This window comes from Bradyrhizobium manausense, from assembly GCF_018130615.1.
GTDB classification, from domain to species: Bacteria; Pseudomonadota; Alphaproteobacteria; order Rhizobiales; family Xanthobacteraceae; genus Bradyrhizobium; species Bradyrhizobium manausense_A.
In genome coordinates, this window is sequence record NZ_JAFCKB010000004.1 from 163,351 (window position 1) to 388,291 (window position 224,941).

The 224,941-nt window shown below is 64.2% G+C and carries 224 protein-coding genes and 2 tRNA genes (2 of these 226 running past the window's edge); 110 read left to right on the top strand and 116 right to left on the bottom strand.

Going from position 1 to position 224,941, the window contains the following annotated elements:
• From JQ587_RS09740 to folE, 3 genes are all read right to left on the bottom strand, one after another.
• Positions 1-826: the 5' portion of a lytic transglycosylase domain-containing protein gene (locus JQ587_RS09740; RefSeq protein WP_212425163.1), read on the bottom strand. 188 nt of this gene lie to the left of the window's left edge; only the first 826 of its 1,014 coding nucleotides appear in the window; its start codon is at positions 824-826; its stop codon lies off the left edge, out of view.
• Between the two features lie 152 nt (positions 827-978).
• The gene (gene hisI, locus JQ587_RS09745) at positions 979-1,401 is read right to left on the bottom strand and encodes a phosphoribosyl-AMP cyclohydrolase (RefSeq protein ID WP_212301666.1); all 423 of its coding nucleotides are present in this window, start codon (positions 1,399-1,401) and stop codon (positions 979-981) included.
• A 28-nt stretch (positions 1,402-1,429) separates the two neighbouring features.
• Positions 1,430-2,122, bottom strand: coding sequence for a GTP cyclohydrolase I FolE (gene folE / locus JQ587_RS09750; protein WP_212301667.1), 693 nt, complete (start codon positions 2,120-2,122; stop codon positions 1,430-1,432).
• Between the two features lie 245 nt (positions 2,123-2,367).
• Between folE and JQ587_RS09755 the strand changes: the two genes are divergently transcribed.
• Positions 2,368-2,823, top strand: coding sequence for an iron-sulfur cluster assembly scaffold protein (locus JQ587_RS09755; protein WP_212301668.1), 456 nt, complete (start codon positions 2,368-2,370; stop codon positions 2,821-2,823).
• 16 nt (positions 2,824-2,839) lie between these two features.
• Here JQ587_RS09755 and JQ587_RS09760 read toward each other — a convergent pair whose 3' ends face one another.
• On the bottom strand, positions 2,840-3,739 hold the full coding sequence (locus JQ587_RS09760) for a COG3904 family protein (RefSeq protein WP_212425164.1): 900 nt from the start codon (positions 3,737-3,739) through the stop codon (positions 2,840-2,842).
• A 230-nt stretch (positions 3,740-3,969) separates the two neighbouring features.
• Between JQ587_RS09760 and yidD the strand changes: the two genes are divergently transcribed.
• The gene (gene yidD / locus JQ587_RS09765) at positions 3,970-4,308 is read left to right on the top strand and encodes a membrane protein insertion efficiency factor YidD (protein ID WP_212301670.1); all 339 of its coding nucleotides are present in this window, start codon (positions 3,970-3,972) and stop codon (positions 4,306-4,308) included.
• A 91-nt stretch (positions 4,309-4,399) separates the two neighbouring features.
• A complete protein-coding gene (locus tag JQ587_RS09770) occupies positions 4,400-4,612 on the top strand; it encodes a hypothetical protein (RefSeq protein WP_212301671.1) in 213 nt (70 codons plus the stop codon).
• Here JQ587_RS09770 and JQ587_RS09775 read toward each other — a convergent pair whose 3' ends face one another.
• Positions 4,613-5,827, bottom strand: coding sequence for a hypothetical protein (locus JQ587_RS09775; RefSeq protein WP_212425165.1), 1,215 nt, complete (start codon positions 5,825-5,827; stop codon positions 4,613-4,615).
• Between the two features lie 2 nt (positions 5,828-5,829).
• Positions 5,830-7,197 (bottom strand): APC family permease, encoded by a 1,368-nt coding sequence (locus tag JQ587_RS09780; RefSeq protein WP_212301675.1) that lies wholly within the window; start codon positions 7,195-7,197, stop codon positions 5,830-5,832.
• 362 nt (positions 7,198-7,559) lie between these two features.
• Between JQ587_RS09780 and JQ587_RS09785 the strand changes: the two genes are divergently transcribed.
• Together JQ587_RS09785 and JQ587_RS09790 are read left to right on the top strand one after the other, a co-directional pair.
• Positions 7,560-8,870, top strand: a complete 1,311-nt coding sequence (locus JQ587_RS09785; RefSeq protein ID WP_212425166.1) for an alpha/beta hydrolase — start codon at positions 7,560-7,562, stop codon at positions 8,868-8,870.
• 181 nt (positions 8,871-9,051) lie between these two features.
• Entirely contained in the window at positions 9,052-9,378 is a 327-nt protein-coding gene (locus JQ587_RS09790) for a GrlR family regulatory protein (RefSeq protein ID WP_212425167.1), read from the top strand.
• Between the two features lie 20 nt (positions 9,379-9,398).
• Here JQ587_RS09790 and JQ587_RS09795 read toward each other — a convergent pair whose 3' ends face one another.
• Both JQ587_RS09795 and JQ587_RS09800 read right to left on the bottom strand, forming a co-directional pair.
• Entirely contained in the window at positions 9,399-9,779 is a 381-nt protein-coding gene (locus JQ587_RS09795) for a hypothetical protein (protein ID WP_212301677.1), read from the bottom strand.
• Positions 9,780-9,870: 91 nt separating this feature from the next.
• Complete coding sequence (locus JQ587_RS09800) at positions 9,871-11,043, bottom strand: MFS transporter (protein WP_212425168.1); 1,173 nt, start codon at positions 11,041-11,043, stop codon at positions 9,871-9,873.
• Between the two features lie 186 nt (positions 11,044-11,229).
• On the opposite strand from JQ587_RS09800, the gene thrS reads away from it, so the two are divergent.
• From thrS to JQ587_RS09815, 3 genes are all read left to right on the top strand, one after another.
• A complete protein-coding gene (gene thrS, locus JQ587_RS09805; RefSeq protein WP_212301680.1) occupies positions 11,230-13,272 on the top strand; it encodes a threonine--tRNA ligase in 2,043 nt (680 codons plus the stop codon).
• Between the two features lie 93 nt (positions 13,273-13,365).
• Positions 13,366-13,929 carry a nitroreductase family protein gene (locus JQ587_RS09810; RefSeq protein ID WP_212301682.1) on the top strand — a complete coding sequence of 188 codons (564 nt, stop codon included), beginning with the start codon at positions 13,366-13,368 and terminating at the stop codon, positions 13,927-13,929.
• 63 nt (positions 13,930-13,992) lie between these two features.
• On the top strand, positions 13,993-15,264 hold the full coding sequence (locus JQ587_RS09815; protein WP_212425169.1) for a serine hydrolase domain-containing protein: 1,272 nt from the start codon (positions 13,993-13,995) through the stop codon (positions 15,262-15,264).
• Here JQ587_RS09815 and JQ587_RS09820 read toward each other — a convergent pair.
• Positions 15,250-17,712: a putative bifunctional diguanylate cyclase/phosphodiesterase gene (locus JQ587_RS09820; RefSeq protein WP_212425170.1), complete on the bottom strand. Its 2,463-nt coding sequence runs from the start codon at positions 17,710-17,712 to the stop codon at positions 15,250-15,252. The two genes, JQ587_RS09815 and JQ587_RS09820, sit on opposite strands and share 15 nt — an antisense overlap.
• 863 nt (positions 17,713-18,575) lie before the next feature.
• Positions 18,576-19,463, bottom strand: coding sequence for a LysR family transcriptional regulator (locus JQ587_RS09825; protein WP_212425171.1), 888 nt, complete (start codon positions 19,461-19,463; stop codon positions 18,576-18,578).
• Positions 19,464-19,568: 105 nt separating this feature from the next.
• Between JQ587_RS09825 and JQ587_RS09830 the strand changes: the two genes are divergently transcribed.
• Positions 19,569-20,561, top strand: coding sequence for a zinc-dependent alcohol dehydrogenase family protein (locus JQ587_RS09830; protein ID WP_249154240.1), 993 nt, complete (start codon positions 19,569-19,571; stop codon positions 20,559-20,561).
• A 14-nt stretch (positions 20,562-20,575) separates the two neighbouring features.
• Here JQ587_RS09830 and JQ587_RS09835 read toward each other — a convergent pair whose 3' ends face one another.
• Together JQ587_RS09835 and JQ587_RS09840 are read right to left on the bottom strand one after the other, a co-directional pair.
• Positions 20,576-20,770 carry a hypothetical protein gene (locus JQ587_RS09835; protein WP_025037121.1) on the bottom strand — a complete coding sequence of 65 codons (195 nt, stop codon included), beginning with the start codon at positions 20,768-20,770 and terminating at the stop codon, positions 20,576-20,578.
• A gap of 303 nt (positions 20,771-21,073) precedes the next feature.
• Complete coding sequence (locus JQ587_RS09840) at positions 21,074-22,057, bottom strand: aldo/keto reductase (RefSeq protein WP_212425172.1); 984 nt, start codon at positions 22,055-22,057, stop codon at positions 21,074-21,076.
• Positions 22,058-22,160: 103 nt separating this feature from the next.
• Between JQ587_RS09840 and JQ587_RS09845 the strand changes: the two genes are divergently transcribed.
• A complete protein-coding gene (locus JQ587_RS09845) occupies positions 22,161-23,054 on the top strand; it encodes a LysR family transcriptional regulator (RefSeq protein WP_212425173.1) in 894 nt (297 codons plus the stop codon).
• 3 nt (positions 23,055-23,057) lie between these two features.
• Here the strand turns inward: JQ587_RS09845 and JQ587_RS09850 are convergent, their stop codons facing one another.
• Complete coding sequence (locus JQ587_RS09850; RefSeq protein ID WP_212425174.1) at positions 23,058-24,131, bottom strand: RgsD C-terminal domain-containing protein; 1,074 nt, start codon at positions 24,129-24,131, stop codon at positions 23,058-23,060.
• Between the two features lie 245 nt (positions 24,132-24,376).
• On the opposite strand from JQ587_RS09850, the gene JQ587_RS09855 reads away from it, so the two are divergent.
• Positions 24,377-25,405 (top strand): patatin-like phospholipase family protein, encoded by a 1,029-nt coding sequence (locus tag JQ587_RS09855; RefSeq protein ID WP_212425175.1) that lies wholly within the window; start codon positions 24,377-24,379, stop codon positions 25,403-25,405.
• A 21-nt stretch (positions 25,406-25,426) separates the two neighbouring features.
• Here the strand turns inward: JQ587_RS09855 and JQ587_RS09860 are convergent, their stop codons facing one another.
• On the bottom strand, positions 25,427-25,855 hold the full coding sequence (locus tag JQ587_RS09860; RefSeq protein ID WP_212301692.1) for a CBS domain-containing protein: 429 nt from the start codon (positions 25,853-25,855) through the stop codon (positions 25,427-25,429).
• 188 nt (positions 25,856-26,043) lie between these two features.
• Positions 26,044-26,853: a rhomboid family intramembrane serine protease gene (locus tag JQ587_RS09865; RefSeq protein ID WP_212301693.1), complete on the bottom strand. Its 810-nt coding sequence runs from the start codon at positions 26,851-26,853 to the stop codon at positions 26,044-26,046.
• Positions 26,854-27,385: 532 nt separating this feature from the next.
• On the opposite strand from JQ587_RS09865, the gene JQ587_RS09870 reads away from it, so the two are divergent.
• Together JQ587_RS09870 and JQ587_RS09875 are read left to right on the top strand one after the other, a co-directional pair.
• Positions 27,386-27,940: a PAS domain-containing protein gene (locus JQ587_RS09870; protein ID WP_212425176.1), complete on the top strand. Its 555-nt coding sequence runs from the start codon at positions 27,386-27,388 to the stop codon at positions 27,938-27,940.
• 218 nt (positions 27,941-28,158) lie between these two features.
• Positions 28,159-28,950 carry a Crp/Fnr family transcriptional regulator gene (locus JQ587_RS09875; RefSeq protein WP_433995268.1) on the top strand — a complete coding sequence of 264 codons (792 nt, stop codon included), beginning with the start codon at positions 28,159-28,161 and terminating at the stop codon, positions 28,948-28,950.
• 265 nt (positions 28,951-29,215) lie between these two features.
• Here JQ587_RS09875 and JQ587_RS09880 read toward each other — a convergent pair whose 3' ends face one another.
• Complete coding sequence (locus JQ587_RS09880; protein ID WP_349629489.1) at positions 29,216-29,686, bottom strand: phasin; 471 nt, start codon at positions 29,684-29,686, stop codon at positions 29,216-29,218.
• A 368-nt stretch (positions 29,687-30,054) separates the two neighbouring features.
• A complete protein-coding gene (locus tag JQ587_RS09885) occupies positions 30,055-30,444 on the bottom strand; it encodes a COG4315 family predicted lipoprotein (protein WP_212425178.1) in 390 nt (129 codons plus the stop codon).
• A gap of 143 nt (positions 30,445-30,587) precedes the next feature.
• Between JQ587_RS09885 and JQ587_RS09890 the strand changes: the two genes are divergently transcribed.
• Positions 30,588-31,112: a GNAT family N-acetyltransferase gene (locus tag JQ587_RS09890; RefSeq protein ID WP_212425179.1), complete on the top strand. Its 525-nt coding sequence runs from the start codon at positions 30,588-30,590 to the stop codon at positions 31,110-31,112.
• Here JQ587_RS09890 and JQ587_RS09895 read toward each other — a convergent pair.
• Both JQ587_RS09895 and JQ587_RS09900 read right to left on the bottom strand, forming a co-directional pair.
• Positions 31,109-32,848 (bottom strand): serine hydrolase, encoded by a 1,740-nt coding sequence (locus JQ587_RS09895; protein ID WP_212425180.1) that lies wholly within the window; start codon positions 32,846-32,848, stop codon positions 31,109-31,111. The two genes, JQ587_RS09890 and JQ587_RS09895, sit on opposite strands and share 4 nt — an antisense overlap.
• A gap of 88 nt (positions 32,849-32,936) precedes the next feature.
• Positions 32,937-34,925 (bottom strand): DEAD/DEAH box helicase, encoded by a 1,989-nt coding sequence (locus JQ587_RS09900; protein ID WP_212425181.1) that lies wholly within the window; start codon positions 34,923-34,925, stop codon positions 32,937-32,939.
• Positions 34,926-35,215: 290 nt separating this feature from the next.
• Between JQ587_RS09900 and JQ587_RS09905 the strand changes: the two genes are divergently transcribed.
• A complete protein-coding gene (locus JQ587_RS09905) occupies positions 35,216-35,569 on the top strand; it encodes a cupin domain-containing protein (protein ID WP_212301705.1) in 354 nt (117 codons plus the stop codon).
• Positions 35,570-35,580: 11 nt separating this feature from the next.
• On the opposite strand, the gene JQ587_RS09910 is transcribed toward JQ587_RS09905, so the two are convergent.
• From JQ587_RS09910 to JQ587_RS09920, 3 genes are all read right to left on the bottom strand, one after another.
• The gene (locus JQ587_RS09910; protein ID WP_212301707.1) at positions 35,581-36,093 is read right to left on the bottom strand and encodes a hypothetical protein; all 513 of its coding nucleotides are present in this window, start codon (positions 36,091-36,093) and stop codon (positions 35,581-35,583) included.
• A gap of 136 nt (positions 36,094-36,229) precedes the next feature.
• Positions 36,230-36,712 carry a DUF5680 domain-containing protein gene (locus tag JQ587_RS09915; RefSeq protein ID WP_212425182.1) on the bottom strand — a complete coding sequence of 161 codons (483 nt, stop codon included), beginning with the start codon at positions 36,710-36,712 and terminating at the stop codon, positions 36,230-36,232.
• A gap of 3 nt (positions 36,713-36,715) precedes the next feature.
• Positions 36,716-37,867: a zinc-binding dehydrogenase gene (locus tag JQ587_RS09920; protein ID WP_212425183.1), complete on the bottom strand. Its 1,152-nt coding sequence runs from the start codon at positions 37,865-37,867 to the stop codon at positions 36,716-36,718.
• 127 nt (positions 37,868-37,994) lie between these two features.
• On the opposite strand from JQ587_RS09920, the gene JQ587_RS09925 reads away from it, so the two are divergent.
• The 5 genes from JQ587_RS09925 (at position 37,995) to JQ587_RS09945 (ending at position 42,845) form a co-directional block, all read left to right on the top strand.
• Positions 37,995-38,804 (top strand): alpha/beta fold hydrolase, encoded by an 810-nt coding sequence (locus tag JQ587_RS09925; protein ID WP_212425184.1) that lies wholly within the window; start codon positions 37,995-37,997, stop codon positions 38,802-38,804.
• A gap of 57 nt (positions 38,805-38,861) precedes the next feature.
• A complete protein-coding gene (locus JQ587_RS09930) occupies positions 38,862-40,103 on the top strand; it encodes an MFS transporter (protein WP_283815608.1) in 1,242 nt (413 codons plus the stop codon).
• Between the two features lie 194 nt (positions 40,104-40,297).
• A complete protein-coding gene (locus tag JQ587_RS09935; RefSeq protein ID WP_028154094.1) occupies positions 40,298-40,909 on the top strand; it encodes a PilZ domain-containing protein in 612 nt (203 codons plus the stop codon).
• A gap of 330 nt (positions 40,910-41,239) precedes the next feature.
• Positions 41,240-41,866 carry a transglutaminase-like cysteine peptidase gene (locus tag JQ587_RS09940; protein ID WP_212301713.1) on the top strand — a complete coding sequence of 209 codons (627 nt, stop codon included), beginning with the start codon at positions 41,240-41,242 and terminating at the stop codon, positions 41,864-41,866.
• A 220-nt stretch (positions 41,867-42,086) separates the two neighbouring features.
• Positions 42,087-42,845, top strand: coding sequence for an FkbM family methyltransferase (locus JQ587_RS09945; RefSeq protein ID WP_212425186.1), 759 nt, complete (start codon positions 42,087-42,089; stop codon positions 42,843-42,845).
• Here JQ587_RS09945 and JQ587_RS09950 read toward each other — a convergent pair whose 3' ends face one another.
• Positions 42,846-43,556: a GntR family transcriptional regulator gene (locus tag JQ587_RS09950; protein ID WP_212301718.1), complete on the bottom strand. Its 711-nt coding sequence runs from the start codon at positions 43,554-43,556 to the stop codon at positions 42,846-42,848.
• 266 nt (positions 43,557-43,822) lie between these two features.
• On the opposite strand from JQ587_RS09950, the gene JQ587_RS09955 reads away from it, so the two are divergent.
• The 6 genes from JQ587_RS09955 (at position 43,823) to JQ587_RS09980 (ending at position 49,485) form a co-directional block, all read left to right on the top strand.
• Positions 43,823-44,809: an ABC transporter ATP-binding protein gene (locus JQ587_RS09955; protein ID WP_212301720.1), complete on the top strand. Its 987-nt coding sequence runs from the start codon at positions 43,823-43,825 to the stop codon at positions 44,807-44,809.
• Positions 44,810-44,852: 43 nt separating this feature from the next.
• Entirely contained in the window at positions 44,853-46,142 is a 1,290-nt protein-coding gene (locus tag JQ587_RS09960; protein ID WP_212301721.1) for an ABC transporter substrate-binding protein, read from the top strand.
• Positions 46,142-47,101: an ABC transporter permease gene (locus tag JQ587_RS09965; RefSeq protein ID WP_212301728.1), complete on the top strand. Its 960-nt coding sequence runs from the start codon at positions 46,142-46,144 to the stop codon at positions 47,099-47,101. The genes JQ587_RS09960 and JQ587_RS09965 overlap by 1 nt, the downstream gene beginning before the upstream one ends.
• A gap of 3 nt (positions 47,102-47,104) precedes the next feature.
• Positions 47,105-47,983, top strand: a complete 879-nt coding sequence (locus JQ587_RS09970; protein WP_212301731.1) for an ABC transporter permease — start codon at positions 47,105-47,107, stop codon at positions 47,981-47,983.
• A gap of 5 nt (positions 47,984-47,988) precedes the next feature.
• Positions 47,989-48,720, top strand: a complete 732-nt coding sequence (locus JQ587_RS09975; protein ID WP_212425187.1) for an aspartate/glutamate racemase family protein — start codon at positions 47,989-47,991, stop codon at positions 48,718-48,720.
• Between the two features lie 270 nt (positions 48,721-48,990).
• Positions 48,991-49,485, top strand: coding sequence for a hypothetical protein (locus tag JQ587_RS09980; protein WP_212301741.1), 495 nt, complete (start codon positions 48,991-48,993; stop codon positions 49,483-49,485).
• A gap of 219 nt (positions 49,486-49,704) precedes the next feature.
• Here JQ587_RS09980 and JQ587_RS09985 read toward each other — a convergent pair whose 3' ends face one another.
• Together JQ587_RS09985 and JQ587_RS36660 are read right to left on the bottom strand one after the other, a co-directional pair.
• Entirely contained in the window at positions 49,705-50,091 is a 387-nt protein-coding gene (locus JQ587_RS09985) for a hypothetical protein (protein WP_212425188.1), read from the bottom strand.
• A gap of 102 nt (positions 50,092-50,193) precedes the next feature.
• On the bottom strand, positions 50,194-50,502 hold the full coding sequence (locus JQ587_RS36660) for a hypothetical protein (protein WP_249154242.1): 309 nt from the start codon (positions 50,500-50,502) through the stop codon (positions 50,194-50,196).
• Between the two features lie 94 nt (positions 50,503-50,596).
• Between JQ587_RS36660 and JQ587_RS09990 the strand changes: the two genes are divergently transcribed.
• Together JQ587_RS09990 and JQ587_RS09995 are read left to right on the top strand one after the other, a co-directional pair.
• Positions 50,597-50,827 (top strand): hypothetical protein, encoded by a 231-nt coding sequence (locus JQ587_RS09990; RefSeq protein WP_212425335.1) that lies wholly within the window; start codon positions 50,597-50,599, stop codon positions 50,825-50,827.
• The gene (locus tag JQ587_RS09995) at positions 50,824-50,988 is read left to right on the top strand and encodes a hypothetical protein (protein WP_212425189.1); all 165 of its coding nucleotides are present in this window, start codon (positions 50,824-50,826) and stop codon (positions 50,986-50,988) included. The genes JQ587_RS09990 and JQ587_RS09995 overlap by 4 nt, the downstream gene beginning before the upstream one ends.
• A 24-nt stretch (positions 50,989-51,012) precedes the next feature.
• Here the strand turns inward: JQ587_RS09995 and JQ587_RS10000 are convergent, their stop codons facing one another.
• The 3 genes from JQ587_RS10000 to JQ587_RS10010 form a co-directional block, all read right to left on the bottom strand.
• Complete coding sequence (locus JQ587_RS10000) at positions 51,013-52,707, bottom strand: PAS-domain containing protein (protein ID WP_212425190.1); 1,695 nt, start codon at positions 52,705-52,707, stop codon at positions 51,013-51,015.
• Positions 52,708-52,812: 105 nt separating this feature from the next.
• Positions 52,813-53,343 carry a gamma carbonic anhydrase family protein gene (locus JQ587_RS10005; RefSeq protein ID WP_212301748.1) on the bottom strand — a complete coding sequence of 177 codons (531 nt, stop codon included), beginning with the start codon at positions 53,341-53,343 and terminating at the stop codon, positions 52,813-52,815.
• 81 nt (positions 53,344-53,424) lie between these two features.
• Positions 53,425-53,754 carry a DUF6949 family protein gene (locus tag JQ587_RS10010; protein ID WP_212301749.1) on the bottom strand — a complete coding sequence of 110 codons (330 nt, stop codon included), beginning with the start codon at positions 53,752-53,754 and terminating at the stop codon, positions 53,425-53,427.
• A 221-nt stretch (positions 53,755-53,975) separates the two neighbouring features.
• On the opposite strand from JQ587_RS10010, the gene JQ587_RS10015 reads away from it, so the two are divergent.
• Positions 53,976-54,695 carry a hypothetical protein gene (locus tag JQ587_RS10015; RefSeq protein ID WP_212425191.1) on the top strand — a complete coding sequence of 240 codons (720 nt, stop codon included), beginning with the start codon at positions 53,976-53,978 and terminating at the stop codon, positions 54,693-54,695.
• Positions 54,696-54,853: 158 nt separating this feature from the next.
• Here the strand turns inward: JQ587_RS10015 and JQ587_RS10020 are convergent, their stop codons facing one another.
• The 6 genes from JQ587_RS10020 to JQ587_RS10045 all read right to left on the bottom strand — a co-directional run bounded on the left by JQ587_RS10020 (position 54,854) and on the right by JQ587_RS10045 (position 61,591).
• Positions 54,854-56,017 carry an aminotransferase class V-fold PLP-dependent enzyme gene (locus JQ587_RS10020; RefSeq protein ID WP_212425192.1) on the bottom strand — a complete coding sequence of 388 codons (1,164 nt, stop codon included), beginning with the start codon at positions 56,015-56,017 and terminating at the stop codon, positions 54,854-54,856.
• 17 nt (positions 56,018-56,034) lie between these two features.
• Positions 56,035-57,336, bottom strand: coding sequence for a serine hydroxymethyltransferase (glyA, locus tag JQ587_RS10025; protein WP_212425193.1), 1,302 nt, complete (start codon positions 57,334-57,336; stop codon positions 56,035-56,037).
• Between the two features lie 64 nt (positions 57,337-57,400).
• Positions 57,401-58,195, bottom strand: a complete 795-nt coding sequence (locus JQ587_RS10030) for an amino acid ABC transporter ATP-binding protein (RefSeq protein ID WP_249154243.1) — start codon at positions 58,193-58,195, stop codon at positions 57,401-57,403.
• The gene (locus JQ587_RS10035) at positions 58,192-59,325 is read right to left on the bottom strand and encodes an amino acid ABC transporter permease (protein ID WP_212301753.1); all 1,134 of its coding nucleotides are present in this window, start codon (positions 59,323-59,325) and stop codon (positions 58,192-58,194) included. The genes JQ587_RS10030 and JQ587_RS10035 overlap by 4 nt, the downstream gene beginning before the upstream one ends.
• On the bottom strand, positions 59,322-60,515 hold the full coding sequence (locus JQ587_RS10040; RefSeq protein ID WP_212425194.1) for an ABC transporter permease subunit: 1,194 nt from the start codon (positions 60,513-60,515) through the stop codon (positions 59,322-59,324). The genes JQ587_RS10035 and JQ587_RS10040 overlap by 4 nt, the downstream gene beginning before the upstream one ends.
• A 47-nt stretch (positions 60,516-60,562) precedes the next feature.
• A complete protein-coding gene (locus JQ587_RS10045) occupies positions 60,563-61,591 on the bottom strand; it encodes a transporter substrate-binding domain-containing protein (RefSeq protein ID WP_212301755.1) in 1,029 nt (342 codons plus the stop codon).
• Between the two features lie 191 nt (positions 61,592-61,782).
• On the opposite strand from JQ587_RS10045, the gene JQ587_RS10050 reads away from it, so the two are divergent.
• Positions 61,783-62,691: a LysR family transcriptional regulator gene (locus tag JQ587_RS10050; protein WP_212301756.1), complete on the top strand. Its 909-nt coding sequence runs from the start codon at positions 61,783-61,785 to the stop codon at positions 62,689-62,691.
• Positions 62,692-62,721: 30 nt separating this feature from the next.
• Here JQ587_RS10050 and JQ587_RS10055 read toward each other — a convergent pair whose 3' ends face one another.
• The gene (locus tag JQ587_RS10055; RefSeq protein ID WP_212425195.1) at positions 62,722-63,201 is read right to left on the bottom strand and encodes a GNAT family N-acetyltransferase; all 480 of its coding nucleotides are present in this window, start codon (positions 63,199-63,201) and stop codon (positions 62,722-62,724) included.
• A 433-nt stretch (positions 63,202-63,634) separates the two neighbouring features.
• Entirely contained in the window at positions 63,635-64,489 is an 855-nt protein-coding gene (locus tag JQ587_RS10065; RefSeq protein WP_212425196.1) for an AraC family transcriptional regulator, read from the bottom strand.
• 237 nt (positions 64,490-64,726) lie between these two features.
• Between JQ587_RS10065 and JQ587_RS10070 the strand changes: the two genes are divergently transcribed.
• The 3 genes from JQ587_RS10070 to JQ587_RS10080 are packed head-to-tail and all read left to right on the top strand — an operon-like array spanning position 64,727 to position 68,480.
• Positions 64,727-66,853 (top strand): molybdopterin-containing oxidoreductase family protein, encoded by a 2,127-nt coding sequence (locus JQ587_RS10070; protein WP_212425197.1) that lies wholly within the window; start codon positions 64,727-64,729, stop codon positions 66,851-66,853.
• 2 nt (positions 66,854-66,855) lie between these two features.
• Positions 66,856-67,161, top strand: coding sequence for a ferredoxin family protein (locus JQ587_RS10075; RefSeq protein WP_212301760.1), 306 nt, complete (start codon positions 66,856-66,858; stop codon positions 67,159-67,161).
• On the top strand, positions 67,158-68,480 hold the full coding sequence (locus JQ587_RS10080; RefSeq protein ID WP_212425198.1) for an FAD-dependent oxidoreductase: 1,323 nt from the start codon (positions 67,158-67,160) through the stop codon (positions 68,478-68,480). Before JQ587_RS10075 ends, JQ587_RS10080 begins: the two co-directional genes overlap by 4 nt.
• Before the next feature lie 17 nt (positions 68,481-68,497).
• On the opposite strand, the gene JQ587_RS10085 is transcribed toward JQ587_RS10080, so the two are convergent.
• Both JQ587_RS10085 and cysE read right to left on the bottom strand, forming a co-directional pair.
• A complete protein-coding gene (locus tag JQ587_RS10085) occupies positions 68,498-68,716 on the bottom strand; it encodes a DUF3126 family protein (protein WP_007602550.1) in 219 nt (72 codons plus the stop codon).
• Between the two features lie 137 nt (positions 68,717-68,853).
• The gene (cysE, locus tag JQ587_RS10090) at positions 68,854-69,678 is read right to left on the bottom strand and encodes a serine O-acetyltransferase (RefSeq protein WP_212301762.1); all 825 of its coding nucleotides are present in this window, start codon (positions 69,676-69,678) and stop codon (positions 68,854-68,856) included.
• A gap of 288 nt (positions 69,679-69,966) precedes the next feature.
• Between cysE and JQ587_RS10095 the strand changes: the two genes are divergently transcribed.
• Complete coding sequence (locus JQ587_RS10095) at positions 69,967-71,328, top strand: hypothetical protein (RefSeq protein WP_212301763.1); 1,362 nt, start codon at positions 69,967-69,969, stop codon at positions 71,326-71,328.
• A gap of 4 nt (positions 71,329-71,332) precedes the next feature.
• Here the strand turns inward: JQ587_RS10095 and JQ587_RS10100 are convergent, their stop codons facing one another.
• Together JQ587_RS10100 and JQ587_RS10105 are read right to left on the bottom strand one after the other, a co-directional pair.
• The gene (locus JQ587_RS10100) at positions 71,333-72,088 is read right to left on the bottom strand and encodes an alpha/beta fold hydrolase (protein WP_212301764.1); all 756 of its coding nucleotides are present in this window, start codon (positions 72,086-72,088) and stop codon (positions 71,333-71,335) included.
• A gap of 34 nt (positions 72,089-72,122) precedes the next feature.
• The gene (locus tag JQ587_RS10105) at positions 72,123-73,259 is read right to left on the bottom strand and encodes a hypothetical protein (protein ID WP_212425199.1); all 1,137 of its coding nucleotides are present in this window, start codon (positions 73,257-73,259) and stop codon (positions 72,123-72,125) included.
• A 320-nt stretch (positions 73,260-73,579) separates the two neighbouring features.
• On the opposite strand from JQ587_RS10105, the gene JQ587_RS10110 reads away from it, so the two are divergent.
• Together JQ587_RS10110 and JQ587_RS10115 are read left to right on the top strand one after the other, a co-directional pair.
• Positions 73,580-73,825, top strand: coding sequence for a zinc-finger domain-containing protein (locus tag JQ587_RS10110; protein WP_008562814.1), 246 nt, complete (start codon positions 73,580-73,582; stop codon positions 73,823-73,825).
• Between the two features lie 16 nt (positions 73,826-73,841).
• Entirely contained in the window at positions 73,842-75,044 is a 1,203-nt protein-coding gene (locus tag JQ587_RS10115) for an FAD-dependent monooxygenase (protein ID WP_212425200.1), read from the top strand.
• A gap of 18 nt (positions 75,045-75,062) precedes the next feature.
• On the opposite strand, the gene JQ587_RS10120 is transcribed toward JQ587_RS10115, so the two are convergent.
• Positions 75,063-75,473: a twin-arginine translocation pathway signal gene (locus JQ587_RS10120; protein WP_212301767.1), complete on the bottom strand. Its 411-nt coding sequence runs from the start codon at positions 75,471-75,473 to the stop codon at positions 75,063-75,065.
• A 171-nt stretch (positions 75,474-75,644) separates the two neighbouring features.
• On the opposite strand from JQ587_RS10120, the gene JQ587_RS10125 reads away from it, so the two are divergent.
• The 3 genes from JQ587_RS10125 to JQ587_RS10135 all read left to right on the top strand — a co-directional run bounded on the left by JQ587_RS10125 (position 75,645) and on the right by JQ587_RS10135 (position 78,024).
• Positions 75,645-75,733 (top strand) — tRNA-Leu (locus tag JQ587_RS10125).
• Positions 75,734-76,030: 297 nt separating this feature from the next.
• On the top strand, positions 76,031-77,293 hold the full coding sequence (locus JQ587_RS10130; RefSeq protein ID WP_212425201.1) for a GGDEF domain-containing protein: 1,263 nt from the start codon (positions 76,031-76,033) through the stop codon (positions 77,291-77,293).
• Positions 77,294-77,529: 236 nt separating this feature from the next.
• Positions 77,530-78,024: a hypothetical protein gene (locus JQ587_RS10135; protein ID WP_212425202.1), complete on the top strand. Its 495-nt coding sequence runs from the start codon at positions 77,530-77,532 to the stop codon at positions 78,022-78,024.
• Between the two features lie 14 nt (positions 78,025-78,038).
• Here JQ587_RS10135 and JQ587_RS10140 read toward each other — a convergent pair whose 3' ends face one another.
• Positions 78,039-79,352 carry a hypothetical protein gene (locus JQ587_RS10140; RefSeq protein ID WP_349629490.1) on the bottom strand — a complete coding sequence of 438 codons (1,314 nt, stop codon included), beginning with the start codon at positions 79,350-79,352 and terminating at the stop codon, positions 78,039-78,041.
• 338 nt (positions 79,353-79,690) lie between these two features.
• Here JQ587_RS10140 and JQ587_RS10145 point away from each other — a divergent pair, with 338 nt between their 5' ends.
• On the top strand, positions 79,691-80,941 hold the full coding sequence (locus tag JQ587_RS10145) for a multidrug effflux MFS transporter (RefSeq protein ID WP_212301770.1): 1,251 nt from the start codon (positions 79,691-79,693) through the stop codon (positions 80,939-80,941).
• A 54-nt stretch (positions 80,942-80,995) separates the two neighbouring features.
• Positions 80,996-81,136, top strand: coding sequence for a hypothetical protein (locus JQ587_RS10150; RefSeq protein WP_212301771.1), 141 nt, complete (start codon positions 80,996-80,998; stop codon positions 81,134-81,136).
• A 119-nt stretch (positions 81,137-81,255) separates the two neighbouring features.
• Here the strand turns inward: JQ587_RS10150 and JQ587_RS10155 are convergent, their stop codons facing one another.
• Positions 81,256-82,866: an ABC transporter substrate-binding protein gene (locus JQ587_RS10155; protein WP_212425203.1), complete on the bottom strand. Its 1,611-nt coding sequence runs from the start codon at positions 82,864-82,866 to the stop codon at positions 81,256-81,258.
• A gap of 268 nt (positions 82,867-83,134) precedes the next feature.
• Here JQ587_RS10155 and JQ587_RS10160 point away from each other — a divergent pair, with 268 nt between their 5' ends.
• The 8 genes from JQ587_RS10160 (at position 83,135) to JQ587_RS10195 (ending at position 93,334) form a co-directional block, all read left to right on the top strand.
• Positions 83,135-84,265, top strand: a complete 1,131-nt coding sequence (locus JQ587_RS10160) for a M20/M25/M40 family metallo-hydrolase (protein ID WP_212425204.1) — start codon at positions 83,135-83,137, stop codon at positions 84,263-84,265.
• A gap of 167 nt (positions 84,266-84,432) precedes the next feature.
• Positions 84,433-85,374 (top strand): ABC transporter permease, encoded by a 942-nt coding sequence (locus JQ587_RS10165; RefSeq protein ID WP_212301774.1) that lies wholly within the window; start codon positions 84,433-84,435, stop codon positions 85,372-85,374.
• Between the two features lie 20 nt (positions 85,375-85,394).
• Complete coding sequence (locus tag JQ587_RS10170; RefSeq protein WP_212301775.1) at positions 85,395-86,282, top strand: ABC transporter permease; 888 nt, start codon at positions 85,395-85,397, stop codon at positions 86,280-86,282.
• 14 nt (positions 86,283-86,296) lie between these two features.
• Positions 86,297-87,946: an ABC transporter ATP-binding protein gene (locus JQ587_RS10175; RefSeq protein WP_212425337.1), complete on the top strand. Its 1,650-nt coding sequence runs from the start codon at positions 86,297-86,299 to the stop codon at positions 87,944-87,946.
• Between the two features lie 302 nt (positions 87,947-88,248).
• Positions 88,249-89,754 (top strand): M81 family metallopeptidase, encoded by a 1,506-nt coding sequence (locus JQ587_RS10180; RefSeq protein ID WP_212425205.1) that lies wholly within the window; start codon positions 88,249-88,251, stop codon positions 89,752-89,754.
• Between the two features lie 13 nt (positions 89,755-89,767).
• Positions 89,768-90,931: a M20 aminoacylase family protein gene (locus tag JQ587_RS10185; protein ID WP_212301777.1), complete on the top strand. Its 1,164-nt coding sequence runs from the start codon at positions 89,768-89,770 to the stop codon at positions 90,929-90,931.
• Between the two features lie 2 nt (positions 90,932-90,933).
• The gene (locus JQ587_RS10190) at positions 90,934-92,355 is read left to right on the top strand and encodes an amidase (protein ID WP_212425206.1); all 1,422 of its coding nucleotides are present in this window, start codon (positions 90,934-90,936) and stop codon (positions 92,353-92,355) included.
• Between the two features lie 88 nt (positions 92,356-92,443).
• The gene (locus JQ587_RS10195) at positions 92,444-93,334 is read left to right on the top strand and encodes a crotonase/enoyl-CoA hydratase family protein (RefSeq protein ID WP_212301779.1); all 891 of its coding nucleotides are present in this window, start codon (positions 92,444-92,446) and stop codon (positions 93,332-93,334) included.
• A gap of 93 nt (positions 93,335-93,427) precedes the next feature.
• Here the strand turns inward: JQ587_RS10195 and JQ587_RS10200 are convergent, their stop codons facing one another.
• The 3 genes from JQ587_RS10200 to JQ587_RS10210 form a co-directional block, all read right to left on the bottom strand.
• Positions 93,428-94,405 (bottom strand): NADPH:quinone oxidoreductase family protein, encoded by a 978-nt coding sequence (locus JQ587_RS10200; RefSeq protein ID WP_212425207.1) that lies wholly within the window; start codon positions 94,403-94,405, stop codon positions 93,428-93,430.
• The gene (locus tag JQ587_RS10205; RefSeq protein WP_212425208.1) at positions 94,405-95,013 is read right to left on the bottom strand and encodes a 2-hydroxychromene-2-carboxylate isomerase; all 609 of its coding nucleotides are present in this window, start codon (positions 95,011-95,013) and stop codon (positions 94,405-94,407) included. The genes JQ587_RS10200 and JQ587_RS10205 overlap by 1 nt, the downstream gene beginning before the upstream one ends.
• 128 nt (positions 95,014-95,141) lie before the next feature.
• The gene (locus JQ587_RS10210; RefSeq protein ID WP_212425209.1) at positions 95,142-95,843 is read right to left on the bottom strand and encodes a glutathione S-transferase N-terminal domain-containing protein; all 702 of its coding nucleotides are present in this window, start codon (positions 95,841-95,843) and stop codon (positions 95,142-95,144) included.
• Between the two features lie 146 nt (positions 95,844-95,989).
• On the opposite strand from JQ587_RS10210, the gene JQ587_RS10215 reads away from it, so the two are divergent.
• Positions 95,990-97,012, top strand: a complete 1,023-nt coding sequence (locus tag JQ587_RS10215) for a methionine synthase (protein ID WP_212425210.1) — start codon at positions 95,990-95,992, stop codon at positions 97,010-97,012.
• A gap of 16 nt (positions 97,013-97,028) precedes the next feature.
• Here the strand turns inward: JQ587_RS10215 and JQ587_RS10220 are convergent, their stop codons facing one another.
• Genes JQ587_RS10220 through JQ587_RS10235 form a run of 4 tightly spaced genes read right to left on the bottom strand, consistent with a single transcriptional unit; the run spans position 97,029 to position 99,762 of the window.
• Positions 97,029-97,646 carry a hypothetical protein gene (locus tag JQ587_RS10220; RefSeq protein ID WP_212425211.1) on the bottom strand — a complete coding sequence of 206 codons (618 nt, stop codon included), beginning with the start codon at positions 97,644-97,646 and terminating at the stop codon, positions 97,029-97,031.
• The gene (locus tag JQ587_RS10225; RefSeq protein WP_212425212.1) at positions 97,646-98,440 is read right to left on the bottom strand and encodes a class II aldolase/adducin family protein; all 795 of its coding nucleotides are present in this window, start codon (positions 98,438-98,440) and stop codon (positions 97,646-97,648) included. The genes JQ587_RS10220 and JQ587_RS10225 overlap by 1 nt, the downstream gene beginning before the upstream one ends.
• Before the next feature lie 18 nt (positions 98,441-98,458).
• On the bottom strand, positions 98,459-98,986 hold the full coding sequence (gene gpt, locus JQ587_RS10230) for a xanthine phosphoribosyltransferase (protein ID WP_212301785.1): 528 nt from the start codon (positions 98,984-98,986) through the stop codon (positions 98,459-98,461).
• A gap of 38 nt (positions 98,987-99,024) precedes the next feature.
• On the bottom strand, positions 99,025-99,762 hold the full coding sequence (locus JQ587_RS10235) for a competence/damage-inducible protein A (RefSeq protein ID WP_212425213.1): 738 nt from the start codon (positions 99,760-99,762) through the stop codon (positions 99,025-99,027).
• Positions 99,763-100,042: 280 nt separating this feature from the next.
• On the opposite strand from JQ587_RS10235, the gene JQ587_RS10240 reads away from it, so the two are divergent.
• The 5 genes from JQ587_RS10240 (at position 100,043) to JQ587_RS10260 (ending at position 105,067) form a co-directional block, all read left to right on the top strand.
• A complete protein-coding gene (locus JQ587_RS10240; RefSeq protein ID WP_212301787.1) occupies positions 100,043-101,461 on the top strand; it encodes a circularly permuted type 2 ATP-grasp protein in 1,419 nt (472 codons plus the stop codon).
• A 4-nt stretch (positions 101,462-101,465) separates the two neighbouring features.
• Positions 101,466-102,410: an alpha-E domain-containing protein gene (locus JQ587_RS10245; RefSeq protein WP_212301788.1), complete on the top strand. Its 945-nt coding sequence runs from the start codon at positions 101,466-101,468 to the stop codon at positions 102,408-102,410.
• 150 nt (positions 102,411-102,560) lie between these two features.
• A complete protein-coding gene (locus JQ587_RS10250) occupies positions 102,561-103,409 on the top strand; it encodes a transglutaminase family protein (protein WP_212425214.1) in 849 nt (282 codons plus the stop codon).
• 116 nt (positions 103,410-103,525) lie between these two features.
• The gene (locus tag JQ587_RS10255; RefSeq protein WP_212301790.1) at positions 103,526-104,284 is read left to right on the top strand and encodes a proteasome-type protease; all 759 of its coding nucleotides are present in this window, start codon (positions 103,526-103,528) and stop codon (positions 104,282-104,284) included.
• A gap of 24 nt (positions 104,285-104,308) precedes the next feature.
• Positions 104,309-105,067, top strand: coding sequence for an SDR family oxidoreductase (locus tag JQ587_RS10260; RefSeq protein ID WP_212301791.1), 759 nt, complete (start codon positions 104,309-104,311; stop codon positions 105,065-105,067).
• A gap of 148 nt (positions 105,068-105,215) precedes the next feature.
• Here JQ587_RS10260 and JQ587_RS10265 read toward each other — a convergent pair whose 3' ends face one another.
• Positions 105,216-106,454 carry an MFS transporter gene (locus tag JQ587_RS10265; RefSeq protein ID WP_212425338.1) on the bottom strand — a complete coding sequence of 413 codons (1,239 nt, stop codon included), beginning with the start codon at positions 106,452-106,454 and terminating at the stop codon, positions 105,216-105,218.
• A gap of 155 nt (positions 106,455-106,609) precedes the next feature.
• On the opposite strand from JQ587_RS10265, the gene JQ587_RS10270 reads away from it, so the two are divergent.
• Positions 106,610-107,860 (top strand): NupC/NupG family nucleoside CNT transporter, encoded by a 1,251-nt coding sequence (locus JQ587_RS10270; protein ID WP_212425215.1) that lies wholly within the window; start codon positions 106,610-106,612, stop codon positions 107,858-107,860.
• 56 nt (positions 107,861-107,916) lie between these two features.
• Here the strand turns inward: JQ587_RS10270 and JQ587_RS10275 are convergent, their stop codons facing one another.
• The 3 genes from JQ587_RS10275 to JQ587_RS10285 all read right to left on the bottom strand — a co-directional run bounded on the left by JQ587_RS10275 (position 107,917) and on the right by JQ587_RS10285 (position 110,428).
• Positions 107,917-109,041: a rhomboid family intramembrane serine protease gene (locus JQ587_RS10275; protein WP_249154244.1), complete on the bottom strand. Its 1,125-nt coding sequence runs from the start codon at positions 109,039-109,041 to the stop codon at positions 107,917-107,919.
• A gap of 361 nt (positions 109,042-109,402) precedes the next feature.
• Positions 109,403-109,954, bottom strand: a complete 552-nt coding sequence (locus tag JQ587_RS10280; protein WP_212425216.1) for a cupin domain-containing protein — start codon at positions 109,952-109,954, stop codon at positions 109,403-109,405.
• 186 nt (positions 109,955-110,140) lie between these two features.
• Positions 110,141-110,428, bottom strand: a complete 288-nt coding sequence (locus JQ587_RS10285) for an usg protein (RefSeq protein ID WP_212301796.1) — start codon at positions 110,426-110,428, stop codon at positions 110,141-110,143.
• Between the two features lie 380 nt (positions 110,429-110,808).
• On the opposite strand from JQ587_RS10285, the gene JQ587_RS10290 reads away from it, so the two are divergent.
• From JQ587_RS10290 to JQ587_RS10300, 3 genes are read left to right on the top strand one after another with little or no spacing between them, the layout of a single operon-like run.
• Entirely contained in the window at positions 110,809-111,123 is a 315-nt protein-coding gene (locus JQ587_RS10290) for a co-chaperone GroES (protein ID WP_018322058.1), read from the top strand.
• A gap of 46 nt (positions 111,124-111,169) precedes the next feature.
• Complete coding sequence (groL, locus tag JQ587_RS10295) at positions 111,170-112,810, top strand: chaperonin GroEL (protein WP_128951015.1); 1,641 nt, start codon at positions 111,170-111,172, stop codon at positions 112,808-112,810.
• 37 nt (positions 112,811-112,847) lie between these two features.
• A complete protein-coding gene (locus JQ587_RS10300; RefSeq protein ID WP_249154245.1) occupies positions 112,848-113,099 on the top strand; it encodes a GIY-YIG nuclease family protein in 252 nt (83 codons plus the stop codon).
• Between the two features lie 87 nt (positions 113,100-113,186).
• Here the strand turns inward: JQ587_RS10300 and lepB are convergent, their stop codons facing one another.
• Both lepB and JQ587_RS10310 read right to left on the bottom strand, forming a co-directional pair.
• Positions 113,187-113,933 carry a signal peptidase I gene (gene lepB / locus JQ587_RS10305; protein ID WP_212425217.1) on the bottom strand — a complete coding sequence of 249 codons (747 nt, stop codon included), beginning with the start codon at positions 113,931-113,933 and terminating at the stop codon, positions 113,187-113,189.
• Positions 113,934-114,086: 153 nt separating this feature from the next.
• The gene (locus tag JQ587_RS10310) at positions 114,087-115,049 is read right to left on the bottom strand and encodes a helix-turn-helix transcriptional regulator (RefSeq protein WP_212425218.1); all 963 of its coding nucleotides are present in this window, start codon (positions 115,047-115,049) and stop codon (positions 114,087-114,089) included.
• A gap of 248 nt (positions 115,050-115,297) precedes the next feature.
• On the opposite strand from JQ587_RS10310, the gene JQ587_RS10315 reads away from it, so the two are divergent.
• Entirely contained in the window at positions 115,298-118,717 is a 3,420-nt protein-coding gene (locus JQ587_RS10315) for an autotransporter outer membrane beta-barrel domain-containing protein (RefSeq protein WP_212425219.1), read from the top strand.
• Between the two features lie 35 nt (positions 118,718-118,752).
• Here the strand turns inward: JQ587_RS10315 and JQ587_RS10320 are convergent, their stop codons facing one another.
• The 3 genes from JQ587_RS10320 to JQ587_RS10330 all read right to left on the bottom strand — a co-directional run bounded on the left by JQ587_RS10320 (position 118,753) and on the right by JQ587_RS10330 (position 121,424).
• Complete coding sequence (locus JQ587_RS10320) at positions 118,753-119,916, bottom strand: slipin family protein (RefSeq protein WP_212425220.1); 1,164 nt, start codon at positions 119,914-119,916, stop codon at positions 118,753-118,755.
• 410 nt (positions 119,917-120,326) lie between these two features.
• Positions 120,327-120,398, bottom strand: a tRNA-OTHER gene (locus JQ587_RS10325).
• Between the two features lie 192 nt (positions 120,399-120,590).
• Complete coding sequence (locus tag JQ587_RS10330; RefSeq protein WP_212425221.1) at positions 120,591-121,424, bottom strand: LysR family transcriptional regulator; 834 nt, start codon at positions 121,422-121,424, stop codon at positions 120,591-120,593.
• Positions 121,425-121,551: 127 nt separating this feature from the next.
• Here JQ587_RS10330 and JQ587_RS10335 point away from each other — a divergent pair, with 127 nt between their 5' ends.
• Both JQ587_RS10335 and JQ587_RS10340 read left to right on the top strand, forming a co-directional pair.
• Positions 121,552-122,145, top strand: a complete 594-nt coding sequence (locus JQ587_RS10335; protein WP_212425222.1) for a cysteine hydrolase family protein — start codon at positions 121,552-121,554, stop codon at positions 122,143-122,145.
• A 12-nt stretch (positions 122,146-122,157) separates the two neighbouring features.
• Positions 122,158-122,787: a glutathione binding-like protein gene (locus JQ587_RS10340; protein ID WP_212425223.1), complete on the top strand. Its 630-nt coding sequence runs from the start codon at positions 122,158-122,160 to the stop codon at positions 122,785-122,787.
• 8 nt (positions 122,788-122,795) lie between these two features.
• Here JQ587_RS10340 and JQ587_RS10345 read toward each other — a convergent pair whose 3' ends face one another.
• Positions 122,796-123,881, bottom strand: coding sequence for a DUF2778 domain-containing protein (locus JQ587_RS10345; protein WP_212425224.1), 1,086 nt, complete (start codon positions 123,879-123,881; stop codon positions 122,796-122,798).
• Between the two features lie 700 nt (positions 123,882-124,581).
• Between JQ587_RS10345 and JQ587_RS10350 the strand changes: the two genes are divergently transcribed.
• The gene (locus JQ587_RS10350; RefSeq protein ID WP_212425225.1) at positions 124,582-125,109 is read left to right on the top strand and encodes a FecR domain-containing protein; all 528 of its coding nucleotides are present in this window, start codon (positions 124,582-124,584) and stop codon (positions 125,107-125,109) included.
• A gap of 92 nt (positions 125,110-125,201) precedes the next feature.
• Positions 125,202-127,088: a CHASE2 domain-containing protein gene (locus JQ587_RS10355; protein ID WP_212425226.1), complete on the top strand. Its 1,887-nt coding sequence runs from the start codon at positions 125,202-125,204 to the stop codon at positions 127,086-127,088.
• Positions 127,089-127,151: 63 nt separating this feature from the next.
• On the opposite strand, the gene JQ587_RS10360 is transcribed toward JQ587_RS10355, so the two are convergent.
• Positions 127,152-128,963, bottom strand: a complete 1,812-nt coding sequence (locus JQ587_RS10360; RefSeq protein ID WP_212425227.1) for a glycosyltransferase — start codon at positions 128,961-128,963, stop codon at positions 127,152-127,154.
• Between the two features lie 23 nt (positions 128,964-128,986).
• Here JQ587_RS10360 and JQ587_RS10365 point away from each other — a divergent pair, with 23 nt between their 5' ends.
• Positions 128,987-130,102: a glycosyltransferase family 25 protein gene (locus JQ587_RS10365; protein ID WP_212425228.1), complete on the top strand. Its 1,116-nt coding sequence runs from the start codon at positions 128,987-128,989 to the stop codon at positions 130,100-130,102.
• A 13-nt stretch (positions 130,103-130,115) separates the two neighbouring features.
• Here the strand turns inward: JQ587_RS10365 and JQ587_RS10370 are convergent, their stop codons facing one another.
• The 4 genes from JQ587_RS10370 to JQ587_RS10385 all read right to left on the bottom strand — a co-directional run bounded on the left by JQ587_RS10370 (position 130,116) and on the right by JQ587_RS10385 (position 133,765).
• Positions 130,116-131,621 (bottom strand): glycosyltransferase family 39 protein, encoded by a 1,506-nt coding sequence (locus JQ587_RS10370; protein WP_212425229.1) that lies wholly within the window; start codon positions 131,619-131,621, stop codon positions 130,116-130,118.
• A gap of 30 nt (positions 131,622-131,651) precedes the next feature.
• Complete coding sequence (locus tag JQ587_RS10375; RefSeq protein WP_212425230.1) at positions 131,652-132,779, bottom strand: glycosyltransferase; 1,128 nt, start codon at positions 132,777-132,779, stop codon at positions 131,652-131,654.
• A 258-nt stretch (positions 132,780-133,037) separates the two neighbouring features.
• Positions 133,038-133,244, bottom strand: coding sequence for a hypothetical protein (locus JQ587_RS10380; protein ID WP_212303084.1), 207 nt, complete (start codon positions 133,242-133,244; stop codon positions 133,038-133,040).
• Positions 133,245-133,384: 140 nt separating this feature from the next.
• The gene (locus tag JQ587_RS10385) at positions 133,385-133,765 is read right to left on the bottom strand and encodes a hypothetical protein (protein ID WP_212425231.1); all 381 of its coding nucleotides are present in this window, start codon (positions 133,763-133,765) and stop codon (positions 133,385-133,387) included.
• Positions 133,766-133,873: 108 nt separating this feature from the next.
• Here JQ587_RS10385 and JQ587_RS10390 point away from each other — a divergent pair, with 108 nt between their 5' ends.
• Complete coding sequence (locus tag JQ587_RS10390) at positions 133,874-134,710, top strand: DUF72 domain-containing protein (protein ID WP_212425232.1); 837 nt, start codon at positions 133,874-133,876, stop codon at positions 134,708-134,710.
• Between the two features lie 9 nt (positions 134,711-134,719).
• Positions 134,720-135,181 (top strand): DUF488 domain-containing protein, encoded by a 462-nt coding sequence (locus tag JQ587_RS10395; protein WP_212425233.1) that lies wholly within the window; start codon positions 134,720-134,722, stop codon positions 135,179-135,181.
• A gap of 33 nt (positions 135,182-135,214) precedes the next feature.
• Here the strand turns inward: JQ587_RS10395 and JQ587_RS10400 are convergent, their stop codons facing one another.
• From JQ587_RS10400 to JQ587_RS10445, 10 genes are all read right to left on the bottom strand, one after another.
• Positions 135,215-136,129, bottom strand: coding sequence for a PhzF family phenazine biosynthesis protein (locus tag JQ587_RS10400; RefSeq protein WP_212425234.1), 915 nt, complete (start codon positions 136,127-136,129; stop codon positions 135,215-135,217).
• 119 nt (positions 136,130-136,248) lie between these two features.
• Positions 136,249-137,142 (bottom strand): amidohydrolase family protein, encoded by an 894-nt coding sequence (locus tag JQ587_RS10405; RefSeq protein WP_212425235.1) that lies wholly within the window; start codon positions 137,140-137,142, stop codon positions 136,249-136,251.
• Positions 137,143-137,164: 22 nt separating this feature from the next.
• On the bottom strand, positions 137,165-138,409 hold the full coding sequence (locus tag JQ587_RS10410; protein ID WP_212425236.1) for an MFS transporter: 1,245 nt from the start codon (positions 138,407-138,409) through the stop codon (positions 137,165-137,167).
• Positions 138,410-138,460: 51 nt separating this feature from the next.
• Positions 138,461-139,192, bottom strand: a complete 732-nt coding sequence (locus JQ587_RS10415) for a GntR family transcriptional regulator (RefSeq protein ID WP_212303077.1) — start codon at positions 139,190-139,192, stop codon at positions 138,461-138,463.
• Between the two features lie 118 nt (positions 139,193-139,310).
• A complete protein-coding gene (locus tag JQ587_RS10420) occupies positions 139,311-139,511 on the bottom strand; it encodes a hypothetical protein (RefSeq protein ID WP_212303076.1) in 201 nt (66 codons plus the stop codon).
• A gap of 114 nt (positions 139,512-139,625) precedes the next feature.
• Positions 139,626-140,933 carry an adenylate/guanylate cyclase domain-containing protein gene (locus tag JQ587_RS10425; RefSeq protein WP_212303075.1) on the bottom strand — a complete coding sequence of 436 codons (1,308 nt, stop codon included), beginning with the start codon at positions 140,931-140,933 and terminating at the stop codon, positions 139,626-139,628.
• Between the two features lie 130 nt (positions 140,934-141,063).
• Positions 141,064-142,227: an ABC transporter permease gene (locus tag JQ587_RS10430; RefSeq protein ID WP_212303074.1), complete on the bottom strand. Its 1,164-nt coding sequence runs from the start codon at positions 142,225-142,227 to the stop codon at positions 141,064-141,066.
• Entirely contained in the window at positions 142,224-143,153 is a 930-nt protein-coding gene (locus tag JQ587_RS10435) for an ABC transporter ATP-binding protein (protein ID WP_212425237.1), read from the bottom strand. Before JQ587_RS10435 ends, JQ587_RS10430 begins: the two co-directional genes overlap by 4 nt.
• The gene (locus JQ587_RS10440) at positions 143,150-143,938 is read right to left on the bottom strand and encodes an HlyD family secretion protein (RefSeq protein WP_212303072.1); all 789 of its coding nucleotides are present in this window, start codon (positions 143,936-143,938) and stop codon (positions 143,150-143,152) included. Before JQ587_RS10440 ends, JQ587_RS10435 begins: the two co-directional genes overlap by 4 nt.
• Positions 143,935-144,618 (bottom strand): TetR/AcrR family transcriptional regulator, encoded by a 684-nt coding sequence (locus tag JQ587_RS10445; protein WP_249154246.1) that lies wholly within the window; start codon positions 144,616-144,618, stop codon positions 143,935-143,937. The genes JQ587_RS10440 and JQ587_RS10445 overlap by 4 nt, the downstream gene beginning before the upstream one ends.
• A gap of 107 nt (positions 144,619-144,725) precedes the next feature.
• On the opposite strand from JQ587_RS10445, the gene JQ587_RS10450 reads away from it, so the two are divergent.
• Genes JQ587_RS10450 through JQ587_RS10460 form a run of 3 tightly spaced genes read left to right on the top strand, consistent with a single transcriptional unit; the run spans position 144,726 to position 145,948 of the window.
• The gene (locus tag JQ587_RS10450) at positions 144,726-145,061 is read left to right on the top strand and encodes an ArsR/SmtB family transcription factor (RefSeq protein ID WP_212303070.1); all 336 of its coding nucleotides are present in this window, start codon (positions 144,726-144,728) and stop codon (positions 145,059-145,061) included.
• Positions 145,058-145,522: an SRPBCC family protein gene (locus tag JQ587_RS10455; protein ID WP_212425239.1), complete on the top strand. Its 465-nt coding sequence runs from the start codon at positions 145,058-145,060 to the stop codon at positions 145,520-145,522. The genes JQ587_RS10450 and JQ587_RS10455 overlap by 4 nt, the downstream gene beginning before the upstream one ends.
• A 12-nt stretch (positions 145,523-145,534) precedes the next feature.
• Positions 145,535-145,948, top strand: a complete 414-nt coding sequence (locus JQ587_RS10460) for a GFA family protein (protein WP_212425240.1) — start codon at positions 145,535-145,537, stop codon at positions 145,946-145,948.
• 10 nt (positions 145,949-145,958) lie between these two features.
• Here the strand turns inward: JQ587_RS10460 and adhP are convergent, their stop codons facing one another.
• Together adhP and JQ587_RS10470 are read right to left on the bottom strand one after the other, a co-directional pair.
• Positions 145,959-146,984 (bottom strand): alcohol dehydrogenase AdhP, encoded by a 1,026-nt coding sequence (gene adhP / locus JQ587_RS10465; RefSeq protein WP_212303067.1) that lies wholly within the window; start codon positions 146,982-146,984, stop codon positions 145,959-145,961.
• A gap of 141 nt (positions 146,985-147,125) precedes the next feature.
• Entirely contained in the window at positions 147,126-147,536 is a 411-nt protein-coding gene (locus tag JQ587_RS10470; RefSeq protein ID WP_212425241.1) for a DUF2000 family protein, read from the bottom strand.
• Positions 147,537-147,736: 200 nt separating this feature from the next.
• On the opposite strand from JQ587_RS10470, the gene JQ587_RS10475 reads away from it, so the two are divergent.
• Positions 147,737-149,527, top strand: coding sequence for a CYTH and CHAD domain-containing protein (locus tag JQ587_RS10475; RefSeq protein WP_212425242.1), 1,791 nt, complete (start codon positions 147,737-147,739; stop codon positions 149,525-149,527).
• Between the two features lie 20 nt (positions 149,528-149,547).
• Here the strand turns inward: JQ587_RS10475 and JQ587_RS10480 are convergent, their stop codons facing one another.
• From JQ587_RS10480 to JQ587_RS10520, 9 genes are all read right to left on the bottom strand, one after another.
• Entirely contained in the window at positions 149,548-149,937 is a 390-nt protein-coding gene (locus tag JQ587_RS10480) for a DUF4189 domain-containing protein (RefSeq protein ID WP_212425243.1), read from the bottom strand.
• Between the two features lie 238 nt (positions 149,938-150,175).
• Positions 150,176-151,780 (bottom strand): NTP transferase domain-containing protein, encoded by a 1,605-nt coding sequence (locus JQ587_RS10485; RefSeq protein ID WP_212425244.1) that lies wholly within the window; start codon positions 151,778-151,780, stop codon positions 150,176-150,178.
• Positions 151,777-152,478 (bottom strand): XdhC family protein, encoded by a 702-nt coding sequence (locus JQ587_RS10490; RefSeq protein WP_212425245.1) that lies wholly within the window; start codon positions 152,476-152,478, stop codon positions 151,777-151,779. The genes JQ587_RS10485 and JQ587_RS10490 overlap by 4 nt, the downstream gene beginning before the upstream one ends.
• A gap of 2 nt (positions 152,479-152,480) precedes the next feature.
• Positions 152,481-152,804 carry an XdhC family protein gene (locus JQ587_RS10495; protein WP_008564652.1) on the bottom strand — a complete coding sequence of 108 codons (324 nt, stop codon included), beginning with the start codon at positions 152,802-152,804 and terminating at the stop codon, positions 152,481-152,483.
• A gap of 10 nt (positions 152,805-152,814) precedes the next feature.
• The gene (locus JQ587_RS10500; RefSeq protein WP_212425246.1) at positions 152,815-154,017 is read right to left on the bottom strand and encodes a vWA domain-containing protein; all 1,203 of its coding nucleotides are present in this window, start codon (positions 154,015-154,017) and stop codon (positions 152,815-152,817) included.
• Positions 154,018-154,156: 139 nt separating this feature from the next.
• The gene (locus JQ587_RS10505; RefSeq protein WP_188095444.1) at positions 154,157-155,065 is read right to left on the bottom strand and encodes an AAA family ATPase; all 909 of its coding nucleotides are present in this window, start codon (positions 155,063-155,065) and stop codon (positions 154,157-154,159) included.
• A 60-nt stretch (positions 155,066-155,125) separates the two neighbouring features.
• Complete coding sequence (locus JQ587_RS10510; RefSeq protein ID WP_212303060.1) at positions 155,126-155,932, bottom strand: FAD binding domain-containing protein; 807 nt, start codon at positions 155,930-155,932, stop codon at positions 155,126-155,128.
• A gap of 33 nt (positions 155,933-155,965) precedes the next feature.
• Entirely contained in the window at positions 155,966-156,451 is a 486-nt protein-coding gene (locus tag JQ587_RS10515) for a (2Fe-2S)-binding protein (protein ID WP_212303059.1), read from the bottom strand.
• 138 nt (positions 156,452-156,589) lie between these two features.
• Entirely contained in the window at positions 156,590-157,036 is a 447-nt protein-coding gene (locus tag JQ587_RS10520; RefSeq protein WP_212425247.1) for an SRPBCC family protein, read from the bottom strand.
• Positions 157,037-157,205: 169 nt separating this feature from the next.
• On the opposite strand from JQ587_RS10520, the gene JQ587_RS10525 reads away from it, so the two are divergent.
• The 3 genes from JQ587_RS10525 to JQ587_RS10535 all read left to right on the top strand — a co-directional run bounded on the left by JQ587_RS10525 (position 157,206) and on the right by JQ587_RS10535 (position 159,883).
• Entirely contained in the window at positions 157,206-158,561 is a 1,356-nt protein-coding gene (locus JQ587_RS10525) for a 3-carboxy-cis,cis-muconate cycloisomerase (RefSeq protein ID WP_212425248.1), read from the top strand.
• Between the two features lie 17 nt (positions 158,562-158,578).
• The gene (pcaD, locus tag JQ587_RS10530) at positions 158,579-159,361 is read left to right on the top strand and encodes a 3-oxoadipate enol-lactonase (RefSeq protein ID WP_212303056.1); all 783 of its coding nucleotides are present in this window, start codon (positions 158,579-158,581) and stop codon (positions 159,359-159,361) included.
• Between the two features lie 129 nt (positions 159,362-159,490).
• Positions 159,491-159,883, top strand: coding sequence for a carboxymuconolactone decarboxylase family protein (locus JQ587_RS10535; protein ID WP_212303055.1), 393 nt, complete (start codon positions 159,491-159,493; stop codon positions 159,881-159,883).
• On the opposite strand, the gene JQ587_RS10540 is transcribed toward JQ587_RS10535, so the two are convergent.
• Both JQ587_RS10540 and JQ587_RS10545 read right to left on the bottom strand, forming a co-directional pair.
• Positions 159,845-160,375, bottom strand: a complete 531-nt coding sequence (locus JQ587_RS10540; RefSeq protein WP_212303054.1) for a hypothetical protein — start codon at positions 160,373-160,375, stop codon at positions 159,845-159,847. The genes JQ587_RS10535 and JQ587_RS10540 overlap by 39 nt on opposite strands.
• Positions 160,376-160,555: 180 nt before the next feature.
• On the bottom strand, positions 160,556-160,744 hold the full coding sequence (locus JQ587_RS10545) for a hypothetical protein (RefSeq protein WP_212425249.1): 189 nt from the start codon (positions 160,742-160,744) through the stop codon (positions 160,556-160,558).
• Positions 160,745-161,030: 286 nt separating this feature from the next.
• Here JQ587_RS10545 and JQ587_RS10550 point away from each other — a divergent pair, with 286 nt between their 5' ends.
• The 5 genes from JQ587_RS10550 (at position 161,031) to JQ587_RS10570 (ending at position 166,142) form a co-directional block, all read left to right on the top strand.
• The gene (locus tag JQ587_RS10550; protein WP_212303052.1) at positions 161,031-161,948 is read left to right on the top strand and encodes an ABC transporter permease subunit; all 918 of its coding nucleotides are present in this window, start codon (positions 161,031-161,033) and stop codon (positions 161,946-161,948) included.
• Between the two features lie 13 nt (positions 161,949-161,961).
• Complete coding sequence (gene livM / locus JQ587_RS10555; RefSeq protein WP_349629491.1) at positions 161,962-163,287, top strand: high-affinity branched-chain amino acid ABC transporter permease LivM; 1,326 nt, start codon at positions 161,962-161,964, stop codon at positions 163,285-163,287.
• A complete protein-coding gene (locus JQ587_RS10560; protein WP_212303051.1) occupies positions 163,284-164,117 on the top strand; it encodes an ABC transporter ATP-binding protein in 834 nt (277 codons plus the stop codon). Before livM ends, JQ587_RS10560 begins: the two co-directional genes overlap by 4 nt.
• Complete coding sequence (locus JQ587_RS10565; RefSeq protein ID WP_212303050.1) at positions 164,114-164,857, top strand: ABC transporter ATP-binding protein; 744 nt, start codon at positions 164,114-164,116, stop codon at positions 164,855-164,857. The genes JQ587_RS10560 and JQ587_RS10565 overlap by 4 nt, the downstream gene beginning before the upstream one ends.
• Positions 164,858-165,023: 166 nt before the next feature.
• Positions 165,024-166,142, top strand: coding sequence for a branched-chain amino acid ABC transporter substrate-binding protein (locus tag JQ587_RS10570; protein ID WP_212303049.1), 1,119 nt, complete (start codon positions 165,024-165,026; stop codon positions 166,140-166,142).
• 72 nt (positions 166,143-166,214) lie between these two features.
• Here the strand turns inward: JQ587_RS10570 and JQ587_RS10575 are convergent, their stop codons facing one another.
• Positions 166,215-166,601, bottom strand: coding sequence for a response regulator (locus tag JQ587_RS10575; protein ID WP_212303048.1), 387 nt, complete (start codon positions 166,599-166,601; stop codon positions 166,215-166,217).
• Between the two features lie 239 nt (positions 166,602-166,840).
• On the opposite strand from JQ587_RS10575, the gene JQ587_RS10580 reads away from it, so the two are divergent.
• Together JQ587_RS10580 and JQ587_RS10585 are read left to right on the top strand one after the other, a co-directional pair.
• Positions 166,841-169,645 carry a PAS domain S-box protein gene (locus JQ587_RS10580; protein ID WP_212425250.1) on the top strand — a complete coding sequence of 935 codons (2,805 nt, stop codon included), beginning with the start codon at positions 166,841-166,843 and terminating at the stop codon, positions 169,643-169,645.
• A 55-nt stretch (positions 169,646-169,700) separates the two neighbouring features.
• A complete protein-coding gene (locus JQ587_RS10585) occupies positions 169,701-170,696 on the top strand; it encodes a P1 family peptidase (protein WP_212425251.1) in 996 nt (331 codons plus the stop codon).
• Positions 170,697-170,767: 71 nt separating this feature from the next.
• Here JQ587_RS10585 and JQ587_RS10590 read toward each other — a convergent pair whose 3' ends face one another.
• Positions 170,768-171,583 carry an EF-hand domain-containing protein gene (locus JQ587_RS10590; RefSeq protein ID WP_212425252.1) on the bottom strand — a complete coding sequence of 272 codons (816 nt, stop codon included), beginning with the start codon at positions 171,581-171,583 and terminating at the stop codon, positions 170,768-170,770.
• Positions 171,584-171,837: 254 nt separating this feature from the next.
• Here JQ587_RS10590 and rpe point away from each other — a divergent pair, with 254 nt between their 5' ends.
• From rpe to JQ587_RS10605, 4 genes are all read left to right on the top strand, one after another.
• Positions 171,838-172,539, top strand: coding sequence for a ribulose-phosphate 3-epimerase (gene rpe / locus JQ587_RS10595; protein WP_212425253.1), 702 nt, complete (start codon positions 171,838-171,840; stop codon positions 172,537-172,539).
• Positions 172,540-172,698: 159 nt separating this feature from the next.
• Positions 172,699-172,833, top strand: coding sequence for a hypothetical protein (locus tag JQ587_RS36885; protein WP_283815610.1), 135 nt, complete (start codon positions 172,699-172,701; stop codon positions 172,831-172,833).
• A gap of 4 nt (positions 172,834-172,837) precedes the next feature.
• The gene (locus JQ587_RS10600; protein WP_212303043.1) at positions 172,838-173,017 is read left to right on the top strand and encodes a hypothetical protein; all 180 of its coding nucleotides are present in this window, start codon (positions 172,838-172,840) and stop codon (positions 173,015-173,017) included.
• 25 nt (positions 173,018-173,042) lie between these two features.
• On the top strand, positions 173,043-173,234 hold the full coding sequence (locus tag JQ587_RS10605) for a hypothetical protein (protein WP_212425254.1): 192 nt from the start codon (positions 173,043-173,045) through the stop codon (positions 173,232-173,234).
• 120 nt (positions 173,235-173,354) lie between these two features.
• Here the strand turns inward: JQ587_RS10605 and JQ587_RS10610 are convergent, their stop codons facing one another.
• From JQ587_RS10610 to JQ587_RS10630, 5 genes are all read right to left on the bottom strand, one after another.
• Positions 173,355-174,794, bottom strand: coding sequence for a serine/threonine protein kinase (locus tag JQ587_RS10610; protein WP_212425255.1), 1,440 nt, complete (start codon positions 174,792-174,794; stop codon positions 173,355-173,357).
• On the bottom strand, positions 174,795-175,535 hold the full coding sequence (locus JQ587_RS10615) for a metallophosphoesterase family protein (RefSeq protein ID WP_212303040.1): 741 nt from the start codon (positions 175,533-175,535) through the stop codon (positions 174,795-174,797).
• 117 nt (positions 175,536-175,652) lie between these two features.
• The gene (locus tag JQ587_RS10620; protein WP_212303039.1) at positions 175,653-176,258 is read right to left on the bottom strand and encodes a hypothetical protein; all 606 of its coding nucleotides are present in this window, start codon (positions 176,256-176,258) and stop codon (positions 175,653-175,655) included.
• Positions 176,251-176,937, bottom strand: coding sequence for a DUF2135 domain-containing protein (locus JQ587_RS10625; RefSeq protein ID WP_212303038.1), 687 nt, complete (start codon positions 176,935-176,937; stop codon positions 176,251-176,253). The genes JQ587_RS10620 and JQ587_RS10625 overlap by 8 nt, the downstream gene beginning before the upstream one ends.
• Positions 176,934-177,704, bottom strand: coding sequence for a MotA/TolQ/ExbB proton channel family protein (locus JQ587_RS10630; protein ID WP_212303037.1), 771 nt, complete (start codon positions 177,702-177,704; stop codon positions 176,934-176,936). Before JQ587_RS10630 ends, JQ587_RS10625 begins: the two co-directional genes overlap by 4 nt.
• A 197-nt stretch (positions 177,705-177,901) precedes the next feature.
• Between JQ587_RS10630 and JQ587_RS10635 the strand changes: the two genes are divergently transcribed.
• From JQ587_RS10635 to JQ587_RS10645, 3 genes are all read left to right on the top strand, one after another.
• Entirely contained in the window at positions 177,902-179,272 is a 1,371-nt protein-coding gene (locus tag JQ587_RS10635; protein ID WP_212425256.1) for a sensor histidine kinase, read from the top strand.
• 7 nt (positions 179,273-179,279) lie between these two features.
• Positions 179,280-179,933 carry a response regulator gene (locus JQ587_RS10640; RefSeq protein ID WP_212303035.1) on the top strand — a complete coding sequence of 218 codons (654 nt, stop codon included), beginning with the start codon at positions 179,280-179,282 and terminating at the stop codon, positions 179,931-179,933.
• A 109-nt stretch (positions 179,934-180,042) separates the two neighbouring features.
• Entirely contained in the window at positions 180,043-180,348 is a 306-nt protein-coding gene (locus JQ587_RS10645) for a hypothetical protein (RefSeq protein WP_212303034.1), read from the top strand.
• A gap of 30 nt (positions 180,349-180,378) precedes the next feature.
• On the opposite strand, the gene JQ587_RS10650 is transcribed toward JQ587_RS10645, so the two are convergent.
• Entirely contained in the window at positions 180,379-180,966 is a 588-nt protein-coding gene (locus tag JQ587_RS10650) for a TetR/AcrR family transcriptional regulator (protein WP_212425257.1), read from the bottom strand.
• Positions 180,967-181,493: 527 nt separating this feature from the next.
• Here JQ587_RS10650 and JQ587_RS10655 point away from each other — a divergent pair.
• A complete protein-coding gene (locus tag JQ587_RS10655; protein WP_212303032.1) occupies positions 181,494-182,666 on the top strand; it encodes a M20 aminoacylase family protein in 1,173 nt (390 codons plus the stop codon).
• Positions 182,667-182,780: 114 nt separating this feature from the next.
• Here the strand turns inward: JQ587_RS10655 and JQ587_RS10660 are convergent, their stop codons facing one another.
• Positions 182,781-184,688, bottom strand: coding sequence for an acyl-CoA synthetase (locus JQ587_RS10660; protein WP_212425258.1), 1,908 nt, complete (start codon positions 184,686-184,688; stop codon positions 182,781-182,783).
• Between the two features lie 247 nt (positions 184,689-184,935).
• Here JQ587_RS10660 and JQ587_RS10665 point away from each other — a divergent pair, with 247 nt between their 5' ends.
• Together JQ587_RS10665 and JQ587_RS10670 are read left to right on the top strand one after the other, a co-directional pair.
• Positions 184,936-186,018 carry a SecDF P1 head subdomain-containing protein gene (locus tag JQ587_RS10665; RefSeq protein ID WP_212425259.1) on the top strand — a complete coding sequence of 361 codons (1,083 nt, stop codon included), beginning with the start codon at positions 184,936-184,938 and terminating at the stop codon, positions 186,016-186,018.
• 260 nt (positions 186,019-186,278) lie between these two features.
• Positions 186,279-187,085 carry a Crp/Fnr family transcriptional regulator gene (locus tag JQ587_RS10670; RefSeq protein ID WP_212303029.1) on the top strand — a complete coding sequence of 269 codons (807 nt, stop codon included), beginning with the start codon at positions 186,279-186,281 and terminating at the stop codon, positions 187,083-187,085.
• A 7-nt stretch (positions 187,086-187,092) separates the two neighbouring features.
• On the opposite strand, the gene JQ587_RS10675 is transcribed toward JQ587_RS10670, so the two are convergent.
• A complete protein-coding gene (locus tag JQ587_RS10675) occupies positions 187,093-187,734 on the bottom strand; it encodes a glutathione S-transferase family protein (protein ID WP_212425339.1) in 642 nt (213 codons plus the stop codon).
• A gap of 40 nt (positions 187,735-187,774) precedes the next feature.
• Positions 187,775-188,317 (bottom strand): cytochrome b, encoded by a 543-nt coding sequence (locus JQ587_RS10680; protein WP_212425260.1) that lies wholly within the window; start codon positions 188,315-188,317, stop codon positions 187,775-187,777.
• Positions 188,318-188,487: 170 nt separating this feature from the next.
• On the opposite strand from JQ587_RS10680, the gene murI reads away from it, so the two are divergent.
• The 5 genes from murI to JQ587_RS10705 all read left to right on the top strand — a co-directional run bounded on the left by murI (position 188,488) and on the right by JQ587_RS10705 (position 193,224).
• Positions 188,488-189,285 (top strand): glutamate racemase, encoded by a 798-nt coding sequence (gene murI, locus JQ587_RS10685; protein ID WP_212303027.1) that lies wholly within the window; start codon positions 188,488-188,490, stop codon positions 189,283-189,285.
• A 62-nt stretch (positions 189,286-189,347) separates the two neighbouring features.
• Positions 189,348-190,121, top strand: a complete 774-nt coding sequence (locus JQ587_RS10690; protein ID WP_212303026.1) for an HpcH/HpaI aldolase family protein — start codon at positions 189,348-189,350, stop codon at positions 190,119-190,121.
• A gap of 259 nt (positions 190,122-190,380) precedes the next feature.
• Positions 190,381-191,148 carry an acyltransferase gene (locus JQ587_RS10695; protein ID WP_212425261.1) on the top strand — a complete coding sequence of 256 codons (768 nt, stop codon included), beginning with the start codon at positions 190,381-190,383 and terminating at the stop codon, positions 191,146-191,148.
• Positions 191,149-191,450: 302 nt separating this feature from the next.
• The gene (gene rpsD, locus JQ587_RS10700) at positions 191,451-192,068 is read left to right on the top strand and encodes a 30S ribosomal protein S4 (RefSeq protein ID WP_212303024.1); all 618 of its coding nucleotides are present in this window, start codon (positions 191,451-191,453) and stop codon (positions 192,066-192,068) included.
• Positions 192,069-192,156: 88 nt separating this feature from the next.
• Positions 192,157-193,224, top strand: coding sequence for a threonine aldolase family protein (locus JQ587_RS10705; protein WP_212425262.1), 1,068 nt, complete (start codon positions 192,157-192,159; stop codon positions 193,222-193,224).
• A gap of 62 nt (positions 193,225-193,286) precedes the next feature.
• Here the strand turns inward: JQ587_RS10705 and JQ587_RS10710 are convergent, their stop codons facing one another.
• From JQ587_RS10710 to grxD, 4 genes are read right to left on the bottom strand one after another with little or no spacing between them, the layout of a single operon-like run.
• Positions 193,287-194,549 (bottom strand): serine hydrolase domain-containing protein, encoded by a 1,263-nt coding sequence (locus JQ587_RS10710; RefSeq protein WP_212425263.1) that lies wholly within the window; start codon positions 194,547-194,549, stop codon positions 193,287-193,289.
• Position 194,550: 1 nt separating this feature from the next.
• Positions 194,551-195,837: a serine hydrolase domain-containing protein gene (locus tag JQ587_RS10715; RefSeq protein WP_212425264.1), complete on the bottom strand. Its 1,287-nt coding sequence runs from the start codon at positions 195,835-195,837 to the stop codon at positions 194,551-194,553.
• Between the two features lie 46 nt (positions 195,838-195,883).
• The gene (locus tag JQ587_RS10720; protein WP_212425265.1) at positions 195,884-196,435 is read right to left on the bottom strand and encodes an O-acetyl-ADP-ribose deacetylase; all 552 of its coding nucleotides are present in this window, start codon (positions 196,433-196,435) and stop codon (positions 195,884-195,886) included.
• Positions 196,436-196,438: 3 nt separating this feature from the next.
• A complete protein-coding gene (grxD, locus tag JQ587_RS10725) occupies positions 196,439-196,765 on the bottom strand; it encodes a Grx4 family monothiol glutaredoxin (protein ID WP_128926634.1) in 327 nt (108 codons plus the stop codon).
• Positions 196,766-197,005: 240 nt separating this feature from the next.
• Here grxD and egtB point away from each other — a divergent pair, with 240 nt between their 5' ends.
• Both egtB and egtD read left to right on the top strand, forming a co-directional pair.
• Entirely contained in the window at positions 197,006-198,304 is a 1,299-nt protein-coding gene (gene egtB / locus JQ587_RS10730) for an ergothioneine biosynthesis protein EgtB (protein ID WP_212425340.1), read from the top strand.
• 59 nt (positions 198,305-198,363) lie between these two features.
• Entirely contained in the window at positions 198,364-199,335 is a 972-nt protein-coding gene (egtD, locus tag JQ587_RS10735; protein ID WP_212425266.1) for an L-histidine N(alpha)-methyltransferase, read from the top strand.
• Positions 199,336-199,348: 13 nt separating this feature from the next.
• Here egtD and JQ587_RS10740 read toward each other — a convergent pair whose 3' ends face one another.
• Entirely contained in the window at positions 199,349-200,542 is a 1,194-nt protein-coding gene (locus JQ587_RS10740) for a low temperature requirement protein A (RefSeq protein ID WP_212425341.1), read from the bottom strand.
• A gap of 23 nt (positions 200,543-200,565) precedes the next feature.
• Positions 200,566-200,802 (bottom strand): BolA family protein, encoded by a 237-nt coding sequence (locus JQ587_RS10745; protein ID WP_015685068.1) that lies wholly within the window; start codon positions 200,800-200,802, stop codon positions 200,566-200,568.
• Positions 200,803-200,995: 193 nt separating this feature from the next.
• Here JQ587_RS10745 and JQ587_RS10750 point away from each other — a divergent pair, with 193 nt between their 5' ends.
• The gene (locus tag JQ587_RS10750) at positions 200,996-201,355 is read left to right on the top strand and encodes a DUF427 domain-containing protein (protein ID WP_212425267.1); all 360 of its coding nucleotides are present in this window, start codon (positions 200,996-200,998) and stop codon (positions 201,353-201,355) included.
• 99 nt (positions 201,356-201,454) lie between these two features.
• Here JQ587_RS10750 and JQ587_RS10755 read toward each other — a convergent pair whose 3' ends face one another.
• A complete protein-coding gene (locus tag JQ587_RS10755; protein ID WP_212425268.1) occupies positions 201,455-201,628 on the bottom strand; it encodes a DUF1328 domain-containing protein in 174 nt (57 codons plus the stop codon).
• 182 nt (positions 201,629-201,810) lie between these two features.
• On the opposite strand from JQ587_RS10755, the gene JQ587_RS10760 reads away from it, so the two are divergent.
• Positions 201,811-203,001 (top strand): acyltransferase family protein, encoded by a 1,191-nt coding sequence (locus tag JQ587_RS10760; RefSeq protein ID WP_212425269.1) that lies wholly within the window; start codon positions 201,811-201,813, stop codon positions 202,999-203,001.
• 15 nt (positions 203,002-203,016) lie between these two features.
• Here the strand turns inward: JQ587_RS10760 and purL are convergent, their stop codons facing one another.
• The gene (purL, locus tag JQ587_RS10765; RefSeq protein WP_212425270.1) at positions 203,017-205,227 is read right to left on the bottom strand and encodes a phosphoribosylformylglycinamidine synthase subunit PurL; all 2,211 of its coding nucleotides are present in this window, start codon (positions 205,225-205,227) and stop codon (positions 203,017-203,019) included.
• Between the two features lie 185 nt (positions 205,228-205,412).
• Between purL and JQ587_RS10770 the strand changes: the two genes are divergently transcribed.
• On the top strand, positions 205,413-205,892 hold the full coding sequence (locus JQ587_RS10770; protein ID WP_212425271.1) for a PaaI family thioesterase: 480 nt from the start codon (positions 205,413-205,415) through the stop codon (positions 205,890-205,892).
• 38 nt (positions 205,893-205,930) lie between these two features.
• On the opposite strand, the gene JQ587_RS10775 is transcribed toward JQ587_RS10770, so the two are convergent.
• Positions 205,931-207,286, bottom strand: coding sequence for an NAD(P)H-dependent oxidoreductase (locus tag JQ587_RS10775; protein WP_212425272.1), 1,356 nt, complete (start codon positions 207,284-207,286; stop codon positions 205,931-205,933).
• 139 nt (positions 207,287-207,425) lie between these two features.
• Positions 207,426-208,331: a LysR substrate-binding domain-containing protein gene (locus JQ587_RS10780; RefSeq protein ID WP_212425273.1), complete on the bottom strand. Its 906-nt coding sequence runs from the start codon at positions 208,329-208,331 to the stop codon at positions 207,426-207,428.
• A 283-nt stretch (positions 208,332-208,614) separates the two neighbouring features.
• On the opposite strand from JQ587_RS10780, the gene JQ587_RS10785 reads away from it, so the two are divergent.
• Entirely contained in the window at positions 208,615-209,637 is a 1,023-nt protein-coding gene (locus JQ587_RS10785; RefSeq protein WP_212425274.1) for a TRAP transporter substrate-binding protein, read from the top strand.
• Positions 209,634-211,514 (top strand): TRAP transporter large permease, encoded by a 1,881-nt coding sequence (locus JQ587_RS10790; RefSeq protein WP_433995292.1) that lies wholly within the window; start codon positions 209,634-209,636, stop codon positions 211,512-211,514. The genes JQ587_RS10785 and JQ587_RS10790 overlap by 4 nt, the downstream gene beginning before the upstream one ends.
• Before the next feature lie 43 nt (positions 211,515-211,557).
• On the opposite strand, the gene JQ587_RS10795 is transcribed toward JQ587_RS10790, so the two are convergent.
• Both JQ587_RS10795 and purQ read right to left on the bottom strand, forming a co-directional pair.
• The gene (locus JQ587_RS10795; protein WP_212425275.1) at positions 211,558-212,520 is read right to left on the bottom strand and encodes a tripartite tricarboxylate transporter substrate binding protein BugD; all 963 of its coding nucleotides are present in this window, start codon (positions 212,518-212,520) and stop codon (positions 211,558-211,560) included.
• A 4-nt stretch (positions 212,521-212,524) separates the two neighbouring features.
• Complete coding sequence (purQ, locus tag JQ587_RS10800) at positions 212,525-213,226, bottom strand: phosphoribosylformylglycinamidine synthase subunit PurQ (RefSeq protein ID WP_212303011.1); 702 nt, start codon at positions 213,224-213,226, stop codon at positions 212,525-212,527.
• Between the two features lie 168 nt (positions 213,227-213,394).
• Between purQ and JQ587_RS10805 the strand changes: the two genes are divergently transcribed.
• Complete coding sequence (locus tag JQ587_RS10805; protein ID WP_212425276.1) at positions 213,395-214,411, top strand: magnesium and cobalt transport protein CorA; 1,017 nt, start codon at positions 213,395-213,397, stop codon at positions 214,409-214,411.
• 14 nt (positions 214,412-214,425) lie between these two features.
• Here JQ587_RS10805 and purS read toward each other — a convergent pair whose 3' ends face one another.
• Positions 214,426-214,665, bottom strand: coding sequence for a phosphoribosylformylglycinamidine synthase subunit PurS (purS, locus tag JQ587_RS10810; RefSeq protein ID WP_212303009.1), 240 nt, complete (start codon positions 214,663-214,665; stop codon positions 214,426-214,428).
• Between the two features lie 13 nt (positions 214,666-214,678).
• Positions 214,679-215,446 carry a phosphoribosylaminoimidazolesuccinocarboxamide synthase gene (gene purC / locus JQ587_RS10815; protein WP_172782948.1) on the bottom strand — a complete coding sequence of 256 codons (768 nt, stop codon included), beginning with the start codon at positions 215,444-215,446 and terminating at the stop codon, positions 214,679-214,681.
• A gap of 342 nt (positions 215,447-215,788) precedes the next feature.
• Here purC and JQ587_RS10820 point away from each other — a divergent pair, with 342 nt between their 5' ends.
• Both JQ587_RS10820 and purB read left to right on the top strand, forming a co-directional pair.
• Positions 215,789-216,112 (top strand): DUF1476 domain-containing protein, encoded by a 324-nt coding sequence (locus tag JQ587_RS10820; protein WP_212425277.1) that lies wholly within the window; start codon positions 215,789-215,791, stop codon positions 216,110-216,112.
• Positions 216,113-216,195: 83 nt separating this feature from the next.
• Positions 216,196-217,626 (top strand): adenylosuccinate lyase, encoded by a 1,431-nt coding sequence (purB, locus tag JQ587_RS10825; RefSeq protein ID WP_212425278.1) that lies wholly within the window; start codon positions 216,196-216,198, stop codon positions 217,624-217,626.
• A gap of 231 nt (positions 217,627-217,857) precedes the next feature.
• Here purB and cynS read toward each other — a convergent pair whose 3' ends face one another.
• A complete protein-coding gene (gene cynS / locus JQ587_RS10830) occupies positions 217,858-218,346 on the bottom strand; it encodes a cyanase (RefSeq protein WP_212425279.1) in 489 nt (162 codons plus the stop codon).
• A gap of 76 nt (positions 218,347-218,422) precedes the next feature.
• Complete coding sequence (locus JQ587_RS10835; RefSeq protein WP_212425280.1) at positions 218,423-219,967, bottom strand: bifunctional AfsR/SARP family transcriptional regulator/alpha/beta hydrolase; 1,545 nt, start codon at positions 219,965-219,967, stop codon at positions 218,423-218,425.
• Positions 219,968-220,103: 136 nt separating this feature from the next.
• On the opposite strand from JQ587_RS10835, the gene mddA reads away from it, so the two are divergent.
• From mddA to JQ587_RS10850, 3 genes are read left to right on the top strand one after another with little or no spacing between them, the layout of a single operon-like run.
• A complete protein-coding gene (gene mddA, locus JQ587_RS10840) occupies positions 220,104-220,853 on the top strand; it encodes a methanethiol S-methyltransferase (protein ID WP_212425281.1) in 750 nt (249 codons plus the stop codon).
• Positions 220,850-221,827 carry an NADPH:quinone oxidoreductase family protein gene (locus JQ587_RS10845; RefSeq protein ID WP_212425282.1) on the top strand — a complete coding sequence of 326 codons (978 nt, stop codon included), beginning with the start codon at positions 220,850-220,852 and terminating at the stop codon, positions 221,825-221,827. The genes mddA and JQ587_RS10845 overlap by 4 nt, the downstream gene beginning before the upstream one ends.
• Positions 221,828-221,862: 35 nt before the next feature.
• Positions 221,863-222,612 carry a hotdog family protein gene (locus JQ587_RS10850; protein ID WP_212425283.1) on the top strand — a complete coding sequence of 250 codons (750 nt, stop codon included), beginning with the start codon at positions 221,863-221,865 and terminating at the stop codon, positions 222,610-222,612.
• A gap of 148 nt (positions 222,613-222,760) precedes the next feature.
• Here the strand turns inward: JQ587_RS10850 and JQ587_RS10855 are convergent, their stop codons facing one another.
• On the bottom strand, positions 222,761-223,960 hold the full coding sequence (locus JQ587_RS10855) for a TrmJ/YjtD family RNA methyltransferase (RefSeq protein WP_212425284.1): 1,200 nt from the start codon (positions 223,958-223,960) through the stop codon (positions 222,761-222,763).
• Positions 223,961-224,223: 263 nt separating this feature from the next.
• Here JQ587_RS10855 and JQ587_RS10860 point away from each other — a divergent pair, with 263 nt between their 5' ends.
• A protein-coding gene (locus JQ587_RS10860; RefSeq protein WP_249154248.1) for an alpha/beta hydrolase family protein crosses the window boundary here: on the top strand, positions 224,224-224,941 show its 5' portion. It continues 1,010 nt past the right edge of the window; 718 of the gene's 1,728 nt are visible here — the first part of the coding sequence; its start codon is at positions 224,224-224,226; its stop codon lies beyond the right edge, outside the window.

The following is a 224,941-nucleotide window of genomic DNA, read 5'->3' on the forward strand; positions in this document are numbered from 1 at the left end:
TGCTGTCAGCCACCGTCGTCGGCGATATCGCGCTCACCGGCGTCACCGAACGCGAATCCGGAAAGGTCTGGAGATAGGCGGCACCATTGACCATCGGCGCGACGGGTTGCACGCCGTTGGCGCTGGCGACCTGCGTGGTCGACGGTGTGTCGCCATACATCGCCATCGCACTGCGCGTGGACCTCGCGTTCGCGGCGCCGGCATAGCGCGCGTTCAGCACCGAATAGACTTCGGAGACGCTGCGCGCACGACCGTCCTTGGCGTAGAAGATCGAGCGGTTGGCGGAGGCCGCATTGGGAAACAGCCGCGCGCCGACGGCTTGCGGATTGTCCTCGGCATTAGCGATCAGCTTTGCAGCTCCACCGACGCCCATGAAATGCGCCATGTAGAGCTCGCTGTCGGACGGCCTGCGGCCGAGCAGACCTGTGAGCTTGAAGCTGTTCGACTGCGTCAGGGCCGCCGCCATGCTGGATGCGGCCTCCGGATCGTCGCGCAGCTTCATGATCGAGCGCTTCATGAAGGGATCGTCGACGGTGTAGGTGCCTGAGGATGTCCTAGTGATCGCGTCGGCGTAGTTGCCGTAGCCGAGCTGGGTGCCCGCCTCCTTCACCGTGCCGAGCCAGGTCTGGTCGATGAACTGATAGAGGCCGTGGGCGGACGACGTGGTCGCACCGGCCGACGGATCGAAATCCGATTCCATCTTGGCGGTGGTCAGCATGTATTCAAAGCTGACGCCGGTCTGGCTCGAGGCCTGCTTGATCGCACCGGCAACGCGCGGCGCGCCCGTTGCGGCCGTCTGCGAGGCACTGGAATTATCGACCGACATGATGGCGTGACCGGCCTGCGCGGCGTTTAAGCGGCGCCGGCAATTCGGACACCTGATCGTCTCACCGTGGGACAGTTATGGTTAATGCGGGGTTAATTTAGCTCTCGCGGTCATTCCGGGGCGCGCGAAGCGCGAGCCCGGAATCACGAACGTCATTTCCTATAAACCGCGTTCGGATCGAACAGCCTGTCCGCATCGACGAAGACGAGCTTCGCACCCTCCCCCTCCACCTCGACCTTGCGATAGAAGCAGGATCGGCGACCGGTGTGGCAAGCCGCGCCGATCTGCTCAACGCGGAGCCAGACTGCATCCTGGTCGCAATCAGTGCGGATCTCGACCACGCGCTGGGTCTGACCTGACGTCTCGCCTTTTCGCCACAAGGCGTTGCGCGAGCGGCTGAAATACCAGGCTTCGCCGGTCGCGATGGTCTTGCGCAACGCTTCGTCATTCATGTGCGCGACCATCAGCACGTCACCGGTAGCGACGTCGGTCGCCACGCAGGTCACGAGGCCGGCGGCATCGAACTTGGGGAGGAAGGCGAGGCCTTCCTCGATCTCGTGGGAATGAGCGGACACGACAAAATCTCGCCAGTTACTCGCGAGGTCAGCGCGTCAGGCCTCGCACCATGGACAGGAAGCGGGCCTGCTCCGCCGGATTGTCGCGGAACATGCCGGTGTAGCGGCTGGTGAAGGTCGAGGCGCCGTGCTTGGCCACACCACGCACCGACATGCAGGTGTGCTCGGCCTCGATCAGGACGGCCACCCCGCGGGGCTTCAGGATCTCGTCGATCGCGGCCGCAATCTGCGCCGTCAGATGCTCCTGCGTCTGGAGCCGGCGGGCGAAGATGTCGGTCAGGCGTGCGAGCTTCGACAGGCCGACGACGCGCTCCACCGGCGTATAGGCAATGTGTGCCTTGCCGTAGAACGGCATCATGTGGTGCTCGCATTGCGAGGTGAACTCGATGTCACGCACCAGCACGAAGTCGTCATAGCCGGCGGTCTCGCCGAAGGTGCGGTCGAGCACCTCGGCCGGACACTGGTGGTAGCCCTGATAGAGCTCATCGAAAGCCTCGACCACGCGGCGCGGCGTGTCGAGCAGGCCCTCGCGCCCGGTGTTCTCGCCGATATAGGCGAGCAGCGTCTTCACTGCAGCTTCCGCCTCGGCGCGCGCCGGGCGCGGCTGGTCGGCGCGGACGGCGGCCGCGAGGAATTCGGCAGGATCAAGCTCTGCCGGGCGGCTCTCGGGCTGCCGGTCGGAAGGCTTGCTCGGGCGGATGGATTTGATGGTGGCGTCCATGTCTACTCCGTTCGACGGCCTCAACGGCCGGAGTGTCACCGGCAGACGGGGCGGACAAGCCGCCGGACGCCTGAAGAGAACAAATTATGACGAAAAATGCCCTTGGGTCATCACCTCGGCAGCGCAGATCCGGATCCCCACCGACGCCCCCGCCGGACTGTTTTTCCGCCAGTTCCGACCCTATATAGGACCCTGGACGGCGCCCGCCAAGGCCGATTGGGTAGGTAAGTGTTGGACTCCATCACATGCTGAACGACATCTATAACAAGCGGATCATCGAGCTCGCCGGCAATATTCCGCGTCTCGGGCGGTTGTCGGCTCCCGATGCCTCCGCCACCGCCCATTCCAAGCTGTGCGGCTCGACCGTGAAGATCGACCTCAAGATGGAGGGCAATACCGTTACCGACTTCGCCCATGACGTGAAGGCCTGTGCGCTGGGACAGGCCTCCTCATCCATCATGGCAAGTCACGTCGTCGGCTCGACTGCGAGCGAACTCCGTGAGTTACGCGAAACCGTTCGCAAGATGCTGAAGGAGAATGGGGCCCCTCCTCAAGGTAAATGGGAAGAGATCAAGTTCCTCGAGCCGGTCCGCGACTACAAGGCGCGCCACGCCTCGACGCTCCTGACCTTCGATGCCGTGGTCGACGCGATCGGCCAGATCGAGGCCAAGGCGAAACAGCCGGCCCCTGCGCAAGACTGAAGCGAGATTAGAGGTCTTACTTCTGTGGCGCCGCAGCTGGCGCCACCGCGCCGCCGGTCGGGACCACGGCTTCCGCCGTCTTGGTGGACTTGGCCGCCTGCGGCTCCGGTTCCTCGCCAAACCTGGCCTGCGTCTTCGGCGCAAGCTCCGCCACTGCGGGCGCCGTGATGTCCACATGCGGGAGCACGTCGGCAACGAGATTGGTTGTCACGAGATTGGTCAGCTTCAGTTCGGCTGCGTCGAGCTCGTGCAGATCTTCCCAAGGCGGCACGCTGAGCGCGAGCGACAGCAGGTCCCCTGCCCCGCCCATGTCAAAGGTGTATTTGGCGAGCCGGCCAATGTCGCGTTCCACGATCATCAGATCCTGTGCACTGTAGCTTGCCGCCTTGGCGTCGTCTGCGCGGTCTCCCATCCAGATCTGATGCACGCGGACATGAGCGGCTTCGGGCACGTAGCGTTTCTTGCCGGCCAGCAGCAGGAACACGCACATGGATTCGCAATAGGCTTCTGAAGCGACCGCCGGACGGGCGCCCTGCCTGTTGGTCTGCTGCGTGATGCCGACGGTAGTCAGAAGGCCGAGATTGCGGAAGCGCCGGCCGAGCGTGATCGCGTCGTTGACGGAACCACCGCTGGAATCGAGTACGACGGTGGCACCGCCGAGCTGGCGCCCGCGGGCGAAGTCGTCAAAGTCCTTCGGTGTATCGGCGGTGATGATGCCGACCGCGCTGACCCAACCGCGGCAATTGGGCTCGCAGGCAACCCAGCCAAACTTCATCGGCAGCTTGCGTTCTTCGAGTGAGGCGCCGGCTCGGGCCGGCGAACCGACCGTCGCGACGGCGCCCGCCAACATGACACCACAGGCAGCGGTTCCCACCAACAACCAGCCGCGAAGGTTGAGCGACTTCAGAAGTTTCAAACTGGTTCCTTCCCCAAGCCCTAAAAGCAGTCAGGCAAGCCCCGTTTCGACGTTCCAACGAGTCTACACATTGACGTCATAAAAATGGTATCCGGGGGAATACAGATCGTCCATAGGTACTTGCTGCACTGCTCCCTGAAAGCAGGTAAAATATGGCGCGCCCGCAACAGCTCGCTGTTCCCTGCATTGGAACTGACCATCACTGCGCACAGGACGTCGGCACAGCGCACATGAAGCACACAACCTGCGAGCACTGTTCCACTCCCGTTGTCGAGGCGTTACGGCTGCCGCGCAGATTCGGCCGCGCGCTGATCTGGCTGTATCGACATACGCTGTCGCCGCTGGTCGGTTACAATTGCCGACACTTGCCGACATGTTCCGTCTATGGCGACGAGGCGATCGAGCGTTTCGGACTCTGGGCCGGCGGCTGGATGACACTCGCACGCTTGTTGCGCTGCAATCCCTTTGGCACCTCGGGCATCGACAACGTACCTCTCACCGCGCCGCAAGGTGCGCGCTGGTACTTGCCATGGCGATACGCGCGCTGGCGCGGCGTCAACGCTTCCTAAGCGTGCTGCGGTGCTTTGCGCATCGCTGCCCCGAGCGGAACCGGAACTCTGCCCTCGCGTTGTTGTGATGCTCCCACGGGAGGAAACAACAATGCGCTGGAAAATCAGCCCTCATTTTCACTTCAGGCCCGGTTCGCATCTTAGGTTTAATCCCAGGGATCACGATCCCCGAACGATCGACATGCTCGCGATCATCGCCCTGCTCGTCTTCGTCGTCGGCTCCGGGTGGTATCTGGCGACCAGTCTTGCAACGCCGCCAAGCACGACGGCGTTCATCGTGCCGAGCCAGAGCGTGCACTGGTAGTTAGCGGAACCAGAAGAAGCGTCCGGGGGGCGGCGGAATCGGCTCGGGCGGACGCGGTCGCTTCGGGCGCGTCGGTTTCGGCGGCAGTTCGGCCGACGATGTCGTGTCTGCGGCGGGAGCGATCTCGCCTCCGGGAATCTTCACCGACAGCAGCAGATTCGACTCATGCATCCGCCAGCGGTAGCCGACGCCAAAATCGATTGGTTGGGCGCGGGTGAACAATTCAGCGTAGCGCTCCTGGTAGCGGCCAGGGAATTCGTTGATCGGTCCGAGATAGCGACCAAACGGGAAGAAGCGCCATTGCCGCGGATTGTAATTGGCAAGCGGAATGCCGGAATCGTCCTGGATAATGGTCGTGCTGTTGGCGAGCAGCCAGTCGCGGGCAACGGTGAAGTTGCCTGCGTGCAATAGATACGACGCGCTCTTGAGCAAGCTGTTGCCTGGCCCGAGCGTCTCGCAGAATTTCAGGAAGCCCGCCGCGCGTGCGCCGGAATTGGAGAGATCGGTCGAGAAATAATACAGCGTACGCGCCTCGCCGTCGGCACTTGCGAACGTGATGCGGACGCCGCGCGTGGCGTTCAGCCCTGGATTATCATTGCCAACGTGCATTCCGCCCTTGTTGTCGAGCGCGACCATCTCGACGTTGCGAATGGTTTTGCCGGAACGCGCCAGGAACACGTAGAGGATGGGCAAGGTGCCATTGACCTGGTTGACGTGCAGGTCGACCTTCATCTGCTTGGTGATGAAGAAGGAAAAGCTCAGGATCGAGCCGAGCGAACGCTCGACATTGTAGAGCGCGGCGTCGACCGAGACGCGTGACAGCTTGGACAGGTCGGGCACCGCACCAACCGGCTCCAGCGCACCCAGCACGTAAGTGCTGGCCTTGGAATAGAACGCGTTGGCGTAGAGGAAATCCGGGCCGCTGAACAAATAGAACATGGTCGGCCTGGGCGCGGCGAGATTGACGTCAGACCAGTCCCGGATCTTCGACAATTGGCGCTGCTCGAGTTGCGCGAAGGCGCCGTCGAAGAATTTTGCGTGATGCTGCCAGGATGGATCCCTGGTCAGCGGCGCCAGCGGTGACTCCGCCGAAGGCTGCATGCCCGCGAGGAAGCGCGCAGTGTCGTCGAAAGTGACCTCGGCCGCCCGCGCGGACGAGATGACCGCAGCCATAAGGGCAAAAGCGACGGCCGCAAGTCTCATGACTCGAAACATGTCTATTCGCGATTGTGTGACGTGGCAGCGGCGACCGGCCGCCTGCGGAAAACAGCATAAATCAGCAGGCCCGAGAGCATGACGAGCATGCCCGACAGCGACTGCACGGGCCGCTCGGTCAAGAGGTAGTACATCATGAAGGCGGTCACGAGCAGGAAGATGAGCGGCGTGAACGGGTATCCCCAGGCACGATAGGGTCGTGGCAGGTCGGGATCGGTGATGCGCAGCTTGATCACGCCGGCAACCGTGAAGAACGAGCAGAACAGCAGCGCGAACTGGATGAAGTCGAGCACCGCCTCGAAGCTGCGGGTGAACAGCAACAGATTGGCGACCGCGAGTTGAAACAGGATGGCGTAGGCCGGCGCGCCGCTCACCGATTTCTTCGAGAACACGCGCAGCGCCGGGATATCCTCCCCCATCGTCATCATCACACGAGGGCCAATCCACATCATCGCGCTGATCGAGGAGATCAGGCCGACGCAGATCATCGCGCCGACGATGCGACCGCCGAGATTGCCGAAGATGGCGCTGCCGGCCACACTTGCAACGTCGAGCTGGCCGGCCAGAGATCTGATTGGCGTCGAATAGAGGAACACCGCGTTGAGCGCGACGTACAGCACCAGCACGATCAGCGTGCCCGCAAGCAGCGCACGCGGCAGATCCCGCTGCGGCATGTTCATCTCGCCGATGATGTATGTCGCGGCGTTCCAGCCTGAGAACGAATACATCACGAACACGAGCCCGATCGCGAAGGGCGCGCTGACGATATGGGCGAGATCCCCCGGCTGCGGCGTGAAGGCGATCGGCTGCGGCGTGCCGATGACGAATCCGGCGACGAGGAAAGCGACGATCAGCACGACCTTGAGGATGGTCGAGATCAGCTGGAAGGTCGAGGAGTGCCTGACGCCGGTCAATTGCACGATCGAGACCAGCCACACCACGCCGATCGCGAGCGGAATCGGCGGCAGATCGGGCACGACGGACTTGGCATATTCGCCGAAGGCCATGGCGGCGAGCGCCACGGGCGCTGCGAAGCCGACCGTCGCGGAGACCCAACCGGCGAGAAAGCCGAAGGCCGGATGATAGGCGCGACCGAGGAAATTGTACTCCCCGCTCGAGCGCGGAAACATCGCGCCCAGTTCGCTGTAGGAGAACACGCCGCACAGCGCGACGATGCCGCCGACCGTCCACAGCGCGAGGATTGAAAAGCCCGAGGGGATGTCCTTGACCTGGAAGCCAAGACTGGTGAAGACGCCGACCCCGATCATGTCGGCAACGACAATGGCAATTGCAACCAGAACGGAAACCCCGGAGCCGCCTCCGATCAGCCGCCCGGTCCAGGGCGTGGTTCCCGCATCTGATGCCGTCATCTGGGTCCTTAGCCTCAGGCGTCGCGCCTCATGGGAGGCATCGTGCAGATTGGTCCAGTCAATTCAAGCAGGGTTAACAAGGGTTAAATGAGGCGGTTGAAATCGGTAATTAGTCACCTTTCTCGCCCGCTTTCGTACAATAAACCCGTAATCGGCCCCGGAAATACGCGCGCCGCTCCCACAATCGCGACACGATTGCGTGGTCTTTTTTGACCGTTCCGGATGTGGGGAAAGTTTCTCCGGACGCTTAACGTCACCTAAACGCCAGTCGGCTCAATTGGCTTGGACGTAGCCGCTGGACGTGGTTCATGGCTTGGGGTCATGGGTGGATGGTCGGGGCCGTTCCGAAATTGAAAGCAGACATGCGTGCTGACCGGACCAAGGCGTCCGGGGCGCGCGGTCGTGCGCTTCGGATCGCCCTGATCTCCGCCTTTGTGCCGCTATCACTGGCGCTGGTTCAATGCGGCCAGGCGCCCAATCCGACAGCGCTCGCCACGAATTCGCAGGCCAACGCCCAGGTCATTGCGAAGACCAATCCGCAAGTCTTCAATCAGCAAGTCGCAAGCGGCGATACCTTCGAAGATCGCTTCCCTGCCCCGCAGTTCAAAGAGCGCTTTCCGTCGGCGAGCGAGAGCTTCCTGCAACGGCAGATGTCGGACTTCTCGCCCAAGCGCGCCGTACAGCAACAGCCTCAGCCGGCGCAGGCGCCGTACAAGGTGGCTTCGCTGGAGCCGCAGATCCCCTATCAGCGTCCGCCACGTGAAGACCTGACGACCCTCGTCAGCATGAAATCCTCGGCCTTCCCCTATTTCGGCAACAACCCCGCCTCCGACGCGCCATTCCTCAACATCTCCAAGGGCGACCGCCGCGGACATCGCAGCTACTCGGGACGCGTGTTCTGGCAGGACGAGACCTACAACGACAGCCGCGTGCTGGTGCACGTCCCTGAGCATTTCGACGTGCGCAAGCCTGGGGTGATCGTGGTGTTCTTCCACGGCAATGGCGCGACGCTTGAGCGCGACGTGCGCGACCGCCAGTTGGTGCCGCAACAGATTACCGCTTCAGGCGCCAACGCGGTACTGCTTGCCCCGCAGATGGCCGTCGATGCCGCCGATTCCAGCGCCGGAAAGTTCTGGCAGGCGGGCGGTCTCAAGCGCTTCATGGATGAATCGGCGAGCCACCTCGCCCGTCTCACCGGCGATCCCAACAGCGCGCGCGCCTTCGCCAGCATGCCGATCGTGATCGTCGGCTATAGCGGCGGCTTCCTGCCGACCGCCTGGAGCCTCGAGGTCGGCGGCATCAGCGATCGCGTCCGCGGCGTCGTGCTACTCGATGCGGTCTACGGCGAGATGGACAAGTTCGCGTCCTGGATCGAGAGCCATCGCTCGGGCTTTTTCGTCAGCTCCTATACCCACTACACCGCGCGGCGCGACCGCGAATTGATGAGCATGCTGCGGCAAAAGGGTATCGGCGTATCCGAGGACATGGACGGCCCATTGCGTCCCGGCAGCGTCGTATTCGTCGAAACCGGCGACGGCATCACCCACCGCGACTACGTCAATCGCGCATGGACGCAGTACCCGCTCAAGGACGTACTGGTGAAGATGTCGGCAACGCCGGCGCTCGCCCTGACGCGCGTCGCAGCCACCAGCCCGTCGGTATCGAGCCGTTAATCCAAATATTGCGCACGCCGGTATTTCGACGCACTGCGTGCAACTCTCCCGGGCTGTGATCAAAATGTGATGTTGATGGACGACATCCCCGGGGGGCTCCGGATTGCTTCCGTTGGCCACGGCCATATTTTGCCGGCCACATTGCACTTGAACCAGTGCGCCTCTTCTGCAGGGACAGGTCGTGCGTCAGGGACTGTATAAGGTCGATTTCCACACGGTTCACGGAACCGGATGCGGCGTCGTCTATGTGACGGATGGCAAGATGCGCGGCGGCAATTCAGCCTTCGCGTTCATCGGCACCTACACGGGCGAAGGCGAAAGCATCAAGGTCAAAATCTCGACCGAACGCTACAACGACGACCCCGCGTTCAAGGCGCTGTTCGGCGTCGACCGGATCACGCTGACGCTCGCCGGCCGCGAGGATGGCGACACGGCTGAATTCGAAGGCAACGCGCTGCAAGTGCCGGGCGTTGCCTTCAGAGCAGTGCTGAGCCGGATCACCGACTAGGCGCCCAGCCCCCCAGACTCTCAGCTCTTCGGCAGCTTCGGAATGCTCTCGGCAAAGCCGTTGAAGCACGCCAGCCGTTCGTCCTCTTCCTTGAGGAAGCGGCAATCGGCGACACCCTTGGCCTTGGGCGGCTTGGGCTTCGGCGTCGGCGGAATCACGGCGTCGTAGCAGTTGAGACGGTCCTTGGTACCGTCGTCGGTATCGAGGCAAGCCTGGAGCCGCACTGCGATCGACTGCGGCTTGCCCTTCGGCGCCGCGGCGGCCGGCTTCGCAGCTGCCTCCTTCGCGCCTTTGGGCTTGACCTGCACCAGCGGCTTGTCCCCCACCATCGGTGGCTTGTCGGCTTGCGCAAACGCGGAGGCTGAATAGAGCACCGCGGCAACCGCCAAAATCATCCTCATTTCAGTCAACTCTCTTTGGTCCCCATGACCGGCCTTCTAGCGCTCTCCCGCGCGGTTTGCCAAGCGCCTTGCGCACCGGAAACATCGGCTTTCAGCGGGAGCCGACAGCAGCAGGCCGGGGCCGGCTCACAACGACCAGGACCAGCGCAAGAAAGACGAAGCCGATCGCCACAAAGCCTGTGCTATGCAGCAATTCGCGGGCAAACAGCAGTCCACCGACGGCGGAGCCGATGGCCTGGCCGATGTAGAGAACCGACGTATTGAGCGCGACGGTTGCGGGCGCAAGCGGCGGCGCGGCCGAGACCAGCCGCACCTGCTGCATGGAATTGGTCGATGCAAAGCCCAGTCCCCAGACCGCGACCCCCGTCGCCATCAACACAAGGTTGCCCGCGCTCAGCGCCCATCCCGCAATGCCCGCCAGTAACAGGCACGTGAACAGCAACGACGTCCGGTACGGCCCCCATGTGTCGACGATGCGGCTCGCCACCGCAACGCCAAGGAAGCCGCACACTCCGTAAGTGGCGAACACCAAGCCGATCGCATCCGGGCCCGCGTCGGTCAGCTTCTTGAGCAGCGGGCCCATGAAAGTGAACACCGTGAACTGGCCCGACATCTGCAGCGTCGTGATCGCCAGCAAGAGCAGGATGGTCCTGCTGCGGCCGACCTCGCTCCAGGTCTTCAGATCGACCGGCGTGCCCTTCAAGCCGGCTGGCAAACGCACCAGCAGCAACAGGAAGCTGACACAGCCGAGCGCGCCGATCTCGCCATAGGCCGCGCGCCAGCCGTAGCGGCTGGCGATGAAGGTGATCAGCGGGAGGCCGACGGCTGCAGCGAGCGACCAGCCCAGGAAGATATAAGCAATCGTGCTGCCGCGCCGCTCCGCCGGCACGATCAGCGCCGCCGTGCCCGCCGCCTGCGGCGTGTAGAGCGCGCCGACGGCGAGCATCACCAGGCGGACGATAAGGAGGGTCGAATAGTCTGGTGCGAATGCCGAAGCGAGATTGCCAACAGCGAGCACCGCGAGCGTGATCGTGAGCAATATCCGCCGTTCGATGCGGCTGGTTAGCCACGCCGTCAGCGGCGAGCCGATGCACAGCGTGATCGCGCCGAAGGTGATCAGGAGCCCGGCCGCGCGGATGCTGATGCCGAGCCCTGCCGACAATTCCGGCAGCATCCCCGCCGGCGCCAGCACCGAGCAACCGGTGACGAGATTGCCAAGCATCAGGGAAGTTGGCGCAAAACGGCCGGCGCGGGGATTTTCCATGCAGTTGCATGTAGAGCAGACCCGCGGCCAGTTAAAGGCCATGTCCCGAAATAGTTGGAGCACCGCCCCGGCTTTTGCGCGCCACTTTCTTGGAATTGCCGGATTGCGCAGGCCGAATCGCCTGATATATCGCTCGTTCCCGCTTACCTGCGCTCGTTCGCAGGAGTGAGCCTCAGGAGAAAAGCAATGTCCGACCAGCCCAAATCCGAATCCGGCTTTCAATACAGCCTCAGCAATCTGAAGCCCGTGACCCCCGCCGCCAAAGTCACCCTCACCTTCCCCGACGGCGCCCAACGCCAGTTCGACCAGAGCATCACCGGCCTCGATATCGCCAAAGGCATCTCGCCCTCGCTGGCCAAGCGCACCGTGGCGATGGCGCTCGACGGCGTGCTCACCGATCTCAACGATCCCATCGAGGCTGACGCCAAGCTCAGGCTGATCACGCGCGACGAGCCGGAGGCGCTCGAACTGATCCGCCACGACTGCGCCCACGTGCTGGCGGAAGCCGTGCAGTCGCTGTGGCCGGGCACGCAAGTCACCATCGGCCCGGTGATCGAGAACGGGTTCTATTACGACTTCTTCCGCAACGAGCCGTTCACGCCTGAGGATTTCGCGGCCATCGAGAAAAAGATGCGCGAGATCATCGCGCGCGACAAGCCTTTCACGAAAGAGGTTTGGGATCGCGAGAAAACCAAGCAGGTGTTCCGCGACAAGGGCGAGGCCTTCAAGGTCGAGCTGGTCGACGCCATTCCCGGCAACGAGCCGATCAAGATCTACTACCAGGGCGACTGGTTCGACCTGTGCCGCGGCCCGCACATGACTTCCACCGGCAAGGTCGGCAACGCCTTCAAGCTGATGAAGGTGGCCGGCGCCTACTGGCGTGGCGATTCCAACAATCCGATGCTGACGCGCATCTACGGCACGGCCTTCGCCAAGCAGGAGGATCTCGATCTCTATCTCAAGCAGATCGAGGAAGCCGAGAAGCGCGACCATCGCAAGCTCGGACGCGAGCTCGATCTCTTCCATTTCCAGGAGGAGGGTCCGGGCGTCGTGTTCTGGCATCCGAAGGGCTGGACCATCTTCCAGCAGCTGATCGCCTATATGCGCCGCCGCCTGACCGGCGACTACAGCGAGGTCAACGCGCCGCAGATCCTGGACAAGGTGCTGTGGGAGACCTCTGGCCACTGGGGCTGGTACCGCGAGAACATGTTCGCGGCTCAGTCCGCCGGCGACGAGGCCGAGGACAAGCGCTGGTTCGCGCTGAAGCCGATGAACTGCCCCGGTCACGTCCAGATCTTCAAGCACGGTCTGAAGAGCTACCGCGACCTGCCGCTCCGCCTCGCCGAATTTGGCGTGGTGCATCGCTATGAGCCGTCCGGCGCCATGCACGGCCTGATGCGCGTGCGCGGCTTCACCCAGGACGACGCGCACATCTTCTGCACCGAGGACCAGCTCGCCGAAGAGTGCCTGAAGATCAACGACCTCATCCTGTCGACCTACGCCGATTTCGGCTTCACCGGCGATCTCACCGTGAAGCTGTCGACGCGGCCGGAGAAACGCGTCGGCACCGATGCGATGTGGGATCACGCCGAGCGCGTGATGGCGACGGTTCTGCGCGAGATCCAGTCGCAGAACAATCACATCAAGACGGAGATCAATCCCGGCGAAGGCGCCTTCTATGGGCCGAAGTTCGAATATGTGCTGCGCGATGCCATCGGCCGCGACTGGCAGTGCGGCACCACGCAGGTCGATTTCAACCTGCCGGAACGGTTCGGTGCGTTCTACATCGACCATGACGGCGGCAAGAAACCGCCGGTGATGGTGCATCGCGCGATCTGCGGCTCGATGGAGCGCTATATCGGCATCCTGATCGAGCACTATGCCGGCAACTTCCCGCTCTGGCTCTCGCCGGTGCAGGCGGTGGTCACGACCATCACCTCGGAAGGCGACGAATACGCCAAGGTCGTGCTGGAGCAGGCGCGGCGCGCGGGCCTGCGGGTCGAGATCGACCTGCGCAACGAAAAGATCAACTACAAGGTCCGCGAGCACTCGCTGGCCAAGATCCCGGCGCTGCTCGTGGTCGGCAAGAAAGAGGCCGAGACGCATTCGGTCTCCATCCGCCGGCTCGGCAGCGACGGCCAGAAGGTGATGACGACCGAGGAGGCGATCGCCGCCCTGGTCGACGAGGCGACCCCGCCGGATGTCCGGCGGATGCGCGGCGCGGTCTGATCTCTGAAATCGATCTAAATTCGCTTCCGGTTGCGGGCGTGCGTGCCTATCTCGGCATGGCACGCCCGACGACCAGCCGAAGAGGACATCGCAGTGCCCGACGCCATCGAACTCCTGAAAACCCGCCGCTCGGTCAAGCCGCGCGAGATGACCGGCCCAGGCCCCTCGCCGGCCGAGCTCGAGACCATTCTCACCATCGGCGCGCGCGTGCCCGATCACGGCAAGCTCGCGCCCTGGCGCTTCATCATTTTCGAGGGCGATGCCCGCCAGCGTGCCGGCGAGGTCATCGCCAAGGTCTTCGCCCGCAAGAATCCCGGTGCGCCCGCGGCTGATATCGAGACCGAGCGCAAGCGTCTCACCGATGCGCCGCTGGTGATCGGCATCGTCAGCTTCACCAAGCCGCACCCCAAGGTGCCGGCGTGGGAGCAGGAATTGTCGGCCGGCGCCAGCGCCATGAACATCGTCACGGCCGCGACCGCGCTCGGCTATGGCGCGGCCTGGCTGACGGGCTGGTTCGCCTTCGACCGCGACGTGCTGGACGGTCTCGGCCTCAAGGCCGACGAAAAGCTCGCCGGGCTCATCCATATCGGCAAGCCGACCAAGCCGAGCGAGGACCGTCCGCGGCCGGTCCTTTCCGAAATCGTGACGCGGTTTTAATCGATGTCTTGTTGACGCTCCTGACGTCTTGCGGCTTTGTTCCCGGCAAGGGAGGAAGCCCGGATGAAGCGTCGTGAATTTCTGGTCGGGGCCACGATGCTGGCCGGCACGATGGCGCGAAGCCGTGCCACCGCCGACATCCCTGCTCCGGCGCCCGACAAGCTGCAACGCATCACGGCGTTCTTCGAGAACGAGGTGACCAACGGCCGGCTGCCGGGGGCCATGGTCCTGATCCAGCAGCACGGCAAGCCGGTCTATTTCAAGCTGTTCGGCGTGCGCGACGTCAGGACTCGCCTGTCGATGACGCCGGACACGATCTTCTCCGTCCATTCCATGAGCAAGCCGATTACCAGCCTGCTTGCGATGATGCTGATCGACGAGGGCAAGCTCGCGCTCACCGATCCCGTGGCGAAATACATCCCCCTCTTCGCGGACACGAAGGTGGGGGTCGAGGTCACCAAGCCGGATGGCTCGATGGTGCTCGACATGGTGCCGCCGGTCCATCCGGTGACGATCCGGGATTTGATGCGGCACACCTCGGGCATCAGCTACGACTATATCGGCGGCAGATGGGTCGAGCTCGCCTACAGGGCGGCCAACATCTTCGCGGGCCCGTTCAACAACAGGGAATTCGCCGACCGTATCGCCAGGCTCCCGCTGGCGCGTCAGCCGGGAACGCTGTGGCGCTACGGTCACTCCACCGACGTGCTCGGCAGCGTCATCGAAATTGTCACCAAGCAGACGCTGTACGAGGCCTTGAAACAGCGCATCTTCGATCCGCTTGGCATGACCAGCACCAAGTTCGTCCTCACGACCCCCGATGAGATCGAGCGCATGGCGCGGCCGCTGCCGAGCGATCAGATCCTGCTCGATGCCGAGCGCGACCGTCTCGCCCATCCCGAGTGGCAATCCGGCGGCGGCGGTCTGCTCTCGACCATCACCGACTATCAGCGCTTCGCCCAGATGCTGCTCAACGGCGGCGAGTTCGACGGCAAGCGCTATCTCAGCCCGGCCGCCTTCAAAGACATGACGACCGACCAGATCGGACCGGGCTCCGGCGTCGATCGCGACTATTTCTATTTCCCGGGCGACGGCTTCGGTTATGGCTATGGGCTCGCGGTGCGCACCGATCCAGGCAATGCAAAGCCGCCGCCGGCGGGCTCGATCGGCGAGCTGAAATGGGACTCAGGAAGCGGCACCTATTTCGGCGTCGATCCCAGGCTCGACATGGTCTACGTGTTGATGCAGCAGACCCAGAACGAGCGCGGCCGCATCACGCCGGCGTTCAAGGAGCTGGTCTACGGCACCTTTCCGCCCGAGCTAAGCCGCCCGTGAGGCGCGCCGACCGAAATCGGCGAGCAGCTTTGCGATCTCGGCGGCAGGCCGCGCCGCGCTGAACAGGAAGCCCTGCACCTCGTTGCAACCTTCGGCGCGGAGCCAATCGAGCTGATCCTCGGTCTCGACGCCCTCCGCGGTCGTGGTGATGTTGAGGCTGCGGCCAAGCCCGGAGATTGCGCGCACGATCGCGCCGCAATCGGGCCGCTGCGCCAGATCCTTCACGAATGAGCGGTCGATCTTGATCTTGTCGAAGGGGAAGCTGCGCAGATAGCTGAGGCTGGAATAGCCGGTGCCGAAATCATCCATGGAGATGCCGACGCCGAGCTCGCGCAATTGATGCAGGATCGCAAGGTTGGCATCGGTCTCGGCGAGGAAGAGCGACTCGGTGATTTCGAGCTCGAGCCGCTTCGGTGACAGACCGGATTGCGCCAGCGCCGAGATCACGACTTGAACCAGATTGCGGCTGCGGAATTGCGCCGGCGAGAGATTGACCGCAACTTTCACGTCGGAGGGCCATTTCACCGCTTCGGCGCAGGCCTCGCGCAACACCCACTCGCCGAGCTGTGTGATGAGGCCGATGTCCTCCGCGACCGGAATGAACTCCGCCGGCGAGATCATGCCCTTGTCGGGATGACACCAGCGCAGCAGCGACTCGAAGCCGGAAATGCGATCTGAGGCGATCGACACCAGCGGCTGGTAGTGCAGCTCGAACTCGCCATTGGCAAAGGCGCGGCGCAGATCGAGCTCCATATCGCGGCGCTTCTGCGCCAGGAGATCCATCTCGCGCTCGAAGAAATGATGCACGCCGCCGCCATCGGACTTCGCCCGGTACAGCGCCATGTCGGCGTTGCGCATCAGCTCCTCCGTCGTCACGCCGTCGCCCGGCGACAGCGCGATGCCGATGCTGGCACCGATCACCATCTCCTGACCATCGATGTCATAGGGTGCCTTCAGCATATCGATCAGCAGGGTCGCGCAGGCGCTCGCCTCGTTCGGCGAGACATCGGCCGCCAGAATGACGGCGAACTCGTCGCCGCCAAGCCGCGCCGCCAGATTGGCGCCGCGGACTACGGTGGTCAGGCGTCCGGCTACCTCCTTGAGCAGGCGATCGCCCGCGGGATGCCCGAAGGAGTCGTTGATATTCTTGAACAGATCGAGGTCGATATAGAGCACGCCGACACGCTTGCCGCCGGCCTGGTCGAGCGCCTGCTTCAGGCGCTCCTTGAAATATTCCCGGTTCGGCAGATCGGTGAGACCGTCATGATGGGCCATGTGGGCGATCCGCGCCTCGGCCTTGCGCCGCTCGGTGATGTCGACCACTGCGACCAGATAGCCGTCGCGACCATCGAAGGCGACGCGCCGGCCAAAGGTAAGCACCTCGATCTCGCTGCCATCGGCGCGCAGATGCCGCCAGTTGCGCGAGGAATGATAGGCATCGCCGATGCGTTCGAGCGCCTCGGCGTGGCTGTCCCACTCATCCTCGGGCCAGATCTCGTGCAGCCGCATTCGCAGGAAGGCCGCGCGGCTGTAGCCGTAATGCTGGACCGCGGCATCGTTGACGCCAAGAAACTGCCTGGTGTCAGCGTCGAACACCCACATCGGCATCGGATTGTTGTCGAACAGCAGACGAAACGAGGCGTCGCGCCGCTTCAACGCTGTGACATCGGAGATCGTCAGCGAGACCACATCGGCAAACGCGGTGGCGCTCAGCCGGAGATAACGGCTCTCGTGCTCGATCTCGAGCTGCTCGCCGCGGCCGCCGGAAACCGCCTTGAGCAGGAGTTCCATGATCTCGGGCGCGGCAAGCAGCGTGTGGCCATCGCAAATCCGCCGCCACAACAGGCTCGAACCTTCGGCCTTCAGCAGCAGTCCAGCGCTGTTGTTATGATGCACGATCTGGAGATCGAACGGCCTGCCACCGGCGTCGCGCAGCGTTGCCAGCGAGACCACCGCATCGTCAGTCGCGGCGAAGATCGCGTCCAGCAAATTGTACTGCGCGCCGTGCTCGTTGACGTAGACACCCACAAGCCGGGCGCCCCAGCGCGAGGCCGTCGGCAAGGCCAGCACATCATAGGTCCTGACCATGCCGTCGCGCACGCAATGTGCACTCGCATGATGCGGCTGCCCGGCGGCCAGCGCATTCGCGGCTGCTTCCGACAGCGCCGTGGCGCAATCCGGCGACAGCTCCCTGACTGGAATATCCCAGCGCTCCTCGCCGAGCCATTTCTGAACATAGCGTCCGCTGCGCGACAGCTCGAGCGTGCCGTCGCCCTTGAGCAGCGCAATATGGTCGGCGAGCCGTCCAAGGCTGCCGAGCATCACATCCTCATAGCGGGGCAGCCGGTCACCCGGCTTCAACGCGGCGCGCCATTTGCGCTGAAGCACCGGGATGTCGTCAAACATTTCGGCGGCCGGCTTGCCCGGCATCTTCCTCGCGGCACTCATTGCAGTCCCCAACGCACTTTCACGCCGCATCCAATGCAACCTCGCTTAATGGCGTGTAAAAAGCGCGCAGGCGCGGGTTCGGTTCGGCGATCATGACAGTTTTAAGTCGCGCGGTGGTTAGTGCGATTTAGAGACTATGACAGTGATTTGAAATGCGATTCATACGATTACGAACGCTTCTGCACACAGCTGCAGTCTTTCCGCGGAAACAGTCCGGATTGCTTCGTCGCAAGAGCTCCTCGCAATGACGGAGCAAGTGGCGCCAAAATGCTTCTGCGGCTTGTATCATCATCGCAGACACACCTTCGCATCCTCGCGGCGCTTTTCGTCCGAGTCTTGCTTCGTCGTCTTGCCCTCGAATTGAACGAGGGCGCAGGGAAGGCCGGGAGCCGACTGGCACCCGCGGTCCACTGTGCGAAGGTTGCGCTACAAGAGGCTGCACAGCGGCATACAGGTGAAGCCGGAGACATCCCGGCCTTCCCTGCGCAGTGGTTTGACGGCTTATGTCGTGCTCTCCCCGGGGAGCGATGCACTATTGCCCCCGTCGTCTCGCGGATGACTGATGGATGGGCCCGGTTGGGCCACACGCATCACCACGAGCCTTGTCGCACAGGCTCCGGACGCCAGGACCACACGATTTTGCCGTACGCAGATCACACCGGTCGTATGCGCGACGGCCTCGCTCACGGTTGCCCGCCCTGCAAAACCTTCGCGCCGATGTGGCCCACGTCCACCGCCGTCCGGCCCGCGTTCGCGACGATCGCGATACGCCCCTCTTCCTTGGGCCGGGTTACCCCGACGTATACGCCATTTCCGAATTTCGGCAAAGTGGAATATTTTCGATGGCGGGCGTTGCCCGAGACCTAGCGTGTTTTGCCCGTCGAGCAACGCAAGGTCTCGTAGTCCGCCAACCTTTCGATCAGCAGATCCAGCAACGCGCGCAGCCGCGCCAGCCGCCGGAGATCGCGGTGATAGCCAACATACGTGTCGCGGCCGGGTGGTGTCACGCCGACGTCCAGTGCCACCAGGCGGCGATCGCGGTCGCCGAGCGGACGCGGCAGCACGGCGAGCCCGCCGCCGCCGGCGCAAAGCTCGGCCTGCGCCTGGCGATTGTTGCTGCGCGAGGCGATCTCCGCCTTCGGCAGCATACGCTTCAGCCAGACGGCGTCGGGCATGTCGGAAAATTCCGCGTTCATGGTCACGACGCGGACGCCGCTGCCGTCACCGGCCCGCGGCGGCTTGCTGCCGTTCTTGCCGTAGAGCGCGTAGGGAATGTGGAGTAGTTTTCTGGAAATGACTTCGGGCTCGTCGAACGGCTTGATGCGAAAGACCAGATCAGCCTCGCGACGCGGCAAGCTGTAGAGCCGCGCATCGGTTAGGAGCTCGACGATGACCTTCGGATGGCGCTTGCCGAAGGCGGCGATCACCGGCGACAGCATCACCGTGCCGAACCAGTCCGACGACGACAGGCGCAAATTGCCTTCGAGCTGCATCTCGGCTCCCGTCGCGTGCCGCTGAAGCGCGAGCGCCTGCTCCTCGATCCGCTCGGCATGCGCAAATGCAGCCGTGCCTTCGTCGGTGAGGACAAAACCGTCGGCCGTGCGCTGGAATAGCGTCTGCCCGAGCGCCAGTTCGAGCGCGCGCAGCCGCCGCCCCATCGTCGGCTGGGTCTGGCCGATCTTGCGTGCGGCAGCTCCAAGCGTGCCCTCGCGCGCAATCGCCAGGAAGATGCGCAAATCGCTCCACTCCATCGGAATCCCCGTCCATTCAAAAATGCACGAATATCGTACATCCTTGTTCCTTCCCATGCAAAAAATCATGGTCATATTGGAGGGCGACAACGGAGCAAGACGATCATGACAAAGCAAGCGACGATGCGCGCAAGCGTCCTGGAAACCCACAACGCGCCGCTGCGGCTCTCGACCATCTCCATGCCGGAGATCGGTCCGCGCGAGGTGCTGGTCCACGTGCGCGCGAGCGGAGTGAATCCGCTCGACACCAAGATCCACGCCGGCACTGCCGCGCATGCGCGCCATCCACTGCCCGCGATCCCTGGGATCGACCTTGCCGGCGTGGTCGAGCAAACCGGGCGCGAAGTCTCGCGCTTCAAGGCGGGCGACGAAGTCTACGGCATGACCGGCGGCGTCGGTGGGGTTCAGGGTTCGCTCGCCGAATTCGCCGCAGTCGATGCCGACCTGCTGGCGTTGAAGCCTGCCAATCTCAGCATGCGCGAGGCAGCCGCCCTGCCCCTGATCTTCATCACGGCCTGGGAAGGCCTGATCGACCGCGCAGCGTTGAAGGAAGGCCAGAAGGTATTGATCCATGGCGGCGCGGGCGGCGTCGGTCATGTCGCGATCCAGATCGCGCGCGCGATCGGTGCAGACGTGTTCGCGACCGGCTCGCTGGCACAGCGCGCGACGATCGAACGCTTTGGCGCGACCTTCATCGATCGCGACACCGCCGTTGAGGCTTACGTCGCCGATCACACCGGCGGCCGCGGCTTCGACGTCGTCTATGACACCGTCGGCGGCAAGGTGCTCGATCTATCCTTTGCGGCGGTGCGGCGTTTCGGTCATGTCGTGAGCGCGCTCGGCTGGGGCACGCATGCGCTGGCGCCGCTATCGTTCCGGGCCGCTACCTATTCCGGCGTGTTCACGCTGCTGCCGCTGCTCTCGGGCGAAGGCCGCGCGCATCACGGGGAGATCATGGCGGAAGCCACGCGGCTCGCCGAGGCCGGCAAGCTCCTGCCGCTGCTCGATGCGAGGCGCTTCACGATGGAGAGCGTCGGCGAGGCCTATGCGCTGATCAGGGCTCACGCCGCCAAGGGCAAGCTGGTGGTCGATATTTGAAAGCGCAGGCGCCGCTAATCCTCGCTCGACGCCGCTGAGCGATTGCGCAAGTAGGCCTGCGACAACAGGAAGAACAGCGCGCGCTCGCCCTGGTATTTGGCGGACGGCCGCGTGCGCTCGAAGCCGTCGGCAAATATCTTGCCGGACTGGTCGCAGACCTGCCACCGCCAACCGAACCGTTTGCGCCTGGTGAGGATCACTTCGAACATGCCGACGCGCTTGGTCCCTGCTCCTTGCCGGTCGCGCGAGCCCACCAAGGCTGCGCCGGCCTCCCCCATTGGACGGATGTCCGACATATAACGCAGCAGGACGGAAAGCGAATGAAATTGATTATCGGAAATACGTATCTTGCACCGGTAATGACGAAGTCGCAGCCAGATGGAATAAGCCGATGCCGCCGGTGTTTTTGGTCGCTCCGCGGCGCAGCGTGGTAGCGCTGGCACCGGTATTCAAGTCAAAACACAAGACAAATGTCCGGTAAGCAATCGCTCACCGGACATTCACAACAAATGTTAGCGGCCGACCCGCGCCTGGAGGTGCGCAGGATAACGCTCGCCTTGCACCGCGACCCTGGCCAGCACCTCTGCAATGGCCGCAAGATCGGCTTGTGACAGCGCCACCGCAGCTGCGCCGAGATTTTCCTCGAGCCGGTGCAGCTTGGTGGTGCCGGGAATCGGCACGATCCAAGGCTTTTGCGCGAGCAGCCAGGCCAGCGCGATCTGCGCCGGCGTCACTTTCCGCGCTGCAGCGATCTCGCCGAGCAGATCGACCAGCGCCTGATTGGCCTTGCGTGCGCTGGATGAGAAGCGCGGTACGATGTTGCGGAAATCGCTGCTGTCGAACGTCGTGCTCTCGCTGATCGCGCCGGTCAAAAAGCCCTTGCCGAGCGGGCTGAAGGGCACAAAGCCGATGCCGAGCTCCTCCAGTGTCGGCAGGATCTCCTGCTCCGGCTCGCGCCACCACAACGAATATTCGCTTTGCAATGCGGTGACGGGCTGCACTGCGTGGGCGCGACGGATGCTCGAGGCGCTCGCTTCCGACAGGCCGAAATGCAGCACCTTGCCTTCGCGGATCAGGTCCCGGACCGCGCCCGCGGTCTCCTCAATCGGCACTGAGGGATCGACGCGATGCTGATAGAACAAGTCGATGCGGTCGGTCTTCAACCGCTTCAACGCGGCCTCGGCCACCGCCTTGACATTGGCGGGCCGGCTGTCGAGCCCGGCCTCGACCTTGCCGTCCCTGAAGCCGAACTTGGTGGCGATCACCACCTTGTCGCGGAACGGCGTGAGCGCCTCACCCACCAGCTCCTCGTTGACGAAGGGGCCATAAGCCTCGGCGGTGTCGAACAGGGTCACGCCGCGTTCGAACGCGGCCCTGATCACCGCAATCGCCTGCGACGTCTCGGTCGCGGGGCCGTAGCCATAGCTCAATCCCATGCAGCCGAGGCCGAGGGCCGAGACCTCAAGACCGCTCTTGCCCAGTTTGCGCGTCTGCATCGCAGCTCTCCTTTGAAGATCATGTTCGGCAACGAATTTAGGCCGCGCGGCCATCTACGATTAGGTGATAAAATCGGCACGTACTCATGATCAGGACTCATGAATGGCCCGCACCAACACCAATGACCTGCTCGCCTTTCTCGCCGTCGCGCGCGAGCGCAGCTTTACCCGCGCCGCCGCACAGCTCGGCGTGTCGCAATCGGCATTGAGCCACACCGTGCGCGGCCTGGAGGAACGGCTGGGCTTGAGGCTCCTCACCCGCACCACCCGCAGCGTCGCGCCGACTGAGGCCGGCGAGCGGTTGCTGCACCATGTCGGGCCGCGCTTCGACGAGATCGACGCCGAGCTGGCGGCGCTGACGGAGCTGCGCGCGACGCCGGCCGGCACGGTCCGCATCACCACGGGCGAGCACGCGGCGCAGACGATCCTTTGGCCGGCGCTCGCAAAGCTCTTGCCGCGCTACCCCGATATCAAGGTCGAGCTCGTCGTCGATTACGGCCTCACCGACATCGTCACCGAACGCTACGACGCCGGCGTCCGTCTCGGCGAGCAGGTCGCCAAGGACATGATCGCGGTGCGGATCGGGCCGGAGATGCGGATGGCCGTGGTCGGCGCGCCCGCTTATTTCGCCACGCAGGCCAAGCCGAAGCAGCCACAGGATCTCACCGAGCACAATTGCATCAACCTGCGCCTGCCGACCTATGGCGGGATCTATGCCTGGGAGTTCGAGAAGCGCGGCCGAACGATGAAGGTGCGTGTCGACGGGCAATTGGTGTTCAACACCGGGCTGCTCAGGATGAATGCCGTGCTGGCTGGCCTTGGCCTCGCCTACATCCCCGAAGATCTCGTCAAGCGCGAGATCGCCGACGGCCGGCTGATCCGCGTGCTCGCCGATTGGTGCGCACCGTTCGCCGGCTATCACCTCTATTATCCGAGCCGGCGACAGCCGACCCCAGCATTCGCGGTGCTGGTGGAGGCGTTGCGGTATCGGAAGTGAGGATCAGCGCGCGACGACTTCGACTTCGCCGTCGACGCCGTTGACGACGTTGAAGCCGCGCTCGTAGACCTTGCCCTCGTTCTTGGCGATGGCGCGGTATTCGCCTTCGGAGAGCACGACACGCGGGAAGGCGCCGATGGATTCCTTGATGACGTCGCCGCCCGGCGTCAGCACCGACCAGGCGGTGTTGGCGAGCGCCTCGCCACCCTTGTCGCTGACGAGCTTGAGCGTGATCACGGCGGCGCGGTGGGTGATGGTGACGTCGGTGAGCTTGCCGGCCTGGACGCGGATGTCCGAGCGCACCACCGAATTGGCGTCGCCATAATTGGAGATGATGTAGTAGGTGCCCTCTGGCAGCAGCACGACGTCGCCGGCGGCAACGTTGGGCACCAGCGAGGCACGTTCGCCGGATTCGAACTGGCTGCCCTTGTAGATCGCGAACGAGATCTGGTTCTGCGGGATGCGGCTGGTGCCGACGCGGCCCTCGATACGCAGGCCGCCGGCCGGAAGCACGAAGGACTCGCGGTCGGTCTCGGCCTTCAGGCTGACGGTGCGCACCGCGCTGACGAGGCCGAAAGCGACGTGCACGACGTAATTGCCCGGCGGCAGCACGATGTTGGGCGTGGCATTGCGGTCCTCGCGGATCAGCTTGAAGGTGCCGTTCTCGTCGGGCCGATCGGCAAACACGCGCCACACCAGGCCGCTGGTGATTGGAGGCGTGTCCTTGCCGTATTTGGCGGTCAGCGACAGCACGGCCTGACCGGGCGCAGCCGCATTGAGAGGTGCGGCCGGCGGCACGGTCGTCACCGCGGGCGGCGGCATGCTCGGCGTATTCGGCTGCGTCAGGGTTGGCGGCAGGCTTGGCGGACCGGCACCCGGACCTGAGGGCGGCGCCAGGCTGACGGCGTTTCCGGGGTCGGGCACGGACGCCGGGGGCACCGGCGGCGGGCGATCGGAAAAGAGCTGCGCCTGAGCGGTATTTTGGCCTAGGGCCATGAGGCACACGGCAAGGACAAGCGCCGGCAGCAGCCTGCCGCCGCGCCGCCATCCAATGATGCCGTCACCCCCGAAAGTCATGCCCCCTGCTTTTCACCGAAAACGCGGCAAATTCAAGCCTCTGAAACCCCAAGAAATACGGCCCCGAGGCGGTTCTTTGGAACCCGGTTGACGCCTGCGTGATTACATCGGAGGCAACCGGACCTCGCCACATTCCTGCCCCCTGCGTCCCGAACGCTATAAACCAAGCTTTGCTCTCTTTCTGGCGAAGCGGAAGCACGGTGCCTACTCTGGAGTGAGGACTGGCCCGGAGTAGGAGAGTTTCGGTGCTGGATATCTTGAAAGGTCGGAGCGTGAACGGTGCGAATGGCGAAAAGGTCGGCCTCGGCAGTATCCGCCGGCCCATCCTCGGCCTCGCGCTCGGCGGCGGCGCGGCGCGCGGCTTTGCCCATATCGGTATCATGAGAACGCTGCTGGCCAACGGCATCGTGCCCGATGTCGTGGTCGGCACCTCGATCGGTGCCGCGGTCGGCGGCACCTTTGCGGCCGACCGGCTCGACACGCTGGAGGACTGGGCACGCAGCCTGCAAGGCGTGCGCAACATCCTCAGTTATCTCGACATCCGTCTCGATGGCTCGGGCCTGATCGGCGGCGAGAAGCTCGCAAGCCGGCTCGAGAACGCGGTCGGCCAGATCATGATCGAAGACCTGCCGATGAAGTATGCCTCGGTCGCGACCGAGGTCCGCACCGGCCACGAGATCTGGCTGACGCGCGGCCGCCTGGTCGAGGCGATGCGCGCCTCCTATGCGCTGCCCGGCATCTTTTCGCCCGTGATGATCGGCGACCGCTGGCTGGTCGACGGCGCGCTGGTGAACCCGGTGCCGGTATCGGCTGCGCGGGCGCTCGGCGCCGAAATCGTCATCGCGGTCAACCTCTCTACCGACGTCTTCACACATTCGACGACAATCCACGCGCACGGCGCGATACCTTCGCCGGTCGCGCCCGTGACCGAGGAGACGCCGGCCAAGCGGCGCTTTCCGCGCTTCTTCTCGCCGGAGAAGACCGTCAAGCGCGAGTTCTTCGGCACCGCCAGCCGTCCCGGCATCTCCTCGGTGATGGTGGATGCCTTCAACATCATGCAGGACCGCATCACCCGCGCGCGGCTAGCGGGCGATCCGCCGGACCTCCTGATCACGCCGCGGGTCGGCCAGTTCGGCTGGTTCGATTTCCATCGTGCCGAGGAGCTGATCGCACACGGCGCGCGCGCCGCCGAACGCGCGCTGGAGTCGATCCAGGAGACGATCGACGTGCTGGCGCCGGCGCCCGCCGGCACCGCGCCCAAAGCGGTCGAGTAAGCTCAGCACTTGAGCGCGAGCTCAGGCCGTCTTGATGTAGTCGCGCAAGGCTTCCTGCTCCGACTCATATTCCTGGACGCGGCGCTTGACGATGTCGCCGATCGAGATCAGCCCGACCACCTTGCTGTTCTCCAGCACGGGCAAGTGGCGGAACTTGCCGGTGGTCATCATCTCCATGAGCTCGGCGACCGTGTCGGTCTCCTTGCAGGTCACGACCTTGCGGGTCATGACCTGGCTCACCGGCTCGTCCAGGACGCCGGCACCGCGCTCACCGAGCACGCGCACGATGTCGCGCTCGGACAGGATGCCCTCGAGCCGGCTCTGGTTCATCACCAGCACCGCGCCGATCTTCTTCTCGGCGAGCAGCTTGACTGCAGCGACCAGCTTCGCGTCGGGCTCGACGCTCATGATCTGGTGGCCCTTGGTGTTGAGAATGGAACGTACCGTCATTGTTGCCTCCCTGAATCGGATCCGTCCGCCTTGCGCGGTCCGGACTTGTTCGCGAGTCTTCAACTAACAGTTTGGGCGCCGGTTTCACGTTCAGGCGCTTTGCGAAGCGCAGCCTCTATGGGCTTGCTGCTTCGGAACATTCTTCGCCGAAATGATGGATGAATTCGGGCCGCGCCGCAAGCGCCGCCTCAAATACCGTTTGAAATGTCCTGTGATGACGCATCCGCAGCATCATCGTTTCGCACGCGCGGCACGGGATCGAACAATGCGAACAGCAACAGCCCTGCGAAGAAGCCGCCGATATGGGCCTGCCAGGCGACGCTCGCGCTGTTGCCCTCGACGCCGATCGCGCCAACACCGAAGATGATGTTAAGGACGAACCATACGCCCAGGAAGCCGACGATCCGCCCGTCGCGCAGCGCCTGCAGCAGCGGCAGCGCCGGAACCTTGGCGGCGGTATCGGCGTCCGAACGGCTGAACGACAGGAAGCTGCCGCGCACGAAAGCGAAGCGGATCGCCGCCGCCATCGCGCCCGACACCGAGGCCGAGGCGCCGATCATCGGCACCACCGCATGCTCGTGGGTCACCAGATGGGCGAGCGCACCGGCGGCCGCCGTCACCGCCAGGAACACGAAAAAGCGCCAAGCGCCGAAGCGGCGCGCCAGGGCGCTGCCGAACGGCAGCATCCACAGCACGTTGAAGGCGAGATGGGTGAGATTGGCGTGCAGCAGCGAATAGGTGACGAAGCTCCAGACCTTGGCCCCGGCACCGCCCGCGAACTGCAAATTGACCAGCGAGGAATCGTAGCGCTTCGGGATGAAGCCGAAGACGTCGATGGTCCAGTTCTCCAGCTCCGGCGGCAGCAGCACCCGCAGATGGATCAGCGCCAACAGGGCGACGTAGGCCGTCAGCGGCAACGGCAGCGTCAGAATCGGCTCGTGCGGAGCCTTATCGACGACGACCGGCTGGTCCGGGGGTGGTGGTGGCGGGGAATCCAAGGCGGTTTCGCTTTCAGGCGCAATCGAAGCAAGAGCTTGGAGATAGTCGCGTTTGCCAGCCTTGCGCAAGTGCACAAAAGGAAAAGGCAGGGCCCTGGGAAAGCCCTGCCTGTCCGTGTCGATCTTCCTGACCCCTAAAGCGCATTACCGCGCTTCAGGTTGTTGTTTGAGCATGATCTTGCCGGAAAACCGCTAAGCACTTTTCCGGATCATGCCGCGGAGGAACAAGGAGCATCCCCACCCCTCCCCGCGGCCAGTGACCAAACTGTTTGACGCCTGCGTACAGGCCCCGCCGAGAACCTGGAAAAAGCGGCGAGGCTTGCGACCGCAATCACCATAGCAGCCGCGACGCGGCGCGAAAGCGCATAGTTAATTTAACGTTAACAACGTAAAGGCAGCGGGAATGACGCCGAAAACGCGCCCGCGGCATGGACGCTGCAATTCCCCTCCTGCACAACAACACAAGGATCTCAGGTGCACTGAAGCGGGACAGGTTTGTCCCATGAGGTCGCGCCGAGGGTGAGCGTCAATCATGAAGCATCCATCGAGCCGCGCGTTCTTCGCGTATTGGGACAAGAAGCGCGGCCATGCGCGAGCCCCTGACCGGGCCGATATCGACCCGGCCGCCGTGCGCGAGCTGTTGGGCGACATCTTCGTCCTGTCCTGCGAACCGAAGCTCGGCTTTCCGTTCCGCGTCGCCGGCACCCGCGTCTGTGCGCTCGCCGGCTGTGATCTCAAGGACCAGGGCTTTGCCGCGCTGTTCGCGGAAGGCAGCCGCGGCGAGATCGAGGAGATCGCGACCGTGGTCGCCGACGAGACGTTAGGTGCCATCGCCGGTATCACTGCGCAGCGCGAGGACGGCAGCAAGGCCCATCTCGAGCTGCTGCTGCTACCGTTCAACGCCCGTCCGCACACGCCGGTGAGCGTGACCGGCGTGCTCGCGCCGTTCGACGACGAGTGTGGTGCGCTGGGCCCCTTCACCGTCACGTCCTGGCGCTATCTGCATCAACCGGAGAAGCTGCTGCCGCGCGCGATCCGCAAGCTGCAGATTGCACGCGGGCTGATGGTGTATGAGGGGCTCAGGTAGAGCAACGTTGGTGCCGTAGCGCGCAGCGTGTGCAAACGGCCCCGGCCATCTCAATCGAAAGCGATCAGACACACGGGCCGTCAGGGCTTGCGATCCATTAGCGGAACCTTACCTAATACGGTACGTTTGCCTGTTTGCCGGGCGAGTATCTGCACGGCAGCGCGGCTCGGCCGGATACGATGCGTTTCCTAGCCGCTTCCGTCGAGGGATGATTGCCCGTGATGGAGCACGCGACCAGAGTTGGCAATCGCCTGTTAGCTGCGTTACCGCCAGCCGACTTCGCTTTGCTTGCACCGCATTTGCGCAAGGTGCCGTTGCAGCACGACGCAGTCCTGGTTCGATCGGGTGACAGGATTGATCACCTCTACTTCCCCTGCAGCGGCGCAATCGCTTTCATCATGGAGCTGCCGAACGGACAGACGGCCGCAACCGCCGTGATCGGCAACGACGGCGCCGTCGGACTCATGACGGCGCTCGGCCCCCTCCGCTCACCAATGACGGCCGTCGTCCGCGTCGCCGGCACCGCGCTGCAAATCTCACCCGCGCGATTTCAAACGGCGCTCGAACGCAGCCCCGCCCTCAGAAGTCTGGTTCAGCTTCTCACCAGGGCGCTGATGACACAAATCCAGCACGTTGCTGCCTGCAATGCGCTGCACTCCGTCGAAGCCCGCTTAGCTCGCTGGCTGCTTCACATTCATGATCGGACGGACGGCGGTGACGTTCTGCCCTTGACGCAAGAGACGCTGTCGGAATTGCTCGGCGTCCGGCGGACCACGGTCACGCACGTCGTGGGCGCACTTCGAACGTCAAGGGCCCTGAAATCCAGTCGGCGCGGCCAACTCGAGATCGACAGGCAGCGACTCGAGGTCGTCGCATGCGAGTGCTACAAGGTGATGAGCCGCAGGATCGATCGGATCGTTTCGCAGGACGCCTTGAGGCTCCTTCACGCCGCGCCGCCGCCGAACGTCTCCCTGCCCCCGGACGTCCCGTTCGCCAAGGCCGACTCGTAGACCCAGGCCTCTTTGGCGAACCACTCATGCGTCGCCGCACACATCCTGCAATAGGTCCGCGAGAAGAACACGGCACTGCATCGAAACCGTTCGCTATCCATCTCGATGCCCGTCGAAATGATCCTTCCCGTTTCCGGGCACTTGATCACCACCATACCCATCTTGATTCCTCCAGCTTGGCATCACCTCTCGGCGCCGCCATCGGCTGGACGGCGTCTCTTCTGGCGAAGACGCTCGTCCAGCCGATCCACGCGGCCGGTACCTTTCAAGAACTCCTATGCAGAACCCGGTCGAAGCTCTTCTTGATCGGTTCGGTCGTCTCGATCGCGGCCTGTTGGGCCAGGTCCCAAAGCTCCTGGTTCTGGGCGGAAGCCGCTTCAAAGGTCTTGCGGCTGTGGGTGGTGGCGAGGTTCACGAGATCCGCAAACGATCTCGCATCTGCAAGCTGGGCGATGAAGTCCAGCGCCGAGGTGGTCCTGGTGTTGGATATTTCGACGACCTTGGTGCCGTACTCGGCGGCACGCTTGGCATTGGTCGAGCAGGCTTCGCAGAGAGCTCCGCTGATTTCCTCGGAAGTTGCCTTTATCTGCTCGAAATTTGCCCTAGCCCGCGCAGCGGCCGGCTCGGCGAGATTGCCGAACACCGTCTGGATGTTGAAGAAGGGTAAGTCGAATTGGAGCTTTGCGCTTCCGTTGGCCATTCCATTCAGCGGAGCCGCATTCGCTTCGGCTTTCACATTGGCATCACTCACGGGCTTTCATCCTTTCAAGCGAAACTAGATAATGGATTGAAGACTCCCCGACGCGTCCAGGTGCTTGCTACACCGGGACACCAGTACTCCTACTTTCATATCGGTGGGATGCCGCTTGCGGATGTACCGCTCTCGCCCCCTGCCGAAGCCGACTATGGCCAACGAGGGTCGAATCTTCGGTTCGCTTTCGGACTCTTGGCTTGATTTAATTCGAATCATGCGACGAAGCAGCGCAGGTCGAATCCTTCCTCTCTAAAGTTGCTGCGATCGTATGCGCCAACTTGAGATGAGCGCCGGCGTTGGCGCCGGACATCGTCTGCATCAGCGATGCCCGGCCCCGTACTATCGATCCATTACGGCATCGCCAGATGCCAGGCGCCGTTCAGGAAACCATCGCCGGTGATGTCGCCGGGCTTGGTGTCCTTGGCGAAAGTGTAGAGCGGTTTGCCCTTGTGGGCCCACTGCTTGGAGCCGTCGTCGCGTGTGATGATGGTGTAGCCGTCGCCGGCAGCGTCGCTGGCCTCGGCCTTCAACGCCGGCCAGTTTGTCGCACACGGACCGTTGCAGGCCGACTTGCCGTCCATGTCCTTATCGAAGGTGTAGAGCGACATGCCCTTGGCGTCGGTGAGCACATTGCCCTTGTCGGTCTTACCGGTCTTGGTCGGTGGCGCCGCGAAGGCGGCCGACGTGAGCGCGAGCGTTGCTGCGAGCGTGAGCGCGAGGCGGATCGGGGATGTCGTCATGGTGTCTCCTGTCATGCAATTGGCTTGCACGAGGTAGGACGCCGCATCGCGCGCACTATTCCTCGGACGCGAGCAAAGATATTTTTGGCTGCGTACGTCAGCGCGACGGAATAAATTGCGGTGGTTGATACGGAACATCCGAGATGAGCAAGCCGCATTGGCGCCGCGCGCACGCCACTGACCTCGCTGCGATCAGCACGATCGCAGCGCGGATTCATCCCGACCTCCCCGAGCGCCCGGACGTGTTCGCGGAGAAGATGCAGCTTTATCCGGACGGCTGTTGCGTGCTCACGGCAGGCGACGCGATCGCCGGCTACGGCCTCGCCCATCCCTGGATGCAATACCAGATTCCGCCGCTCGACGGTTTCCTCGACCGGTTGCCTGATGCTGCGGACTGTCTCTATGTGCACGATGTCGCCGTGCTGCCCGGCTTCCGCGGCGGCGTGGCGCGGGCTTATGTCGCACAGATCGAACAACTCGCGCGATCATCCGGCATCCCGACGCTGGCACTGGTCTCGGTCTACGCCACGCGCGTGCTGTGGGAGCGTCTCGGCTTCCACCCCGTGGCACCGGATGCGGGGCTGCGCGCCAAGCTCGCAACCTATGGCGCGAGCGCGACCTACATGTTGCGCGAGCTCGCTGACCAGGTCTCCGAAGACCGGCGCTAATCCGCCACACGGTCGGCGACGAACGTGCCGTTCGGCTGATGAAAGACGATCTGATCGACACTCTCGCCCTCTCCGCGAAACTCGACGGCAAATCCGTCCAGCTCGACGATACGAAACCGCCGGCCCTGCTGCGGCTCCAGCCGATAGGCCGGCTGAAAATCCGGCTTCAGGATCAGCCGCCCTTCACTGTCCCGCGTCACCAGATGGGTGATCGAGCCGCTCCTGAAATGCCCGACGCACTTTGCGCGGAATGCGGGATCAAGGCAGTCTCCGGCAGCGCGCCGCTCGAAGACGATGTCCTTCACCATCGGCTCCAGCGGCACCGAGAGGTGCACGATGTTGCCGTCGCGGTCGGTCTGGAAGGTGATGGACAGATTGTCCGGATGCAGCTTGTCGATGATCTCCGGCGTCACGAACGTCTCGAAATGCCGGTGCGACAGCGGCGCGCCCATTCCGCGCCACGACCAGTGCAGCACGCCGCCCTGCTCGCGGATCGATATCACGCCATAGGCGGGATGGGCGTAATCAGCGGCGTAGGCCGACAATGCGCGCGCGGGCTTCGTGTCCTTGTGGCGCGACTTCTCGCGCGCCTCCTTGTCGGCGGGGATGTGGGCAATGAAGTCGTCGCGCATCTTGCGAAAGCGCGCGAGCCAGTCGACCGGCTCGCGTCCGCGCAGCCGGTCGATGATGTGCCAGGAGAGGATCGGCGGAACCTCACTCGGGCTGCGGTTGGTCAGGACGGCAATGCCGATGCCCGCGTCCGGCACCAGCGTCATCAACGACCCCCACCCGTTCCATCCGCCGCTGTGCGAGACGATGCGATCGCCAAGATAGCTGTTCGACTGAAAACCCAATCCATAATGCGCCTGACCGAACTCGGAAAACTCCGACTTGGCAACATGCGCCAGCGGAGCATGCAGCTGCTCGGCCAGCGCCGCCGGCAGCAGGCGTTCGCCGGCAAACTCGCCCTTGCCGAGATGCAGCAGCATCCAGTTGGCGAGGTCCGCCGCCGAGGTGTTGACGGCCCCGGCGGCCGTGGTGCGGATCGGCAGTCGCAGCGCCGGCAATCGCGTGTCGACGTTGATCATGTAAGGCTTCGCCGGCTCCAGCCCGGCTTCAAGCTCATCCAGCGAGAAACTGACGCTCATGCCGAGCTTGTTGGTCAGCCGCTCGCGGATGAAGGCTTCAAAGCTCTGCCCGCTCAATCGTTCGATCAGCAGACCAGCCGCGTTGTAGCAAAGATTGTTGTATTGCCAGGCGGCGCGGATATCGCGGCTGAGCTCGAGATGGCGCATCAAGGGCAGCATCTCGGCCGGCGAGAGATCTCCCGGCAGGTGAAGCCAATCGTGCCGCGGCAGCCCCGACTGATGGCTGAGCAGATCGCGAATGGTGACGCGTTCGGTCGCGACAGGATCGGAAAGGCGAAACTCCGGCAGATAGTCGCGGACCGGCTTGGTCCAGTCGAGCACGCCCTCGTTATGGAGCAGCGCGATTGCTGTGGCCGTGAATGATTTCGTGATCGAGCAGATCACGAAATGCGTCTGTGGCGTGACCGGCAGATCGGCTTCGACATCGCGCTGGCCATAGCTGCGGGTAAGCGCGACTTTGCCGTCCTGCACGATGGCGAGCGCGGCGCCGGGCACTTTCCAGACCGCCATCGCATCCGCGGCCAGCCGGTCGATATCGGGAATCAGCGATGCGAGCGAAGCGTCGGGCCGTTCGGATGACGTGTTCATGACACCTGCAGACCTTGCGAGGTGTGCAGGCTAGCGGCTTCAACGTCGAATGGAAACCCTAAGACAGGCCTGAAGCGATGCGCGGCCCTCAGCCGCGACGCTTCTTCTTGCCTTTTTTGCCCTGCGCGCCCGGCCATTCGGTGACCGACGGCGCAAATTTGGCGTCCCCGGACTTGCTTCCGAATTTCTTGTTTTTCTTCCCGAACGCCGGCTTGCCGAATTTGCCGCCGTCGTGAGCCTTCGCGTCAGGCTTGGCATAAGTCTTGGCGTGCGGCTTGCCCTGGTGCCTGGCTTCAGGCTTTCCCCGCGGCCTGTCGTGCTGCTTTGGCTCGTTCGCGTTCCAGGGATCGTCGCTGCGGCGGACAACATGATCGTCGTCAGCTTCCTCGCGCTGCGGAGCGCGTGAGCGTTTCTCTGCCGGCGCCTGCGCTTGCGGTGCACCCGTCATCGGCTCGATGCGGATGCTGTCTTCCTTGTCCGGACGCTTGACCTTGGCGGCGAAGGAGTCCGCGACGCGTTCGGAGATCTCGAACTCGGTGGTGGTGTCAGAGATCTTGATCGCACCGATGTCGCGCTTGTCGATGCCGCCGCGGCGGCAGATCATCGGCAGCAGCCAGCGCGCCTCCGCATTCTTGCGGCGCCCGATGGCCGCTCGGAACCAGACGGTGGGCTCCGCCATGACATGCTTTTTCCCCGATTTGACGCGAGGCCTCTCGGACCGATCGTCGCCACGCGGCTTTCGATCGTCCCGCGGCCGGCTGCTTCGCTCGCCGGGATCGATGATGTCTTCCGGCGACGGCAGCCGCGCGCGGTAAAGTCGCGCGAGCGCTGCGGCGATATCCTCGGCCGGACGCTCGGCCAGCAGGGCCTTCGCCAGCTCCAGATCGTCGGCGGTCGTCTCCTCAGTGAACAACACGTCCTTCATGCGTTCATGATCGAGCTTGCGGATCTCATCCGCCTGCGGCGCCGTGCCCCAGACTGCGTCGGTACCGGAGAGATTGAGCAACAGCTCCGCACGACGCCGCCGGGCCGGCGGCACCAGGAGAACGCTTGTCCCCTTGCGGCCCGCGCGCCCGGTTCGGCCCGAACGATGCTGCATCACCTCAGGGTCGTTCGGCAGGTCGGCATGAATGACGAGGTCGAGGCTTGGGAGGTCGATGCCGCGGGCGGCAACGTCGGTCGCGACACAAACGCGGGCGCGTCCGTCCCGGAGCGACTGCAGCGCCAAAGTGCGCTCGTTCTGGGTCAACTCGCCCGACAGAGCGACCACCGAGAAACCGCGTTCCAGCAGCGCCGCCTGCAAATGCCTGACGGCATCGCGCGTGTTGCAGAACACCAGCGCGCTCGGCGCCTCATAGAAGCGCAGCACATTGACGGCTGCATGCTCGACATCGCCGGGAGCGACCCGGATGGCACGATACTCGATGTCGGCGTGACCGCCCTCGTCGCCGGCGACCTCGATTCGAAACGCGTCCTGCTGGTACTGCTTGGCGAGCGCCACGATGCCGCGCGGGAACGTGGCCGAGAACAGCAGCGTGCGCCGCGTCTCCGGCGTGGTCTCGAGGATGAACTCCATGTCCTCGCGAAAGCCGAGATTGAGCATCTCGTCGGCTTCGTCGAGAACGACGACCTTCAATTCCGAGATGTCGAGGCGGCCCCGCCGCAGATGATCGCACAGGCGGCCGGGCGTGCCGACGACGATGTGGGCACCCGCGGCCAGCTCGCGCTGCTCGCGGCGCGGGTCCATGCCACCGACGCAGGAGACGACGCGCGCCGCGGCATGCTCATAGAGCCAGGTGAGCTCGCGCTGGACCTGCAAAGCGAGCTCCCGGGTCGGCGCGACGATCAGGGCCAGGGGCGCTCCGGCCTGCGCGAACCGCTCGGCCCCATCGAGCAAATCCTTGGCCATGGCCAATCCGTAAGCGACGGTCTTGCCCGAGCCGGTTTGGGCCGACACCAGCAGGTCGCGGTCGACCGCCTTCTCGTCGAGCACGGCGAGCTGGACCGGGGTTGGTGAATCGTAATTGCGCTCAGCCAAGGCACGGGCGAGCGGCGGGGTCAGGGCCGGAAAGGACACGGGATGGAAAACCTTGGTTGGTCCGGGGGCGCGGAACGGAAAGAGCCGAGGGGCCTTGACGCTGCACTCACTGCAGAAGGCCCGGTCACACCCATGATGATTTGATTTGGACGCTCTTTACGACAGAAGCGGCCAAACCACCATGCCTTTGATGCATGGCATTGGCGACAGGGTGAACAGGTTTGGGACGCTCAACCAGGCGCTTTTGGGCCCGGAACGGCGGACTTTTGCTTACATTCGCCTGGATTGCGCGCGACTGGACGTACCCGAGAGCAGGATACAGGTGAAACATGGCCGACAGCATTTCCCTTGCCGACAAGCTTGCGACCTTTGAGGATTACTGGTCGCCGCGCACGATCACGACCTTCAACGATTGCGACGTGATGGTGGTGAAGGTGAAGGGAGAATTCACCTGGCACAAGCACGACGACACCGATGATTTCTTTCTCGTTCTGAAGGGCCGGCTGGACATCGAATTGCGGGACCGCACCGTGACGCTCGGACCGGGCGAACTCTACGTGGTGCCCAAGGGTGTCGAGCATCGCCCCGTGGCCCGCGAGGAGGTTCATCTCATGCTGATCGAGCCGAGCGGTACGCCGAACACGGGCGACAAGACCACCGCCGCAGCGCGCAAGTTCGCATAGGGCACGCGGTTCTAGTCTCTTGACGCCACGAGCTTGCTGAAGCTCCCAGCGAGCCTTGTCCTGAGCCGCACGACATAGTCTTTCGCTGCGCGGCTCAAGGCACGGATGGCACGCCAGGCTTCGGTGGCCTGGAGCCAAGCCTTCATCTCGGAGAACCTCCGGTAGCACCACGCGAACGCCGGGATCCGCATCAGCTTGTCACGCGTCAGATGGAACAGGCGCTCGACCAGCACGAGCTTGAGCAGTTCGCAGCCGATGAACGCCGCTACGCCGCTCAGGAACTGGCCAGTCGCGACGAGGTAAGCGGCCACCGGCTTGATCGGCTCCAGGATGATCACGGGCACGGAAAACAGCGCGAGCGACGGATATGGCGGCAGCGATTTGATCCAGGCGCGCAGCCGCTTGAATTCGAAATGCCGCGCCAGCCAGCGCGCGATCGGCCGCGCCACGGCCATGAACACCGCATCCACCAGGAAGTAGATGGCGGCCAGCACGTAGGTGATGGGTTTCAGGATTCGCTTCACGATTACCTCTCCCGCGAACTGAAAGCCGGAACCCGGGCCTAAGTTTCACCTCCGCATGGATCATTCGCGGATTCCTTGTGGAACTTTTAGGGCATTTGGTCCCGCCCGTCTCAGATCTCGGCATAGATCTCCGCGTTTATCGCAGCAGACCGCCACTATAGCGCAACCCGTAAAGTGGTGCGCCGTCATCTCGCGCGATTGTCTCGACACCATGAAAACGATCGAGGGATCCCTCGACCTCATTGCGATAGACCATGCCTGCCTGCTCGAACAGGCGCGGTCCTCGAAAGGGCTCCTCGGCGCGCACGCCCAGCAGCGCCTGACGCAAGAACTTATAGATCGCCAGAAAAACGTCCCGGTCCATGATGTCCGCGCGGGCGCCGCCACTGTAGCTCATCGACCAGATGATGCGTTCGTCCCGTGCCACGGTCTCCTGCCCGACAAAAAAACCCATCCCGAAATAGATATCGCGATAGGTGTAAGGCGGTGCGCTATGCCCGAGCTGCTTTGAGCTAGTGAGCAGCGGCGTGGCCACCGTTGCGTCGTCGTCGAGGCCCGCATAGGTGCGCCGCTTGGCTTCGACCAGGAACGCCGCGAGATCGTGGGGGACAGACGGCATCGCCTAGTCCACCAATTCCGGCCACGGCACGATCGTCGACTTTACCGTCTTCATCGCCATCGCATCCTTCACGGCTCGCGCGACTCCCTCTTCCGTAAACGGATAGATCGTTTGCATCTGTAGCCAGGGATATTTGTCGCGGGTGCGGTAGAGCATGTCGACGCCGAGCGGCAGATCATTGCCGGTAAAACCCCAGGAGCCGAGCACGTTGAGGTCCTTGGTGCAGATGCGGTGCCAGGACGTCTCGATCGAGCCGGCGTCGGTGAACTGGCCCATCTCGACATAGGTGCCGCCGTCGCGCAGCATCTCGATGCCCTCGGGCCCGGCTGAGGGGTGACCCGAGCAATCCATGACGAGATCGGCGCCGAAGCCGCCGACGATCTCGCGGACACGCGCGATGCGATCTTGCGGCGATGTGATCTCCTCGATGTTGACCGTCGCCTCCGCACCAAACTCGCGCGCGAGCTTGAGCCGCGGCTCCTCCGGCGCGCCGACGCAGATGACGCGCCCTGCCCCCATCTCCTTGGCGGCTGCGACCGCCAGAATGCCGATCGGGCCCGAGCCCTGGATCACCACCGTGTCGGCCCAGGTGAAGCCGCCGGCACGGGTCGCGCGGTTGAAGGCGCGGATGCAGGAGGTCAGCGGCTCCGACAGCGCGCCAAGGCGCAGCGACATGTCATCGGGCAGCTTGTAGATCTTGGTGCCCGGCAGCATCTCGATATCGACATAGACATATTCGGCCCAGCCGCCCCACATGTGCGGCGCCTTGTCGAAGCCGAGATAGCGGCCGTAATAGACCGGCGTCAGGCATTTGTTGGCGGTCTGCGGATAGTGAATGCAATAATAGCATTTGCCGCAGGGCATCAGCGGCGGGATCATCACCTTCGATCCGACCTTGAGCGGCTTGCTCATGAAGTCTTCGGTGAACTCGTCGCCGCATTCGACGATGACGCCGCCAATCTCGTGGCCGAGCGTGAACGGCCAGGGCAGCGGCTTCGGCCAATGCCCTTTCAGGATATGCAGATCAGTGCCGCAGACGCCGCACGCGCCGATCTTGATCAGCGCCCCCCTGCGGCCGACCTTCGGCCACGGCACGGTCTTGATCACGGGCTCCGAGCCCGGCCCTGCGTGGGTGCAGACGCGGATTTGGTCCATGGCGGTTTCCTCAAAGTCCGCTTGTTGTGTTTTGATGGTGCGAGCGTGAGGCCAAGCGTATGTGAGATGCGCAATCGTGCCAAGGTGCGATAGTTCGCAGCCCGCCTGGATCTAGTATCATTCCCGAATGACAAACTGGATTCGTGGCACCTGTACGGCCAATCGCATCGACATCCACTATCTGCGAACGAGTGGAGACAAGCGTCCCTTGCTTGCACTGCATGGATTGACCGGAAGCGGCGCTTGCTGGACGCCGTTGGCCCGCGCTCTCCAGGATCGCTACGACGTCTTCATGCCGGACGCGCGCGGGCACGGCGCATCGAGCGCCCCGCCGCACGGATATTTGTATCGCAACCTCGCAGACGACGTGATCGGTCTGATCAAGACGCTCGGACTCGTCGCGCCGGTGCTGCTCGGCCATTCCATGGGCGGCATGACAGCCGCCGTGGTTGCGCACGAGATGGGCACGGCCATTCGCGGCGTGATCCTCGCCGATCCGACGTTCCTAAGCGCCGAGCGCCAGCGCGAAGTCTACGAGAGTGACGTCGCCGAGCAGCATCGGCGGCTGCTCGGTCGGGACAAGGATGCGGTGCTGGCCGAGACGAAGGCGCGCCAACCGCACCGCTCGCTCGAATTGCTTGAATTGATCATCGACGCGCGGCAGCAGACCGACACCCGTGCGTTCGAGGTCCTCACGCCGCCAAACCCGGATTATCGCGAGCTGGTCAAAGGCATTGCCGTTCCGAGCCTGCTTGTCGTCGGCACCAATGGCGTTGTCTCCGTCGAGACCGCGCGCGAGCTGCAGGAGCTCAATCCACGCCTTCGCCACTGGGTGATCGCGAACGCGGGCCATGGGCTGCCGTATGACCAGCCGGTTGAATTTGCGGCGGCGGTCGGGTCGTTTCTGGCGACCGTGGATGCGCCCACACCCAATTGACTTGAGCGCTCGCCGACGACCGTGTAAGGCCCCAAACGTCCTGCCAGTGGTGCCCGCTTGAACCCCCTTCCGCAAAATCCCGCCGTCGCGTCCGGATCGTTCGCGGCGATGAAGTCCGTGCCGTACCGGCTTCAATTCATCGCCTATGTGCTGGCGATGATGGCCGACAATATCGAGCACGTGATCAGCTATTGGGTGGTGTTCCAGAAATTCCACTCGCCGACGCTGGGCGGCTTTGCCGTGCTGTCGCACTGGCTGCCGTTCCTGCTGTTCTCGGTCGTGGTCGGCGGACTTGCCGACCGCTTCGATCCGCGCCGCATCATCCAGTGCGGCATGCTGCTGTTCATCGTGGCCTCGGCCGGATGGGGCTTCTTCTTCATCACCGACACGATCCAGATGTGGCATGCGATGCTGCTGCTGGTGATCCATGGCTGCGCCGGCGTGCTGTGGCAGACACCGAACCAGCTGCTGCTCTACGATCTCGTCGGGCCCGCAGACCTTCCGAGCGCAGTGCGGCTGAATGCGATGGCGCGCTATCTCGGCATCCTGGTCGGGCCTGCGGTGGGCGGCCTCATCATGCTGACGCTCGGCACCTCGAACGGCATCATCTTCAACACGCTGTTCTATCTGCCGATGCTGCTCTGGCTGTTCTGGGCGCCGGTGCGCGACAAAAGCCTCGCTGCGCGGCGCTTCGCCGTGCGCGGCTTCGCCGACATTCTGCTCACCATCCGCGCCATCGGCACCCAGCCGGTGCTGACGGCAATGACGTGGCTCGCCGGTCTCACCTCCTTCATGATCGGCAACGCCTATCACGCCCAGATGCCGGGCTTTGCCGGCGATCTCGGCCATGGCGATCCCGGCGTCTCCTACAGCGTGCTGCTCGCAGCCGATGCGGCCGGCGCGCTGCCTGCCGGCATCGCGCTGGAATCCTGGGGACGGCTCAGGGGCACACCGCGCACCGCGATCCTGCTCGCAACACTCTGGAGCGTGGCGCTGCTCGGCTTCGCCGCGGTGCGGATCTATCCGGTCGCGATCGTGCTGTTGTTCTGCGCGGGCTTCTTCGAGCTGTCGTTCAACACCATGGCCCAGGCGCTGGTGCAGTTGAACGCGCCGGCCGACATCCGTGGCCGCGTCGTCGGCCTCTATAATATGGCCGGCCTCGGCATGCGCGCGTTCAGCGGCATCACGGTCGGCGTCTTTGGGGCCGCGATCGGGATCCACTGGTCGCTGGGGCTATCGGCCGCGGTGCTGCTGGCGCTGCTGGGCCTGCTCTATGGGCGCGCGACCAGGAAGGCCTAGGGGCGGCCCGGTCACCGGCCGGAACTCCCGCCGTCCCCCGACCCCGGCACACCAAGGCAGGGCCCGCCCTTGGTGCGGTTTTGGAACGCATTGTGTCCGTCCGTATTCGCCGCGCCCAATCATAACGCGGCATTAACCCTATGCACCTTAGGGTCGTGCCGGACTCCGCCCGGGCGGGGGGTCGGGTAGTGAAAATGGCGTTGGCGAACAAAAAATTTCTTCCGGCCGCCGAGGAACGTCGGCGTTTCCAGCGGGTGAAGGTACACCTGCTCGGCCGTTACATGCTGCCGGACCGCCGAGAATTCCCCTGCCAGGTGATCAACATGTCGCCCGGCGGGCTCGCGCTGCTGGCGCCCGGCATCGGCAATGTCGGCGACCGCGTGGTCGCCTATCTCGACCATATCGGCCGGGTCGAGGGCAAGATTACCCGGATCATCGACAACGGCTTCGCCATGACGGTCGGGGCGACGCCGCGCAAGCGCGACAAGCTCGCGGCCCAGCTGACCTGGCTCGCCAACCGCGACATCCTCAATCTGCCGGAGGACCGCCGCCACGACCGTATCGTGCCGCGCAACCCGATCGCGGTGCTGACGCTCGAGGACGGCACCAAGATGACCTGCCGCATCATCGACCTCTCGCTGTCGGGCGCGGCCATTGCCGCGGAAAACCGTCCGCCGCTGAAGTCGATCGTTCTGCTCGGCCGGGTGCAGGGCCGCGTGGTCCGAAACCTCGAAGACGGCTTCGCGCTGGAGTTCATGCACGAGCAGCCGATCGAGACACTCGAAGAGAGCGTTACCGCGCGGTAAAGCGAAAGCGCGCCAGAATCCCTGTTATTCCAGCCTCAAAGGCGGCCTCCGCGATGCGGACGCCGCCTTTTTCGCGTCCGGCGGTCGTCTCGCGCGGGGTTAACGCGCGGCCTTCTCGGGGCAGAAACAGCAGTTCCGCCAGCGTTCCCGCGTTAATCGCTACAATTTGAATCAATTGCAGTCATCTCAAATTTTATTCGACTTTGATTCAAGTATAGATCGAATTTGCAGCGCGTTTTACTTGTATTCGTCTCGAGTTGACTTGGCTGACTTAGCGGCAACTCAAAAGCTCCATGCGAAATGTGGTCCCAACAAGAAACGGGGGCCGCAATGTTGGACTTCAGGGGACAGGGGAAGGCACTGGCACTTGCTGCCATGCTGTTCGGGATCAGCGCGGCAGCGCAGGCCGGCGAAAGCCGTCTGCTCTACGCGAGCCTCGGCGACACCACGCGTGCGCCGATCGGCTGGGTCGAGTTTTGTGCAGAGAATGCCGCTCAGTGTCAGGGCGGGCCGTCGCAGCCGCGCGACATCGTGATGTCGCAGGCCGCGTGGCGTGACCTGACCAAGGTCAATCGCTGGGTCAACGAGACCATCAAGCCTTTGACCGACCAGGACCACTGGGGCGTGATCGAGAAGTGGTCGCTGCCGACCGACGGTTACGGCGACTGTGAAGACTACGTGCTGTTGAAGCGCAAGATGCTGATTGATGCCGGTTGGCCGCGCGAGGCCCTGCTCATCACCGTCGTGCGCGACAAGAAGGGTGAAGGACACGCGGTGCTGACGGTGAAGACCGACAAGGGCGAGTTCGTTCTCGACAATCAGAACGAGAGCGTCGTTGCCTGGACGGAGACCGGCTACCGCTTCGTCAAGCGCCAGTCGCAGAGCGACCCCAATGTCTGGGTCTCGCTCGGCGATACCAAGCCGGCGGTCTCCACCGCCAGCGCAAGAGACCAGTAAGTGGATCAGTAGAGACAAACGAACGAGTTACGCGACCCGGTCACATCCCCACCCCTCCCCGTCCCAGACCGGTTCGCGCGCGCCCAGCCATCCCCCAATGGCTGGGCGCAACTTTTTGGTGGCTGAAATCGCACCGCAACAAGAAGGAAGCAGCGCGAAGCCGCAACCGGATTGTTGCTCAACTACAGGCTGATGTGTAGTTTTCCTGTGGGAGGCAGGGATGCGCGAAGCTTGGGCGACGCAATGCGAGAATGCGCATTTCGTCCTGCGCTGCCTTCGCTATCGATTTCGAACAGAACGCCTCCAGCTCCAGACGATCAGCCGCCTGAATCTCCACGGCGCCACCGTGCTCGACATCGGCGCCAACAAGGGCATCTATTCGTTCTGGCTTGCGCGCGCCGCCGGCCCCGATGGCCTGGTCCTGGCTTTCGAGCCACAACCTGAGATGGTTGAATATATCGGCAGGCGCCGGGTGCAGTTCGGCTGGCGCAACCTCAATATCATGCCGGTCGCACTTTCGGACATCCACGGCTCCGCGCAGCTCTCGCGCCAGCGGATTGGCGATGGCAGCGCATCCCTTTCGCGATCAAACGGCGAAACCATATCCGTCCCGACCATGAGGCTCGATGAGCTGCCGGACGTCGCGGGCGTGAAGTTCATCAAATGCGACGTCGAAGGACACGAGCTGAAAGTGTTTGCCGGCGGCGAGCGCACCATCAGGACGTCTCGGCCGGTGATCCAGTTCGAGGCAACGCCGCCCGAAGACCGGCAGTTGTTCGAATTCTTCGAGAGCCTCGGCTATTTGGGCGTCATGCTTCTGGGTCGAAGCTATCTTCCGCCGACCAACCCCGATCGGGTCCCGCACTACAAATTCGGATTGGGCGGCCATCGCGACTTTCTGTTCTTCCCGCCAGAGGCGATCGGAACGATCATTCCGGAGGCATTGGCACGCGCATTTCCCGCGCCGTGCTCACGCTGATCATCCCGCCCCGAGCACATCCGCGAGCCGCAGCTCGTCGGCGGCGGGATCCTTCAAAAACAGCTCGGCCTCGATCTCGTTCAGATGCGACAGCATCTGCGCGCACGCGGTCTGCTTGTCGCGCTTGCGGATCGCGGTGACGATCTCGGCGTGATGATCGGTGCCGCAAGCCGGCGTGTCGTGACGACGATAGAGCAATATGATCAGCGAGGAGCGCGCGATCAATTCCTTCAGGAAGCCGAGATAGATGCTGTGTCCGCTCATCTCGGCAACGAGGCGGTGAAATTCGCCGGAGAGCCGGACCGACGCGCGCGCGTCGCCGCGCAGCTCCGCCTCGCGCTCTTCAGTGAGATGCTGCTGCAGGCGATCGAGCCAGGCGGGCGAGACGGCATCGACGGCATGGTCGACGATGGTGGGCTCGATCAGCCGGCGCGCCTCGAACACTTCGCGGGCATCCGCCGGCGTCGGGCGCGCGACGAAGGCGCCGCGATTCTTCTCGATGTTGACGATGCCCTCATGCGCGAGCTGCTGCAGTGCGGTGCGAACCAGCGTGCGGCTCGCGCCATAGATCTCACCGATCTCGTCCTCGCCGAGCTTGGTGCCCGGCAGCAGCCGATGTTCGAGGATCGCCGCGGTCACGCCCTCTCTGATCCGGCTGACGCGATCGCTCACGTCGGGCACATCGGATTTCGGGCGGGATTTGGCGGCCATTAGTTCGAGGGCGGGTTTGAGGGCTCGATCGGTGACGTTCGGACCTCGAATGGTAATCGACGATCTGTATCCAATCACAGGCGAAACTTTATACAATCTTCGCCCATTTCGTGTGCACATCCCTGCCCGCCCGTGCGCCGCACAAATGCACGGATTCGACCTAACGGGCTGACTCCGCTGCACAGTTTTTAAATTCGGCCTGATTTGAGTTTTTGGCACGGACCTTGCGGAGAGAGGCGTAGCATCGCCCCTCTCGCGGACACGCCATGGCCACTCCCGCCGCTCTCGAACTGGTCGCCGTCACCAAGCGCTACGACACGACGCTGGCGGTCGACGACGTCAACCTGAAGATTCCCGCCGGCACCTATTGCTGCCTGCTCGGCCCGTCCGGCTGCGGCAAAACCTCAACCCTGCGCATGGTCGCGGGCCACGAGGCCGTCAGCGAAGGCGACATCATTCTGGGCGCACAGAACGTCACCGACCTCGAGCCCGCCAAACGCGGCACGGCGATGATGTTCCAGTCTTACGCGCTGTTTCCTCACCTGAGCGTGCTCGACAATGTTGCGTTTGCCCTGAAAATGCGCGGCGTCGATCGCGCGACCAGGCACAAGCGCGCCGGCGAGCTTTTGGAGCTGGTGGCGATGAGCCCCTATGCCGGCCGCCTGCCGGCCCAGCTCTCCGGCGGCCAGCAGCAGCGTGTGGCGCTTGCCCGCGCGCTGATTACCGAGCCGCAGATCCTCCTGCTCGACGAACCGCTGTCCGCACTCGATCCGTTCCTGCGCGTGAAGATGCGCGGCGAGCTGAAGCGGCTGCAGCGCGAGCTCGGCATCAGCTTCATCCAGGTCACCCACGGCCAGGAAGAGGCGATGGCACTCGCCGACCACATCGTGGTGATGAACCAGGGCAGGATCGAGCAGCAGGGCACGGCCCGCGACATCTTTCACCATCCCCGCACCGAATTCGTGGCCCGCTTCATCGGCGGCCATAACGTTCTCAGCGACGCCGGCAACCTCATCGCGGTGCGCGCCGATCAGCTCGGCATCAAGCCGGTCACTGATGGCGCGTTCGGCGCGCCGGCGCTGCTGACCCAGACCGAGTATCAGGGCTCCTACGTCGCCGTCTCGCTCACGCTCGACGACGGCACCGCCCTGTTCTCCCACGTTCCCGAAGCCACTTTCGACGTCCATCCGTTCCGGCCGGGCGATCGCGTGCTGGCCACCTGGGATCCCGCCAAGGCGCAACGTCTGCAATAGCGCCGTCATTTTAGAAAATGCGCAAAACAGAGGAGTGACTGGAATGACCGAGACGACCAAAAAGACCGGCGTCAGCCGCCGCACGCTACTCAAGGGCACCGCGGGTCTTGCCGGCCTTGCCGCTGGCTCCGGCGCCATCACCGGCTTCCCCTACGTGATGTCGGCCGAGCCGAAGGTGCTGCGCTATCTCGGCACCGCCGTGAACGAGGGCGACGACATCTCCAAGCAGTGCCTGAAGGACACCGGCATCAAGATCGAGTACATCACCGCGACCACTGACGACGTCACCAAGCGCGTGATGACCCAGCCGAACTCCTTCGACGTGCTGGACACCGAATATTTCTCGCTGAAGAAGCTGGTGCCGTCGGGCAACATCCTTGCCCTCGACGCCAAGAAGATCAAGGAGTTCGACAACATCACGCCGGTCTTCACCAAGGGTGAGACGCCCGGCGGCAAGAAGATCGGCAATCAGGGTACCGCGCCCTGGAAGGTGCTCTATCTCGAGGGCAAGGATTCCAAGACCTTCTCCAAGACCGCAACGGAGTTCGTCACGCTGATCCCGACCGTCTACAACGCCGACACGCTCGGCATCCGCCCCGACCTGATCAAGCGTCCGATCAGCTCGTGGTCGGAGCTGCTCAACCCCGAGTTCAAGGGCAAGGCCTCGATCCTCAACATCCCCTCGATCGGCATCATGGATGCCGCAATGGTCGTGGAAGCCACCGGCAAGTACAAATATGCCGACAAGGGCAACATGACCAAGGAAGAGATCGATCTCACCATGAAGGTGATGACCGAGGCGAAGAAGGCCGGCCAGTTCCGCGCATTCTGGAAGGACTTCAACGAGAGCGTCAACCTGATGGCTTCGGGCGAAACCGTGATCCAGTCGATGTGGTCGCCGGCGGTGACGAAAGTGCGCTCGATGGGCATCGCCTGCACCTTCCAGCCGCTGAAGGAAGGCTACCGCTCGTGGGCCTCGGGCTTCTGCGTCTCCAAGGGCGTGTCGGGCGCGAAGCTCGACTGGGCCTATGAGTTCGTCAACTGGTTCCTGTCCGGCTATGCCGGCGCCTATCTCAACCGCCAGGGCTACTACTCGGCCGTACTCTCGACCGCGAAGGCCAACATGGAGCCCTACGAGTGGGCCTATTGGATGGAAGGCAAGCCGGCCGAGAAGGACATCAAGGCGCCCGACGGCTCGCTGCTGGAGAAGGCAGGCGCGGTGCGTGACGGCGGCTCCTATGAAGACCGCATGGGCGGCGTCGCATGCTGGAACGCCGTGATGGACGAGAATGACTACATGGTCCGCAAGTGGAACGAGTTCATCGCCGCGTGATGGATACGTCGGAAGACATCCTGCAACAGCGATCCCCGGACCTCGTCCGGGGATCGGAGACGGCGCGCCCTGCGAAAGCGGCGCGCCTGTCGCCCTCCTTCATCTCCTGGCTGCAGGCCGGGCCGATGATGCTGGTGTTTCTCGCCTTCTTCCTGATTCCACTCGTCTTCGTCGTTATCGTCTCGTTCTGGGACTACAACGAATATCAATTGCTGCCGGCCTTCTCCGGGCGCGGCTACACCGACACGTTCGAAGGCTGCATCGCGCAACTCCCCGATCTCTGCACTATCGCCAAGACCTATCTGAAGACGCTCAAGCTGTGCTTCCTGGTCTGGGCCATCACGCTCTTCATCGGCTTCTGGGTCGCCTACTTCCTTGCCTTCCACGTCAAGTCCAAGACTTGGCAGATGGGACTATCGCTGCTCTGCACGATCCCGTTCTGGACCTCCAACGTCATCCGCATGATCGCCTGGATCCCGCTGCTCGGACGCAACGGCCTGGTAAACTCCGGGCTGATGAAGACGGGCCTGATCAATCAGCCGGTGGAATGGCTGCTGTTCTCCGAATTCTCGGTGGTGCTGGCGCTGGTGCACCTCTTCACCTTCTTCATGGTGGTGCCGATCTTCAATTCCATGATCCGCATCGACAAGTCGCTGATCGAAGCGGCCTATGACGCCGGCGCCACCGGCTTCCAGACGCTGGTCAACGTCATCATTCCCTTGGCCAAACCCGGCATCGTGATCGGCTCGATCTTCGTCATCACGATCGTGATGGGCGACTTCATCACTATCGGCGTGATGGGCGGCCAGCAGATCGCAGCCGCCGGCAAGATCATCGAGACGCGCGTGAACGCGCTTCAATTCCCGGCCGCGGCCGCCAATGCCGTGATCCTGCTCGTCATCACGTTCCTGATCATCACCATGATGTCCCGCATCGTCGACATCAAGAAGGAGCTCTAGGCGATGAAGGAAGGACGCCCGCGCAGCTTCTACGTTCTCGCGATCTTCTTCGCGGCCTATGTGCTGTTTCTCTACGGCCCGATGATCGCGATCTACGTGCTGTCGTTCCAGGGGCCACAAGGCGGCCTCACCTTCCCGATGAACGGGGTATCGACCTACTGGCTGACCAAGCTGTTCCAGGGGACCGGCATCGTCGACCTCGGCGCCGCCTTCCGCCGCTCGCTGCTGCTCGGCGTCATCGTCATGGCCGTCACCGTCGTGCTGTCGGTCGCCGCCGGCATGGCCTTCCGCAGGAAGTTCAGGGCGCAGAGCATTCTGTTCTATTCGGCGATCGCGAGCCTGATCGTTCCCTCGATCATCACCTCGCTCGGGATCTCGCTTGAATTCCGCATCGTCGACGACCTGATCAAAGCGCACTGGAATGAGAACTTCGAGACCTCGATGGGCCTGCTCACCTCGGGACTCGGCGCGCATCTGACCTGGACGCTGCCGTTCGGCCTGTTGATCATGTTCGCGATCTTCAATCGCTTTGATCCCCGGCTCGAGGAAGCCGCGCGCGACCTCGGTGCCACGCCATGGCAGGCCTTCCGTCATGTCGTGCTGCCGATCATCCTGCCGTCGGTAATCGGCATCGGCCTGTTCGGCTTCACGCTGTCGTGGGACGAGCTTGCGCGTTCCAGTCAGGCGATCGGCGCGGTGAACACATTGCCGCTCGATCTGCAGGGCCTCACCACCACAGTGACGAACCCGGACATCTATGCCCTCGGCACCATCATCTCCGCTGTGTCGTTCGCGGTGATCACGCTTGCGCTCGGCACCATCCACACGCTCAACAGGCGGCAGGCGGCCAAGGGTTCGGACGCCGGCAAAGGGCTCGTCTAACTTCAATGCGACTGCACATCGTCAATCCCAACACCACCGCGTCCATGACGGCGAAGATCGCCGCGGCAGCGCGCGCAATCGCGTTGCCCGACACGGCGATCGATGCGCGCCAGCCGACGATGGGCCCGGTCTCGATCGAAGGGTTTTACGACGAGGCCTTTGCCGTTCCGGGCATGCTCGGCTGCATCCGCGAAGCCGACCGCAACGGTGCGGACGCACACATCATCGCCTGCTTCGACGACACCGGCCTCGACGCCGCACGCGCCGCGGCGAAAGCGCCGGTAATCGGCATCGGCGAAGCCGGCTTCCACATGGCCAGCCTGATCGCGGCGCGCTTTGCCGTGGTGACCACGCTCGGCGTCTCCATCGTGCCGATCGAACATAATCTGAAGAAGTACGGCCTCGCCGAACGCTGCGCCCGCGTCCGCGCCGCCGAAGTCCCGGTGCTCGCGCTCGAAGAGCGCAACGCAGACGCCCTTGGAAAAATCTCCACGGAAATCACGGACGCAATCCGCGACGACCGTGCCGAGGCCATTGTGCTCGGCTGCGCCGGCATGGCCGATCTTGCCGCAGAGCTCGCCGCCACCCACGGTCTGCCCGTGGTCGACGGCGTCGCTGCCGCCGTGACGCTGGCCGAAGGACTGGTGCGGCTGGGGTTAGCGACTTCCCGGCTCGGCCCCTACGCGGCGCCGCGTTCGAAGGCCTATTCGGGCCCGTTTGCGCCGTTTCAGCCGTAGGCATGGTCCGCGCACGGCGGGCTGCTGAGCGTACCGCGATACTCCCGCTCCAGCCAATTTCGGCTTGAGCGGGGTTTCTTTTTGGCGCCCCGCCTTCGACCGCTGAAGCCGCCGCCTTGGCAGAGCTACGCTTTTTCCACCGGCGGCCACCTTTTCGTCCCATTTGTTGCTGAACTGTAACACTTTCGGGACTCCCCGGCCGCCTTGTTCTGCGTTCTTGTGCTGCCGCTCTTCGCCACTCACCAAGTTTCAATTTGGGTTTTGTCAGCGATGATCGATCTCGCAGAGGACACACAGTCCAATCGCCTTCTCCGTCTCGGTGCCCAGCCGATCGCCTTGACGGCTGCGGCGCTGCTGCTGCTGATCGCCGGCGTTACTTCGATCGCGATCTGGCGTGCCTATACCGGCGCTGCGCCCGAGACCGACCGGGTGGTCGCGTCGCGCCAGCTTCAGGCGCGCACCGCGCAAGCCTCCGAGCAGCTCGTCGAGAAAACCAAGGGGTTGGAGGCGACCCAGCAGGAATCGATCGACCAGCTCCAAGTGGTGCAGGACCAGCTTCAGAGCATGAAGCGGCTGCTCGCCGCGCAACAGGCCGACACCAAGCGCCTGTCGGAGCAGGTCGCGAATCTGAACGAATCCATCGACGGGCTGCGGCAATCCTTTGCCAGTGCCCGCTCAACCGAGTCCGACACGCCCTCGGTTACTCCTAGGAAACCGGCGCGCCATCGTGTCCACGCCAGCGCGCGCAAACGCTCTCGCGGCTGATTAGATCCAGGGCCGTCACCTTTTATTTTCGCGACTTGTGAAATGGATCACATTCGTCCGTGTGATTCCGCGCGATGTTCGCTCATACCGGATGGCGTGAGCCGATTTTAATGTCCGGGGCTGGCAAGGTCGTTGACGGTATACTGCGTCAACGGCCTTGTTTTTTAGTATTGCGGTATTTAGATGCCTCAGCCGCGCGCCCGGCTTAGAGACAAGTCCCTATTCACAGACTTGAGCACGGCGGACGCGCCAGCCCCATTTCGTCATCACGCGCTGCCGCACGAGATAACACTGCGCGCCATACCCGCCATCGTCATAGCCGGAGCCATAATAATAGGAGTCCCCGTAATAGGGATAGCCGTAGCCATACGCGCCGTAATAGCCGGCGCCCGCGATGCCAGCACCGATTGCGACACCCGGCCAGAAGCCGCCATGCCAGCCGTGGCCCCAGCCGCCATGGCCCCAGCCACCACCGCCGTGGCCCCAACCGCCGCCACCCATGTGGCCACCTCCATGTCCGAAACCGCCTCCCGCCTGCGCTGCCTGAGGCGCTGCGAGACCGACCGCTGCGACAGCCAGTGCGGCCATGATCATCTTGCGTAACATCAACTCACCCTCTGCGCGAAAACGCTCCGCGCTTCAAACAGGCCCAAGCTAATGTCACTCGATCATTGATGATAGGCAGGGAGGCTCACTTCCGCGCGAGCATCAGCAGCCACGGCAGATGCTCATCATCTTCTTGTCGAGCAGCTGGTTCTCGGTATTCACGGTGGCATCGACGTTGCGATTCGTCCCCGAGGCTGCGCCGGTGGTGACACCGGGCGACGTGTTCGCGCCGGACGACTGCGCTGTGCCCAGACTGTTGGTGCCAGGCGGCGGCGCTGGCGCATTCGTCACGCCGCCGGCCGATCCGTTGGATCCGCCGGCGCCCTGCGCGAAAGATATTGCCGGCATCGCGGCAAGGCTGAAGATGACGATCAACGTCCTGATCGAAGCGCTTGCGGACAATCTGGTCATCGTAAATTCTCCTCGACCCGTCAACGGCCGCGGCAAAGACAGGTTCCGGAACAAATTCCGTCACATCGGCTTGAAGCAGGAGGCTGCCACGATCATGCGCAAACTGATCGCGTTCGACGATGATACGTTCGACAAGCTGAAGCAATTAGGGCGCGACCGAATGGCGACGTTTCAGGAGCTTGCGGATGAAGCCTTCGCCGACCTCCTGAAGAAGCACGGCATTCCCATCGACCTCAGAGACGCCTTGCGCAAGAGCGCACGCCTCGACCGCAAGGAGGACAAGGCGACGCCGCGCTCCAGAACCAGAAAGGCAAAACCAAGATGACAGATCGCGATCCCTTCGCAGAGGGCGAGCGCGCAGCGCGCGAGAGCATCCCGGCCGGAGCAAATCCGTATCAAGACGGCAGTGACGAACACGCCCTGTGGGCAGCGGGCCACGAGAAAGTCGCAGGCAAAATCGAAGCGCGCGAATACGAGGGAAGCTGACACGTCGATGCGGGCCGCCAGTCGCTACGCGGCAGCCACCAACTTCTCGGTCCGGTCCTCGACCATGGTCACGAACATGTGCGAGTCCTCGCCGGTGCCGCCGATCTGCACCCGACGAGCCGAGATCACGCGACGGCCACGCGCGGGATTGTCGATGGTATCGACGATCGGCTCCAGCTGCTGCTTCTGTGCTAGCAGTTGCTGGTCGCGCCGCTCGATCAATTCGGCCGCCTCGGCGGAGAACAATTCGCGCGCGGTCTTGCCGATGATCTCGCCGCGCGACATGCCGATCATCTTCTCGGCAGCCTTGTTGACGAACACGTAGCGCAGATTGCGCGCATCCTTGGCGATGATGCCTTCGGTCACATTCTCGATGATGGTGGCGAGAAAACGCTCCATCCGCTCGAGGATTCGCTCGCGCTGACGTTGCTCGGTGACGTCCTCCTGCACCGACACCCAGCCGCCGCCGTCCATCGGACGCTCGTAGATCTTGATGGTGCGGCCGTCATTCAGGCTGATCTCGTAAGCCGTCGGCTCACGCTTGGCAATGCGTTCGAGAACCGCCCCGACATATTTCGTGACGTCGCCGCTGAACAATCCGCTCTTGACCCGGTGCCGAAGGATTTCCTCCAGCGTCGATCCGGCCTGGATCGTCTCGGGCAGGTTGTAGATCCGCCGGTAGTTGGCATTCATCGCAACCACATCGGCTTTGCCGTCGAGCATGATCAGGCCCTGCGGCATGCTGTTGATCGCGGCCGAGAGCTGCCACTTCTTGGCCTGGTACTTGTCGTTGAACTTGTCGCGCTCGGTCATCGCCGCGTCGCGCGCCTGTGCGGTGCCGAGCTCGAGCTCCTCGAGCTCGAAGATGCGCGCCACGGCATCGCGGAAATTCTGGACGGCGCGTGCAAGATGCCCAATCTCGTCGTGGCGGCCCAGATGCGGCACCTCGCTCTTGACGTCGCCTTGCGCGATCCGATCGGTCGCCTGCGTGATCTCGGCCAGCGCGCCGACCACCGAGCCGCGCATGACGACGACGTTCAGCCCTGCCAGAAGGAGCGCCGCGAGCCCGAGCATGAACAGGTAGGCGGCGGCGTAGCGGTTCTCGTCGGCGAGTTGGTCGGCCTGGCGGGCGCGCTCCCCGTAGATGCGTTCGAGTGCCTCGAGATCGCTGTTGAGCTTGCTGCGCAGGGTTCGGTTGGCATCATTGTCGCCCCATTCGCGCCCTGCGGCGGGGCTGATCTCGAGCCCGCGCCGCACCAGCTCCTGACGGAACTCGATGAACTGCGCGATGCGCTGCCGGAAGGTGGAGAATAGTTCGGCGTCGTCGTCGCCGACGGTCCGCTCCATGGCTTTCACTGCGTCGGCGAGTTCGCGGTTGCGTCGTATCAGCCCGTCGGCGAACTGCTTCATCGCGCGACGATCGGCGGACATGTAGATGCCGCGCGATTCCATCACGATTGCGTAGATCAGCGCATTGATGCGCCCAACGCCGATCGCGGCCTCTGCGGAGGTCGCGTACATGTGGCGATAGGTCGTCTGCAAACGCACGGTCTGGATCGACATCACGAGCAGGAAGGTGGTCACGATCGCGAGAAAGCCCGCGATGCTGTAGACCTTCTCCGCAACGCTCAGCGTGTCGGTGCCACGCGCGAAACGGACGAATTTCTTCAATAGTCTGGTTCCGGCGTCGAACGCGGATCCCGGTGCCGCAGCGTCCATCGCGCCGCTCCCCCTGGTTGAAAGCGCTCACACTAGCTGTGGTTGCACTAGCGGAGGATTAAAATACCAGCAGGTATTGTTACGGTATGGAACCTGCGCGGGGCCTCAGCCGATCCGCTTCAGGCCTTTCTTGAAGCGGGGGCCATTGGCGACATAGAACTTCGCGGCACTCCCCATCCGCTGCACCTGGGCGTCGTCGAGCGTGCGGATCACGCGCGCGGGCGAGCCGATGATCAGCGAGCGTTCGGGAAACTCCTTGCCCTCTGTGATGACCGAGCCGGCGCCGACGATGCTGTTGCGGCCGATCTTCGCGCCGTTCATCACGATCGAGCCCATGCCGATCAGCGCGCCCTCCCCGATAGTGCAGCCGTGCAGGATGACGTTGTGGCCGACGGTGCAGTCCTTGCCGATCACGAGCGGGAAGCCGAGATCGGTATGGCAGGTCGAGCCATCCTGCACATTGGCGCCCTCGCCGATCTCGATCCACTCATTGTCGCCGCGCAGCACGGCGCCGAACCAGACGCTGGCGCCCGGCTTCAGGCGCACGCGGCCGATCACGGTCGCAGTCTCCGCGATGAAGTAATTGCCGTCAGAGGGAAGATCGGGCGCCTGCCCGTCGAGCTCGTAGATCGCCATGGAAGTCTCCTGTCACGCTGAGACTGGCATAGCGAAACGGGAGCGAGGTGGCAAAGGGCTGCGACGCAGCCCTGCAAGGCGTCAGCCCAGCACGCCGGTCGCGCGCAGCGTCATCAGGAAGAAAGTGCCGCTCATCATGCTCCAGAAGCCGGCGATGACGGTCGCCATCATCACGAACTCGAAGCGGCGGCTTTCCAGCCGCATGCCCCGCAGCGTGTTGCGCATGATGATGAAGGGCGCCGCAAACACCAGGAACGGCACCGCCGCGAAGGTCCGGGGAGCCACGCCCTCCTGCAACAGCCCGAAGCCGGCGGGCCGCTGCGACATGGCCTGATATCCATTTGCGAGCGCGCCCGCGAGCGCGAAGCCGATGCAGATCGCGAAGAAAGTATTGAGAGCTTCAGGTGTCATCGGAACAGTCCGCCCATACGCAACGCCGAGCCTTCCTGTGACAAATAGTGCCGGTTAACGCTACATTATCCTTAAGCGAAGGTTAACGCCGCTGCCCGGTGCGCGCAGAGCCCCCTCCCGTACCCAGCTGCCCGGAACTCTCCGCGAAATCGCCGCCGCGTGGCATATTCGCCGGTGATTCGTCGGCCATCGGCCGACCCAGGGCTCATTTGCGCGACGTCATGACGGTGTTTTCGGCAACCTCCCCTCGGTCTTCCCGGACAGGCGCAAAGACGCGCCGAGGTGCGCATCTCGTCCCGCTTGCGCTCACCGGCGCCTTTGCGGCGGGCGCGGTCGCACTGGTTGCCTACCTGCTGTGGCCGACCTGGAGCACAGGCGGCGCTGATACGCCGGACAAGCTGCCGGTGAGCGTCGGCGGCACGCTGTTCAACCTGCCGATCCCGGCGATCCGGATGAAGATCCAGCGGCACTCCGGACCGCAGGAGCGCATCGATCTCGATTTCCTCTATCCCTCGCTGGAAGCCCCTAACGGGCCGCGGCACGTCACCGCTGACACCGTGGACACGGCGATGCAGCCGATCGACCGCATCTTCCTGTCGATCGCGGCACATCACGATGCGCTCGCGCCGGAGCAGCGCACCGCGACGATCTATCCGCGCTATCTCGAGCTGTCAGCGACGGCGCCGGACGACGGACTGACGATGCGCGCCTTCCGCAGCGACACGCCCTATGGCAGCGAGGATCTGTATTCCGCAAGCTCGCCCGCACTCACCGCGCGCTGCACGCGCGATGCGGCCACGCCCGGCATGTGCCTGTCCGAGCGCCGCGTCGGCGCCGCCGACCTCACCTTCCGCTTTCCGCGCAGCTGGCTGTCGCAATGGCGCGACGTCGCGGACGCCATGGACAGGCTGACGGCGCAGCTGCGCGGGCCGCACAGCTGAACCCGCCGCGGCAAAAAGTCGAAAACAACCCCATGCACAGTAGCCGACGCCCGGCGACAGTGATTCGTCTTTACCGAATCTTGGCTTGACCCGTCGGGCAAAACAGGGGCAGGATGGCATCGTCGCATGATCCCGTCGGCCGCGCCCCTGCCTGACGTTCAGGCGACCGCGCGAACCGGCAGATTGCCGCTCTCGGCAAGGACCCGTGCGAACCGGTCGACATCCTCGGCCGTATTGAACAGGCCAAAGGACACGCGGATGCCGTCGCGCTCGGGCGACACGCGCACCTGCCGGCTGGCCAGATAGTCCGCCCATTCGTCCGCCGGCAAATCCAGCACGTAGATGTGCGGTGAGCGATCGGCGCGGTCGCGCGGTCCGACGAGGCGGATACCGAGATCGTCGATGCGCTCGATCAGGCGGTCGCCAAGATCGTAGAGATGCGCCTCGATGGCAGGCAACCCGACGCTCTCGATCAGCGTCAGCGAGGCGTCCAGCGCGTGAATATCGGGCAAATTGAGATTGCCAATCTCAAATCGCCCGGCGCCGGCCTTTGGCATCATGTTGTCTGCACGCGCAATGTAGTCGCTTGGCGGATGCGCGAGGCTCGACATGGCGAGATAGGCCGGCTGCAGTTCGTCGAGACCCTGCCGGCAATAGAGGAGGCCGAGGCCCTGCGGCACCAGCAGCCCCTTGTGGCAGCCCGAACCGATCAGGCTTGCCCCGCTCGCTCCGGCATCGAGCGGGATGACACCGGTCGACTGCATCGCATCGATGACGAAATAGAGTTTCTTCTGCGCACAGAGCGCTCCAATGCCGTCGATGTCGAAACGATGCCCCGCGTGAAAGGTGACATGCGAGAGCGAGATCGCGCGCGTACGGAAATCGATATGCGGCGCGAACATTTCCGCGCGTGCCGTCTCGCCCGTCATCGGCACGAACCGCACCTCGATCCCCTTTCGTCGAAGATTGAGGAATGCATAGGCGTTGTTCGGGTGGTCGCCCTCGACGAGGAGCACATTGTCGCCCGCCACCAGCGGCAACGCGTTCGCGGCGATATTCATGCCCTCGGAGGTGTTCTTGGTGAAGGCGATCTCGTCCGGCGCGGCGTTCAGCAGCTTCGCCACCCGGGCACGAACCTGCTCGACACGCTCGAGCCAGACGGGTTTCGGGCCCGCCATCTCATGACCTTCCCGATAGAAGCCGAGCAGGGCTTCGCGAACGCTGGTCGCAAGGGGCGTCTGATGTGCAGAGTCGAGATAGAGCAAGCGCTCGGTCACAGGGAATTGGCTGCGGACCGCGGCGACGTCGTAATGGCGTTTCATGATGAATGGCTCTGGTATCAATCGACAAAGGACGGAACGGGGTGGGCGCTGGCCAGATCCTTCAGCCTGCGAAGCCGCGCCGGATCTACTGAAGCGGTCGGGCCTGCACGCAGGATTGCCGCGACATCGCGACCAAGCCCGGTGGCCTCGGCCGTATCGAAGCCACGGATCGTCAGCGCGATGCTGCCGAACCGGAACGCGGTCCGTGGTTCGCCGGCTTGCCCCGGCGCGCGCATCGCGTTGCCGACGATCCCGTAGGCACCGAGCCCCGCGACCAGTTCCGGCTGCGTCCAGCTTTCGCCGGTGTAGGCCATGATCATGTGCGAGTCCGTGCCACCGGTGTAGAGTTCGATGCCGCCCTCTTCGAGGCCAGCGCCGAACGCCTTGGCATTCGCGACGACGTCCCGCATGAGCTGCGCAAAGGCCGGACGAGTGATCATCTCCATCTGCACCGCACGCGCCGCGATCATGTTCGAGGCTGCCGGGCCCTGCAGACCGGGATAGACGGCGGCGTCGATGGCGGCGGCGAAGCGCTCCCTGGCGAAGACAAAGGCGCCGTTGCGCGGTCCGCAGAGAGTCTTCTGTGTCGACGTCGTGGACACGTCGGAGAATGGTACGGGATTGGCATGAAGGCCGGCCGCGATCAGCCCAGCCACATGAGCGATGTCGGTGAAGAGCAGTGCGCCGACCTCGTCGGCAATGGCCTTCAATCCGGCGAAGTCGATCTCGCGCGGATACGACGACGGACCAGCAAGCAGGACGTGCGGCTTCACCTTGCGCGCGAGGTCACGGGCCTGATCCAGATCGACCACGCCGCTGGGGGTGACGCCGAACGAGGCCACCTCGCGGTTCGCACCCGTGATGTGGCGCATGGCGCCGTGGCTGACATGGCCGCCGGCGAGCTCGTCGAAGGTGAGCAACCGCGCGCCATCGGCCGGCAGGATCGCGCGCAGCACGGCCACGTTGGCGATGGTCGAAGAGAGCGCCTGCACGTTGACATATTCGGCGCCGAAAATCGCCTTCGCGCGATTGATGGCGAGGTTCTCGATCGCGTCGAGCTCTTCGCAATTGGCGACGCTGCGACGGCCGGGCAGGCCCATCGGGGCACGATTGACGAGATGCGTTCCCTCGATCTGTCGCAGTCCGAGCGGCGCGTAGGACGCCGAAGCGATCATGTTGAGGGACGACGTCTCCCTCTTGCGATCCCGGTCGATCAGCGCGACGACATCGGCGCCGATCTGATGGGCATCGGCGCCAAAGAGAGTGGGCCAGTTGGCGTCAGCTGAATGGGCCTGAACGGCGCCGGTCGAAAATGACATGTGTGATCCTCTTGCCAGGTGATCGGAATGCGCTTGGTCCGCGCGTGGGGTGGCGCCGGCTCTGTCAGTGACGGAGCACGCGCGAGAGAAAGGTTTTGGTTCGTTCATGGGTCGGCCGGTCGAAGATCTCAGTCGGCGTGCCGATCTCCAGGATGCGTCCGTGATCGATGTAGACGACGCGGTCGGCGACCTCGCGGGCGAAGCCCATCTCGTGGGTCACGATCATCATCGTCATGCCTTCACGCGCGAGCTCGCGCATGACGTCGAGCACTTCGCCGACCATCTCAGGATCGAGCGCCGAGGTCGGCTCGTCGAACAGCATGATATGCGGCTCCATCGCGAGTGATCTCGCAATTGCAACGCGCTGCTGCTGACCGCCGGACAATTGCGCCGGAAGCTTGTGAGCATGATCGTGCAGCCCGACCCGATCGAGCAGACGCAACGCGCTCGCCCTCGCCTCGTCCGGCTTGCGGCCGCGAACGCGGATCGGCGCAATGGCGACATTGTCGATCGCGCTCATATGCGGAAACAGATTGAACTGCTGGAACACCATGCCGACGCCCTTGCGGATCCTGGCCAGCTCCTTCTCGCCGCCGATCGCGCGATCCGCTTCGGTCGGCATGTTGAAGCCGTCGACCGTCAGCCGCCCGCTCTGGTACATCTCCAGGCCGTTGACACAGCGGATCAAGGTCGACTTTCCGGAGCCGCTGGCGCCGATGATGACGACGACCTCGCCGCGACCGACGTCGAGATCGACGTCCTTCAGGACATGAAACGCGCCAAAGGACTTGTTGAGGCGGCCGATGCTGACGATGACATCGCGCGACGTTGCGGCTGTCGGAATCTGGATGGCGTTCATCGTGATCCCCTTGCGAGATGGGCTTCTAATCGGCGCGAGGCGTAGGTGATCGCCCCGCCGATGGCGAGATAGACGGCGAACAGGAAGACGTAGATTTCGTAGGTCCGGCCGCTGTTCTGGGGATCGGCGAGGATCATCTGTCCGGCGCGCAGGAAATCGGTCAGGCCGATGATGAAGACCAAAGTCGCGCCGTTGAAGATGTCGAGGATCTGTCCGACCAGCGAGGGAACGACAACCCGCAGCGCCTGCGGCAAGACGATATCAACGTTGAGCGTCCAGCTGCTCATCGCGAGCGATTTCGCCGCCTCGATCTGGCCTTTCGGAACCGCCTGAAGTCCGCTGCGGACATATTCGGCGACATAGGCCGCGAAGAAGAGCGCAAAACCGGCCATGCCGCGCAGCAGACCCGGAACGGACGTATCCGGCGCCAGCAGCGGCACGATGATCCAAATCCAGTAAACGACGAGGATCAACGGCACCGACCGCATCGTCTCGATATAGGCGGTCGAGATCACGCGCAGGCTGGTGATGCGGCTTTGCCGGCCGAGCGCGAGCAGGATGCCGAACGGCAGGGTCAGGATCGAGACCGCGATCGTCAGGACGACGCTGAGCAGCAGACCACCCCAGACCTCGAAGCCCGGCGGCGAGAGCACGACGAAGACGGCGACCACGCCCGCGAGGAGTCCTGACAGCACGATGCGCTGGTCCACAGCCGAACGCTGGGTGCCGATCCAGGCGGCGATGCCGAGCGCAGCGCAAGCCGCGGTGAGCATGCCGGAATGCACGTCGATCGCGGCTGCCAACGCCGCCGCGATCAGGATCGCGACCGACGCGACGGCCGTCAGCGCCGCGCGGCCCGGGCGCAGCGAAAGGCCGAGGCCCGCGCCGAACATCGCGCAGAGCGTCGCAACGGAGAACCATGCCCGCCACAACTGGCCGGCCGGATAGATGCCGGTCATCAGCACCTTGAAGCTGCCGCCGACGACCTGCCAATGCGCCTCGATCAGCGCCCAGTGGGCAAAGGCATAGACCGCCCAGGCCAGCATCGGGATGACGACGAGCGAAAGTGCTGTATCGAACGGCTTGGCGAACAGATTGCGGTGGACCCACCGCAGCGCGACCGTGGTCATCGCCCCCTCCGTCCATTGACGCGTGCATTGATGCCGTTCACGCAGGCGCTGATGATCCAGCTTAGTGCGAGGTACGTCAGCATCACGATCACGACGCCTTCGAGGTTTCGCCCGGTCTGGTTCGAGACGGTGCCGTAGACGTTGAACAGATCCGGAAAGCCGATGGCGATCCCGAGCGAGGTGTCCTTGGTCAGGCTGATGTAGCGGTTGGCGAGCGACGGCAGGACGATCCGGAAGACTTGGGGAAGGATGATGTCGCGCAGCGTATGGGAACGCGACAATCCGAGCGAGGCCGAGGCCTCCCATTGTCCCTTCGGCAGGGACTCGATCGCGCCGCGGACGATCTCGGCGACATAGGCGGAGCTGTTGACGACGATCGCAAGGAGCAGTGCCGTCATCTCCGGTGAAATGGCAAAGCCTCCGCGCGCGCCGAACCGGGTCGCGACCGGAAGGTCAAGGCCAAGCGGAAAACCGATGAAGGCGGCTGCCATCAGGGCCGAGATCGCCGCTGCCAAGAGGATCAACCGGAGTCGCAATCCACGCAGAACCAGGCAGGCGACGACCAGTGCAACGGCAGCGACGAGCAATCCCCATGACGCAGCGCCGGCACGCTCGGAGATCGCAAGGCCGGGAAAGAACACACCCGAACGACTGGCAAGCAGGCCGCCGAACCAGTTCGACGCGGCATTGGCGGGAGGAAACCGCAGGACCACGGCGAAATACCAGAACACGATCTGGATCAGCAGCGGCGTGTTGCGGATGGCTTCGACCAATCCAAAGCAGAGATTGCGCACCAGCCAGTTCGTCGACAGCCGGCCGATGCCAACCAGCGTGCCGAACATGGTGCAGAGCACGATCGCCGAGAGCGCGACCTTGAGCGAATTCCATAGGCCCGCCAGCAGGGCCTGCAGATTGGTGTGCGTGGGGGAGAAAGGCTCCAGATCCGGCCAGTGGCCCACGAACGAGGGCACGACCCCTTCGCTGAGAGAAAAGTTCGCAACGTTGCCGAGATAGCCGAACGAGAACTGGATGCCCTTGCGAGCCAGTGCCTCGCGGACGGCGAGGCCGAGCCAAATGACGAGCCCTGCCACCACGAGAACGATCGCAGCCTGAAACAACCATTTGGACGCAATCAGCAGGCCGCGACGCGCGGGCGGGATGCTGTGATATTCGGCGATCTCTGTGCTCACGACGCCCTCCCGAGATCGGGGCGAGCCGACCGGCTCGCCCCATGTGCTCAGTTCCACGGAGGCGAGTACTCGGCGCCGCCCTTGGTCCACATGGCATTGGGCGTGCCGGCACGATCGATGAAGTATGGCGTCTTGGGTCCGAGATTGCGATCGTAGATCTCGCCGTAATTGCCGACCGACTTGATCATGCTGGCGACGAAATCGTCAGCGACGCCGAAATCCTTGCCGAAACCGTCCTTCACGCCGAGGAATTTCTGCACGAAGGCGCTCTCGTCCTTCATCCTGTCGGACAGATTGGCTGTCGTGATGTCCCATTCTTCCGCCTGGAACAGCGCGAAGGTCGCCCAGCGCAGGAGATTGCGCCATTTGGAATCGTTGGCGATCACGAAGCCGGCGAACGGCGACTTGTTCAGCGTCTCGGGCAGGATCGTGTAATCGTCCGGCTTTCCGGAGTTGCCGCGCCACGCCGCGAGCGCGGATTTGTCCGTCGACATCGCGTTGCAGCGGTCGCTCTGGAGCGCACCAAACAGCTTCTCGAGATTCTCGAAGGTGAGCACCTTGGTGGTCTTGAAGCCGCGCTGGCGAACGAAGGCGGCGAGCGTGGCTTCGGTGCCGGAGCCCTGCGTCGTGCAGATCGTCGCGCCGTCCAGCTCCGCGACGGATTTCACACCGGACGCAGCTTTCACCATCATGCCGGTGCCGTCGTAGAAATTGATCGGCAGGAAATCGATGCCGATCGCCGACTCGCGCACCGGCTTGATGGTCGTATGAGCAAAGACGACATCGGCCTGCCCGGTCTGCAGGGCGTTGAAGCGGCTCTTGTCGGTGACGATGACGAAGTTGACCTTGCTGGCGTCGCCGAGAACGGCAGCGGCCATGGCGCGGCAGAAATCGGCATCCAACCCTTCGATCTTGCCGGTCTTGGTGTTGAGATAGCCGAAGCCCGGGGCCGTGTTGTCGGTGCCGCAGTTGAGGATGCCGCGCTGCTTGACGTTGTCGAGAACGGAGGCGGAAGCACCGCTCGCCCACAGCGATGCTGCGGCAAGCGCAGCGACCAGAAATTTGAAACGAGCCATTCGAAACCCCTCTGTTGCCGTCGTCCCACGTGTCTCAGCCGGGCTTGGGATGTGCTCCTCTTGTGAAGACCCGAACTGCTCTGAGGAATGAGGCTACTGCCGCAAAACAATTCTGGTCTACTTAATTAATTTCGCTATATACATTAGAATAAATGCATGATTGTGTCCTGAGCACTTTTTGGAGCTGACGGATGGATTTCGCCCGACTCCGCACCCTTCGTGAGCTTTCGCTGCGAAAAACAATGGCAGCGGTGGCCGAAGCCTTGCTGATCTCTCCGTCGGCCGTTTCGCAGCAAATCGCGCAGCTCGAAGACGAGACCGGAGTTGAACTGGTCGAACGCAGGGGCCGCGGCGTGCGGCTGACGCCGGCGGGACAGCGTCTGGTGGATCATGCCGGGCGGGTCATTGGCATTCTGGAGGAAGCGAAGACCGACCTCGCGGAGCTGAAGAAGACCGTCGCCGGCGAACTGCGCGTCTCGGCGTTTCCCTCGGTCGCCGCATCCCTGATTCCGCCAACGATCCGGGCGATGTCGGCTCGCTTCCCCGATCTGGTGACGATCTTCGAGGAGTTGGAGCCCGACGACAGCCTCGCGGCTTTGCGCGCGTGGCAGACGGACGTCGCCATTGTCGACGACCTGACCACATCAGCAAGTCTCTCGGAGACACAGGTCGAGATGCTGCATCTTCTGGACGACCACCTGCACGTCCTGCTGCCGCGCGACCATCCGCTGGCGGAGCGGCCTCACCTCACCTTGCCGGAGTTGGCGACGGAACGATGGGTGCTCGACACGACGTCCGCCACCTATTCGGACGTGATTGTCGGCGCCTGTCGCAATGCCGGCTTCGATCCCATCGTCAATGCGCGCTGCCACAGTTTCGAAGTTGTCCGGGCCATGGTCGAGGCGGGCTGCTCGGTCTCGATCAATCCGGGGCTGCGTGGGCGCGATCATATCGGCACGCTACGCCTCAAGGAGATCAAGCCGATCATCACGCGACGGATATTCGCGGCGTTTCGCACCGGTGAAAGGCGCAATCCAGCGATCGCCGAGTTCGTCAAAGAGCTTCAGGCGGTGGCGACGGCGATGACGGCTCAGCGGTGAGCACCGCAAGCCAAGCGCATTCTGCAGCCATCAAGCCAGATCATAGACCATGATGACGCGCGTCTTACCGAGATATTCGAGCTCCTCGATCGGCCGCCAGTGGCGAGACGCATAATAGCCCGGCAAGGTCCCCGACGTGTAGAGATAGAGCCGTTGATAGCCCAACTTCGCAGCGCTAGCGACAGCAGCATCAATGAGCGCGTTTCCAACCCCTTGGCTCCGCTCATTACCAGGCACGAACAGCTGCGCCATCCATGGCGAAAGTGCAGGACGTATCGTCATCTCGCTGGCGAGCAGATTGACTGAGCCAACGAACGTCGTGCCACGCCGTGCGACCAGTACTTCCGGCAATTGGCCGGAACGAGCCGCACGGCAAAGAAACTGCTCGTAGTCTGCGGCCAAGCCGTAGCCCGTCAGCGGTCCCCAGAACGCGAATTGAAGTGAAGCGATTGTTTTCGGCAGGCCTGCCTCCTCGGTCAGGCGAACGATTTCAAAAGGGTCTGCATCCATATGGAAACATTGGTTTCAAGACGCGTGGCATCACTCTAAATGCATGCGATGCATATCCCCTAGTCACGGATTGTTGCCGATCTCGTCACCGCCACCGGGTCTTGCGGCGGATCAACTGCCTAATGCCCTTGCCGCCACGAAACCATTGCGGTGATTGATATGAGCGATGTAGCAACAAACCTGCCATCTGGCGCCCAACTCTTGGGACGCGAATGGCTCGGCTTCGACGAGAGCGGGTGCACTGATCCGCTTCCAGGCTCAGCCCACCTTCACCAACACGGCGCGGGCACGGGTGATCGAGCAGACGGAGCGCGACATGGTCGTGCAGGCCGAACTCATCGATGCCGAGGGCGTCACGGTCGCCGATGCAATTGCGCGGCTGCGCATTCTTGCAAAGGCATAAATCTTGCCGCCCGCGCACGCCGATGCAGCCTCAGTCCCGCTCCTTCCGCGCCCGATACAGGCTCGGCGTCGTGCCGACCGCCTTGCGGAAGGCGCGGTTGAAATTGGCCTGCGACGAGAAGCCCGTGGCATAGGCGATGTCGACCAGCGGGCGATCGCTGGTCAACAGCAGCCGCTTGGCGAGATCGAGGCGCTGGCGGCTGATATATTCGTGCGGCGCAGTGCCGGTTGCCGCCTTGAAGCTGCGGGAGAAGTGTGCCGGGCTCATGCAGGCCACCGATGCGAGATCCTTCACCGTCACGTCGCGTTCGACGGAATCGTCGATGAACTCCGTCACACGCAGCAGCCGCTTGGCATCGAGCGGCTTCTGAACGGCGTAGGATTGCCTGAGACGAACGGACGTCGCCGAGTAGGCGTGCACCAGATGCGCCGACAACGCGCGCCCGAGGCTTTCGATCAGCAGCCGGCCGGTGGAGGTCTCCTGTTCAAGCTCCTTCAGGATCCGATCCGCGACATGCTCGATGAACATGTCCTGGTCGATGCTCTCGTAGCGGATCGTGATTCCCGACGGGTCGATATCGAGATCCCTGAGCATGGTGTCGTCGAACGGCTTGCCGGGCAGAAAGAGATGCAGGCATTCCTGCATCTGGCTCTCGACACGGATGAAGTCTTCGCGGATGCCGGCCGGGCAGAGCCATACGGTGCCCTTCCTGCCGAAAGTGCGCTGCCGCATGCCCGCGCCTTCACGATCGACGACCGAGTTGCCGCGCAGCAGGATCGCGATCTCGGTGTCACGCGGCAATTGCGGCGGCAGATCGCCCGGCTCGTGGCTCCATCGCTCGGCGAGGAGATGCCCCCATCGCCGATCGTTGGACGTCTGAAGCATTCTGCCGGTAACATATTTATCGACAGAATTGCCGAGCATACCCATCGTGAATCTCCGCCAGATAGCGCGATGTGGGTAAGGAGTATTGCCGGGTCCAGCAATTAGCATGCCAGACATCCGGCCGGCCGTCCACCAACCGAGAGCAGTCCGGGACAACAACACCGCACGTTTTGAAAAGCCAGCCCGCCCCCGGCCGCCGCATCCTCGGCCCCGTTGAATCGGGAAGCGGAGAGACCCATGGCCCGGACCACGGTAATAGGCGCGTGCCCCCATGATTGCCCGGACACCTGCTCCATCCTGACCACGGTCGAGGATGGCAAGGCGATCGCCGTCCGCGGCAATCCCGATCATCCGTTCACGCGCGGACGGCTCTGCGTGAAGGTCAACAACTATGAGGAGCGCGTCTACAGTGACAAGCGCATCCTCCATCCGCTGAAGCGGGTCGGCCCCAAGGGTTCGAGGCAGTTTCAACGGATCTCCTGGGACGAAGCCATCGAGACCATCGCATCGCGCTGGAAAACAATCATTGCCGAGCACGGCGCGCAGGCGATCCTCCCCTACAGCTATCTGGGCACGCAGGGCATCATCAACGGACTGAACGTCGGAGATCCCCTCTTCAACAAGTTGGGGGCGACGGTTCTGGAGCGCACGTTCTGCGATTCCGCCTCGTGTACCGCCTACATGATGACGATCGGGCACACCCCGGGCGTCGATCCCGAAAGCTTCGTGCATTCGAAGTACATCATCCTGTGGGCCTGCAACACGCTGAGCACGAACTCGCACCACTGGCCGTTCATCGAGCAGGCAAAGAAGGCCGGCGCCAAGCTCGTGGTCATCGATCCCGTAAAGACCCGCACGGCGCGCCTCGCCGACTGGCATATCCCGATCCGCCCCGGCACCGATGCTGCGCTCGCGCTTGCGATGATCCATGTCATCATCAAGGAGAACCTGGTCGATCGCGACTACGTCGACAAATACACCGTCGGCTACGACGAGCTGGCAGAACGGGCGGCGAGCTATACGCCGGAATTTGCATCGCAGGAAACCGGCATTCCCGTCAGTGACATCGTCAAGCTGGCCAGGGAATTCGCGACCACGCCGCCCGCCGTCGTGCGGATCGGCGTCGCGGTCGAACGGCATGCCGGCGGCGGCCAGACCGTGCGCGCGATCGCCTGCCTTCCGGGACTGATCGGGGCGTGGAAACATGTCGGTGGCGGCCTGCTCCAGCTTCCGATCTGGGCATTCCCGGTCAGATGGGACGTGCTGATGCGTCCCGATCTGCAGCCGGAGAAGATGCGCGTGCTCAATTCCTGGCGCCTCGGAGCGGCACTGACCGGCGAGCTCGGCTTCGATCCGCCGATCAAGGCGCTGTTCGTCTACAACGCCAATCCGATGGCGATGGTGACCGAGCAGGGCAAGCTCGAAAAGGGCCTAGAGCGCGAGGATCTCTTCACCGTCGTCAGCGAGCACTTCCTGACCGACACCGCAAAATATGCCGACATCGTTCTGCCGGCGACCACCCAGCTCGAGCAGAAGGACATCATGTTCTCCTGGGGACATCTTTACCTGTCCTACAACAACCAGGCGATCGCGCCGCTCGGCGAAGCTGTCTCCAACACCGAGCTGTTCCGCCGGCTCGCGCGCGCAATGGGCATGACCGACCCGGCCTTCTTCCGGAGCGACGACGAGATCATCGAGGGCTCGCTGGACTGGAGCAACCCGGTGCTTGCGGGCATCACGCTCGATGACGTCAAGACCAAGGGCTATGCGCGCCTCAACATGCCGGCGCCGGCGGACTGGGCGCCGCATCGCGAGGGCAATTTTCCGACTGCGTCCGGCAAGTGCGAGTTCAAATCAACCATCGCCGGCGGCGGCAACTTCGTGGTGCCGCTGTTCCGCCAGGGCTACAATGGCGACCAGGATGGCACGCCGGTCGATCCCCTGCCCCACTACATCCCGCCGAACGAGAACGCGCGAACGGCGCCGGCGCTCGCAACGCATTATCCGCTCAGCCTGATCTCGCCAAAGAGTCACGCCTTCCTGAATTCGAACTACGGCAACCTGCCGGCCCAGACCGCGCAGGCCGGCGAGGAGCAGGCTGTGCTTCTCAACCCCGATGACGCGGCCCAGCGCGGCATCGTTGCGGGCGCGCCCATTCGCGTGTTCAACGATCGCGGCTCGTTCGAGGCCTTTGCGACGGTTTCACCGGACATCATGCCGGGCGTCGTGGTGGCACCGTCAGGCTATTGGCAGCGCTCCAATCGCAAGGGCGCAACGGTGCACGCGCTGACGCCGCCCGCGTTCGCCGACCTCGGCCGCGCCCCGACATTCTCCGACATCCTCGTTCAGGTCAGCGGTGCCTGACGATGACATATGTGGTCACCGACAATTGCCGCGGCTGCCGGTACACCGAATGCGTCACCGTCTGTCCCGTCGAATGTTTCCATGTCGACGACACCATGACCTATATCGATCCGGAGAATTGCATCGACTGCGGCGGCTGCGCACCGGCCTGCCCGGTCGGTGCGATCGAGCCCGACTATCGTTTGCCTGCGGACAAGACATTCTGGATCGACGTCAACCGCAAGCGAGCGGCTGAAACGCCCGTGCTGAGCGCGCGCCTGGTGCCCCTGCCGGGCGCCGATGAGCGCAAGGTGGCGCTCGGCCGATGACGAGGCCTGCTGCCAGCGAGCGCCGCGTCGCCGTCATCGGCAGCGGGCCGAGCGGCTTCTACACGAGTGAAGCCTTGTTGCGCTCGGGCGTGCCGATGACCATCGATATGTTCGAGCGGCTTCCCGTGCCCTACGGGCTGGTGCGGTTCGGCGTCGCGCCCGACCATCCGAAGCTCAAGCAGGTCACGACGGCCTTCGACCGCATCGCCGCAATGCCCGGCTTCCACTTCATCGGCGGCGTGACGGTCGGAGACGACGTCACGGTCGACGAGCTGCGCATGGCCTACGACGCCGTCGTGCTCGCGACGGGCGCCGAGCTGAGCCAGGCCCTCGACGTCCCCGGCGAAACGCTACCGGGCAATCACAGCGCCGGCGATTTCGTCGCCTGGTACAATGGGCATCCCGAATTCCGCGATCGCCAGTTCGATTTCGGCCACGAGGCCGCGGTCGTGATCGGCCATGGCAACGTCGCGCTCGACGTCGCGCGGATTCTCGCAAAAACGGCCGACGAGCTGCGCCGGACAGATATCGCGCGCCATGCGCTCGAAGCGCTGGCGGAGAGCCGGGTTCGCGAGATCTACGTCGTCGGCCGCGGCGGGCCGGCGCGGGCCAAGTTCACGGCAAAGGAATTGCGCGACTTTGTCGAACTCGCGGCGTGCGACACACGGGTCGATCTGCGCGACGTCACACCGGATGAATTCGAGCCGCAACGCTCCGACGATCCGGAAACCAATGAAAAGCTGTCGCTGCTGCGCGCGTTTTCGCAGCAGGCCGCGACCAGGCCGCGGCGCTGCGTCTTTCGGTTTGGTCTGTCTCCGGTCGCGATCCGAGGACGAGACCGCATCGAGACGATCTCGTTCAAGCATCGATCGGGCGTCGTCGAGGACATCGCGTGCGGCCTGTCCTTCAGCAGCATTGGCCGCAGGACGATGCCTGTTGCCGGCGTTCCCTATGACGCCCATCGCGGCGTCCATGCCAATATCGACGGACGCGTCGCGATCGGTTCTGCTCTGGTCGAAGGCCTCTATGTCTGCGGATGGAGCAAGCGCGGACCGAACGGCACGATCGGCACCAACAGGGGCTGCGGGATTGCGACGGCTGAGGCCCTGCTGGCCGATCTGTCCTACCGCCGGCCGCGCTCGGATGGCCGCGACGCGCTGCTTGCGCGCCTCGCCGGCCGGGCCGCACGCCTCGTGAGCTATCCGGATTGGATGACGATCGATGCGGCCGAGAAACGCAGGGGAGCCGCGCTCGGCAAGCCCCGGGAGAAATTCGTCACGATCCCGGACATGCTGGCGGCGTTGGATACGTGCCCCTGAGGGGCACGCATCGGCTCTTATTCCTGATCGACCAGATCGTCCTCGAGGATCGCCATCTGGAACTGGAACGAGCGATCGTCGTCCTCGTCGTCGACGAAGAGCACGCCGATGAATTCCTCACCGATATAGACCTCGGCGGAATCGTCCTTCTTGGGCCGCGGCACGACGCGGATCTTGGGATTGCCGAACACGCGCTTCAGATACGCATCCAGCTTTCTGACTTCTTTGACGTCCACGGCAAGTCTCCGATCGAAATTGGTCGGCGGGTTTTAGGACGAGACGCGACGAACCGCCAGCATGAATTGCCAAAGAATTTGGGGACGACAAGGCCGGCAAAACCCGGCCCCAAAATCCGGCCCCTGGACTTGCGAGATCAAAGCCCCATCGCGTTGATCATCTGGTCCATGGTGCGCGACGGCTCGGCACAGCCGGCCTCGCCGACGATCTTGGCCGGCACGCCCGCGACCGTGACGTTATGCGGCACCGGCTTCACCACGACCGAGCCGGCCGCGATGCGCGCACAATGGCCGATCTCGATGTTGCCGAGGATCTTTGCGCCGGCGCCGATCAGCACGCCATGACGAATCTTCGGATGACGATCCTCGTTCTCCTTGCCGGTGCCGCCGAGCGTGACGCCGTGCAGGATCGAGACGTCATCCTCGATCACCGCCGTCTCGCCGCAGACGAAGCCGGTGGCATGATCGAGGAAGATGCCACGGCCGATGCGCGCGGCGGGATTGATGTCGGTCTGGAACACCGCCGAGGCGCGGCTCTGCAGGTAATATGCAAAATCCTTGCGTCCCTTCAGATAGAGCCAGTGCGCGAGCCGATGGGTCTGGATGGCGTGGAAGCCCTTGAAGTAGAGCAAGGGATCGATGAAGCGCGAGGTCGCGGGGTCGCGATCGTAGACCGCGACGAGATCGGCGCGGAAGGCGTTGCCGAGATCGGGATCGTCGCGCAAGGCCTCGTCGAAGGTCTGGCGCACCAGATCGCCCGAGAGCGCGGAGTGATCGAGGCGGTCGGCGACGCGATGGACCACCGAATCTTCGAGGCGGCTATGATGCAGCACCGTCGAATAGATGAAGGTCGCAAGCTCGGGCTCGCGGTGGACGATGTCCTCGGCTTCGCCCCGGATCCGATCCCAGATCGGATCGAGCGTCGCGAGCTTGCCTCCCGGATTGACCTGATGCACTGCCATGGATTTTCTCTCTGGGATCTGCTCTTCGAATGGGCTGGTTTTGTTGGCTCTATAGCACAGTGTAGGCGACAAAGTCCTGACGGGCTTGCCTGAGAGTGAACAGCGCGTTGCCCGGCGAAAGCATACCAACGCGTTGAAACACAACAGGTTCTTTTGGCGCCCCCAGGCGGCAAGGTCGGCTCAAAATGGTCAGAGTCTGGCCAAATTCAAGCCGGGCGGCGTCAAACTATTGGTGAATTTCACCTCGACCGTTATTGCGGGCATGGTCCAGCGGACGACGGAGCGGTTTTGAGCATCACCACCGACCAATTGCGCGCGAGCGCCGCGGGGACGTTCTGGCTGCGGCTGGCGGCGGTGGCCCTGCCCCTCCTGATGATCGCGCCCGCGTTCTGGAACGGCTATCCACTGTTGCAATGGGATACCGGCGGCTATCTGGCGCGCTGGTACGAGGGCTACCTCGTCCCCAGCCGCTCCACCGTGTTCGGCCTCTATCTGCATTATGGCGAGAATTTCGGCTTCTGGATCAACCTCGCGGTCCAGTCGCTGGCGACGCTGTGGCTGTTGCAGCTGACGCTGCGCGTGCTCGGCCTGATGCAGACATTCCGCTTCGTCGCGATCAGCCTGCTGCTGATCCTGTCGACGGCGCTGCCCTGGCTTGCGAGCATGCTGCTCACCGACATTTTTGCAGGGCTCTCGATCCTGTCGCTGTTTCTCCTGATCGTCGGCGGCCGCCGCATCTCGGGAATCGAAAGAGTCTCGCTGTTCGTCTTCACCGCCTTTGCCGCGGCGACCCACAGCGCCACGCTCGGCGTGCTGCTCGGGCTCTGCGCCGTTGGCTGGATGGCCCGGCCGTTCCTGGGACCTCGCCTGCCGATCGCCGGACTGGCCCAGGCCAGCCTCACGATCGTCGCGGGCGGCCTGATGCTGATCTCCGCCAACCACGCGCTGTCAGGCACCTGGGCCTGGACGCCCGGCGGCACCGGCGTCGCCTTTGGCCGCATGATGCAGGACGGCATCGTCGCGCGCTACCTCAACGACCGCTGCCCGCATGAGAGCTTCAAGCTCTGTCCCTATCGCAATGAGCTGCCCGCGACCGCCGATGAATTCCTGTGGGGCAAGAGCATGTTCAACACGCTCGGCCGCTTCGAGGGAATGAACGACGAAATGGGATACATCGTCGTGCATTCGCTCGCGGCCTATCCGGCCTGGCAGGCCGAGGCGGCGTTGCAGGCGATGGGGCAGCAAATGCTCCACGTCGCGACCGGCGAAGGCACCAGCGGCTGGATTCCCCACACCTACGGCATCATCGAGCGCTATATCCCGGCGCAGGTGGCCGCGATGCGCGCCGCACGCCAGCAGCGATGGGCCCTCGATTTCAGCTACGTCAACTGGCTCCATGTCCCGGTCGCGCTGGTCTCGATGCTAGGGCTGCTCGGGCTGCTTGGACACGCGCTTGCCCACCGCAGGCTCGACGATCTGACGCTGCTGGCGACGACGGTGACGCTGGCCCTGCTCGGCAACGCCTTCATCTGCGGCGTGATCTCGGGCCCGCATGACCGCTACGGTGCACGCATGGTGTGGGTTGCGACCTTCGTGGTGCTGATGGCGCTGTTTCGCTGGCTTGGCGACGACGAATCCAAAGCGCGATGAGACTTCAGGCGCGGCGTGACAGGAAATCCAGGACGCCGGTCTTGTAGACCTTGTCGCCGACCGCACGCATGTGATCGCGGCCCGGAATATCGAGCACTTCCGAACCTGGGATGAGCGCGCCGAGCGCGCTCGCGGAGCCCGCGACATCATCGGTCGAGCCGACCGCGATCAGCACGGGCACGTCGATGCGCGCGGCCTCGCCCCTGGTCATGAGATCGCGCGTGCCGCGCAGGCAGGCTGCGAGCGCACGGCGATCCGAGCGGGTTTGGTCCGCAAACGCACGAAACGTGCGGCCCACGGGATCGGTGACCTCGTCGAGCGAGGGCGCCTCCAACGCCTTGGCGACGCTCTCGCCGGGCCCGGTGCCCTCGATCAGGCCGCCGATGCCGATGCCACCGAGAATGGCCGAGCGGAGACGCTGCGGCTCGTTCAGCCCGAGCCAGGCCGTCATCCGCCCGCCCATCGAATAGCCCATGATGTCGGCCTGCGGGATGGCGAGATGATCCATCAACGCGAGCACGTCGCCGGCCATGGTCGGGATCGAGTATTGCGCGGGCTCGTAGAGCTTTTCGCTTTCGCCGTGGCCGCGATTGTCCAGCGCAATGACGCGGCGGCCGTTCTTGCGCAGCTCCGACACCCAGGTCGGGTAGACCCAGTTCACGTTCTTGCTCGAGGCGAAGCCGTGCACCAGGATGATCGGATCACCCTCGCCTTCGTCAAGATAGGCCATTTCAACGGCGCCGTTGTGAAAGCTCGGCATCAGCAGTTCCGCAATGTTGTGGGGAAGATTGATCTTAGGCTGTAAGTGCCGCGTCCGCCAGAGCGGCTTCCGCTGCAATCTGCGCCCGGCGAAGGCGCCGGGCCCGTCTGCGATCACACCAAGCCTGCGTCAGGCGCTCGGTGGTCGCCTTGATCGAGGACAACAGACCGAACAGCGTCAGCGCCGCGCCGAGCAGCCACAGCGTGAGATCGAACGCGCCGCCGACGAGCAGCAGCGCGCCGCGGCCGAGCACCTTCATGATCGCGCGCGTCTTGCTGCCTTGCGCTTCGGCAAGCCGAGCCGCGCGCGCGACATCCTTGGGCCCTTCGGCGATGCGCAAGCTATCCATCGCGCCGCGTGTGCCGGTCTTCTCGGCGACGCGCGTGACGTCCTTGCCGAGCCGGACCAGCGCGCCGGCCTTCTCGACGCGGAACGCGGCCTTGATCGCGCTAGCGGTCTCGCCCGGACGAAACACCGATCCCTTGGCGACCGCGTTCTGAAGCATCGGCGTGTCGACCACCTCGCGCGCCGAGCGGCCGGCCCATGCGGCGAGACCTTCGCCTAGCCGTCCGACCTTGCGCGCATCCTTCACCAGCGTCAGCCCGGCGCGCACCGGCGCGGCGCCGCCGGCGGACACGTAGGTCACGGCCGTCACGGCAAGGCCCGCGGTGGCAAGACCGAGCACCAGGCGATCGGTATCCTCGCCCATGGCGAGATGCTTGCCCTCGCGCACGACGTCCCTGATATCGCCGATCACGAAGAGATCGCCGGCCACCGTTCCAGAAAGGCTCGCGACGTCGTCGGCATTGCCGGTGACGAGGCCGGTGGCAAAGCGCTTGGCGAAATGCGAGGAGGAGTTCTCGGCTTTGACGGCATCGCCGACCCGGCTCAGGAGGTCGTCGGGCAGCGCGACATTGCGGTCACGCGCGAGCGCGACAAAGCTGTCGGCAAGATCGGCATCGCCGGCCGTGAGCGCGGCTTCAATATTGTCCTGGACCAGGTGGTCGTCCTTCGCGAGGGCCGCATCGAGCTTGAGCTCGGACATGGCCGCCGGATCGTCCTGGGCGGCGAGAATCGCACCGGCCTCGCGCGCATGCGGCGCTACCTGTGCGAGCACAAGGCTGCATGCAGCAATCCCGGTCAACGCTGAGCTGATTCGCAGCCACTTCATGCCGAAAGCCTGGACATTCGCAGGGTCACTTGCGCAGGGTCATTTGCGCGCGATGGTACGTCTTTCGCCGCATTTGCGCGTGTCCACAGACATAGTATGCCAAAATTGCGACACAACGTCCCCGACGAAAGAAGGGCTTCTCTGAGGCGACAAGATTGTGTCGAATTTGCATGAGCAAATGAGCATGGGGCAATTGCGAACCTTTCGGTTCCGTCGGGCTAGCAATCAACTGCACCCATCAGTATGGTCCGCGGCGTCAATAATATGCCGCGTCACTGCTGATTGTGTCTGCCGCCATTGCCACTCCAGGATGAACTACGATGTCCGACCATGTCGTCCCGCACTTCCATAACGATGCCGGTGTTCCCGTCATCGAGATCGGCTCGCAAGAGTTCATGTGCGTCGGCGCCAATCCTCCGTTCGATCATCCGCACGTCTTCCTGGACCTCGGCAACGACAACGAGATCATCTGCCCGTACTGCTCGACGCTGTACCGCTTTGCCGCCGACCTGAAGCCGGGCGAAGCCCGCCCCCCCGAATGCGTGCTGAAGGACAAGGTGGCCTGACCGTTCTCTTCGGTCAGTGGCCCTCCCGCGAACGATCGTCATTGCCGGTGCCGGAATCGGAGGACTGACGGCTGCGCTTGCGCTGGCAGCCCGCGGTTTCCGCATCGTCGTGCTGGAGAAGGCCGAGCGGCTCGAGGAAGTCGGCGCCGGCCTGCAACTTTCCCCCAATGCCAGCCGCGTGCTGGTCGAGCTTGGCCTCACGGAACGGCTGAAGCTGCGCGCCGTCGTTCCGGAGGCGGTCTCGATCATGAGCGCGCGCGCCGGCGGCGAATTGCTGCGCATGCCGCTCGGCGAGGCGGCGTCAGCGCGCGCTGGCGCCCCCTATTGGGTGGTGCATCGGGCCGACCTGCAATCCGCGCTCGCCGGCGCGGTCGCAGACCATCCCGATATCGATTTGAAATTGGGCGCGACCTTCGAGGATGTCGCGCCCCACGCCAAGGGACTGACGGTGGTCCATCGTAGCGGGACCATTCGCCGCAGCGACCTCGCCAGCGCCCTGATCGGCGCCGACGGCATCTGGTCGACGGTACGCCAGCATCTGTTCCCCGAGGTGCAGCCGCGTTTCTCCGGCCTGATCGCGTGGCGCGGCACGCTCGATGCGACGCAACTGCCGAGGGACTACACCGCGCGGCGGGTGCAGCTCTGGATGGGCCCAAATGCCCATCTCGTCGCCTATCCCATTGCGGGCGGCCGCCAAGTCAACGTGGTGGCGGTGCTGCCGGGCAGCTGGAACAGGCCGGGCTGGAGCACTCCGGGGGATCCCTCCGAGGTGATGGACGCCTTCGCCGCGCCGCGCTGGCCGCCGGCGGCGCGAATGATGCTCGCAAGCGTCGACAGCTGGCGCAAATGGGCGCTGTTCGGCGTGCCCGATGGCTGCCCCTGGAGCAAGGGCCCGGTCGCGCTGCTCGGCGATGCCGTGCACGCGATGCTGCCGTTCGCGGCCCAAGGCGCCGGCATGGCGATCGAGGATGCGGCCGTGCTCGCCCGGCATCTGAGCATCAAGGCCGCAGAGGACGCGGGCAGCGTCGCGGCAGCGCTGACACACTATGGCCGCGCCCGTCAGGTCCGTGTCAGGAAAGTGCAGCGCACGGCACGGCAGCAAGGCCGAATCTATCATCTCGGAGGCCCGCTCGCGCTCGCGCGCGATCTTGCGATCCGCGCACTCGGTCCGAACCGCATGCTGGCGCGGCAGGACTGGATCTACGGCTGGCGTCCCTGACGCGGGAGCGAGACAGCCTTAGCGCTTCGGAGCGGGCTTGATGTCCGGCCGCTGCGGCCCAGAAGGCGCCGGCTTCGCATCAGGCGGCGTTTCCCGGCACCGGTTGCGGCGCCAGGCGTCCTCCGCCAACTGCGCCGAGCCGCGCACCGCGACGTAGTCGTTGCGATAGGCAAGCTCGGACACGACGGCGCCGCCGGCCCCGGTCTCGGCCTTGTCCATCAGCTTCTGCAGTTCGGCGGTGCGGGCGGCGAGCGCCTTGCGTTCGCCCTCGAGCTGCTTGCAATCGTACAGTTCGTATTTGGCAGGATCGGCGAACGCCGGAGCGACCGTCTCGCTCATGCCGGCGCAACCGGACAGCGCGAAGCCGGCCGCGACCAGCGCGGCCATCGCGCAGCAGGCGCGCAAGGAAGAGGAAAGCGAAGCAAGCATGGGCAGAAAAATAGTCCCCGTGAATTGAGAATGCCTAAAGCAGGACCAGATGTCCGGATTGAGGCTTTGCCTTGTGCCGCCGGCTCGCTTAAGGAAGAGCCCCTGTCCGGCGCAGCAGCACCAATTCCAGGCCGCCGGACAGGACTTAAGTGTTTGATCTCGTTGGATCAAGCGGGCATGGCGGAATTGGTAGACGCAAGGGACTTAAAATCCCTCGGTGCGCAAGCGCTGTGCCGGTTCGACCCCGGCTGCCCGCACCAACGCGCTCGCTCTCCGATGTTTGAGCCCAAATCCTCACCGAAAGCCGCTTCACAGTTTTCCGAATCGCTTTCAGCCAGATTTGGCCCGGTTTGGCTGCATCGCCAACGTCGAGATTCCCAACGCGATTCCCTTGAGCGGCCTGTCATCATCAACGGAATATCTTGCGCCGCAGAGGTCGAGACCTCACGCGCCTTCCGTAAGACAACGGGAAGCAACCAGTTCCATCGTATCGACCGCGCGTGAGCCGCAATGCGTCCGGCTCTATCCCCATTCAATCTTAACCGATCGTCCCGATCATGGCGGCATTGCAGACAATTCTGGCGCGGTACATGGATAGGGCCGAGTTCGAGAGCGAGATCGCGCGTGCGTCCTGCTGGTCGTTTCGGCCGGCTCTGGAAGACATGTACGTCGCGCGCTGTGGGCCTTCGATGGCCCGTCACATGGCCCGCGCGGCGACCGTCAACGCCGTTTTGACGCTTGCCGCCATCGGCTTCGATCGGTCAAACAGCCTGGAGGTGTTCGCCGCCGCGTGGCCATGGCGTTGCCTCGCTGCAATGCTCTGTGCGGGCGTAGCAATGTTCGGCTTTCGATCCCGCGACGGCGGTCGGACCGGCCTCGCCTATGGCATCGCTGTCCTCGCCATCATGGCAAGCATCGAGTTCGCCGGTGTCGCCGCTCCGCCGGCAACGCAGGAGAACTACATGCTGGCGGCGATCATCCTGTTCGCTGTCTGCCTTGCGGCCGTTCCCATTCCGTTTGTCGCTGGTCTGATCACGTGCCTGATCGGTGCAATCCTGCATCCGCTTCTGCCGGTTCTGTATGGAGCCGGCACGAGCCACCTCTTGAGCGACTCCATCATCGGCTCCGCTGCGTCACTGACAATCCTGCTCGTCATCCGCAAAAATGAAATTGGTCGGCGGCGCCGTTTCCTGGAGACACTCCGCTACGAACTCGCCGCGACCGAATTGAGCCTGATGAACAGGGAATTGCTCCGGCTGTCCAATACCGATGCGTTGACCGGCCTTCCGAACCGGCGCTTCTTCGAAGCCGAGGCCGCGCGGCTGTGCGCGGAAAGAGGAAATCGCAGCATCGGCGCGATCCTGATGGATGTCGACCACTTCAAGAAGTACAATGACGCGGCCGGGCACATTGCCGGAGACGTGTGCCTGCGCACGGTTGCGCAAGCGCTTGCCGGCAAAGCTCGCGAAGACGGCGTCAGCATCGTCCGCTATGGCGGCGAGGAATTCGCGGCGATGATTCCGGCGAACACGCCGTCCGAGTTGGAGACCCTTTGCGAGGGCCTGAAGAACGCGGTCGCCAATATTAAGCTGTCTCATCCCGGCCTGCCCGGCCAAAACGTGAGCATCAGCATCGGCCTGGCCTGGCGGGATGAATTGGCAGACGAACCGCAATCGCTGCTCGAAGAAGCTGACAGGGCCCTGTACGACGCAAAAGCTGCCGGGCGAAATTGCATCTCCTGGCCCCGCGCAGCCACACCCTCGCCCAGCATCATCCCGGTGCAGGGAGTGTCCGGCGTCACTCCGAACGTACACTCCTAAAATCCCGCGGTGCGCCAGCGCTATGCCGGCTCGGCCCCGGCTGCCGGGATTCTCGCGACGAGACTTTGCCTCATCGCGCCGTTGACGCAGAGGCGCGATCGCACCTAATAGTTCCGCCAACTATTCGGTTATCCCAACGAAACATTCCACACCAATCGGAGAGTCGGACGAGCAGAGGCCGCTTCCGGGTGGCCTTTGCATTTTCAACTGACGCATCATTTCAAATGGAGACTCGCATGCGCTTTGCTGAATTCGCCAAATCCGCGGCCACCGCGCTGCTGTTTGCCGTCGCTTTGGCCGCCCCGGCGCATGCGCAGATCAACAAGCAAGTCATCTCGGGCACATGGTACGAGGATCGGGCTACGGCAAATGGCAATACCAACTCGCTCATTCTGACACTCACTCAAGTGCCGGCAAACAAGTTTCTCAATATCACTCACGTCGCTTGCACGATCGCCACGCAAACCAGCCAGGTTCTGGATCGTGTCGATTTGAACACCGGATCGACCTCGGGCAATTCCGATCTTGGCCGGTCCTATCCCCTCCGAGGAAACGTCTCTCCACAGGTCGTGGCCAGCGCCAATAGCTGGTCCGTTGTGACGGACAAGGTCTATTTCAAGATTGGACCGGGCCGTTATCCGTCGATCAGCATCTCGACCTATAGCTCGGGAGGAGCCACGCCCTACGTCACCGCGAGCTGCGTCATCGTCGGAGATCTGTCGGACTCCTGAGGCGCTGGCAAGCGCTAAGCCGCTTCGCCCGCGGCTGCCCGCGCGCCTTGCGCTGGCGCCGCCAACCACGCCCACAACATGATCCAGAAGCAGACGAGCGCAGCCGCAATCTGCACGAAGCTGCCTTCGATCGACATTCCCGTGATCGAGACCAGCGTCGGAACCGCAATGCCGATGGTCAGCACGGCGGCGAGGGCGGCGGCCGGGAGATCGACGATCAGGACCGCGAAGTAGACCGCGAGCTCCAGGAAGGCATATTCCTTGAGGCGCGGCGAGCAGAGATAGAGGCCCGACATCGCGAGCACCGTCATCCGCATCGCCGCCTGCGGATGATCGATCAGCCAGCCGTCGAGGCGTGCCGGCAACGATCCCGCATTGTTGCGGATCGCACGCAGCAGCGACCAGCCGAGCGGCGCGAGCACGAACGCCGTTGCCGCCAGCGCGTAGATCGCAAACACGAGCGGCTTGCTGTCGGCGACACCGGCACGATCCACAATGCTTTGCGCCAGCAGCAGCAGCGACGGATTGGTTTCCTCGAGCTGGACCGAATGCTGATCGGGGATCCCTCCGGTGATCGCGAGCAGCCAACTCGAGAACAGGTTCGGATAGAAAACAATCGAGACCAGGATCGGCAGCACGAAGCCGAGGCCCGCCACGGTCATCAGGACAAGTTTCCGCCGCCGTGACAGCGGCAGAAAATAGAGTGCGGCCAGCACCGGGCAGAACACCAGCTTGAACGACATCACGACGCCGAGCAGCGCCGCCCCTGCCACACGGGCCACGTCATGGCGATCGTCGGGCTCCGTGGAGCGAAGCAGAAGGGCGAGTGCTGCAGCAGTCAGCGCGCCGCCGAGGATTGCGAAATTGCCCGAGGCCAACACCCATTCGAAGCCGACGAACGCACCGAACACGGTGAGCCCCTTCAGGGGCACGTCGTGCAAGCTGCGCGTCCGGCCGATCGCCGGCAGCAGCAAGCTGCTGAGCATGGCTAGGATGAGAAACACGCCGCGGTGATGGCCGACGAGAAAGCCGCCTGCACACAGCGGGCGGAAGGCGTCGAGCGTCACCGGCAGATAAGGATAAGAGAGCTTGGTGCCCTTCAGATTTTTCACGAAATAGGGATCGAGCCCGTCAGCATGCGCATCGACCGCTGCGCAATTGACGCGAACGTCCCAGCCGTATCGCGTATCGAGCGCGGCGTCGTTGGCGAGATTGGCGAACACCAGAAACGCCACCAGGGCGATCAGGCAGGCAAGCCAAAGGCTCCGCTTGCCGACCATGTCGGTCGAAGGTCCCGACCATCGTGCTGTCCCGGTGATATCAGACACGTCCGATCCTGCCTGTGGCTTGGTTCCCCCGGCGCCCGACAGGCGTCCGGTCGGGCCACATTGGAGAGGATGCGTTGCGGATTCATCTCTCCGATATGCCGTCCCCGCTGTTATGGTGAATCCCTGGTTTCCAAGCCGTGCCTGGCGTGAGGCGCGGGCGGCGAGCCAGGCATCGAGCGCCTCCCTCGTATCCCGCATCGCCTGATCCTGCTCGACGGCGCCGCGACCGCGATGCTGATCCCACCGCATCCTGCCCCGCCGGACAGCCATCCCAAAACATGGGTTGTGCGACGCAGCATGGGCGCTAGATATGACCTTTGAAATCAGAGGTGAGCTGCTTGTCCGACGTCAATGCCGACGATTGGGTGTCCTCGGGACACCGTCCGATGGGTTTTCCCGAATTCGTTGTCGTGATCGCGTCCATCATGGCGCTGAATCCGCTCGCGATGGACATGATGTTGCCGGCGCTGCCCAATATCGGGGCGGCCTTCACCATTGCCAACGCCAACCATCTCCAGCTCGTGCTGTCGACCTTCCTGATCGGCTTCGGCGCCGGCCAGTTCGTCATGGGTCCGTTGTCGGACCGCTTCGGGCGGCGGCCGGTGCTGCTCGGCGGCATGGCGGTCTATGCGGTGGCGAGCGTGCTCGCGGTCGCGGCGCCTTCGTTCGAGACACTGCTGCTCGCGCGCGCGCTGCAAGGCCTCGGCACCTCGGCGACGCGCGTGATCGCGACCTCGATCGTGCGCGACTGCTATGCCGGCCGCCGCATGGCAAGCGTGATGTCGCTTGCGATGATGGTGTTCATCGCCGTGCCCGTGATCGCGCCCTCGTTCGGACAAGCGGTGCTGCTGGTCACGCAATGGCGCGGCATCTTCGTCGTGCTGATGCTCTACGGTGTGCTCGCGCTGGCATGGAGCGTACTGCGGCTGCCTGAAACCCTGCCCGAGTCCGAACGCCGCTCGCTGGCGCCCGCCGACGTGCTCTCGGCCTTCCGACAGACCGTCACCAATCGCCAGACCATCGGCTATGCGACAGCCGCCGGCAGCGTCATCGGCGCGCTCTTCGCCTTCGTATTCTGCGCGCAGCAGGTCTTCACCGGCATCTATCATCTCGGCCACTATTTCCCCCTCGCCTTCGCCACAATCGCGGCCGGCACGGCCATCGCCGGCTTCCTCAATGCGAAGCTGGTCGGACGGCTCGGCATGCGCGTGATCTCGCATGGCGCGCTGACGCTGTACGCCGTGGTGGCCGGCGTGATGCTGCTGACCGAAATCCTCGGCCTGCTGCCCCTACCCCTGTTCATGGTGCTGTCGGCGCTGATGATGTTCTCGTTCGGCATGATGGTCGCCAATTTCACTGCGCTCGCGATGGAGCCGCAGGGCCACATCGCCGGCACCGCCTCCTCGCTCTACGGCTCGATCACGACGCTGATCGGCATCGCCGTCGGCACGGCCATCGGCCAAAGCTTCGACGGGACACTGCTGCCGTTCTCCGTCGGCTTCTTCCTGTCGACGCTGGCGGCGCTCGCGATCGTGCTCGTGGTGGAGAAGGGACGGCTGTTCAAGCCGCACCATCGCCCCATCGCCTGAGGAACTTCGCGGACCTCTCGATGTTGTCCTGCAGCATTTCGAGAGGCGGCTTCAATGGAACTGGAACAGCACGACGAACGTCACGGGTCAGAGCGGCGGCAGACTGGGGAGCCGGCCGCGGCCGCCGAGCAAGCCGTCGTCAACCCGCCGTTTGCCAGCGAGGGGCTCGAGCAGGTGCGCGACAGCCACTGCTGAACGATACGCCCCATTTCGTCCCGCTTCGCGCAACAGAAAACGGCGCCGCTGATGACAGCGGCGCCGCGCGATGATCGAGACGAAAGGTGCAGGAAGCCCTTCCCTGATCCGGACTTGTCTTACTCGGACTTGTCGATGTTCCAGAACACCGGCGTCGCCGGGCCGTCGAGCACGCCGGAAAGCGACTTCCGCCACGCGCTCGGCGCCAGATACTGGCCGAGCGGGATGTAGATCACCTGGTCGTAGGCTTCCTTCTGGATCTCGGTTGCGATCTTCTTCTGATCGTCGAGCGAGGCAGCACGGACGAAGTCGTCCTTGAGCTTCTCGATCTTGGCGTCTTCCGCCCAGCCGAACCAGCCACCCTTCTTGCCCTGGCCGCCGATCGAGAGATTGGAGATCGGGTTGGACACGTCGGCGCTGACCCAGTTGGTGAAGAACATGTTCCAGCCACCCTCCTTCGGAGGCTTCTGGCTGGCTCTGCGACTCACCACCGTCTGCCAGTCGGTCGCCTGCGCGTCGACCTTGAAGCCGGCTTCGCGGAGCAGCTGCACGGCAACCGTCGGCTGCGCCTTCAACGTCACGACATCGCCGGGCACCATGACGACGACGGGCGTGCCGTCGTAGCCGGACTCCGCGAGCAGCTTCTTGGCCTCCGCCATGCCGTTGCCTTTGACCAGCGATTCGGAGCCGAGGTCGGTCGCGAACGGCGTGTCGCAAATGAAGAAGGCGCCGCAGATCTTGTAGTATTTGGGATTGCCGACGAGCGCGTCGAGCACGTCCTTCTGGTTCATGGCCAGAAGTGCGGCGCGGCGGATCTTCGGATTGTCGAAGGGCGGAAACAGGAAGTTCATGCGGCCAAGCGTCTGGTAGCCGAACTTGTTGAGCGTCTCGACCTTGAGGTCGGAATTGCCTTCAAGCACGGGGAGCAGATCCCACGGCGGAACTTCCATGAAGTCGATGTCGCCCGATTGCAGCGCGTTCACCGCGGTCTGCGAGTCCGGCATGGTGATCCACTCGACGCGGTCGACCTTCACCACCTTGCCGCCGGCAGTCCAGCTCGCCGGCTCCTTGCGCGGCACGTAGTCGGTATTCTTGACGTAGACCGCCTTCACGCCGGGCTGGAATTCACCCTGCACGAACTTGAACGGGCCGGAGCCGATCTGTTCGGGGATCTGCTTGTCCGGCGGAGTCTCGGCGAGGCGCTTGGGCATCATGAAGGCCACGCGCGAAGAGGGTTTGCCGATCGAATCCAGCACGAGGCCGTAGGGCTCCTTCAGCTTCAGCGTGATGGTCTTGGGATCGGTCGCCTCGATGCTCGCGGTGAACTGCATCATCTGCTGACCCATGCCGTCGACCGCAGCCCAGCGCTTCAGCGAGGCGACGCAGTCCTCCGCCGTCACCGGTGCGCCGTCATGCCATTTCAGGCCGTCGCGCAGCGTGAAGGTGTAGGTGAGCTTGTCGTCGGAGATCTTCCAGTCCGCCATCTGCGGCTGGATCTTGAAGTTCGCATCCGTCGTGATCAGCGTGTCGTAGACCATGTAGCCGTGGTCGCGCGTGATGTAGGCGGTGGTGAAGATCGGATCGATGATGCGCAGATCCGAATGCATCACCGCGGTGATGGTCTTGCCGGCCGCGAATACCGGCGAGGCCATCGCCGTCGAAAGCGCGACGACCGACAGCGCGAGTGTGGAGGCGAACGCGCGACGCCCCCGGCGCATCAAGCTCAACATAGAAAGTTTCTCCTGACGTGAAACTGTTCAAAGGCAGGTTATTGGTTGAGCATCAGGTTCGTTCTTTAGGCGAACTAACCCCATGCAATGCCTTTATCTTTCGAGACTTGCAGACAGTCTTGAGCGCGTCAATCCGGTTTCGGTGCAGCCCATGGCATCGCACGCACGGGCTCCACAAAGATCGGTTTGGTTCTACAACTCTCTCCACTTGTCCTGCCGGCGCTGATGCAATGCGCATTCCATCTTTCTCAGCTTGAGAGACATTGAGATGAATCCAGCCAATCTTCCCTTCGATTCCGAGGCCATGCTCGAGGGCCTGCGCACCTGGGTCGAATGCGAAAGCCCGACCTGGGACGCGAGTGCGGTCAATCGCATGCTCGATATCGCAGCGCGGGAGATGGCCATCATGGGTGCGACCATCGAGCGCATCGCCGGCCGTCAGGGCTTTGGCGGCGTCATCCGCGCGCGTTTTCCGCATCCCAAGCAAGGCGAGCCGGGCATCCTGATCACCGGCCACATGGATACAGTCCATCCGCTCGGCACCATCGAGAAGCTGAAATGGCGCCGCGAGGGCAACAGATGCTACGGCCCCGGCATCTACGACATGAAGGGCGGCAACTACCTTTCGCTGGAAGCGATCCGACAGCTCGCGCGCGCGTCCTTCGCCACGCCCCTGCCGATTACCGTGCTGTTCACGCCAGACGAGGAAGTCGGCACGCCTTCGACGCGCGACATCATCGAGGCGGAGGCCGCGCGCAACAAATATGTGCTGGTGCCCGAGCCCGGCCGCGCCGACAACGGTGTCACCACCGGACGTTACGCCATCGCGCGATTCAATTTGGAAGCGACGGGGCGGCCGAGCCACGCCGGCGCGACCTTGTCGGCGGGACGCTCGGCAATTCGCGAGATGGCACGGCAGATTCTCGCGATCGACGCGATGACGACGGAGGACTGCACCTTCTCGGTCGGCGTCGTGCATGGCGGCCAATGGGTCAATTGCGTTGCGACCACCGCCACCGGCGAAGCGCTCTCCATGGCCAAGCGCCAGGCCGATCTCGACCGCGGCGTCGAGCGAATGCTGGCACTGTCGGGAACCGCGAACGACGTCACCTTCAAGGTGACGCGCGGCGTCACCCGTCCAGTGTGGGAGCCGGATGCCGGCACCATGGCGCTTTATGAAAAGGCGCGCGGCATCGCCAAATCTCTCGGCGCGGAATTACCGCATGCGAGTTCCGGCGGCGGCTCCGACGGCAACTTCACCGGCGCGATGGGCATTCCGACACTCGACGGCCTGGGCGTACGTGGCGCCAACGGCCACACGCTCGAAGAGTATATCGAGGTCGAGAGCCTGGTTGAGCGTGGCCGGTTGATGGCGGGGCTTCTGGCGACGCTGGACTGATTCAGATCGTCGTTCCACGGCACATCGAGCACGCGAACTCGGAAAACAACTGGCCGCACTGCAAAATCTGTGGCCCTGATGGCACGGGAATTGCTGAAATGTTAGGCTGATGGCAGAACGGGCCATGACCGTTGCCGCCGATTTGACTCTCATCTGACGGATCCAACTTGCTCGGATATCTCCTTCGCCGAATCTTCGCCGCCGTGCCCGTGATGGGTGTCGTCGCACTGTTCGTGTTCCTGTTGTTGCGGCTGACGCCCGGCGATCCCGCCGCGATCCTCGCCGGCGACAATGCCACGCCGGAACGGCTGGAGCGCATCCGCACCTCGCTCGGCCTCAACGAGCCCTTGATCGTGCAGTTCATCACCTGGGTGAACAAGTTGCTGCATGGTGATCTCGGAACGTCCCTGATCTCCAACCTGCCGGTCATCAAGATGATCGGCCAGCGTGTCGAGCCGTCGATCTCGATCGCGCTGTCGACCATCATCCTCGCCGTCGTCGTCGCCGTGCCGCTCGGCGTCATCGCGGCCTGGAAGCACGGCACCTGGATCGACCGGTTCGTGATGGGCCTGTCCGTCCTCGGCTTCTCGGTGCCGGTGTTCGTGGTCGGCTATGTCCTGATCGAGGTCTTTGCGATCGACCTGCGCTGGGTGCCGGTGCAGGGCTTCAAGAGTATCTCGGCCGGCTTCGGGCCGTTCTTCGAGCGCATCATCCTGCCGACCTGCGCGCTTTCCTTCATCTACATCGCGCTGATCGCACGCATGACGCGCGCAGCCATGCTCGACGTGCTCGGCGAGGACTACGTGCGGACGGCTCGCGCCAAGGGCATCACCGAGGTCGCCGTGATGATGCGGCACGCGCTGCGCAACGCCGCCGTGCCCGTGATCACGGTGATCGGCACCGGCTTTGCGCTCTTGATCTCCGGCGTCGTCGTTACCGAGAGCGTGTTCAACATCCCCGGCATCGGCCGTCTCACGGTCGATGCCGTGCTGGCCCGCGACTATCCGGTCATCCAGGCGATGATCCTGCTGACCTCGCTGATTTACGTCGTCGTCAATCTCCTGATCGACGTCGCCTACACGCTGCTCGATCCCCGGATCCGGTACTAGGGCCAAGGACAAGAACAACCATGACGGTCGATAGCCTTCCCCAGTCCTCGATTCCGATCACGTCGCCGCTGCGGCCGCGCCTCGGATTCCTCACCTCGACGCCGATCATCGCGGCGGCCACGATCCTGCTCGCGCTGATCGTGGTGATCTCGATCCTGGCGCCGCTGATCGCGCCGCACGACCCGATCCAGCTTGCGCCCTCGCAGCGCCTCAAGCCCGCCTCCGCGCAGTTCCTGCTCGGCACCGACGCCTACGGCCGTGACCTGCTGTCGCGCGTCATCTATGGCGGCCGCATCTCGCTTCTGATCGGCATCGGCTCGGCGATCCTGTCGATCGCCATCGGGCTCGTGATCGGTCTCGTCTCCGGCTTCTTCAAGCTGGTCGATTCCATCCTGATGCGCGTCATGGACGGCCTGATGGCGATGCCGAGCATCTTGCTTGCGATCGCCGTGGTTTCGCTCTCGGGCGCCAGCATCTGGACCGTGCTTGTTGCCATCACGATCCCCGAAATTCCGCGCGTCGCACGCCTGGTGCGCTCGGTCGTGCTGTCGGCGCGTGAAGAGCCCTATGTCGAAGCGGCGATCTCGGTCGGCTCCTCGCTGCCGAAGATCATGTGGCGGCACCTGATGCCGAACACGATCGCGCCGCTGATCGTCCAGGGCACCTATGTCTGCGCCTCCGCGATCCTCACCGAGGCCATCCTCTCCTTCCTCGGCGCCGGCATCTCGCCGGAGACGCCGACCTGGGGCAACATCATGGCCGAGGGCCGCCAGTATTTTCAGCTCAAGCCGACGCTGATCTTCTGGCCCGGCCTTTTGCTCTCGATCGCCATTCTCAGCATCAACCTGATCGGCGACGCCGCCCGCGACGCACTCGATCCCCGCATGAAGCAGCGGGAGGGGAAGTGATGACCGATCAAGCGATGACCACCCCCGTCCTCGACATCAACAACCTCGTCGTCTCCGTCGGCAAGAAGCCGGGCGGACCGAAGATCATCGACGGCATCTCGATCCAGGTGCACGAGCGCGAGACGCTGTGTCTCGTCGGCGAAAGCGGTTCGGGCAAGTCGGTGACCTCGCTCACCACGATGGGCCTGCTGCCGAAGGGTACCCTGGTTCCAACGGGCGGCAGCGTGAAGCTCGTCGGCGAGGAGATCCTCACCGCGACCGATCGTCGCCTGCGCCAGCTGCGCGCCACGAAAATGGCGATGATCTTCCAGGAGCCGATGACCGCGCTCAATCCGGTGGTCCCGGTCGGCCGCCAGATCGACGAGGTGCTGCGCGCCCATACCGATCTCGATGCGAAAGCGCGCAAGAGGCGCATTCTCGACATGATGGAGCAGGTCCGTCTGCCCCAGGTCGAGCGCATCTTCGCCTCCTACCCTCATCGTCTCTCCGGCGGCCAGCGCCAGCGCATCATGATCGCGATGGCGCTGGTGCTGGAGCCGAAGCTGCTGATTGCCGACGAGCCGACCACCGCGCTCGACGTCACCACGCAGAAGCAGATCCTGACCCTGATCCGCGACCTCCAGCGCGATCACGGCACGGCCGTGCTGTTCATCACCCACGACATGGGCGTGGTCGCGGAGATCGCCGACCGCGTCGCGGTGATGCGGCAGGGGCGCTTGGTCGAGACCGGTCCGCTCGAAACCGTGCTGCGCAATCCGACCATGGAATACACCCGCAATTTGCTCGCCTCGGTGCCGAGCCTGGTGCCGCGACCGCCGCGCGAGGAGAGCCACGAGCCGGTCGTGCTCGAGGCCAACGAGCTCAGCAAGGTCTACAAGGAGCGCGCCTTCTTCGGCAAAGGCCGCGAGGTCGTTGCCGCCGACAAGGTGACGCTGACGCTGCGCAAGGGCCGCACGCTCGGCATCGTCGGCGAAAGCGGCTCGGGCAAGTCGACGGTGGCGCGCTGCATCGTGCGCCTGATCGATCCGACCTCCGGCGGCGTGCGCCTGTCCGGCCGCGAGATCTCCGACATCTCGCGCCGCCTGCTCCAGCCGCACCGCCAGAAGATCCAGATCGTGTTTCAGGATCCCTACCGCTCGCTCAACCCGCGCGTCAGCGTCGGCGAGAGCATCGCGGAAGGTCCGATCAATTACGGCGTCTCGCATGCCGATGCGATGAAGCGGGCCCGCGAGCTGCTCGAGCTGGTCGGCCTGCCGGCCGATGCCGTGTCGCGCTATCCGCACCAGTTCTCCGGCGGCCAGCGCCAGCGCATCGCCATTGCGCGCGCGCTCGCGCTCGATCCGGACGTCCTGGTCGCGGATGAAGCGGTCTCCGCGCTCGACGTCTCCGTGCAGGCGCAGGTGCTGGACCTGCTCGACGAGATCCAGAAGCGGCTCGGCATCGCCATCCTGTTCATCACCCACGATCTGCGCGTCGCGGCGCAGATCTGCGACGAGGTCGTGGTGATGCAGCACGGCCGCGTCGTCGAACAGGGCCCGGCCGCGGAGGTGCTGACGCATCCGCAGGAGGCCTACACCAAGGCGCTGCTGGATGCAGCACCGGGACGCAACTGGGACTTTGCGAATTTCCGACCGGTGTCGGAGGGCGTGGCGGCGAGCGCCTAGCTGTATCCCCAATGTCGTCCTGGCGAAAGCCAGGACCCATTACCCCAGGGAGACGTTTGGCGAAGACTGGTCGTTCGGGACTCGCACCAGACGCAATCGATAGACCTCGCGGTATGGGTCCTGGCTTTCGCCAGGACGACACCGAGGTTGTGGCGAGTGTTGACGCTCACAACACCACCCACCGCATCCGCAGCATTCCCAAAACAGCTTGACCCTATGCATGGCGCGATTGCTTCCCAGCTTGCTCTCCTCACAAAGCCAAGGCTAACGTCGCGCACTTTCAATCGGCTGGACTGAACTGAATGACACGTATCGCCGTCGGCGGCTTCCTGCATGAGACCAACACCTTCGCCCCGACGAAGGCGACATTCGCGGACTTCCAGCACGGCGGCGGCTGGCCGGCGATGACTGTCGGTGCAGACGTGCTGAAGGTGATGCGGCGCATCAATGTCGGGCTCGCCGGTTTCGTCGACAGCGCCGAAACCAGTGGCTGGGAACTCGTTCCGACCATTGCCTGCGGTGCAAGCCCGTCCGCGCATGTCACCAAAGATGCCTTCGAGCGCATCGTGAAGGTGATGGTCGACGGCATCGCAGCTGCCGGCCCGATCGACGCCGTCTATCTCGACCTCCACGGCGCCATGGTCACCGAGCATCTCGACGACGGCGAAGGCGAGATCCTGGCGCGCGTGCGCCGCGTCATCGGCAAGGATGTTCCGCTGGTCGCGAGCCTCGACCTGCACGCCAACGTCACGCCCGCCATGATGGAACATGCGGATGCACTGATCGCCTACCGCACCTATCCGCATGTGGACATGGCCGACACTGGCCGCGCCGCGGCAAAGCACCTTGCTTTGCTCCTGAAGACGAAGCAGCGCTTTGCAAAGTCGTTTCGCCAATTGCCGTTCCTGATCGCGATCAGCTGGCAGTGCACCAATGACTTCCCCACCAAGGGCATCTACGAAAAGCTCGCCGCACTCGAGAGCGATGCGGTTCCGACACTGTCCTTTGCGCCGGGCTTCCCCGCCGCCGATTTCCGCGATTGCGGACCGAGCGTATTCGCCTATGGCAAGACGCAGGACGACGCCGACCGCGCCGCGGATGCGATCGTCAAGCTGATCGAAAGCCACGAGGACGATTTCGACGGCAAGATCTGGTCGCCCGACGACGGCGTGCGCCACGCCATGGAACTCTCCAAGAGCGCGAACAAGCCGATCATCATCGCCGACACCCAGGACAATCCCGGCGCCGGCGGCGATTCCGACACGACCGGCATGCTGCGCGCGCTGGTGCGCAACAAGGCGAGCGCCGCAACCGGCGCGATCTACGATCCGGAATCCGCCAGAGCTGCGCATGCGGCCGGCATCGGTGCCACCGTGACGCTCTCGCTCGGCGGCAAGTCCGGCATTCCCGGCGACGAGCCCCTCACCGAGACCTTCGTCGTGGAACAGCTCTCGGACGGCCGTTTCATCGCGCCCGGTCCCTATTACGGTGGCCGCGAGATGGAGATGGGCCCCTCCGCGGCCTTGCGCATCGGCGACGTCCGCGTCGTCGTCTCCTCGCACAAGGCCCAGCTCGCGGACCAGGCGATGTATCGCTATGTCGGCATCGAGCCGACGACGGAAAAAATTCTGGTCAACAAGAGCTCGGTGCATTTCCGCGCCGACTTCGAGCCGATCGCGGAAAAGCTGATGATCTGTGCCGCGCCCGGCGCGATGCCGGCCGACACCGCCTCGCTGCCCTGGACGCGGCTGCGTCCGGGCATCCGCATCAAGCCGAACGGCCCCGTCTTCAATCCTCCTTCACGCTAACCGGACAGGACATATGCCCACCATTGACCGCATCGACGGCTACGCCGACGAACTCACCGCCATCCGCCGCGACCTCCACGCCCATCCAGAGATCGGCTTCGAGGAAGTCCGCACCTCCGGCATCGTCGCCGACAAGCTGAAGAGCTGGGGGATCGAGGTGCATCGCGGTCTCGGCGGCACCGGCGTGATCGGCGTCATCAAGGGCAAGGGTTCGAGCGGCAAGCGCATTGGGCTCCGCGCCGACATGGACGCGCTGCCCATGGAAGAGAACACCAATCTGAAATGGAGCTCGAAAATCCCCGGCCGCTTCCACGGCTGCGGCCATGACGGCCACACCACCATGCTGCTCGGCACCGCGCGCTACCTCGCCGAGACCAGGAATTTTGACGGCACCGTGCACCTGATCTTCCAGCCGGCCGAGGAAGGCCTCGGCGGCGCCCGCGCCATGATCAAGGACGGCCTGTTCGAGAAGTTTCCGTGCGACGAACTCTACGGCCTGCACAACGCGCCCGACCTCAACCACGGCGAGATCGCGATCCTGCCCGGCCCGGCGATGGCCGGCGCCGACTTCTTCGACCTCCGCATCACCGGCTACGGTGCGCATGGCGCGATGCCCGAGCGCTCCAAAGACGCGGTCGTGATCGCGACCACGCTGGCGCAGGCGATCCAGACCATCGTCAGCCGCAACGTCGAGCCGCTGCAGGCCGCCGTGGTGTCGATCACGCAGATTCACGCCGGTTCCGCCTACAACGTGATCCCGGGCGACGCGCATCTCTGCGGCACCATCCGCACCTTCTCGAAGGAAGTCCGCGTCCTGATCGCCGAACGCATCCGCACGATCTGCGCCGGCATTGCAGCCGCGTATCAGTGCGCGATCGAAGCCGACATCCGCGACACCTTCGGCGTGCTGGTCAACCAGGTCGAGCAGTCCAAGGTGGTCGAGGAGGTCGCGCGCACGATCGTCGACCCCGCCAACGTGATCACCCGCACCCAGCCGAAGATGGGCAGCGAGGATTTCGCCGACATGCTGGAGACCATTCCCGGCGCCTATTTCTGGGTCGGCCACGACGGCTCGGTGCCCGTGCACAATCCCGGCTTCGTGCTCGACGACAAGATTCTGCCGGTCGGCGCGAGCATGTTCGCCCGCATCATCGAAACGCGGATGCCGGTGGGTTAGCAATGCACAAGAAGAGCGTCGAGGAGACGGTCACCTCGCTGCACGATCTGTCCGCGGTCGATCTGATCGCGGGCTACCGGGCCAAACAGTTCTCGCCAAGCGAGGTGCTGGAGGACGTCCTTGCGCACGTCGCTGCGTGGGAACCGCACCTGAAGGCGCTCTATGCATTCGATCCCGACAGCGCGCGCGAGGTCGCGGAGGCCTCGACCGCGCGCTGGTCCGGCGGCGAGCCATCCGGCGCGCTCGACGGCGTGCCTGTCACGGTGAAGGACAACATCGCGACCAAGGGCGTGCCGGTGCCGCTGGGGGCTGCCAGCGTCAAGCTCGTCCCCGCCGAGAAGGACGCACCGCCTGCGGCGCGGCTGCGTGAGGCCGGCGCCGTCATCTTCGCCAAGACCACCATGCCCGATTATGGCATGTTGTCCTCGGGGCTTTCCTCTTTCCACGCGCTTGCGCGCAATCCCTGGGACCTCTCCAAGAATCCCGGCGGCTCCAGTGCGGGCGCTGGCGCGGCAGCCGCGGCCGGCTACGGTCCCTTGCATCTCGGCACGGATATCGGGGGCTCGGTCCGCCTGCCGGCCGCCTGGTGTGGCCTCGTCGGATTGAAGCCGAGCTTTGGCCGCGTGCCGATCGATCCCGCCTATGTCGGCCGCGTTGCCGGCCCGATGACCCGCACCGTCGATGATTGCGCACTGATGATGAGCGTGATCGCGAAGCCCGACCGGCGCGACGGCATGAGCCTGCCTGCCGAGCCGCTCAACTGGAAGGGATTGGAAAAGTCCCCGCGCAAACTGCGCATCGGGCTGATGCTCGATGCCGGCGTCGGCCTGCCGGCGGAAAGGCCGGTCCGCGAGGTCGCGGTGAAGGCCGCAAAGGCGTTCGAATCCGCCGGCAGCGTCGTCACCGAAATCGACGGCATCCTCACGCGCGAGATGCTCGACGGCCTCGACAATTTCTGGCGCGCGCGGATGTGGGACGATCTGTCGAAACTGACGCCGGCCGAACGGGCAAAGGTGCTGCCTTACATTTTCAAATGGGGCGCGTCGGGCGCGAAGCTGTCGGGTGTCGAGGTGATCCGCGGCTTCAACCAGACCATGGCAATCCGCGCGGCTGCGTCAAAGCTGTTCTGCGACCTCGACTACGTCATCTCGCCGACCGCACCGAACGTGAACTATGCGGCGGAATGGGCCTCGCCGACCAACGATCCGATGAGGCCGTTCGAACACATCTGCTATACCGTGTCATGGAATATGTCGGAGAATCCCGCCGTCTCCATCAATGGCGGCTTCGATGCCACGGGATTTCCGATCGGTGTCCAGATCGTCGGCCGCCGCTTTGACGACATCGGCGTGCTCGGTCTGGCCAAAGCGTTCGAGGGCCTGCGTGGTGCGCAGAAGCCCTGGCCGAAGCCGCCGGCGAAGTAAAACTCTTTCGTCATTCCGGGGCGTCGCGAAGCGCGAGCCCGGAATGACGTGCTACAGAGAGAGCAACAAATAGCGGAAGGAAACCCCCATGGCGTATGAGACGATCAAGTACGAGGTCGCCGAGCAGATCCTCACCATCACGCTGAACCGGCCCGACAAGCTCAACGCCTTCAACGCGCAGATGCAAGGAGAGCTGATCGACGCGTTCGATGCCGCCGACAAGGACGACAATGTCCGCGCGATCATCGTCACCGGCGCCGGCCGCGGCTTTTGCGCGGGCGCGGACCTCTCCTCCGGTGCAGACACCTTCGATCGCGACGCGCGGCGTGGGCCGGTGAAACGTCTTGCTGATGGCAAGGTCGACTACAGCGATCCGCAGGTCCGCGATGGCGGTGGCCAGGTCACCTTGCGCATCTTCAAATGCCTCAAGCCTGTCATCGCCGCGGTGAACGGCCCTGCGGTCGGCATCGGCGTCACCATGCAGCTCGCGATGGACATCCGCATCGCCTCCGACGCCGCGCGCTTCGGCTTCGTGTTCTCCCAGCGCGGGATCGTGCCGGAGGCCGCTTCGAGCTGGTTCCTGCCGCGCATCGTCGGCATCTCGCAGGCGCTGGAATGGTGCTATTCCGGCCGCGTCTTCCCGGCGCAGGAGGCCCTCGCCGGCCGCCTCGTCAGCAAGGTCGTCGCGCCCGACGATCTCTTGCCGACCGCTCGCGCGCTTGCCAGGGAGTTCGCCGCCAAAACCGCACCCGTGTCAGTGGCACTCATCCGCCAGATGATGTGGCGCATGATGGGCGCCGACGATCCCATGGAAGCCCACAAGGTCGACAGCCGCGGCATCTATACCCGTGGCCGCTCCGAAGACGTCAAGGAAGGCGTGGTGTCGTTCCTGGAGAAGCGGCCGGCGCAGTTCAAGAACAAGGTGTCGAGCGACATGCCGGACTATTTCCCGTGGTGGACCGAGCGGGAATATAGGTAGTTCATCGTCATTCCGGGGCTCGCGAAGCGAGAACCCGGAATCTCGAGATTCCGGGTTCGCCCTTCGGGCGCCCCGGAATGACGGTGGTGAGGATCACTCCATCACCAGCGCCACCCGCCCGATCGCCTTGCGGTCGAGCAACAGCCGCATCGCCTTGGCGCAGTCTTCCAGCGGCAGGCGGTGCGAGATGTTCGGGCGCAGCTTGCCCTGCTCCGCCCATTGCAGCAGCGCCTTCAGGCGGACCTCGCCCAGCGCAGGATTCTTTCGCACGGCCTCGCCTGCGCGGACGCCGAGCACGCTGGCGCCCTTGATCAACAAGAGATTGGTCTTCGCCGAGCCGATGCCGCCGGTGAACCCAATCACCAGCAGCCTTGCCCCCCAAGCGATACAGCGCATCGAATTCTCAAACACCTCGCCGCCGACGGGATCGAACACGACGTCGGCGCCGCGGCCGTCAGTGATGCGCTTGACGGCGTCGCGGAACGGCTCGCGGTCGTAGCGCACGAGATGATCGGCACCGCGAGACTTCGCAATCGCAAGCTTCGCGTCGCTGGACGCGGTTGCGATCACGGTGGCGCCCAGCAACTTGCCGATCTCTACCGCCGCAAGGCCGACGCCGCCGCCGGCGCCATGCACCAGCAACACCTCGCCCGGCTCGACCCGGCCGCGGTCAATCAGCGCATGATAGGCGGTGCCGTGGCCGGCGAGATAAGTCGCGGCCTCCGCATAGTCGAAGGTGGACGGCATCGGCGTAAGCTGCGACGGCGTGACGACGGCCTCGTCAGTAAAGGCCCCGTGGCGCATCTTGACGATGACCTTGTCGCCGACTACGACGCCGCCCGTCTCCGCACCCACCTCGGTCACGTCACCGGCAGCTTCCATGCCGGGCGTAAACGGCAACTCCGGCTTGAGCTGATATTCGCCGGCCGCCATCAGCACATCAGGGAAGTTCAAGCCAGCAGCGCGGATCGCGACCCTCACCTCGCCGGGCTTCAAGGCGCGCGACGGAAACTCTTCCAGCCGCAACGTTTCTGGCGCACCGAGCGCACGACAGACGACCGCGCGCACCATCAGGCCGCGCTCGCCTTGCTGCGCTTGAGCGCTTCGCGGATCAGCGGCAGGCGGTCATTGCCGAAGTACATGTCGGTCTTGCCCACGAAGATCGTCGGCGAGCCGAAGCCGCCGCGCGCGACGACCTCCTCCGTGTTGGCCTTGAGCTGATCCTTGACGCTCTGCTCGGAAATGCCGGCAAAGAACTTTTGCTCGTCAACCCCAACCTTCCTGCAGATCTCGGCCAGCACCGTGTCCTGCGAGATGTCCTTGTCGTCGCCCCAATAGGCCTCGAACAATGCGGTCGCGAACGGCACCATCTCCTGTCCCAACCAGATGCAGCCGCGCATCGCCTTCACGCTGTTCACCGGAAACACCGTCGGCGGCATCTTGATCGCAAGGCCGGCCGAGCGCGCCCAATCCTGCAAATCCTTCTTCATGTAGCGCGCCTTCAGCGGCACCGGCTTTTCGCGCTGCGCGTAGACGCTCGGGTTCACGGTGTTGAAGATGCCGCCGACCAGGATCGGTCGCCAGGTGATGTCGGCGCCAAGTTCCTTGGCCAGCGGCTGAATGTTGTGAAAGGCGAGATAGGTCCAGGGGCTGGAACAGTCGAAGAAGAATTCGATCATGAGGTTTTCCTTGTTTGTTGGTCATTCCGGGATGCGCCGCAGGCGCAGGCCCGGAATCCATTTCGCCACCGTCGCTGCGGTCCGATGGATTCCGGGCTCGCGACTTCGTCGCGCCCCGGAATGACAGCTTACTTCCTTCCCAGCACTTCCTTAGCCCTCTGGCCGAACATCATCTTGCGTGATTCCTCGTCGAACGGCTCTTTCACGAATTTGCCGATCGCAAGCCCGGCCTGCACCTGTGGCCGGGCGCGCACCTCGGCGTACCAGCGCTTCACATGCGGATAGTCGTCGAGCGTAAAGCCCTGCGCCTTGTGGGTCATGGTCCAGGGGAAGCAGGCGATGTCGGCGATGGAATAGTCGCCGGCGACGTAAGCGCCGGTCCTGGCGAGCTGCCGATCCAGCACACCATAGAGCCGCGCCGCCTCGTCGCGGTAGCGCTCGATCGCGTAAGGAATCTTCTCCGCTGCGTAGAGCGCGAAATGGCCGTGCTGACCGAGCATCGGTCCGAGCCCTGCCATCTGCCACATCACCCACTGGATCGTGGTGGAGCGGCCGCGCAAGTCAATGGGGAGAAAGCGGCCGGTTTTCTCCGCCAGATAGATCAGGATCGCACCGGTCTCGAACACCGGAAACGGTGCGCCGCCGTCGGCGGGTTCGTGATCGACGATCGCGGGAATCCGGTTGTTGGGCGAGATCGCCAGAAACTCAGGCGCAAACTGCTCACCTGCGCGGATGTTGACGGGCTTCACGGTGTAGGGAAGCCCGAGCTCCTCCAGCATGATCGAGATTTTCCAGCCGTTCGGCGTCGGCGCATAATGGAGATCGATCACGATCTTTCCTCGGGCCTTTCCGTTGGCCCTTCCTATGGGCCTTCCCTGTCGTCGCCGCTGGAATAGTGAGCGACTTTGGTTGTTCTGTACCTCGACGTTAAGACATGGCAGACAGAGGCGCAATCACAACCCGCCGGGAGGGACCCATGCTGTTTCCAACGACGATCGCCGGCTCCTTGCCCAAGCCCGAATGGCTCGCCGAGCCCAACATGCTCTGGGCTCCCTGGAAGTCGCAAGGCGACGAGCTTCTCCACGCCAAGCGCGACGCGACGCTGATCTGGCTGAAGATCCAGGAAGACGCCGGCATCGACATCCTCACCGAGGGCGAGCAGGCCCGCCAGCATTTCGTGCACGGTTTTCTGGAGAAGATCGAGGGCATCGATTTCGCCCACAAGGTCGAGATGGGCATCCGCAAGGACCGTTACAAGGCGATGGTGCCGCAGGTGGTCGCGCCGCTCCGGCTGAAGGGCCGCGTCCATGCCTTTGAGGCGCAAGCGGCGCGTACGCATACGAAGAAGAAGCTGAAATTCACCCTGCCCGGCCCGATGACCATCATCGACACCATCGCCGACCGCTACTATGGCGACCGCGTCAAGATGGCCTTCGCCTTCGCCGAGTTGCTCAACGAGGAAGCCAAGGCGTTGCAGGCAGACGGCATCGATCTCGTCCAGTTCGACGAGCCCGCCTTCAACGTCTACATGGACGAAGTCAACGACTGGGGCATCAAGGCGCTGGAGCGCGCTGCGCAAGGGCTGACCTGCGCCACCGCCGTGCACATCTGCTACGGCTACGGCATCAAGGCCAACACCGACTGGAAGGAGACGTTAGGCAGCCAGTGGCGGCAGTACGAGCAGATCTTTCCGGCGATCGACGCGAGCCCGATACGGCAGGTCGCGATCGAATGCCGCAATTCGAAGGTTCCGCTCGATCTGCTCGCGCTGCTCAAGACCAAGATCGTGCAAGCCGGCGTGATCGACGTCGCCAGCGACACGGTCGAGACCGCCGAGGACGTCGTCAAGGTGATCGATGCGGTGTCGAAATTCGTACCCAAGAGCAACATCATCGCCACCACCAATTGCGGCATGGCGCCAATGCGGCGCGAGATCGCCGAAGCCAAGCTGATGGCGCTCGGTGCCGGCGCCGCGCTGGCGCGCGAGAAGCTGGGGTGATGGCCGTGATCCGGCGCTAGGACTGCGCGGTCGGATGCAGCACAGGCCGATAGCCGGCCTGCAGTGTGCGGAGTGTCGAGGGCGGCGTGAGCAGCATTACGTCGCCGGCGAGCTGCTCCGCCGCGGTGTATCCCGCCGGCGACCACAGCAGCGCCCTGCCGTGGGTCACCAGAAAGCTGTCCTCGCCCTGCTGCACCATGGCGCCCTCGGGCAACTGGTCGAGCGGCGCCGGCAGCGCGTGCAGCCGCTTCTTGCCGTGGTCGAGCCGCTCGTGGTGCAGCACCGTGTCGATGTCGTGCATGCGCACGTCGTGAACGCGGTTGCCCTTCTCCCATGCAGCGCGGAAACGATTGGCATCGTCGCGGCGGCAGTAGAAGCAGGGGCGATGTCCGGCGGCGAGCGCGGTGGCCTCATCCAGGAAGAACAGCTCGGTCCAGCTTCGCTGCGCCATCACCTCGCGGCGGCGGCCGCGGAATTCGCAGGTGCAGGTGAGCCAGGCCGGCGATGACCAGCGCTTTTTCAGCAGCGTCTTCGTCGCGGAATCATGGATGATACCGCGATTGCCGGTGAACATGCCCCGATGCGGGGTGACGATGATCTCGCCGGTCGGCGTGACGCGGTTTTGCAGCGGCATTATTTTGGCGGCGTTGCGCTGACGCGCATCTTCCAGAGGTTCCAGACGCGATCGAGCACCTGGACGTTGACCGCATCGGCCTTCGTCGCTTCAGCCGGGGTCAGATAATTCACCTCGCCGCCGAGTGCCAGCGCCTGCGACTGAAGCCGCGCATCGACGTCGGTGTAGTAGGCGCGGAACACCGCGAGCTTCACGGAGGGGCCGACCGTCGCATCACCATGACCGCGCATCAGCACCACCGATTTGTCGCCAAGCGCGAGCGCGAGGCCCCTGCCGATCGCGGCGTTGCGCACCAGCATATCGGTCTCGCCGAACTCCTTGCGGATATCCCAGACCGGCGCCCCCGCGCCAAGAAACGCAGCGTTGTGGAAGACGGGTCGCAAGCTCACCTGGCTGATCGTGAACGGAATCACGCCGGGCGAATGCGTATGCACGACCGCCATGACGTCCGGCCGCGCCTTGTAGATTTCGCTGTGGATGAAGCGCTCGAGGAAGACGGTGCGGCCCCTGGCATCGATCGCATTGCCGTCGAGATCGAACTCCATGACGTCATCCGCGGTGACCAGCGCCGGCGCCAGCGAACGCGACATCAGAAAATGATTGGGATTGCTGGGATCACGCGCGCTGACATGGCCGAATGCATCGACCACGCCGAATTCGGCTAGCACACGGCTGCCGACCACGATGTCGTCGATGACAGACGCACGATCCTGGCTTCGCGCCTCGGCGGTCAGGACCGTGGCCGCGAGCGCGACGATGAAGCCACAAAGTGCCGATCGCGCGCGTCCAGCCATGGCCATCAGCCTCTGTGCTTATGCCGCGCCGTCGCGCAGCGGCGGGTGGTAGGACAGCGCGGTGTCCCAGGGGAAGAAGATCCAGGTGTCCTGCGAGACTTCCGTGATGAAGGTATCGACCAGCGGGCGCCCCTTCGGCTTGGCGTAGACGGTGGCGAAATGCGCGTCCGGCAGCATCTCGCGGACCAGCTTGCCGGTCTTGCCGGTGTCGACGAGGTCGTCGACGATCAAGAGCCCTTTGCCGGTGCCGCCACCGAGCTTCATCGCCTGTTCTGAAATACCCTTGAGGACCTGAAGCTCGCCCTGCTTGTCATGGTCGTAGCTGGCGATGCAGACCGTATCGATCACGCGCACGCCCAGCTCGCGCGCCACGATCGCGGCCGGCACCAGGCCTCCGCGGGTGATCGCGATGACGGCGTGAAACGGACCGACCTCGTTGAGCCGCCAGGTCAGCGCCCGGCAATCCCGATGGAACTGGTCCCACGACACCGGAAAGGGCCGACCCGCCCGTTCCTGCGCGTTCAGTTCCGGTGCTTCACCAGCCATCGTCGTCTCCTGCATTCGTCTGCCGGCGGCATCATCTGCTACCGGGTGATGTTCAATCCCGCCAGCATTTCCTTCACCGCCGCCATCGCGGATGCGAGCTTGTCCGCATCGCGCGAGCGCACCACCAGATTGGTGTTGGGTTTCGAGTCCTCGTCCATGAAGGGATAGCTGCCGATGATGGTGTCGGGGTGGGCGGCAGCGATCGCGCGCAAGGGGCTGCCGATGTCGCCTTCCCGCGCATTGGCGCGGACCGATTCGGACAGCATGCGCACGCCGGATTTCAGCTTGGGCGAGACGATGTCCATCATCGCCTGCATGATCGAGGGCACGCCGGCCATGACGATGACATTGCCGATCTTGAAGCCGGGGGCGAGGATGGTCGCGCTCTGGATCAGCTCGGCGCCGTCGGGGATGCGGGCCATGCGCAGACGCGCCTCGTTGAGGTCCTGCTCGCTCCAGCGCTCGCGAAAGCGGGCGACCACTTCGGGGTGATGGTCGATGCCGACACCAAACGCCTTGGCGACGCTGTCGGCGGTGATGTCGTCATGGGTCGGCCCGATGCCGCCGGTGGTGAAGACATAGGTGTAGCGTTGCCGCAGTGCATTCAACGCGGCGATGATGTCGTCCTCGTCGTCGGAGACGACCCTGACTTCCTTCAGGTCGATGCCGATATTGGTCAGGTATTCGGCGATGAAGCCAATATTCTTGTCCTTGGTCCGGCCGGACAGGATTTCATCCCCGATGACCAGAATGCCCGCCGTGACGATATCGCTCATAACTTAAGTCCCTCACCTCTGGTCCCGACTTTGCCGAGGTAACGCGTTGAAGTCACGCGGTTTTGCTGCCGAAATAAGCAGTCCTCAGCCATTTTTTCAGGCACCTTGCCGGCCATAGCAGGCAAATGCCCTCTCTCCATGCTTATCGCGCTGGCCCGCCCCTTGCTACCTCCTCAGAGTCATGCACTCTTGCCGCATGGCCACAGGACGTTGCGGTCTGCACCAGGACCTCTGCGGCCTGACCGTTGGCGCAACGCCTGGGAGAGACAAGTCGGGATCTATGGCAGTCGCGTTTGATGAAATGAATATTCCGGGTGGGGACCTTCGCCCCGCCTATCAGGAGCTGGCACGCTGGCTCAAGGAGACGCCTCCCGAGGCGCTCGAATATCGCCGCCAGGAAGCCGAGCTCCTGTTCCGCCGCATCGGCATCACCTTCGCGGTCTATGGGGACTCCGAATCCACCGAGCGCCTGATCCCGTTCGACGTGATCCCGCGGATCATGTCCGGCAAGGAATGGGCGGTGCTGGAAAAGGGACTGAAGCAGCGCGTGAAGGCGCTGAACATGTTCCTGCGCGACATCTATCACGGCCGCGACATTCTCCGCGCCGAGATCGTGCCCGACGATCTGATCTTCCAGAATCCGGTGTTCCGGCCCGAGATGAACGGCCAGCAGGTGCCGCACGACGTCTACGTGCACATCGCCGGCATCGACATCGTCCGGGTCGACGCCGAGGACTTCATCGTGCTGGAGGACAATGCGCGCACGCCCTCGGGCGTCTCGTACATGCTGGAAAACCGCGAGATCATGATGCGGCTGTTTCCGGATCTGTTCGCGCGCCACAGGGTGGCACCGGTCGAGCGCTATCCGGACGAGCTGCTCTCTGCCTTGCGCTCCGTCGCGCCGCACAGCGCCTCGGGCGAGCCGACGGTCGCCCTGCTCACGCCGGGCGTCTACAATTCGGCCTATTACGAGCACTCCTTCCTCGCCGACAAGCTCGGCATCGAGCTCGTCGAAGGGCGCGATCTCATCGTCAAGAACAACGAAGTGTTCATGCGCACGACCGAGGGCGTAAAACGGGTCGACGTGATCTACCGCCGCGTCGACGACGATTTCCTCGATCCTCTCACCTTCCGTCCCGACTCTGCGCTCGGCGTGCCCGGGCTGATGTCGGCCTACGCGGCCGGCAACATCACGCTCGCCAACGCGGTCGGCACCGGCATCGCCGACGACAAGGCAATCTACTCCTACATGCCGGACATCGTGAAATTCTACCTCGGCGAGGAGCCGATCCTGAAGAACGTGCCGACCTGGCGCTGTCGCGAGCCGAAGGATCTGGCTTATGTGCTGGATAATCTCGGCGAGCTCGTCGTCAAGGAAGTGCATGGCTCCGGCGGCTACGGCATGCTGATCGGCCCCGCCGCCACCAAAGCGACGATCGAAGCCTTCCGCGAAAAGCTCAAGCGCGAGCCGGAAGGGTTCATCGCGCAGCCGACGCTGGCGCTCTCGACCTGCCCGACCTGCACGGCCTCCGGCCTCGCGCCGCGCCATGTCGATCTGCGGCCCTTCGTGCTGACCGGCAGCAAGAGCACGACGATCGTGCCCGGCGGGCTCACCCGCGTCGCATTGAAGGAAGGCTCTCTGGTGGTGAATTCGAGCCAGGGCGGCGGGACCAAAGACACCTGGATTTTGGACGAGTAGAGAGATGCTGTCGCGCACCGCCGAAAACCTCTACTGGCTCGCCCGCTACGTCGAACGGGCCGAATATCTCGCACGCACCATCGATGCGACGTTGCGCGTCACCGCGCTTCCCGCCGCCTATATCGGCAAGACCAACGAATGGGACTCCGCGCTGCTGACCGCCGGCGTCGCGGAAAGCTTCTATCGGACCCACGAGGAAGCCAACGAGCACAACGTCGTCGACTACCTCTCGTTCTCGGCCGACAATCCGTCCTCGATCAAGAACTGCATCGAGGCGGCGCGGCTGAACTCGCGCTCGGTGCGTACCGCGCTGACCAGCGAGATGTGGGACACCATCAATTCGGCCTGGATCGAGCTTCAGGCCGTGTGGAGCAAGGGCACCTCGACCCGCGAGGACCTCGCAAAATTCCTGCGCTTCGTGCAGGAGACCTCGCTGCGCTTCGACGGCTCAGCCTACCGGACCATGCTGCGCAACGATGCCTATTGGTTCTCGCGCCTCGGCCTGCATCTGGAGCGCGCCGACAACACGGCACGCATTCTCGACGTGAAGTATCACGTGCTGCTGCCCGAGGAGGAGCACGTCGGCGGCCCGCTCGACTTCTATCAATGGAGCTCGATCCTGCGCTCGGTGTCGGCGCTGACGGCCTATCACTGGGTCTACCGCGAGACGCTGAAGCCTTGGCTGGTCGCGGATCTGCTCATCCTCAACGGCACGCTGCCGCGCTCGCTGGCGAGCTGCTACGACAATCTCGTGCGGAACCTCGACCAGATCGGCGTCGCCTATGGCCGCCAGGGCCCGGCCCAACGCCACGCCCGCGGCATTCGCAACCGGCTGGAACACAGCAATATGAACGACATTTTCCAGCATGGCGTGCATGAATTCATTCAGGAGTTCATCGCCGACAATTCCAGGCTGGGCGAAATCATCACGAAGCAGTATTTGATCTGACCCACGCTGTCGTTCCGGGGCGCACAACGGGCGAACCCCAATTCGCAATTGCGAATTGTGGAACCTCGAGATTCTCAGGTGCGTAATTACGCACCAGAGTTTGGCTCTTCGAGCCGCCCCGGAATGACGACGTAAACACAACGGTCCACCATGCGCCTGCGAATCCTGCACACCACGACCTATCGCTACGAGCCGCAGGCCACGAGCGTGATCCAGATCCTGCGCATGACGCCGTGCAGCCATGACGGACAATACGTGGCGGAATGGCAGATCGACGTGTCGACCGACACCAAGCTCGACATGCACGAAGATGCGTTCGGCAACGTGACCCATGTGCTGTCCTGCGGCCCTGTCAGCGACATCAAGATCACAGCCGAGGGGCTGATCGAGACCCACGATACCGGCGGCGTGCTGCGCGGCGCCGACGAGCGTTTTCCGGCCGGCATGTTCCTGCGCCCCACCGACCTCACCTCCGTGAACCCGGCGATGTCAGCGGTCGCGCGGCAGCTGCGCAACGAGGCCGAGAGCGATACGCTCGGCTTCCTGCACACGCTGATGTCGCAAATCAGCGACCACATGACCTTCGACGAGGATCCCACCAATAGCGGCACCTCGGCAGCCGAAGCGTTCACGCTCAAGCGCGGCGTCTGTCAGGACTACGCGCATATCTTCATCGCCTGCGCCCGCTCCGGGGGCGTGCCGGCGCGCTTCGTCTCCGGCCAGTTTTTGCGCTCCGACGGCACCGTTCATCAGGATGCCGGGCATGCCTGGGCGGAAGCCTTTGTCCCCGATCTCGGCTGGGTCGGCTTCGATCCCGCCAACTCCATCTGCACCACCGACGCCCATGTCCGCGTTGCGATCGGGCTCGATTATCTCGGCGCGGCTCCCGTGCGCGGCACCCGCTATGGCGGCGGCGCGGAGACGCTGACGGTCGCGGTCCAGGTCGAGCAGGCCGGCCGCGGCGGGCAGTCGCAATCGCAGTCGCAGCGGCAGAGCTGAACGGCGCCCGCGTTCCTTCCCCTTCCTTATCGTAAGGCTCTCCACCGCCAATCGGGGGTTGGAGCGGCCTCCGAAATTGGCTAGTAATTCCGCGCAAACGCGTTCGGGGACTGGAAATGACCTATTGTTGTGGAATCCTGGTTCGGGACGGGCTGGTCATGATCGCCGACACCCGCACCAATGCCGGCCTCGACAATGTCTCGACCTTCCGCAAGCTGCACATCTTCTCCAAGCCCGGCGACCGCATCATGGCGATCGCCAGCGCGGGCAACCTCGCCATCAGCCAGTCGGTGCTGTCGACGCTAACCGAGGGCCTGGAAGACCCCAACACGGGTGAGGTCGAGACGCTGATGAACGCGCCGACCATGTTCCAGGCCGCCCAGCGCATCGGCCGGGCCATCCGCGCCGTGCATGCGACCGAAGGCCCGGCGCTGAAGTCCGAGGATGTGTCCTTCGACGTCTCCTTCCTGTTCGGCGGCCAGATCAAGGGCGCGCGGATGCGCCTGTTCATGGTCTACACCGCCGGCAATTTCATCGAGTGCACGACCGATACGCCGTACCTGCAGATCGGCGAGCACAAATACGGCAAGCCGGTGCTCGACCGCGCCATGCATTATGATGTCGAGCTCTACGAGGCGCTGAAGACCGGCCTGATCTCGATGGACTCGACGATGCGCTCCAACCTCGGCGTCGGCCTGCCGATCGACGTGCTGGTGGTGCGCAGCGATGCCTGCGATGCCGATCTCAACCACCGCATCGAGGCGGGCGAGCCCTATTTCCACGACCTGCGCTCGCGCTGGTCGGCCGCGCTGCGCGCCGCGCATCAGAACATTCCGCGGCCGCCCTACAAGAACGAAAAAGAACCCAAAACCTGACAACTGAAGAAAAGGCAGGAAACGATGAGTGAAGCGAAAAAGATCGCATTGGTGACGGGCGCCGGCACCGGAGTCGGGCGCGCCGCCGCACTGGCGCTGATGAACACCGGCTTCACCGTGGTGCTGGTCGGGCGCCGGATGGAGATGCTCGAGGAGACCGCAAAGCTCGGGCCCGCGGGCAAGAGCCTGTGCGTCACCGCCGACATGACCAAGCCGGACTCCATTGCGGCGCTGTTCGACAAGGTGAAGGCGACCTATGGCCGCCTCGACGTGCTGTTCAACAATGCCGGCATGGGCGCGCCCGCCGTCAACTTCGAGGACCTCAGCCTCGAGCAGTGGCAGGCGGTGGTGAACACCAACCTCACCGGCCCGTTCCTCTGCACCCAGCATGCCTTCCGTATCATGAAGGACCAGAGCCCGCGCGGCGGCCGCATCATCAACAACGGCTCGATCTCGGCACACGCGCCGCGGCCGTTCTCGGCGGCCTACACCTCGACCAAGCACGCCATCACGGGCCTGACCAAGGCTAGTAACCTCGACGGCCGCATGTACGACATCGCCGTGGGCCAGGTCGATATCGGCAATGCCGCCACCCCGATGACCGACCGCATGGTCAACGGCCCCGGCGTGCTGCAACCCGACGGCACCACCAAACACGAGCCGCGCATGGATGCGAAGGCCGTCGGCGATGCCGTCGCCTACATGGCCGGCCTGCCGCTCGACGCCAACGTGCTGACCATGACGGTGATGGCCACCAAGATGCCGTTCGTGGGTCGGGGCTGAACTCAAAACTGCGAAAACAACCCCATGCACAGTAGGCGTCGAGAGGCGCCTGCTGCTGCCGGGGTGCGGAGACTCCCCCTCACCCGGAATCCGCGCTACGCGCGCATTCCGACCTCTCCCCGCAAGCGGGGCGAGGTGAAGAAGCCTCCTACTCCAGGCTCTCCACCTGGCGCAGGCTGGGGAACAGCTTCATCCACAATAGCGCCACCGCAACCGTGCAGATGCCGCCGAGCACGGCGGCGGGCATGGCGCCGAACAGGGCGGCCGTCAGGCCGCTTTCGAACTGGCCGAGCTGGTTCGAGGCGTTGATGAAGAGGAAGTTCACCGCGCCGACGCGGCCGCGCATCTCGTCGGGCGTCGAGAGCTGCACCAGCGAGAAGCGGATCACGACGCTGATCGTGTCGGCTGCGCCGAGAACGGCGAGCGACAGCACCGACAGCCACATCCAGGACGACAGCGCGAACACGATCGTGGCGATTCCGAACACGATCACCGCCTGGAACATGCGCAAACCCACATGACGCGTGATGGCGTGACGCGCCAGCACCATGGTCATCAGCAGTGCGCCGACCGCCGGCGCCGCGCGCAGCACGCCGAGCCCGACCGGGCCGGCCTGGAGGATGTCGCGGGCATAGATCGGCAATAGTGCGGTGACGCCGCCGAACAGCACCGCGAACAGGTCGAGCGAGATGGTGCCGAGGATCGCCGGATTGCTGCGGATGAAACGGACACCGGCAAAGATGTTGTCCGCGTCGTCCATGTCCTTGGCGACCGCCTGCGGGCGCGGCTGGATGAATCCGGTCAGGATCATCCCAAGAATCCAGAACAGCAGCATGACGGCATAGGCGAGATGTGGCGCGATCGCGTAGGCAAAGCCGCCGAGCGCAGGCCCGGTGATGGTCGCGACCTGGCCTGCGCCGCTCGCAACCGCTGTCGCGCGCTGCAGCGAGCCTTGCGGCGCGATCAGCGGCAGCAGCGCCGCGGTGGTCGGGCTCTCGAAGGCGCCGGCAATGCCGAGCACGAAGGTCGCCACGAAAATCTGCACCTCGCTGACCAGGCCGAGATAGGTGATGACGGCGAGATAGAGCGCGGTCGCGGCTTCCACGAGCTGGCAGAGCTGGACCACGCGCTTGCGCTCGTAGCGGTCGGCGGCGTGGCCGGCGACGAAGACGAGCAGCGCGGTGGGCGCAAATTGCACCAGCCCGACCATGCCGAGGTCGAAGGCCGAGCCCGTGAGGTCGTAGATCTGCCAGCCAATCGCCACCGCCGCGATTTGGCTGGAGAAGCGCGACAGGCTGCGCGAAAGCAGGAAGAACAGGAAGGCGCGATGGCGGAGAAGCTCACCGGCGCTGGCCGGCGGACTGACGGATACTGGCTCTTCTGGCATCGCCTGTTCGGTCACGCTCGGAAAATAGGCCCCTGTCGATCCGACCCGCGTGGCCGACGCAGGCGAGCTTGTCAACAGCACGGCCACCAGCAACATTCTCGGCATTGCGTTTGCAACGCACGCGCGGCCATAATCATTGGGGGATTGGGGACATCATGCTACGGCTGCAATCGACACTCGGCGTTTTCGCATTGCTGCTGATCGCCTTCGCGCTGGCGGAGAATCGCCGCGCAGTCTCGTTGCGCCAGGCGCTGGTCGGCCTCGTTGTCACCTTCGCCACTGCGATCGTGCTCCTGAAGGTGCCGATCGTGGCGCACGCTTTCGGCGCCATCAACGACGCGGTCGGCGCCATCTCGGCGGCCTCGCGCGCCGGCTCGTCCTTCGTGTTCGGCTATGTCGGCGGCGGCCCCCTGCCCTTCGACCTGAAGGCGCCGGGCGCGGATTTCATCCTGGCGTTCCAGGCGCTGCCGATCGTGCTGGTCATGAGCGTGCTGACGACGCTGCTATTCTATTGGCGCGTGCTGCCGCCGATCGTGCGGGGCATGGCCTGGCTGCTCGAACGCACGCTCGGGGTCGGCGGCGCGGTCGGGCTCTCGACCGCCGCCAACATCTTCCTCGGCATGGTCGAGGCACCGCTGTTCGTACGGCCGTACCTGACGCAGATGAGCCGCAGCGAATTGTTTCTGGTGATGACCGGCGGCATGGCCGGCATCGCCGGCACGGTGCTGGTGCTCTATGCGACGCTGCTGGCGCCCCTCATTCCTGACGCAGCCGCGCATTTCGTCATCGCCTCGGTGCTGGGCGCACCGGCCGCGATCCTCGTCAGCCTGATCATGATCCCTGAAACCTCCGACAAGCGCACCGGCGGCTCGCTGGAGGACCCCGAGATGGCAGTCTCCGGCACGATGGATGCGATCGTGAAAGGTACGAGCGCGGGCATCGAGCTGCTGATCAACATCGTCGCCATGCTCTTGGTGCTGGTGGCGCTGGTCTATCTCGTCAATGCGATCCTCGGCTTGCTGCCCAATTTCGGCGGCGCCGCGATCTCGCTGCAGCGCGTGCTCGGTCTCCTGATGGCGCCGGTGTGCTGGCTGATGGGATTGCCCTGGGACCAGGCAGTGACCGCCGGCGGCCTGATGGGCACCAAGACCGTGCTCAACGAGCTGATCGCCTATGTCGACTTCTCGAAGCTCCCGCCCGATACGCTCGATCCGCGCTCGCGCCTCATCATGCTCTACGCGATGTGCGGCTTCGCCAATTTCGCCAGCCTCGGCATCATGATCGGCGGCTTAGGGGTGATGGCGCCGGAGCGGCGCGACGAGATCAATGCGCTGGGGCTGAAGTCGATCGTGTCGGGGACGCTGACGACGTGTCTGATGGGCGCGATCGTGGGGGTGTTGACGTAAGCACTCTCTGCTCGTCGTTCCGCGGCGCGCGCAGCGCGAGCCCGGAAATGACACCGTCAGCCGCACAACTTCGTCTTGTCCAACATGCGGCGCACCTCGCCCAGCTTGGCGCGGCACGGTTCGACCGCCATGGCTTTCGCCTCGCTGGACCGTCCTCGCGCGAACAGCAACTGCGCCAGCACGGCCTGCGCCGCAGATCGCACCGGCCCGCCCGCGACATCCGACGCGGCAAGCGAGATGACGGTTTGCACTTCGGTCTCAGCGGAATTGAGGCTGTTTTGTTCAACGAAGAAGATCGCACGGAACAGATGGGCCCGCGGATCCCTGGGGTAACGCGTGACCAGATCGAGCGAACGGCTGGCCATCTCGCGCGTATTCGCCGGCATTTCCGACGCGCGGATAAACTGCCTGGCATCGGCCATGTAGGACCGATAATGCGCAGCGGCGAAGCCGGTGCAGATCAGAGATCCGGCGCAACCTGCGAGCAACGTCATGCTCGCGCTCCGCGGCAGGCTGTCATACGACCAGAAGACGAGCCACGGCATGAGGGCAAGCGCGCCGCCGGCCAGCGCACCACCCGCATGGGCAAAATAATCGGTGTTGCCGGAGGCGCCAAAGGCAAGCGGCAGCAGTGCGGGAACACCGAAGAAGAGCGACGTCTTCAGTCGCGAGATGGTTAGATCGGCGTCCGCTTCGGGATCGAAGCTCGCGACAAACAGCGCGGCGATGAGCCCGGTGATGGCGCCTGACGCACCGACGCCTGGCACGCCATGGGCATTGCCCAGGAGCGAGCCCGCCTCGCCGACCAGCGCACTGGCAACAAAGATCAGCGAAAACCAGCCACGGCCGATCAGAGGCTCCAACCGGACTCCGACGATGAACAGCGCAATGCAGTTGCCTATGAGGTGCCAATCGCTGCCATGCAGAAGCGGCGCAAGGCCGATCCGCCACCACTCTCCTCTTCCGACAACCAGATCGTAGCTGGTCGCGCCATAAGCGATCAGCGAGCGGACATCGAGGGAGCCGTCCCGCGCAATATCGATGGCCAGATTGCGTTGCAGCGCGAAGATCAGAAACAGACCGAAGATCAAGCCGATGGTGAGGAAAGGGATATCGGAGAGAAGCTTGTTGTCGCGAAAGAGCGAACCCTCACTGGACGCGGGCCCATCGTCGTCGCGCATGACAACGGGAGCGGCCGGCGCGACGGCCGGTTGAAACGAGGCTCTTGAGGTTGGCGCTACGACGCCGCGTCGGCCAAAAGTCGCCATGAAGGCATTCCCGCATGTTCACAGCCTTGAGTTGACGCGAGGAATCTTTTCGACGGGTTAGCGGCCACCCTGCAGGCGGCGAAAACCATCTGACTGGTAGTTGCCCGGTTTCCCGGATCGAGCGCATTTTAGAGATTGCGGAATGTCATTCCGGGGCGCGACGAAGTCGCGAGCCCGGAATCCATTTCGTCACACGTATTGCCGTTCGATAGATTCTCAGGTGCGCAATTGCGCACCGTAACTCGCGCTGCGCGCGTCCCGGAATGACGACAAGCTACGCCTTCAATTCCACCGTCCGAAACTCCGCCGGCAGGATCACCTCCAGCAGTTCGACATCATCCGAATAATCCAAAATCATGTGCTTGATCTTGGGCGGCTGGGTCCAGGCGCTGCCTTGCTGCATCAAGGTCTCGCCCTGCCCGTCCATGTAGGTCTTCACCCAGCCCTTGAGCACGTAGACCATCTGGAAGTCGACGTCGTGGAAGTGCAGTTTTGAGACTTCGGCGGGATCGCAGGGGCCCTGCAGGCGGATCACATGGGCTTGCGCGAGGCCGCGACTGGCAGCGGCGATGCCGAGGTCGCGGTATTTGGCGTAAGCGCGCAGGCCGTCGGCCTTGAAGTCTTCCTCGCGGTGATGGCTGATGGCGATGCGCTGCTTGGGGCGCGCCGGCTTTTTTGCTGAGGTCTTTGCCGTTGTCGGGCGCGCCTTCGCCTTCACCGCCTTGCGTGCGGAGGATCGCGCGGCGGACTTGGCGCCGCTCCGCTTCTTCGCCGCGGTCTGGACCGCGCTACGCGATTTTGCTTTTTTGCTTGTTTTCTTGGCCATGAGCCGTCTCCCGATGTTGTTATGGGAGAGGCTAACACGGAAACAGATCTCGTAGGGTGGGCAAAGCCAAGCGTGCCCACCATTGCCAGATCCGATCGCGAAGAGATCGTGGGCACGGCGCGCGAAGTGCGCGCGCCGTGCCCGTCCTACGAGAGCGGCGCTCGCTACGAGAACCGGTGCTCTATCTCAATTCAACCGGAACACACCGTCCACGGCGCGGAGTTCGGCCGGCTTGATGAGCTTCGAATGCGCCACCGTCACCGAATGCAGCGGACCGTCGAGCTTTTCCTGCCAGAACGCCAGGAAGTCGGTAAGCGCGGGGAATTTCGGAAACATGTCGTAGTTCTGCCAGACATAGGTCTGAAGCAGCGAGGGATGATCCGGCATCCGGTAGAGAATTTGGGCGGTCGTCAGCCCGTAGCCCAGCATCTGTTTCCGGAAGTCCTCGGAAACGCCCCCAACCCGCAGTCCCATGCCAACCTCCTTTGCAGGAGCGCATTCAGAGGGTGGCTTGGTCCGGTACGCTTCTTGACGAGCCACCCGGCGACGATGCGCTCACATGATAGAAATGTGACGCAAACTGACAACCCATCTCAAGCCCAAAAGTTTAACAAGCTGTTGAAATTCAATGCGTTAGCAGCAGTGCCGGCTCCGTGCTAATACGGTCCGGCCATTCGGTTAACGATGGTAAAGAGATTTGGCACTTGGGCCTTCAGAGTGCCGAATTTTCTGCTAGAAGCCCTTGCCCCCGCAAAATTCCTGTCCTATCTCAGCTCGGCCTGTGCTGGCACTCGCTGGCACAGATTGCTAACACGTTGAAATCATCAACTCGTGCAAATGCTTAGGAGAGCTGCATGAAATTCCGTCCGCTTCACGACCGCGTCGTGGTCAAGCGCATCGACGCAGAAGAGAAGACCGCCGGCGGCATCATCATCCCCGACACTGCCAAGGAAAAGCCCTCCCAGGGTGAAGTCGTCGCCGTCGGCCCGGGTGGCCGCGACGAAGCCGGCAAGCTGATCCCGATCGACCTCAAGGTCGGCGACCGCGTGCTGTTCGGCAAGTGGTCCGGCACCGAAGTCAAGATCGACAGCCAGGATCTGCTGATCATGAAGGAAAGCGACATCATGGGCGTTCTCGACGTCCCCGCTTCCAAGAAGAAGGCGGCCTAAGCGCCCCCCTCTCCCTCCAGTCATACATCTCAAGGAAAAAATCCAGATGGCAGCCAAAGAAGTCAAATTCTCGGTTGAAGCGCGCGACAAGATGCTGCGCGGCGTCGACGTTCTCGCCAACGCGGTGAAGGTCACGCTCGGTCCGAAGGGCCGCAACGTCGTGCTCGACAAGTCGTTCGGCGCTCCCCGCATCACCAAGGACGGCGTCACCGTCGCCAAGGAGATCGAGCTCGAGGACAAGTTCGAGAACATGGGCGCCCAGATGGTGCGCGAAGTCGCCTCCAAGTCCGCTGACGCGGCCGGCGACGGCACCACCACCGCCACCGTGCTCGCCCAGGCGATCGTGAAGGAAGGCGCCAAGTCGGTTGCCGCCGGCATGAACCCGATGGACCTCAAGCGCGGTATCGACCTCGCGGTCGAAGCCGTCGTTGCGGACCTGCAGAAGAACTCCAAGAAGGTCACCTCGAACGACGAGATCGCCCAGGTCGGCACCATCTCGGCGAACGGCGACCAGGAAATCGGCAAGTTCCTCTCCGACGCAATGAAGAAGGTCGGCAACGAGGGTGTCATCACCGTCGAGGAAGCCAAGTCGCTCGAGACCGAGCTCGACGTCGTCGAGGGCATGCAGTTCGACCGCGGCTACATCTCGCCCTACTTCGTCACCAACGCCGACAAGATGCGCGTTGAGATGGACGACGCCTACATCCTCATCAACGAGAAGAAGCTCTCCTCGCTGAACGAGCTGCTGCCGCTGCTCGAGGCCGTGGTGCAGACCGGCAAGCCGCTGGTCATCGTCGCCGAGGACGTCGAAGGTGAAGCGCTCGCGACCCTGGTCGTGAACCGCCTCCGCGGCGGCCTGAAGGTCGCGGCCGTCAAGGCTCCGGGCTTCGGCGATCGCCGCAAGGCCATGCTGCAGGACATCGCGATCCTGACCGGCGGCCAGGCGATCTCGGAAGATCTCGGCATCAAGCTCGAGAACGTCACGCTCAACATGCTCGGTCGCGCCAAGAAGGTGATGATCGACAAGGAGAACACCACGATCGTCAACGGCGCCGGCAAGAAAGCCGACATCGAGGCGCGCGTGGCCCAGATCAAGGCGCAGATCGAGGAAACCACCTCGGACTACGACCGTGAGAAGCTCCAGGAGCGTCTCGCCAAGCTCGCTGGCGGCGTCGCGGTGATCCGCGTCGGCGGCGCGACCGAGGTCGAGGTGAAGGAGCGCAAGGATCGCGTTGATGACGCGATGCATGCGACCCGCGCGGCTGTCGAGGAAGGCATCGTCCCGGGCGGCGGCGTCGCCCTGCTCCGTGCTTCCGAGCAGCTCAAGGGCCTGCGTACCAAGAACGACGACCAGAAGACCGGCGTCGAGATCGTTCGCAAGGCTCTGTCGGCTCCCGCTCGCCAGATCGCGATCAACGCCGGTGAAGACGGCTCGGTGATCGTCGGCAAGATCCTGGAGAACAAGGCCTACGCTTACGGCTTCGACTCCCAGACCGGCGAATATGCCGACCTCGTCAAGAAGGGCATCATCGACCCGACCAAGGTGGTCCGCACCGCGATCCAGAACGCAGCTTCGGTTGCGGCGCTGCTGATCACCACGGAAGCCATGGTCGCCGAGCTGCCCAAGAAGGGCGGCGCAGGTCCCGCGATGCCCCCGGGCGGCGGCATGGGCGGCATGGACTTCTAAGTCCAACCACCTCAAGAACTACGAAACCCCGGCAGCGATGCCGGGGTTTTTGTTATTCAACGATGCACTCTATGGCAGTTTTCTTCTCTCGTCATTCCGGGGCGGCGCGGAGCACTTCAGTAAGAAATATTCCGTCGACAAACTGGTCTGGTACGAGATCTACGATGATCCGGTGACCGCCATCACCCGCGAGAGGGAACTCAAAAAATGGCGCCGCGATTGGAAGATCCGGCTCATTGAGAAGCAGAATCCGCAGTGGATCGATTTGTATCCACAAATCACGGTCTAAGCTTGCAGATCGATGCATTCCGGGCTCGGCGCTTCGCGCCGCCCCGGAATGACGGCAGGACAGACCCGCCCGGGACCACGGGCGCCCTCACCCCACCTTCCCCATCCGGTCCGGGCGCAGACCGCCTCTGGAGTCGAGCGACCAGAAGATCCGCGTCACCTTGCCGACGAGATTGTCCATCGGGATGAAGCCCATCACAGACATGAAGCGGCTGTCGGTCGAGTTGTCGCGGTTGTCGCCCATCGCAAAGAAATGGCCTGGAGGTACGGTGTAGACTTCGGTGTTGTCGGCAAAGCCGTTGTCGACACAGTCATAGGTGATATAGCTCGCCCCATTCGGCATGGTCTCGCGCCAGCGCTTGGCCCTTGCACCGGCCTCGCCGCCGCAGGCGGCGCTCGCGGACACGTCCTTCAGCGCGACGCGCGTGACCGGCTTGTCGTTGAGGAAGAGCTGCCCCTGCCGCATCTGGATGCGATCGCCGGGCAGGCCCACGACGCGCTTGACGTAATCGGTCTTCGTGTCCCTCGGCGAGCGGAATATGACGACGTCGCCGTAGGCGGGATCGGCGGCGCGGAAACGGCCGGAGATGAATGACTGCGCAAAGGGAAAAGAATAGCGGCCGTAACCATAGGTGTATTTGGCAGCGAAGACGTAGTCACCGACGACGAGCGTCGGCATCATCGAGCCGGACGGAATGTTGAACGGCTGAAACAGCACGTAGCGAAACAGGATCAGCGGCGACCACAGCACGGGGACCAGCAGGATCAGGATGACGATCGCTCTCCATTCGCTGGATTTGGCCCGCGGCCGGATGGTGCTCTCAAGAGTGGTCATCGCCTGCCCCGCCGGAGACTATCGCCGCCACAGGATTGCGCAACCTGTGGGCGCGCGCAATCCCGGACCTGCATGACTTGGTCGTCCGGTTGTCGGCCTACGTTCAACCTGTCTCCGCGGCGGCAGTCGCCGGATGCATCCCGTGCAAGTCGGTCAGCGGCTCCGAAAATCGTTGGGCGCACTACCGAAGCGGCGGCGGAAGCTGCGGTTGAAATAGGAGATGTCGCTGAAGCCGCAGGCCAGCGCGATGTCGCTGACCTTGAGAGCGTCGTTGCGCCGGTCTGCCAGCATGGCGCGGGCCTTGGCCAGCCTGAGCTCAAGCACGCGCTCGGTGAAGCTTTGCCCGCTCTCGTGCAGCAGCTTCTGGATATAGCCCGGCGACACGCCGATCGTCGTGGCAAGGCGCTGCACCGAGAAGGCGGGATCGGCAAAGCCTCTTGCGATCAACGCAGTGATCTCGGCATGGCGCGCCGAGCGCATGCCGCGCATCTGCGCCATCACTTGCGCATCGCCGGAGGCGCCGAGTGCCAGCACCACCAGATCCTCGACCGTGTCGAGCACGTGATCGGCCAGCGCCGGATCGTCGGTCGCCATATCGGGCTCGTCCAGCAGGCAGAGATAGCGGCGAAGATGCCGCAGCGCCGGCAGCTCCCCGTCGAGCGAACGGCCGACGAGCGCCTCGGCGCGGGCACCGAGCGCACCGAGCATGCGCCGGGGAAACGCCATCACGACATAATCGCTGGCGCCGACATAGCCGTAGGCCTCGTCGGCACGATAGAGCAGCGGTTGCGAGTCCGGCACGACGGTCTCTCTGCCGCGCTGGAAAAACCGATGCGTGGTCTTTGCGAGGTTGAAGCCGATGCTGAGCTTCTCGTCGCCTGACGTCGCGATCTGCTGGGTTTCGCGCTGCCCCGCATGTGGCGTGCCGCGAAACCGGCACATGCCGAAATCACCGATGCGGGTAAAGCTCCAGTGGCCGGTGAAGGGATCGCTCGACAACCTCTTGAGGTCGTCGATCCGCCCGCAATAGGTCTCCTGCCAGAGCCTGAAGCGTGCCTCCTCGTCGTGATGAGCTGAATGCCCATCCGTCGAAACCGCAAATTTCTGGATCGCCAAACCTAGCCCCGATCGCCCATTCAAGCCCTCACATTTGTCCGGCCCGCGGCAAAAGGGTTCAAGCAATAATCTCCCCTCGCCTTCATGCCCCCGAGAGCGCCCCGTCCCGTGGCAGAAAGGCGACAAGCCGGCCAAATCGGCACGAGGCGGCCCTGGTCCAAATCCAGTCTAGTCCAGAACAAGACAGCCCCGGCAGCCCATGCAAATTGGCCAAGTGACTTGATTCACTTGCTAATTCTGGGTGAGACGTGAAACTCCTGTCTGCGTATCGATCCTCGCTGCTGGCCTCTTCGACGCTTCTGACCGTCCCGTTCCTCGGCATGACGCAGGCCATGGCCTGCGTCGCCAATGGCACGACGACGGTCACCATCAACTGCGCGTCCGACACCGCCACGACGAACACCACCAACACATCCAGCGCCAATACCAATACCGACGATCGCATCCAGTCATTCGATGCCAACCTCGTCGGCACCATTCCGACCGGGCTCGGGTCCGGGGTCATCGTCGCCGGCGCGGGGTTCGAGTTGAAGGCGGCAGGCACGACACCGCACACCATCGACATGACCAACAACGGCGCGGTCAGCGTCCCCCTTGCCGGCGTGACGACCGGTGCCCTGCAACTCGACGGCAATGGCGGTGCGATCACCTATGGCGGCTCGGGAACGGTGGCCGGCGGCAGCAACAATATCGGACTCTACATCGCCAACGCCGCGGGCGACATCACCTTCAACGGCACCGGCAAGATCTCCTCTGGCTTTGGGTCCGGCATCTATACGCAAACCACAGGCAGCGGCGTCACCACGCTGAACATCGCCAATGACGTGACCGGCGCCGGCGTGTTCTTCGGCGCGATCGCGGCCTTCGGCGTCAACGGCCTGACCACCATCAACATGACCGGCGGGACGGTGAGCGGAAACACCGCCGCAATCGAAGCCCACTCGAACCTCAATGGCGGCGTCACGGTCAACATGACCGGCGGTTCGCTCGGGGCGTCGGCGGCGGCGCCCGCCGGCAACATCGGCATTTTTGCGCAGAGCGCCGGCGCCTTCGGCGACGTGTCCGTCACGTCGGGCCAGATCTTTGCGAAATACACCGGCATCTTTGCGGGGAACACCAACACTTCGGGCCTCGGCAACATCAAGGTCGACGTCAACGGAGCTGTCGTCGTCACCACGGCTCCGGTCGCCATCAACCAGGGCGCCGTTGTCGCGAACCATGCCGGCAGAGGCAACGTCACCGTCAACGTCAACGCTCCCGTCACGGCACTGGTCAACGACGCCATCGGCGTCAGCGCGACGAGCACGGGAACCGGCTCGGTCACCGTCAATGTCAACGCCGACATCAACGCCGGCACCAACATCAACGGCCGCGGGGTGACCGCGGGCGCCACCGGCGGCTACACGAATATCATGATGACATCAGGCACGATCCAGAGCGGCGGCGACGGCCTGCGCGCGGCCGCGCTTGGCGCCTTCAGCGTCAACGTCGCCATGACGGGCGGCCAGATCGGTGGCCCCGGCGGTCCCGGCGTCGCCCAATCGGTCGGCGGCAGCGGTATCGTCGCATCGAACCTGACGGGAGCCACCGGCAGCATCAACATCATCTCCGGCAAGATCTACGCCGACACGATGGGCGTCGTCTCCACGATCGGCAACGCCGCGAACAACTACAACACCGTCATCACCGCGAACGGCGCGATCAGGGCTGGCTCCTTCGGCATCAGCGCGAGCACCGCCGGCACGGGCGCGATCCTCGCGACCACCAACGCCAGCGTCGTCGGCAGCACCGGTGTCGCGTTCTCCGGCGGCTCCGCCAACAGCCTGACCAATTCGGCGACCGGCAACATCTCGACGCTCACCGGCGTCAACGGCTACGCCGTGCTCGGCGGCACCGGCAACGAGACCGTGAGCAATCTCGGCACGATCACCGGTCAGGTCGATCTCGGCGGCGGCACCAACAGTCTCACCAACCAGAGCACGGGCCTGCTCAATTCCGGCACGCTGGTCGCGGTCGGCACCGGCAACAGTTTCACCAACAAGGGCAGCTATGCGCCCGGCGGTGCCGGAACGGTGATGACCACGAACCTCACCGGCAATTTCATCCAGACGAGCAGCGGCGTCTATATGGTCGACGTCACCCCTGCGACTTCCGACAAGACGTCCGTGAGTGGCACGGCCAGCCTGGCGGGCACCGTGCAGGCGACCTTCATGCCGGGCAACTATGTTGCGAAATCCTATACGCTGCTCTCGTCGGGCGGACGCTCCGGCACGTTTGCGACCCTGAACACGATCGGGCTGCCATCGGGCTTCACGGCCAGCCTGTCCTATAACGCAACCGATGCGAAGCTCGACCTCATCGCGACGCTTGGCGGCACCGGTGGTGGTGGCGGCGGAGGCGGAGGTGGCGGGACCGGAGGCGGCGGAGGTGGTGGCGGCGGGACCGGAGGTGGTGGCGGCGGCAGCATCAGCACAGCCCTGACCACAAACCAGTCCGCCGTGGCGACGTCGCTGAACAATTATTTCAACGCCGGCAACGGGCTGCCAGCGCAATTTATCCCGCTGTTCGGCCTGAACGGCACGTCGCTCGGAAACGGCCTCGATCAGATCTCCGGCGAAGTCGCGACCGGTGCACCGGCCGCAGGATTTCGCCTGACGGATTCATTCCTCAACATGATGCTGGATCCGTTCCTGGAAACCCAGCTCGGCGAAGGACCAGCACGGCCGCGCGCGATTGGCTATGCATCGGAGCCCGCGCTTCCGCCGGCAGTTGCGGCCGCCAACAACGCCATGGGCATGGCGTCGGCGCTCGACACGGTCGAGCGACGCTGGGGCACCTGGGCTGCGGCCTATGGCGCGCAGGCCAGGCGCAGCGCCGACACGGTGATCGGCAGCCATGCGCTCGACGCGCGCAACGGCGGCGGCGCGGCCGGTGTCGACTATCGCGTCTCCGCGAACACCGTCATCGGCGCCGCGATCTCAGGCGGCTTCACCAATTGGGGGGTGGACACGCTCGGCTCGGGCCGCGGCGAGACGTTCCAGGCCGGGCTCTATTCCTCGACGCAGCTCGGCAATGGTTACGTGTCGGCGGCAGCCGTCTATGGCTGGCACGACCTCAGCACAAATCGCACCGTGATGCTGCCGGGCGCCTTCGATCGGCTGGACGCCAGCTTCAAGGCGCAAAACTACGGCGGCCGCATCGAGGCCGGTTATCGCATCGCGCTGATGAATTTCGGCATCACGCCCTATGTCGCCGGACAGGCCCAGAGCTTTCACACGCCCGCCTACACCGAGACCGGCGTCGCCGGTGCCGGCGGCTTTGCCCTCGCCTACGCGGCACAAACCTCGACGCAAGTTCGCAGCGAGCTCGGATCGCGTTTCGACAGCCGCTTCCTGCTGGACGGCGGCGCCGAGCTGATCCTGCGCGGCCGCGCAGCCTGGCTGCACGATTACTCCGACCGGATCACGTCAACGGCAGCCTTCCAGGTGCTGCCGGGAACGGAGCTCACTGTGACCGGCGCTGCACCGGTTCGCGATGCGGCACTCGTCTCGCTCGGCAGCGAATTGCGCTTCGCACGCGGCTTCTCGCTCGCTGCGAAGGCCGATGCCGAGCTGTTCGGTCGCGGCAACGCCTACTCCGGAACGGCGACGCTGCGCTACGGCTGGTAGAAGCGTGAAGGGCCGCCCGTGGGCGGCCCTTCTGTTTACGCGCTCTCGGGCGCCTTGAGGCGCACGAGCCGGGTCAGGAGGGCATCGAGGCCCTCACCGCTCGTGGCATGGAGGTCGATGCGGCCGACCTTCTCGACCAGCCGCTCCAGCGACTCCAGCTCCTTGAGCCGAAGCAGCAGAGGGTTCTCCTCCATCAGGCGGGCGGTGTTCAGGAGCGACCGCGTCGCCGCCGTCTCCTCCTGCCGGCGGATCAGGTTCGCCTTGGCGACCCGCTCCGCCTCCACCACCTTGTTCACCAGCTCCCGGATCTCGCCGGGCAGGATCACGTCCTTGACGCCGAGCTCGGTCACCTCGACACCGGACTCCGCGACGCGTGCACGCACATGGTCGCGCAGCTCCGCATCTAGCGCCGCCTTCGCAGACAGCACCTCGTCCAGCGTCCGGCCCGCGACCGCCTCGCGGATCGCGAACTGCACCAGGCGGTACAGCCACGCATCCACGTCGGGCACGGTCGCAACCGTGCGCTCGGGATCGACGATCCGGCGGAACGCCGTCAGCGTCACCCGCAGCGCGATGCGATCCTTGGTCAGCATCTCCTGCGCGGTGATCTCGACCGCCTGGGGCCGCAGGTCGAGGCGCTTCACCTCGATCTTGCGGCCGACGGTCCAGAAGGCGTGCCGGCCGGGCGCGAGCCGCTCCACGAGCCGGCCCTCGACATAGAGCAGGCCCGCCTCGTGGTTCTCGACCACGGTCTCCGACGTCACGGTCGAGCGGTTGCGCTCGATCATGGTCAGGTGCCGCGCATCGACCCGGGGATCGCGCGACACATCGATGCGCTCGACATCGATGCGGGTTGCGACCTTCCAGTAGACACGCACCTGCCAGGGCGTCATCAGATGCACGGGACGGCCGTCGAGGCTGACGATCGCAATCTCGTCCGCCCCGGTCTCGACCGCCTCGAACAGCTCGGCGGCAAGATCCGGCCGCGCGGCCTTGAGCACCGCGTAGCGATCCGTGGGGAATTCGGTACCCACGACGTTGTACACAGTGGCCGTCAGCTCGTTGCGCAGGTCGAATAGCCGATGCCGACCGGGCGCGAGCACACGCTCGAGCTGGCCGTTCCGCGTGAGTAGCGCGCGCTCACCGTCCTTCACGGTGATGGCGGTGGTCAGCAAATGCCAAGTCTTCTGGGTCGTCACGACACGCCTCCTTCGTTTGCCGCCGGCCCGTAGGCCATGCAGCAGGTTTTCAAATTGCAAAGGACGTGAGGACGCGGACGACGCTTCCCGGGAAATCGGCGGACCGGGGCTTGAGCTTGCGCGATGACGGGCGCACGCGCGCGATCGCTCGACGCGTGTCGAGCGTTCATGCGGAGCCACCCGGCATCGACGCAAGCGGTATCTACCCGCGGCGCAAAGCCGGTCTCACAGTGTCTAGGTTCGGACGGAAAGCCTTGCGGCAAAACGGCCGGACTGCGACTGAAGCGCGCGTCCGGTCCTCGTCAGAGGTATCAGCTTTTCAGGCTGAAACGGAGCGCTTGGAGCGGGATTCGAACCCGCGACCCGATGATTTTAACGTCACCTGCTCTACCCAACTGAGCTATCCTTTGTGGGACAAGAGACCGGAATCGAACCGATGCCTTCGGGTTTCAGCCCGACGCTCTCCATGAGCTACATCCTGCTTTTGCCTTCATTCGGCGGAACACGAAACCGGAGACCGGCCCGCGCCAGCCGGGATCTCAGAGAGCCCGGACACATGGCCTAGCGAAGGAGCGCGCTAATAGACGAAGCACGTTCGGGTTGCAAGGGGGCAAGCGAAAGAATTTCATCACGCGCCTTGCGCTGTGACGCGCTGAGCACATCCAGACATCTCCTCACTCTCGCGACATGTCCTGGAAGCACGCCCTCACCCAGTCGATCGTCACGCGCGCTGCGGCGTCGCGCTTGAGATGATTTTGCACGAGCAGCCAGACGTCGCGACGCTTCGGCAGCAGCGTGGCGCGCAGGCGGCGATCGCCGAGCAGGTCCGCGCAACTATACTCCGGCAACACGCCTGCGCTGTGATGCGCGCGGATCAGATTGCGAATGACACGGACATTGTCGGTGACGCAGCGCGCCCGGACTTTCCGGGTGCGCAGGAACTGCATCTCGGGAATGGTCCCGAGTTCATCCGGATAAGCGCACAGCACCGGCTCGCTCTCGGTTGCGACCGGTTCAAAATAATAGAGCTTGATGTCGGCGAGCTTCGAGATCGCAAAGTCGCCCTTGTCCGGCTTGCGCAGGCGGATGGCGAGATCAGCTTCCCAGCGCGCGAACTTGACATTCTCGCTCGACGTCAGGAATTGCAACGTCAGCCCGGGATTGGCGCGCAGGAAATCGCTCGCGCGCGGCGACAGCACCTGCTCGGCAACCGTGTTGGTGGAGGCGATGCGCAGGCGCCCCACCGGACCTGCCAAACTCTCACCGACGCGGCCGATCTCGGCGGCGTGGGCGGCCATCGCCTCGACATGCGCCAGCACCGCCTCGCATTGCCGCGTCGGCTTGCGGACGCCGTCGGCGGCCTCGAACAGGCGCAGGCCGAGCGCGCGCTCGATGCGCGACAGCCTGCGTCCGACCGTGGTCTCGTCGATGCGCAGGCGTACGCTGGCGCCGGCATAAGTGCCCTCGTCCCTGACGGCAGCGATGATACGGAGGTCGTCCCAATTCATGGATTGAGGCTACATCGGCTGCGCCAAGCCTGCAATATCGCAGCCACCCGCTGCAATATCCCTGCATATCGGCAGGCGGCGCCGGCGCTATGTTTGCAGGAGCTCTCGCCTCGGAGATTCCTGAACCATGACGACCGCAAAGACCCTGCTGCAGCTCGCCGGCGCCGACCTCACCCCGCCACGTCTTTCCAACGCCGCGCTGGTGCTGATCGACATCCAGAACGAATATCTCGCAGGCCCCCTCGCCTTGCCCGATGCCCGGCCCGCGATCGCGCGCGCGGCTGCGCTCTTGGCGCGGGCCCGCGAAGCGGGAGCTGCGATCATCCATATCGCCCATCGCGGCAAGGCGGGCGGCCTGTTCGATCGTAGCGCCGACCGCGGCGCCATCGTCGCAGAACTCACGCCGCGCGACGGCGAGCTGGTGATCGAGAAGGAGCTGCCCAATTCGTTTGCCGGTACCGATCTCAAGGCGGGTCTTGACGCGACCGACCGCAAGAACATCGTGCTGGCCGGCTTCATGACGCACATGTGCGTCAGCTCGACCGCGCGCGCGGCGCTCGACCTCGGCTTTCGCACAACCATCGATGCCGATGCCTGCGCGACGCGCGATCTTCCGGACGGGCGCGGGGGCACGCTGGACGCCCGGACCATCCACGAGGTTGCGCTGGCAGAGCTATCCGACCGCTTCGCGATCATCGCGCGCGGCGATGCGCTGAAATAACGGAGGAATGCGATGCTGCAACTCTATTTCTCGCCGATGGCCTGCTCGCTCGCGTGCCGCATGGCGCTGATGGAAGCGGGCCTGGATGCGCGCTATCATCAGGTGCATCTCTGGACCAAGAAGCTCGCGGAAGGCGACGGTGACTTTCGCGACATCGCGCCAAAGGGCGCAGTGCCGGTCCTGGTGCTGGAGAACGGCGAACGGCTGACGGAAAGCGCGTCGGTGCTGCAATACATCGCCGATGTGAAGCCCGAGAGCGGCCTTGCGCCGCTTGCGGGCGACGTTGATCGCTACCGCCTGCAGGAATGGCTGAGCTTCATCGGGACCGAGATCCACAAGGCGTTTCTGTTTCCGACCTTCTGGTACAAGGACGACGCCTCGCTCGCCAAGCCGCGTGCACGGATCGCGCAGACCTTGTCGGTGCCTTCAGCGCGTCTTGTAGATCGAGAATTCCTCGTTGGTCGATGCTTCACCGTCGCGGATGCGCACCTCACCTGGGCGTTGCTGCTGTTGCGTCCCGCGGGCGTCGATATCGCGCAATGGCCGTCATTGTCGGCCTATCTCGAACGCATGCAGGCGCGGCCCGCCGTGCGGGACGCGATCGCGACCGAGATGGCGCTGCGCAAGGCGATGGCGGCCTGAAGCGCGCCTTACTCGACCCGCGCCAGCACCGCAAGCTTGCGGATGCCCTTGTTGCGATAGGCGTCGAGGAACGCGTAGTAGTCCTTGAACGACACGCAGCCGTTGGAATCGCCGTTCGGCCCGAGCATGAAGGTGTGCGCGAGCAGGCCATCGCGGCCGTAAATTGCGTTCTCGCCGCCGATCGGCGTCAGGCGCAGCGCCGGCACGCCGTGGAACAGCGCTTCGCGCGGCTTCAGATTGTAGATGTGCGGCGGCGTCACGCCGCGCATGCGGACTTTCGAGGAGCGCGGATCGTCGAGATTGGAGCCGAGGCCGGAATGCGCCTCGAGCTTGGTGCCGTCGGGCAGATACACGGTCTTGGCCGTGATGTCGTACACTGCGGTGTCGCGCTCATAGGGCGCCGACCCGCCGAACATCGGGTTCTGCTCCTTCGGCGCGATCGCCGAGGTCACGCTGGCATCGGCGGAAGCATAGGCGAGCAAGCCGCCGGACGGCTCGCGCTTGCCCCAGAGCTTCTCCACCATCGACTGGCGCGGGCCGGTGATCGACATCACCGCGGCCTTGGCGCGATCGGCAAAGGTTTTGGGCTTCGCCTCGGGCGCCGGAACGATCTGGGCCGGATCGGCCGACGCGAGCTGCACCGGCGCGTCCGTGCCGCGCTTGGACTTCGCCACGTCCGCGACCTTGTCGGCGATTCTTTCAGAGACCTTGGCCGGACTCTTCAGCACTTCCGCGACCTTGGCCATGACCGTCGGCTTCGGAGTGGCCTCAGCGACCTTCGTCGCAGGCGCAGCGCTCGCCGCGTTGGAGTCCACACCCTGCGTCGCTGCTGCGGCAAAGCGCTCGTTGAACATCTCGCGCGAGATCGGTGCCGCCACCTGCAGCCGGTCGGGCAGCAAGGCGAACGTTTCCCGGATGGCCTCGCCCGCCTCGCGCAGCGCGACCTTGGGCGCGCGCTTGACCACGGGCTCGTCATAGCCGGAGCTGCCGACGGTCGGATAGACGCTGGCGGCGAAGATGTTGTTGTAGACGGTCCAGCCGGCAAGCACGACGCAGCCGATCACCGCGGCGCCAAGCACGTTTTGGGTGGTCATTTTCCGGGAAGACTTCCGATAGGAATGCTTCGAAGGATTCTTGGGCTTCCGTGCCGCGTAGCTCTGCGCAGCGATACTCGTACTCATTCGCCTTGCGTCCAGGACGGTGTCACTCAGTCCCCCTTCGAAGTGCCGCTGGCCACGTTCCGGAACCAGCATCTCGCAGAGGGTCGGAGCGTCATTAAGGCGACTTTTAGTTAAATGCAGATTAAGTTCGGGCGGTTGTAGGGCAACTCGTTAACGCTGTGCCATTTCGAGAAAAAGGCCCGCAGAACTACGGACTTAGGCAAGACTGTTAACCATAATTCTCCGCCGGTTCAGCACGCTCAGCGGACGTCTCCGGCCGCCTCTCTAAACGCACCAACCAAGTCCTTTTCGTGGTCATCAATACCCGGACGATAACGGTGAAACGTTGCGCGAGGCTGGTGCCTCCGGGCTCCACGAATACGTCTCTGACCGAATTCGCGGAAATTGCCCCTCACCTCACCCCTCTCAGCGCGGCCAAAGCTCACCCCGGTCCGTAAGGACGGCGAGAGGAGTGGACTGCACCCTGACCGAAAGTTGATCGCGCCGATCTGGAAATGGCCGCGGCGGGAAAATAGCTACGACCTCGGCACTTTTCAGCAGCCTCTGCGCGTGATACGGTACCGTATCAACAATCGCCTTGAACTGTGCCGAGCACGCAAAAACGGAGGCTGGCATGAGAAGGTTTTCGCGCGCAGGGTTTTGCGCCTTGGCGTGGTCATTCTTGTTGATCGGGTCTGCGACTGCACAGCCCGCCACGGATGCGGGCTGCACGGTATCGCCGTCCGCCGCCGGCACGCAGGTCTGGCGCTGCGACAACGGCATCACGATCGTCGCAGAAAACGGCGCGCGATTTGAACTCAAGGACACCAACCGCGACGGACATATTGACTCCGTGGAGTTGAGCAGCAAAGCGCTGCTGATCGAGGTTCCCAAGAAGCCCGGCGGCAATCCCTTCAAGGTGCTGACGCCGCAGGCGATTGCCGCTGTGCGCGGCACCAAATGGGCCGTCGATGTCGGCGAGGCGAAGACGTCCGTATTCGTCGCCAACGGCCGCGTCGGCGTAACTCGCAGGTCGGCGCGCGAGCGCGGCGTCGTGCTCGGCCCCGGCGAGGGCGTCGATGTGGAAGCGGCCGGTCCGCTGGCCATCAAGACATGGGGCCAGCCGCGCGTCGACGCCCTGATGGCAAGACTGGGTCAATAGGTCCAGCCAACAGGTCTGGATCAAGAAGGCCCGCACAATTCGACAAGGCCCGCGCGCCAATACGCGGAAAGAACAGACAGCAGTACGACGTAATGAATAGACGCGTTCAGATCGTGATGGCCCTCGTCCTCGCGGCCCTGTGGGGCGCCGGCGTTTTCGCCGCCCACGCCGGCGGCCATCTGCGCTTTCTCGATCGGCTCGAGGCGACGCTGGCCGACCTGCGCACGCTTGCGCGCGGCGTGGTGCCGCCACCCGATCTCGTCACCATCGTCGCCATCGACGACACCGTGGTAAAACGCGGCGGCACCTATCCGTTGCCGCGCGCCGATCTCGCCCGCGTCGTCGACACGATCGTGCAGTTCAAGCCGAAGGTGGTCGCGATCGATCTGCTGCTGATCGACCGAAGCGCCGCGATCGGCGACGCCACGCTGGCCAACACGCTTGCCACCGGGCCCATGGTGCTCGCCGGGGCGGCGATTTTCCCGAACGCGAGCGAGACCGTGGCGTCCGGCAGCGCCGGGCCGCTCGCCGCCCTGCCCGAGGCCGAGCGCTTCCTGCTGCCATTGCCGGCGTTCGCCGATCACGCCGATGTCGGGATCGTCAACGTCGCGACCGGACAATCGGGCTCTCCACTCTCGGTCCCCATGCTGTTCCGGACCGGCGACAAGGTCGAACTGTCGTTTCCGCTGCGGGTCGCAAGCCACGCCCTCGACAGGCCGCTGACGATCGCGCCCGACCATCTCATGCTCGGCGATCGCGCGGTGCCGACCGACACCGACTTTGCGCTGCCGATCACCTATTACGGCCCGCGCCGCACCATCCGCACCGTGAGCGCGCAGAGCATTTTCGACGGCACGCTCGACCGCAAAGCGATCGAGAACCGGATCGTGGTGATCGGCGCCTCCGTGGCCGGCGGCAGCGACTTCTTTCCAACGCCGTTCGATTCCCTGATGCCGGGCGTCGAGGTCATCTCGACCGCGATCACGCATCTCGTCGCCGGCGACAGCATCGTGCGCGACCGCAAGGTTCACATGGCTGATGCGCTGGTCGCGATCCTGCTGCCGATGCTGCTGGTGGGCCTGCTCGCCTGGCGGCGCAGCGCGCTCGGCTTCGTCGCGGCAGCCGCGGTGATGGCCGCCTGGGCGGGGCTCAACCTGTTCGCGTTCACACACGGCGTCTGGCTCGATGCCGCGACCACGCTCGCGGCCGTGGTGCCGCCGGTCGCCGTGTTCATCGGGGTACAATTGTGGGCGGGAGGCCGCCGCACGCAATATCTCGCCGCCAAGAGCCGGTCGCTCGCAAAGCTTCAGGCGCCCGCCGTGCAGGAATGGCTGGCCCGCGATCCCGACTTCCTGGCCAAGCCGGTCCGGCAGGATGCGGCCGTCGTCTTCATCGATCTGTCTGATTTCACGGCACTGAGCCAACGGATCGAACCCGACCAACTCCAGGACATGCTGAAGGCGTTCCATGCGCTGATCGACAAGGCAGCGGTTGATTGTGGCGGCATGATCACGAGCTTTCTCGGCGACGGCGCCATGATCCTGTTCGGCCTGCCCGGTGCGATGCCGGACGACGCGGCGCGTGCTCTGAAATGTGCGATCGACCTGCATCGCGGCGTCGAACGCTGGATCGCGTCGCTGCCATCGGCGATCGGCGGCCGGCTCGGATTCAAGATCGGCGCGCATTTCGGCCCGATCATCGCGTCGCGTCTCGGTGAGAGTCACCAGCACATCACGGCCAACGGCGATACCGTCAATCTCGCAAGCCGGCTGATGGAGGTCGCCGCGCAAAACCACGCGCGGCTCGCACTGAGCGAGGCATTGCTGGATGCGGCCGACTTCCACGGAGCTCCCGACGGTGTCCTGTCAGGCCCCCTGCTCACGCAGATCCGCGGCCGCTCCGGCGTCGTCACCGTCTGGTTCTGGAGCGATCAGGACAAGCCGAGCCAGGCGGCGGCCAAGGTCGAGATGATCGACTAGCTCCGCTGTCGTCCCGGTGGAGGCCCGGCCTTCGCCGGGACGACAGCGCAGAGCGGCTGCCCGCTAAACTTTGCGCCTCAGCACGCCCAGGCCGCCGAGCAGGCCGCGCGACATCAGTTCGCGGAAGCTGTCGTTGATTAGGATCTCGTCGACGTCGTCGGAGATCAATTTCGCTTCCGCCTCGGTCATGACATTGGACGTGAACACCCCGCTCTGCTTCATGGCGTTGAGCGCATCCTTGACCAGCGGCGCACCGCCCGACGGAATCTCCGGCGGCTGCCAGTCCAGATCCTCGATCACGAACAAGCCGCCCGGTTTCAGTGAGGGAAACAGCACGCCGAGCGTCAGGTGCTGGTGCACCGAGGCGTGAGAGCCGTCGTCGATGATGATGTCCAGCGGCTTTTCCCTGGCTGCAAGCTGCTCCAGCATGCTGCGGTCGCCTTGGTCGACGCGATGGATCCTGACGCGCGGGTGGGAGAACCAGCTGAAATCCTCGATGTCGACGCCGATGACCTCGGCATTCGGGAAGTAATCCAGCCACATTTGCAGCGAGGGCACTTGATCCTGAGCCCAGCCTTCGACCCGCCCCCGGCACAGACCGATTTCCAGGATACGAATGGGCTCGAGCGCCTTCGATCGGAACAGCTCGTGATAGACGCGCGTATAGTGATGAGCGAGATGCCCCTTGTAGACCGCGCCCTTATCCGAATCGTATTTCGCCGCAAGCTGCGTTAGCCAATTCGGATCGAGCACCAGCTTCTTGAGATAACCCGCCACGCTTTGGTCGGGCACGGCATCGAAGCGCAGCCCCCGCTCGGCCCACATCTTTCCCCAGAGATGGACACCCGTCACGCGGGGATCGCTCAAGAGATCGAAGCCGGCCCGGCCTTCGGCGGCGAACAGGTCCACCTCACGCCAGTCGATCGCATTGAAGGTCGTCGGCGGCAGGATCGAGGATTGGAGCTCCTCGTCGCCTGCCACGAGCAGATATTCGCTGAGCAGCAAAGGCCCCACCGCGCCGTATTCGACACGCTTCTCGCTGAAGAGCCGCTGAAGCGACAGGGCATAGAGATTGGCCATGTGAATCGAGCCCTTGGGCGCGCGCATCACGTCACCGACGCAGACATGCCCGTTCTCGACACCCGACCATTGCGCGGAAAACACGTGCTCCCGTCCAAAATCCAGGGGCTTCACGAGCACGATGTCCGTATCGAGCCACCATCCGCCAAATTCATGGAGAACGGCATAGCGGAAGATGTCGCTGAAATAGCGGATCTCGCTGTTCAGAACGGCGTGCTGGTAGATCGCTCCCGGCACGAGGTTTGCGGCATCGGCGACCATCACCCCGGGCGGCACACGCGCCTGCATGGCGGCGACGTTGTCGTAGGTGTACAGCTTGACCGGATGACCGTGACGGACCATCGACTGCAGCGAGAGACGCGACATCTCGCTCAGCGGAGCGTTCGACCAGAAGCAATGGATGGGATCGCGGGCTTCTGCCGACCTTGCGCGGCTCCGAAGATGCGGATTGAATTCTCTCGTCTGCGCATTCCAGCCGTTGCGAGGGACAGAACGGCACGCGCCGAGAAACGGCAGTTTCTGATACGCGCGAGCGATCAAAAAGCAGAGGCTCGCCTGGTTGCCATGCCCTGCCCCGTTCAAGGCGTTGCCAAAGTTCTCCCAGATCGAGGGATCGACGGGATCGAGCGCGATCGCCCGCTGAAACGCTTCGAACGCCTGCTCCTGGAGTCCCTTGCCGAGCAGCGCCGTCCCGAACGTTGCGAGATAAGTCGCCTTCATCTCGTTCGTGAGAGCACGGCCGGCCCAGTTGATGGCGGCATCGTAATCCCCGTTGAGCAGCGACACACCGGCCATCAGATGAAGGAGGCCTGCGTGGCTTGCGTCTGCTGCCAGCCCTTCCCGGCAACGGGCTTCGGCCTGCTCGAGCTCGCCCGTTTTCAGATGTCGAAGGCAGATCTGATAATATTCATCCCGCGTCAGCGAAGACGGCTCTGTCGAAGTCTCGTTTGCTCTTGCGAGAGTGCCGTCGTGATAATTCATCAGATACCATCCGGATCTTGAGAAAGCGGGGCGCAATCCGATTCCTGGGGCCGCAGGAAGGTTGCCACCGCACAATTATTCCTTGGAGCTTGCTTGAAGCTGGACAGCGCTTTCGCCTGGGTCCGCCGGCGCGTGGCGAATCAAGGGAGCCGTTGCTATGGCAGCGATCGGCACTCAGCGCGCTTGATCCGATTTTTGAAACCGGTCGTTGCATGAAGAACATTGTGGTCAACCTCAACCGCCAGCCGGAAAAGTACGAAAGCTTCCTGAGGCTCAACGCCGGGACCAAGATCACCTTCGAACGATTTCAGGCATCCGATGGCGCATCGCTTTCGCCGGAGGACGCGCTTGGCATGAACCTGGTTGTGCCGGGAGCACAATTCACTGCGGGTGCCGTCGGGTGTGCGGCCTCCCATGTCCGGATCTGGCAACAGACACTTCAATCCGGAATCCCGGCGCTCGTGTTCGAAGACGACGCGATCATCCGCCATGACATCACCGAGCGCCTGGACGTTCTTCGCGGCCTCAAGGACTGGGACTACGTCGCACTCGGCTACAACACCGACACCACCCTCGAAGTCGAACTGGCGCCCGGCTTCAAGTCCACCATGATGTTCATGCCAAAACGGCCAACCGACGAAAGTGCGGCGGCGTTTCAAAGATCGACATCAGACGTCGCCGCCTTGCGGCTCACCACCTGCTTCGGCACGGCAGGTTACGTGGTTTCGCCTCGCGGCGCGAAGAAACTCCTGGAGCTCTGCTTGCCGATGGAGAACCGCTTTCTGAAAATTCCGATGTTCAACCGCATGGTCCCGGTCCTGGGGATCGATGGCATGATGAACTTCATCTACGCCTCGATCGAGGCCTATGCCTGCCTCAGTCCGCTTGTCATTCCCGGAAACAACAACGCGGTCTCGACGACCGTTCCGACCGGCGAAATCCCCCGCTGGTAGGCAGCGGCCCGGTTCAGGGCTGGAGTTCGGGCGGCGGCGAGCGGTCCAGCACGTCGCCCTTGGCGTTCTCGAGCAGATCGATGCCGTAGGTCTCGACCACGAGCGGCCCGCGCTTGCGCTGCAGCTCGCCGACCCGTGTCACCTTCGCGAAGAGGTCGTTCAGGAACGGATGACCGTCGGGACGCAGCTCGTCGACATAGAGCAGCTTGCCCGCGAGCAGCTTCGGATCGGGCTCGGGCATGTTGACCCAGCGGATGCGCTGGTTCTGCTGCACCACGCAGCTGCCGGGCGGCAGATAGAAGGCGAGCCAGCCGGTGGTGCCGTAATCCGGCGTGAGCACGCAGCGCGCGCCATTGCGGACGCGTTCCGCCTCGATCCCGGCGGCAAGCTCGCGCCAGCCTATCCCGACGCTGCGCACGGTGGCGTCGCGGCGATAGCCGGACAGCCAGCCCGTGTTGGCCTGCAGGATCAGCGCGGCGAACATCACGATGCCGGTGGGTGCGGCCCAGCGCAGGCAAAAATCGACCAGCCGTCGTGCAGGCGGTTTCCACTGCGCGAGGTTGGCTGCGGCTGCCGCCGCGATGACGAAGGGCGGATAGACCGGCGCGAACCAATTGGCCTCGACGCGGGCATGCAGCGAATGCCAGACGAAATAGGCAACGATGGTCCAGAACATCGTCTCGATCAGCAAGCGCGAGGCCAGCGCACCGGCGCGGCGCCAGGTCAGCGCATGCAGCCCCATCGCGCCGAGGATGAAGACCAGCGGGGTTGCGAAGGCAAACTGCGTCGGGATCAGCTCGGCAATGAAGACCGGACGAAAGTCCTCGATCCTGGCGCGGCCGAGCTGCTTGACGAACGAGACCCAGTGATGATCCGCATTCCAGAGGATGACCGGCGAGAACAGCGCCAGCGCCACGAGGCCGCCGAGATAGGGCCAGGGTGAAAGGAACCAGCGCCGCAGCTTCGGCACAGAAGCAAGCCAGATCAGGATCGCGGCGCCAAAGAACATTGCGGTATATTTCGACAGCAGCGCGGCGCCGACCGCCGCGCCGACCGCGAGCCACCAGACGCCGCGGCCGGTCTCCAGCACCTTGGCGAGGAAGAACAGCACGAAGCTGGAGGCAACCAGCAGCGGCGCATCCGGCGTCACGATCAGCGTGCCGACGGAGGCCATCATCGTCACGTTGAGCAGGATGGCGCTGGTCGCCGCCACGCGGGCGCCGCCGAACAGGATCGCCGCCGTGCGATAGATTGCGTAACTCATCGGCAGCGCGAGCAGGATCGAGACGAGGCGGACGCCAAGCTCGGTATCGCCGGCGATCATGGTGCCGGCGCGGATGACGTAGGCGACCATCGGCGGGTGGTCGTAGTAACCGCCCGCGAGGTTCTTCGACCACATCCAGTAATAGGCTTCGTCGAAGGTGATCGGCGTGAAGGCGGCCGCGACCAGCCGCAATGCGACCAGCGCGAGGAGCACCAGCGCCGTATTGCGGACGATCCGCGCGTCAGCCCCGCCCATACCGGTTTCCTTGGCTGTATCCCTGGCGCGCTATTTCTTGCGCCAGACGAACAGTCCGGACATCGCGTAATTCCACACCACGCCCATCAGCGCCCCGGCGAGGCCAGCCAGCCACCAGATCGGCTCCTGGTCGTAGACCGAGAAGGCGACGCCGACATTGGCGAGCAGGCCGACGCTGCACACGATGTAGAACATGATCAGGCCGCGCAGGATCCCGAACCCCTTCAGTCGCTGATCGCGATAGGTGAGGAAGTTGTTCATGATGAAGTTGGTCGTCATGGCGACGATCGCGCCCGCGGCCTGCGCCTCCGCGAACGGCACCTTGATCAGCTGAAGCGCGATGAACAGCGTGGTGAGATGCACCACGAGGCCGATGCCGCCGACCATCGCAAACAGGATGAAGCGGAGCGAGACGATGTCGTTGGTCAGCTTCGCGAGCACGAGGCCGAGGAAGTCCAGCGCGACCATGGAATCGAGCTTGCTCTCGCCGTGCTGACGGGCGCCGAATGTGTAGGGAATTTCGACGGCGCGCAAATTGCCCTGCGCGGTCGCGACGAGATCGAGCAGGATCTTGAAACCGTGCACCGAGAGCTTCGGCGCCAATTGCTCGAAACGGTCGCGGCGGACCATGAAGAAGCCGCTCATGGGGTCGGCGATCTCGACCCGGAGCATCTTCTTGGCAACCTCGGTCGCCAGCGCGCTGGCGCCGGCGCGCTGCTTGTTGAAGCCTTCGCTCTTGTAGCCCTCGATGTAGCGGCTGCCGACGACGAGGTCGGCCTGATCGCTTGCGAGCAGCAGCAGCATCTTCGGCAGCTGCGTCTCGTCATGCTGGAGGTCGGCATCGATCACGGCCGCGTAAGGCGCGCTCGATGCCAGGATGCCCTCGATGCAGGCGCCGGACAGGCCGCGGCGGCCGATGCGGCGGATGCAGCGCACGCGGCTGTCCTTCAGAGCCAGCGCGCGCACGACGTCCCAGGTGCCGTCCGGCGAATTGTCGTCGACGAACACGACCTCCCAGGCGACGTTGACGAGCGTCGCCTCCAGCCGCCGGTACAACACCGTGACGTTGTCACGCTCGTTGAAGGTCGGGACGATGATCGACAGTTCCGGCCCCTCTTGAGCCTGATTGTCGATGCCCGGTCTGATCGCTTCATTCATGACGGCAGCGTATATCCGCCGCGTCCAGCGATGCCAAGTTCTTGAACCAATAAGCCGGGGATCCCTGGGGAACGGGCCAAAAGGGCCCTAAAATGCCAACGACCCCGGAACGGCGGACCGCGCGTACATCCGGCGCAAGCCCAAGCTATTCCAAGGTCGTCCCAGCGCCGGAGGTGACCCTCAACGTCGCCGTTAGAAGCTAGATAGGAATGCGAGATCGGCTTCGCAAGGGGGCGAAAGCGCCCTTTTTCAAACCCGTTACTGGTTTGGGACTTCCCGGATCACCGGGCCCCGAGGCGCCGGCGCCACCGGGGCTGCGGGTGCCATGGCGGCCGGAGCCGGCTCGACCTTGGCCGGCTTGGGGGGCTTCCCGTACTGCCCGATCGGTCCGAAGACGACGGCAACCGCCAGCGCGATCGCTGCGACGATCGCGCCACAAATGCCACCTACCGACTCAGACGCCATGCCAACCCGTCCCTGTTCCAAGAGCAGCCAATCATACCACGGATGAACGCGCGGCCGGAAGGGCTCCAAAACGGGCGAATGGCGAGTAGCGAACAAAGCTGCCCCTCCTTCCCTATTCGCTATTGGCCATTCGCCGCTCCCTATTTTGACGGCGGCCTGTGCTTGACGTAGGCGGTCACGATGTCCTTCTGCGCCGACTCCACCGCCCGGTTCGCGGTCGCGAGATGGGCGCCGGAATCGATGTTCGGATATTGCGTGGTGAGATAGTCGAGCAGCGCGACCCGGTAATATTGCCGCTCCGACGGGCAGGCGCCGGCGACCGAGCGGCCGAACTCCTGCTCCGACAGACCCTGATTGCTGTCGCGCGAATATTCCCGCGCCAGGCAATGCCAGTAATCGTCGCGGCCCTGCATGGCGAGCTTCTGGGCGCCCTTGGTGTTATCGTCATCCGCGATCGCAGAATATGTCGTGGCAGCAGATGTCATCATGACGAGCGCGGCTCCCAGCATCAGCATCCGCATCTTGTTCTCCTTTTTTCTTCGCAGATCGCGGGCGGAAGCTTAGACAGGAAGCGACAACTGGCCAATCACTTCTGGTTTGAATAGGATGCAGTCCTCCCCTTCCCGTCGATGCGAGATCCTCCCGTGGCCAAAGCAAAAACCGCGTCCAAAAAATCCGGCAACATCTTCATCGGTATCGGCGGCTGGACCTTCGAGCCGTGGCGCGGCGTGTTCTATCCGGAGAAGCTGACTCAAGCGAAGGAATTATCCTATGCCGCCTCGAAGCTGACCTCGATCGAGATCAACGGCACCTATTACGGCTCGCAGAAGCCGGAGAGCTTTCGCAAATGGGCGAGCGAGGTGCCTGAGGGCTTTGTGTTCTCGGTGAAGGGGCCGCGCTTTGCCACCAATCGTCGCGTGCTGGCCGAGGCCGGCGATTCCATCAAGCGGTTCTATGATTCCGGCGTACTGGAACTTGGCGATCATCTCGGGCCGGTGCTGTGGCAGTTCGCGCCGACCAAGAAATTCGACGGCGCCGATTTCGGCAAGTTTCTGGAACTGTTGCCGCGCAAGCTCGAGGGACGTGCGCTACGCCATGTCGTGGAGGTGCGCCATGACAGCTTCTGCACGCCGGACTTCATCGCGCTGATCCGCGAATTCGAGACGCCGGTCGTGTTCGCCGAGCACGGCAAATATCCGGCGATCGCCGACGTCGCCGGCGATTTCGTCTATGCCCGGCTGCAGAAAGGCAATGACGAGATCAAGACCTGCTATCCCCCAAAGCAGTTAGATGCCTGGGCCGAGCGCTTTCAGGCCTGGGCCGACGGCGGTGAACCCGACGACCTCCCGAAAGTCGACAAGGCGAAGCCGAAGAAGGAACCGCGCGACGTGTTCGCCTATGTCATTCACGAGGGCAAGGTGCGCGCACCGCACGGCGCCATGGAACTGATCGCGCGGATAAGCTGAGGATCATTGATGGCCAGGGCGAAGAAACTCTTCACCATCGGCTATGAGCAGACGCCGCCCAAGGCCGTGCTGGACGAGCTGGAGCAGGCCGGCGTCAAGCTCGTGGTCGACGTGCGCGCCGTGACGTCGTCGCGACGGCCGGGCTTTTCCAAGAAGCAGCTTGCCGCGGGCCTCGATGAGCGTGGCATCGCCTATGTTCATCTCGCTAGCCTCGGCACACCCAAAGAGGGACGGCTTGCGGCCCGCAGCGGACAATACGACGTGTTGGAGAAGATCTTCTCAAAGCACCTGAAGACGCCGGAAGCCCGAGAACAGATGGACGAGCTCTCGGCGCTGGTGAAGAAGGCCGGCCCCGTCTGCCTGCTTTGCTACGAGCGCGACCACACCCACTGCCACCGCCAGATGATCGCGGAGATCATCGAGGAGCGCGATGGCGTGGCGGTGAAGAATTTGGCGGCACGGCAGGTCTAAACGACGTTCTCCGTCATGACCGGAGAGATCCGTCTACCCCTCGCCCGCGAGCCTAAACGTCCCCTCCATCATCTGCACGCAGCTGCCGCCGACATGAGCGGAGACGATCTTGCCGCCTTGCTTACGCACGCGTGTCAACAGCAGGCTCGGCCTGCCCATGTCAAAGCCCTGGCCGACCGTGAGCTTCAACTCGCCATCCCGGATAGGATCGAGGTCAGCGAACAGCGCGGCTGCGGCGACGGTGGCGCTACCGGTTGCGGGGTCCTCGGCGAGACCGCCTGCGCCGCGCATGAACATGCGCGCTTGCCGCTCGCTAGGCACCTCCGACGCGAGCACATCGCGGGTATAGAACCACACCGAGCGTGCGTCGTCGCGCGGCAAAACTCTGCCGAACGCGGCCGCATCGGGCCTTGCTCGCTTGAGCGCATCGCGCGAAAGCACCTCCGCCACTAGGAACGGCGTTCCGACGCCGACGACCTGCGGCGCATGATGATCGGTCCTGATGTCATCGGCCGTCAACGAGATGCAGGCCGCAACGTCAGCGGCGGAAACTTCTGCCAATCGGGACAGCGGCTGCGGTGCAGTGAGTTCGGTGCCGATGACCCTCCCCTGTTCCCGGAAAATGTCGACTGGCACGAGGCCCGCCTTCTCTTCGAACAGCAACCGCGGCTTCGGCTCCTTGGCGAGGTTCGCCAGCACGAAGGAGGTACCGACATTGGGATGCCCCGCAAACGGCATCTCCCTGACCGGCGTGAAGATGCGCACCTCGGCATCGTTGGCCTTGTCGCGCGGCGGCAGCACGAAGGTCGTCTCGGAATAGTTGAACTCGGTCGCGATCGCCTGCATCTGCTGCGTGGACAGCCCGGCGGCGTCGAGCACCACGGCGAGCTGGTTGCCGCCGAAGGCGCGGTCGGTGAACACATCGACGGTGACATAGCGGCGCTGCATGGTGCTTCCTCACGCAAATGGCGGCCGCGACCGGCCGCCTCGCGCAGCACTCTACAAGCTCAAAACATTGTCCGTCATGCCCCAAAATTCAGTGCAATCGGAGCAATCGCGACAGCGCGTCAGAAGCGGAAGAGCGGCCGCGGCGATGCCAGCACCTGTGCACGCTCGCTCTTATCGACGATCAGCGTGTCAAGGAATTGCCGATTCTTCGCGTAAGTCTGCGTCGCCTCAAACTGCGTGTGCGGCCAGTCGCTGCCCCACAGCAGACGATCGGAACCGTAAGCGCTACGCAGCAGTGGATAGGCGCCCTTGGCAAAATTCTCGCCGGCCGGGCCATTGCGATACGGCGCGGAGACCTTGACCCACACGTTCCGGCTCGCCCCGAGTTTCAGCACCGATTGAAAGCCGGGATCGGTGACCCCGAGCTTTGGATCGGGCAGCGCGTAATGATCGAGCACGACAGTGATTCCGTGATCGAGCAGCTGCGGCACGAGCACGGCGAGATCGGCCGCGTTGCGCTGGATCTCGACCTGCCAGCCCATCGCCTTCACGCCTGCGAGCAATCCCTTCCACTCGCTCGAAGCGAGATCGGGCAAAGGCTGGCCGACGAGATTGAGGCGAATACCGGCGACGCCCGCGCGATCGAGTTCACCTAGCTCGCCTGCAGGGATGACGGGATCGACGACGGCGATGCCGCGCAGGCGCCCCCCGGTTCGTTTCAGGCAGTCGACGAGATAGGAATTGTCGGTGCCGAGGAAGCTCGGCTGCACCAGCACCCCATTGGTCATGCCGTTGCGATCGAGCTGCTCGAGATAGAGCGACAGCGGCGCGTCGTAATCGGGCGCGTAGCGCCGACCCGGCGCAAGCTTGAGGCCACGGTGAAACACATGGGCGTGCGTATCGATCGTTGGCAAGGCCGCCTCACTCCTGGCTGTCGTCGCGGTCGCCATGGCGAACGACGCAACACCCGCACCAAACTGGCGGCGCGTCAGGCCGCGCCGGGGCAACGTCATGGTCATTTCTCCCCATCCGTCGTCAGGCGCGCGTCGCCGCGGCCTGCTCGAACACCTTGCCGCGGGTTTCGGGCAGGAGCAGCACCGCGATCAGCACCAGTGAATAAGCAAACGCCGCGTCGATGCCGATCGCGGGGCCGAGTCCGATGCGATCGCTGAGGAAGCCGACCAGGAAGGGAAACGCGGCGGAGACGACACGGCCGAAATTGTAGCAGAAGCCGACGCCGGTGCCGCGGACGCCCGCGGGATAGAGCTCGCTGAACAGCGCCGCCATGCTGGCGGGAATGCCAGCCGAGAAGAAGCCGAGCGGAAAGCCGAGCACCAGCATCTGGCCATTGGTCAGCGGCGCGAAGATGTAGATCAGCACCGTGGCGATGCAGGCGCTGGCAAACAGCGCGACATTGGCCCGGCGGCCGATCCGGTCGCTGACGATCCCGCTCGTGACACATCCGCAGAAGAACGCAGCGATGATGACGGCGAGATAGCCGCTGGAGCCGAGCACCGACAAGTGCCGCACCTCGCGCAGATAAGTCGGCAGGAACGTCGTCAGTGCGGCATAGCCGCCATGGGCGCCGATGCCAAAGAGACCGCCGACCAAGGTCGAGCGCAGCACGTCACGATGGAATATGCCTGAGAGCGTGGCCAGGAATGGCGTCTCTGCGTCCTTGGCAGCGGCGCGCGGCGGCTCCTTCAGCCCGCGGCGGATGAAGATGATGAGCAGCGCCGGCAGCAATCCGATCGCAAACAGGATTCGCCAGGCGATATCCGCCGGCGCGTAGGTGAAGATCAGCGCCGATAGCAGCACCGCCGCGCCCCAGCCGACCGCCCAAGCGCTCTGCACCGAACCCAGCGCCTTGCCGCGATGCTCGGGACGGATGATCTCGGCCATCAGCACCGCGCCGCAGGCCCATTCGGCGCCGAAGCCGAGGCCCTGGATCGCCTTGAGCACCACGAGCTGAGTGTAGCTCATCGCAAATGCCGACGCGAAAGTCGCAAGCGCAAAAGCCGCGACCGTGATCTGGAGCGCCTTGACGCGACCAAAACGATCGCCGAGCGCCCCGCCGAGCCAGCCGCCGAACGCGCCGAAGAACAGCGTGACCGAACCGAGCAGGCCGGCGTCCGCTTTGCTGATGCCGAAGGCCGCGATCAGCGCCGGGATGGCGAGGCCGAACATCTGGACGTCGAGCGCATCCAGCGCCCAGCCGCCAAAGCTTGCCCAGAACGTGCGCCGCTCCAGCGGCGAGCTTTCACTGTACCAGTTCGACATGTTTCCTACCCTTGTACGCGTTTATTGCTTGGTGTCGTTGGAAGGCCGCCGTCACCGGATCTCGGCGTGGTAGCGGAAGCGGTCCGCCGGCCCGCGCGAGCGGCGCCATTCGATCGGCCGCCGCTCCAGATCGAGCGCGAGGCGCTCGATCACGATCAGCGGTGCATGGGCCTCGAGCCTGAGCAGCCGCGCCTGCATCTCGTTGGCGATCTCGACCGTCAGGATTTCCTCGGCGGAGACCACGACCTCGCCGCAGCGCTCTTCATAGAGCGGATAAAGCAAGTCGCCGAACTCGGCCGTGTCGATGTCCAGGATCTTCGCGAAGCGCGATTGCTGCAGCCAGATTTCTTCGGCGAGCAGCGGCACGTCGTCGATCAGGCGCAGGCGCGACAAGCTGATCACGGCTTCGCCGACCGGGATGCGCAGGGCTGATGCCACCGCTGATGTCGCGGGCACGCTTCTGCGCCGGATGATGCGGCTCTTCGGCACGCGCCGCTCGCCGCTCTCGGACTGGAAGCGGAAGAAGCGAAACAGCGAGGAGTTGAAGCGCGCCCTGCGCACGAAGGTGCCGCGGCCCTGCTGGCGCTCCAGCACGGCGTCCGCGACGAGCTGGTCGATCGCCTTGCGCACGGTGCCGATCGCGACGCCGTAATGGGCGCCCAGCTCGGCCTCCGACGGGATCGGCTCACCCGGCCGCCATTCGTTGCGGTTGATCCGCGCAGCGAGATCATCGCGCAGGCGCTGGTAGCGTGGCAGGCGGTCGTCGCGCGGGGCTGAATTCATCTAGTCATGTAGATGACTACATGAAAGCGGAGTCAAGGACTACCATGATACCGTAACGCATCGAGATGCGGGGCCGGCGCCGCAGCTTCCGCCGGCCCCGCCCCGTCCGCTTCGATCGTCAGTTCGTGGTGTTCGGCATGCAGGGCGGCTCCTTGTAGGGCGCGGTGGCAAAGGCCCCCTCAGCTGGCGCCCTGACGCAACCCGCCGTCGCGTGCATCACACCGCGCCGCGCAGGCGCGACGTCGCGGGCGGACGCAGCTTCGATTTGATAAACAGCAGCGGCAATCAGGGCGGCCGAGACAAGGCTCAATCGGATCATGGATTTTCTCCGCGTGGCAAACGGACATCGAAAGAATTTCGACGTCCTGAGTGCAAGAGCGGAGAACCAGCGAGGATATTTCGGTGCGCGCCTTCAAACAAACGCGAGCAGTCCTCATCCCAGCTGAAACACCGCCACCGGCTGCTCGTAACCGCGAACGGTGACCTCGCCGAGGGACACGGCATCCTCGCCGTCATCGCCGAGCGCTTCGCGCACGGTCGCCGAGATCAGAAGCTGGGTGCCGAACTCCTTGTTGAGCGCCTCGAGCCGGGAGGCGAAATTCACGGTATCACCGATCACAGTGTATTCCTTGCGCCGGGGCGAACCGATATTGCCGGCAACGACCTCGCCGAAATGGATGCCGATGCCGATCCTGAGCGGCCAGCTCGTCTGCGCATTGATGCGGTCCATTGCGCTCAGCATCTCGCGGCCTGCCGCGACAGATCGATGCGCGGCATCGGAGGCCTCCAGCGGGGCGCCGAACAGCGCGAGAAAGCCGTCGCCGAGAAACTTGTTCACGATGCCGCCGTGGCGGTCGAGAATATCGACCAGCACCGCGAAGGCACCGTCGAGCCGGTCGACGACCTCCTGCGGCGTGCGCGACTGCGCGCCTGCCGTAAAGCCGCGGAAATCGACGAACATCACGGCGACGCGGCGCAGATCACCGGCCGCGCTCGTCCCCTCCGCCATCAGCCGCTCGACCACTTGCGGCGACACATGCTGGCCGAACAGATTGGTCACCCGGTCGCGCGCCGTGGCCGCCGCGATGCTCGCGGCGAACTGTCGTCGCAACTGCGCGCCGACCGAACCCGCGAGCACGCCGCAGACCAGGATGACGGCGCTGCGCACCACGTGGAAGTAGATCAGGGGCTCGCCGGTGTCGCTGGCCGAATTGTAGTACAGCGCGACAGCCAGGAGCTCGGCGGCGGCGACAAATCCCGTAAAGGTGGACAGCCAGAAATCGAGCCGAAGCGTCGAGAGAATGACGAAGATGAAATAGACCAGCGGCAACACGAAGCCGAGCGCCTGGCTCGCGCCCATGCTGCGGATCTGGAGGATCAGGATGAGCGTCGGCAGCGACGTTTCGATGGTTGCACCGATATAGCGCCTGATCACCGGCAGGTCGCGATCGAGCTTCAGGTTTCGCCTGATCTGGCCATGAACCCAGACCTCGAAGAGCAGGAAGCCCGCCACGAGGACATATTCGCGGACCATGCCCTCCGTCCCGCGCCAGATCCGGTTCGAGATGGCGGGATCGATCACGAAGGTTGCCGTGAGCAGGACCATCATGACGAGGCCGGTGGCGATCAGCGCCTTCACCCGCAACAGCTCGGTGCGCAGCACTTCGCGCGTCAGCTCGCGCTCGAACTCCTCCGAGAGAACGGCGCCCCCGCGTCTCTTCCAATTCGTAAAGCCGACCATTCCGTCCCCCAGTCATTCCGGGGCGATGCGACGGGACCGCGAAACGCGGCCCGGAGCAGCGAACCCGGAATCTCGAGATTCCGGGTTCGCACTTCGTGCGCCCCGGAATGACGCCAGAGGACATTGTGCCTCAATCCAGCGTGCGGCGGAAGCGCGTCACGGCGATCGTCATGGCGACCAGCATCAGCGCAGCCAGCGCCAGCGCATCGAATCGCAGATTTGGCATGGACGCGCCCTTCAGCATGATGGCGCGGACGATGCGGATGTAGTGCGTCAGCGGCAGGCATTCGCCGACATATTGCGCCCAATTCGGCATGCCCGCGAACGGGAACATGAATCCGGACAAGAGAATGCTTGGCAGAAAGAACATGAACGACATCTGTATCGCCTGTAGTTGATTCTGCGCGATGGTGGAGAACGTGTAGCCGATCGCGAGATTTGCGGCGATGAAAAGGGTCGAAAGTGCCGCCAGCAGAAACAGATTGCCGAGCACCGGAACGCCGAACAGGAACACTCCAATATTGACGATCAGGAAAGCCTGGATGAATCCGACCAGGATGTAGGGAACGATCTTGCCGATCATCACCTCGACCGGCTTGATCGGCATCGACAGGAGGCTCTCCATGGTGCCACGTTCAATCTCGCGCGTCACCGACAGTGCCGTGAAGATCAGCATCGTCATGGTGAGGATGGTGCCGACCAGTCCCGGCACGATGTTGAGCCGCGATTCCGCGGCGGGATTGTAGCGCGCGTGCGCGCGGATCTCGAACGGCGGTGCCGGGGGGGCGCCGATGTAGAGATCGTGCGCGAGCGCGGTCTGCACGATCATGCCGAGCGAGCCGAGCGCGGAGCTTGCCGCGACCGGATCGGTCGCGTCGGCGGCGACCAGCAGCGCCGGCTTGTCGCCGCGCCGCACCGCGCGTTCGAAGCCGCGCGGGATCTCGACGCCGAATAGCACCTTGCCCGACTTCAGGAGATTGTCGAACTCGTCGACGTCGTGCACCTCGTAGATGAAGCGGAAATAGGCGGTATTCTCCAACGCCTTCAGGACCGAACGAGCGAGATCGGAGTCCTCCTGGAGCAGCACCGCGCTTGGCAGATGGTGCGGCGTGGTGTTGATGGCATAACCGAACAAGAGAAGCTGCATCACCGGAATCGCCACGATCATCGCAAACGAGACGCGGTCCCGCCGAAGCTGGATGAACTCCTTCGCCATCATGGCATAGGAGCGGCGCCAGAAGCCGAAGCGGCCGCGGATCTCCCCGATGGCGTCGGTTGTCCGGATTGTGCTCATTGGAAATTATCCTTGGAGCGGCCCATCAGCTCGATGAAGACGTCTTCCAGCGATGGATGCGACTTCTGCCAGTGCAGGCCGCTCTTCTCGCGCCACGGCGCGATGCTGGCTTCGAGTGCCGCCAAGTCGCGGCCCGAGACGTGCAGCGAGGTGCCGAACGGGGCCACCATGTCGATCCCGGGCCTGCCGGCGAGCTCGGCGGCGAGGCCGTTCAACTCGCCGGTGACGGTATAAGTCGCCAGCGCGGATTTCGCGATCACCTCATCGACGGTGCCGTGCGTCAAGAGATGGCCGTAAGCGATATAAGCGATCTCGTGACAGCGTTCGGCCTCGTCCATGTAATGGGTCGAGACCAGCACGGTGAGCCCTTCGGCCGCGAGCGCGTGGATCTCGTTCCAGAAATCGCGCCGCGCCTTCGGATCGACGCCGGCGGTCGGCTCGTCGAGCAGCAGCAGCTTTGGATTGGGCAGCGTGCAAGCCCCTAGCGCCAGCCGCTGCTTCCAGCCACCGGAGAGCTCGCCTGCGAGCTGATCCTCGCGACCCGAGAGCCCGAGCCGCTTGATCATGTCGCGTGCCGCACCGCGCGCATCCGTGAGGCCATAGAGCCGCGCGACGAATTCGAGATTCTCCCGCACCGAGAGGTCCTGATACAGGCTGAAACGCTGGGTCATGTAGCCGACCTGGCGCTTGATCTTTTCGGCGTCGCGCAGGATGTCGTAGCCGAGGCAGGTGCCCTCGCCGCTGTCGGGCGTCAGCAGGCCGCAGAGGATCCGGATGGTCGTGGTCTTGCCCGAGCCGTTCGGCCCGAGGAAGCCGTAGATCGAGCCACGCTTCACCTGCATCGACAGATCGTGCACGACCTCGCGGCCGCCGAACGATTTCGTCAGGCCCTTGACGTCGATCGCGATGTCATTGCCGGCGCTCATCGCTTGTCCGCCACCGGAGTCTTCGGGTTGAGATAGACGTCGATCGGTTGTCCGACCCGCAACGCGTCCGGCCGCGAGGGCCGCGCCTGGATCAGGTAGACGAGCTTGTTGCGCTCTTCGAGGCTGTAGATCACCGGTGGGGTGTATTCGGCCGAGGTCGCGATGAAATAGATCTTTGCGGTGAGATCGGCGGCGCAATTGTCGCAGGCCACCCGCACCTCGTCGCCGATCGACAGTTTCGGCAGCTCCGTCTCCGGCACGAAGAAGCGCAGCTTCATGTTGCCGGGCGGCATGATCGAGAGCACCGGTCGTTGCGCCGCCACCATCTCGCCCTCACGGAAATAGATCTGCTGGATGGTGCCGGCGACAGGCGCAAATCCCTTGCGCCGCGCCAGCCGCGTCTGCGAGGTCACCACCCGCGCCTGCGCAACCCGCAAGTCCGAGACCGCGGAATCGAGCGCGGCTTGCGTGCCTGAGCCGGTCTTGCGCAGGGAATCCGCGCGATCGAACACCTGTTGCGCATTGGCCAGCGTCGCCTTGGTCTGGTTGAGATCGGCAAGCTGGAGATCGTCATCGACCGAATACAAGGCGTCGCCAACCTTCACCACGTCGCCTTCTCGGATGTCCAGCTTGATCACCCGCCCGGCTTCGTCCGGGCTGACATAGATCATGTCGGCTTCGACCCAGCCCTGGAAGCCGGGATCGCGCTTCTCCTTGCAACCGGCAAGCGATGTTGCAAGCACGACGGCCAATACGATTGCAGATATCCTTTGCGACGACCTCATGTCGTCCTCCGTTCGCCAAAAATCAAATCGAGATGGACACGCAGCATGTCCTGCGCGTCGAGCGGCGCGTACCGTGCAAACAGGCTCTGCCAGATCACGGCGATCATCGCCGGCGCGACCAGGATCTGCGGGAAGCGCGCAAGGTTCTTCTGGTGGATCTCGCCGCGGGCGATGCCGAGCTCGATCAGCGCGCGCATGCCGGCCATCCCGCGCGAGACCACCTCACGGTAGTAGAAGTCGGCAACGGCCGGAAAGCGCGGCCCCTCCGCCACGATCAGGCGGACGAGATCTCCGCGCCGCGTGCCCATCACCTCCTTGATGAAGTTGCCGGCAAACGCCTCGATCAGATCGCGTACCGAGCCCGTCGGCGGCGGCAGCGCATTCAGCCTCGCCACTACGGGCACGATCACCGTGCGCACCAGCTCCTCGAACATCGATTCCTTGTCCTTGAAGTGCAGGTAGATCGTGCCCTTCGCGACGCCTGCGCGCCTGGCAATGTCGTCGAGCCGCGTCGCGGCAAAGCCGCGCGCAATGAATTCCTCCATCGCCGCCTCGACGATCGCCGCACGTCGTTCCGCCGCGCGCGCAGCGCGGCTCGACGCGGGAGCAGCCGCTTCCCCGCCAACCTCGGGGGTGTGAGTTGCTGGCTTCGCAACCGCTCTGGTGGACTTCTTTGACATTGTTCATTTATGACTGACTAGTCAGTCATAGTCAATCAGCATTCATGTCCGAGACACGCAAACAAATTAGCATTGACTAATGAATTAGTAATTGCTAATTGATTGACATGATCGAAGCCGTCCCCAATCCTGTCACCGCCGTGATGCGCGCCCTCGCCGATCCAACCCGCCGCGCGGTGTTCGAGCGCGTCTTCGACAGCAAGGAGATCAGCGTCGCCGAGCTGACGCGCGGCAGCGGCGTCACGCAGGGCGCGATCTCGCAACATTTGAAATCGCTGAAGCAGGCCGGCCTCGTCGCCGAGCGCGCCGAGGGCCGCAACGTCTATTACCGCGCCGCCCCGCAAGGCCTCGAACCGTTGGTGACCTGGATGGATCATTACGGCGTGTTCTGGCGCGAGCGCTTCCAGAACCTGCGTGACCTCTTGAAGGAGATCGACCCGTGAGTGCAGCTGCGTTGAAAACCGAGACCAAAGACATCGTCATCGATGAGGTGCTCCCTCATGCGCCGGAGACCGTCTGGAAGGTGCTGACCAATGCGCAACTGATCGCGCGCTGGCTGATGAAGCCGACCGGTTTCGAAGCCGTCGAAGGTACGGCTTTTACCTTTCAAACCACGCCGGGCGGCAATTGGGACGGCGTCATTCATTGCCGTGTTCTGGAGGTCGTGGCTGGCAGGCGTCTCGTCTACGCCTGGAAAGGCGGCCATGAGCGCAACACCGGCTATGGCGCACCGCTCGACACCGTCGTGACGTGGTCCCTCACCCCGGTCGAAGCCGGCACACGAATCCAGCTGATTCACGCGGGCTTCGTCATGCCCAGGAACGAGAGCGCGTACAGTGTCATGAGCGGCGGCTGGAAGAAGGTCGTCCGGCAACTCGACGAGATCAGCGGCGAAAGCAGTTGAGGAGCCATCACCATGGACAAGCCCTATACCGGCGGCTGCGCCTGCGGCGCGATCCGCTATTCGATCACCGGCGAGCCTCTGTTCAGCAACCACTGCCAGTGCCGGGACTGCCAGCGTGAAAGCGGCACCGGCCATGGCTCGTACGCCACCTTCGCGCGCGCCGGGGTCACGGTGACGGGCAAGGCCAAGACATGGGACATGGTTGGCGACAGCGGCAACGTGAAGACGCGCGCCTTCTGCCCCGAGTGCGGCTTGCCGGTCTACATGACCTTTGCCGCCATGCCCGACATCTTCACCATCCGCGCTGCGAGCCTCGACGAGCCCGCGCGCTACAAGCCGCAAGTGGTCACCTACGCCGCGCGCGGGCATGACTGGGATCATCTCGATCCCGGCCTCGCCAAGTTCGAGACGATGCCGCCGGGCTGAGGCGAAGGCCTCAGCCAAAGTCGAGCACCATGCGGCCGTCGATCTTGCCGGCCTTCATCCGGTCGAAGACGTCGTTGATCTCAGCCAGCGGCACCTTCGCCACCTCAGCCTTGACCTTGCCGTCGGCGGCGAACGCGATGGCTTCGTCGAGATCCCGGCGCGTGCCGACGATGGAGCCACGCACCGTGATGCGCTTGAGCACGACGTCGAAGATCGGTGTCGGGAATTCGCCCGGCGGCAGGCCGACGAGGCTGACGGTGCCCTTCCGGCGCACCATCTTCAACGCCTGGGCGAAGGCAGCGGTCGAGACCGCCGTCACCAGCACGCCGTGCGCCCCGCCGCCGGTTGCCGCAAGGACATTGTCCACGGCGCCCGCCGCAAGCGCGTTGACCGCGAGATCGGCACCGGCCTCCCGCGCAAGCGCGAGCTTGTCCGCGGCGATGTCGACGGCTGCAACCTTGAGCCCCATCGCCTTGGCGTATTGGATCGCGACGTGGCCGAGGCCGCCGACCCCCGAGATCACGACCCACTCGCCGGGCCTGGCCTCGGTCTCCTTCAATCCCTTGTAGGTGGTGACGCCAGCGCACAGGATCGGCGCAATAGCGGCAAAATCGATCGTCGCCGGCAGCTTCGCCGCAAAGGCGGCGGAGGCAATGACGTATTCAGCAAAGCCGCCGTTCACGCTGTAGCCGGTGTTGTGCTGGTGCTCGCACAACGTCTCCCAGCCGGTCTCGCAATATTCGCAAGACATGCACGCGTCGTGCAGCCAGGCCACGCCCACGGCGTCGCCAACCTTCAGATTCTTCACGCCGGGCCCGAGGGCGGCGACGATGCCGGCGACTTCATGCCCGGGAATGAAGGGCGGAACCGGCTTCACCGGCCAGTCACCGGTCGCGGCGTGCAGATCGGTGTGGCAGACGCCGCAGGCCTTCACCTTGACGAGAACCTCGCCCGGACCGGGCTCCGGCACCGCTACGTCCTCAATCACCAGCGGCTTGCCAAATTGTCTGACGACGGCGGCTTTCATGGTCGGCATCTGTCTGCTCCTTTGCATTGCGCGAGCAGACTAGCGAAGCCACACAGCCCCCGTTTGATTGGGGTCAAACCGCACAAACTTTACGCAGCGCGGTGTCCTCATCACGTCCTGGTGACGGCGCCACGATGGACGCTGCTGGCGTCAGCTATGGAACTTCAGACCATCGATAATCTTGTCAATCACCTTGCGCTCGGCGCGCATCGCAATGCCGACGAGATTGAGATCGGCACGCGCGACCGCCCTCACCGCCTCGCGATTGGCGGCGTCATGCGTGGTCTTGAACATGTCCTCGGTATAGACCGCTGGCATGACGTTGCGGGTGAGCGCACGGTCGAGTGCGCGCGACAGCGCCGGACCATCAGCACCATAGATCAGGATCGGCTGACCGATCAGCGCAAGATATTTCGTGCCCGAGGCATCCTCATAGGCATCGCCGATGCACTCCGGAAAGGCAGCCGCAATACCGCTCGTCAGGAACGAGGCAACATTGAGCTTTTGCCAGACTTCCAGATCGTTGCGGATGACGACGGCAATCTTGGTGTCGAACTGCATGAATTCTCCCAACACACATCCAAGCGCCGGGAAAGAAACGAAGATTCTGCGCGCGCCGACGCTCGACATGAACGTAACCTGGATTGACCCATCGATCACAGCTCGGAAATTTCAACGGAGATGCGACCGGCTGCGCTTCTCCTCGCTGGCCAAGTCGGGTATACGTCGGCGCTCTGTCACTGAACTGTCATAAACCTTGCATGTCCGAAACTGGCGCGATCAAGCGAGCCCTCGAACCCGTGCAGCGGCTTGCGAAGGCCAACGGTCATCCGGTCCCGGACGACAGAAGGACATCTGGCACCTTCACCGTTCCGTCCGCGGGCGAGGCACCCGGTTCCGAACTCCCTGACAATGAATCTTCGCGTAACGAGTCTGTTCAGGCCGACCGCTCGACTGACGAAGCGCGCACAGCAACGGCCGCGCCGGAAATTGCTCCTTCCCGCGAGGTCGCGCCGCAAGCCAGTGAAATCGAGCTCAAGCTGCTGGTCGCCGCCGATCGCCTCGCCGATTTCGGCAACGCGCCCGTCATTGTCGCAAACGCGCGCAACAAAGGCTCGCGTAAGCACCTCAGGGCCGTCTACTACGATACGCCCAAGCGTGCGCTTCAACGTAACGGACTGAACTTTCGGGTTCGCCAGAGCGGTTCGCGCTTCACGCAAACGGTGAAGACCGAATCTGGCAACGATCCGCTGCGGCGTGGCGAATGGGAGGCGAGCGTGCCTTCCATGACACCCGACGTCACGCTGGCGCTGCCCTTCCTCCCGGAGAAACTACGCGCCGATCTCGCGCGCCGTCCACTCGAAGCGGTCTTCAGCACCGACATTCGCCGGCATCAACGCATCGTCGACCTGCCGTCGGGCTCGGTCGAAATTGCCTTCGACCAGGGCCATCTGACCGCCGGCGATCGGTCGCTTCAGGTCAGCGAGATCGAACTCGAGCTCAAGGCTGGCAACCCGTCCGCCATCTGGGAGCTCGCACTCCGGCTTGCCGAGCATGGGCCGGCCAGGCCTTCCATTCGCAGCAAATCGGCGCGCGGCTTCGAGCTCGCGTCGGGCGTCCCGCCGGCCGTCAGAAAGCCGCGCAAGCTTCGGCTCGATCCATCCTCGTCGCTCGACGAGACTTTTGCCGCGATCCTGCGCGCCTGCCTGCATCATCTGCTCCAGTCGATTCCAGCCGCCGAGGATGGACGCGATCCCGAAGGCATCCACCAGCTTCGCGTCGCGCTGCGCCGCCTGCGGTCCGCGCTGGACCTGATGCGATCGGTGGTGTCGCTGAACAAGCTCGACCTGTTGCGGTCGGAGGCCAGATGGCTGGCGCTAAATCTCTCGCCCGCGCGTGACTGGGACGTCTTTCAGCAAGACACATTGCGCATCGTCGCGCAAGGCTGCCCTTCGATCGCGGGCTTCGACACGCTTGAACACGCCGTCGAGCAGCGCCGGGTCGCCAGCTACGACAAAGTGCGCCAGGTGCTGGCCGATCGCCGCACGTCGTATTTCCTGATCGGCCTTGGCGGCTGGATCGAAGCGCGCGGATGGCGCAGCGACGTCGCGCCGGAACATCTGGGACAACTGGCCGAGCCCGCGACCAATTTCGCCCAACGCATCCTTTCGACCCAACACGCCAAGGTGCTCAAGCGCGGCCGCCGTTTCAAATCACGCAGCACGGAAGAGCGACACCGGGTCCGGCTTGCCGCGAAGAAACTACGCTACGTCGCTGATTTCCTGCTGCCGCTTTACGGCGAACGAAAATCCGCCAAGCGCTTTTCGAGCAAGCTCGCCGAACTACAACAGCAGCTCGGCATCTACAATGACATGGCGACGACGGCGTCACTGCTCGCAGACATTGGTCCGGAGTCAGGCAGCAGCACTGCCGCAGCAGCCATCGCCGGCTGGCAGGCGCACGCCATGGTCGGCGTCGAGCCGCGCTTGAACAAGGCCTGGTCGGAGTTCGTCAGAACGAAGGTGCCCTGGTCGGCCGGCGCCGGGGCCTGATCGGCCGCTTCAGCCCTTGATCAACCTTTGGCGTCGCAGGCCCAGGCGCGGATCACGCATTCCTTGCCGCCGTATTTGTAGCATTCGCGCGTGGCGGCATTGAGCGTGGCCGAGATCTTCGGCTTCACGGCGTAGCCATAGGCGCCGCAGGGGTTGGTCATATCGACCGACATCGCCGCACAGGCGCGCTTCATCGTTACGGTCGTGCAGTCGCCCTTGCACTGCTTCTGCGCAGCCGCACGCGCCTCATGCTCGGCACCGTAATCATAGGCCTGGCCGTAAGCGCCGCACTTGCCGACGGCAAATGCGCCGGCCGCGTGGGCGTCGGTGATATAACGGGCGCCGGCGACACCAACCGACAGCGCAAAGAAAAACATCGCGCAACGGCGCGCGACGACGTTCGAAGCCATGGAAAACCCCTCCCCCCAAGGCAGGTGGACGGGACTCTAAGCGGCGGTCGTTTCCAGATGGTGAACGAGTGGTTGAAATCAGTGATCTGGAATGTGTCACCACGGAAACGGTGCCGGTGGGCAAAGCGATCTGTCCGCCGCAGCTCGAAGAGCGAAAGCGGAAGCGTGCCCACCAATTCAACGAGCCTAGCGGAGAAGATGGTGAGACGGCGCTGTGCGCCTTTGCCCTACGGCAGCGTCACCCGCGTCTTGCGGCTTCCAGCGCTTGCGGGGTGTCGATATCGAGGAAGGCGCCCTCGCCATCTACAGGCACTTCGGCGACCGCTTCGGTGTGCTTGGCGATCAGGTGCCGCGCGCCGACGTCGCCGTCGAGCGTCATCAATTCCTTGAAGAAGCGGCGCGACCACAGCACGGGATTGCCGCGACGCCCTTCGCTCACGGGCACGACGATGAGATTGCCGCGGTCCGGCGCAAAGCCGTCGATGAGACGGTCGATCAGGCCGGCGTCGATCAGCGGCATATCGCCGAGGCAAACCACCGCGCCGTCGCACGCGTCAGACACAGCCGCGATGCCGGCCTTCACCGAGCTTGCGATGCCGCCGGCGAAATCCGGATTCTTGACGAACCGCACCTTCAGGCCTTGCAGCGCTTGCTCGACCAGCTCGGTCTGATGGCCCGTGACGACGATTACCTCGGAGGCCTTGGACGCGAGCGCCTGCTCGGTCGCGATCCGCACCAGCTTCTTGCCGTCGAGCTCGGCGAGCAGCTTGTTCGGTCCGCCCATGCGGGTCGAGCGGCCCGCCGCGAGCACGATGGCCGCGACCTGGCTGTTGCCCTCGGTCTCGGGCTGCGCGCGCGGCTGTGGCCGCGTCACGATCTCCATCAACAGCCCGCCGACGCCCATGCCCATCAGTTCGGCGCGCGTCACCTTGATGCCGGCGAGCAACCGCATCAACACCCAATCGAAGCCGTTCTCGACCGGTGATCTCGCGCAGCCCGGTGCGCCCAGCACCGGCACGCCGTCGGCGCGCGCGATCAGCAAGAGATTGCCGGGATCGACCGGCATGCCGAAATGCTCGATCTCGCCGCCGATGCCCGTGACGGCTGCCGGGATCACGTCGCGGCGGTCGGCGATCGCCGATGCCCCGAACACGATGACGAGCTCGGCGCCAAGTCCGAGCAACTCCTTGATCGCAGCGGACAGCGCATGCTCGTCATGCTGGACGCGCCGCTCCGCGATGATGCTGGCGCCGGCTGGCGCGAGCCGTTCGGCGGTCACACGCAGCGTCTTGTCGATCACCTTGGACGACAGGCCCGGCAGCAACGTCGAGACCACGCCGACGCGCTTGATGACGTAAGGCGCGATCTTCAGCACGTCCTTGCCCGCGGCTTTCACCGCGGCATCGCGCAGGTCTCCTTCAACCCCGAACGGGATAATCTTGACGGTGCCGACCATCTCGCCTTCGACCACCGGCTTGTAGGCGGCGAGCGTCGCGAAGGTGATGGCTTCGTCAATATTGTTGATACGGTCGACCGCGGCGCGGTCGATCACCAGCAGACCCGGACGTGCGGCAAACAGATTGGCGCGGCCGGTGAAAGCACGCTCGACATGAATGCCCTCGCCGCCGATCGCAAGCGCGATGCTGGCGGCCGCGACGTCCTCGGAGACGTCGCCCGCCTCCATCCGCACCACGACGATATCCTTGATGCCGGCGCGCTCCAGCGCCTCGACTTCGGTGCGTCCGATCGTCGTGCCTTTCTTCAGCACCAGCGGACCCTGGCGCAGGGTGTGGACGGTCACCCCGCCGATCGCATCCCTGGGGTTCGCCGGGCCGAACTTCATGCCGCTACTTCTTTTTCTTTGGGTGGCAGCCGAAGCACCGCCGTGATCTCGGCCATGATCGCCACCGCGATCTCGGACGGCGAGACCGCGCCGATCGCAAGGCCAATGGGCGCATGGATGCGCGCGATATCGCTGTCCTTGGCGCCCTGCGCCCGCAGCCGGTCGCCGCGCTTGGCATGCGTCTTCCGCGAACCGAGCGCACCGATATAGAAGCAGTTGCGCTCGAAGGCGTGCAGCAGCGCGGGATCGTCGATCTTAGGATCGTGTGTCACCGCGACAAAAGCCGTGTAGGCATCGACGTTGAGCGGCGGCAGCGCCGTGTCGGGCCACTCGGCGACAAGCGGAATATCGGGGAAACGCTCGGCGCTCGCAAACGCCGTGCGCGGATCGACCACGGTAACGTCATAGCCGAGCGAGCGCGCCAGCGGCGCCAGCGCCTGGCTGATATGGACCGCGCCGACGATGACGAGCTTTGCGGTCGGCGCGTAGACATTGAGGAACAGCTTCTTGCCGCCGGCCTCGACATTGGCGCTTTTGCCCATGCGGAGTTGCTTGTCCAGCTCGGTGCGCAGCGGGTCTTTGGCAAAATCCGCAGCTTTCACCAGGCGCTGCTCGCCGCTCTCGGTGTCGGTCACCAGAATGGCGGGCCGGCGCGCGGCGCGCTCGGCGTTGAGTTCGTGCAGGATCGCGAGCTTCACGGCTAGCCAACCTTCTCGACGAAGACGCGGATGGTGCCGCCGCAGGACAGCCCGACGTTCCAGGCGGTCTCGTCGGCGACGCCAAACTCGAGCATTTTCGGCTTGCCGCTCTCGATCACGTCCATGGCCTCGGTGACCACGGCGCCCTCGACGCAGCCGCCGGAGACCGACCCCAGGAACGTGCCCTCGTCATTGATGACCAGGCTCGAGCCCGCCGGACGCGGCGCCGAGCCCCAGGTCTCCACAACCGTCGCCAGCGCGACGCCACGGCCGGCCTTCTGCCAGTCCTCCGCCGCCTTCAGGATATCCTCGTCGCGATCGAGCATGGTGGACCTCTCAAGCTGCGGAGCGGATCAGGCTGCGGTGATGCGGCGGCAACGGCCGGGAGAGCGTGCTGATCAGCTCGTGGATCGAACTCAAATTATGCACGGGCCGGAATTCGTCAACGTGCGGGAGCATCATTTTGATGCCCTGGGCCTTGGCCTCGAAGCCGCCGAACCGCAACAGCGGGTTGAGCCAGATCAGCCGCCGGCAGGAGCGGTGCAGCCGGTCCATCTCGAAGGCGAGCTTGGAATCGGCCTCCCGCTCCAGCCCGTCGGAAATCAGCAGCACGATGGCGCCCTGGCTCAAGACGCGCCGCGCCCACAATTTGTTGAAGTTGTGCAGCGAGGTCGCGATCCGCGTCCCGCCGGCCCAGTCCTCGACCGAGGCCGAGCAGCTCGCCAGCGCCTCGTCGGGATCTCGCTGTCGCAGCGCGCGGGTCACATTGGTGAGCCGGGTGCCGAACAGGAACACCGAGACGCGCTTGCGCGCGTCACCGATGGCATGCAGGAAATGCAGGAACAGGCGGGTGTACTCGCTCATCGAACCGGAGATGTCGAGCAGCGCTACGATCGGCGCCGGCTTCTCGATCCGTCCAAGACGATGGATGTCGATGATGTCGCCGCCGGTGCGCAAGGACGCGCGCAGCGTGCGGCGCATGTCGAGCCGCAGGCCGCGCGGATCGGGCTGGTGCCGGCGCGTCAGCAGCTCGGCTTGCGGCAGGCGCATCATCTCGATGGCCCGGAGCGCCTCAGTGATCTCGGCTGCGCTCATCTGCGCAAAATCCTTCTTCTGAAGGATCTCCTTGTCGGAGACCGACAGGCGCAGGTCCTGCTCCTGGTGCTGCGGCGTCTCGGTCATGCGCGGCTGCGACATCGCCTCCTGCACGCGGCGCGAGCCGGCCTGCGGCTTCTTCTTGGCCTGCTCCGGCAGCGGCACCGAATCCAGCATGTGCTTCCACTCTTCCGAGGCGCGGAAGAACAGGTTGAAGGCCTGCTTGAAAATCAGCGCGTGCTCGTGGCGCTTGACGAAGATCGCCTCCAGCGTGGTGAAGACGTCGGCGCGGTTGCCGATGTCGATCACCTGCAGCGCGCTCATGGCATCAATGACCGCCCCCGGTCCCACCGGCATGCCCGCAGAGCGCAGCGCGCGGGCGAAGCCGACGACGTTGTCGGCGAACTGTTCGGTTTGCTCGGGGGCGAGGTGATTGATGGCCATGGTGTTCAGCACTCTCAGTCGTCATTCCGGGGCGATGCAAAGCATCGAACCCGGAATCCATAACCACGATCGGGAGTATGGATTCCGGGCTCGCGCTACGCGCGCCCCGGAATGACGAGTTCGCTATGACGCACGGGCGTCAATTCTCGCTCGTCGCTTCCTTCAGCACCTTCTGCAAGGTGTCGCCCTGCATCCGCGTGATGTCGTCCTGGTATTTGAGCAGTGCACCGAGCGTGTCGCCGACCACTTGCGGGGTCAGCGAGCGGGCGTCCAGCTCGGACAGCGCGGTCGCCCAGTCGATGGTCTCGGCAACGCCCGGCGACTTGTAGAAATCCTGGTTGCGCAGCGCCTGCACGAAGCGCACGACCTGCTGCGACAGTTTTGCCGAGATGCCGGGCACGCGCGTCTTGACGATCGCGAGCTCGCGCTCGGCGGCGGGATAGTCGACCCAGTGATAGAGACAGCGCCGCTTCAGCGCATCGTGGATCTCGCGGGTACGGTTGGAGGTGATGATGACGATCGGCGGGTGCGGCGCTTTCACGGTGCCGAATTCGGGGATCGTCACCTGAAAATCGCTGAGGATTTCGAGCAGATAAGCCTCGAACGCCTCGTCGGCGCGGTCGAGCTCGTCGATCAACAGCACCGGCGGGCCGGCGACATCAGGCTCCAGTGCCTGGAGCAGCGGCCGCTTGATCATGTAGCGGTCGGCAAAAATGTCGCTCGAGAGCTGCTCACGATCGGTGTCGCCGGCAGCTTCCGCCATCCGGATCGCGATCATCTGCGCGGCGCTGTTCCATTCATAGACCGCGGAGGAGACATCGAGTCCTTCGTAGCACTGCAGGCGGATCAGCTTCCGCCCCAGCGCCGCCGACAGCACTTTTGCGATCTCGGTCTTGCCGACGCCGGCCTCGCCCTCCAGGAACAGCGGCCGGCCCATGCGCAGCGAGAGATACGTCACCGTCGCCAGCGACCGCTCGGCGAGATAGCCGCGCGAGGTCAGAAGTTCGAGCATCGCATCGACCGATGCCGGCAGGGTCGCTGAAGTCATGAGTAAGCCAGTCTCGCTACGCCCTCACCGGGACAAGTTTGGCCGAGGCGTGAGATTCACTCACTCCTTGGCGTTGGCGGCATCAACGGCCCGCCGCGTCAGCACGCCGATGAGATGCGCGCGGTATTCGGCGCTGCCATGGATGTCGCTGTTCAGCCCTTCCGCCGGCACCTCGATGCCGTCAAGCACTTTCGACGAGAACCGCTTCTTGAGCGCCTCCTCGAACGCCTCGATTCGGAACACGCCGTCCGAGCCGGCGCCAGTCACGGCGACCCGCACGTCCGAGGGACGCCGCGCCACGAACACACCGACCAGCGCATAGCGCGAGGCCTGGTTACGGAACTTGATATAGGCGGCCTTCTTCGGCAGCGGGAACATCACCTTGGTGATGATCTCGTCGGCTTCCAGCGCGGTCGAGAACAGGCCCTGGAAATACTCTTCCGCCTTGAGACGACGCTTGTTGGTGACGATGGTCGCCCCCAACGCGAGCACCGCGGCCGGATAGTCCGCGGTCGGATCGTTGTTGGCGAGCGAGCCGCCGATCGTGCCCTTGTGGCGCACGGCGGGATCGCCGATTCCGCCGGCAAGGCTGGCGAGCGCCGGGATCGCCTCGCCGACGACGGCCGAGGTCGCGACCTCGGCATGCTTGGCGGTGGCGCCGATCACCAGCGAACGGCCCTTCATCTCGATCGTGTTCAGCCCCTCGATATGGGAGAGGTCGACCAGATGCGGGGGACTTGCGAGCCGCTGCTTCATGACGGGAATCAGCGTGTGACCGCCGGCGATCACCTTGGCGTCCTCGTTCTTCACCAGGAGATTGGCGGCCTGCCGGACGGTCCCGGGCCGATGGTATTTGAATTCGTACATCTGGATGTCCTGATCGCGGGATGCGTGTGCGCTTTAGGCGAGATCGGAATTCGCCATCGCCTTTGCGCCGGCGGCGATCGAGGCGACGATGTTCTGGTAGCCGGTGCAACGGCAGAGATTGCCCTCTAGTTCTTCCCGGATCGTATGGTCGTCGAGCTCGTTGCCCTTGCGGTGAACGATGTCGATCGCGGTCATGATCATGCCGGGCGTGCAAAAACCGCACTGCAGGCCATGGTGCTCGCGGAAGGCCTCCTGCATCGGATGCAGCGGCGCACCGTCGGCGGCCAGCCCCTCGATGGTCTTCACCTCATGGCCGTCGGCCATCACAGCCAGCGTGGTGCAGGACTTCACGGCCTTGCCGTCGAGATGCACGACGCAGGCGCCGCACTGCGAGGTGTCGCAGCCGACATGGGTGCCGGTCAGGCGCAGATTCTCGCGCAGGAACTGCACCAGGAGCGTACGCGGGTCGACATTGGCCGTAACAGGATTGCCGTTCACGATGAGGGAGATTTTTGCCATAAGCACTCTCTATCAGCGCCCCGACGGGTCCCGTCGAAGCGGTTCTTTTTTATAATTATTCCAACCCATCATATGGGCCATTATGTCCGGGGGCAACATCACCCCAGGCGCACGCGGCCATGACGAAAGCGAGGGCGTTCAGGCCTGTACCGCCTTGGCGAAGTTCGCGAAAAATTCGTCGGCCAGCTTCTTGGCGGCGCCGTTGATCAGGCGCTGCCCGAGCTGCGCCAACTTGCCGCCGATCTGCGCCTCGACGTCATAGGAGAGCAGCGTACCGCCGTCCTTCTCGGCGAGCCTCACGGCCGCGCCGCCCTTGGCGAAGCCGGCCACCCCGCCCTCGCCTTCGCCCGAGATCTTGTAGCCGTTCGGCGGGTCGAGATCACTCAGCGTCACCTTGCCCTTGAAGCGCGCCGACACCGGCCCGACCTTCATTTTCGCGGTCGCACGAAATCCGCCGTCGTCGGTCCTCTCCAGCTCCTCGCAACCGGGGATGCAGGCCTTCAGCACCGCGGGGTCGTTGAGCTTCTCCCACACGGCCTCACGCGGCGCCGCAAGCTGGACTTCGCCGTTCATTGTCATGGCCATGGGGTGCCTCCCGAGATCACCGAATAATATTGCTCAAGTAACGCACGAAGGCCGCAAAGGAAAGGGCAGCCTCCGGTCACGTGCAATGCACGTTCGCACCTGCAAAAAGTCTTGTGCGGCCGGTCAGGGATTGGCAGAGCCGGGGCATGGTGATTAGGTCCCGCGCAACATGAGCACAGCCCTCTCCCCCCTGCTTGCGCCGATGCTGTCGAGCGCGGCCATGCGCGCCGTCTGCGACGACCGGTCGACGCTGCAGAACATGCTCGATTTCGAGGCAGCCCTGGCCCGGGCCGAGGCCGCCATAGGTTTGATTCCGAAGGCGGCGGTGGGCCCGATTGAAGCAGCCTGTAAGGCCGATACCTTCGACATGACCGGCCTGGCGGAGGCCGCGACGCGATCCGGCAATCTCGCAATCCCCCTGGTCAAGGCACTGACCGCCAATGTCGGCAAGGCCGATGCCGAAGCCGCGCGCTACGTGCATTGGGGCGCGACCAGCCAGGATGTCATCGACACCGCCACCATGCTGGGCTTGCGCGCTGCAATCGAGGTGCTGGACGCCGACCTCAGCCGCGCCATAAGGGGCTTTGCGACACTTGCCCGCACCCATCGCAATACCGCGATGGTGGCGCGGACCTGGCTTCAGCACGCGCTCCCGATGCCGTTCGGGTTGAAGGCCGCCGAATACGCCGCGGGCCTCGCCCGGGCCCGCTGCCGCCTGCGTCGGCTCTCCCGCGAGGGTCTCGCACTCCAATTCGGCGGTGCCGCCGGCACGCTCGCGGCCCTCGGCGACAAGGGGCTCGCAGTTGCCGAACGGCTGGCGCAGGAGCTGAACCTGCCGTTGCCGGAAGCGCCCTGGCACACCCATCGCGACCGCATCGCGGAGGCGGCTTCAAGCTTCGCGATTCTCGCCGGCACCTGCGGCAAGATCGCACGCGACGTCTCGCTGATGATGCAGACCGATGTCGGCGAAGCCTTCGAGCCCGCCGGCGAAGGCCGGGGCGGCTCCTCGACCATGCCGCACAAGCGCAACCCGGTCGCCGCCGCAAGCGCCCTTGGCTGCGCGACCATGGCCCCGCAGCTCGCCGCAACGATTTTGGCAGCCCAGGTGCAGGACCACGAGCGCAGCGCCGGGCCCTGGCATGCGGAATGGCCGACATTGCCGCAATTGATGCTGGTCACCTCGGGCGCGCTCGCCGCCATCGTCGACATCGCCGAAGGTCTCGACGTCGATGCCGCGCGCATGCGCAGCAATCTCGACGCGACGCACGGACTGATCATGGCTGAAGCGGTCACCTTTGCGCTCGCCGACAAGATCGGCAAGAGCGATGCGCATCATCTGATCGAGGCCGCGAGCAAGCGCGCGGTTGCCGAGAAGAAGCATCTGCGCGAGGTGCTCTCGGCCGATTCGCAGGTCACCGCGCATCTGACGCCGGAGAAAATTGCGGCATTGTTCGAGCCGATGGCCTATCAAGGAGCTTCTCAAGCTCTGATCGACCGGCTGCTCGACAGCCTAGAGCGCGAATAAATATACGGAGACGCCGCATGCCCATGATCGATGCCGACGGTTGCCTGATCAACGTCTCCGTCGAGGGCCGCGACGGCGGGCCGACCCTGATGCTTTCCAACTCGCTCGGCTGCACCTTGCAGATGTGGGAGCCGCAGATGAAAGCGCTGACGCAGGTGTTCCGCGTCATCCGCTACGACCGCCGCGGCCACGGCAAGTCAACCGTCGCCCCCGCGCCCTATACGATGGAGCGCTTCGGCCGCGACGTGCTGGCGATCCTCGACGATCTCAACATCGAGAAAGTGCATTGGTGCGGCCTGTCGATGGGCGGCATGGTCGGACAATGGCTGGGCGCCAACGCACCCGAACGATTCGGCAAGCTCATCCTCGCCAACACGTCTTGCTACTATGCCGAGCCGACCAAATGGCTGGAGCGCATCGACGCGGTGAAAAAGGGCGGCATCGCTGCGGTCGCCGACGGCGTGATCGCCGGCTGGCTCACCCAGGATTTTCGCGAGCGCGAACCTGAGATCACGGCAAAAATGAAATCGATGCTGCTCGCCACGCCCGTCGAAGGCTATCTCGCCTGCTGCGAGGCGCTGTCGACGCTGGACCAGCGCGCGCTGCTGCCGAAGATCAAGAGCCCGACGCTGGTGATCGCCGGCCGTCACGACGTGGCAACGCCGATCTCGGCGGGCGAGCTGATCCGCTCCAACATTCCCGGCGCGAGCATGACCATCATCGACGCCGCCCATATTTCCAATGTCGAGCAGCCGCATGCGTTCACCGACGCGGTGGTGGGATTCCTGACCCAGCGGTAACCGCCCTTACCGTCATTCCGGGGCGATGCGAAGCATCGAACCTGGAATCTCGATCTGCATTTTACCCGCTTCGAGATTCCGGGTTCGCCTCTTCGAGGCGCCCCGGAACGACTTCCTGGAGGAAAGACTATGGACGACCAACAACGCCGCGATGCCGGCATGAACGTGCGCCGCAAGGTGCTGGGCAATGCCTGGGTCGACAAATCGATCGCAAACCGCAACGCGTTCAACACCGACTTCCAGGACATGATCACGCGCTACGCCTGGGGCGAGATCTGGACGCGGCCGCATTTCGACGAGCGCACACGGCGCGTGCTGGTGATCGGCACCATGGTCGCGCTCGGGCAATGGGACGAATTCCGCCTGCACGTGCGCGCGGCGCTTGCCGAGGGTGGCTTCACCCCCGACGACATCAAGGAGATCTTGCTGCAGCAGGCGATCTATTGCGGCGTGCCGGCGGCGAACCACGCCGTCAAGGAAGCCTCAGCGATTGTGCAGGAGCTCGGCCTTATCAAAGGCTAGCGGCGCGGTATCCGCGACGTCGACGGCCTTCGGCGCCGCCGCCGGCCGCTCGATCACCAGCACGATCGCAGCACCGAGCAGCAGCAGAAGCTCGGTGGCATGCAGCCGAAGCGCGGCCATCTCGCCGACCTTCGAGGCCATCACCATGCTCGCGAACGAGATCAGGCTGCCGATCGCAAGCGCAATGCCGAGCGCCTCGTCGCTGGCTCCGCTTTTCCGGGTGCGCGGAATGGCGAGCAGCGCGAGATAGATTGCAAAGAACGCCACCACGGTCAGCCGTCCGAGTGCCAGCAGCCAGGCGGCGCGCACCGTGCTCATGCCGGATATCTGGAGCTGATCGCTGAGGAACAGCGCCACCGCAATGCTCGGCCGCTCATAGAGGCCGTGCACCGGCGCCACAAAGATGTTGAAGGCGACCAGCGTCCAGGCCGGAATGAAATAAGCTGCCAGCAGCGCGCCGTTCACCGAGCCGATCCGCCAATTCCTGAACATGCCGCTTCCCGCTTCGTCTGCTACCCGCCTTCGACGGAAGGCTTTGCCGGGAGCTAACTCGCATCAGACTGTGGCGGCAATTTAAACCCTTTGTTTACCTTAATTGCCCGGGCGGCCGATTCATCCAAAGAAAAAGCCCCGCCTTTCGGCGGGGCCCACGCGACGCTACTCCCTGGGTGTTCAATCCAATTTATTGTCCTGCTGACCGCCCTGTTGCTGCCTGGACTTATCGCCCTGGCGCATCGGATCGTGCTGCTGCTGCTGTCCGGGTTTCTGGCCGCCACCCTGCTGCCCTGGCTGCTGGCTTGGGCGCTGCTGGCCGGGACTCTGACTCTGCTGGCCTGGATTCTGGTTCTGCTGCTTCGTCATTGGGGAAAGCTCCCTTGTTGGACGTCAGTTGGGGATAACCGCCCATGCCTGATTTGGTTGCTCTGCGGAACCCGGTTCCTCGCAGTTGCGGAACCGGAAGATGACACCCGCCACCAAAATGACTCTGTACAAGCCTTTTTGCCGAGACATGGCCAGTTGCAGCCGCCAGTTCCCTCCTGTTACAAAATGGGAAGAACGCTCAAGGGCTGCCGGGGCCCGAGAAGAAACGTAAGCACTCTCTCGAAGACCTCCCTTCAGTCGCGTCAGGTTTGGGTAACGGCAGCGCATGGATTATTTCGCCCAGCAGCTCATCAACGGCCTCGTGCTCGGCTCCATCTATGGCCTGATCGCGATCGGCTACACGATGGTCTACGGCATCGTCGGCATGATCAATTTCGCCCATGGCGATATCTTCATGATCGGCGGCTTCATCGCACTGATCACCTTCCTGATCCTGATCTCGCTCGGACTGACCGCGATCCCGGTGATTCTGCTCGTGGTGCTGCTGGTCTCGATGGCGATCACCGCACTTTATGGCTGGACCATCGAGCGCATCGCCTATCGGCCGCTGCGCCACTCCTTCCGTCTCGCTCCGATGCTGTCTGCGATCGGCATGTCCTTCGTGCTGACCAATTACTCGCAGGTGGCGCAAGGAGCGCGCGTCAAGCCGATCCCTCCCTTCATCACCGGCGGCTACACGCTGCATGAGAGCGCGGACGGCTTCGTGATCCAGCTCTCCAACATCCAGATCATGGTGGTCATCACCACCATCGTGCTGCTGGCGATCTTCACCTGGCTGGTCTCGCGCACACGGCTCGGGCGCGACATGCGCGCCTGCGAGCAGGACCAGACCATGGCGGCGCTGCTTGGCGTCAATGTCGACCGCACCATCTCCATGACCTTCGTGATTGGTGCTGCGCTCGCGGCTGTCGCCGGCCTGATGTATCTGCTCTATTACGGACTGGTCGATTTCTTCATGGGCTTCGTCGCCGGCATCAAGGCGTTCACGGCCGCCGTGCTCGGTGGCATCGGCTCGCTGCCGGGCGCGATGCTCGGAGGCCTCGCGATCGGCCTGATCGAGACGTTCTGGTCGGCCTATTTCTCGGTCGAGTACAAGGATGTCGCGGCGTTCTCGATCCTGATCGTCGTGCTGATCTTCATGCCGACCGGCCTGCTCGGCCGTCCCGAAGTCGAAAAAGTCTGACGGACCGCCCCGCGTGACAGCCACACCGCACGAGACCAAGAACGCAAGTCGCACCGCCGGCATCCCCTTCCTTCTGAAGACCGCCTTCATCAACGCAGCGATCGCGCTGGTGCTGTTCTCGCTGATGGTCGGCATCCGCACCGAGGCCGGCTCCGACGGCCAGCTCACATACTGGGCGCGCTTCGGCGATCTCGCTTCGCTCGTCGCCGCGGTGTTCGGCGGCTCGATCGTGATCGAGTTGCTGCGGCAATGGATCGGTCCGACCGGCACCGAGAAGCTGGTGCCGGCTTCGGTGCAGAGCAGCATGTCGTTCGTCGGCCGCTACCTTGCACCGGCGCTCCTGATCTTCACGCTGCTGGTGCCTGTCATCTTCTATAACCAGCGCTACATCCTCGACCTCGCGATCCTCGTGCTCACCTATGTCATGCTGGGCTGGGGCCTCAACGTCGTGGTTGGCCTCGCCGGCCTGCTCGATCTCGGCTACGTCGCCTTCTACGCGGTCGGCGCCTATTCCTACGGGCTGCTCGCCACCAATTTCGGCTTGTCGTTCTGGGTCTGCCTGCCGCTCGCGGGCATCCTCGCCGCGTTCTGGGGCGTGCTGCTGGGCTTCCCCGTGCTGCGCCTGCGCGGCGACTATCTCGCCATCGTGACGCTGGCCTTCGGCGAGATCATCCGCCTCGTCATCATCAACTGGCAGGATTTGACCGGCGGACCGAACGGCGTCTCCGGCATTCCCCGCCCCTCCTTCTTCGGCATCCCCCTCGACAACAGCGATGACGGGTTAGCGGCAAAGCTCGGCATCGAATATTCGCCGACCCATCGCATCGTGTTCCTGTTCTATCTGATCCTGGCACTGGCGCTGCTCACCAATTGGGTGACGATCCGCCTGCGCCGCCTGCCGATCGGCCGCGCCTGGGAGGCGCTGCGCGAGGACGAGGTCGCCTGCCGCGCGCTCGGCATCAACACCACGACCACCAAGCTCACGGCATTCGCGACCGGCGCCATGTTCGGCGGCTTCGCCGGTGCCTTCTTCGCCACGCGCCAGGGCTTCATCAGCCCGGAATCCTTCACCTTCCAGGAATCGGCGCTGGTGCTCGCCATCGTCGTGCTCGGCGGCATGGGCTCACAGCTCGGGGTCGCGCTCGCAGCCCTTGCCATGATCGGCGGCTTCGAGCTGTTCCGCAGCCTGGAGACCTACCGCATGCTGGTGTTCGGCATGGCCATGGTGCTGATCATGATCTGGCGGCCGCGCGGCCTGATCGGCCATCGCGCGCCGACCGTCTATCTGACCAAGGCGCAAACCATCTCCTCCGACCTCGTCAAGGAGGGACACGGATGAGCGGTGAGCCAATTCTCAGCGTCGACCGGCTCACCATGCGTTTCGGCGGCATCGTCGCCGTGCAGGACCTGTCGTTCGCCGCCGAACGGAAGAAGATCACCGCGCTGATCGGACCGAACGGCGCCGGCAAGACCACCGTCTTCAACTGCATCACCGGTTTCTACAAGCCGAGCGGCGGCGCCATCCGCCTCACCCATGACGATGGGCGCCAAATCGCGCTGGAACGGCTCAACGATTTCCGCATCGCCAAGCAGGCCAAGGTCGCCCGCACCTTCCAGAACATCCGGCTGTTTCCCGGCATGACCGCGCTGGAGAACCTGATGGTGGCGCAACACAATGCGTTGATGCTCGCATCGGGTTTCACGTTTCTCGGCCTGATCGGCGTCCCCACCTATCGCAACGCCGAAAAGCAGGCGATCGCGCTTGCCACCGACTGGCTCAAGCGGATCAATCTGCTCGACCGCGCCGACGACGCCGCCGGCAATCTCGCCTATGGCGACCAGCGCCGGCTCGAGATCGCGCGCGCAATGTGCACCGAGCCCGCGCTTCTCTGCCTGGACGAGCCCGCCGCAGGCCTCAACGCGCGGGAAAGCGCTGCGCTCAGCGAGCTTCTGCTCTCGATCCGCGACGAGCTCGGGACCTCGATCCTGCTGATCGAGCACGACATGTCGGTGGTGATGGAGATTTCCGACCACATCGTGGTGATGGACCACGGCGTGAAGATCGCGCAAGGCACGCCGCAGGAAGTGCGCGACGACCCGAAAGTGATCGCGGCCTATCTCGGTACCGATGAGGAAGAGGCTGCGGCGGTGATGGAGAGCGGGTCGTGACGTCAGTCCCCACTCCCCTGCTCGCGATCCGGTCCTTGCGCGCCGCCTACGGCAAGATCGAGGCGCTGAAGGGCGTCGATGTCGAGATCAATGCCGGCGAAATCGTTGCCCTGATCGGCGCCAACGGCGCCGGCAAGTCGACGCTGATGATGACGATCTTCGGCAAGCCGCGCGCCCGCGCCGGCCAGATTCTGTACGAAGGCCGCGACATCACCGACGTTCCGACCCATGAGATCGCCCATCTGCGCATCGCGCAGTCGCCGGAAGGCCGCCGCATCTTCCCGCGCATGAGCGTGGCGGAAAACCTCCAGATGGGCGCGGACGCGACCGAGTGCACCGATGCCGAGCGCGAGGCCACACTGGAGCGCGTATTCACGCTGTTTCCGCGGCTGAAGGAGCGCTACGTCCAGCGCGGCGGCACGCTGTCCGGCGGCGAGCAGCAGATGCTCGCGATCGGGCGCGCCCTGATGAGCCGCCCGCGCCTGCTCCTGCTCGACGAACCCTCACTCGGGCTGGCGCCACTGATCGCCCGCCAGATCTTCGACGCGATCCGGACCCTGAACAGGCAGGACGGCCTGACCGTCCTGATCGTCGAGCAGAACGCCAACCATGCGCTCAAGCTCGCACATCGCGGCTACGTCATGGTCAATGGCCTGATCACGCTGGCCGGAACCGGCACGGAGTTGCTGCAGCGCCCAGAAATTCGTGCCGCCTATCTGGAAGGCGGCCGGCACGGCTGAGCCACCCAGGGTGAAGTTCGCCTCGAGCGCGGCGGAATGCGCCGAAATATCTGCGCTTATGCCCGTATTTTGCCGGTGACTTCTCCCAGGATTCAATCAAGAATGGCGCCGGTTTGAACCGGGCCAACCCGGCAACTTCCACAGGCGATCACCCACGAGGTATCTCATGAAATCACTGAAGCTCATCGGTCTGGCATTCGGCGCGTCGATCGCGCTGTCGAGCGCGGCATTCGCGCAGGATGTCACCATCGCAGTCGCAGGCCCGATGACAGGCACGGAGTCCGCATTCGGCCGGCAGATGAAGAACGGCGCCGAGATGGCCGTCGCCGATATCAACGCCGCCGGCGGCGTCAACGGCAAAAAGCTTGCGCTCAACATCGAGGACGATGCCTGCGATCCGAAACAGGCGCGCTCGGTCGCCGAGAAGATCGCTGGAGCCAAGATCCCGTTTGTGGCCGGGCATTATTGCTCGTCGTCGTCGATCCCGGCGTCGGAGGCCTATGCCGACGGCAACGTGCTCGAGATCACGCCAGCCTCGACCAACCCGCTCTTCACCGAGCGCAAGCTCTGGAACGTGGCGCGCGTCTGCGGCCGTGACGATCAGCAGGGCCTGATCGCGGCGCAGTACATCGCCAAGAACTTCAAGGGCAAGAACATCGCGATCCTCAACGACAAGACCACCTACGGCAAGGGTCTTGCGGACGAGACCAAGAAGGCGCTCAACAAGGCCGGCATCACCGAGAAGATGTACGAGTCCTACAACAAGGGCGACAAGGACTTCAACGCGATCGTCTCGCGCCTGAAGCGCGACAACATCGATCTGGTTTATGTCGGCGGCTACCACCAGGAAAGCGGCCTGATCCTGCGTCAGATGCGCGACCAGGGCCTCAAGACGATCCTGATGGCGGGCGACGCGCTCGCCGACAAGGAATATGCCTCCATCACCGGCCCCGCCGGCGAAGGCACGCTGTTCACCTTCGGTCCCGATCCGCGCGAGAAGCCGACCGCGAAGAAGATCGTCGACGCCTTCAAGGCCAAGAACATCGACCCTGAAGGCTACACGCTCTATACCTACGCGGCGATGCAGGTCTGGTCGCAGGCGGCCAAGAAGGCCGGCACCACCGACGCCAAGAAGGTCATGGAAGCGATGAAGGCCGGCAAGTGGGACACCGTGATCGGCCCGATCGAGTATGACGCCAAGGGCGACATCAAGCAGCTCGACTACGTCGTCTACAAGTGGGATGCCAAGGGCGGCTACGCCCAGATCAAGGGTAACGGCACCTGAGACAGGATGCCTGACCTTTCCATGCCACCGTTAACGCCCCGGTTCGCCGGGGCGTTTTCTTTTGCAATACCGTCAGACGGCTGCGGACAGTTCGCCGCCAGCTGCTTCCTGCGCCTTCCTGAGCGCTTGCAGCAGGTCGTTTGGCCGAAACGGCTTTTGCAGGCAGACGACCCCGTCAAGACCGGGCGCCTCGCCGATGAAATCCAGCGCCGTCATGCCGGAGACGGCCACGATCGGAAATCCGGGAACCCGCTCGCGAATAGCGGCCATGACCTCGATACCGCTGGTGTCGGCCAGGAAAATGTCGACAATTACCGCGTCGAATACATCCTCGCTGAAGGCCTTCAGGCCGGCCGCGGCGGTGTCCGCTTCGACAACGTCATAACGGTTGACCCGAAGCACGATCGAGACCATCGCGCGCACGTCCTTCTGGTCATCGACAATGAGGACACGAGGCATGGGAACAACTCCCGGATTCATATCATTAATTGGTTCAATTCGACGGCGATGGGCGCCACGTCAGTATGAGTCCGTCCAGTAAAGCCAATCTTACCGATTCCCTATTCCGATTCCCTGTCCAGGTTAAGTAAGCTGTAACCCTCGGTTGAGTCGCCGGGGCATCCCCTCGGGACACGGGCCCGGAGCGGGCTACCATGCAAGCCAAGGCAGCCGGCCAAACGAAGTCACGTGGACTGCCCATGCCGACCCAGCGAGAGGTCAACGTGCACGCAAAGAACGACCGAAGCACATTCCTTTCCACCTTACCGGCTACGCAGAGTGACCGCACTGCAGCATTGGCGATTGTCGGTGTTTCGGCGGTCCTGTTCGCACTGGCTGTCCCCTTCGCAGGGACCCCGCTGATCCAGGTGCCGGCCTTCGTGGCCAGCTACCAATCAGCTCTCGCGGTCAACGACATCATCACCGCGGTTCTTCTGCTGTCGCAATTCTCTGTCCTGCGCAGCCGGGCGCTGCTGCTGCTGTCGACGGGCTATCTGTTCACCGCAGCTGCGGCGGTGACCCACTCCCTCACCTTCCCGGGCCTGTTCGCGCCGACTGGACTGCTGGGCGCCGGCTCTCAGACCACCGTCTGGCTCTACATGATCTGGCACGGCGGGTTTCCGCTGTTCGTGCTGTCCTATGGGTGGCTCAAGGACGGCTACGGCGGCAGCAAAATCGAAGGACCAACCGTGCGCGCGATCGTGCTGACCGTCCTCGGCGTGGTGGCGGCGATGGCCGTCATTGCCTGGATCGTCACCGCGCAGCACGATCTGCTGCCGGTCTTGCTGAGAGACGGTCGCTATACCACCACCATGATCGGCGTGGTGTCGTTCGTCTGGTCCTTGAGTTTCGCCGCGCTGATCACGCTGTGGTTCCGCAAGCCGCATACGGTGATCGACATCTGGCTGATGGTCACGATGTGCGCCTGGCTGTTCGACATCGCGCTGTCGGCAATCGTCAATGTCGCTCGCTACGATCTCGGCTTCTACGCCGGCCGTCTCTATGGACTTTGCGCCGCAAGCTTCGTGCTCGCCGTGCTCTTGATCGAGAACGTCCGCCTCCAGGCAAGCACGATGGGCCTCCTCGGCCAGCTGCGCGAGCAATCGGCGTCCGAGCGAGATTACTATAACAAGCGCCTCGCGCTCTACGGCGCCGTCGTCGAGTCCTCCAACGATGCCATCATCACGAAGTCGCTCGATGGTATCATCACGGGCTGGAACAAAGCCGCCGAGCGCCTGTTCGGCTATTCCGCCGCGGAGGCCATCGGCCAGCCGATCGAGATGATCGTGCCGGAGGATCGCAAGGCCGAGGTCAGAAGCATCCTCAACCGTGTCACCAGCAACGAATCGATTGCCCAGCACGAGACTGTCCGAACACGAAAAGACGGTCACCCGATCGACCTCGTGCTCAACATCTCACCGCTGAAGTCAGTCAACGGCGAGATCATCGGCGTCTCCAAGATTGCCCACGACATCACCGAGGAGAAGCAGTCGCGAGAAAAGCTGCGCCGGGAGATCGAGGAACGCGAGCGCATTTTCGAGACATCGCAGGACCTGATCCTGGTCACCGACGGCTACGGCAATTTCATCCAGGTCAGCCCGAGCGTAAAGGACATCCTCGGCTTCAGCCCGGCGGATATGATCGGGCACAGCGCAACCGAGTTCATCCATCCCGATGACCTCGATAAGACCCGAGGCGAGATGCGCGCAGCGCGGCGTGGCGCGGTCAAGCGCAGCTTCGAGGCACGCTATTATCACTACGACGGCCACGAGGTGACGCTGAACTGGATGGGCACCTGGTCGGAGCCCGTCAAGCGCCATTTCTTCATCGGGCGCGACCTCACTGACAAGCAGGCTGCAGAGGCCCAGCTCCGGCAGGTCCAGAAGATGGATTCCATCGGCCAGTTGACCGGTGGCGTCGCCCACGATTTCAACAACGTGCTCACCGTCATCACCGGCACGATCGGCATCCTGGCGGACGCGGTCGCCGACCGGCCCGAGCTTGCCGCCATCACCAAGCTGATCGACGACGCCGCCGAACGCGGCGCGCAGCTGACCAAGCATCTGCTCGCCTTCGCCCGCAAGCAGCCGCTTCAGCCGCGCGAGATCGACGTCAACGCGTTGACGCTCGAGGCCGCCAAGCTGCTGCACCCGACACTCGGCGAGCAGATCACCATCATGCCGCAGCTCACCGAGGATGCCTGGCCTGCGCTGGTCGATCCGGGCCAGCTCTCCACCGCGATCCTCAATCTCGCACTGAACGCGCGCGATGCCATGCCCGACGGCGGCACGCTGGTGCTGGAGACCCGCAACATCTTCCTCGACGACGGCTACGCCAGCATGAATCCCGACGTCGTCGCCGGCAACTACGTGATGATCGCGGTCAGCGACACCGGCTCGGGGATTCCGGCCGCGCTGCTCGAGCGGGTGTTCGACCCCTTCTTCACCACCAAGGAGGTCGGCAAGGGCACGGGCCTCGGCCTCAGCATGGTGTTCGGCTTCGTCAAGCAGTCCGGCGGCCACATCAAGATCTACAGCGAGGAAGGCCACGGCACGAGCGTGAAGATCTACCTGCCGCGGTCCACCGGCGTGCAGGAGACCGAGTACGAACAGCTCCAGAACGTGCCCATCACCGGCGGCGACGAGAAGATCCTGATCGTCGAGGACGACGCGCTGGTCCGGCAGTATGTCGTAACCCAGGTCAAGAGCCTCGGCTATGCCGCGCTCGAAGCAGCCAACGCGGCCGAAGCCCTCGTCATCATCGACGCCGACAACGACATCGACCTGCTCTTCACCGACATCATCATGCCGGGCAACATGAACGGCCGTCAGCTCGCCGACGAGGCGGCGCGGCGGCGACCGGATCTGAAGACCCTGTTCACCTCCGGCTACACGGAAAACGCCATCGTCCATCACGGCCGGCTCGATTCCGGCGTGCTGCTGCTGGCCAAGCCCTACCGCAAGTCGGAGCTCGCCAAGATGCTCAGGACGGCGCTGGCGAGTTGAGCGGGCCGCTCACGTGCGCTATCGCTGAAGCTATGCAGCGCACGGAGTGTGGCTCTTGAAAAACCTCCTCACCGATATCGCCGGCGTCCGCGTCGGCCACGCCCATGACGCAAAGCTCGCCTCGGGCGCGACCGCGATCGTGTTCGACCAGCCGGCGGTCGCGGCGATCGACATTCGCGGCGGCGGCCCCGGCACGCGCGAGGACGCACTGCTCGATCCCGCCAACACGGTCGAACGCGTTGACGCGATCGCGCTGTCCGGCGGCTCCGCCTTCGGGATCGAGGCCGGCGGCGGCATCCAGGCCTGGCTTGCCGAGCAAGGCCGCGGCTTCCGCGTCCGCGAGGCGCTGATCCCGATCGTGCCGGGCGCGATCCTGTTCGATCTGCTCAACGGCGGCGACAAGGCCTGGGGCCGCTTCGCGCCCTATCGCGATCTCGGCTACGCCGCGGCGGTCGCGGCCGGGACGGAGTTTGCGCTCGGCAGCGTCGGCGCGGGCTTCGGGGCCACCACCGCGACATTCAAGGGCGGGCTCGGCTCGGCGTCCGCGCTCACCAGCAACGGCATCAAGGTCGCGGCGATCATCGCCGTCAATGCGGTCGGCAGCGCCACCGTCGGCGACGGTCCGTGGTTCTGGGCAGCGCCGTTCGAGGTCAACGGCGAGTTCGGCGGCCGCGGATTGCCTGACAAATTCACCGACGACATGCTCAAGATGCGGATCAAGGGCGGTCCTGCCGCGACCGAGCGTGAGAACACCACGATCGGCGTCGTCGTCACCGATGCGGTGCTGACCAAGCCTCAGGCCAAGCGGCTGGCGATGATCGCGCACACCGGCTTCGCCCGCGCGATCTATCCGGTGCATGCGCCGACCGATGGTGACGTGCTGTTCGCCGCCGCGACAGGTGCGAAGCCGGTCGATCCAATCGTCGGCATGACCGAACTCGGCATGGTCGCCGCCAACGTGGTCGCCCGCGCCATCGCCCGCGGCGTCCACAGTGCAACCGCGCTGCCGTTCCCGGGCGCGCAGCCCGCGTGGAAAGATCAGTTTGGTTAGCTTGCCCCCTCACCCGGATTGCATCATCGATGCAATCCGCCCCCACAAGCGGGGCGAGGCAAGAGGCCGGCTTACACGCTCATCGACATCGATGAAGCCGCGGATCCCGCTGCGGTCTGAGCCTGGCGCTGCATCATCTGGCCGAACCAGTCGTAGGGCGAGTTGCCGCCGCCGTTCGCGTTTGACGAGCTGGAGGCACCCGGCACCGTCGTCGTCATCTTGAAGCCGTCGGCATAGGTGACGGTGGTGGTGGTCGAGCCGTCGGCGGCGGTCGTCGTGGTCGAGGTCGACCCGCCGCTCGACGATGACGCGGAGGAGTCCGAGCCACTGCCGGACGCGTCGCCCGAGCCGCTCGCGCCGTGCGCGTGATGGTGCCCGCCGTGATGGCCGCTGCCTTTCAGCGCCTTCGACATCTCGTCGAGGCTGACGCTGCCGTCGGAATTGCTATCGAGCTTGGAGAACACGTCATCGGCCTGCGCCAGATTGGTGCCTCCGGCACCCAGCGCGTTCTCGAACTCGGACTGGGTGATCTTGCCGTCGCCGTCCGCGTCGATCTGCGAGAACAGGTCCTTCAGCGCGGCGTCACGGCTCGTCGACGTCGAGGACGTCGAGCTGGACGATGTGGAGCTGGTCGTGCTGCTGGTCGAGTCCGTCGACTGGCTTTGCGCCGCGAGCAGCGCGCTCATCGTCTCAGGTGCGATCTGCGCGCAATTGCCGGAATTGACCGACGAGGTCGCGCCGCTGGTCGTGCTGCCGCTGTCGATCGCGAACGGATTGTTGGTCGCGTTTTGCGACGATCCCGTCTTCTGCGTCGAGGACGATTTCGAGCCCGTCAGCGACTGAATGGCATCAAGCGCACTCGATACGGCGCCAAGCGCGAACAACATTGCACAACTCCAACCCATGCGGCATGCCGCGGCCAATGTTCCGGCCCTTGAGGTCAGCAAGCGTCGTGCCAGCGCGAAAAGCTCAATGAAATCCGGCCCGACCGTGCTTTGCAGGGCTCGGGAACATCGGCAATTCATGCCGCTGACGGCAGATTTTTCCGCCCACAGGAAGCTCACCCTCCCTGCATTGCCCGGCTGAGAGGCCCATGTTAGGCGAGGCCTTTCGGCCCTATGCCGCCACGGGAAACAGCGCCATGACACAAGCCTTCGCCCCCCGCCCCCTGGCCATCGCGCCCTCGATCCTGGCCTCCGATTTCTCGAAGCTCGGCGAAGAGGTTCGTGCGGTTGATACCGCCGGGGCCGACTGGATTCATCTCGACGTCATGGACGGGCACTTCGTCCCCAACATCTCCTACGGCCCTGACGTCATCAAGGCGATGCGCCCGCACACCAAGAAGGTGTTCGACGCGCACCTGATGATCTCGCCCTGCGACCCCTATCTCGAAGCCTTCGCCAAGGCCGGCTGCGACCACATCACCGTGCATGCCGAGGCCGGCCCCCATCTGCACCGCTCGCTGCAGGCGATCCGCGCGCTCGGCAAGAAGGCCGGCGTCTCCCTCAATCCAGGCACGCCGATCAGCGTGCTCGAATACGTGCTCGACCTGGTCGATCTCGTGCTGGTGATGTCGGTCAATCCGGGCTTCGGCGGCCAGGCTTTCATTCACTCCGCGATCGGCAAGGTCCGCGACATTCGCGCGATGACGGCCGGACGGCCGATCGACATCGAGGTCGATGGTGGCGTCGGCCCCGATGTCGCGGGCGCGCTCGCAGCTGCCGGCGCCAACGCCTTCGTTGCCGGCACCTCCGTGTTCAAGGGCGGCACGCTGGAAGCCTACAAGAACAATATTGCAGCGATCCGCAACGCTGCCGCAGGCGCTCGCGGCGAAGCGATCTGAGCTGCGCAAGGCTCCCCAAGAGCCGAAAACCTGCGGCTTTTACGGAGGCCGCCGCGCGCAATGCTTAAAATTGCAACCACGATCCGTACTCATCCGGACTTCACTGATTCGCGCAAATCATCGCTACTAGCTCCTGCCTGCTTGTGACGGGAGCACATCATGACAACGACCCTGATTTGGACTGGCGTGGCGTTGTGGATCGGTTTCAGTGCGTTCGTTGTGTTTGGCCCATCGGCCGAACCGAAGAAAGTCCCGGCGCGTTCCAGCCGCGTCATCCGCCGCGACCGGACCTGACGCCATGCAGATCGCCCTGGTCAAACGTCTGCCGAAGCGCCGCTGCCGCATTCCGCGTCGCCCGCATCCGAGTCTCGATTATTTCTTCGGCCGCCTCGAGCGCGCCGATGGGGCGCGCGACGACGATGCGGGCCCCGATCATTCAGACCTCGATCATTCGTTCGCGTTGCAACGCCGCCATTGAGACTCCCTTTTTCCGGATTGAAACCATGAAACCGCACTGCCCCAACTGCCTCAAGGAAATGGCCAAGGCAGCCGCGTCGCGTAACCTCTTCGCCTGCGAACCCTGCCGCGAGATCATCCAGTATTTCGGCGGCCATGCCGAGCACGGCGAACCCGGTCCCCGGTTCAATTGGCCGATCCGCCGCAGGCGCGCGAGCTACACCGCTCACGCAGCTTGATCCGCCTCTCGATACCCGGCGCCTAGAGCCCCGTTCCGATAGAATCGCAACGGGGCTCTAGATCCTAGTCTTGACGCATTTTCTTGACGCGAACCGGTTTCCACTTCGCTCGAAAACGCTCTAGCCCGCCGCCTCGCCGGCATCCGCTTCAACTGCATCCGCAGCCATTCGCGGCGGCCGCACCACGGTGACGGTACAGGCTGCCTCCGCGGCCACTTTGGCGGAGACGCTGCCGAGCAGCGTACGCCTGAACGAGTTCTGCCGTGCGCCGATGATGACATGGTCGACCTGGTTGACCTCGGCGAATTCCAGCAGCGCAGCGGCGGGATCGACGGCCTCCAGCACATGAACCGACAGCCGGCTCTCGTCCAGCTTCAAGGGCGTCGCCCAGTGCCGGAGCGCGACGAGGCGATCGATGTGCTTGTTGGAGCCTTGCTCGTCCAGCGTCCGGTCGATCGCGATGCGGTTGAGCTTCAGCACGTTGACACAGGCAAGCCGGGCAGACGGCAGCGTCGCCAGGATGCGCTCCGTCGTCACGCGCAGCGCCTCGTTCAGCTCGGCTGCGCCTTCCACCGTGTCGAGCGCGACCGCCAGGATCGGGCTCGAAGCGATCTGCTCGGCAACATCCGACTTGGCCCGCGAAGGCTTGACGTCCTGGTTGAAGCGGCGGCGCCATGCGACGCTGAGGGGATCGCGCTTCATCCGCTCCGAACGCGCGGTCAGCTTGACCTGGTTCGGGTGGGCCAGATCGAAGGCGAGTTGCGCCGCGGTCGGATAGCGCCAGACCGGCTCGATCTCCAGGCACCGCAGCACCACCTCCTGGAGCCAGGGCGGATAGTCGGCGCGCAGGCTTCGCGGCGGATACGGATCGCGCCACAACCTCCGCCGCATCGCGCGCAGCGTCTCGCCCTCACCGAAGGGACGCTCGCCCGTGGTGAAGAAATAGAGCAGGACACCGAGCGAGAAAAGATCGCTGCGCGGGTCGTCGCGCACACCCAGAAGGCGCTCCGGCGCCATATAGGGCGCGGTGCCATAAGGCAGGCGAAATTCCTCCTGCAGCAAATCAGGCAGATGATCGTGATGCGAAAGGCCGTAATCGATCAGCACCGCCTCGCCGCTCTCGCGGAACATGACGCTGCTCGGCTTGATGTCATGATGGATCACGTTCTGCCGGTGCAGATCGGCGAGCGCGGCCGCGATCTTCGCAACCAGCAGCTGCGCCTCCTCGTAGGGCAGCGGCAGGTCGGGCAGCCGCTTGTAAAGCGTCGTGCCCGGAATGCGCTCGATCACGGCGTAGGCCTGGTGCGCGAAATCGCCGGTACCGTAGCAGTGCGGCACGTGCGGACCGGCGAGCCGCGGCAGGATCATCATCTCCATCTCGAACGAGACGATCGCCGCAGGATCCTCGCCTTCCGAGGCCCGCGGGACCTTCATCAGCAGCGGCACCTCGATGCCGGGATGGGTGACGGTCCACAGCGTCGCCATGCCGCCGGCATGGACGCATTCGCCGATCGTGTAGCCGTCGATCACGGCGCCGGATTTGACCAGGGACTTGGGCATCTAGCGTCCCTGCGACAATCGGTCGGCCAGCCAGGGCGGCAGGCCGTTCTCGCGGATCTTGTTCGCCGCGCTCGCGATGTCATAGGGCACGCGGCAATAGGTGATCTGGCACGAGATCGTATCGAACAGCACGAAGGATGCAGACGGATCGCCATCACGGGGCTGGCCGACCGAGCCGAGCACGGCAAGCCACTGCCGCCCGCGCAGGAGCTGCACCGGGACGTCGGTCTTGGGCACGAAGCTCGTCATCTTTGCCGTGACGGACATCGAATAGAGCGCGGGCCGGTGGATGTGGCCGCAGAAGGTGACGTGGGACGGCGTCGCGATCAGGCTCTTGGCGGCATCCGCGGTCGAGCGCACATAGTGCCAGCGCTTGGGACTCGATGCCTCCGCGTGCACGAACAGACGATCGCTGTCCTCCACCAGCATCGGCAGCTCGGCCAGGAACCGCCGCTGTGCCGCGTCGAGCCGTCCGCGGGTCCATTCGATCGCGATCTGGGCCTCGTTATTCATGCTCTCGGTCGTCGTGTTGACGGCTTCGTCATGGTTGCCGCGCACGGCCACGGCGCCATGGGCGACCAGATCCATGGCGGTCTCCACGACCCATTCCGGGTCGGCGCCATAGCCGACGAAATCGCCGAGCAGGATGAACCGCTCCGCGCCCTTGGCGCGGGCCACTTTCAGGCACGCCTCGAACGCCTGCCGGTTGCCGTGGATATCCGAGAAGACAGCGAGAAGCACGCACCCTCCACCCTCAAATTCTTATTGGAAGCCGATAAAGCCAATTTGAGGGAGGTCAACAAGATGCGCCAGCGCGGCGCGGTTTACCAGCGCCGTGCTCCCGCAATGGTGAAGAGCCTATTGCTCGTCTTTCGGGGGCATCCGGGGCGGCGGCAGCGGGGTGAACACAGCGCCTTGCGCGCCGGCCGGCGGAGCGATGAATTCGCCGGTCGAGGAATCGCCGCCGCTGGTCTCCATGATGGTCTTGGGCGTCACATATTCGCGGACCATGTCGATCAGGCTGCCGTCGCCGCCGCCGAAATCCGCGGCGCGGCCGCCTTGCGGGTGTCCCAGCGCGATCTCGTTCTCCGCCGCATGGGTCTTGTCGGCCAGGGTGTCGTTGTAGGGCACGCGGAAGGCGCGCGGAATGCCGCTCGGACGATGATCCTCGTCGAGTTCCTCGACCCAGAGATAGATCGAGCCGGGATCGCCCTCGAGGGAATGCGGCTCGACGATCCGCGCCTTGAGCAGCTTGAAGGTGGTCGGCAGCCTGTCCATGCTGGCCCAGCCCAGAAGCCCGCGCATCTCGCCGAAGCTGACGACGTAGAACGCGCTGGTCACGACCACCGCGATCGCCTTCAGCGACCAGTGCAGCCGCGCATAGACCAGCACGACCAGCAGCAGCGCGCCGATCACGGCATAGGCGACCGACAGCGTGAGGATGACCGTTTGCAGACTAGTCACGGCGCACCCTCGTTGCGTTTTTGCTCACGCCGGTCCTCGGGTCGAGATCGGCCCCATTGCGCCAGCTGCTGCGAAAAGTCTCCAGCAGCGATTTTGGCCGTTGGCTCACGTCGATGACCTTGCCCTCGGCATCGAGCCGGAACCGCACCGCAGTCTTCTCGTCACCGGTGTGATCGAGCGTGAACTTGTTGTCGAACACCACCTGCGCGGTCGGGTTCAGCTTCTGCACCTTCACATTGGCCGTGACGGGCTCGCCGGTCGTGGCCACGAAATGCGAGACGTTGACGGTGTATTCGCCGGCGACGATGCCACGCACCGTCACGATCTCCTCGCGAATGGGCGAAGCGATCTTCTTGCCGGCGACCATGATGAAGTCATTGGCCCCGCCCCTGTCGTCGCGATCGAGCGTGAGGAAGCCGGCCTCGCGATGGCGATACCAGGCGATGTTGCCGGCGGGATCCTGCACGAACAGGTCGAGATCATCGGGATGATTGTCCGGCCAGTCCAACGTAATCATGAACTCGGCCTTGGAGTCGATCTTTCCGTCCTTGGCATCCGGCGAGATCGCGAGCAGCGCCAGGAAGAACAGGAAGGCGACCACCTGGAGCGCCTTGAATAGCATCACGCCCAGCGGATCGAACGGCTCCTCGCGCGGATAGAGACCGAAATCATCCATCATGACGGCGTTCCAGCGCCTTTGCGCTCCAGAACCGGCGTCACATAGGTCTCGGTCAGGACCACGGCATCCGAGAACACGCGCTGGGTCGCGGAATCCAGCATGTAATACTGGATGCGGACCAGGATGGAGCCCACGAGACCGGCCAGCGTCGTGTACATGGCAACCGCCATGCCGTCGCTCATCAGCCCCATCGAGGAGCGCATCGCGACCTTGTCTGCGGCGTCCAGCCCCGCGATCGGCGCCAGCATGATGATAAAGCCGATGATGGTGCCGAGCAGCCCGAGCTTCATCAGCGTATCGGAAACGAAGGCACCGAACCCGTTGGAGCCGCGCAGGCGGTCGGCGAGCGTCCGCAGCAGCAGCGTCTGGTCGACGGGGCGGTAACCCTGCGCCGCGGCCTTCGTCACAAGGCTCTCGATATGATCGCGCACCAGCCCACGCGGCAGCGCAGGCGCGCTTGCATCCAGCACCTTGCTGCCGTCGGGCGCCGCCAGCACCGCGCGGCAGCGCCGCGCCGCCGCCCCTTCACGGGCAATCGCTCGTGTCCGCAGGAAGCAATGGCCGCAGGTGACGAGATAGAGCACCGCGATGACGCTCGAAATGTAGGTCCGATCCGAAGTCAGCATCAAATGGATCAGGCCGAACCGCCATAACAACACGATGGCGAAGATCGACAGCCCGGTGAAGATCATCCAGAACAGGAGCGCGCTGCGCTCGGATGGGTCGGTCGCGCTGCTCGCGATCGGTCCAATCGTCATCGAACTCATGCTGCGCTGCTCCTGACCTGCAGGGATTGGCCTGCAACGATTCCACGCGATTAGATCAAAGCCGCCGCGCCAAGTCCAAAGACCCATGCCCAATCCGGCTTGGGAAATTTGCCCGAGCTGCCATCCGGCCCTACCCCGCAATTGGCAAGGCGCGGCGGCGTTGTTAGGCTGAGCTTACCAAACTTTGGGGTGATCGCATGCGCCTCGTGCTTCAGCTTGTCGCCCGTCTGCTGCTCATCGTTGCGCTCTGCCTGGCAGCAGCGACCATATGGGCCACGTTCGACGCCTATCGTAGCGTCGACCGGGCGACGGCGGCATCCGCTCAGCGGGTCGCGCAGGCGCTCCAGGGCCTGTACTGGCATGAGCTCTTGCTGCGCAGCAACAGAACGCGCGAGCAGCTTTTGCCGGTTCCGGAGTGGCGGACTCTGGAGACGATGAAGCTGATCTCCCCCGGCGTCTGCGTCGAGTTCCAACCGGCTGCCGCATTCGAGAAGCCGCTGTGCGGCCAGAGCCAGGGGATCGGAAGGACGCCGCCGCGCTGGTTCGCGTCGATCGTGCCGACCTTCCTCGGCAGCCACGCCGAGGCGATGCGGCCCGTCAGTCCCCGCGCCGCCGCCGCCGGAACGGTGGTCGCGACGCCGGATCAAGCAGCCTCAATCTCGCTCGCCTGGGAGTACATTCTCAATGTAATCGACGTTGCGCTGCTCATGGCGGCGGCAATCGCACTGCTGGCCTCACTTGCGATCGCGCACGCGCTGGCGCCGGCGCGCGCCATCGTGCTTGCCCTGCAGCGCATGGCGCGCGGCCAGTATCGCACCAAGCTGCCGCGCTTCCGCTCCATGGAGCTGGCGATGATCGGCAATGCCGTCGGCGAGCTCGGCGGCCGGCTGGAAGAGGCCACCGAACAGCGCGCGGCGCTGACGCGGCGGCTGATCGAGATTCGCGACGACGAACGGCGCGCGCTCGCCCGCGAGCTGCACGACGAGTTCGGCCAAAATCTCTCCGCCATCCTCGCCTTCGCCAACACGATCGAGACGGCGAGCGCGAAGCAGAGCAAGGACAACGGCATCGCGCAGGATGCACGCATGATCTCGCAGGCCACCCATCATCTGATGGCCTCGCTGCGCGATGCGCTGAAGCGGCTGCGCAATCCCCTGCCCGAGGAGCTCGGGCTCGAAGCCAGCCTCGTCAACCTCGTCGACAGCTGGCGCTCGCAGAGCGCAACCCAGCCGATGATCCAGCTCGACCTCAGGGGCGACCTCACCGATGTGCGGGGATCTGCTGCCACCACCGCCTATCGCGTCGCCCAGGAATGCCTGACCAACGCACTCCGCCACGGTTCCGCGCGCGAGATCTCCTTGCGGATCGAGCGGCGCGCCGGTGACAACGATGCGCTCCTGATCCGTGTCGAGGACGACGGCGGTGGCGATGCGGAACGTGTCGCGCAATCGGCCGGCTTCGGCCTTACCGGCATCCGCGAGCGCGTCACGGCGGCCGGCGGGTCATTGTCGATCCTGCCCGCGCGCGGCGGCCTCAGCGTCGCCGCCACCATTCCGCTCGCCGCGTGAGGCCGGGATGACCGACGTCGCAGCAACAGGAATCTCCGTGCTGCTGGTGGACGACCACCCGATCGTCCGTCAGGGCTACCGTCGCGTGCTGGAAAGCCAGGGCGATCTGCATGTCGTGGCCGAGGCCGACAATGCCGCGGATGCCTACGGCGCCTTCAAGACGCACGATCCCGACGTCGTCGTGATGGACATCTCCATGCCCGGCGCCAGCGGGCTCGAGGCGATCCGCAACATCCGCGCACGCAGTCCGCGGGCGCGCGTCCTCGTTTTCACGATGCATAACGAGGCCGTGCTGGTGAAAGCCGCCTTCAGCGCCGGCGCCTCCGGCTTCGTCACCAAGAGCAGCGCGCCCTCCGCCGTCGTCAATGCCATCCGCGGCGTCGCGCGCGGCGAGCGCGCCATGAGCGACGACATCGCGCATATCTTGGCCGAGGACAGCCTGTCGCCGACCGGCTCGGCACTGGATCAATTGGGCGAGCGTGAGATCGAGATTTTGCGGCAGTTCGCCGGCGGCGCCACCACCGAGCAGATCGCGACGCATCTCAATCTCAGTATGAAAACGGTGCAGAACTATCACTACCTCATCAAGACCAAGACCGGCGCGCGCACGGACGCGCAACTGGTGCGGCTGGCCGCGGCTTGCGGGCTGACGCGGATCTAGCAGCAGAACTGCCGGATTACCTCGAATGACATGAAATTTCTCAATCTGCCGAGCGAAATGGAACGTAGACTATTCCATTGCGGTTATCGGCAGAGTGGAGGAGTAGGTCATGAGTAAGAGTCATCACAAGGCCGACGCCCATCCCGCGATCATCACGGTCGGCGATCTCATCGACGAGCTCTGCCGCCTGCCGGACACTGCCGTCGTCCACTTCCGCTGCCCGATGCTCGATCAGGAGCTGACATTCCATCGCCTTCGCAGGCGGTCGAAGGACGACGTCGAAATTGCGGTCAATGCATATCCGGATAGTCCGCCGGTCGTGCCCTCGTCTGCTCCCGCCTTCCACGCGCGGCGACGCTCAGGGTCTGCGCCGCCGGCTCACAATGGCAGCCTTCTTCACAAGACAAGTGATTGATCAGCGCGCTTTGAACAGCTGAGGGTTTGCCTATCCGGCCTTCAACCCGCGCAGCAACAGAGCGAGCGTCGCATCGACGCGCGCCGGCAGCTCGGCATCTTTCCATTCGTCGGCATGGGCCGGATGATGGAAACGGCAGGTCGCATCGAACAGCGCGCGTGCCGTCGTCTTGACGTCGGCCACAACGAATACATCCTGCTTCACGCCGTCAAGCAGGATCGCCGCAATCTGGTCGATCATGGTGTCTTTGTGACACTTGACCGCCGCGCACGCTTCGCGCGCCAGCGTCAAATAGGTCTCGAACATCTCGGGGTCGTCGAGCACGCGCGAACGCTTCGCGGCGAACAGCGTGCGCAGCCAGCGGTCGAGCCTGTCGGGCGCAGGGCCCTCCTCCTTGGCAATCGCCAGGAGTGGTGCGTCGATGCGGTCGAGCCAGCGTTTGGCGACGGCCTCGCGCAGCGAGGCCTTGCTCGGGAAATGGCGATAGACGCTGCCGTGGCTCACATCGAGCGCACGCGCAACGTCAACCACCGTGGCCTTGGCTAGTCCGTAGCGCCGCAAGACGTCCTCGGTGACTTCGAGGATCCGCTCCGGCGTCAAGACAACGGCTTCGTTCATGCCAGCACCATGTTCCCGTTCAGGGTCCAGTTACCCGGCGATGGATGCTTACCGAAGCGCCCATGCCGGTCGGTTCGGAAAGCTCTCGCCTAGAGCATGGCCCGGAAAAGTGTGTAGCGGTTTTCCGACCAGACCATGCTCAATTCTTAATGAGGCAGCTTTGCAGCCTGCGCCGCGATCTGGCGCGCAACCAGTAAATTGAGCCAATGCCCAATCGTCCCGGTGAAGTTGATGATTTCGGTCGTCATTCTCTTAAGTCTCCATTCGTCCGCGGTCCCCACCCCCAAACTACGCCCCTCGATCCGCAGACATTTTGGACCTTGGGTCCCCGGGAAGGATGACCACGGGACGCCCAATCGGAGCGTCCGGAAACGGATATACACGCCTCGCTGACAGATTTCAATATCTGTCAGTCAATGATCCGTGATTGACAGTTAATTTTTGAGAGGGACCCGCCTTTCACCCCGGCCTCGCGGCGGGCTACGCTTGTGCTGACTCGCCCTTCAAAAAAGAAACGGACCCCCTCCATGCCCATCGTCAACCGAATCGCCGCCCTCTCCGACGAAATGGCCGCCTGGCGCCATGACTTCCACGAGAACCCCGAGCTGCTCTACGAGGTCCACCGCACGGCAGGCATCGTCGCCGACAAGCTTCGCGAGTTCGGCTGCGACGAGGTGGTGACGGGCATCGGCCGCACCGGCGTCGTCGGCGTGATCCGTGGCCGCAAGTCGGCGTCCGGCAAGACGATCGGCCTGCGCGCCGACATGGACGCGCTGCCGATCATGGAAACCGCCGATGTACCCTACGCATCGAAGATTCCCGGCAAGATGCACGCCTGCGGCCATGACGGCCACACCGCGATGCTGCTGGGTGCCGCAAAGTACCTCGCCGAGACGCGCAATTTCGACGGTACCGCGATCCTGATCTTCCAGCCCGCGGAAGAGGGTGGCGGCGGCGGCAAGGCCATGGTCGAGGACGGGCTGATGACGCGCTGGAACGTCGACCAGGTCTACGGCATGCACAACATGCCCGGCCTGGCCGAGGGCCATTTCGCGACCACGGCGGGTCCGCTGCTCGCCTCCTCCGACAACATCCAGATCACCGTCCGCGGCAAGGGCGGCCATGCCGGCGCCACCCCGCACCAGGCGATCGACAGCGTCCTGATCGGCTCGCAGATCGTCAATGCACTGCAATCGATCGTCGCGCGCAACGTCAACCCGCTGCAGTCGGCGGTGATCTCGATCACGCAGTTCCACGCCGGTACCGCCTTCAACATCATCCCCGAGACCGCCGAGCTCAGCGGCACCGTGCGCACACTCGATCCTGATGTGCGCGATCTCGTCGAGCGCCGGATTGGCGAGGTCGCCGAGAGCGTCGCCCGTGCCTATGGCGGCTCGGCGGAGACGAAATACTCGCGGATGTATCCGGTAACCCTGAATCATGCGCGCGAAGCCGGCGTTGCTGCCGACGTCGCCCGTGACATCGTCGGTGCCGACCGCGTCAACGACAAAATCATCCCGATGATGGGCGCTGAGGATTTCTCGTTCATGCTGGAAGAACGCCCCGGCGCAATGATCCTGGTCGGCATGGGCGACAGCCCGGCATGCCACCATCCGGCCTACGTCTTCAACGACAACATCCTCGGCCACGGCGCCTCGTTCTGGGTGCGCCTGATCGAGACGGCAATGCCGGCGGGGTAGCCTCGATCTCGCAGGGTGGGCAAAGCGTAAGCGTGCCCACCATGACGATCTCAATTGGCAAGGTGGGCACGGCGCCTTGCGCGTTTGCCCACCCTTGATCTTAGCAGCGCGCCACTACGCCTGCACCACCTCGTGCCGCATCACGAACGGCGCGAGCAATTTGTGCACCTCGCTGGTGACGACCTCGCGCTGGTCCGGGGGCAGCCCCGCGAGTGTCACGATCGCGATCGAGCCGTGGCTGCCATGTGCACCAACCTTCACCCTGCAATCGATGCCACGCGCGATGAGCGGCGCCAGAACTTTCGTGAACACGCGTTGCGCCGCGTCCCAACGCAGCTGCGGCTTGAACACCTTGCCGACGCCGGTCACCGGCATCGGATCGATCGGAATGACCTGCACCGGAACGGCGGCGCGCTCCGGCGTGCGCTCGCGCACCCACGCCTCGATCTCACCCGGCTCGACGGATGCGCCGGGCTTCAGCTGCACATAGCCCACAGGCAGCTCGCCGGCATAAGCGTCGGGCTGGCCGACCACCGCGGCGAAACCGACGGCGGGATGGCGGAACATGATTTCCTCGATCGGCGCCGGATCGATGTTGTGGCCGCCGCGGATCACGAGATCCTTGGCGCGACCGGTGATCCAGAGATAGCCGTCGGCATCGAGCCGGCCGAGATCGCCGGAATTGACCCAGACCTCGTCGACGAAGGCGCCCTTGTTGTGGGCGTCGTTGAGATAGCCACCGAACACACCGGGGCCGGCCATGATGACGACGCCGATCTCGTCCGGCTTGCAGTCGCGGATCAGGCGGCCATCGGCATCCAGCTGCACGATGCGGACACGCGCATAGGGCATGGGGAGCCCAACCGAGCCCAGCCGGATCGGTCGTGACGGATAGGCGAGCGTGTGCACGCTCGAAGTCTCCGTCATGCCATAGACCTCGACCACGGGAAGTTTCAGCTTCTCCTGGATCGTAGAGCCCACGGCAACCGGGATCGCCGAGCCGCCACCGGCTGCGTATTTCAGGCTGGAGATATCGGCATTCCCGGGCGGCACCGCGAGCGTTGCAGCCAGCACCGTCGGCACGCTCGACAGCGCTTCCGGCTTGAAGCGTTCGACCAGCCCCCAGATGTTCTTCACCGCGTTCGGATTGCGCCAGCCGCTCGGCGACAGCACGACGAGAGAGCCACCGCTCGACAGCGTCAGCAGCACTTGCGTCAGTGATCCCCCGACGTGAAACAGCGGCATGCCGAACAGCAAGTTGGCGCCGGGCTTCGACTTCAAAAGCAGGTTGAGCGCCCAGGCCTGATAGACCTGATTGGCGTGGGTATGCCGCACCAGCTTCGGCGTCCCCGTGGTGCCGCCGGTGTGAAAATAGGCGGCGATGTCGCTGCCCAAGATCTTGCGCCCGCTGATAAGCCGGTCGGCCGGCTGCTGCTTGATCAGGTCGTTGAACGCGAAAATTCCGTTGGCGGGATCGCCGCCGCCAGCCACCTGTACGATCGCCTTGAGATGCTCGAGCTGCGGGCGGATCTGCTCGACTTTCTGCCAGATGTCGGTGCCCGGCATGGGCCCGAGCGCCACCAGGATCTTCGTATTCGCCGCTTCCAGAATCTCCGCGATCTGGTGCGGCTCGAGCAACGGGTTGACGGGATTGGCGATGCCTGCGGCCTCGGCGCCGAACAGCGTCACGAAGGCATCGGGCAGCAGCGGCAGCATGAAGGAGATGACGTCGCCCTTCTCTGCACCGAGCGCGTGAAACATGTTGGCGGCCTGCGTGACGCGCGCAATGAAGTCGCGGTAGGTGACCACGAGCGGCGTGTCGCCCGGGTCGGCGTTTTGCAGAAACTGGATCGCTGCCCCATCGGGATTGCGTGCGGCACCGAGCCTGATCGCATCATAGGTGCTGTCGGCCGCGACCCGATCGGCATAAGGGACCCGCTCGAAGGCCCGGACCTCCTCGTCCGTCAAAAGCTCCGGATAGTCATTGCCGATGAGCCGATCGAGCGTGTGGATGCCCGCCATGGAATACCGTCCTCCCTCAGATGCAGTCCCTCGCCGCCTGTCTTTTGACATTTGGTTCGGCGGGGCCTCGACCGATGGCCGGTCGAACGGGAATACAATGATGGATGATTGGGCGTTCGTCTATTGCCTACGGGCTGCGACGATCCACCTCGCCAGAACGGCCTTTGAACCTCTATGCCCGATCGGGGGACCAAGAACTGGCACAGGACTCATCTGCCAGCGCCCTGCCGCAAGACTTGAGGTGATCATGACTACGCCCCTGCGGGACCGCGCCACACGCTTGATCCTCGCGCTGGCCATGACGTCGGCCATTGCCCTGCCGCGCGCCGCGCTCGCCGAGGACAGTCAGTTCGACAAGATGCGCGCCAAGATCGCGGCCTTCGTCGGCGACAAGATGGAAAAGCTGGGTGGGTCGCGCATCGTCTACAAGGTGGACAGTGAAGGCTTGCGCGAGAGCGTCGTCACGGATTTGCGCGACGACGTCTACAAGAATCTGCACGACGGCCATATCGCCTTCTCCGGCCTTGCGATCCGCGAGGGCGGCGTCGAATTGAAGATCGCGGACGCAAAAGGCCGCGAACAGCTTGCACGCAAGCTCGCATCAGACGCGGAAGGGGTGCCATCGCATGCACTCGCCGTGACCAACGGCAGCGACGGAGCGGTCAGGTTGGCGCCGACCGACGCGGCCTCGGCGGCGCGGCTGCGCGACCTCGTGGAAGATGCCGCCGCCATGATCGAGCAACGTCTCAAGGACGCCGGCGTCAAGCCTGCGAGCGTTGCCCCCGACGGGACCGACCGCATCCGCATCTTCCTCCCGGGCGTGACGGATCCCGAGCGCATCACCACGATCTTCGCACGCAAGGTCAAGGTCAGCTTCCGCTCGATCGATACTTCGATGTCAGCGGAGCAGGCGCAATCCGGCACCCCACCCTCCGGCACGGAAGTCCTGCTCGGCTTCAAGGATAAGAAGCCCTATCTGGTCACCAAGGACAGCGCGCTCGATGGCGAGGACATCAACTATGCCGCGCCCGGCTTTGCGACCGGTACCAAGGACCCGATTGCCCAGTTCCGCTTCAACGGACGCGGCGCGCGGCGCTTCGCCCACGTCACCGAAGAGAATGTCGGCAAACCCTTCGCCATCGTGCTCGACGACAGAGTGATCTCCGCCCCCGTGATCCGTGAGCCCATCACCAGCGGCTCGGTCCAGATCTCCGGCAATTTCAGCCTCGAGGAGGCCAACAGCGTCGCCATGCTGCTGCGCGCCGGCGCCCTGCCGGGGCACCTTACCCTCCTCGAGCAGCAGGTCGTCCAGCCCGGCGCCAAGCCGTAGGGCCCGCGGGGCCGCCTTGATCGCGCTGTCAGCCCTGTCCGGGTGCCAAAGTCAGCCTGCGGCGCGCCCGCCCGAATCACAGGGCGCCAAAGGATCATGCGCACAACCAACGGGCAATTGCCGAAACCACCGATCAGGCTAAAATTTGCCCCTTGCGGCAGGACGACCGGAGCATTCATTTCAAGCGGTCGTCATTCGATTTCGGCTATAGGTGCCGCGGATACCGACCAGGACTGAAGGCCTTACGCGGGGTTAGTACCATGCCGTCCGGCAGCGCAGACATTTCGTCGATCCTCGACCGCATTCTGGATGCGGCGACGGACAACCTCAGGATCGCAAAGATCCTGGTCCAGATGGGCCTGGACCCCAACAACGTCACCTGGGATGCGATCTTCAACCGGCTGCTGGAGATCTTCGTCCACAACATCACGCTGGCCAACATGTTCGCCGCGGTCGGCGCCGGATTCTTCGTTGCCACCCTCCTGATGCGGACGATGGTGCCCCTGCGCGTCGCCAACATGATCGGCTGCGCCTTCTTCGCCCTTTTCGGCGCGCTGTCGGCCAACGTCTCGACGTTCCTGCTGTATCTGCTGTTGCTTCCGATCAACGCACTTCGGCTGCGGCAGATGCTCAAGCTGGTCAAGAAGGCGCGCCATGCGGCCGAAGGCGACATGTCGATCGAGTGGCTCAAGCCGTTCATGACCGAGCGCAAATACCGCCATGGCGACACGCTGTTCAAGCTGGGTGATCCCGCCAAGGAGATGCTGCTCACGGTCACGGGCAAATTCCTGGTCAAGGAGATCGGTGTCGAGATCGGGCCTGGAGCTCTCATGGGAGAGCTCGGCTTCCTGACGCCCGACAACCGGCGCACCGGAACGATCGAATGCATCGAGGACGGACAGGTGTTGACGATCACCTATGACCGGCTGCTCGAGATCTACTTTCAGGATCCGCAGTTCGGCTATTACTTCCTGGTGCTGACCAGCCAGCGCCTCTTGCAAAACATCGATCGCTTGCAGAAGCAGCTGGCCGCGGCACGGGCGGCGACCACAAACAAGATCGCCTGATCCCGGCTCAACTCAACAACAGCGCCATGCCGGGGTCGCCCTTCTCCATCGCGCGCCGATAAGCCGCTCGCGCACCGATGCGGCCGAGATATTTGACCACGTTCGGGCAGCGCTGGAGATCACAGGGCTGGAAATAGCGCATCGTGGTGAGCGAGAAGCCCATCATGATGTCGGCCGTAGTGAAGGTGCTGCCGGCGAGATACTCGGCGTCGCGCACGCGTGCATCGACGAGATCGAAGGCACGGTCGACGCGCGCCCTGGTCGCGACCAGCATCGGATTGTCATCGGTGAGCTTGAGCCGGTTCAGCATCATCAGCCGCCCCATGCCGGCTTGCAGCGTGCCGTTGGCGAAGTGAAACCAGTACAGGAATTGCGCGAAATCAGGGGCATCGGGGCCGAGCATCAGGCGGCCTTTGCCGTATTTGGCCATGATGTAGTCGACGATGGCGCCGGATTCGGCGAGCACGAGATCGCCGTCGGTGATCACCGGTGCGGCCCCGATCGGATGCAGCGCCTTGTAGTCAGGCGGCGCCAGCATGGTGACGGCATCGCGCGCATAACGCTTCAGCTCGTAGGGAATCCCGAGCTCCTCGCAGAGCCAGACGATGCGTTCGGATTGCGATTTGCCGAGATGATGGACGGTGAGCATGGAATCTCCTGCGGTGGCAAGCTGGATCAGTCGACCCATCTTACTCCGTCACCATCCGCGCCACCACGCGGTCGCGGCGGACGAAGTGGTGCCAGAGCGCGGCAACCACGTGGACCACGATCAAGGCCAGCAGCACATAGGCAAAGAAGATGTGGCGGTCCCCAAAGGCGTCCGCCGCTGCCTTGTCCGGAGAGGTGAATTGCGGCACATGAAACAGGCCGAAGAAGTCCGAATAGTTGGTCGCGCGCGCGCCGGAATGGGCCCAGCCGAGCATCGCGACCAGAATCACCACGAGATAGAGCGCGCCGTGGCTGAGGCGGGCCGCGATCTTCTGCCAGCGCAAGGACTGGGCCGGCAGCGCCGGCGTCGGGTTGATGGCGCGCCAGGCCAGACGCAGCACCGTGAGCAGCAGGATCACATAGCCGATGTCGGCGTGGATCGAGCGGTAGAAGAACTTGTCGGCCCGCGCCGGGACATGATTCATCCACCAGCCGAAGCCGAGCATGCCGATGATCGCCAGCGCCAGGCCCCAGTGAAACCACCGGGCGACGCTGCCCCAGCCGGTTGACGTGTTTCTGATCATGTCGGCTCCCGAAAATTTGCGGATGTCCCAACCGCGGCGCAGCACGGCTGCAGATAGCGGGAACATGCGGCAAACGCGAAATTGAATCGCTCCAAACTGGTGACGGGCAGCTCCCGCCGCAAAACCGCCCCAAAAACCGAATGGTAACCATGACGGGCTAGGGTAGTGACGTGACCAATTCCCCGACGATCCTGGTATTCGATTCCGGTCTTGGCGGCCTCACCGTGCTGCGTGAGGTCGTGGCCGCGCGCCCGGACGCGCACTATACCTATGTCGCCGATGACGCCTTCTTCCCCTACGGTCATCACAGCGAGGATGAGATCATCGCCCGCGTCGTGCCGCTGATGGGGGAGCTGATCGGCACCCATGATCCGGACCTCGTCGTCATTGCCTGCAACACCGCCTCCACCCTGGTCCTATCGCATCTGCGCGCCGCTTATTCCGTGCCCTTCGTCGGCACCGTGCCGGCTATCAAGCCGGCCTGTGCCCGATCGAAGACCCGCCGCGTCTCGGTGCTCGGCACCAAGGGCACGGTGAAGCGCGAATACACCAAGGCGCTGATCCGCGATTTCGCGCTGGGATGCGAGGTGACGTTGGTCGGCTCGCCCGAACTTGCCTCGCTTGCCGAGCGCGAGCTCAGCGGTCAGGCGATCAGCGATGGCGACATCCTCGCCGAGCTCAGCCCCTGCTTCGTCGGCGACGCCGCCGACGCGGGCGCGCGCACCGATACCGTGGTGCTCGCCTGCACCCATTATCCGCTGCTGCTCGACCGGCTGGAGCGGCTGGCGCCCTGGCCGGTCGAGTGGATCGATCCCGCCCCGGCCATCGCCCGCCGCGTGTCGGATCTGCTCGGCTCGCGCGGCGGCGGCATCGCGCAATCAAGCGCCGAGATGATTTTCACGTCGAACCGCGTGCATGGGCTTGGCCCGGCTTTGACGCCGTTCTTCGGCGGCCGCGCGCTGGCCTGACTTCCGGCGCGCACAGTGCGCTGCTAGGCTCGCGCAGTCGTCATTTCGCGCAAGGTCATTCCATGTCGGTCCCCGCCAAGCCGCTCAATCGCCTCCGCCAATTGTGGAGCGAAGGCCGCCCCGCCTTCGGCGCGATCGCGACGATGCCAAGCGTGCAGATGGTGCAGATCATGGCGCGCTCGCTCGACTGGATTATCGTCGACCTCGAGCATGGCCCGATCGGATTGACCGAAGCGCATGCGATGATCGCGGCGACGACGGGCACACCGTGCACGCCCTTGGTGCGGATCGCGGCGAACGAGCCGTGGCTTGCGAAAGCGCCGATGGACATCGGCGCTTTTGGTATCAATTTTCCGATGATCACCAATCGCGACGAGGCCGAGAAGGCGGTGCGCAGCGTGCGCTATCCGCCACGCGGCGACCGCCTCTGGGGTCCGTTCCACGCACCGTTCCGCTGGGGTCAGTCGATGCCGGATTACATGGCGTCAGCCGACGACGAGATGATCTGCATGGTCACCATCGAGCATGTCGATGCCGTCGACCGCATCGACGAGATCATGGCGACGCCGGGCATCGACGTTGCCGTCATCGGTCCCGGCGATCTTGCGACGTCCATCAACAAGCGAGGCCAGATGGACGACCCGGAATTGCGGGAGCTGATTGCCCGCGCCGAGGCCGGCATTCTCAAAAGCGGCGTTCCGATCGGTGGCGTGGCGCGCACCGCAGACCAGGCCAACCAACTGATCGACCGCGGCTACCGTGCCATCGCGCTCGGCTTCGACTGGTCCCTGTTCCAGCGCGGCATCATGGCGGCGTTCGACGGGATCAGGCGCTGAACAGGCCGATTGCCGCCTTGCCGAAAGCCGGCGATTCCGGTCAGGTTCTGGCTGGCGTCGCGCAGGAGGCTCGGAATCGCAACGACAAGCCATTGAAGATGCTTGCGGATTTAGACACCGACAAGACCAGACCGCTGGCCTCCGCGCCGGCCTGATGCGGCGAACCGACCGCCCCCAAACGGGTTGGTTCGTGCTAGAGCAGGCGCGAGCAGGAACCTGCTCGCTGCCCATATTTTCATCCGCGGGAACTGAAAGAGCGATGCGCGGGACGCCCAAGACCATTTCGCTGCCGCGTCGCCTGATTTGCGACCTCATGCGCGCGTCGATGGACGTGCCGTTCGTTTCGCTGTCCCGTTCACTCAATATCCGCCCCTTGCTGGACGCTCGTGCGGGCGCGATGACGCCGGCCGGCTGGGCAGCCATGTTCGTCAAGGCTTTCGCCCTGGTCGCAAGGGACGAGCCGGTCCTGCGCACGGTCTATGCCAAATGGCCCTGGCCATCGCTCTACGAGCTTCCAAAGAGCGTGGCGCTGGTCGCCATCGCCCGGGTCGAGGACGGCGAGGAATGCGTGATGCCGCAGCGAATCGCGGCCCCGGAGACCATGGCATTGGCAGCGGTCGATGCCGAAATCCGGCACGCCAAGTCCGCGCCGATCGATGACGTCCCGATGTTCCGTAAGATCATGCGGGCGACCCGCCTACCCCTGCCGCTACGGCGCATGTCCTGGGCGATCGGCACGAATTTCGGCCGCCAGCGCGGAAATTGGTTCGGCAGCTTCGCCGTGAGCTCGGTGGCGGCCTACGGCGGCGGCGAGCTCCACCCCATCACGCCCGGGCCTTTCATCGTCAGCTATGGGGTGGTCGGACCCGATCAGACCATCCACGTCGTGATCCGCTGGGATCACCGGGTGACCGATGCCGCCCCCATTGCCCGGGTCCTGACCCGCCTGGAACAGGTCCTAAACACTGAAATCGCTACCGAATTACGGGCCGCCGACCCCAAGCCGATCCGGGCTGTCGGGTCTTAACCGCGCAGCGGTCACCCCGGGCGGTGTGCGAGCACCAAACCCGGGATCTCAAGGTTCCCAGGTGCGAAATAGCGCACCATGAGTTCGCCCTTCGCGCGCCCCGGAACGACCGTCTCGCATTGACAGCGAACCCCAAACTCCCCTAAAAGCCGCCTGCTCGCGGGCCGATTTCGGCCCGCGAAGCGTTTCGCGACCCGTGGTCCTCTCCCTTAAGCTTTGGGGATCGGACCTGTCGGTGCCGGGATCATCCCGTCACACAGGAGGGCGCGTTTCCTCATAACCATGTACCTGAAGAGGACGCGATGACTAAGCGCAGTGAGGCGAAGTACAAGATCGATCGCCGTATGGGCCAGAACATCTGGGGCCGCCCGAAGAGCCCCGTGAACCGCCGCGAGTACGGCCCGGGCCAGCACGGCCAGCGCCGCAAGGGCAAGCTCTCCGACTTCGGCGTGCAGCTGCGCGCCAAGCAGAAGCTGAAGGGCTACTACGCCAACATCAGCGAGCGCCAGTTCCACGGCATCTATGTCGAGGCCAGCCGCCTCAAGGGTGACACCGGCGAGAACCTGATCGGCCTGCTCGAGCGTCGTCTCGACGCGGTCGTGTACCGCGCCAAGTTCGTCTCGACGATTTTCGCCGCCCGCCAGTTCATCAACCACGGCCACATCAAGGTGAACGGCCGCAAGGTCAACATCTCGAGCTACCAGATCAAGGTCGGCGACGTGATCGAGGTGAAGGAAGCCTCCAAGCAACTCGCCCACGTTCTCGAAGCGAGCCAGCTCCCCGAGCGCGACACCCCTGACTATCTCGAAGTCGACCACGGCAAGATGACCGCCAAGTACGTACGCATCCCCGGCCTCTCCGACGTGCCGTTCCCGGTGCAGATGGAGCCCCATCTGGTCGTCGAATTCTATTCGCGCTAAGATCTGAATATGAAAAGGCCCCGGTTCGCCGGGGCCTTTTTGCTTAAGAGCCACACTTCAGTGGCCGCACTGCTTTAGGAGCCGTCGCATGCTCTACACCCCTCCCCCGATTGATCCCAAGGCGCCGCCGGTGCGCATCAATCTGCTCTCGGACACGCAGACCAAGCCGACGGCTGCGATGCGCGAAGCGATGGCGCGGGCCGAAGTTGGTGACGAGCAAGTCGGTGACGATCCGACCGTGAATGCGCTGTGCGAGCGCGTCGCCGATCTGATGGGCAAGGAGGCTGCGGTCTACATGCCCTCGGGAACGATGTGCAACGTCACCGCGACGCTGGTGCATTGCCGTCCCGGCGACGAGATCTTGGCGCACGAGACCGCGCACATCATCGCCCGCGAAGGCGGTGCGCATGCCGCAATCGGCGGCTTTCAGGTGATGCAGCTCAAGGGCCCGGACGGCCAGTTCACGCCGGAGACGTTTCGCAAGGCTCTGCATCCCCGCACACGCTATCAGCCGCCGCAGACGGTCGTCAGCGTCGAGCAGACCGCCAATATCGGCGGCGGCACGATCTGGAAGAAGGCGGCGCTCGACGAGATTGTCGCGATCGCCAAGCAACATGGCCTCGTCACCCACATGGACGGCGCGCGCCTGCTGAACGCGACCGTGGCAAGCGGCATCTCGCCGCGCGACATGACCGCAGGCTGGGATTCGGCCTGGATCGACTTCTCCAAGGGCCTGGGCGCGCCGATCGGCGGCGTGCTCGCGGGCAGCCGTGCCTTCATCGACGCGGTCTGGCAGTGGAAGCAGCGCCTCGGCGGCTCGATGCGGCAGGCCGGCATCTGCGCGGCCGCCTGCATCTACGCGCTCGACCACCACGTCGACCGCCTCGCCGACGACCACGCCAATGCGCGCGCGCTCGCCCGCGGACTGTCGCAGATCGCAGGCATCGAGGTGCAAGAGCCCGAGACCAATCTCGTGTTCTTCAAGCCCGACGGCGCCGGCGTTGCCGGCGACAAGATGGTCGCCGCCCTGCGCCGGCGCGGCGTGACACTCGCGATGATGGACGGCCGCATCCGCGCCTGCACCCATCTCGACGTCAATACGAGCCAGGTCGAGGAGACGATCGGATACGTCAGGGAGATCGTGCGCGGGGCTTAATCAAAGCGTTGCGAGCGAAGTGGATACCGGTTCGCGTAAAGAAAACGCGTCAAAACGAGAATCTACCGCCCCATCGCCTGATAGATCAGCGTCTTCAGTGCGAGTTGGATCCGGCCGCGCTGCGACGGGGTCTGCATCATGAAAATCCCGAACAGATCGTCTTCGGGATCGATGAAGAAGAAGGTGCCGCCGACGCCGTCCCAGCGATATTCGCCAAGCGGCCACGAGGTACCTGGCGGCACTGAGGTGCGCACGGCGACGCCGAGCCCGTAGCCGGAGCTCTCGCCCGGGTAAAAGTTTTTGTCGCGCACGACGTGGGTTTCGGGACCGACATGATCCGATGCCATCAGGGCGATGGTCTCCGGCTTGAGATAACGCCGGCCTTCGTAGGTGCCGCCATTGAGCAGCATCTGTGAGAAGCGCGCATAGTCGCCGATGGTGCCGACGAGGCCACTGCCGCCCGACTCCCACCTCAGAGGTTTCCTGGGATCGCGAACCTGCGTCATCGGGCTGATCGCGCGATCCTGCGGCATCGGCTCGGCGATGCGCGGCCATTTGGCGGGATCGGCGACATAGAACGCGGTGTCCATCATCCCGAGTGGATCTAGCAGCCGCTCCTTCGCGAACTGCAGCAGCGATTTCCCCGATATCACCTCGATGATGCGGCCGAGCACGTCGGTGGAGAGGCCGTAGTCCCAGATCGTGCCGGGCTGTTCGGCGAGCGGCAGCGCAGTGATCTTCGCGACGAGTTCGGCATTGGTCAAAGCATCGCTGTCGAACAGATCGGCGTCGGCATAGACCTTGTTCACGATATCCCCGCCATAATAGCCGTAGGGGATTCCGGCGGTGTGGCGCATCAAATCCTCGATCGTCACCGGACGGTTGAGCGGCTCGAGCTCCAGCGAGAGCTTGTTGTCCCCGGCCTTCTTCTCGACGCCGACCTTCATGCCGGCAAAGGCCGGAATGTACTTCGAGACGGGATCGTGGATGGCGAGCCTGTCCTCCTCAACCAGCATCATCGCCAGGACAGAGGTGATCGGCTTCGACATCGAATAGAGCCGGAAGATCGTGTCTGCGCTCATCGAAATTTCGGTCGCGACGTCGCGGACGCCGAAATTCTCGTAATAGACCGGCTTGCCGTGCTGCTGCAGCAAGAGGATCGCGCCGGGAATTTTGCCCGTTGCGATCTCGTTCCTGATGTACTCGGAGACTCTTGCCAGACCCTGGGGCGCAAACTCATGCGCGCGGCTCTCAGAGCCCGCCTTCGCACCGGCGACGCCGCACAGAAGAAAGAGCGCCGCGATCAGCGCGCGGCGCCCGAACATCTCAATTCTCCATGGCCTCATAAATCAACTGCTTCAATGTCCGTTGCACCCGCTGGCGCTCGGTCGGTGTCTGCTCCAGCAGCACAAAAAACATGTCCTGCTTGGGGTCGATCACGAAATAGCAGCCGGAGGCGCCATCCCATTTCAGTTCACCGAGATCGCCGGGCGGCGGCGGCTTGGCGTTGCCGGGATCGGTGCGGACCGCAAGTCCGAGGCCGAAACCGAAGCCGTCGCCGGGGAAATAGAAATAGTCGCGATCCACGCCCGAAGTCGGGCCGATCTGATCGGTCACCATCAACTTGAACGTCTCGGGCTTGAGGATCGTTTTGCCGTCGAGACTGCCGCCGTTGAGCAGCATCTGCGCAAAGCGCTCATAATCGGCCATAGTCGTCACCATGCCGCCGCTGGCGAACTGGATCTTCTTGACGACCGTCGGATCGTTGATCCGGCCGACGCGAAAATCACTGTCGTTCGGCACCGGCTGCGCCAGCAGCTTCTGCTTCTCGGGATCCGTGACGAAGAAGCCGGTATCGACCATGCCGAGCGGGCCGAGCAGCTTCTCCCGCTCGATATCGATCAGCGGCTTGCCAGCGGCGACTTCCATGACGCGCGCCAGGATGTCGGTGGAATGGCCGTATTGCCACAGTGCGCCCGGCTGATTGTGCAGCGGCAGCTTTGCGATGCGCTCGGCGAACTCGGCGAGATCGAAATCGCCGGCATAGACATTGGCGTCGCGATAAGCTTTGCGGACCAGGCTGTCGCCATAGAAGCCATAAGTGACGCCCGAGGTGTGCGTCATCAGATCTTTTACCGTCATCGGCCGGTTCGGCGGCACCAGCTCGAGCGACTTGGTGCCGTCGTCTGCCTTCTTCTCGACGCCGACCTTCACGTTTGCGAAGGATGCAATGTATTTGGAGACGGGATCGTCCAGCTTGATCTTGCCATCCTCGACCAACTGCATCGCGGCGACGGACGTGATCGCCTTGCTCATCGAGAACAGGCGGAAGATCGTTTTGTCGGTGATCGGCGCCTTGCTGACCACATCCTGCACGCCGAAGGCTTCGTGATAGACCGGCTTGCCGTGCTGCTTGATCAGCACGGTGGCGCCGGCGATCTTGCCCGTCGCGACCTCGTTCTTGAAGAACTCGCTGATCTTCGCGAGCTTGTCCGGATTGAAATGCGCGCCGGCCGGAATCTCGTAGGTGCCCTCCGCGCGCGCGAGCGACATCGTGCCAAACGAGACAAGCGCGCCACAGACGAGCGCTCGCAGTCCAGATCGCAAAATCATATCCCCTCCCCGGAACAAGGCCGGCCGGAGTGTACTGACGGTACCATCAGGCACAAGGGCTGCCGTAGCGCGCCAAGACGTCCGTGTGGAGGGCGGCGCTTGCCCCCGAGAAACAGCAGAATATGACGTGGCCGACCGAAGCAGCCGTCGGCAGGGCGTCGATGGTCGCATGGACTGCAATCTTCGCGGCCTGATCGGCCGGAAAGCGATAAACGCCTGTCGAGATCGCGGAGAACGCCAGCGAGTTCAGCTCATTGGCCTGGCATAACTCAAGCGCACGGCGATAGCAGGAACTGAGCGCTTCGGCCTCTCCGCGGCTGCCGCCATACCAGACAGGGCCGACCGCATGGATCACATGACGCGCGGGCAGCAAGTAACCGTTCGTGATCTTTGCATCGCCGGTAGGGCATCCCCCGAGTGTCTGGCACTCAGCGAGCAACTCGGGACCAGCAGCGTCGTGGATCGCGCCATCGACGCCGCCTCCACCAAGGAGAGACGAATTTGCGGCATTGACGATAGCGTCAACGCTCAGCGTGGTGATGTCGGCGACAATGACGTCGAGCTGGACGCCGCCGATGTGGCGCGTCAGCACCGTCACGGATCAGGCCGCGACGACAACGCCCTTCTCGGAGAAGAGCTGCTGCAATTCGCCGGCCTGGAACATCTCGCGGACGATGTCGCAGCCGCCGATGAACTCACCCTTCACGTAGAGCTGGGGGATGGTCGGCCAGTTCGAATATTCCTTGATGCCGTTGCGGAGTTCGGCGGATTCGAGAACGTTGAGGCCCTTATAGCCGACGCCGACGTGGTCGAGGATTTGGACGACCTGGCCCGAGAAACCGCACTGCGGAAATTGCGGGGTACCCTTCATGAACAGAACCACGTCGTTCGACTTCACTTCATTGTCGATGAATTCCGCGATGCTCATATCCGTGTCCTTCTGGGGCAGAGCCCTCAACATTATCCTCGGGCCGGCTCAACCGATTTAACCCGATACCTGTCTATATATGTAGCCCAAACCGTTGTGCATCCAAAGTAAAATGGCGGCGAACAGGCCCGGACCGGCGGAACGGGACGGCCTTGGGCTCATTGCATGATGGCACGAATATCATCACCGGGGAGGACTTTCATACCGTAACGGAGCCCCTATCTAGGACGAACCTTGGTTTTGGAACCGGGTCTCGCCAACAACGTTCTCTTGTCCTGTCTGGAGAAAAACGTGACGAAACAAGCCTCCGCTACGGCCAGTCCGCCGCTTTCGTCACCCTCCCCCGACCAGGGTAGCCTCGCCCAGCGGCTCGAGATCGCCTTTCTCGCCGTCCGCAACGAGACCGAGCGCCGGGCTGCGCCGCTGTCGCCCGAGGACCAGCAGATCCAGTCCATGCCGGATGCGAGCCCAGCGAAATGGCATCGGGCGCATACCACCTGGTTCTGGGAGCAATTCTTGCTCGGCGAGCACGCGCCTGGCTACCTGTCCTTCCACCCCGATTTCGCGTTCCTGTTCAATTCCTATTACGTCAGTGCCGGCCCCCGCCACGCCCGCAATCATCGCGGCGACATCACCCGGCCCAGCGCCAGCGAAGTCGGCGCCTATCGCAGCTATGTCGATGCGGCCGTCGTCAAATTCTTCCGCGAGACCGGCGAGGACAAGCTGCGCAAGATCGCCCCGCTGATCGAGGTCGGGCTGAACCACGAGCAGCAGCATCAGGAATTGATGTACACCGACATCCTGCACGCCTTCGCGCAGAACCCGGTCTATCCGGCTTACGACACGGATTGGCGATTTCCGGCCGCGACACGCACCGGCGACGATTGGATGACGCTGAACGAGGGCATCCACACCGTCGGTCACGTCGATGACAGCTTTCATTTCGACAACGAGAAGCCCGCACATCGCGCGCTCGTCGGCCCGGTCAAGATCGCCCGCAACCTCGTGACCAACGGTGAGTGGCTCGCCTTCATGCGCGACGGCGGTTACCGGACCGCGACGCTGTGGCTGATGGACGGCTTCGCCGCGGCCGGCAAGGAAGATTGGCAGGCGCCTGGCCATTGGCGCGAGGTCGATGGCGGATGGCAGGTGATGACGCTTGCCGGCCTCAAGCCGGTCGATCCCGACGCGCCCGTCTGTCATGTCAGCTATTACGAAGCCGATGCGTTCGCGCGCTGGGCCGGAAGGCACCTGCCGACCGAGATGGAGTGGGAGGTCGCCGCACGCGCTGGCCAGGTCAACGACGCCTTCGGCATCGTCTGGCAGTGGACGCGCAGCTCGTATTCCCCCTACCCCGGTTACCGCGCCGTCGAAGGCGCGCTCGGCGAGTACAACGGCAAGTTCATGGTCAACCAGCTGGTGCTGCGCGGCTCCTCGCTGGCGACACCTGATGGTCACAGCCGCGTCACATATCGCAACTTCTTCTATCCGCACCACCGCTGGCAATTCACGGGGCTGCGGCTCGCCGATTACGTCTGAAGTCTTGAAGTCTCATCCGACGACAACCGCGCGCCGGACAGCGCGTTCAGGAGAGTACCATGAATGTGCACGCCAGCGCTTTGGCCGAAGCCCATCTCCCCGACGAGCAGACCACCGCCTTCGCCCGCGAGGCCATCGAAGACCTCTCGCAGCAGCCGAAAAAGCTGTCGCCGAAATACTTCTATGACGCGACCGGCTCGGAGCTGTTCGAGGCGATCACGCGCCTGCCGGAATATTATCCGACCCGTACCGAGCTTGCGATCCTGAAGGAGCGCGGCAGCGAGATCGCGAAGATCATTCCGGAGCATGCGGCGCTGGTCGAGTTTGGCGCCGGCGCGACCACGAAGGTTCGTCTGCTGCTGAACCATTGCAAGTTCGCGGCCTATGTTCCCGTAGACATCTCCGGCGACTTCCTGAGGGCGCAGGCGAGCGGGCTGAAGCGCGACTATCCCGCGCTCGGCATCTATCCGGTGGCGGCCGACTTCACCACGCCGTTCGAGCTGCCCAAGGCGGTTGCGTCCATGCCCAAGGTCGGCTTCTTCCCGGGCTCGACCATCGGCAATTTCGAACCGCATGAAGCGCAGGCCTTCCTGACGAGCGCCCGCCAAATCCTCGGCCGGGGCGCGCAGATGATCATCGGCGCCGACCTGGAGAAAGAGGAGCGCCTGCTCCACGCCGCCTACAACGATGCAGCCGGCGTCACCGCACGGTTCAACCTCAATGTGCTGGTGCGTATCAACCGCGAGCTCGGCGGCAATTTCGACCTCTCCGCCTTCACCCATCGCGCGATCTACAATCACGCACGGCACCGCATCGAGATGCACCTGATCAGCCGGAAGAGCCAGACCGTGCGCCTGCTCGGCACCAGCTTCACGTTCAAGCCGGGCGAGAGCATCCACACCGAGAACAGCTACAAATACAGCCTCGAGCGCTTTGCCGCGCTGGCGCAAGGCGCGGGCTGGCGCGTGCGCGAGAGCTGGACGGACGCAGCCGAGATGTTCTCGGTGCACGCGCTGGAGGCGGTGGAGTAAAAGCTCCGGCGTCTCAGCGCTCCCCGGCCTCTTCCGGCTTCGACCCTAGCGACACCGACTCCCACACCGCGACGACGATCATGATCACGCTGGTCGCGACCGACAGCCACAGCGGCGAGAGGTCGGCGGCGAACCACCACAGCGCCAGCAGCAGGATGATGCCGATGCCGTGGGAGAGCTGGAGGAAGCCGCGGATCGAGTGCTTGAACAGGATGGTGCCGACCAGAAACACCAGGGGACCACCGATCGTGCTGACGATGGTGCGGACGTCGGAATGTCCGGTCGGATGTTTCAGCACCAGCTCGTCCGAGACAGCGGTCAGGATGATGCCGGCGACGATCGGCATGTGCAGATAGGTGTAGGCGAGCCGCGCCAGCCGGCCGGATTCGGCGCTCTTCGAGATCAACTCGGAGCCGGCCTCGGCGCCCTTGTGGAAATAGACCCACCACATCGCGATGCTGCCGACCAGGGCCGCGACGAAGGCCAGGATGTTCTCCGCAGTCCAATCCAGCTCGGCGAAGGTCGCGCCGTTGACGACGACGGCCTCGCCGAGCGCGATGATGATGAAGCCGGCGCAGCGCTCGGCCATGTGTCCGCCCTCGACGGCCCAGGCTTCAACCGACGAGAAGCCCAGCTTCGGCACCCAGAAGCGCACCGCGGGCGAGACGTATTCGATCGCGAGCGCAGCGATCCAGAACCACAGCCGCTCCTCGCCATGGGCCAGACCGCCGAGGATCCAGAGCACCGCCGAGCAGCACAGCCAGACCAGAATGCGGATCGCGTTGTGCCGCACGGCGGTGCGATGACGCGGGGTCGCGAGCAGCCAGAAGGCGGTCCGCCCGACCTGCATCACCGCATAGGCGATCGCAAACCAGAGGCCACGGCCGTCGAACGCGCTCGGAATCGTCGTCGACAGCACGAGGCCGCCCAGCATCATCAGGAAGATCAGGATGCGGACCGGCGTCAGCTCGGGGTTGAGCCAGTTGGTGACCCAGGCGGTGTAGACCCACACCCACCACACGGCGAGAAACAGCAGCGCGACCTCGACCGCGCCGAGCGGCGTGAAGTGGTGCAGCAGCGTGTGCGAAATCTGCGTGACGGCGAAGACGAAGACGAGGTCGAAGAACAGCTCGGCATTGGTGACGCGGCTGGGTTGGTTCGGCACGATCACGCGAAACATCGCGCCGCGCTGATTGTCCGCAGCCATCATCACCCCGTCGTGCGATCAGGTCAGGTGCCAGGTACCCCGGTTTGCAGCGCCAACGCGTGTAGCACCCCGCCCATCTGTCCTTGCAGGGACCGATAGACGATCTGGTGCTGCTGGACGCGGGATTTGCCGCGGAAGGATTCCGAGATCACGGTCGCGGCATAGTGATCGCCATCGCCGGCGAGGTCACGGATGGTCACCTCGGCATCGGGGATCGCCGCCTTGATCATCGCCTCGATATCGTGGGCGTCCATGGGCATTCGGGTCTTGCTCCTTGTGTCGGCTCTAAGCCTCGTCGTCGAATCGCTTGCCGGGGTCCCCTCACCGGCACGGCCAAACTTAGCGTGAACGGCCTTCTACGTCACGCTTTCCGGCACTATATCCCTGATCCCATCCGGATAAAGGCACGACAAAGTGCCGCGCGCGGCAGAATGATCGAAAAGGCGTGAAATCATGAAGCTTCCAGGTCCCGACCACCCCATCACGATCACCCAAAACCCTCGGCGCGTCCGCGTCACGGCGGGCGATATCGTGATTGCCGAGAGTACCAAGGCGCTGACGCTGAAAGAGGCCAAATATCCGGCGGTGCAATATGTGCCGCGGGAGGACGCCAACATGGCGTTGCTGGAGCGCACCGACCGCACCACCCATTGCCCCTACAAGGGAGACGCCAGCTATTACAGCATCAAGGCCAACGGCAAGACGCTCGACAACGCGATCTGGACCTACGAGACGCCCTTCCCCGCGATGACAGAGATCACCGGGCACCTCGCTTTTTATCCGGACAAGGTGAAAATCGAGGAGGTGGGATAGTTGGAGTCGACGTCATTCCGGGATGGTCCGAAGGACCAGACCCGGAATCCAGAGATTCCGGGCTCGGTCCTGCGGACCGCCCCGGAATGACTTATCAGGTTACGCTCTGAAGATCGTGAGCCCGAGGATCAGCAGCACCAGGAAGATCACGAGGAAGACGTAGAACAGAAAGCGGGCGATATCGGCGGAGGCCGCCGAGATCCCGGTGAAGCCGAGCACACCGGCCACGATCGAGACCAGCAGAAAGATCAGTGCCCACTTCAAGATCGTCATCGCCAGCTCCGCTGGTATCGGCCGCCGCGGCCGGCGGCGTCTCACTTCGGGAACGCTAACCGCATTGTGCGGAGCAGGTTCCTAAACGCACGACAGAAGGATTTTGCGGCGCAAACTGCGCTTGCTGAATCGGGTTCCCGGCGGCAGAGTCCGGCCGGAGGAGAAAGGCGACCGGGGCAGCCATGATTACGATGTCACAGTCTGCGCAGGGTGGCGCAGAGGCGCATGCCGAGCCGAAGGCAAAGGTGCGCAATATGTCGCTCGACCGTGCCCGCACCTTCCTCACGCTGGTGGTGCTGCTGCATCACGCTGTCATTCCCTACACCTATTTCGGTCATACCGATCCGAAGTTCTTCTTCGGCTTCGACATGATCGTGCTCGCCACCGACAGCTTCTTCATGGCGATGTTCTTCTTCCTGTCCGGCTTGTTTGCGTGGTCAGGCATCGCCCGCAAGGGAGCGCAGAGCTATTTGACAGATCGCCTGCTGCGGCTTGGGCTGCCGTTCGTGATCTGCGCATTCACGATCATTCCGCTCGCCTATTACGCCATCTCGCTCCGGCAAAATCCCAAGATCGACTTCGCGGAATATTGGTGGAACATGGTCACGAAGGGTCCCTGGCCGAGCGGGCCGATCTGGTTCCTCTGGGTCCTGCTCGCCTTCGACGTGGTTGCCTGCATCCTGCATCGACTGTCACCCAACCTGCTCGATCCGATCAATCGGCTGTCGCTGCACGGCCGCCGCCGGCCCGCGGTGTTCTTCGCGGTTATGCTCGCCATCACCGCAGCGTTCTATGTTCCGGGGCTGATGTATTTTGGGCCAAGCAGCTGGTTCGAGTTCGGGCCGTTCTCGGTGCAGCACGGGCGGGTGATGCTCTATGCGAGCTACTTCTTTTTCGGTGCCGGCATCGGCGTCGCGAATATGGACCGCGGACTGCTCGCGGCTGACGGCCGGATGGCGAAGGTCAGCTGGGACTGGATGGTCTTGGCGATCGTTCCGTATTGCCTGCTCTGGGTGCTGATCTTCATCAAGCGCGAAATACTGGGAAATCCGTCACCGCTGCCGAACTGGTATGAGGGCCTCTATGCCGTCTGCTTCGCTGTTTTCAGCGTAGCTATCATGTTTCTGATCCTGGCCTTCTTCCAGAGGTTCAAGCAATCGGGTTCGGCCAGACTCCTCGATCCGATGCAGGCGGACGCCTATGGCATGTTCTTGGTGCACTACCCGATCGCGCTTTGGCTGCAATACTGGCTGTTCGACTATGACCTGCCAGCGATCATCAAGATGACGATCGGATTCGTGCTGACAATCGCTATCAGCTGGGCGCTGACGCGCGCCTTGCGCCAGATCCCCGGGGCAACGAAGGTGCTGTGAGCTCGTGAAGGCGGCCTACGCCGCCTTCCCGCCCATATACTCCGGCAGCCACCGCTCGAACGACTTGCGCAGCGCATCGATCGTCACGGGAGTTTCGCCGACGATCGCGATGGCGTCACCACCGGTGGTGCCGATCCGCACGCAGGGCACCTCGCAACCGCGCATCTTGGCGAGCACGCGGCCAGCCTCTATCTCCGGCACGGTGACGAGATAGCGCGCCTGGTCCTCACCGAACCAGTACGCCTGCGAGACGAGCGAAGTCGGCGCAGCCAGCAGTCTTGCGCCGATGCCGCTCGCCATCGCCATCTCCGCGAGTGCGATCAAGAGGCCACCGTCGGAGAGATCGTGCACCGCAGTCGCGGTGCCCGCGTGAATCATGCCGCGCACGCAATCGCCGTTGCGCTTCTCGGCGGCGAGGTCGACCGGCGGCGGTGCACCCTCCTCGCGACCACAGATGTCACGCAGGTACACGGACTGACCGAGCCAGCCATGTGTCTCGCCGACCAGCAGGATGGCCTCGCCCTCAGCCTTGAAGGCGAGCGAGGCCGACTTGGTGAAGTCGTCGAGCAGGCCGACACCACCGATCGAGGGCGTCGGCAGGATCGCGCGGCCATTGGTTTCGTTGTAGAGCGAGACGTTGCCGGAGACGACCGGGAAGTCGAGCGTGCGGCAGGCTTCCGAGATGCCCTTCAGGCAGCCGACGAACTGGCCCATGATCTCAGGGCGCTCAGGATTGCCGAAGTTGAGATTGTCGGTGATCGCGAGCGGCTTGCCACCGACGGCCGTGATGTTGCGCCAGGCCTCCGCCACCGCCTGCTTGCCGCCCTCAAACGGGTCGGCCTCGCAATAGCGCGGGGTGACGTCGACGGTCAGCGCAAGGCCCTTCGGCCCGTCCTGCACGCGCACGACGGCGGCGTCGCCGCCGGGGCGCTGCATGGTGTTGCCGAGGATGACGTGGTCATACTGCTCCCACACCCAGCGCTTGCTGCACATGTCGGGCGTGCCGATCAGCTTCTCCAGCGCTGCGCCAAGCGCCATCGGCGCCGGCACCTCGCGCGCATGCACGGTCGGCAGCGCGGCGGAGGGCACATGCGGGCGGTCATAAAGCGGCGCCTCGTCGCCGAGCTCCTTGATCGGCAGGTCGGCCATGACGTCGCCGCCATGCTTGACCACGAAGCGCTTGCTCGGCGTGGTGTAGCCGACCACGGCGAAATCGAGCCCCCACTTCCTGAAGATCGCCTCGGCTTCCTTTTCCTTCTCGGGCTTGAGCACCATGAGCATGCGCTCCTGGCTCTCCGAGAGCATCATCTCGTAGGCGCTCATGCCGGTCTCGCGGGTCGGCACCGCATCGAGATCGAGATCGACACCGAGATCGCCCTTGGCGCCCATTTCGACGGCAGAGCAAGTCAGACCCGCCGCGCCCATATCCTGGATCGCGATGACGCAGCCCTTCTCCATGATCTCGAGGCACGCTTCGAGCAGCAGCTTCTCGGCGAAGGGGTCGCCGACCTGCACGGTCGGGCGCTTCTCCTCGGACTTGTCGTCGAACTCGGCCGACGCCATCGAGGCGCCGTGGATGCCGTCGCGGCCCGTTTTGGAGCCGAGATACACGATCGGCATGTTCACGCCGGAGGCGGCCGCATAGAAGATCTTGTCGGCATTGGCGAGGCCAACGGCCATCGCGTTGACCAGGATGTTGCCGTCATAGCGGGTGTGGAATCGCACCTGCCCGCCGACCGTCGGCACGCCGAAGGAATTGCCATAGCCGCCGACGCCGGCGACGACGCCGGAGACGAGATGCCGGGTCCTGGCGTGTTCGGGCGCACCGAAGCTCAGCGCATTGAGGCAGGCGATCGGGCGCGCGCCCATGGTGAAGACGTCGCGCAAAATGCCGCCGACGCCGGTGGTCGCGCCCTGGTAGGGCTCGATGTAGCTCGGGTGATTGTGGCTCTCCATCTTGAAGACCACCGCCTGGCCGTCGCCGATGTCGATCACGCCGGCATTCTCGCCAGGGCCCTGGATCACCCAGGGCGCCTTGGTCGGCAGGCCCTTCAGATGGATGCGCGAGGATTTGTACGAGCAGTGCTCGTTCCACATCGCCGAGAAGATGCCGAGCTCGGTGAAGGTCGGCTCCCGCCCGATCAGCTTCAGGATGCGCTCGTATTCGTCGGGCTTGAGCCCGTGGGCGGCAACCAGTTCGGGGGTGATCTTGGGTTCGTTCTTCATGGATTCGGGGCTTTCGGCGGCGGTTTGGCCGTTCTTAGGAACATCGGGGGCTCACGAAAAGCCCTTTATGGCGCATTTTCCCGCTGTCCCACGTTTTGCGGGCGGGCGGTCGCAGGAACAGCAATTGCACGGCGTGAACGGATCGGATTTAAGGGCTAAAGACCCGCAATTGAAGGCCCATTTCCTTGCACGAATTGACCAAAACGCCCCCGCCCCGCCGTCCCGACCTCCATATCGCGACCGAGGGGGAATTCGAGGGCTGGCAGACCTGGATCCGCGACAGTTTTGAGAATCATATCGGCCCCTTCTGGCACCGCTTTGAGGCGGATGGCCGGGTCCGCTGCGCCTTCCGGGTCGAGAAAAAGCACCTCAACGGCTCTCAAAACGTCCATGGCGGGTGCTTCATGGCGTTTGCCGACTACTGCCTGTTCGCAATCGGCCGACACGCGCTGCAGGGCAAGGGCGTGACCGTCAATTTCGCCTGCGAATTCCTCGATGCCGGCCATGAGGGCGAGCTGATCGAGTGCACCGGCGAGGTCACCCGCGCCGGTGGCTCACTGATCTTTCTACGCGGGGAGATGATGGCCGGCGACCGCCGCCTCTTCACCTTCTCCGGCACGATCAAGCGGGTGAAGCGGAAGCCGCTGCCTCAGCCGACCCCATAGTTCGACGCCTTTCCTTTTGGCGCGAGCAATTGCGCCAATCAGGCAGCGACGTTTGGCTGCCGGAAGGCCGCTTCCATCTCGCGGCGGACCCGCACGGCGAGATTGTTCGGATCGTACTCTACATCCTCCCATTTCAGGCGCTGGCCGGGCTCGATATCGGTCTTCAGCTTGACCTGGTGGGCGAGGCCGAGCGGCAGGTAGCCCTGCTTCAGGGAAGCGTCGGCGGGGGTCTGCTTGCCCCAGACGCAGAAACCGCCCTCGCCGTCGAGCATCTCGCCGGCCTTCAGCTTCCGCTTGGCGGTCGCCACGACATCCGAATTGAACACGATCGGCGCGCCGGTCGGCTCCTTGCGCAGCGCTGCAGAAGCAACGGAGATCCCGAGCTCGAGCCCGATCATATGGATCGGCCGGTACAGCGAGGCATATTTGCCGGTCTTGTCCGGCAGCATGCTGTATTCGCGGAAGCATTCCTCCGAATAGGCGCTGTCGGTCTCAAACACGACATAGGTCCCCATCACAAGGCTCTGCGGGACGTCGCTGCCGTCACGATAGACCGACGAAGTGACCTCGGTGACGCCTGACTTCTCCAGCATGCCACCGTCGGATTTCGGCTTGCAGATTTCGGCGTGCTCGAACCGCGTCGCCGGTGGGAAGGACAGGCCTTCGCTCTGCGCATGCAGCCCGGTCGCATTGCACACGGCCGTCATCTCGATGCCCGACTTGGTGCCGTCGACGAACGAGTTGAACATCTTCGGGTTGATCGAGTTGCGATCCTTGATCTTCATGTATTTGTCGAGGATGTCCCAGACCGTATCCGGCGTCGACTGGTGATAGGTCGGGTGGTAGCGCGTGCCCTTGCCGGCGGCGACGACCTTGAATCCGGCGGCGCGCGCCCAGTCGACATGGTCGGCGATCAGCGCCGGCTGGTCGCCCCAGGCCAGCGAATAGACGACGCCCGCCTGCCGTGCCTTGCGCGCCAGGATCGGGCCTGCGACCGCATCCGCCTCGACATTGACCATCACGATGTGCTTGCCGTTCTCGATCGCCTTCATCGCGAAGCGGATGCCGGCGCCGGGATCGCCTGTCGCCTCGATGATCACCTCGATGGCGGGATGGGTGATCAGCGCGTCGGCATTGTCGGTGACGATTGTGCGGCCATGCTTGAGCGCGTCGTCGATGGAGGTTGCCGCATATTGTTCCTCGGGCCAGCAGCCGAGCTTGAGCTGCGAACGGGCGCGGGCGGTGTTCAAGTCGGCGACGCCGACGAGATGCATGCCGTCGGTCTGGCGCACCTGCGACAGGAACATCAGGCCGAATTTTCCGGCGCCGATCAGGCCAATGGTGACAGGCCTGCCGGCCGCCTTGCGCTCCAGCAGCATGCGATGGAGATTCATCTGGATTTCCTTAAACGTTCCTCGGGTGACGGCGATCGTTGCAGCCGTGAGGTGCGGCCGTGCTCGCCTTGCACGGAAACGTTAGGCAGCACCGAATCCGAGGGCAATTCAGATTATCTGCCCTGACGATGTAGAGGCGCTAAACAATCCGCGCGTTTTGGCGTTCACTCCACGCGTCGCGTTCACGACGCAGCCAATCGAGGAAGGTGCGGGTCTTGCGGTGACGGAGATGACCGTGCGGACAGACGATCCACTGCGTGGTCAGCGTGACCTCCGGCGGATTCTTGACGGGGCAAACCAAGCGGCCGTCACGCAATTCACGCCAGGCCAGCAGCTCGCTTTCGAGGCCAATGCCGAGGCCGTCGACGGCGGCATCGATCGCCATGTGGCTACGGTCGAATAGCACGCGCTTCCAGCGTTCCGCGGGCTCGATGCCGGCCTCGGTGAACCAGCGCGGCCATTGCATCTGCGATTTCACCGAATGGATCAGCCGGTGCTTGAGCAGATCCTGGGCTTTGAGGCTGCCCGCCGCAAACGACGAAGGCGCACACAACGGAAAGAACCGCTCCTTGCCGAGACTTTCCACAAACAGGCCGGGCCAGCCGCCTTCGCCGTGGCGGATTTCCAGGTCGACATTCTCTTTGCGAAAGTCGGTGGGTTCATTGGTGCCGTCAAGCCGCAATTCAATGTCGGGATTGGCCTCGACGAAGCTCGCGAGCCGCGGCAGCAGCCATTTGCTCGACACGCTCGGCGCGGCACGCACCGTCAGCGTGGTGGCCGAGCGGATGCCGCGGACGTGCTGCGTCACATCGGTGACGTGCTCGATCTCGCGGCTGATCATCTCGAAATAGCGCTCGCCGGCTTCCGTCAGCGTGATGTTGCGCCCGACCCGCGAGGTCAGCGCCGTGCCGAGATGCAGCTCCAGCGCCTGGATCTGCTGGCTGACGGCCGACGGCGTCACCCGCAATTCGTCCGCCGCACGGGAAATGCTGCCTGCGCGCGCCACCGCGTGGAAGACGATGATGGCGCGGAACGGTATCTGCATCAGGAAACCTTTTAGGCCAGCTAAAGTGACGACGAATATAATTCAATTGTCGTGCATGACCAGCGATCTAGGCTTCAACCTCAAGGCAACCCGCGACAGACGGGCGCCAAAGAGGAAACAGGACGGCGCAGGAAGCCCGTCCGCCCGGGGGAAGGAACGCAAGGCTTAAGCCCTTTCACCAGCTCCAGCGATTTTGACGACACCGGCGCAGCAAGGCCTGCGCGCGGCAACGAACACGTGCGCCGACAAGGCGCCGCAGCAGATCATCAAGGGAGAACCAACGATGTCGGGCAAAAACCACAGGATTTCACGCCGCAACTTCATGGTAGCCGCTGCCGCCGTTCCGCTGGTTGCGATCAGCACCAGGCCGGCGCGGGCCGCAGAGTTCGAATACAAGCTTGCCACCGGCCAGTCACTGACGCAGCCGATCAACACCCGGCTCGATCAGGCGGTGAAACGGATCAAGGAAGCAAGTAGCGGCCGGCTGGAGCTCAAGTTCTTTCCCGCATCGCAGCTCGGCTCGGACACCGATCTGTTGACCCAGATCCGCAGCGGCGGCGTCGATTTCCTCAACATCGCCGGCTCCGTGCTGTCGACGGTGGCGCCGGTCGCCGGCATCGCCAATGTCGGCTTCGCATTCTCCGACTACGGCCAGGTCTGGACTGCGATGGACGGCGACCTCGGCAAGCTGATCGCAACCCAGATCGAGAAGACCGGCGCGCTGGTGATGGCAAAACCTGCCGACAACACGTTCCGGCAGATTTCGTCGTTCACCAAGCCGATCAAGACGCCGGCCGATCTCACCGGCTACCGCATCCGGGTGCCGGTGTCGCCGATCTTCACCTCGCTGTTCAAGTCGCTCGGCGCGAACCCGACCTCGATCAACTTCAACGAATTATACACGGCACTGCAGACCCATCTCGTCGATGGCCAGGAGAACGGTCTTGTCACCATCGAGGCCGGCAAGATCTACGAGGTGCAGAAATACATCTCCGAGACCAACCACATCTGGGATCCCTTCTTCATCCTCGGCAACCGCCGCTCGGTGAAGGCGCTGCCCGACGAATTGCAGGCGATCGTCCGCCGCGAATTCGACCAGGCCGCGATGGAGCAGCGCGCCGATACCGCAAAGCTCAATCTGACGCTGAAGGATCAGCTGATCGCCAAGGGCGTCACCTTCGAAGCCTCCGACAAGGAGGCCTTCCGCAAGGAGCTGTCGGCCGCCGGCTTCTACAAGGAGTGGCGCGGCAAGTTCGGCGAAGACAATTGGAAGACGCTGGAGGCCGCGGCCGGAGCGCTGGCATGAGCGTCGTGGTCGGCATGCCTGATGCGGTGACGCTCGGCGACGCGCAGCCCTTGCGCGGTCGCTGGCTGGAGCAGTCGCTACGATGGCTGGTGGAGGTCCCGGCTGCGATCGCCGTCGTCGCAGAAGTCATCATCCTGTTCGTCGGCATTGTCGCGCGCGGTGTGTTCCACCGACCGATCATCTGGTCGGACGAACTGGCCTCCATCCTGTTCCTGTGGCTGGCGATGCTCGGCAGCGCGATCGCCGTGCAGCGCTCGGCGCATATGCGCCTGACCTTCTTCACGTCGTATCTGTCGCCACGTGTCGAGGTCTGGACGTCGACGCTCGCCGCAGGCGCCGTCGCGCTGTTCCTCGCGATCATCCTGCATCCGGCGCTGGACTATGTGGAGGACCAGGCCTTCGTGGAGACCCCGGCGCTCGGCTGGTCCGGCATGATCCGCGCGGCCGCGATTCCCGTCGGCTGTGTCATCGCCCTCGCCAGCATCTGCCTCGCCCTCGTCAAGCGGTCGGCGAAGGACCTGCTTGCCGTGGCTGTGCTGTTTGCAGCGATTGCCGGCGCGCTCTATCTCGCGGGCCCCTCGTTGAAGCCGCTCGGCAACTGGAACCTGTTGATCTTCTTCGTCGGCCTGCTCGGCTGCGCCGTGATGGCGGGCGTGCCGATCGCGTTTTCCTTTTGTCTGGCGACCGTCGCCTTCCTGCTCACCACCACGCGGACGCCGTTGCTGGTCGTGGTCGGGCGGATCGACGAGGGCATGAGCTCGCTCATTTTGCTCGCGGTGCCGCTGTTCGTGCTGCTCGGACAACTCGTCGAGCAGACCGGCATGGCGCGCGTCATGGTCGCGTTCCTGGCCTCGGTTCTCGGCCATGTCCGCGGCGGGCTGTCCTATGTGATGCTCGGCGCCATGCTGCTGGTCTCGGGCATCTCCGGCTCCAAGACCGCCGACATGGCGGCGATTGCCCCGGTGCTGTTTCCCGAAATGCGCAAGCGCGGCATGAAGGATGGCGAGCTGGTCTCGCTGCTGGCGGCGTCAGGCGCGATGAGCGAAACCATTCCGCCGTCGATCGTGCTGATCGCGATCGCCTCCGTCACCGGCGTCTCGATCGCGGCACTGTTCACCGCGGGCATCCTGCCGGGCATCGTGCTGGCGATCGTTCTTGCCTTCGTTGCCCGCTATCGGGCGGGCGCAGAGGAGAATGCGGCGGTCAAGGTCGCGCGGGCGTCCATGGCGGTGGTGGCGAGGACGCTGTGGGTGGCCTTGCCGGCGCTGGCGCTGCCGTTCCTGATCCGCAGCGCGGTGGTCGAGGGCTATGCCACCGCGACCGAGGTCTCGACCATCGGCATCGCCTACTGCCTCGTGCTCGGCCTGATCGTCTATCGCGGCAGCCTGGCCTGGAAGAACGTGCTGCCGATGCTGGTGCAGACAGCCTCACTATCCGGCTCGATCCTGTTCATCGTGGGGGCTGCGAGCGCGATGGCCTGGGCGCTGGCGCAATCCGGCTTCTCACATGATCTGGCGGCGCGCATGGCCGGCGTGCCTGGCGGGGCTTACGGCTTCCTGCTGATCTCGGTCGTCGCCTTCATCGTGCTCGGCAGCGTGCTGGAGGGCATCCCCGCCATCGTGCTGTTTGGCCCGCTGCTGTTCCCGGTGGCTGCGCAATTCGGGATCAACGAGGTGCACTATGCGATGGTGGTGATCCTTGCCATGGGCCTCGGCCTGTTCGCACCGCCGTTCGGCCTCTGCTATTACGCCGCCTGCATCATCGGCAACGTGCCGCCGGACGCCGGCATGCGCCGGATCTGGATCTATCTCGCCTGGCTGTTCCTGGGCCTGCTGCTGATCACATTCGTGCCCTGGATATCGCTGGTGTTTCTGTGAGGGTCGTGGCTTCGCAGCCAAATTCAACCTGAGCCATTCTCGCCTATTGCTTGGCGTCGTCCGCCAGCATCTTCCGATACTTCTCCACGTCGCGCGTCACGAGCTTCTGCAGGACCTCGGGCGTGTGCTCGTCGGGATCTGGCGCAACGGTCGAAAGGTCGGCAAAGCGCTTCTTCACCGCGTCGGTTTCCACCGCGGTACGCGCAGCCGCATTCAGCTTGGCGATGATGGCCGGCGGCGTGCCCTTGGGCGCGAACAGGCCGTTCCAGCCCTGCGCTTCGAATTCAGGCAGGCCCGCTTCAGCAGACGTCGGCAGCTCAGGCAGCGTGGCAAGCCGCACGGTCGAGCCGACCACGAGCCCCCTCACCAGCTTCTCGTTGATCGATTGCGAGACCGAGGCGGCGGCATCGCAGACGCCGTCGATCTGGCTGCCGATCGCATCCGTCAGCGCGGGCGACGCGCCACGGTAACCGACCAGCGTCGCATCGATCCCGGCTGCCGTCACGAAGCTCTTGCAGATGAGGTAGTTCGACGAGCCGACGCCGGCATGGCCGAGATTGATCTTGCCCGGATTGGCCTTGGCGTAGGCGATGAATTCCTTCAAATCCTTCGCCGGAAAATCCTTGCGCAGCGCGATGATGCCGAACGTCTTCGCCACCATGCCGATCGGTGCGATGGAGTCCGGCGTGAACGGCAGCTTTGGATAGATCGTGTAGGTCGCGGCATTGGTGCCGGCATTTCCGATCACGATGGTGTAGCCGTCGGGCTCGGCTCGAGAGGCGCGCGCCAGCGCAGTCGAGCCGCCGGCGCCCGCAACGTTCTCGATCACGATGGACTGGCCGAGCGCGACGCCCATCTGCTCGGCCACCGTACGTGCGATCACGTCCGACGTGCCGCCGGCCGCGAACGGCACGATCATGGTGATCGGACGCTTGGGAAAATCCTGTGCGAATGCCGCGGTCGCGAACGAAAGCGCCGCGAACGCGGCAAGTGCACGCTTCAGCACGAGCTCACGCGGCCTTTTCTAGATGCGCGGTGAGGCCTGCGAACAGGCCGCGGCCATCGGTGCAGCCCATGATGTCTTCGACGTGGTTTTCGGGATGCGGCATCATGCCGAGCACGTTGCCCTTGTCGTTGACGATGCCGGCGATGGAATGCGCCGCGCCGTTGATGTTATGGCTTTCGTCGACCACGCCCTCGGCCGAGCAATAGCGATAGAGCACGCGCCCCTCGCCTTCGAGCCGCTTGATGGTCTCTTCATCCGCCTCGTAATTGCCCTCGCCATGCGCGACCGGCACGCGGATTACCTGGCCGGCATTGTAGCCGCGGGTGAACGGCGTGTCGGAGCGCTCGACGCGCAGATGCACGTCCTTGCAGATGAATTTCAGCCGCGCATTGCGCATCAAGACGCCCGGCAGCAGGCCGGATTCGCAGAGGATCTGGAAACCGTTGCAGACGCCGAGCACGAGACCGCCCTTGGCTGCGTAATCGCGCACCGCATCCATCACCGGCGCCCGCGCCGCAATCGCGCCACAACGGAGATAATCGCCATAGGAGAAACCGCCCGGCACGACCACGAGGTCGGTGCCCGCGGGCAGCGACGGTTCCGCGTGCCAGACCATTGCAGGCTCGTGGCCCGAGATCAGCTTCAACGCCCGCGCCATGTCGCGCTCGCGGTTGATTCCGGGAAAGACGAGGATGGCGGCTTTCATGTTTCGGGTTCCGACGGTGGCTGGAATCGGGTTGGCCCCACGGGCCAATTCGCCAGGAGACATAGCCATTTGACGAGGATTTTACCAGTGCTAGCCTTGTCGGGCGGCCTTGTACACAGGCCATGGAAACGGCACGCCTGCCCAACGATTTTGCCCGGGATTGCTGCCATGAATGTCCCGTCGCGGCCCATATCTCCGTCCGAACCGGTGCCCACCGAGGGCGTCGTCGCTGCCGGCGCCTATGTCGACGGCCGGCGCGTCGCCAATATCGCCATCAGCGAGGCCTCGAGCTGGCGCGCCAAACCGGGCCATGTGGTCTGGATCGGGCTGCACGAGCCCGAGACGGCCTTGCTCGGCGCAGTACAGAAGCAGTTCGACCTGCACGATCTCGCCATCGAGGACGCCGACCACGCACATCAGCGGCCGAAGATCGAGCAATATGGCGAAGCCCTGTTCATCGTGGCGCGGACGGCGCAATTGATCGAAGGCCGGATCGCCTTCGGCGAAACCCACATCTTCGTCGGCGAAGGCTATCTCGTGACCGTCCGTCACGGTGCCTCGACCTCCTACACCGCCGTGCGCGAGCGCTGCGAAAGTTGTCCGCGGGCGCTCGCGCGAGGCGAGGACTACATCCTCTATGCGATCCTCGATTTCATCGTCGACAATTACTCCCCGGTGCTCGAGAGCATTCACGAGGAAATCGAAGAGATTGAAGATTACGTGCTGTCGAACGTGATCACCAAGGCACAGATCGAGCGGCTCTACATGCTACGCCGCGACCTGTTGCGGCTGCGCAACGCCATCGGGCCGCTGGTGGAGGTCTGCCGCCGGCTCGAGCATGACGAGCTGTCGATGGTGCGGCCGACCATGCAGCCGCTATTCCGCGACGTCACCGATCACGTCCGCAACATCCAGGAGCGCATCGATTCCATGCGTGAGGTGCTAGCCTTCGCGTTCGAGGCGAGCCTGCTGGTCGGCCAGGCGCAGGAGACCGCGGTCTCGAAGAAGCTCGCCTCATGGCTTGCGATCCTCGCCGTCCCCACCGCGCTTGCCGGCATCTACGGCATGAACTTCAAGAACATGCCGGAGCTGCAATGGGAGTACGGCTATTACACCCTGCTCGGAGTGATGGCGATCTCGTGCGCCGCACTCTATTGGCGCTTCCGCCGCGCCGGATGGCTGTGACGCGCCGGGCGAGATCAGACGATCTCGACCCGATAGTTCTCGATCACGGTGTTCGCCAGCAGCTTGTCCGCGGCATCCTTCAGCGCGGCCTCGGCCTTGGTCCTGTCGGCGCCGGCGAGCTCGATGTCGAACACCTTGCCCTGGCGGACGCTGGCGACGCCGTCGATGCCGAGCGACTTCAGCGCGCCTTCGATGGCCTTGCCTTGCGGATCGAGGATGCCCGTCTTCAGGGTAACGGTAACACGTGCCTTCACGTCAAAATCCTCTTCAGCTCTTCACCAGCACGGGACCCGTGCCCTGCGGGCGCTCGTTCTCCATGAGGATGCCGAGACGCTTGGCGACTTCGGTATAGGCCTCGAGCAGGCCGCCGAGATCCCTGCGGAAACGGTCCTTGTCGAGCTTCTCGTTCGACTTGATGTCCCAGAGGCGGCAGCTATCCGGCGAGATCTCGTCGGCGACGATGATCCGCATCATCTCGTTCTCGAACAGCCGGCCGCACTCCATCTTGAAGTCGACGAGGCGGATGCCGATGCCGAGGAAGAGGCCGGTCAGGAAGTCGTTGACGCGGATGGCAAGCGCCATGATGTCGTCGATCTCCTGGGGCGTCGCCCAGCCAAACGCGGTGATGTGCTCTTCCGACACCATGGGGTCGTTGAGCTGGTCGTTCTTGTAATAGAATTCGATGATCGAACGGGGCAGCTGGGTGCCCTCCTCGATGCCGAGGCGCTGCGACAGCGAGCCGGCGGCAACGTTCCGCACCACCACCTCGAGCGGCACGATCTCGACCTCGCGAATCAACTGCTCGCGCATGTTGAGGCGGCGAATGAAATGGGTCGGCACCCCGATGTCGTTGAGGTGCTGAAACAGGTACTCCGAGATCCGGTTGTTGAGGACACCCTTGCCCTCGATCACCTGATGCTTCTTCGCATTGAACGCGGTGGCGTCATCCTTGAAGTGCTGGATCAGGGTACCGGGCTCCGGACCTTCGTAAAGAACCTTTGCCTTGCCTTCATAAATGCGACGCCGACGGCTCATTGGGATGTACCGTGTTTTGTTGAAATCCATGTATTTGGTGTGCTCCGGTTACTAGGATTACGACCCACAGCGGAGCTGCCGTGAACGGCTGGGAACCGATCTGACCCCAGGGGAATCCCAAGGAAATCCCACGGAAACAGAACGGGAACCAAGCCTTTAGGCAACCTATCCGATTGGCTGTCCCAGCACAATCGATCCGGCCCATCGGACGCTGACTTATACCATCTTGCCTGCGGCTTTACGGCTCGTTGTTTCGCCGATTGTGCCCTCTATGTAGGCATGCACGGGGGCGCTCGCAACGAGGGCCGCCGCTCCAGCTACCCCAAGGGAATCGGAAGACGCATGAGCGAAATCAACAAGCGCGAAGAAGGCTTTGAGAAGAAGTTCGCCCTCGACGAGGAGCAGAAATTCAAGGCGGAAGCCCGCCGCAACCGGCTGCTGGGGCTGTGGGCCGCCGAAAAGCTTGGAATATCAGGCGAAGCCGCCACCGCCTATGCCAAGGAGGTCGTCGCGGCCGATTTCGAGGAAGCCGGCGACGGGGACGTCCTGCGCAAGATCATGGCCGATTTCGCCGCCAAGAATGTCGCCGTCACCGAGCAGGCGATTCGCGCCAAGATGAGCGAGCTGATCGCGGTCGCGGCCGCCGAGGTAACGGCCGGGAAATAGGCTTAACGGCGAGCGGCGGCCCCTCCCCCGCCGCCCGTCCTCCCGGGCTTGCAGCCGGCTGCTGGCAATGCCAAATGGGCGGCATGTCACAGGATCACATTTCCAACGTCCTCGCCCAACGCTATGCGTCCCCTGCCATGCGCGCCATCTGGAGTGGCGAAGGCAAGGTCCGCCTCGAACGCGACTATTGGATCGCCGTGCTGAAAGGCCAGCGCGATCTCGGCATTCCCGTCCCCGACGGCGTGATCGAGGCTTACGAGCGGGTGAAGGACCAGGTCGACCTGGACTCCATCATGCGGCGCGAGCGCATCACCCGCCACGACGTGAAGGCTAGAATCGAGGAGTTCTGCGATCTGGCCGGTCATGAGCACCTGCACAAGGGCATGACCAGCCGCGACCTCACCGAGAACGTGGAGCAGCTGCAGGTCTACCGCGGATTGCAGCTCATCGAGACCAAGAGCATCGCCGCGCTCATTCGCTTTGCGAAGCACGCAAAGCAGTTGCGCGACGTCCCGTTCACGGCGCGCACCCACAACGTGGCCGCGCAGGTCACGACGCTCGGCAAGCGCATCGCCATGTTCGGCGAGGAGATGCTGGTGTCGCATCAAGGCCTGGTTGGCGTGCTCGACACCTATCCCGCGCGCGGCCTGAAGGGCGCGGTCGGCACAAGGCTCGACCAGATCACCCTGTTCAACGGCGATGCCGGCAAGGCCCGCGCGCTCGAGCAGCAAATCCTCAAGCATCTCGGCCTGCCGAAAAGCTTTGATGCGGTCGGCCAGGTCTATCCCCGCAGCCTCGACTTCCGCGCCGTCAGCGTGCTGACTGAGCTTGCCAGCGGTCCCGGCAATTTCGCCAAGACGTTGCGCCTGATGGCGGGTCACGAGCTTGCCAGCGAAGGCTTTGCCAAGGGCCAGGTCGGCTCGTCGGCGATGCCGCACAAGATGAACAGCCGCTCCTGCGAGCGCATCAACGGCCTGCATGTCGTGCTGAAGGGCTATCTCGCGATGGCCGCAGGCCTTGCCGGCGATCAGTGGAACGAGGGCGACGTCTCCTGCTCCGTGGTCCGCCGCGTGATGCTGCCGGATGCGTTCCTTGCCATGGACGGTCTGCTCGAGACCCTGCTCTCGGTGCTCGACCAGATGGAGATATTCGACGCCGTCGTTGCGACCGAGCTGAACCGTTATCTGCCCTTCCTGCTCACCACCACGGTGATGATGGAAGCGGTGAAGAAGGGGGCCGGCCGCGAAGGCGCGCATGAGGCGATCAAGGAGCACGCGGTCGCGGCCATTCGCGACCTGCGCACTGGCAAGATCGTCCAGAACGACCTGCTGCAGCGTCTTGCCGCCGACCAGCGCCTCGGCCTCAGTGAAGCTGAGCTGAGCCAGGTGCTCGAGCACGGCCGCGCCAATTCCGGCGACGCTGGCGCGCAGGTCGACTATTTCGCCGAGCAGGTGGACGCGCTGGCGAAGGCGAAGCCCGAGGCGGCCAAGTACACGCCGGGCGCGATTCTTTGATCGAATACGGTGGTCTGCGGGTTTGCTCCGCCTCTCCCGCTTGCGGGAGAGGCCGACGCGCCCCGGGCGATGCGAAGCATCGTCCCGCGCGCGGCGGGTGAGGGTTCCTTCCTCTGGGGGATTGTCCCGTCGCGGAGACACCCTCTCCCCACCCCTCTCCCGCAAGCGGGAGAGGGAGCCCACTTTCAGTGCCGCAGCATCGTGCACATCATATGCGACAACCCTGCCCCCTCACTCTTCCTTAAATCCATACTCCGGCACGTTGCCACTGGCGCCGTAATATTTGTACGGCAGGAATTTGCCTGACATCGTGATCTTGACACGGTCGCCCTTGGGATTGGCGACACGCTCGATGCCCATGTCAAAGTCGATCGCCGACATGATGCCGTCGCCGAACTCTTCCTCGATCAGCGCCTTCCAGGCTGGCCCGTTCACCATCACCATCTCGTAGAAGCGGTAGATCAGCGGATCGGTCGGCGGCATCGGTGTGCCGGTGCCGCGCATCGGCACCTCGTTGAGCATTGCGGTCTCGGACTTCGACAAGCCGAACATTTCAGCCGCGTTCGCCGCCTGCGGCTTCGTCAATTTCATCTGGCCCATGATCGCGCCGACGATCAGCACCTCGGAATAGCCGCCGATCTTCTCGCAGATGAATTTCCAGCTCCAGCCCTTCTCGCGCTTGATGTCGAGCAGCTTCTCGGTGAGGTCTTCGCGTTTCATGTCGGGGTCTCCCTTGGTCCGGCACCGTGTCGGTCCTGCCGCTTTCGGAGGCACGAAACGTGCCAATAAATGAGGCTTATCGCTTCAGAGTCTGCGTAAATCGCCTGATCGCGTCCAGCACCGGCTGCTGATCGCCGGCAAAGAACCAGTGGTCATGGCCATCGAGCTCGACGAACTGCGCGCCCCTGATCCGGCTCGCGACGTCGCGGCCGGCCGCGATCCGCACGGCCTTGTCGTCGCGCCGGTGCAGCACCAGCGTCGGCACCGTGATTTGCGGCAACAGGTCTCGCACATCGGCATCGCGAAACGCTTCCAGCACGGCCGAGATGCCGCCGGGACTCGAGGCCGCGCGCAACAGTCCCGCCCACCAGGCGCGTGCCTGCGGATCATTCGCAAGGCTCGGCGCGAAGGCTTCGATCCCGACCGGGCCGCCCCATTGCGCAATGAGATGCTTGCTCCAGGCGTCATACTGGCTGGCGCGCAACGCGTGCGGATAGTCCTCCGCCCAGCAGCCTTTGGCCAATGCCCCGAACAGAATGAGCCCGGCGACGCGACTGGGATCATCGACCGCAAACTTGACGCAGGCCGGACCGCATTCGGAGGCGCCGAACAGCACGACGCGGCGCGAACCCGCCGCCCGCAGCACCGTGCCGATATCCCCTGCGGTGACATCGATGTTCGGCGCCGAGCCGACGCGGTCGGACAGCCCGATGCCGCGGCGATCGAAAACGACGAGACGTCCGAGCTTCATCAGTGACGCCAGAAACGTCCGGCTCGCAGGATGCTCCCAGGCACGCTCGACATGCGAGACGAAGCCCGGCATCACCAGGATATCGAGCGGCCCGCTGCCATAGGTCTGATACGCCAGATGCACGCCCGAGCCCTTGACGTAGCGCGTCGTCGGGACAGCCTGTGGCGCGGCAGCGGGGCTCATCAGCGCTTCGGTCTCGGCTTCCGGCGCGACACCGAGCTCGTCGCGCAGCCGCTGCGCCAGGGCCGCGTGATGCCGCTCCGCCGCGCTGCGATCGCCCGATAGCAGCAGGCTGCGGATCAGATGCCGGCCATAGACTTCACTGAGCGGATCGAGCGCGACCAGTCGCCCCGCATGCGCGGTCGCGGCAAAATGATCGCCGGCGGCATTCTTGTCCTGCACCAACCGCTCCAGCGCCTGCACCAGCCGTCCCCGCAGCGCCTCGCGGCGAAAGAACGCCCAATCGTCGAATTCGGGAGAGTCCTCCGGCGAGAAGCCCGCGAGGAAGTCGCCGCGATAGATCTGGCAGGCCTCTTCGAACGCGCCGCGGTCGCAGGCACTTTCGAACAGATGCGAGTCGATCGTCAGCTCGACCGCCGGCGACCAGCGCACGCTGGTGCGATCGGTTGCGAAGACCGGCTCGCCCAGCGCGAGCTCGACGCGATGAAGCAGACGCCGCAAGCGCGCAAGTCCGGTCTCGCGGTCGGCTTCGGGCCATAACTGCGCGGCGATCACGTCCCGCGCGACGGCGCTTTTGGCCTCTGCGAGATAGACCAGCAGTGTAAGCCCCTTGCGCAAGGCCAGCTTGATCGGGCGGCCGTCGGCATGGACCTCGGGGAACCCGAACGTCCCCAGCGAGAAAGCCGTCATGAAATCCTTCCTCCACCCGGGGGACGCACAGGGGACGGTCGAGCGGTAGCCATCGGGCCTGATCGAGCCTCTTCGCCTGCACGCGATTCAGACTCCTGCATGCGGCACCGCTGTCACAGGCACAATAGGACAAACCATGATCTCACGCCTCCTGATCCTGCTCTACGCCCTCGTGAGCTACGCCCTGTTCACGATCTCATTTCTCTACTCGATCGGTTTCGTCGGCAATCATGTCGTGCCCAAATCAATCGACAAGTCGATCGACGTCGGCCCTCCCGCGAATTTGAGCGAAGCCGTGATCGTCAACCTGCTGCTGATGGGCCTGTTCGCCATCCAGCACAGCGTAATGGCGCGCACAGCGTTCAAACGATGGTCGGCCAAGTTTCTTGCCCCAGCCTGCCAGCGCAGCACCTATGTGCTGCTCTCCAGCCTGGTCCTCCTCCTGCTGTTCTGGCAGTGGCGTCCGATCCTGATGCCGATCTGGCAGACGAGCGGCCTTCTGGCCTGGTTGCTGATCGGCGTGCATTGGCTCGGCTGGCTGATCGCGTTCGCCTCGACCCACATGATCGATCATTTCGACCTGTTCGGCCTGCGCCAGGCTTTCGTCGCGTGGCGCGGAGCGGAGATATCAGGTCAATCGTTCCGAACACCGCTTCTCTACAAGATCGTGCGGCATCCGCTCATGCTCGGCCTGCTGCTCGCGTTCTGGGCGACGCCTGAGATGACCGCTGGCCACCTGCTGTTCGCGCTCGCGAACACCGCCTACGTCCTGGTTGCACTGCGGTTCGAGGAACGCGACCTGATCGCTGAGTTCGGTGCGACCTACCAGGACTACCGCCGGCGCGTTCCGATGCTGGTTCCGCGTGTTTTCGGAGCGCGCCGATGAAAGCCGTCCTGTGCAGTTCATTCACTGGTCCTGCTGACCTGCGTCTCGGTGAGATCGCCGAGCCCAAGCCTGCCAGCGACGAAATCCTCATTGATGTCCATGCGGCGTCGGTGAGCTTCATGGACCAGTTGCTGGTCTCGGGCCTTTATCAAATGCGGCCACCCCTGCCCTTCGTGCCCGGCACGGAAGCTTCCGGTGTCGTCGTCGCGGTTGGCGACGAGGCCACGACCTTCGCACCCGGCGATCGCGTGGCATGCAGCAGCTGGACCGGCGGCTACGCCGAACGGATGATCGCCAAGGGATCGAAGAGCGTTCGCCTGCCGGATGACGTCGCGTTCGAGGCCGCTGCGACGGTGCTGCACAATTACGGCACTGCCTATTATGCACTCGTCGAGCGGGCCCGGGCGCAGCGCGGCGAAACCGTGTTCATCACCGGTGCCGCCGGTGGCGTCGGGCTCGCCGCGGTCGATCTCGGCCGCCATCTCGGCTTGCGCGTCGTCGCCGGCGTCGGCTCCGACGACAAGGCCGCGCTGGTGCGCAGCTATGGCGCCAGCGAGGTCATCAATTATCGCAGCGAGGATCTGCGCGACCGGATCAAGTCGATCACGTCAGGCCAAGGCATCGATATCGGCTTCGACACGATCGGCGGCGCGATCCTCGAACAGATGGCGCGGCTGATAAACTGGGGCGGGCGGCTGATGCCGATCGGCTTCACCAGTGGCGTCATTCCCTCGATCCCGATGAACCTGCCGCTTCTCAAGAACTATGCCATCATCGGCGTCTTCCTCGGCGCCTGGGCGGAGAAATTTTCCGCCGAGGCCGCGCACATGAACGACACGCTGATGCAATTGCTGGCCGACGGACACATCCGCCCGCGCATCGATCGCGTCCTCCCTTTGGAGGAGGCCGGTGAAGCGATGCGCGCCGTGGCTAATCGATCTGTTCAGGGAAGAATTGTCCTGAAGATCCGATAGAGTGCGCGTGAACTTGCAAGACAGGAAGGCAAGCTTTGACCGAGATCATCATCGACAAGCGTTATTGCGGTCCGCCGAACTCCGGCAACGGCGGCTATGTCTGCGGGCGGCTGGCCCAGCACATTCCCGGCGCCGCCGAAGTGACGCTGCGCGCGCCGCCGCCGCTCGATACACCACTCGATGCGATCGCGGCTAACGACGGCACATGGGAGCTTCGCGATGGAGTCAAGATCGTCGCCACCGGGCGAGGCGTGGATGTCGAGCTTGCGCGACTGGAAACAGCGAGTTTCGACGAGGCCCGGGCCGCCGAATTGCTGACGCCCATCAAGCCTCACGAGCATCCCCTGCCAACGTGCTTCGTCTGCGGCCCGGCAAGGGCTGAGGGAGACGGCCTGCGGATCTTCGCCGGACCGCTCGGTCGCCATGCACAGACTCCCGTTCTCGCAGCAAGCTGGATTCCGGACTCAAATCTCGCAGCGGAGGACGGCCTCGTCGCGCCCGAATTCCTCTGGTCGGCACTCGACTGCCCCACCGGCTTCGCCTGCAATTGCGATCCGCAGAGCAGTGCCGTCGACCGCACGCCGCTGCTGTTGGGGCGAATGTCCGCGCGGATCGAATCCCGCCCACGTGCCGGCACGCACTGCATCATCACGGCTTGGCCCACCGGCCGCGACGGCCGTAAGCGCACCGCCGAGGCCGCGCTGCGTGATGAAGCCGGAAAATTGCTAGCGATGGCGAAGACGACGTGGATTGCAGTCGAGCGCGACGTGCAACTCGGGCGATAGGCGAAGGTCTTGTAGAGTGAGCAAAGCGACTTGTCCGCCGTAGCTCGAAGAGCGAAGGCGGAAGCCTGCCCACCATCTCTCTCCGAGACAAGGAGTGGTGGGCACTGCGCTACGCGCCTTTGCCCACTCTACGAGACCTCAGCCGAACCTACCCGCTCTGCTCCACCATCCCCTGCAACCGCACCAGCTCGGTCTCCAGGTCGCGCTCCACATCCGCGGCGCGAATGTCGATCACCCGATAGTCCCGCGCCTCCAGCCACGTCCGCCGCGAGGCGCGGTCGGCAGCAATCGTTTCGCCTTCGCCGGGGTTCACCAGCTCGATCGCGATCCGGTGCGGAAACGAGACGAAGTCCGGGATGTGGCGGCCGACCGGGGTCTGGCGCTTGAAGCCACCTGCGAACCGGCGATCACGCGTCAGCGCTTGCCAGAGCAGGCGCTCGGCATCGGTCGGGTTGCGGCGAAGCAGGCGCGCCAGCCCGCGCACCGTCGAGCCGCTGTCGGGCACGCCGCCACCCTGCCCGTGCTCGGCCAGCAGCGCGCGCAGGCGCGTGGCTTGCTCGCCATCGAGCACGCCGCCCTTGGCCGGGCCCTTGCGCCCTTCCGCGATCGCCATCACCACCCCGTGGAGGGTGTGCATGTCCTGCTTGGTCGGCTCCATCCGGCTGAAGATGTTGCGCAGGTTGACCAGCATGGTGTCGCGCTTTTCGGCGGGCCGCAAAAATTCGACCCGGTCGAGCTCCCGCACGAGGTTGTCGAAGAACGCCTGCATCTGGTGCTGCGAGGCGCGCTCGGAGCGCTCCGGCATGCCGTGTGGCAGCTCGCCTGATGTCGCCCGCTTGAACCATTCATAGCCGATCAGCAGCACGGCCTGGGCGAGGTTGAGCGAGGCAAAGCCCGGATTGACCGGGAAGGTGATGATGCGGTTGGAGAGCCCGACCTCCTCATTGGTCAGGCCCCAGCGCTCACGGCCGAACAGGATGCCGGCCTTGCCGCCTGTGGCAACGTGACCCGAGATCTCGGCCGCGGCCGCCTCCGGCCCGACCACGGGCTTGGCCTGATCGTGCGGACGCGCCGTGGTGGCGAACAGCAGGTCGAGGTCGGCGACCGCCTGCTCCACCGTGTCGAACAGCTCGACCTTTTCCAGAATGTGATCGGCACCGGCAGCCGCCCGTTGTGCCGCGATGTTGGGCCAGCCGTCGCGGGGATTGACGATGCGCAAGCGGCTCAGGGCAAAGTTGCCCATGGCACGCGCGGCCATGCCGATGTTCTCCCCGAGCTGCGGCTCGACCAGGATTACGATCGGACCGTCGAGGGCGTGCCCAATCTTGGTCTTGTCGGTGCCGGACATCTCATTCCACTTTCTGCTTCAGCTTTCGTCTCGCCCCGCTTCCGAAGCCTTCATCCAAGCCACCGGCCCGCCTTCCGTGCGGCGCAATTTCTCAGCGGACATAACAGGGTTAGCGGCGTTTGCGAAACCGCAATCGCACCTCAATTGGGGACGATTTCACCGCTCGGCTTGCGTGCGCTTTGCTTTCGGATATGGCTATCAACCACAACCAAAGCGAAGCCGAAAGGCCTGAGCTGAAGCAACGATTGAGTGGGGGGATGGACATGCTGGCGCGATGGAAATTGGCGCTTTTGGGGCTGGTCTTGATCGTGGTGGGCGGCCTCATCGCCCATCTGACGCAGACATCAGGCGGCATCCGGATCCAGGATGTCAGGTTCAAGGGCGCCAAGGGCAACATCATGAGCGCCCTGCTCTACATCCCCGCAAATGCCACCGCGCAGACCCCGGCACCGGGCATCCTCGCCGTCCACGGCTACATCAATTCGCGCGAGACCCAGGACGGCTTCGCCATCGAATTCGCCCGCCGCGGCTATGTCGTGCTGGCGCTGGACCAGACCGGCCATGGCTATAGCGACCCGCCCGCCTTCGCCAACGGCTTTGGCGGCCCCGACGGCCTCGCCTATCTCCGGAGCCTCGACATCGTCGACAAGGCCAATATCGGCCTCGAAGGTCACTCGATGGGCGGCTGGACGGTGCTGGCGGCAGCCACCGCCATGCCTGACGGCTACAAGTCGATGGTGCTGGAGGGATCCTCGACCGGCAAGCCATTCGCAGCCGACGGCACCCCGAGCTGGCCGCGCAACACGGCTTTGGTGTTTGCCCAGTACGAGGAATTCTCCACGCTGATGTGGGGCGTCGACCTTGCCCGCGACGTCACCAACAGCTCCAAGCTGTGGGCGATGTTCGGCACGCAGGGGCCGGTCGAGCCGGGCAAGGTCTATGGCGACCCGGCGGCCGGCACCGCGCGGGTGCTCTACACTC

Bases quoted from the DNA above. Each gene is read 5' to 3' on its own strand.
- cysE (WP_212301762.1), bottom strand. From the start codon at position 69,678: ATGGCAGTGCATCAGGTCAATCCGGGAGGCAAGCTCGCGACGCTCGAT.
- JQ587_RS10640 (WP_212303035.1), top strand. From the start codon at position 179,280: ATGACCGACGTCGCAGCAACAGGAATCTCCGTGCTGCTGGTGGACGAC.
- egtD (WP_212425266.1), top strand. From the start codon at position 198,364: ATGAATGTGCACGCCAGCGCTTTGGCCGAAGCCCATCTCCCCGACGAG.
- JQ587_RS10650 (WP_212425257.1), bottom strand. From the start codon at position 180,966: ATGAACGAAGCCGTTGTCTTGACGCCGGAGCGGATCCTCGAAGTCACC.
- JQ587_RS09960 (WP_212301721.1), top strand. From the start codon at position 44,853: ATGACCGAGACGACCAAAAAGACCGGCGTCAGCCGCCGCACGCTACTC.
- JQ587_RS10075 (WP_212301760.1), top strand. From the start codon at position 66,856: ATGACATATGTGGTCACCGACAATTGCCGCGGCTGCCGGTACACCGAA.
- JQ587_RS10415 (WP_212303077.1), bottom strand. From the start codon at position 139,192: ATGAATTCAGCCCCGCGCGACGACCGCCTGCCACGCTACCAGCGCCTG.
- JQ587_RS10350 (WP_212425225.1), top strand. From the start codon at position 124,582: ATGAGAAGGTTTTCGCGCGCAGGGTTTTGCGCCTTGGCGTGGTCATTC.
- JQ587_RS10690 (WP_212303026.1), top strand. From the start codon at position 189,348: ATGTCGGTCCCCGCCAAGCCGCTCAATCGCCTCCGCCAATTGTGGAGC.
- grxD (WP_128926634.1), bottom strand. From the start codon at position 196,765: ATGAGCATCGCGGAATTCATCGACAATGAAGTGAAGTCGAACGACGTG.
- JQ587_RS10740 (WP_212425341.1), bottom strand. From the start codon at position 200,542: ATGGCTGCGGACAATCAGCGCGGCGCGATGTTTCGCGTGATCGTGCCG.
- JQ587_RS09980 (WP_212301741.1), top strand. From the start codon at position 48,991: ATGATCGATCTCGCAGAGGACACACAGTCCAATCGCCTTCTCCGTCTC.
- JQ587_RS10855 (WP_212425284.1), bottom strand. From the start codon at position 223,960: ATGTCCGGCACCGACAAGACCAAGATTGGGCACGCCCTCGACGGTCCG.
- JQ587_RS10480 (WP_212425243.1), bottom strand. From the start codon at position 149,937: ATGGCTTCGAACGTCGTCGCGCGCCGTTGCGCGATGTTTTTCTTTGCG.
- JQ587_RS09775 (WP_212425165.1), bottom strand. From the start codon at position 5,827: ATGTTTCGAGTCATGAGACTTGCGGCCGTCGCTTTTGCCCTTATGGCT.
- JQ587_RS10660 (WP_212425258.1), bottom strand. From the start codon at position 184,688: ATGGCGGGCATCCACACGCTCGATCGGCTCATCGGCAATGACTATCCG.
- JQ587_RS10395 (WP_212425233.1), top strand. From the start codon at position 134,720: ATGGCCAGGGCGAAGAAACTCTTCACCATCGGCTATGAGCAGACGCCG.
- JQ587_RS10270 (WP_212425215.1), top strand. From the start codon at position 106,610: ATGCTACGGCTGCAATCGACACTCGGCGTTTTCGCATTGCTGCTGATC.
- JQ587_RS10450 (WP_212303070.1), top strand. From the start codon at position 144,726: ATGATCGAAGCCGTCCCCAATCCTGTCACCGCCGTGATGCGCGCCCTC.
- JQ587_RS10160 (WP_212425204.1), top strand. From the start codon at position 83,135: ATGAATCCAGCCAATCTTCCCTTCGATTCCGAGGCCATGCTCGAGGGC.
- JQ587_RS09905 (WP_212301705.1), top strand. From the start codon at position 35,216: ATGGCCGACAGCATTTCCCTTGCCGACAAGCTTGCGACCTTTGAGGAT.
- JQ587_RS09825 (WP_212425171.1), bottom strand. From the start codon at position 19,463: ATGGAGTGGAGCGATTTGCGCATCTTCCTGGCGATTGCGCGCGAGGGC.
- JQ587_RS10630 (WP_212303037.1), bottom strand. From the start codon at position 177,704: ATGAGTTCGATGACGATTGGACCGATCGCGAGCAGCGCGACCGACCCA.
- JQ587_RS09830 (WP_249154240.1), top strand. From the start codon at position 19,569: ATGACAAAGCAAGCGACGATGCGCGCAAGCGTCCTGGAAACCCACAAC.
- JQ587_RS10705 (WP_212425262.1), top strand. From the start codon at position 192,157: ATGCTCTACACCCCTCCCCCGATTGATCCCAAGGCGCCGCCGGTGCGC.
- JQ587_RS10495 (WP_008564652.1), bottom strand. From the start codon at position 152,804: ATGCTCGATCGCGACGAGGATATCCTGAAGGCGGCGGAGGACTGGCAG.
- JQ587_RS10190 (WP_212425206.1), top strand. From the start codon at position 90,934: ATGCACAAGAAGAGCGTCGAGGAGACGGTCACCTCGCTGCACGATCTG.
- JQ587_RS10055 (WP_212425195.1), bottom strand. From the start codon at position 63,201: ATGGATGCAGACCCTTTTGAAATCGTTCGCCTGACCGAGGAGGCAGGC.
- JQ587_RS10245 (WP_212301788.1), top strand. From the start codon at position 101,466: ATGCTGTCGCGCACCGCCGAAAACCTCTACTGGCTCGCCCGCTACGTC.
- JQ587_RS10195 (WP_212301779.1), top strand. From the start codon at position 92,444: ATGGCGTATGAGACGATCAAGTACGAGGTCGCCGAGCAGATCCTCACC.
- JQ587_RS10525 (WP_212425248.1), top strand. From the start codon at position 157,206: ATGAGCACAGCCCTCTCCCCCCTGCTTGCGCCGATGCTGTCGAGCGCG.
- JQ587_RS10345 (WP_212425224.1), bottom strand. From the start codon at position 123,881: ATGACCACCCAAAACGTGCTTGGCGCCGCGGTGATCGGCTGCGTCGTG.
- JQ587_RS10250 (WP_212425214.1), top strand. From the start codon at position 102,561: ATGCGCCTGCGAATCCTGCACACCACGACCTATCGCTACGAGCCGCAG.
- JQ587_RS10515 (WP_212303059.1), bottom strand. From the start codon at position 156,451: ATGGCAAAAATCTCCCTCATCGTGAACGGCAATCCTGTTACGGCCAAT.
- JQ587_RS10285 (WP_212301796.1), bottom strand. From the start codon at position 110,428: ATGGGACTGCGGGTTGGGGGCGTTTCCGAGGACTTCCGGAAACAGATG.
- JQ587_RS10510 (WP_212303060.1), bottom strand. From the start codon at position 155,932: ATGTACGAATTCAAATACCATCGGCCCGGGACCGTCCGGCAGGCCGCC.
- groL (WP_128951015.1), top strand. From the start codon at position 111,170: ATGGCAGCCAAAGAAGTCAAATTCTCGGTTGAAGCGCGCGACAAGATG.
- JQ587_RS10100 (WP_212301764.1), bottom strand. From the start codon at position 72,088: ATGCCGAGCTTTCACAACGGCGCCGTTGAAATGGCCTATCTTGACGAA.
- JQ587_RS10665 (WP_212425259.1), top strand. From the start codon at position 184,936: ATGACTACGCCCCTGCGGGACCGCGCCACACGCTTGATCCTCGCGCTG.
- JQ587_RS10425 (WP_212303075.1), bottom strand. From the start codon at position 140,933: ATGGTCGGCTTTACGAATTGGAAGAGACGCGGGGGCGCCGTTCTCTCG.
- JQ587_RS09815 (WP_212425169.1), top strand. From the start codon at position 13,993: ATGAAGCGTCGTGAATTTCTGGTCGGGGCCACGATGCTGGCCGGCACG.
- JQ587_RS10460 (WP_212425240.1), top strand. From the start codon at position 145,535: ATGGACAAGCCCTATACCGGCGGCTGCGCCTGCGGCGCGATCCGCTAT.
- JQ587_RS10445 (WP_249154246.1), bottom strand. From the start codon at position 144,618: ATGTCAAAGAAGTCCACCAGAGCGGTTGCGAAGCCAGCAACTCACACC.
- JQ587_RS10120 (WP_212301767.1), bottom strand. From the start codon at position 75,473: ATGCTTGCTTCGCTTTCCTCTTCCTTGCGCGCCTGCTGCGCGATGGCC.
- JQ587_RS10275 (WP_249154244.1), bottom strand. From the start codon at position 109,041: ATGCGCGACGACGATGGGCCCGCGTCCAGTGAGGGTTCGCTCTTTCGC.
- JQ587_RS10820 (WP_212425277.1), top strand. From the start codon at position 215,789: ATGAGCGAAATCAACAAGCGCGAAGAAGGCTTTGAGAAGAAGTTCGCC.
- JQ587_RS10375 (WP_212425230.1), bottom strand. From the start codon at position 132,779: ATGAATGAAGCGATCAGACCGGGCATCGACAATCAGGCTCAAGAGGGG.
- JQ587_RS10200 (WP_212425207.1), bottom strand. From the start codon at position 94,405: ATGGTGCGCGCGGTCGTCTGTCGTGCGCTCGGTGCGCCAGAAACGTTG.
- glyA (WP_212425193.1), bottom strand. From the start codon at position 57,336: ATGTCATTTTCGACCGGCGCCGTTCAGGCCCATTCAGCTGACGCCAAC.
- cynS (WP_212425279.1), bottom strand. From the start codon at position 218,346: ATGAAACGCGAAGACCTCACCGAGAAGCTGCTCGACATCAAGCGCGAG.
- JQ587_RS10330 (WP_212425221.1), bottom strand. From the start codon at position 121,424: ATGAATTGGGACGACCTCCGTATCATCGCTGCCGTCAGGGACGAGGGC.
- JQ587_RS10695 (WP_212425261.1), top strand. From the start codon at position 190,381: ATGCGCGGGACGCCCAAGACCATTTCGCTGCCGCGTCGCCTGATTTGC.
- JQ587_RS09820 (WP_212425170.1), bottom strand. From the start codon at position 17,712: ATGAGTGCCGCGAGGAAGATGCCGGGCAAGCCGGCCGCCGAAATGTTT.
- JQ587_RS09850 (WP_212425174.1), bottom strand. From the start codon at position 24,131: ATGACTTTCGGGGGTGACGGCATCATTGGATGGCGGCGCGGCGGCAGG.
- rpe (WP_212425253.1), top strand. From the start codon at position 171,838: ATGACACAAGCCTTCGCCCCCCGCCCCCTGGCCATCGCGCCCTCGATC.
- JQ587_RS09835 (WP_025037121.1), bottom strand. From the start codon at position 20,770: ATGTTCGAAGTGATCCTCACCAGGCGCAAACGGTTCGGTTGGCGGTGG.
- JQ587_RS10385 (WP_212425231.1), bottom strand. From the start codon at position 133,765: ATGCGGATGCTGATGCTGGGAGCCGCGCTCGTCATGATGACATCTGCT.
- JQ587_RS09895 (WP_212425180.1), bottom strand. From the start codon at position 32,848: ATGAACACGTCATCCGAACGGCCCGACGCTTCGCTCGCATCGCTGATT.
- JQ587_RS10635 (WP_212425256.1), top strand. From the start codon at position 177,902: ATGCGCCTCGTGCTTCAGCTTGTCGCCCGTCTGCTGCTCATCGTTGCG.
- JQ587_RS10485 (WP_212425244.1), bottom strand. From the start codon at position 151,780: ATGAAGTTCGGCCCGGCGAACCCCAGGGATGCGATCGGCGGGGTGACC.
- JQ587_RS10430 (WP_212303074.1), bottom strand. From the start codon at position 142,227: ATGAGCACAATCCGGACAACCGACGCCATCGGGGAGATCCGCGGCCGC.
- JQ587_RS36660 (WP_249154242.1), bottom strand. From the start codon at position 50,502: ATGACCAGATTGTCCGCAAGCGCTTCGATCAGGACGTTGATCGTCATC.
- JQ587_RS10670 (WP_212303029.1), top strand. From the start codon at position 186,279: ATGCCGTCCGGCAGCGCAGACATTTCGTCGATCCTCGACCGCATTCTG.
- JQ587_RS10760 (WP_212425269.1), top strand. From the start codon at position 201,811: ATGATTACGATGTCACAGTCTGCGCAGGGTGGCGCAGAGGCGCATGCC.
- JQ587_RS10225 (WP_212425212.1), bottom strand. From the start codon at position 98,440: ATGGCTGGACGCGCGCGATCGGCACTTTGTGGCTTCATCGTCGCGCTC.
- JQ587_RS10785 (WP_212425274.1), top strand. From the start codon at position 208,615: ATGTCGGGCAAAAACCACAGGATTTCACGCCGCAACTTCATGGTAGCC.
- JQ587_RS10780 (WP_212425273.1), bottom strand. From the start codon at position 208,331: ATGCAGATACCGTTCCGCGCCATCATCGTCTTCCACGCGGTGGCGCGC.
- JQ587_RS10035 (WP_212301753.1), bottom strand. From the start codon at position 59,325: ATGACCACGGTCGCGCTGCGGTGGGTCCACCGCAATCTGTTCGCCAAG.
- JQ587_RS10355 (WP_212425226.1), top strand. From the start codon at position 125,202: ATGAATAGACGCGTTCAGATCGTGATGGCCCTCGTCCTCGCGGCCCTG.
- JQ587_RS10680 (WP_212425260.1), bottom strand. From the start codon at position 188,317: ATGATCAGAAACACGTCAACCGGCTGGGGCAGCGTCGCCCGGTGGTTT.
- mddA (WP_212425281.1), top strand. From the start codon at position 220,104: ATGATCTCACGCCTCCTGATCCTGCTCTACGCCCTCGTGAGCTACGCC.
- JQ587_RS10215 (WP_212425210.1), top strand. From the start codon at position 95,990: ATGCTGTTTCCAACGACGATCGCCGGCTCCTTGCCCAAGCCCGAATGG.
- JQ587_RS10600 (WP_212303043.1), top strand. From the start codon at position 172,838: ATGCAGATCGCCCTGGTCAAACGTCTGCCGAAGCGCCGCTGCCGCATT.
- JQ587_RS09975 (WP_212425187.1), top strand. From the start codon at position 47,989: ATGCGACTGCACATCGTCAATCCCAACACCACCGCGTCCATGACGGCG.
- JQ587_RS10335 (WP_212425222.1), top strand. From the start codon at position 121,552: ATGACGACCGCAAAGACCCTGCTGCAGCTCGCCGGCGCCGACCTCACC.
- JQ587_RS09845 (WP_212425173.1), top strand. From the start codon at position 22,161: ATGGCCCGCACCAACACCAATGACCTGCTCGCCTTTCTCGCCGTCGCG.
- JQ587_RS09935 (WP_028154094.1), top strand. From the start codon at position 40,298: ATGGCGTTGGCGAACAAAAAATTTCTTCCGGCCGCCGAGGAACGTCGG.
- JQ587_RS10280 (WP_212425216.1), bottom strand. From the start codon at position 109,954: ATGGCCAAGAAAACAAGCAAAAAAGCAAAATCGCGTAGCGCGGTCCAG.
- JQ587_RS10645 (WP_212303034.1), top strand. From the start codon at position 180,043: ATGAGTAAGAGTCATCACAAGGCCGACGCCCATCCCGCGATCATCACG.
- JQ587_RS09970 (WP_212301731.1), top strand. From the start codon at position 47,105: ATGAAGGAAGGACGCCCGCGCAGCTTCTACGTTCTCGCGATCTTCTTC.
- JQ587_RS10005 (WP_212301748.1), bottom strand. From the start codon at position 53,343: ATGGCGATCTACGAGCTCGACGGGCAGGCGCCCGATCTTCCCTCTGAC.
- JQ587_RS10260 (WP_212301791.1), top strand. From the start codon at position 104,309: ATGAGTGAAGCGAAAAAGATCGCATTGGTGACGGGCGCCGGCACCGGA.
- JQ587_RS10105 (WP_212425199.1), bottom strand. From the start codon at position 73,259: ATGAAGTGGCTGCGAATCAGCTCAGCGTTGACCGGGATTGCTGCATGC.
- JQ587_RS10545 (WP_212425249.1), bottom strand. From the start codon at position 160,744: ATGACGAAGCAGCAGAACCAGAATCCAGGCCAGCAGAGTCAGAGTCCC.
- JQ587_RS10500 (WP_212425246.1), bottom strand. From the start codon at position 154,017: ATGGCCATCAATCACCTCGCCCCCGAGCAAACCGAACAGTTCGCCGAC.
- JQ587_RS10835 (WP_212425280.1), bottom strand. From the start codon at position 219,967: ATGACGGCTTTCTCGCTGGGGACGTTCGGGTTCCCCGAGGTCCATGCC.
- purL (WP_212425270.1), bottom strand. From the start codon at position 205,227: ATGAAGAACGAACCCAAGATCACCCCCGAACTGGTTGCCGCCCACGGG.
- JQ587_RS10580 (WP_212425250.1), top strand. From the start codon at position 166,841: ATGCCGACCCAGCGAGAGGTCAACGTGCACGCAAAGAACGACCGAAGC.
- JQ587_RS10360 (WP_212425227.1), bottom strand. From the start codon at position 128,963: ATGGCCGGTGTGTCGCTGCTCAACGGGGATTACGATGCCGCCATCAAC.
- JQ587_RS09950 (WP_212301718.1), bottom strand. From the start codon at position 43,556: ATGGCCGCCAAATCCCGCCCGAAATCCGATGTGCCCGACGTGAGCGAT.
- JQ587_RS09840 (WP_212425172.1), bottom strand. From the start codon at position 22,057: ATGCAGACGCGCAAACTGGGCAAGAGCGGTCTTGAGGTCTCGGCCCTC.
- JQ587_RS10405 (WP_212425235.1), bottom strand. From the start codon at position 137,142: ATGACGTTGCCCCGGCGCGGCCTGACGCGCCGCCAGTTTGGTGCGGGT.
- JQ587_RS09890 (WP_212425179.1), top strand. From the start codon at position 30,588: ATGAGCAAGCCGCATTGGCGCCGCGCGCACGCCACTGACCTCGCTGCG.
- JQ587_RS10790 (WP_433995292.1), top strand. From the start codon at position 209,634: ATGAGCGTCGTGGTCGGCATGCCTGATGCGGTGACGCTCGGCGACGCG.
- JQ587_RS10340 (WP_212425223.1), top strand. From the start codon at position 122,158: ATGCTGCAACTCTATTTCTCGCCGATGGCCTGCTCGCTCGCGTGCCGC.
- JQ587_RS09800 (WP_212425168.1), bottom strand. From the start codon at position 11,043: ATGGAAAATCCCCGCGCCGGCCGTTTTGCGCCAACTTCCCTGATGCTT.
- JQ587_RS10235 (WP_212425213.1), bottom strand. From the start codon at position 99,762: ATGAGCGATATCGTCACGGCGGGCATTCTGGTCATCGGGGATGAAATC.
- JQ587_RS10745 (WP_015685068.1), bottom strand. From the start codon at position 200,802: ATGCCCATGGACGCCCACGATATCGAGGCGATGATCAAGGCGGCGATC.
- JQ587_RS10290 (WP_018322058.1), top strand. From the start codon at position 110,809: ATGAAATTCCGTCCGCTTCACGACCGCGTCGTGGTCAAGCGCATCGAC.
- JQ587_RS10610 (WP_212425255.1), bottom strand. From the start codon at position 174,794: ATGCCCAAGTCCCTGGTCAAATCCGGCGCCGTGATCGACGGCTACACG.
- JQ587_RS09860 (WP_212301692.1), bottom strand. From the start codon at position 25,855: ATGACGGTACGTTCCATTCTCAACACCAAGGGCCACCAGATCATGAGC.
- JQ587_RS10000 (WP_212425190.1), bottom strand. From the start codon at position 52,707: ATGGACGCTGCGGCACCGGGATCCGCGTTCGACGCCGGAACCAGACTA.
- JQ587_RS10030 (WP_249154243.1), bottom strand. From the start codon at position 58,195: ATGAACGCCATCCAGATTCCGACAGCCGCAACGTCGCGCGATGTCATC.
- JQ587_RS09925 (WP_212425184.1), top strand. From the start codon at position 37,995: ATGACAAACTGGATTCGTGGCACCTGTACGGCCAATCGCATCGACATC.
- JQ587_RS09955 (WP_212301720.1), top strand. From the start codon at position 43,823: ATGGCCACTCCCGCCGCTCTCGAACTGGTCGCCGTCACCAAGCGCTAC.
- JQ587_RS10575 (WP_212303048.1), bottom strand. From the start codon at position 166,601: ATGCCTCGTGTCCTCATTGTCGATGACCAGAAGGACGTGCGCGCGATG.
- JQ587_RS10715 (WP_212425264.1), bottom strand. From the start codon at position 195,837: ATGATTTTGCGATCTGGACTGCGAGCGCTCGTCTGTGGCGCGCTTGTC.
- JQ587_RS09780 (WP_212301675.1), bottom strand. From the start codon at position 7,197: ATGACGGCATCAGATGCGGGAACCACGCCCTGGACCGGGCGGCTGATC.
- gpt (WP_212301785.1), bottom strand. From the start codon at position 98,986: ATGGCTGGTGAAGCACCGGAACTGAACGCGCAGGAACGGGCGGGTCGG.
- JQ587_RS10400 (WP_212425234.1), bottom strand. From the start codon at position 136,129: ATGCAGCGCCGCTATGTCACCGTCGATGTGTTCACCGACCGCGCCTTC.
- JQ587_RS10065 (WP_212425196.1), bottom strand. From the start codon at position 64,489: ATGCTTCAGACGTCCAACGATCGGCGATGGGGGCATCTCCTCGCCGAG.
- rpsD (WP_212303024.1), top strand. From the start codon at position 191,451: ATGACTAAGCGCAGTGAGGCGAAGTACAAGATCGATCGCCGTATGGGC.
- thrS (WP_212301680.1), top strand. From the start codon at position 11,230: ATGTCCGACCAGCCCAAATCCGAATCCGGCTTTCAATACAGCCTCAGC.
- JQ587_RS10015 (WP_212425191.1), top strand. From the start codon at position 53,976: ATGACGGTGTTTTCGGCAACCTCCCCTCGGTCTTCCCGGACAGGCGCA.
- JQ587_RS10625 (WP_212303038.1), bottom strand. From the start codon at position 176,937: ATGATGGATGATTTCGGTCTCTATCCGCGCGAGGAGCCGTTCGATCCG.
- pcaD (WP_212303056.1), top strand. From the start codon at position 158,579: ATGCCCATGATCGATGCCGACGGTTGCCTGATCAACGTCTCCGTCGAG.
- JQ587_RS10265 (WP_212425338.1), bottom strand. From the start codon at position 106,454: ATGCCAGAAGAGCCAGTATCCGTCAGTCCGCCGGCCAGCGCCGGTGAG.
- JQ587_RS10110 (WP_008562814.1), top strand. From the start codon at position 73,580: ATGTCCGACCATGTCGTCCCGCACTTCCATAACGATGCCGGTGTTCCC.
- JQ587_RS10205 (WP_212425208.1), bottom strand. From the start codon at position 95,013: ATGATCGAATTCTTCTTCGACTGTTCCAGCCCCTGGACCTATCTCGCC.
- JQ587_RS10180 (WP_212425205.1), top strand. From the start codon at position 88,249: ATGACACGTATCGCCGTCGGCGGCTTCCTGCATGAGACCAACACCTTC.
- folE (WP_212301667.1), bottom strand. From the start codon at position 2,122: ATGGACGCCACCATCAAATCCATCCGCCCGAGCAAGCCTTCCGACCGG.
- JQ587_RS10420 (WP_212303076.1), bottom strand. From the start codon at position 139,511: ATGATCCGATTGAGCCTTGTCTCGGCCGCCCTGATTGCCGCTGCTGTT.
- JQ587_RS09870 (WP_212425176.1), top strand. From the start codon at position 27,386: ATGAAGCATCCATCGAGCCGCGCGTTCTTCGCGTATTGGGACAAGAAG.
- JQ587_RS10020 (WP_212425192.1), bottom strand. From the start codon at position 56,017: ATGAAACGCCATTACGACGTCGCCGCGGTCCGCAGCCAATTCCCTGTG.
- JQ587_RS10675 (WP_212425339.1), bottom strand. From the start codon at position 187,734: ATGCTCACCGTCCATCATCTCGGCAAATCGCAATCCGAACGCATCGTC.
- JQ587_RS10535 (WP_212303055.1), top strand. From the start codon at position 159,491: ATGGACGACCAACAACGCCGCGATGCCGGCATGAACGTGCGCCGCAAG.
- JQ587_RS10605 (WP_212425254.1), top strand. From the start codon at position 173,043: ATGAAACCGCACTGCCCCAACTGCCTCAAGGAAATGGCCAAGGCAGCC.
- JQ587_RS10300 (WP_249154245.1), top strand. From the start codon at position 112,848: ATGCCGGGGTTTTTGTTATTCAACGATGCACTCTATGGCAGTTTTCTT.
- JQ587_RS10470 (WP_212425241.1), bottom strand. From the start codon at position 147,536: ATGCAGTTCGACACCAAGATTGCCGTCGTCATCCGCAACGATCTGGAA.
- JQ587_RS10655 (WP_212303032.1), top strand. From the start codon at position 181,494: ATGCCCATCGTCAACCGAATCGCCGCCCTCTCCGACGAAATGGCCGCC.
- JQ587_RS10710 (WP_212425263.1), bottom strand. From the start codon at position 194,549: ATGTTCGGGCGCCGCGCGCTGATCGCGGCGCTCTTTCTTCTGTGCGGC.
- JQ587_RS10755 (WP_212425268.1), bottom strand. From the start codon at position 201,628: ATGACGATCTTGAAGTGGGCACTGATCTTTCTGCTGGTCTCGATCGTG.
- JQ587_RS36885 (WP_283815610.1), top strand. From the start codon at position 172,699: ATGACAACGACCCTGATTTGGACTGGCGTGGCGTTGTGGATCGGTTTC.
- JQ587_RS10130 (WP_212425201.1), top strand. From the start codon at position 76,031: ATGGCGGCATTGCAGACAATTCTGGCGCGGTACATGGATAGGGCCGAG.
- JQ587_RS09915 (WP_212425182.1), bottom strand. From the start codon at position 36,712: ATGCCGTCTGTCCCCCACGATCTCGCGGCGTTCCTGGTCGAAGCCAAG.
- purQ (WP_212303011.1), bottom strand. From the start codon at position 213,226: ATGAAAGCCGCCATCCTCGTCTTTCCCGGAATCAACCGCGAGCGCGAC.
- JQ587_RS09940 (WP_212301713.1), top strand. From the start codon at position 41,240: ATGTTGGACTTCAGGGGACAGGGGAAGGCACTGGCACTTGCTGCCATG.
- purB (WP_212425278.1), top strand. From the start codon at position 216,196: ATGTCACAGGATCACATTTCCAACGTCCTCGCCCAACGCTATGCGTCC.
- JQ587_RS10135 (WP_212425202.1), top strand. From the start codon at position 77,530: ATGCGCTTTGCTGAATTCGCCAAATCCGCGGCCACCGCGCTGCTGTTT.
- JQ587_RS09990 (WP_212425335.1), top strand. From the start codon at position 50,597: ATGCGCAAACTGATCGCGTTCGACGATGATACGTTCGACAAGCTGAAG.
- JQ587_RS10220 (WP_212425211.1), bottom strand. From the start codon at position 97,646: ATGCCGCTGCAAAACCGCGTCACGCCGACCGGCGAGATCATCGTCACC.
- JQ587_RS10050 (WP_212301756.1), top strand. From the start codon at position 61,783: ATGGATTTCGCCCGACTCCGCACCCTTCGTGAGCTTTCGCTGCGAAAA.
- JQ587_RS10185 (WP_212301777.1), top strand. From the start codon at position 89,768: ATGCCCACCATTGACCGCATCGACGGCTACGCCGACGAACTCACCGCC.
- JQ587_RS10255 (WP_212301790.1), top strand. From the start codon at position 103,526: ATGACCTATTGTTGTGGAATCCTGGTTCGGGACGGGCTGGTCATGATC.
- JQ587_RS09995 (WP_212425189.1), top strand. From the start codon at position 50,824: ATGACAGATCGCGATCCCTTCGCAGAGGGCGAGCGCGCAGCGCGCGAG.
- JQ587_RS10505 (WP_188095444.1), bottom strand. From the start codon at position 155,065: ATGACTTCAGCGACCCTGCCGGCATCGGTCGATGCGATGCTCGAACTT.
- JQ587_RS10170 (WP_212301775.1), top strand. From the start codon at position 85,395: ATGACGGTCGATAGCCTTCCCCAGTCCTCGATTCCGATCACGTCGCCG.
- JQ587_RS09755 (WP_212301668.1), top strand. From the start codon at position 2,368: ATGCTGAACGACATCTATAACAAGCGGATCATCGAGCTCGCCGGCAAT.
- JQ587_RS10080 (WP_212425198.1), top strand. From the start codon at position 67,158: ATGACGAGGCCTGCTGCCAGCGAGCGCCGCGTCGCCGTCATCGGCAGC.
- purC (WP_172782948.1), bottom strand. From the start codon at position 215,446: ATGAGCCGTCGGCGTCGCATTTATGAAGGCAAGGCAAAGGTTCTTTAC.
- JQ587_RS09985 (WP_212425188.1), bottom strand. From the start codon at position 50,091: ATGTTACGCAAGATGATCATGGCCGCACTGGCTGTCGCAGCGGTCGGT.
- JQ587_RS10845 (WP_212425282.1), top strand. From the start codon at position 220,850: ATGAAAGCCGTCCTGTGCAGTTCATTCACTGGTCCTGCTGACCTGCGT.
- JQ587_RS10560 (WP_212303051.1), top strand. From the start codon at position 163,284: ATGAGCGGTGAGCCAATTCTCAGCGTCGACCGGCTCACCATGCGTTTC.
- JQ587_RS10440 (WP_212303072.1), bottom strand. From the start codon at position 143,938: ATGAGGTCGTCGCAAAGGATATCTGCAATCGTATTGGCCGTCGTGCTT.
- adhP (WP_212303067.1), bottom strand. From the start codon at position 146,984: ATGCCGACCATGAAAGCCGCCGTCGTCAGACAATTTGGCAAGCCGCTG.
- JQ587_RS10150 (WP_212301771.1), top strand. From the start codon at position 80,996: ATGGAACTGGAACAGCACGACGAACGTCACGGGTCAGAGCGGCGGCAG.
- JQ587_RS10390 (WP_212425232.1), top strand. From the start codon at position 133,874: ATGCGAGATCCTCCCGTGGCCAAAGCAAAAACCGCGTCCAAAAAATCC.
- JQ587_RS09945 (WP_212425186.1), top strand. From the start codon at position 42,087: ATGCGCGAAGCTTGGGCGACGCAATGCGAGAATGCGCATTTCGTCCTG.
- yidD (WP_212301670.1), top strand. From the start codon at position 3,970: ATGAAGCACACAACCTGCGAGCACTGTTCCACTCCCGTTGTCGAGGCG.
- JQ587_RS10540 (WP_212303054.1), bottom strand. From the start codon at position 160,375: ATGTTCAGGAATTGGCGGATCGGCTCGGTGAACGGCGCGCTGCTGGCA.
- JQ587_RS10805 (WP_212425276.1), top strand. From the start codon at position 213,395: ATGAATGTCCCGTCGCGGCCCATATCTCCGTCCGAACCGGTGCCCACC.
- JQ587_RS09770 (WP_212301671.1), top strand. From the start codon at position 4,400: ATGCGCTGGAAAATCAGCCCTCATTTTCACTTCAGGCCCGGTTCGCAT.
- JQ587_RS10070 (WP_212425197.1), top strand. From the start codon at position 64,727: ATGGCCCGGACCACGGTAATAGGCGCGTGCCCCCATGATTGCCCGGAC.
- JQ587_RS10370 (WP_212425229.1), bottom strand. From the start codon at position 131,621: ATGGGCGGGGCTGACGCGCGGATCGTCCGCAATACGGCGCTGGTGCTC.
- JQ587_RS10155 (WP_212425203.1), bottom strand. From the start codon at position 82,866: ATGTTGAGCTTGATGCGCCGGGGGCGTCGCGCGTTCGCCTCCACACTC.
- lepB (WP_212425217.1), bottom strand. From the start codon at position 113,933: ATGACCACTCTTGAGAGCACCATCCGGCCGCGGGCCAAATCCAGCGAA.
- JQ587_RS10010 (WP_212301749.1), bottom strand. From the start codon at position 53,754: ATGACACCTGAAGCTCTCAATACTTTCTTCGCGATCTGCATCGGCTTC.
- JQ587_RS10750 (WP_212425267.1), top strand. From the start codon at position 200,996: ATGAAGCTTCCAGGTCCCGACCACCCCATCACGATCACCCAAAACCCT.
- JQ587_RS10380 (WP_212303084.1), bottom strand. From the start codon at position 133,244: ATGGCGTCTGAGTCGGTAGGTGGCATTTGTGGCGCGATCGTCGCAGCG.
- JQ587_RS10045 (WP_212301755.1), bottom strand. From the start codon at position 61,591: ATGGCTCGTTTCAAATTTCTGGTCGCTGCGCTTGCCGCAGCATCGCTG.
- JQ587_RS10550 (WP_212303052.1), top strand. From the start codon at position 161,031: ATGGATTATTTCGCCCAGCAGCTCATCAACGGCCTCGTGCTCGGCTCC.
- JQ587_RS09795 (WP_212301677.1), bottom strand. From the start codon at position 9,779: ATGAGGATGATTTTGGCGGTTGCCGCGGTGCTCTATTCAGCCTCCGCG.
- JQ587_RS10410 (WP_212425236.1), bottom strand. From the start codon at position 138,409: ATGTCGAACTGGTACAGTGAAAGCTCGCCGCTGGAGCGGCGCACGTTC.
- JQ587_RS09885 (WP_212425178.1), bottom strand. From the start codon at position 30,444: ATGACGACATCCCCGATCCGCCTCGCGCTCACGCTCGCAGCAACGCTC.
- JQ587_RS09785 (WP_212425166.1), top strand. From the start codon at position 7,560: ATGCGTGCTGACCGGACCAAGGCGTCCGGGGCGCGCGGTCGTGCGCTT.
- JQ587_RS10175 (WP_212425337.1), top strand. From the start codon at position 86,297: ATGACCACCCCCGTCCTCGACATCAACAACCTCGTCGTCTCCGTCGGC.
- JQ587_RS10435 (WP_212425237.1), bottom strand. From the start codon at position 143,153: ATGAGCGCCGGCAATGACATCGCGATCGACGTCAAGGGCCTGACGAAA.
- JQ587_RS10475 (WP_212425242.1), top strand. From the start codon at position 147,737: ATGTCCGAAACTGGCGCGATCAAGCGAGCCCTCGAACCCGTGCAGCGG.
- JQ587_RS10240 (WP_212301787.1), top strand. From the start codon at position 100,043: ATGGCAGTCGCGTTTGATGAAATGAATATTCCGGGTGGGGACCTTCGC.
- JQ587_RS10590 (WP_212425252.1), bottom strand. From the start codon at position 171,583: ATGTTGTTCGCGCTTGGCGCCGTATCGAGTGCGCTTGATGCCATTCAG.
- JQ587_RS09920 (WP_212425183.1), bottom strand. From the start codon at position 37,867: ATGGACCAAATCCGCGTCTGCACCCACGCAGGGCCGGGCTCGGAGCCC.
- JQ587_RS10775 (WP_212425272.1), bottom strand. From the start codon at position 207,286: ATGAATCTCCATCGCATGCTGCTGGAGCGCAAGGCGGCCGGCAGGCCT.
- JQ587_RS10570 (WP_212303049.1), top strand. From the start codon at position 165,024: ATGAAATCACTGAAGCTCATCGGTCTGGCATTCGGCGCGTCGATCGCG.
- JQ587_RS10520 (WP_212425247.1), bottom strand. From the start codon at position 157,036: ATGGCCATGACAATGAACGGCGAAGTCCAGCTTGCGGCGCCGCGTGAG.
- JQ587_RS09965 (WP_212301728.1), top strand. From the start codon at position 46,142: ATGGATACGTCGGAAGACATCCTGCAACAGCGATCCCCGGACCTCGTC.